This window comes from Cryobacterium cryoconiti (assembly GCF_004403065.1).
Taxonomy (GTDB): Bacteria; Actinomycetota; Actinomycetes; order Actinomycetales; family Microbacteriaceae; genus Cryobacterium; species Cryobacterium cryoconiti.
Map to the genome: position 1 here is coordinate 228,512 of NZ_SOHA01000005.1, position 226,770 is coordinate 455,281.

Below are 226,770 nucleotides of genomic sequence, written 5' to 3' on the forward strand. Positions count from 1 at the left end.
AGGTGCGGCCATGATGCGTGCCCTCCTGCGCGCGCCGTCGGGAGTGGCCCAGGTGGTCGCTGACGGGCTGCGGGTATTGGCACTGCTCGGTATCGTCGCCGCCGGCCTCGGCTGGGGCACGATCGCCGGGGTCAGCCTCGCGGTCGTGTCGGTCGGCATGTTCCTTCCCCGTCTTCTGGATGTTCGTCCGAGCGTCGACATAATCTTCGGCGTCGTTGTGCTCCTGGCCGTGTGGAGCAGCGTGCTGCAGATCTACATCTCGACCCGGTGGTGGGACCTCCCCATGCACTTCCTCACCAATGGGCTCTGCGCGGCGCTGTGCTACCTGCTGTTTGTGAGGATTGGAGTCCTGGCCGACGCCGCCACCCTCCCGCGCCCGACGCTGACGGCCGTCGTGATGACAACCGCCCTGGGGTTGGCCCTCGGAGTGCTCTGGGAGATATTCGAATGGTTCGGTCACACCTTCATCGACGAGGAAATCTTCGTCGGTTACGTCGATACGATCGGCGACCTGGTCTGGGGCGGCGCCGGCGCCCTGCTCGCCGGGTTCACCGTGTCGTTCCTGAGGGGGCGGTCCGTCGAGCAGGGCGCCCTGCCCCACTGACCCGCGCTGAGCAACTCCGCCTCCCCACCCTGTCGGATTCCGGACGTGGGCACAGGCTGCGGGAGACCCCGGGACGCGCCGCGCCTGCGCATCTAACCTCCACCCATGGAGTCCATGACCGGGATCGACCTGCGCCTCGTGCTTCCGGCCCTGTCTGCGTGGCTGGCGGCCTGGCTGCTCATCGCGTTCCCGGAATGGGCGCCCGGCAGCCAGGCCGCCCTGTGGGCCGGAGCGGGGTGCCTGGGGCTGGTGACGTGGCGAGCAAGCGATCACAGACGACGAGGTTCACGTCGAGGCGGCGATTCCCGGTGGTCGGGCCTGGTCGGCCGGCCACCGATGGAGGCACAGGCACAGGCACTGGCAGTGGCTCTGGTCTGTTGTGCGGCCGCCGCCCTCGTGGCGTCGACCGTCACGGTCGCGGGCGCCAATCGCCTGCCGCCGACCGTGCGCGAGAGCGCCGCCAGTCAGGAGGCTCTGACGGTGATTCTCACCGTGTCGTCAATCCCCGTGCAGACGCAGTCGTTCGGCGCTTCATCCTTCGGACCGGCAGGTTTCGGCTCCGCTGAGTCACCGCGGGTACGCTTCCGGGGCACCGTGACCGGCATCGAGCCGGCCGGGGCTGAGAGGCAGGCTGGTGCGGGCACGCTGTCTGTTCCGGTCGTTGTATTCGCGGAGGCTGCGCATGGCGAGGCCGCGACCCTGCAGATCGGCAGCGTCGTGCGGGTGGACGCCACCCTCCGGCTCACGGCGGCCGGGGACGCGGCATCCGCGCTCGTGTTCGGCAGGGGACCACCCGAACTCGTCGCGCAACCGCCCTGGTGGCTCGGCTGGGCCGGTGGGCTCCGCTCGGGCTTCACCGCCGCCGCCACGGCGTTGCCGGGTGACGGCGGCGATCTGCTGCCCGGACTGGCAATCGGCGACACGAGCGCCGTGGGCGCGGACCTCGACACGGCGATGAAGACGAGTTCGCTCAGTCATCTCACGGCCGTCTCCGGCGCGAACTGCGCCGTCGTGATCGCGGGTGTCATGCTGCTGACCGGATTTCTGGGACTGCGCCGTGGCATCCGGATCGGGTTGTCGCTGCTCACCCTGCTCGGGTTCGTCGTACTCGTGACGCCCGAACCCAGCGTGTTGCGCGCCGCTCTGATGGCCACGATCCTGCTGCTCGGGATCGCGTCAGGACGGCCGGGCCGCGGCGTTCCGCTGCTCGCCCTGGTCGTGATCCTGCTGCTGGCGGCCGATCCGTGGCTGGCCCGCAGCTACGGGTTCGCCCTCTCGGTGCTGGCCACGGCCGGCCTGCTCGTGCTGGCCGCGCCGCTGACCCGGTTACTGAGCCGCTGGCTGCCGATCTGGCTCTCCGCGGTGATCGCCATCCCGCTGGCGGCGCAGCTGGCCTGCCAGCCGGTGCTCGTACTCCTCAGCCCCACCCTGCCGCTCTACGGGGTGCCCGCGAACCTTCTGGCCGGTCCCGCGGCTCCGGCTGCCACCGTCGTCGGTCTGATCGCGTGCCTGCTGCTGCCCTGGCTGCCCGCCGTCGCCGGGGGAGTCCTCTACCTGGCCTGGCTTCCCGCCGCCTGGATTGCGGCCATCGCCCGCACGAGCGCGGAGTTGCCCGGCAGCCGACTGCCCTGGCTGGGTGGGGTGCTCGGCGTGCTCGTGACGACGCTGCTGACCGTCGCCGTGGTGGGGCTCGTGCTGCGCGGGCGCACGGATGACCGCACGCACGGTGGCACGCAGGGCCCTGCGCTCTGGCCGATGGCGGCGATCACCGTTCTGGTGTTCGCCACCGGCAGCTACGCCGGCACCCTGCTCGGCTCGGGTGTGGGCCGGGCGGTGGCCTTCCCGGAGGACTGGCAGATCGCCGCCTGCGACATCGGGCAGGGCGACGCGGTCGTGGTGCGCGACCGCGACCGTTACGCGCTCGTCGACGTGGGACCGGACCCGGCCCTCCTCGCAGCGTGCCTGGACACGCTCGGCATCGATCGGGTCGACCTTCTCGTTCTGACCCACTACGACCTGGACCACATCGGCGGGGCCGCGGCGGTGATCGGCCGGGTCGACCGGGCGTTGGTCGGTATCCCGGAGAACGCCGACGATGAGCGCCTGCACGTGGCCCTCCTCGAGGGCGGGGCCGAGATCCGGGAGGCCGCTCGCGGGGACACCGGCACCCTCGGCGGCCTGCGCTGGGAGATCCTCTGGCCGGTGCGCGGGGCACCGTCGATGCAGACCGGCAACGACGGCAGCGTGACGATCGGCTTCGACGGGAAGGGCATCCGTTCCCTGTTCCTGGGTGACCTCGGTGCGGAATCCCAGGATGCGCTCCGACGGGTGTCAGGGCCCGGTTCGGTGGACGTCGTCAAGGTTGCCCATCACGGCTCCGGCGACCAGAGTCCCGAGCTCTACGCCGACCTGAGGGCCACGGTGGGGTTGATCTCGGTCGGGCGCGAGAACGGCTACGGACATCCCACCGACGAGATCCTCGCCATCCTCGAGGCGGCCGGCACGCAGGCTGTGCGCACCGACCGGCAGGGGATGCTGGTGGTCGCGCCGGCCCCGCAGGGCGGCGGAGCGCTGACGATCTGGAACGAGCGGGTCGAGGGCGGGGAGAAGGGCGGCGAGAAGGACGGGGCGGTCGCCGGCCCCGGCTAGTCTTAACCAATTACGCACAGCCCTAACCGAAGGATTCCCGAGTGGCCGCACGAACCGCCTCATCCGGCCGGGCCGCACCCCGCAGCGCCTCGAAAGCGGTCGCCATTCCGCAGTTGGCCTGGCACCAGGTTCGTCCGGCGCCGATCGTCCTGGTGTCCGGAACCGAGGTTTTCCTGGCCGAGCGTGCCATCCGGCAGTTACGCGATTTCCTCAAGCTCGAAGATCCCAGTCTGGAAATCAGTGATGTGCAGGCCGACAGTTATGCGCCCGGAGAGTTGCTCACCATGGCCAGTCCGTCCCTCTTCGGCGAGCCGCGCCTGATCCGCGTCAGTTCGGTGGAGAAGTGCAGTGATACCTTCCTCGCGGAGTGTCTGGACTACCTGCAGAACCCGGCCGAGGACACCTACGTGGTGCTCCGGCACGGCGGTGGGGTGCGCGGTAAGAAGCTGCTCGACACGATCCGTTCCGGCCTCGGCGGCGCCGTCGAGGTCGTCTGTGCGGAACTGAAGAAGGACACCGACCGGCACGACTTCGCCTCCGCCGAGTTCAAGACGGCCGGCAAGCGGGTCACGCCCAGTGCGCTGCGGTCTCTGGTCGCCGCGTTCTCCGGCGATCTGGCCGAACTCTCCGCGGCGTGCCAGCAGCTCATCGCCGACGTCGGCGCCGAGGTGACCGAGACGACCGTGGACCGCTACTACGGCGGTCGGGTCGAAGCGAACGCGTTCAAGGTGGCGGACGCGGCGATCGCCGGGCATCAGGGCGAGGCGCTCGTCATCCTGCGGCATGCGCTGTCCTCCGGCGCCGACCCGGTCCCGGTGGTGGCGGCGTTCGCCATGAAGATCCGCACCATGGCCAAGCTGTGCGGTGTGCGCGGCGGTTCGGCCCAGCTGGCGTCCCAGTTCGGTCTCGCCCCGTGGCAGGTCGAGCGGGCTCAGCGTGACCTGCGCAACTGGACCGACGAGGGTCTGGCTCGCTGTGTCGTGGCACTGGCCGAAACGGATGCCGCCGTGAAGGGTGCCGAGCGCGACCCCGTGTTCGCGCTCGAGCGGCTCATCGGCGTGATCGCCCGTCGCGGCGAGAGCTGACCCGGCGCCTATCCGCATCCGTTGCGGCCCGGCACGCCTGCGGGCACCATCGAGACATGACCAAATACCTGATCTCCTTCCCGAGCGGCGCCATGGTGCTCACCGACGATGAGTTCCCGATCGTCGTCGCTGAGTCCCACGCGGTGATCGAGGAGGCCAAGGCTGCTGGTGTCTATGTGTTCGGCGGCGGGATAGACGAGGGAATCGATCCTGTGCTGGTCTCCGCCGACGGGACAGTGAGCAGGAATCTCTATCCGGGGAGCGACCTCACGGGTGGGTTCACCGTGTTGGAGCTACCCACGCGGGAGGCCGCGGTCGAGTGGGCGAGGAAGATCGCGCAGGCGTGCCGGTGCTCGCAGGAGCTCCGCGAGTTCGGGCTTGACCCGGCGAGCTAGAAACACGGCCCGGACGCACGAAAGCCCCCACCGAAACGGAGGGGGCTTGCGCGTGTACGCGGGTCAGGGCCGGTGAATGGTCCTAAGCCAGGTCAGGCGGTGACTAGACGAGGGCGTTGACCGACTTGGCGATCGCGGACTTCTTGTTCGCGGCCTGGTTCTGGTGGATGACGCCCTTGCTGACGGCCTTGTCGAGCTTCTTCGAAGCAACGGCGAGGCTGGCAACAGCCTTGTCCTTGTCGCCCGAGGCGATCGCGAGGCGCGTCGCACGCACAGCGCGCTTGAACTCGCTCTTGACCGACTTGTTGCGCTCCTGGGCCTTCTTGTTGGTGCCGATACGCTTGATCTGCGACTTGATATTTGCCACGTTTATACGCTTTCGTTAGGTTCTTGTTCGGATGGGCCGCGTGGCGGTAGAGGGCGCCGTACGGCAATAATCGTGTGGGGTGGGACCCAACACGCAAGCCGACAGGAAACGATACCAGTTATTCGCTCAGGTCGACAATCGGTCCGGGGCGGTCGGCGGTGACGTGATCCAGGATGCCGGTCAGCACCACGGCAAACCTCTCCGGTTGAGCCAGGCTGACCAGGTGCGACGCCCGCGGCACAATCACGAGGTGGCCGTTCCGGCAGGCGGCGAGGAAGCGCCGCTCGTGCAGCCGGAACTGGTCGAAGGAGCCGTTGACCAGCCACACCGGGCCCGGGTATCGAGCCAGGCTGTCGAGCGGGCGGAGGGTGCCGGTGGCGCCGAGGGCGGCATCCATCACCTGCAGGGGAACGCCACCGGCCAGCGTGTCGGCGGCCCCCTCGGGTGGCAGGAGCAGTCGCACGAGGGTGGTGTGGAGCCACAATCCGTGGTCGGGAAATCGGCGGATCAGCCGGGCCAGGCGACGATAGGCGTCGAGCGGCCAGCCGGCCGGTCGCGCACAGCTGCCGGCGGCGACGAGCCCGGCCACCTTCTGCGGGTGGCGGGCGGCGTACTCGATGGCGTAGTAGCCGCCGAGGGAGAGCCCGACCAGCAGCACCCGGCCACCGAGGGCGTCGACGCCCTCATCGATGGCGGCCAGGGCGCCCGGCACCGTGAACGGTTTGTTCATGCGCGAGCCGTGTCCCGGCAGATCGATCGCGAGTGCCGGATGCCCGGTCTCGCCCACCAGGGCGAGCTGTCGCCGCCACATGGTGCCCGACGTGCGGATCCCGTGCACGAAGAGAACCGGGATGGGGCGTGACATTCGTTCCTCCTCGGCGAGCGGCGGCTCTAGAGAGTGACGGCGATGCCGATGATAGACACGAGCGGGTTACCGCACCAGATCAGCAGGCACAGCATCTGGTTCGCGCAGATCAGCCGCCACGCTTCGACCAGGCCTCTGCACCGCTTAGAACGGCGGCGGTTCCTCGAGGGGAGGCCCGGTGGGGAGCAGGTTCGCCGGTTCGGTGACGAAATCCCGGCCCGTCGGTGAGGTCCAGGTGAGAATGCCGCCCGGCGTTTGGGCGACCGACCACCGGGTCTCGGACTTGAGGGCGTGATTGGCCGTGCAGAGGTGTGCAAGATTATCGACGGCGGTTTGGCCGAGCAGGTGCCAGTCGTGGGTGTGGTCGAGGTCGGCGCCGTGCGCCGACCGGTTGCATCCGACGAAACGGCAGGTCTCGTCTCGGAGCCGCAGGAACCTGCGCATCCGTTTGGGTACCTTGTATCTGTCTCGTCCCACGGAGAGCACCACGCCGGTCTCCGGGTGGGTCAGAATCCGGGTGAAGCTCGGTGCCCGCGACGCCAGGTCTCGGGCGGTCTCGGGCGAAATCGGCCCGTAGCCCTCGAGGTAGCCCGGTTCCTCGCTGTGGCCGAGCAGCGTCATCACCGAAACGGTGATCTGAACGGTGGCCCGAACCCCCGTGCCGACCCCGGTGGGCGTGACCCCGTCGATGAGCAGGTCGCTGAGAACGTCGGTGCGCAGCTGGGTGAGTGTGCGCTGGTTCTCCCGGCACTGCTGTTTCTCCAGACCCTGCAGGCTGGCCGCGAGGTCATTCGCACGGGTGAAGATCGAGCGCACCATTTCGGCTCCGGTCGTCAGGTGCAGGGTCGCCATGCCGTCGGGTTCGGCCTGTACCCATGAGGTTCGGTCGAGGATGGACCGGGCTCGCCGTTTCGTGATGGTCTCGGGGTGCAGACGTTCTCTCAGCACCCGCGCCTTCTGCTTGAGCTTGGCCACGGTGAGCTTCTGCGCAGCGGGCAGCAGGGCCGCTTCGAAGTCGGGCAGGCCCTCCGCGGGGATCGACCAGGCCTGCCCGACGAGGACCTGCGCGTGCCGGTAGCTGATCAGGCCCTCCTGCAAGGCTTCGCGCGTTGCCGGCAGCTCCTCGGCCAGGGCGCGGCTCTCGGCCAGCAGATTCAGGGCCGTAGGCTCCGGCAGGCGCAGGGTGGCGGCGAGTTCGCTGGAGAGCTCGCGGCTCGCGATCTCATCGCGGTCCCACCGGGAGCGGGGGCTGAGCGGAATCTCCCCGGCGTGAGCCTCGCTGAACCGGCGGGCCTCGTCGATGGCCGCCGACCGCATGGCGAAGGCCCGTGCGATCACCCGGTCGGCCGCCGCAACGGCGTCGAAAAGGAGTCCGAGCTGCTCCTGGGTGGTGCCAACCGAAGTGGACATAGCAAAAGGTTACGGGCGACCACCGACATTCCCTCCGACTGCTTCGACGGGCCCGGCCGCGCGCGGCGAAACCGGGACCCAGCCAGCTATGGGAGAATTGCCGGACCATGTCACCGAGACCCCTCACGTCGCTTGAACCGGCCGCCACCCCGCCCGAGTTCATCCGCAACTTCTGCATCATTGCCCACATCGACCACGGCAAGTCCACGCTGGCCGACCGGATGCTGCAGATCACCGGCATCGTCGACGACCGTTCGATGCGCGCGCAGTACCTCGACCGGATGGATATCGAGCGCGAGCGCGGCATCACGATCAAGAGCCAGGCCGTGCGCATGCCGTGGGAACTCGACGGCCAGACCTACGCCCTGAACATGATCGACACCCCCGGGCACGTGGACTTCACCTACGAGGTGTCCCGTAGCCTGGCCGCGTGCGAGGGAGCCATCCTCCTCGTCGACGCCGCCCAGGGGATCGAGGCGCAGACCCTCGCCAACCTCTACCTGGCGCTGGAGAACGACCTCACCATAATTCCGGTGCTGAACAAGATCGACCTCCCGGCCGCTGACCCCGACAAGTACGCGAAGGAGCTCGCCAGCTTGATCGGCGGCAGCCCCGACGACGTGCTCCGGGTCTCCGGCAAGACCGGTGTCGGCGTCGCCGAACTGCTCGACCGGGCCACCAGCCTCATCCCGGCCCCGGTCGGCGACCCGGCCGCCCCCGCCCGGGCGATGATTTTCGACTCGGTCTACGACAGCTACCGCGGCGTCGTCACCTATGTGCGCATGATCGACGGCAAGCTGAACCCGCGCGAGAAGATCCAGATGATGTCGACGCGGGCCACGCACGAGATCCTCGAGATCGGCGTCACGTCTCCCGAACCCACGCCCAGCAAGGGCCTCGGCGTCGGCGAGGTCGGCTACCTGATCACGGGCGTGAAGGATGTGCGCCAGTCCAAGGTCGGTGACACCGTCACCACCGCGCTTCGCCCCGCGACCGTTGCCCTGCCCGGCTACACCGAGCCCAAGCCCATGGTCTTCTCGGGTCTCTATCCGATCGACGGCAGCGACTACCCGGCCCTCCGTGAGGCCCTGGACAAGCTCAAGCTTTCCGACGCGTCCCTCGTCTACGAGCCCGAGACATCCGTCGCCCTCGGATTCGGTTTCCGCTGCGGTTTCCTCGGCCTGCTGCACCTGGAGATCATCACCGAGCGTCTCGACCGCGAATTCGGCCTCGACCTGATCACCACCGCGCCCAGCGTGATCTACGAGGTCACCACCGACGACAAGAAGTCCGTCACGGTGACCAACCCGAGCGAGTTCCCCAACGGCAAGATCGCCAAGGTCGAGGAACCGATCGTGAAGGCGGCCATCCTCGCGCCGAAGGACTACGTCGGCGTGATCATGGAACTCTGCCAGAGCCGCCGCGGCACCCTGCTCGGCATGGACTACCTGGGTGAGGACCGGGTCGAGATCCGCTACACGATGCCGCTCGGCGAGATCGTGTTCGACTTCTTCGACAACCTGAAGAGCCGCACGGCGGGTTACGGCTCGCTCGACTACGAGCCCATCGGCTCGCAGGAGGCCGACCTGGTCAAGGTCGACATCCTGCTGCAGGGCGAGCAGGTCGACGCGTTCAGCGCGATCGTGCACCGCGACAAGGCCTACGACTATGGCGTGCTGATGACCGGGCGCCTGCGCAAGCTCATCCCCAGGCAACAGTTCGATGTGCCCATCCAGGCCGCGATCGGTGCCCGCATCATCGCGCGCGAGTCGATCAGCGCCATCCGTAAAGACGTTCTCGCCAAGTGCTACGGCGGCGACATCTCCCGCAAGCGCAAACTGCTGGAGAAGCAGAAAGAGGGCAAGAAGCGCATGAAGATGGTCGGCCGGGTCGAGGTACCCCAGGAAGCGTTCATCGCAGCACTGTCCGGCGACGAGCCCCCGAAGAAGAAGTAGACGGATGCGTCGCTCCACCTTCACGGATACCGCCGTCACCTACGCGTCGATCGGTGGCACCCTCGCCCCCGACCTGCTCCGCTACCCACCCAAGGGCTACCGGCCCATCGAACGCACCGTGCGCCTCGGCAGCGGTGAGGAACGCTTCCAGCTTGCCTCCAAGTCACTGATGACGTGGGGTGTGCAGCGCGGCAGCGGTATGACCGTCACCGATCTTCTGGACGGCACCGGCCAGCAGTACACGGGGCTCGTCTTCGACGCCGACGGTCAGGCAGTCCGTGACCAGAAGTCGGCCCCGGACGAGGCCATCTTCGCCGAGGACGGCACGCCCTACATTGTGAACGGCATGTCCGCCCACCTCACCACCAAGTTCGGACCCTTCACGATCGACGCCCCCGTGCGCGTGGTCTACGTGGTCGACGAGCCCGACCGCGTCGGCTTCGCCTACGGCACCATGGCCGGGCATCCCGCCAGCGGCGAGGAGTCCTTCGTCGTCGACAAGCGCGACGACGACTCGGTCTGGCTCACCGTCCGCGCGTTCTCTCGGCCCAGCACCTGGCTCTACCGCCTCGGCTGGCCGCTCGTGCGCCGGCAGCAGTCCAAGATCACTGCCCGCTACCTGCGCGCCCTGCACCCGATCGGCGCGGTCTAGCCGGATGGGCGGTGCCCTTCCCCTCGGCGACCCCGCGCCCCGCGACGGTCTGCTGCCGGCGTCCGCGGCCGTCGGAGCCGCCGAACGCGACTTCGGCGTCTACCTGCACGTGCCGTTCTGCCGCGTGCGCTGCGGGTACTGCGACTTCAACACCTACACCGCCACCGAGTTGCGCGGCGCCTCCCAGCACGACTACGCCGGTCAGGCGATCAGCGAGGTGGAGGCTGCCGGCCGCATCCTGGAGCAGTCAGGCGTGCCCGCACGCCCGGCGGCGACCGTCTTCTTCGGCGGCGGCACCCCCACGCTGCTCCCGGCCGACGACCTGGTGCGCATGCTGCACGCCGTGCGCTCCACCTGGGGGATCGCGCCCGGTGCCGAGGTGACCACCGAGGCGAACCCCGACTCCGTCGACGCCGCCTACCTCGGCCGCCTCGCCGAATCCGGCTTCACCCGGGTGTCCTTCGGCATGCAGTCCGCCGTACCGAGCGTCCTGGCCACCCTCGAGCGCACCCACGACCCCGAGCGGGTCCCGCTGGTCGTGCAGTGGGCCCGCCAGGCCGGCCTCGACGTGTCCCTCGACCTGATCTACGGCACACCGGGGGAAACCCTGCTCGACTGGCGCACCAGCCTCGAGCACGCCATCCGCCAGGCTCCCACGCACATCAGCGCGTACTCGCTGATCGTCGAGGAGGGCACCAAGCTGGCCCGCCAGATCAAGCGCGGCGAGTTGGCGCCCGTCGACGACGACGTGCAGGCCGAGTTCTACGAGCTGGCCGACGACCTGTTGTCTCAGGCCGGCTACGGCTGGTACGAGGTCAGCAATTGGGCGACGGATGACGCGCACCGCTCCCGGCACAACCTCGCCTACTGGCGCAGCCAGGACTGGTGGGGCGTGGGCCCCGGGGCGCACAGCCATGTCGGCGGAGTGCGCTGGTGGAACGTCAAGCATCCGTCGGCCTACGGCGACCGGATCCGCGCGGGCGAGTCACCGGCCGCCGGCCGGGAGACCCTTGACGCCGCCACTCAGGAGGTGGAGCGGGTGCTGCTGCTCACCCGCATCCGTGAGGGCATCCGCATCGACTCGCTGAGCCCGCTCGGGCGCCGCGAGGTGGCCGGGCTGATCGCCGACGAGCTCATCGACGCGAGGGCAGCCCTCTCCGGTTCGGTCGAACTGACCCGAAGAGGACGCCTTCTGGCGGATGCCGTCGTGCGGCGCCTGCTCGCCGACTGATCGCGGTCGAGCCGCCGCGGTGGTCGAGCCGCCGCGGTGGTCGAGCCGCCCCGGTGGTCGAGCCGCCCCGGTGGTCGAGCCGCCCCGGTGGTCGAGCTTGTCGAGACCCCTAGTTCACGAACTTGATCGACAGCGGATACGTGTAGTACTCACCCCGGTTTGCGGCCAGAGCGGCCATGATGCTGAACACGATCGCCAGTACCGAAGCAGCCGCCAGGATCAGGAAGCCGACGAAGACGATGACCAGGACCCCGCCGACCACGTAGGCGATCAACAGGGTGAGCTGGAAGTTCAGGGCGGTTGCGGCGTGCGCGCGGATGAACGGGCCACGGTCCTTGAACACGACGTACCCGATCAGGGCCGGCAGGAACGAGAAGACAATCCCGCCGATGTGGATCAACGTGGCCCACAGCTTCTCATCCGACGGGTTCAGCGGGGCCGGCGCGGAATACGGAGTGGCCGGGGGTGGGGTGGAATTGGACATCGGAGCTCCTTCTGAGTGAAAAGTGTTGAGTGCCGGGGTTAGCTGACGAGGCGCAGCGCGAACGGGTACCGGTAGTGGTTCCCGTCCTTGGCCTGGAGGTAGCCGAGCACCGAGAAGACCACGCCGACGATGTACAGCACCCAGCCGAGACCGCCGAGTACGCTGCCGATGCCGAAGGTGAGAAAGCCTATGATCGTCGACACGATGCTGATGCCGACGTAGCCGATCAGAAGCGTGATCTGGAAATTGAGTGCCTCTTTGGCCTCGACGCTGGTCAGAGGTCCGCGATCTTTGAACACCAGGTACAGCACGAGCGCGGGCACGAACATAAGGATGCCGCCGAGATGGGCCAGAGACGCCCACTGGTGGTCGTCGGCCTGCGACAGGGGAGCCGACGGCCCCGGGGCCGCGGGCTGATACGGCGGCTGCGGCGGTCGTTGACCCTGATTCGGATCGTCGGATCCGGGACCGGTGAAATTGCTCATGATCGTGCCTTTCAGTGCACAGGGGGAGGGGTGCTACACACCTAAGCTACTGCTCCAAAACAGCGGCGAGCAATGGGGAACCTCAGCCGGTCGCGGTATGATTGGCAGTCACATACTTCGAGTGCCAACCGGTGACGCACTCACGACGCACGGAGGAGGCGAGAGTCATGGTGTCCGACCGCAGTCTCGAAGTCCTTCGTGTGATCGTCCAGGACTACGTCGCCTCCCGCGAACCCGTCGGGTCCAAGTCCATCGTCGACCGGCATTCCTTCGGTGTCTCAGCGGCCACCATCCGCAACGACATGGCGCTGCTCGAAGAGGAAGAACTCATCGCGGCCCCGCACACCTCGTCGGGCCGGATCCCGACCGACAAGGGCTATCGTCTCTTCGTCGATCACCTCGCCGATCTCCGACCGCTATCCGCAGCCCAACGCCAGGCGATCGAAACCTTCCTCGGCCAGTCGGCCGACCTCGACGAGGTTCTGGCCCGCAGCGTACGGCTGCTCTCCCAGCTCACCCACCAGGTCGCTCTCGTGCAGTACCCGTCGCTGTCCCGCGCCAAGGTGCGTCACATCGAACTGGTGCCCCTGTCCGAAACGCGCCTCCTCTCCGTTCTGATCACGGATGCCGGACGGGTCGAGCAACGCGTCGTCGACCTGCCCCGCCCGCTCGCTGAACCCGTTCTGGTCGAACTGCGGTCCCGGCTCAATTCGGCCCTCGTCGGCCTCGCCATGTCCGAGGCCGCCAGCGCCCTGACCGGCACCTCCGGCACCGGCCCGTTCGAGCAGCAGGAGACCGTCGACCTGATCACGGGAACCCTTCGCGACCAGGTCGGCGCGAACCGGCAGGACCGCCTCGTGATGGCCGGGGCCGCCAACCTCGTGCGCACCGAGGAAGACTTCACCGGCAGCATTTTCCCGGTGCTCGAGGCCATCGAAGAACAGGTCGTGCTCCTGCGCCTGTTCGGTGAGATGGCTTCCGACCAGCACGGCGTCTCCGTCAGCATCGGCCGGGAGAATGCCCCCTTCGGGCTGGCCGAGACCTCCGTGCTCACCAGCGGATACTCCTCCCAGGGAGGCAACCTGGCCCGCCTCGGCGTGCTCGGCCCCACCCGCATGGACTACTCGAACAACATGGCGGCCGTTCGCGCGGTCGCCCGCTACCTTTCACGCCTCCTTGGCGAGAATTGACCAGGACCACCGGCCCCAGCGGCCGGCGAACCACCACGTTTCCAAACACACCTAGGAGAGCCAGCTTTGGCTGACCATTACGAAGTACTCGGCGTTGCACGCGACGCCTCGACCGACGAGATCAAGAAGGCGTACCGCAAGCTCGCCCGGCAGCTCCACCCCGACGTCAACCCGGGGGCGGATGCGTCGGAGCGCTTCAAATCGGTCACGCACGCCTACGACGTGCTGAGCGACGCCAAACAGCGCGACAACTACGACCGCGGCGGCAACGGCCGCTCGGGCGGCGGCGGGGGAGGCGGCTTCGACGGCAACTACGGCAACTTCGGCGACATCTTCGAGACCTTCTTCGGCGGCGGAGGATCCACCCGTGGTCCCCGGTCCCGCCGCGAACGCGGCCAGGACGCCCTGATCCGCGTCGAACTCGACCTCGATGAGATCATTTTCGGCACGCACCGCGACCTCGAGGTCGATACGGCCATCGTCTGCAGCACCTGCAGCGGCACCTGCTGCCAGCCCGGCACCGCCCCGGTCACCTGCGACATCTGTCACGGCACCGGCAACATCCAGCGTGCCGTCCGGTCGCTGCTGGGCAACGTGATGACCTCCAGCCCGTGCGGTTCCTGCCGCGGCTACGGCACCATCATCGCCACACCCTGCGTCACCTGCCAGGGCCAGGGCCGCGTGCGCGCACGCCGCACGGTCCCCGTGGACATTCCGGCGGGCGTCGACACCGGCCTGCGACTGCAGATGCCCGGCAGCGGCGAGGCCGGGCCTGCCGGCGGCCCCAACGGCGACCTCTACCTCGAGATGAAGGTGCGCCACCACGACGTCTTCAGCCGTGACGGCGATGACCTGCTCTGCACCCTCGAGGTACCGATGACGGATGCCATCCTGGGCACCACCGCCACCGTCAAGGCTCTCGACGGCGACATCGACGTGGAAATCAAGGCCGGCACGCAGAGCGCCGAGGTCATCACCGTCAAGGACCGCGGAGTCACCCGCCTGCGCGGGAACGGGCGCGGCGATCTCAAGATCGGCGTGCACGTGGCCACGCCTGTGCGTCTCGACCACAAGGAGCGGGAGCTGATCGAGGCCTTCGCGGCCCGGCACAAGGCCCCCGCGCCCGCGCTCAGCGCCTTCCAGCAGGGACTGTTCGCGAAGCTGCGCGATCGGTTCCGCGGCTAGACGTCAATGGCACATTTCTTCATCGATGAAGCGCTCCGCGCCGCCGATTGCGTGGCCGGAGCGCAGGTCGCCATCGGCGGTGCCGAAGCGCGGCATGCGGTCACGGTCAGCCGGGTGCGCCCGGGCGAACATCTGCAGATCGGGAACGGGGCCGGGCTGATGTTCTCCGCCACCGTCGTCGGCGCGGAGCCGACCCAGCTCACCCTGCGGGTGGACACGGTGACCGTGACGGCACTGCTGACCCCGCGCATCCGCCTGGTCCAGGCTCTCGCCAAGGGAGACCGGGACGAGCTGGCCGTGCAGGCCGCCACCGAACTCGGCATCGACGGGGTCATCCCGTGGGCGGCGTCCCGGTCGGTGACCCGCTGGGAGGGTGCCAAAATCCAAAAGGGCCGTGACCGCTGGTCCAGCATCGTGCGCGAGGCCTCCAAACAGTCGATCCGCGCCTGGCTGCCCACCGTCGGCGAACTGGCCAGCACGAAAGCGCTGGCCGCCCTCGCCGGCACGACCCGGATGCTGCTGCTGGAGCCCACGGCGACCGAACGCCTGACCTCGCAGGCTGCTCCCACCGACGACCGGGAGATCCTGCTCGTCGTCGGCCCCGAGGGCGGCATCGCCCCGGCGGAGCTCACGCTGCTCGAACAAGCCGGGGCCACCCGGGTGCGGCTAGGCGACAACGTGCTGCGCACCTCCACCGCCGGCCCGGCCGCCCTGTCCATCCTGAACGCCACGCTCGGCCGCTGGTAACGCGCGCTTAAGATAGAGACATGTCTTCCACCGGAGAACCGTCCATCTTCAGCCGCATCGCCTCGCGCGAGATCCCGGCGACCATCGTCGCCGAAACCGATCGCGTGATCGCCTTCAACGACATCGCCCCGCAGGCCCCCGTGCACGTGGTGATCACACCGAAGACCTCCGAGTACGCCAACGTGGTCGAGCTCGCCGCGGGGGACCCCGGCCTGCTCGCCGAAATCGTCGCCGTGGCCAGTGGCCTTGCGGCCACACTGTCCAACGGCCAGTTCCGCCTGGTTTTCAACACCGGTGAAACCGTCGGCCAGACCGTCTTCCACGTGCATGCCCATCTGCTCGCCCCGCAGGCAGCGGGCGGCACCCTCGAGGAGGGCACGCTTGGCTTCCGCTGAGTCCCAGCTCCCCGGTTCGAGCGAGCCCGGCCAGGCCGAGGCGCGCATCACGGTCGACGGCGTCGCCATGGTGCGCCTGCTGGGAGCCGATGACCGGCTGCTCGCCACCGTCGAGAAGGAACACCCCGGCGTCAGTGTGCACGTGCGCAGCAACGAGATCACCCTCACCGGTGCGACCGAGCACGTCGAGGCCGCCCGCCGCCTGATCGAAGAGCTGCTGCTGATGGTGCGCGGCGGCCGTGACCTCGCCGAATCCGAGGTCAGCACATCAGCACGGATGCTGCACGAGGACAGTTCCACGAGCCCGTCCGAACGCCTCGGCCCGGCCATCCTCAGCTCCCGGGGCAAGAGCATCCGGGCCAAGACCCTCGGCCAGAAGCAGTACGTCGACGCCATCGACTCCGACACCATCGTGTTCGGCATCGGGCCGGCCGGCACCGGCAAGACCTATCTGGCGATGGCGAAGGCAGTGCAGGCGCTGCAGCGCAAAGAGGTCGACCGCATCATCCTCACCCGTCCGGCCGTCGAGGCCGGGGAACGCCTCGGCTTCCTGCCGGGCAGTCTCACCGACAAGATCGACCCGTACCTGCGCCCGCTCTACGACGCCCTGAACGAGATGATGGACCCCGAGCTCGTGCCCAAGCTGCTGGCCGCCGGAACCATCGAGGTGGCCCCGCTGGCATATATGCGCGGTCGCACGCTCAACTCGTCCTTCGTCGTGCTCGACGAGGCGCAGAACACCACCCCTGAGCAGATGAAGATGTTCCTCACCCGGCTCGGCTTCGGCTCGAAAATGGTCGTGACCGGGGACGTGACCCAGATCGACCTGCCGGCCGGCTCCAGCGGGCTGCGCCTGGTGAGCCGCGTGCTCGACCAGGTCGACGACATCCGTTTCGTGCGCCTGACCAGTGCCGACGTCGTGCGGCATTCTCTCGTGGGCCGCATCGTCGACGCCTGGACCGAGTACGACGCGCAGAAGCAGGCCGACCGCTACGAAAGCGATCAGGCGCGTGAATTCGCCAATCGCGGGCCCGGTCGCCCCAACACTCCCCGCGAACGCCTTCCGAAACGGAGATCCTCTTGAGCATCGAAATCAACAACGAATCGACCATTCCGGTCGATGAGGCCACCATCCTGCGTCTCGCGGCCTACGCTCTGGACTCCATGCATGTGCACCCCGACGCGGAACTGGCCATCGTGCTCGTCGACGAGGGTGCGATGGAACAGCTGCACGTGCAGTGGATGGACGAGCCCGGCCCCACCGACGTGCTCAGCTTTCCGATGGATGAACTGCGGCCGGGCACCGAAGACGCCCTCACCCCTCCGGGCCTCCTGGGCGACATCGTGCTCTGCCCGCAGGTGGCTCAGGGGCAGGCCGAGACCGCCGGGCACAGCACCCTCGAGGAGCTGCTCCTGCTTACGACGCACGGTGTGCTGCACCTGCTCGGGTTCGATCACGCGGAACCCGACGAAGAGAAGGAAATGTTCGGCATCCAGCGCGACATCCTGATCGGCTTCGCCCTGCAGGAACGACTCCGCGACCGATGATCGGGTGGTTTCTCACGTCGGCCGTTCTGTTGGTCGCCTTCGGCGGTCTGATGGCCGCGGTGGACTCCGCCATCACCATTCAGTCCCGGGCCGACATCTCGGACCTGGCCGCGAAGTCGCGGGCCCGGCGCTCCCTGACGGCGATCGCCGCGGACACCGGGGCGCACCTGAACACGATCAGTTTTGTGCGGATCATCGCCGAGACCACGGCGGCCGTGCTGGTCACCCTCGTCTTCGCGACCACGATCGAGGAGCTGTGGCTGGCACTGCTGCTGTCCTCCCTGCTGATGACGGCCGTCTCGTTCGTTCTCGTCGGCGCCAGTCCGCGCAGCGTGGGCCGGGCCCACCCGGTGGAGCTGCTCGCCGCGGCCGCACCTCTGGTGCATTTCCTCCGGGTGCTGCTCGGGCCGATCGCGAACGCGCTCGTGGCTCTCGGCAACCGGGTCACGCCCGGGCGCACCCGCCTGGCCACGTTCACGTCGGAGGACCAGTTGCTCAGCATGGTCGACGAGGCGACCGAGCTCGACGTGCTCGAGGAGGACGACCGGGAACTGATCCACTCCATCTTCGAGTTCAACGAGACCGTCGTGCGCGAGATCATGATCCCGCGCACCGACATGGTCACCATCGAGGCCGACTCATCGCTCGGTGCGGCGATGGGGCTCTTCCTGAGCAAGGGTTTCTCCCGGGTGCCGGTCATCGACGGTGAGGTCGACGACGTCACGGGCATCCTGTATCTGCGTGATGTGGCCCGTCTCGTCTACGAACGTCCGCCCAACGTGGAAAGCCTCACGGTGCGCGAGCTGGAGCGCCCCGCCGTGTTCGTGCCCGAATCGAAGAAGGCCGATGCCCTGCTCCGTCAGATGCAGCTCGAGTCGAACCACCTCGCCATGGTGGTCGACGAGTATGGTGGGATCGCTGGACTTGTCACCCTCGAGGACCTGATCGAGGAACTCGTGGGAGATATCTCCGACGAGTACGACCGCGACGTCGTGGAGGTCGAAGACCTCGGCAACGGTCGCTTCCGGGTGAGCGCCCGGCTCCCGGTCGACGAACTCGGCGAACTGTTCGACCTGGAACTGGACGACGACGAGGTCGACTCGGTGGGTGGCCTGCTGGCCAAGGCGCTCGGCCGGCTCCCGGTCGCGGGCTCGGTCGCGAAGACCAGCGGGTTGATCCTCACCGCCGAACGAACCGAGGGCCGCCGCAAACGAATCAGCACCGTGCTGGTTGAACGAGACCAAGCGCTGATTGACGCGCAGAACGCATTCCTCGGAGTGTCGGACGATGAGAGAGTGAACGGTCATGACTGAACAAGATGGATTCCGAGCGGGATTCGTGTCCTTTGTCGGACGCCCCAACGTGGGCAAGTCCACCCTGACGAACGCACTGGTGGGGGAGAAGGTCGCGATCACGTCGTCGAAGCCTCAGACCACCCGGCGCGCCATCCGTGGCATCGTGCACCAGAAGAACGGCCAGCTGATCCTGGTCGACACCCCCGGCATCCACAAGCCGCGCACCCTGCTCGGCGAGCGACTGAACAGCCTCGTGCAGTCCACCCTGTCCGGTGTTGACGTGGTGGGCCTGTGCATCCCGGCCAACGAGCCGATCGGCCCGGGCGACAAGTTCATCAACGAGCAGCTCGACAACTTCCCGCGTGCCAGGAAGGTGGCCATCGTCACCAAGATCGACATGTCCTCCAAGACCAGCGTCGCGAACCAGCTCCTCGCGGTCTCGCAGCTGCGCGACTGGGAGGCGATCGTGCCGATCTCGGCGACCAGCCGCATCCAGCTCGATATCCTCAGCGCGGAGCTGCTGCGCCTGCTGCCCCTGTCGGATGCCCCGCTCTACCCGGCCGACGCGGTCACCGATGAGAGCCTCGAGTCGCGCATTTCCGAGTACATCCGCGAGGCCGCGCTCGAGGGCGTCACCGACGAGTTGCCGCACTCGATCGCCGTGACCATCGACGACATCATCGAGCGCGACGACCAGGAACTCGTGGAGATCTACGCGAACCTGTTCGTCGAGCGCGACAGCCAGAAGGGGATCATCATCGGCAAGTCGGGCAGCCGGCTGAAGGATGTCGGCATGCGCGCCCGCAAGCAGATCGAACCTCTCGTGGGCAAGCGGGTCTTCCTCTCCCTCCGGGTCAAGGTCGCCAAGGAATGGCAGCGCGATCCGAAACAGCTCGGACGCCTCGGCTTCTAGAAGCCAGGGGTGATCCTCCCGGCGGAGGGTGGTAGCCTGCACTTATGTTTTTCGGTGCGCTCCTTCTTCGCTGCCGCGACGAGTCCTAATCTGAGGCCTCCCTCGTCGCGGAGTTCGTCGTTGGCTACCCACCATTCGCGAGGAGATCACAGATCATGAAGAACAACCAGACCGCATCCCGGATGCCGATCCATAAGTACCGCCCGTATCAGGAGCAGTTCCGGGTCGAACTGCCCGACCGCACCTGGCCGACCAAGCACATCACCGCGGCGCCGCGCTGGTGTGCCGTCGACCTGCGCGACGGCAACCAGGCGCTGATCGACCCGATGAGCCCCGAGCGCAAGCGCATCATGTTCGACATGCTGGTGCGGATGGGTTACAAGGAGATCGAGGTCGGCTTCCCGTCGGCCAGCCAGACCGACTTCGACTTCGTGCGCAGCCTGATCGACGACAACGCCATCCCCGACGACGTGACCATCCAGGTGCTCACCCAGGCGCGCGAGCACCTGATCCGGCGCACCTACGAGTCGATCGCCGGCGCCAGGCAGGCCATCGTGCACCTGTACAACTCCACCAGTGTGCTGCAGCGCGAGGTCGTGTTCCGCGAGGACAAGCAGGGCATCATCGACATCGCCCTGGCCGGTGCACGCCTGTGCCGTGCGGCCGAGGCGACCGTTCCCGGCACCACGGTCTACTACGAGTACTCCCCGGAGAGCTACACCGGCACCGAGCTCGAATTCGCCGTCGACGTCTGCAACCAGGTCCTCGAGATCCTCGAGCCCACCCCCGAGCGCAAGGTCATCATCAACCTGCCCGCAACCGTCGAGATGGCCACGCCGAACGTCTACGCCGACTCGATCGAGTGGATGGGCCGCCACCTCGCCCACCGCGAGAACGTGCTCATCTCCCTGCACCCGCACAACGACCGCGGCACCGCCATCGCGGCCGCGGAGTTGGGCTACCTGGCCGGCGCGGATCGCATCGAAGGCTGCCTGTTCGGAAACGGCGAACGCACCGGCAACGTCGACCTGGTTGCCCTGGGCGTCAACCTGTTCACGCAGGGCATCGACCCGCAGATCGACTTCAGCAACATCGATGAGGTCAAGCGCACGGCGGAGTACTGCAATCAGCTGCCCGTGCCCGAGCGCAGCCCCTGGGCCGGCGACCTGGTCTTCACGGCGTTCAGCGGTTCGCACCAGGACGCCATCAAAAAGGGCTTCGAGGCCATGGCCGCGGATGCCGCCACGCAGGGCTGCAGCGTCGATGACCTGGTCTGGGCGGTCCCGTACCTGCCGATCGACCCGAAGGACCTCGGCCGCAGCTATGAAGCGGTGATCCGGGTCAACTCACAGTCGGGCAAGGGTGGCGTGGCCTACCTGCTCAAGACCGACCATGCGCTCGACCTGCCGCGCAAACTGCAGATCGAGTTCTCCGGCGTCGTGCAGTCCAAGACCGACCAGGAGGGTGGCGAGGTCACGAGCGAGCAGATCTGGGAGATCTTCAACGACGAGTACCTGCCGGCCAGCCAGACCACGCCCGATGCGAAGTGGGGCCGATTCGAGCTGCACGCCACGCGCACGTCGAGTGACCTTTCCGGTTCGGTGGAGCTGTCCGTCGACCTGCGCGACGACACCAGCGTCGCCAGTGCGGTCGGTTCGGGCAACGGTCCGATCGCCGCGTTCCTCGGCGTCATGGCCGAACGTGGAATCGCCATCACGCTCTACGACTACGTGGAGCACGCCATGTCCGCCGGCGGCGACGCCCTCGCCGCGGCCTACGTCGAACTCGACGTCAACGGCAAGCGCTATTGGGGTGTCGGCATCGACGCGGACATCTCCACGGCGTCACTCAAGTCGGTCGTCTCGGCGGTCAACCGCGGCATCCGTGCCGAGTCCGCTGCACGCACCCTGGCCGACGCGACCGCCTGAACCCTCCGCACCTGAATTGAGAATCGCCCTGAATTGAGAATCGCCGTTCCGGTTGAGTGTCACCCCTGGGGGAGACACTCAACCGGAACGGCGATTCCGTGTTGCGCCCGGGCGATGCTCTGATCAGAGTCGCGCGGTGTCGGTCGCCCGGGTCCGTTGCGCCGGAGCGACGTGGGTCGGCTCCGCGGTCGGCAGGGCCGGTCGGGCCTCGGGCATGGGGTTCAGCACCATCGTGCAGTCGTCGATCGCACCGGCGAGGAGGTCATAGAGCTGGCCGTCCGGGTCGGGCACGCACGCCTCGGCGATGCCCTGCACCGACACCCGGATGATGGTCTCCGCCGTGCGGTCCGTGAACTTGCTCCGCGACCAGGACCCCATCGAAGCGATGAAATCCCGCGCCCAGCGCTCGGTGTCCGGCGCGGAATCGAAGGAGACGCGGATGCGTTCGGCCACGTCCTCGGGGATCGTCCCGTCGGGAGCGGTCAGGTGACGTTCGCAATTGCGGATGCCCACGGCCAGAGCCCGCTGGTGGTCAGCGCTGGTCACCGGAAGGGCTGATGTGGCCGCGCGCAACGCGATCAGCAGTCGCACGCGCGCGTCGTCGCCGCGAAGCCCGATCACTGAGGGGATCAGCGGGACCAGCCGGGCCCGGGCGGTGTCCGAGGTGCAGTCGTTCACCATCCGGGCCACGGAGGCGAGAAGGGGATGCGTGCAGGCCGGATGGTCGCTCCAGGCTTCACCGGACAGATAGGAGGCGAACTCCATGAAACAGGCGCCGGAGCGCGGGTTCCTGTGCTTGCCTCGGGACAGGACCGGCATCACATCCGGCATCGAATCGGGCACGTTGCCCTTCAGCATGTTCATGAGGATCCTCCAAATGACGTGAGTTCTTCTCATTAGTCTCACCCGGGAGCGAGTGAAAGGCGAGTGCAGAATCCGTCGTTTGTCGCACCAGTTTCAGGCTGCCGCGAAGGTCACGCCCCGCGGCCCCGGCGCCGCCGGAAGGCGACGATATTCTCGCGTCGCCACCGCGGCCAGCTGCCGATCGCGCGCTGTTGCGGCAGGCTCCAGCCGTACCGCGCGGCCAGTACCCGGATGACCGTCGTCACCACGACGCAGGCGATCCCGGCGATGGTGATGGGCACCTGCAGCAGGAACAGCACCACGAGCAGGCCGCTGCCGACTCCGGCCGCCACCGCGTAGAAGGAGCCGACGTGCATCACCGCGATCGGCACGTTCAGCATCATGTCCCGCAGGGCCGACCCACCCACGGCGGTGATGACCCCGACGAACAGGGCCGGGATCTCCGGCAGGCCCGCGGCCAGCGCCTTGCTGGTGCCCAGGGCGCCGAACAGCCCGATCGTGACCGCGTCGAGCGCGATGATGAACGGGCCCAGCCGGTTGAACAGGCTCTGCAGCAGCATCCCGAGCAGAGCCGCCCCCGCGCAGACCGGCAGATACCAGTTGCTCTGCAGCGCGGCCGGCACACCGCCCAGCAGGATGTCACGCAGCAGTCCACCGCCGAGCCCCACGGTGACGCCGATCAGGGCGATCCCGAGCAGGTCGAAGCGACGGTCGGTGAACCGGCCGGCGAACATGGCCCCCTGGATCGCTCCGATCGCGACGGCCGTGAGGTCGAGCCAGAGGGGAATGAAGAACGAGGTGGAGGGCACCCCTAATGAAACCACTGAAACGGGCGACCGTCGGCGCGGAGGACGTCGCAGGGCCCTCCGGGTGGGAGAATCCTAGGGTGCCTGTTTACCGTGATGAAGTCGTCGTGCTGCGCACCCAGAAGCTGGGCGAAGCCGACCGTATCGTCACCATGCTCACCCGCCAGCACGGAAAGGTGCGGGCGGTCGCCAAAGGGGTGCGCCGCACCGCGTCCAAATTCGGGGCTCGCCTGGAGCCGTTCATGGTCGCTGATGTGCAGCTCTACGAGGGGCGCAGCCTCGACGTGATCACGCAGGCGGAGTCCATCGGCTCCTACGGCGCTCTGATCACCGCCGACTACCCGAGCTACACCGCGGCCAGCGCCATGGTCGAGACGGCCGACAAGTTGACCGAGGCAGAGGGGTCGCTGCAGCAATACCTGCTTCTCGTGGGTGCCCTGCGGTCGCTGTCCCGCCGGGAGCACGGCGCCGGCCTGACGCTGGACTCCTACCTGCTTCGAGCCCTGTCCATGGCCGGATGGGCCCCCAGCTTCCAGGACTGTGCCCGGTGCGGCGCCGTGGGAGCCCACTCGGCGATGGTCGTGCAGGTCGGCGGGATCGTCTGCGACGACTGCGCCGCCCCCGGGTCGCCCCGGCTCGATCCCGCGACCATCGCCCTGCTCGGCTCCCTCCTGACCGGGGACTGGGAACACGCCCAGTCCGCCCCCGACCGAACCAGAGCACAGGCCACCGGAGTCGTCGCCGCGTACACGCAGTGGCACCTCGGACGCGGCCTTCGATCCTTGGAGCACGTGAGTCGATGAACCCCAACCCCTTCGGCCAGAAGCCGTTCACCCACAAGGACGCGGTCCCGTTCAAGCCCCTGGACTGGACGGGCCTGTACCCGCCGGCCCTGCCGAAGAAGGTCGTGCCCGAACACGTGGCCGTCGTGATGGACGGCAACGGGCGCTGGGCGAACGCGCGCGGACTGCCGCGGGTGGAGGGCCACAAGGCTGGGGAAGCCGCCCTCCTCGATGTGGTCGCCGGCGCCATCCAGATGGGCGTCAAACACCTGAGCGTCTACGCCTTCTCCACCGAGAACTGGAAGCGCTCACCCGACGAGGTGCGCTTCCTGATGGGCTTCAACCGTGATGTGCTGCACCGCCGGCGCGACCAGCTCAACGAGTGGGGGGTGCGCGTGCGGTGGGCCGGGCGCAAGCCGCGGCTGTGGGCATCCGTCATCAAGGAGCTGCAGTTCGCCGAACAGCTGACCAGGGGCAACGACGTGCTCACCCTCACCATGTGCGTGAACTACGGCGGGCGCACCGAGATCGCGGATGCCGTTCGCGCGCTGGCTGAGGACGTCGCCGCGGGCAGGCTCAAGCCCTCCGGCATCACCGAGAAGTCCATCCAGCGTCACCTGTACACGCCGGATCTGCCTGACGTGGACCTGTTCGTGCGCAGCTCGGGGGAGCAGCGCACCAGCAACTTCATGCTCTGGCAGAGCGCCTACGCCGAGATGGTGTTCCTGGACACGCTTTGGCCGGATTTCAGCCGCGTCGACCTGTGGCACGCGATCGAGCTCTACGCGTCCCGCAACCGCCGCTACGGCGGCGCCGTCGACACCCCGACGCTCTGACCGCCCACCGGTGATCGACCGCCCGCGGTGATCGAGCGCCCGCGGTGATCGAGCGCCCGCGGTGATCGACCGCCCGCGGTGATCGAGCGCCCGCGGTGATCGAGCTTGTCGAGATCCCGGGAATAGACCCACACCCTCCGCCGGTTGCCCTCACAGTGAGCGAAACAATCAAAGTAGACATCTGGTCCGACGTGCAGTGCCCCTGGTGCTACATCGGAAAGCGCAAGTTCGAGGCCGGGGCGGCCCTGTTCGACGGGAACGTCGAGGTCGAGTACCACAGCTTTGAACTCGCACCCGATACCCCGGTCGACTTCGACGGCAGCCCCGTCGACTACCTGAGCCAGCGCAAGGGTCTGCCGGTCGCCGAGGTCGAGCTGATGCTCGAGCGCGTCACCGGTATCGCCGAGAGCGTCGGTCTGCACTACGACTACGACTCGGTGCACCAGACCAACACCGTCATCTCTCACGAGCTGCTGCACTACGCGAAGGCGCACGGACGCCAGCTCGACATGAAGGAACGCCTCCTCAAGGCGTACTTCGTCGACGGCCGCCACGTCGGCCGGATCGACGACCTCGCCGACCTCGCCGCCGAAATCGGACTCGACCGGGGCGACGTCGTGCGCGCCCTGACCGCCCACGACTTCCTCGCGGACGTCAAGGCCGATGTCGCCCAGGCCACCGCCTACGGCATCCAGGGGGTGCCCTTCTTCGTCATCGACGGCAAGTACGGCATCTCCGGCGCCCAGGACCCCGACACCTTCGCGCAGGCACTCCGCCAGGCGCACACCGAAAAATCCGAGGAGAAGAACAAATGAGCACCGTATCCGACACCACCACCATCACCCCCGCCACCCCGGACGCCCCCGCCGAGGCATCCTCCGTTCCCACGATCGAACTGCTCGGCCAGCCCGACGCCGGCGGCTGCTGCGGCGGCGGCTCCTGCGGCATCTGACTGAGCCGTTCGCAGGGCGTGCCGACGTGGGGGAGAATTGAGCGGATGACTTCTGTAACCGATACCCGCCCGGCGCCCCTCAAGATCGGCCCGCTCACGCTCGACGTGCCCGTCGTTCTCGCGCCGATGGCCGGAATCACCAACACGGCGTTCCGCAGATTGTGCCGCGAGTTCGGCGCGGGCCTCTACGTCAGCGAGATGATCACGTCCCGCGCCCTGGTGGAACGCACGACCGAGTCGATGCGCCTGATCAACCACCACGAGAGCGAGAAGACGCGTTCCATCCAGCTCTACGGGGTCGACCCAAAGACCGTCGCCGACGCCGTCACGCTGCTGGTGGCCGAAGACCGTGCCGACCACATCGACCTGAACTTCGGCTGCCCCGTGCCCAAGGTCACCCGGAAGGGCGGCGGCGCCGCCCTGCCCTGGAAACTGGGACTGTTCCGCCAGATCGTGGAAGCGGCCGTGACGGCCGCGGGGCCCGTGCCCGTGACCGTGAAGATGCGCAAGGGAATCGACTCCGACCATCTCACCTACCTGGAAGCCGGCAAAGCGGCCGAAGGCGCCGGTGTCGCAGCCATCGCCCTGCACGCCCGCACGGCCGCCGAGTTCTACTCCGGACAGGCCGACTGGTCCGCCATCACGACCCTCAAGAACACCATTACCAGCGTGCCCGTGCTCGGCAACGGCGACATCTGGTCCGCCGAGGACGCCCTGCGCATGGTCGCGGAAACCGGATGCGACGGCGTCGTCGTGGGCCGCGGCTGCCTGGGCCGCCCGTGGCTGTTCGGCGACCTGGCCGCCGCCTTCCGCGGCGACGCATCGGGTACCCCGGCCGCCAAGATCGAGCCCACCCTGGGACAGGTGGCCGATGCCTTCCGCCGCCATGCCGTTCTCCTGACCGAGTTCTTCGAGAGCGAGGAGCGGGCCTGCCGGGACATCCGCAAGCATGTGGCCTGGTACTTCAAGGGCTACCCGGTCGGCGGTGACCTGCGGGCCAGCCTGGCCTCGGTCGTCTCCCTCGCCCAGCTCGACGATCTGCTCGGCACGCTCGACGGGGACCAGGAGTACCCGGGCGTCGGCGCCGAGGGCCCACGCGGTCGCGCGGGAACCCCGAAGAAGACCTCACTGCCTGAGCACTGGCTCGATTCCCAGGAGCTCGTGTCGGCGGAGCGCGCCCATCTGACCGAAGGCGAAGGGGACACCAGCGGTGGCTAACGAGACCGGCTACACCAGTCACGATGAGGAACGCTGGCTGCCTGAGGAACACGACTCCCGACGCAGCGACTTCGCGCGCGACCGGGCCCGCCTGCTGCACTCGAGCGCCCTGCGCCGTCTGGCAGCCAAGACGCAGGTGCTCAGCCCTGCCGCCGGGCTCGACTTCGCGCGCAACCGGCTCACCCATTCCCTCGAGGTGGCGCAGGTCGGGCGCGAACTGGCCCTGCGGCTGGGCCTGGATCCGGACATCGTCGACACCGCCTGCCTGGCGCACGACATCGGGCACCCGCCTTTCGGTCACAACGGTGAGAAGGCGCTCAACACCTGGTCCGCTGACATCGGCGGGTTCGAGGGCAACGCGCAGACCCTGCGCCTGCTCACCCGCCTCGAGCCCAAGGTCTTCGGCAGGGACGGACGCAGCTACGGGCTGAACCTCACCCGGGCGAGCCTCGACGCCAGCTGCAAGTACCCGTGGCCGGCCGACTCCTCGGTGGCCGATCCGAGCGGACGCGCCAAGTACGGTTTCTACCCCGACGACCGTGGGGCCTTCGAGTGGATGCGCACCGGCGCGCCCGAACGCCGTCTCAGCATCGAGGCCCAGGTCATGGACCTCTCCGACGACATCGCCTACTCCGTGCACGACTTCGAAGACGCCGTCGTGAACGGCTACATCGACGTGGCCCTGCTGAGCAGCCGAGCCGACCACGACGAGCTCCTCGCCACGATGACCGAGTGGACCGGCGACGGCTTGACGGAGGACGACCTCGCGGACGCCTTCAACCGACTCGATTCCCTCAACGCGTGGCTGGAGAGCTGGACCGGCAGCCGGCACGACCAGGGCCGGCTCAAGAACCTGACGAGCCAGCTGATCGGGCGGTTCAGCGGAGCCGCCGTGCGCGCCACCCGGGAGGCGAACCCGGGAGCGCACCTGAACCGATTCGGCGCCCACGTGGAAGTGCCCCGGGAGGTGGAAGCGGAAATCGCCGTGCTCAAGGGCATTGTGGCGACGTTCGTGATGACCCGCCAGACCCGCAAACCCATCTATGTGGAGCAGCGCCAGGTGCTCACTCTTCTGGCGCGCACCCTGCACGCCACCGGCGACCAGCATCTCGACCCGGGCTACCAGGAGGACTGGCACGCGGCCGCCGACGATGCGGCCCGCAAACGTGTCGTCGTCGACCAGGTCGCCAGCCTCACCGATCAGTCGGCGCTGGCCTGGTACGAACGACTGGTGAAGCGCTGAGGCCTGCACCGAACGACAGCACCGCACAGAACGACAGCACGGCACCGAATACCGACACGGGCAGGACTAACATTCAGCTATGGCAGGCCTGATTCGACAAAATGACATCGAAGAGGTCAAGGCCCGCACCAACATCGCCGACATCGTCGGCGACTACGTGAGCCTCAAGTCCGCCGGCGTCGGCTCGATGAAGGGTCTGTGCCCCTTTCACGACGAGCGCAGCCCGAGCTTCCACGTGCGCCCGCAGGTCGGTTTCTACCACTGCTTCGGCTGCGGCGAGAGCGGCGACGTCTACTCCTTCCTGCAGAAGATGGACCACGTCAGCTTCAGCGAGGCCGTCGAACGACTGGCCGGACGGGTCGGCATCGAACTGCACTACGAGGGCGGGGCCGGCGAGGCACCCGACCACACCAACCGGGCGCGCCTGTACGCCGCCAACCAGGCGGCCGCCGACTTCTTCGTGGAGCGCCTCGGCAGCCCCGGCGCGCTGGTCGGGCGCACCTTCCTCGGCGAGCGCGGCTTCGATTCCCTGGCGGCCGCCCGGTTCGGCGTGGGCTTCGCCCCGAAGAGCTGGGACGAGCTCACCAACCACCTGCGCGGCAAGGGGTTCTCCACCGAGGAGCTCACCCTGTCCGGCCTGGTCTCCAGTGGCGACCGTGGCGTGTACGACCGTTTCCGGGGCCGGCTGGTGTGGCCGATCCGGGACATCACCGGTCAGACCATCGGCTTCGGGGCGCGCCGCCTTCTCGACGACGACAAGGGACCCAAATACCTGAACACCCCCGAGACGCCGATCTACCACAAGGCTCAGGTGCTGTACGGCCTGGACCTGGCCAAACGGGACATCTCCCGCGGACACCAGGTCGTCGTCGTCGAGGGGTACACCGACGTCATGGCCTGCCATCTCGCCGGGGTGACGACTGCGGTCGCCACCTGCGGGACATCCTTCGGGGTCGACCACATCAAGGTGCTCCGCCGGGTGCTGGGTGACGACAGCGGGGTCGGCGAGGTCGTGTTCACGTTCGACCCGGATGCCGCCGGTCAGAAGGCCGCCATGCGCGCGTTCAGTGAAGAGCAGCGTTTCTCCGCGCAGACGTACGTGGCCGTCGCCCCCGAGGGGCTGGACCCCTGCGACCTGCGGCTGCACCGCGGCGATGACGCCGTGCGCCGGCTGATCGACTCGAAGAAGCCCATGTTCGAGTTCATGATCCGGCAGCTGCTCGGGCAGTACAACCTCGACACGGTGGAGGGTCGTGTGGCTGCCCTCCGCGCCGCGGCGCCGATCGTCGGAGACATCCGCGACCCGGCCCTGCGCCCCGGCTACACGCACGAGCTGGCCCGCATGCTCGGCATGGAACTCGGCGAGGTCGGCAAGGCCGTCTCCGCCGCCGTCTCACGCTCCCGCTCGTCAGGCACCACCACAACGACCCGGCAGACCGGCGCCGACGAACCCGCGCCCCGGGAGCAACCGTTCTCCATGCTCGACCTGGCCACCGACCCGGTCACCCGGATGGAACGCGACGGCCTGATGGCCATGCTCCAGCGCCCGACGCTGGTCGGCGTCGACCTGATCCAACGGGCCGTGCAGACCACGTTCGCGAACACCACTCTGGCCCTGGTGCGTGACGCCATCGCGGCCAGCGTGCCGCACCACGATGCCGCCGACTGGCTCGACCGCATCGTCGCTGAGGTTCCGCCGCCCGTGGAGAACCTGGTCAAGGAGCTGGCCATGGCGTCCCTGCCCGAACGCTCCGAACGCGAGGTCGCCCGGTACGTGCGCGACATCACGGTGGCGTTGATCCACAGCGACCTGCTGCGCCAGAAAGCAGAGCTCCTGGGGCGCCTGCAGCGAGCGGATGCCACCAACCGCGAGGTGTACGTGGCGCTTCAGCGGGAGCTGGTGCGGGTCGAGGCCGAACGCCGCAATCTTCGCGAGGAGTAGGGCGCCCAGCGTTCGCCCACCGGGCCGGCGCACGTTGCAGCTCGATAAAGATGCCTGTCATTGAGCCGGTCGACCGGGCATTATGTGCTAATTCTTTTCCTACAGCAATGCGGGGCCGTGCACGATTCGTGCGTCCCGGCATCGGTTTCCTAGAGGAAGAGGCTCACGGCTATGGCATTCTCATCCACTTCACGCGCGAGAGGGCTCAGTGCCGCAGCGGTCGTCGCTGCCGCCGCATTGACCCTGGCGGGTTGCTCCGCCGGCGGGACAGACGGCGAGACCACCTCGGGTGGCGACGCCATCACGATCGGCACGACCGACAAGATCACGTCGCTCGACCCGGCCGGTTCCTACGACAACGGTTCGTTCGCCGTGCAGAACCAGGTCTTCCCGTTCCTGATGAACACGCCCTACGGAAGCCCCGACGTGGAGCCCGACATCGCCACGGCCGCCGAGTTCACCAGCCCGACCGAATACACCGTCACCCTCAAGCCTGGCCTGAAGTGGGCCAACGGCAACGACTTGACCTCCTCGGACGTCAAGTTCACGTTCGACCGCCAGCTCGCCATCGCCGACGACAACGGCCCCTCCTCGCTGCTCTACAACCTGGACAGCGTCGCGGCCCCCGACGACACCACCGTCGTCTTCACGCTCAAGCAGGCGGACGACCAGATCTTCCCGCAGATCCTGTCCAGCCCGGCCGGCCCGATCGTCGACGAGGACTCGTTCTCGGCCACCGAGCTCACGCCCGACCAGGACATCGTCGACGCGAACGCGTTCGCCGGCCAGTACGTCATCACCAGCTACGACTTCAACAACCTGGTCGGCTACAAGGCCAACCCGGACTACGAGGGTCTCCTGGGCGCTGCCAAGACCGACGTCGTCAACGTGAAGTATTACGCCGACGCCTCCAACCTGAAGCTCGAAGTGCAGCAGGGTGACATCGATGTTGCGTTCCGCAGCCTGTCGGCCACCGACATCGAGGACCTGCGTGGAAACGACCAGGTGAAGGTCGTCGACGGCCCCGGCGGCGAGCTCCGCTACATCACCTTCAACTTCGACACCCAGCCCTACGGTGCGAAGACCGCCGAGGCCGACCCGGCCAAGGCCCTCGCCGTGCGCCAGGCCGTCGCCGACCTGGTCGACCGCGAAGAGATCGCCAAGCAGGTCTACAAGGGCACCTACACCCCGGTGTACTCCTTCGTGCCCGCCGGACTCACCGGTGCCACCGAGTCCCTCAAGACCCTCTACGGCGACGGTGAGGGTGCCCCCGACGTCGACAAGGCGAAGGCCACCCTCGACGCCGCCGGGGTGACCGGGCCGGTCGAGCTGAACCTCCAGTACAGCAACGACCACTACGGACCCTCGTCCGGCGACGAATACGCCCTCGTGAAGGACCAGCTGGAAGCATCGGGCCTCTTCACGGTCAACCTGCAGACCACCGAGTGGGTCCAGTACTCCAAGGACCGCACCACGGATGTCTACCCGGTCTACCAGCTCGGCTGGTTCCCGGACTACTCCGACGCCGACAACTACCTGACCCCGTTCTTCCTCGAAGGCGGCTTCCTGAAGAACCACTACAGCGACCCCGAGGTCGACGCCCTGATCCTCAAGCAGGCCGTCACGACCGACCCCGGTGAGCGCACCGCGATCATCGAGGAGATCCAGGACAAGGTCGCCGCGCAGCTGTCGACCGTGCCGCTGCTCCAGGGTGCCCAGGTCGCCGTCACCGGCACCGATGTGACCGGAACCGAAGACACGCTCGACGCGTCGTTCAAGTTCCGGTACGCGGCGCTGGCGAAGGGTTAGAGCATCCTTCGTTAGAGTTTCTCTAATCTGACAGCCGGGGGCATCCAGCAGCGTGCGCGCTGGGTGCCCCCGCTTAGTGCATTCGTTAGGCAGGAATGACCTCTGTGACCACGCGATCCGCGCCCCCTCGGGCGCCGGGCCGCAAGAAACGCCCCGCATCGGACGGCGGGATCGGTCGGTACATCCTGATCCGGTTCCTGCTGATCTTCCCCACCATCTTCATCCTGGTCTCCATGGTCTTCTGGCTGATGCGCACGACCGGCGACCCGATCACGGCAGCCCTCGGCGGCCGACTCGGTCCGGAACAGCTCGCGGAACGCATCTCGGCGGCCGGCTATGACCGGCCCATCTTCGTGCAGTACGTGGAATACCTGGGCCAGATCTTCACGGGTAACTTCGGCACCACCATCAGCACCAACCGTCCGGTGTCCGAGATCCTGCTGACCTACGGTCTCGCCACGCTGGAGCTCGTCTTCTACTCCCTCCTTGTCGCGTTCATCGTCGGGATCCCGCTGGGCATGGTCGCCGCGTATTGGCGCGACAAGTCCCCGGACGCCTTCCTTCGCGTCTTCGCGATCCTCTGCTACGCCACCCCGGTGTTCTTCTCCGGGCTGCTGTTCAAGCTCGTCTTCGCGGTCTGGCTGGACGTTCTGCCCGTCTCCGGCCGAGCCTCCACCAGTGCCGAACTGCAGATGCAGCTGCTGCCGAATGAGACCGGCCTCTACACGATCGACGCCATCATGACCGGTGATCCGGCCGTGCTCATCGACGTGCTCGAGCACGCGGTTCTACCCGCCCTGGCCCTGGGGCTGCTCACGGCGGGCGTTTTCCTCCGCCTCGTGCGCACCAACGTCATCGGCACCCTCGGCACCGACTACGTCGACGCCGCCCGCTCCCGGGGGGTCAGCGAGTTCCGTCTCGTGCGCAAGCACGCCTACCGTCCGGCGCTGATTCCGATCATCACCGTGATCGGTCTGCAAATCGCCCTGCTGCTCGGCGGCGCCGTGCTGACCGAGACCACCTTCGAATGGAAGGGCCTGGGCTTCATGCTCTCCGAGTTCCTCAAAGCGCGGGACTTCGTCGCCGTGCAGGGAATCGTCGCGCTGCTCGCGGTGATCGTCGCCCTGACCAACTTCGTCGTGGATATCATCGCCGCGCTGATCGACCCGAGGGTGAGGTACTGAGATGAGCGACCTCACATCCGTCGCGACCACGCCCAAGCGCAGCCTGTGGTCCCGCGTCCCGGTCGTGCACCAGCTCCGGCAGAGCATGGGACTTCAGCGCGGGATGCTGATCGCCGGGCTGATCATCACCACCCTGTTCGTGCTCACGGCCATCTTCGCCCCCGTGCTGGCCCCCTACGGGTACAGCCAGCTGCGCGACGCCGACGGCGCCTTCGGGGCCCAGCAGCCACCCGGCGGATCGCATCCGCTCGGTACCACTGTGAGCGGCTACGACGTGCTCTCCCGCGTGCTGTGGGGTGCCCAGACGGCCCTGTTCGTGATCATCGTCGCCGTGGTGCTGTCGATCTTCGCCGGCGTGTTCCTCGGGCTGGTCTCGGGTTACTTCGGCGGCTGGTTCGACCGCATCATGGTGGTCGTCTCCGACGCCGTCTACGCGTTCCCGTCCCTCCTGCTTGCCATCGTGATGTCGATCGTCATCTCCGGCGGAAAGTCGAACCTGATCGGCGGCGTCTTCGCGGCGGCGATCTCCATCACCGTGGTGTTCATCCCGCAGTACTTCCGGGTGATCCGGGCCGAGACGGTGCGCATCAAGGCCGAGGCCTATGTGGAATCCGCGCGCGTGCTGGGCGCCAGCAACACCCGCATCATGTTCCGCCACGTGCTGCGCAACGCCACCCGCACCCTTCCGCTGATCTTCACCCTGAACGCGTCGGAGGCGATCCTGACCCTCGCCGGACTGGGCTTCCTCGGCTTCGGCATCGAACCGACCGCCGCCTCCGAGTGGGGCTTCGATCTGAACAGGGCGCTCTCGGACGTGACCAGCGGAATCTGGTGGACGGCACTGTTCCCCGGCCTGGCCATCGTTCTCGTGGTGCTCGGCATCACGCTCGTGGGCGAAAGCCTCAACGACCTGGCCGACCCGCGGCTGCGCGGTCGCCGCGCCGTCGCCCAGACGGCCGGCGTCGTCGCCCAGACCTCGGTCGTACCCGGCGGCACCCTGGCGGCAGGCCCGGGCGGCCTCAACGGTCTCGAAGGCGCCGCCACCCATCCCTCCGACGGACTCGAGGCCGGATCATGACCGACGTACTCACCATCACCGACCTCGGCATCTCCTTCGCCACCGACGCGGGGGCCGTGCGCGCCGTCGACGGGGTGACCCTCCGGGTTGCCCCCGGAGAGGTGCTCGCCATCGTCGGTGAGAGCGGCAGCGGCAAGACCGTGACCGCCAAGACCATCCTGGGACTGTTGCCGGAGACGGCGACCGCGTCGGGCGCCGTCATCCTCAGCAGCAAGGACGGCTCGAGCGAGAGCGACATCATCTCGCTGAGCACCAAGCAACTGCGTCAGGTGCGCGGCTCGGACGTGTCCATGGTCTTCCAGGAACCGTCGACCGCACTGAACCCCGTGTACACCGTGGGCTGGCAGATCATGGAGGGTATTCGCGCGCACGGCCAGGTCGGGCGCCGGGAGGCGCGTGCGAAGGCCATCGAGATCCTCGGCCGGGTCGGCATCCCCGACCCGCAGACTCGTGTCGACTACTACCCGCACCAGTTCTCCGGTGGTCAGAAGCAGCGCGTTGTGATCGCCATGGCCCTCGTGCTCGACCCCGGATTGATCGTCGCTGACGAGCCGACCACAGCCCTCGACGTGACCGTGCAGGCCGAAATCCTCGACCTGCTGCGCCGGTGCCGGGACGAATTCGGCGCAGCCATCGTGCTCATCACGCACAACATGGGCGTGGTCGCCGATCTCGCCGACCGGGTCGCCGTGATGTACCAGGGCAAGGTCGTCGAGGAGGCGGAGGTTCAGACGCTCTTCAGTTCCCCGCAGAACGACTACACGAAGAAGCTGCTCGCGGCCGTGCCGCACGTCGGCCAGGGCGTGGTTCACGCCGCGGCCCGGGCGAGCGCCCGCACCAGTGACTGGGAGCAGCAGGACCCCGTCGTCGTCGCCGACCGGCTCCGGGTCGAATACCCCGGCCGGCTCGGCCGGGCCGGTTTCACAGCCGTTGACGAGGTGAGCTTCCTGATCCGTCCCGGGGAGGTGCTCGGCCTGGTCGGGGAGAGCGGGTCCGGCAAAACCACGATCGGCCGGGCCATCGCCGGTCTGACCCGCGTGACGGGGGGATCCCTCACCGTCCTCGGCCACGAGATGAACGGCTTCAAAGAACGCGCGTTCAAGAAGTACCGCAGTGACATCGGCTTCGTGTTCCAGGACCCGGCGTCGAGCTTCAACCCGCTGCTGACCATCGCCGACTGCGTCGCCGAGCCGCTGGTCGTGCACGGGCGGGCGAAGAACGCCGTCGCCGCCCGCAAGCGCGTCGACGAACTCCTCGAGGCCGTGCAGTTGCCGCGCGCCTACGGCGACCGCTACCCGCACGAGCTCAGCGGCGGGCAGCGTCAGCGGGCCAGCCTGGCCAGGGCGCTCGCCCTCGAACCGCCCCTGCTCATCGCCGACGAGCCCACCAGCGCCCTGGACGTCTCCGTGCAGGCGAGGGTGCTGGAGCTCTTCGCGGAACTCCAGCGTGAATTCGGCTTCGCAGCGCTGTTCATCAGCCACGACCTGGCCGTCGTCGACCTCGTGGCGGACCGGATCGCGGTGCTCTACCGCGGCAAACTGGTCGAGGAGGGTACGAGCGCCGAGGTGCTCGGCGCACCCCAGGACCCGTATACCCAGCGGCTCCTCGCATCCCTGCCCGTTCCGGACCCGGCCGAGCAGGCCCTGCGTCGAGAGGGGCTTCGCCGGTTGCGTGCGGCAGGATAGACATCATGACCCGCGGCGCCGCACCGATACCTGCTTTCTCCACGAGCGACCTGACGATCGAATACCCGCCCCACGGCGCCAGTGGCGCATTCGTGGCCGTGCACGGCCTCACCCTGCGACTCGAACCCGGTGAGGTACTCGGTCTGCTCGGCCAGAGCGGCTCGGGTAAGAGCACGCTGGCCCGGGTGCTGTCCGGGGCCGCCTTCACGGGGCGCGGCGGCGGGGATGTGCGGCCTCAGATCACCGGGGGAGAGGCGACGGTGCAGGGGTACCGGATGCGCGGCATCCGTCGGCGCAAACTGTCCCGGCTCACCTTCGGGGTCGGGCATTTGGCCCAGGACGCCGCGGCCACCCTGCCGTCGACCCTGACCGTGGCGGAGATCGTGGCCGAACCTGTTCTCGACCGGGACCGACGGTACGACCGGGCCGAGCTGGAGACCCTCGTGGCCACCATGGTCGACTCGGTGCGCCTGCCGTTGACGGTGCTCACCAAGTTCCCCTATGAGCTCAGCAACGGGCAGCGCCAGCGGGTGGCCCTGGCACGGGCGCTCGTGTTCGGTCCGGCGCTGCTGATCGCGGACGAGCCCACGGCAGGCGTCGACGCAACCGTGCGGGACGCCGTCGTCGACCTGCTCGGCGAGTTGCAGCGGGAACGGGCCTTTTCGGCGCTGGTGATCAGCTCCGATCTCAACGTGCTGCGTCGGGTGGCCGACCGCATCGCCGTGCTGCACCAGGGAATCCTGGTGGGGCTGGGCACGATCGACGAGGTGTTCGACGACCCGCGGCATCCGTATGTCGCCGGACTGGCCGCGGCCCTTCTGGGAGACCCCGCGAGTGACGAGGACGAGAACGACGACGACGAGTACGACTATGAGAGCGAGCCCGGTGAACATGTCAGCGAGAACTGAGCCCGTGCAGCACCAGGCCGTGCTTGCGGACGAGGTCTCGGCGCTGCCGGCGGAGCGTCGGCCGGCCCCGGGCCCGATCACGATCCTGCCTCGGCCCGGGGACGCCTTCGCTCGCGCCGTGCATGATGCCGGTGGAACCCTCGCCGAGCTCTCGGGCGACACCCGCGGGTTGATCTGGTTGGACTATGGCCGGGCCGAGGAGCTGCGTTCCACCCTGGAGAAGCATCCGGGCATCGGCTGGGTACAGCTGCCGTGGGCCGGGGTCGACGCCTTCAGCGAGGTTCTGGGCGGAGTGGACCGCACCGACCTGCTCTGGACGAGTGCGAAGGGCGCCTACGCGCAGCCCGTGGCCGAGCACGCCCTCGCCCTGACACTGGCTCTGCTGCGTGTGCTGCCCAAGCGTGCGCGGGCCTCCACGTGGAGCACCCGTGCGGAGGGTCGCTCGCTCTTCGGCCTGAACGTGACCGTCATCGGCGCCGGGGGGATCGCCCGTGAGCTGATCCGGCTGCTCGCGCCCTTCGGCACCCACGTGACCGTCGTTCGGCGCAGCAGCGAACCGGTGCCCGGCGCCGAGCTCACGGTGGCGACGGCGGACCTGCCGCGGGTGCTCCCGACGAGCGACGTGGTTGTGGTCGCGGCCGCGCTGACGGGCGGCACCCGGCACCTGATCGGCCAGGTCGAGCTCGAGTTGATGCGCCCCGAAGCCGTGCTCGTGAACATCGCGCGCGGCCCACTCGTCGACACGGAGGCCCTGGTGGCCGCCCTCGCTGTGGGGACGATCGCGGCGGCGGCACTCGACGTGACCGATCCGGAGCCGCTGCCGCCGGGACATCCGCTGTGGACCGAGCCGAGGTGCCTGATCACGCCGCATTCAGCCGACACGCCCGAGATGACCGCACCGCTTCTGGCCGAGCGGATTCGACTCAATGTGGGTGCTTTCCTTGAAGACGGGCGGTTCGTCGGGGTCGTCGACCCCCGACTCGGCTACTGACGACCGGCCTCGATTTTGCAGATCGCCAACTTTTGATAAAGTAGCAGAGTTGTAAACGCAGCATTCCTCGATAGCTCAATTGGCAGAGCAGCGCACTGTTAATGCGCAGGTTCTTGGTTCGAGTCCAAGTCGGGGAGCGAAAGGCCACCAAGGGCTCCACCCCTGGTGGCCTTTTTTGTATCCCGTTCATTCCCGTGCGACGTGGCAGCAGCAAAGGCGGCATCCGTGGAGTCCTGGCTTAATCTGAGCACCGTTCTGATCGCCCTTGTCCTGGTGTTGCTGGCGCTCTGGCTGGTCACTCTGTTCCGGGCCCGGCGCGTGGTCTTCGACCGCACCGCGGCAGAGCGGATGCGCATCGACCTTCAACTGTCCCTCGCCGAGCAACAGGGCCGGCTCGGCATCATCCGGGAGTTGCAGGATGTCGCCGTACTCTCCGTGGCCCGCCTGGTCACCCGTGCCGAGGGAGCCCGATATACGGCCGAGAGCGACCCGTCCAGCGCCGTTCGCGTGGCGACGGCGATGGTCGAGGACGGCCGGGTCGCCCTGGCCGACATGCGCCGCGTGCTGACGATCGTGCGCGAGGGCGAATCCGGTGCCACACCTCAGCCGGGCCTGCAATCGGCGCGCGACCTGTTCCGGGTGATGCGCGATGCCGGCGTGACGGTGGACTTCACCGAGACCGGTGAACGGTTTCCGCTCAAACCAGGCGCCGAGTTGGCGATCTTCCGCATCCTGCAGAATGCGTTGGCCAACTCCCTCACCCACGGCGGGGTGGGCACGGAGGCCCGGGTCACGTTCACCTGGACCCAGGACGGGCTGACGCTGCTGGTGGCCGATGACGGCATCCGTGCGGCCGCCCGCCGTAACAGTGCCGACGCCGCCGATTTCGCCGCCCGCACCGCGTACACGATCGACGACGACCTCAAAGCGCTCAGTGGCAGCATCTCCGGGGCAGGCATCACTCAGATGCGCGAGCGCACCGAGATGTTCGGGGGCATCTTCAACGCGGGGACCGTGCCCGGCGTGGGCTTCACGGTCTCGGCGATCTTCCCGTCATTGCGCTTTCACAACGGCATCCACGGCGTCGATCTCGCCCGCGGCTGACCTGGTGACCCTGGTGATCAGTCTTCGAGGTTGTCGACGCCGGGCATCCAGCCGAGTCCGGGAACGCCCCAGCCCCGCTTGCGGGTGATCTTGGTGGCGATCTTCGCATAGAAGTGCTCCAGCCGGTCCACGTACAGGGTGCCGTCCAGGTGGTCGTACTCGTGCTGGAAGATGCGCGCGAGCCAGTCTTCGGCGTGGATCTCGAATGGCTTCTGCTCGAGGTCCACTGCACGCAGGATCGCGGACGGTGAGCGCAGGAGCGGGAAGCGCTCGCCCGGGTAGGACAGGCAGCCCTCGACGTCCTCGTCCTCGTCGGCCTCACCCGCGGGAACCGGGGTGATCCACAGTTCGGGGTTGATCGCAACGCCGCGCCACAGGTGGTCGTCGTCGTCGAGGAAGTTGTAGGTGAACAGCCGAAGCGGCACACCCACCTGCGTCGCCGCCAAGCCGACGCCAGGTGCGGTGTCCATCGTTTCGTACATGTCCTGCACGAGTTCTCGCAGGTCATCGTCGAAATCCACGACGGGAAGAGCGGGGGAGTGGAGAACGGGATCTCCTGAAATAACTATCGAACGAACGGCCATTGACCAAGGATATCGGGCTGGTTCTCGATAGGGTCGTTGGGTGACCCCTGACCTGACCGACCTGGCAACGGAAATCGCCATCAACCCGCGTCAGGCCATCGGGATTCCACTTGCTCTGGTGGGCGCGGTCTTCCTGTCGCTGGGCGCTCAATTCCAGCACCGCGGGGTAACCAAAGTCGAAGCGAATACCGTGGAGGTCACCGGCGGGCTCAATCCGCGTCAGCTCATGCTGTTGCTGGCCCGGCCATCCTGGGTGTTCGGCACGCTCATGCTGGGCCTGGCGATCGTGTTCCAGCTCTCCAGCCTGGCCTTCGCCCCCATCATCATGGTTCAGCCACTCGGTGCCGTGGCTCTGGTGATCACATCGATTCTCAACGCTCGGATCACGCGGGTCCCGGTCAACCGGGCATCGAAGATCGCAATCGCCATGTGCGTCGGCGGGGTCGGCCTCTTCGTCACCGTGGCCGCTTTCACCGCCGTGGACAAGCCCGTCACCGACCGAAAACTGATCACCATCCTGATCGTGCTGGGCGTCGTTCTGCTGCTCTTCGCGGCCGCCTTCGTCTTCCTGCGCAGCCGGTTCAAAGCCATGTTCTACATCGTCGGCGCCGGCGTGCTCTACGGCTTCGTCGCGACCCTGGCGAAGGTCGTCATCAACCGTACCCAGAACGGCAATTTCGAGTGGCTGACCCTGATCTGCGTGCTGGGTTTGCTGTTGGCTGCGGCTCTCGGTGCCTACTTTGTGCAGAATGCCTACTCGTCCGGCCCGCCCGACCTGGTGATCGCCGGGCTCACCGTTATTGATCCGCTGATCGCCGTCGGGATCGGCATCATCGTTCTGGGCGAGGTGGAACAGGCTCCGGCCTGGGCTGCCATCGCCTTCATCGTGGCCGGTGTCATCGCGATCGTCGGGGTGTTCTTGCTGGCCCGATACCACCCGCTCACCACCGACTGACCAATCACCTGACCGCCCCAACTGGCATCGGGGCTGGCGCGCCGTTGCCGCAATGGGGTTTGTGGGAACGGTTTAGAATAAGGTGCTAGAAGACCTCGTCAGCGTACGCGCCGTCGAAAACATGAATACCTGCCGGATGACGAACTCCGGCTCACATACGTTGGGACAGTGTCTTTTGTCAGATTCGACCGATTTGCCGAGCGAGTCGACCCTCAGTGCGCCGGTGTCCAAGAAGCCGCTCCGGATCCTGATCGCGGCGGACACCTTCGCCCCGGACGTGAACGGTGCGGCGCGCTTCGCTGAGCGTCTAGCGGCCGGGATGGTGGCCCGCGGTCACGAGGTACAGATCATGGCGCCGGCCGCATCGCGCAAGTTCGGCACCTGGACCGAGGTCCACGAGGGCCAGCCGATGGTCGTGCACCGTCTGCAGAGCTGGCGCTGGTACCCGCACGATTGGCTGCGTTACGCGCTGCCGTGGTTCATCCCGCGGGAGACCCGCCGCATCCTCGACACCTTCAAGCCGGATGTCGTGCACTTCCAGTCTCACATCATGGTGGGCCGTGCCGTAACGATCGAGGCGGCGAAGCGGGGAATCCGTATCATCGGCACGAACCATTTCATGCCGGAGAACATGCTCGAGTTCACCCTGGTGCCCAAGGGGTTGCACGATCGGATCATCAAGGGCGCATGGCGTGCGGCTCGGCGCACCTTCGGCCGGGCCGAGGCCGTGACGACGCCGACCCTGCGCGCCGCGCAGTTCCTCGAGCGTTACACCGGTCTCGAGGGCGTGCTGGCCATCTCCTGCGGCATCAATGCTCACAACTATGTGCCGAGCTTCGCGCCCCGCTCCGAGAATCGCATCCTTTTTGTCGGCCGCGTGACCGGCGAGAAACAGATCGATGTGCTGCTTCATGCCATTGCTCTGCTTGCAGCCGATCTGAACGTCAAGGTCGAGATCGTGGGCGGCGGGGACCAGAAGCGCAACCTGGAGAACCTGTCGCAGACCCTGGGGCTGAGCGGTCGGGTCACGTTCACCGGCTATGTGACGGATGCCGAGCTGGCGACCGCTTACACCCGCTCAACTGTTTTCGCGATGCCATCGATCGCGGAACTGCAGAGCATCGCGACCATGGAGGCAATGGCCTCGGGCCTGCCAATCGTGGCGGCCAACGCCATGGCTCTGCCGCATCTTGTGCACGACGGCCAGAACGGATACCTGTTTGAACCCGGTAATGCCCAGGACCTCGCGGACAAGCTGACGACCGTGTTGACTGCCGCGCCGGACGACCTGGACGCCCTCAAACGCGAGTCACTTCGCCTTATTGGTGCGCACGACATCAACCGCACTCTGAGTACCTTTGAGTCGCTGTATCGCGGTGAGCCGACGATCGACGCTGTGGCATCAGAGGCTGCCGCGCAGTCGGGGGAGTAGCTGCGCAGTCGAGCCATTCGCGGGCCTGTATCGTGGGACCCGGTGATCTCCTCGATCACCGACAGTTGTTCTGCGCATCTACCAGATGCGCGTTTGGGGCGGTAGCTCAGCTGGTTAGAGCAGCGGACTCATAATCCGTCGGTCCCGGGTTCAAGTCCCGGCCGCCCTACATTAAAATATGCGTTGATCGGCACTTTCAAATTCGCATGCGTTGCGAGATTCGAATCGTTTTGTACTTGGATGTGGGTTCAAGTCTCTCGGCCCGACAGAGAAACACCCACTGAACAGGGACTCTTGTCTTCGCGGCTTAGGCCCGACTCCATTGTCCCCACGTACATGCACCGTTTATTGATTGGGTTATGGCCGCCAGGACCTCCTGTCGGATCCTGCGTTGGCTGTTTCGCATGGGGCCGCGCAGCATCCGCCAGCCTGACGTTCCGGGAGTTCGCCGCCTTGGGGGATCTGGCGAGGATCGTGGGTGGCCCCGAAAATTTGGGCGTTCTCGGCTAAAACGCACTGTTTGTTGTTGAGCGGCGCCTGCTGATGTTCCTCAAGTAAACGAAATTTCGTTGGTATTGGTGCAGGTCGGAGAGTCAAGAATTCCTGAACCCACTGAGGCGGCAAGCGCACAACGTTTATGCGACGTTTATTCGGCCGCGCCCGACGGATCTGGCCGCTCGTCGATGACATGCACGACCCGGTTGGGGTGGTCGGGGATGCCCTAGTGTGCTCTCGGCCCGTGAATGGCTCATCTTGCTTGATCTCGAGCTCCGTGAGTTGAGGTCGGTAGCCAGGTGCACGGCCGCAGGATTCACCAGTTCGGCAGGGGGCTGGGCGGAGCAGTTGGAGCCAGGTCAGGGCGTTTCATCAAACCTTCACACTCTCGGAGGCTGGAGCTTCATGCGCGGTCTGCATGCTGGTGTGTAGACACCAACTTGGTGGCTGAACGTGAAGGGTGTTGAGACTGATGAAATTGAATCGGAAGAACATGACCGCTGGTATTGCAGGACTCGGGCTTGTCGGGGCGCTTGTCACTGGTGGTGTTACCGCCGCGCAGGCCTCAACCGGTGATGAGACGATTCCCCAGACGTCATCGACGACCGCGTCAACAGTTGGCGACCACGAGACCGGTCACATGGCCGGCATGGGATTCGGACAGAGTTCGCCCATGATCGCAGTCGCTAGTTACCTCGGTCTGAGCCAGACGGAGCTGCAGGAGCGGCTGCAGTCGGGTGAGTCCCTCGCGGATGTCACCGAAGCTCAGGGCAAATCGGTTTCTGAACTCAAGGACGCGATGGTCTCGGAGCTCATGACCAATCTTGACTCCGACAGCACTCTGTCCTCTGATGACAGGGCGGCAGCCGCGGAACAGATGAAGAGCCGCATCGACATGATGCTGGACGCGACCCGCACCCGAGGTGAGGGGATGGGCATAGGTTCGGGAATGGGCATGCACTCGGGAGCCGGAACGGGTTCAGGAATGGGGTCTGGAATGGGCCCTGGAATGGTGACGACCTGACCGCCACGGATTGCCTCAATGTCCAAAAGTGAACAAGAACTGAAGGAGCAGAAGAAATGATGTGGGGAAACGGTTACAACATGGCGTGGGGGTGGCCGGTAGGACTGCTCATGCTCGTCGCAGTCATCCTTCTTGTTGTCTGGATTGTGCGGGTTTCTGCTGGTGGAACGGATCGCAGTGTGTCGCGCGGAGGTTCGCTGGCAGGCCGAGGGGAAGGCGAGCGGAGTCAGGCGCGTCAAATTCTCGATGATCGCTTCGCGAAGGGTGAATTGAATGAAACGGAATATCGAGAGCGGTTGAAGGTCCTCGAAAGGTAGGGCCTGCGGGGGGCCTCTCGCCGAGTTTCTGGGCGCAATGCGGAGACAGTGCCTGTCGGCAGCGATAATCAGGGGAAAGAGGTGAGCGATGCAGAAAGTCCTGGTAGTCGATGACGAGGCACAGATCAGGACCGTCCTGCGTGGCTACCTGGAAGCGGAAGGGTATGAGGTCGCGGAGGCTGCGGACGGCACCGAGGCGCTTGCGACACTCCGCAAAGACCCTCCCGTTCTCGTGCTCCTGGATGTGATGCTGCCGGGGATCGACGGGCTGGAGGTGCTCCGTCAGTTGCGCGGGTTCAGCGACGCGTACGTGATCCTCGTCACGGCCAGGGCGGAGGAGGTCGACAAGCTCGTGGGGCTCGGTGTGGGTGCGGATGATTATGTGACCAAGCCGTTCAGCCCGCGCGAGGTGACGGCCCGAGTGAAGGCGATGCTGCGTCGTGACAATCGAGGGGACCGGACCGATGGAGATGCCCTGCTTCGTTTCGACGGGTTGTCCATCAAGCCGGCCCACCGAGAGGTCGAGGTCAATGGAGCCTTAGTGGGGCTGTCGAGCCTGGAGTTTGACCTTCTCGCCGCACTCGCCACCGAGCCCGGGCGAGTGTTTTCCCGGGCACAACTGCTTGAAAAAGTCTGGGGCTACGATTTTTACGGCGACGAGCGCGTCGTCGATGTCCACATCCGCAGTTTGCGCGCGCGACTCGGCGACGATGCCGGCGATCCACACGTGATCGCCACCGTGCGGGGCGTGGGCTACAAGTTCGTGGCTGGGCCCCGATGAAGATGCGCCTCTCGCTGCGCCTGTTCATCTCCTATGCCGCTATTGCCGTGGTCGGCGGGCTGGTGGCCTATCTGACCATCTCTCTGCTTGCTCCTCGACTATTCGAAGACCGGCTGGGCATGATGATGGACAGTGACGGCACCGGCATGTCGATGGGGGCGATGGACGCGACCAGCGTGCGCTCCGCCTTCCTGTCCGCTCTCACGACCTCGTTGATAGTCGGGGTGCTGGCCAGCGTGATCGCCGCAGGTTTTGTGGCCGCGGCAGTCACGGGGCGCCTACTTCGCCCCCTCAACGCGGTGCGGGCCGCGACGACGCTGATCGCCGCCGGAAAGTATGGGGGCAGGGTTCCCGTCCCCTCCGAGCCGGAACTGGCCGCGCTGGCCACCGACGTCAACACGCTGGCTGCGGCCCTGGCCGATACGGAGGCCCGGCGAACCCGGTTGCTCGGTGAGGTCGCTCATGAGATGCGAACCCCCCTGACCGTCCTGGACGGCTACGTCGAGGGGCTGATCGATGGCGTGTTCCCCGCCGGCCCCGACACGTTCGCTTCCCTCAGTGACGAGCTGCGCCGCTTGCACCGCCTCTCCGATGACCTGTCCAGCCTGTCGCGCGCTCAGGAACAGCGGCTCGACCTGCATCCAGTCGATGCGGACCTTGCCGATCTTGCTCGCCGCACGGCCACCCGGCTCGCACCGCAATTCGACGATGCGGGCGTGGCGTTGACACTGAACGTTGACACGCCACTGCCCGTGCACGTGGACCAGGACCGGATCACCCAGGTTCTGACCAACCTTTTCGGCAACGCCCTGCTTGCCACCCCGGCGGGCGGTGCCGTCACGATCACTGCGCAGGGCTCCGGGGGTCGTGGTGAGGTTGTCGTGGTCGATACGGGAGTGGGCCTGGCCGAGGAAGACACGGAGCGTGTCTTCGAGCGTTTTTACCGGGTACCAGGACAGGCTCGCCGCTCCGCCGGATCGGGGATTGGTCTCACGATCGCCCGTGAGATCGCGCGTGCGCACGGCGGGGACGTGACGGTCTCATCGGCAGGGACGGGACGGGGAGCCCGCTTCACGGTCGTGGTGCCCCTGAGTTCCACCGCCAGATCAGACTGACCCTGCTGTCTCCTTCCCGGCTCCATCAGCCAATGTGGCATGGACAAGCTGTTTCCATTTGGTGTGGACCGACTGGGATACGTGCAGGTACTCACGGTGCTCGGGGAACTCACGCCGTCAAACGTCGGGCTTGGTCGTACCACTTCGTAGGCGTAGTACCGGGTCATAAAGTTTAGCAACTAAACTAAATGGTATGACAGTGATTGCTTTGTTCGGTGCAACCGGCAGGACCGGGCGTCGCGTGCTGACACGTGCTCTTGCCGCGGGATTTGAGGTGCGGGCTCTGGTGCGTGATCCGGCCAGGCTTGCAACGACGTCGCCGGCTCTGACGGTTATTCGCGGTGACGTGTTGGATTCGGCTGCTGTGGATCAGACGGTGGCGGGCTCAAACGTCGTGCTCAGCCTGTTCGGGCAGGTGAAAGGTTCGCCGCCGACGCTGCAGGCCGAGGGCACCCAACTCATCGTGGATGCCATGGGGCGGCACGACGTGAAGCGGATCGTCACCCTGTCCGGCGGCGGTCTATCCGCTCCATCAGACCGACCTGGTCCCGCCGATCTCATCATCAGGTTCTTGCTGAAGACCCTGTCCGGGCATGTACTCGCCGACGCAGAGCAGCACCTTCGGGTGCTCACGGCGTCCGGGCTGGAATGGACGGTCGTCCGTGGTCCGCGGCTGACCGAGAAAGCGGGCACCGGCACGTACCGGGTGGGCTGGGTGGGTGTTGATGCCAGCACCCAGATCAGTCGAGATGATCTCGCAGACTTCATCCTCACCCAGGCGAAAGACCGCACCTTCATCGGGCAGATGCCGTTCATCAGCGCATGACACAATCCGCGCCCGTGCTCACATCTCACCGGTCGAGTCAGGTGGGGGAGGTGTTGGCGGCGGTCATTCGGTTGTCACGGTCGCTGGCGAACCCGCGGTCAACTCCGTTCGGCAGCACGGTCCTTACTCGCACCCAGCTGGATGTCCTCTTCTTCCTCGCTCACGCGCCGGACTCTGTAACACCGGGTCAGCTCGCCGCACTGTTGCAGGTCACCCCAGGTGCCGTCACGCAACTCGTGGACCAGCTTCGTGAGCATGACATGGTGGAGCAGTTCGCTTCCGACCAGGATGGACGGGTGCGGCTCCTTCGGCTCACCACCTCTGCGCGCTCCCAGGTCGAGACGTTCGAGAGCATTGCTATTCAACGCTGCGCGCCCTGGTTTGACACGCTGACGGACGAGGCACTGACCGACCTTGCCGGGCTGCTCGCGCAGGTGAAAGGCGGCTCCTGATGGGTGCGGTCTTCGTGACCGGGGCGACCGGAACGGTCGGCTCGGCCGTGATGGAACATCTGCTCCGGCTCGGGCAACCCGTGATCGCCGGCATCCGCGATCAATCCGATTCCGTCCGGATCCCACACCCGGCAGTAACCCGGCAATTCTCTTTCAACGCCGACCCCGCGCAGCTGGACGACGTTTTGGAGGGAGCGGACCGCCTCTTCTTGATGCGACCGCCGGCGATCGCCGACGTGCAGCGGACATTGTTCCCGGTGATCGACGCGGCCAACCGACGCGGGATTCGGCAGATCGCCTTCCTGTCCCTGCAGGGCGTGCAAGCCAACCGCAAGACACCCCACCACGCGGTTGAGCGGTACCTGCGGGAGACTCGGAGCCCGTACACGCTTCTACGCCCGAACTTTTTCATGCAGAACCTCGCCACCACCTATGCCGGCCCGATCCGGGAACGCGGTGAGATCTTCGTTCCCGCGGGACGGTCGAGAACCGCTTTCATCGATGCGCGCGACGTCGGGCAGGTCGCCGCCACGACCCTGTCCCAGCCCGGCCACGTCGGAAAGAAGTACACCCTCTCCGGCGAGCAGAGCCTCACCTACCGAGAGGTCGCCACGATCCTGACCGACGTGCTCGGCCGACCGATCAGGTACGCCAGGCCCAGCGAAGACCAGTACCTCGCTCAGCTGGCTGCGGAGAACCTCCCCGAGGATTACATCGCGGTGCAGAAGATGATCCACCGCGTGGTGCGGCTGAATATCTCCGCGGTCCCGAACCACTCGATCCGCAAGCTGACCGGACAACCGGCCATCACCCTCCGTCAGTTCGCCCTCGACAACAGGTCGGTGTGGGGGTGATCGAATGGAGTCGAGAAACCCGTTTCCTTCTGAACCATTGCCTCCCACCGAGAGACGGCTTCCTGCAACGGCCCGATGGCCAAGCCCTGGACAAGAGCCGCGCGCGAAGGAAAATGGTGGATCAGTCCGCCCTTTGACACTCGCGCAGCGGCGTTGAGGAAAAGTGACCGACAATCCATGCAATTTTTCTATATGAAAACCGACCGGTCGGTCTGACGCGCTAGCGGCTACGGATGGGGTTGACGGGGGTACGCGGTGCTCGGCGGGGCGGTCTGCTGCCGCTGGCGAAAGCGAGGCGGATGACGCGGTAACGGTGGGGACGGTATGGCTCCAGCAGCTGAAGCATCCGCTCGTCGTCGCCGCGCCGTTCGCCGGCGAGGAGCCAGGTGACCAGGGACGGGATCCCGGCATCGCCCGTGATGACGGTGTCCGCTGATCCCCAGGTGAATGTCGACAGGCAACTCCGTGTCCAGGGACCGACGCCGCGCACCATCCCCAGGCCAGTGAGAGTGGTTTCCTGGTCCGGCCACGGTGCTTGGTGCATGCGGTAGGCGAAGCGCGCCGCCGCGATGAGGTTCTCCGCTCGCTGGCGTTCGATGCCGAACCGATGCAGCCGGTCATAGGTCAGCCGGCCGATGACGGCGGGCGAGGGCGGAATATTCAGGTCTGCCGACCCTGGGGCGGGGGAGCCGAGGGTGTTGACCAGTTGGGACCATGAGGCTGCGGCTTCGCCGCGGGTGACTCTTTGCTGCACGATAAACCACGCAAGGTCGTGCCACAGGGTGCCGGAAGCGGTGACCCGGTCGCCTTGGTGGCGGCGCCACAGGGTTCGTAGCGGGTCGGTCGTGGGGGCGAAGCCGGTGACATCGTCGAGCAGGCCGAGCATCGCGGGGGCCTGGCGCTGCAGCCACCCGGCCCCGTCGCCGTGGGTGCGCACGAGAGCCTCGGGCCGGGCAGGGTCCCAGGTGACGGCGATCGTCCCCGGCCCCTCAGGAGTGAGGGTGGCCCGCTCGAACAGACCAGGGGAGAGCCGAACAGTGGGGTCGCGGGCCAGCATGAGGAACGGTGCGAGGGAGGTGGCGAGGTTCACGTCTCCCGTGGGCAGGGTCAGGTCGGTCATGGGGAGGGTGCGTTCACGAGGCGGATGCGTTGTGGGCTGGTGCCTGGTACTCGTTCGACGAGTCCACGTGCTTCCAGGTCGACCTTGGTGTACGTGCAGTAGTTGCGCAGTCGACCTTTGGGAAAGGCGCTGTGTTCGCCGAGGTGGTCCTGGGTGGATGCCACCAGGTCTTTCAGCAGGACGGTGCCGTCGGAGCGGTCCGGGGTGGCGAGGACCGCCAGGATGTGTGTGCGCACCAGTTCGTACTGCTGCAGGTCCATGGTCCAGCCGTCCAGGCCGCCGGGGCGGGTGGCGTTGAAGATCTCCACCCGGCCGCGTTCACGGGCGAGATCGTCAGCCAGCCAGGCACTATCCGGGACCGGGGCGGAGTGGGGGTCGGAGCTCATAGTTCATCATTTACGCACTCTCGCCTGTACGACAACAGGATCCAGGAATGTGCCCCGGGAAAGGCTTCCCAGCGATGCCATTCACGAACGTCCATGGGCGCAGATTCGGCGTCGATTCGCCTAAGTTTAAGAGTCTCTGGGGGTGGCGTTTGGGAACGTCGACAGGGCTCGGTTTTGAGCCTGTACTGACGACAAGCGAACTCGCCGAGTATCTCGGCGTGCAGGTGCAGGCCATCTATGACCTGCGTACCGACGGTCGCGGTCCGTCCGGCATTTGAGTTGGACGGGAGATCCGCTATCGAGTCTCCGACGTGCGCCGATGGCTGGACGGCCTCCACGAGCCCGAATTATCCTTGAGCAGTCGAGGGGGCGAGCACTGATGGTCGGACGACCACGACTTCCGATCAGCACGTTCGGTGCCATCAACTCACGTCACCGGCTCGAGGACCACCACGGCCGTCTCTGTTGGGCGACGACGGGCGTATCCGTCGAGGTCCTTGTCCAGAGAACGCCACCGGTCCCACAGCCGGTCCCGTTCCGCACCGGTTGCGGCGTGGGCGACGACCTGGCGGGTCCCGTCGGAGAGCTGGACCCAAGCTTTCGGATGCGTCTGGAGGTTCAGCCACCATGCGGGCTCCGCTTCGCCCCAGCCGTTCATCGCCATGGTCACCAGGTTCGGACCGTCCTCGTAGTACCCGACGATCACGGATCGCTCCTGGCCGCTACGACGCCCGATCGTAGTCAGCCTCAGTGCGCCCCAGGTCTTGTCGCGCGGCCGCCACAGGCCGCGGCGCCCCCCGGTGACCCGGACCAGGGCCCGGTGCGCCTTCCAGAAAAGTACGATGAACCATCGGGGCTGCAAGCGCGGCGTCCGCCTGCTCGCTCCCGGATAGTTGCCGCTGATCTCCAATTCGTTGGCCGCCTTTCGTCGAGTGTTCCCGCTCTCCCTGGTCGCTTCATAAGAATCGGACCTGCTGCGCGTGACTGTAGACCCCGCTTCCGTGCGGTGAAAGTGTCTTGTGTCCCAGCCGCAGTGGCCGAAAAACGGGCTCGATCCTCGCGACAGGCCGGTCGTTCGTGTGTATGCCGGGGATGCAGCAATGGAACCTGACCGGTCGTCGACGGATGTCTGTGGCCGGCCATCGGCCCGTCCGGGCCCGGTCTGCGGCTGAGCTCAGAGCAGGAGCTTCAACACGATCGTGACCGGGTCTCCGGCGCCGACCCCCTCGGCCTGACGGATCGCCTTCTTCACGAAGAGGATGAACGTACCATCGTCGCTGTTGAAGAAAAGCGATGTCGCCCAGTGCGATTCGTTGATGGCCACCGCGATTTTCACCGATCCGAAGCCAAGTACCACGCCCGGTCCGCTACTTACCGGCAGTGGGCCCGTGACCTTCCGCGGGTTGGCCCGCCTCAAGAATGGCGCTCTTGCGCCGTCCCCAGCGGATGAAAAGCCCCAGAGCCACGACGACCCCAACCACAACGAGAACCTGGAGAACCACCCAGAAGTTCCACCAAAAAAGAGCACTGAATTCCATGTCGACCACCCCTCGATTCGCGGACACCTGAGGGCCCTACGTAGCGCGAGCCTACGACCGCGTGGTCGGTCGGGGCAACACGCCGTCGATTGCCTGGCCAAGAGGGAACATCCGGAGCAGCTCGCAAGACGAACCCCGAACGCGATTGTGCACTGCCCGGCAGAGCACAAACCGAAGCCTCCGGGACATCCGGTCAACGAGTTCGGGATGTCCAAGCCGCCGCCCGGCTGACGCCCCGGCGCGCAGGGTGGAATCTGAACGGCGCTGGCCGCAGGCCGGGACCGGCCGTCGGCAGGTTCCTCGGGTGCGGCGGAGCTCGTCGACCAGGGCAAGCATGGGGCGTCGCAGCGGTTGCCCTCGTCCAGGCCGACGGTTGACCGCTGTCCCGGGATCTCACTGAGAAGGAGTCAAGAAACTCCGCCGGCGGGCGGCAGCGCGGCGGCCGCGCCGCTGGGGTAATGGAAGACATCCTCCAGCCCCACATCGAAAACCCGGGCGATCTTGAAGGCGACCTCGAGGGAAGGGGAGTACTTCTCCAGCTCGATGGCATTGACCGTCTGCCTGGTCACGCCGATACGGGTGGCCAGCTCGCGTTGGCTCATCTCTCCCGCCCGGGCCCGGAGGTCCGCGATCCTATTGGACACGCGCGTCGGTTTCGTCATCAGGCGCTGCGCCGGTAGAGGACCAACTTGCTGACACCCTCGGTCAACTCCGCCAGCACGAGGCCGCCGAGCAGGACCTGGGCGATCCAGAATGTGTCTGCCTCCACCATGGCAAGGGTGAGCCCACAGACGCAGCCGACGGCGAGGACATACCCCGCGATCCGGCCGCCACGAAGCCCGATGCTCCGGTCTCGCTCGTCGTTTGCGTCGGCGTCCGCCGGAGCCGTCGCCGCGATCACCGCGTGCGCCACCGCTGTCAGGACCACCAGAGCAACGACCACGGGGACCATCAGGCCCTTGTAGGTGACATCGCGGAGCGGTGAGCGGGAGACCTCGCCGAGCACGAGGGCGAAATAGCATCCGAAGACCGCGAGCAGGATCCCCGTCATCGCCAGAGTGCTTTTCTCTTGGAAGCTCATGCTGCCAACCGCCATTCGTGTCAATAATCTTTGACTTTGAGAATAGCGGCGCGAGCCCGACGAGTCAATAATTCTTTACATAGTGCGGAGCCCGTACCTGATTGTGCGCACCTAGGCAGGTCGGAAATTATAGGGCCGCGGGGCATGGGAACGCGACAGCGCCCACCGTCCCGCACGGCATCTTCACGCGGTGCAAATTCAGTGCGGGAGGGGCACTAACCGGCGGCTAATGTCTCGATGACGTTGAGGTCGCGCACACAGAACTGATGGTGCTCGAACTCCTCAGAGAACACCGTGCCTAGGCATTGCCGCAGCCAGGAGGACGGCGGCGGCAACGCTGATGTTGATCTTGGTGATGGTCTTCACGGGGCCGGTGCTTTCTCTCTGGGCCGAAAATGGCCTAGCTGCGTCGGTCGCTGACGCTGTTTTCGTGTTGCTCGTCGTTGTCATCGTCATCCTCAACCATTTCGCTGAGAACTTCGAATGGTGACTCGACGTCACCGCGCCACGCTTCGAAACCTTCCCGGATCGCGAGAACAGCAACGACGAGGGCCGCGATGGAATCGGCCCACTCCCATCCGAACAGGCTGTTGAGCAGCAGACCGATAAGAACGGTGCCGGAGAGGTAGATGCACAGCACGAGTTGCTTGGCGTCGGCCATGACGCTCTTGGAGCCGAGTTCGCGGCCGGTTCGGAACTCGAACCAGGCCAGCAGGGGCATGACCAGCAAGCTGAGGGTCGCAATGCCGATACCGAGCGGGCTGTGGTCCACGTCCTGAGCCCCGGTGAGCGAGAGAACGGAGTCGGTGATGACGTACGCGGCTAGGGCGAAGAACGCGATCCCGATCGCGCGCACGGTCGCTTTTTCCCAACGCTCCGGGTCCTTGCGGGTGAACTGCCACGCTATGGCTAGAGCCGAGAGCACTTCCACGATGGAATCGAGACCAAACCCGATCAGTGCAGCGGAGGATGCCAGCGTGCCGGCCCAGATTGCCACGACCGCTTCGATCACGTTGTAGGTGATCGTGAAGGCGACGATGAATCGTACTCGGCGGTGCAGGACCGCTCGGCGGGCGTCGGTTACTGTGACGGTCATCGGGTCGTCTCCGCGGAGCATCCGGCGATCGAGCAGGCCGGGTCGACGCAGGCTGCGCTTTCGTCAACGGCCAGCGTCACGTCCACCAGCGCTGTCAGCGCCCGCCCCAGGTGAGGGTCTGCGATTTCGTAGCGAGTCTGGCGCCCCTCAGGTGCCGCCACAACGATGCCACAATCTCGCAGGCACGTGAGGTGGTTGGACACGTTTGAACGGCTAAGGCCGAGGTCGCGGGACAGCGCGGCCGGGTAACTCGGCCCGTCCAACAGGGTCATGAGAATGCGCGAGCGAGTCGGGTCCGCCATTGCACGACCAAGCCGGTTCATCACATCGATACGAGTAGCAATAGTCAGCATGTGATGACTATACATCGCACGCTGTATTGAGCAGGTCCCAGAATCAGCCAGATGTGTGAGGAGCGCCTTCCCTTGCTTAAGGCAACTGCAGTGAAACAGTTCAGCGTCCTGGCTACGTTGTTGGATCCCGAGCCAGAAAGCAATTCCATGCGCCGCTTACCCTGAAAGCACCCGGCGCTGCGCTATCGCCTCAAGCAGCTGGGCGAATACAAATGCGCAACGGACCGTTGCACAGTTACCGTGCTTCCTCGACGAACACCTGGGCACGTCTGCTGCGGCGTTGAGGGTTACTGTCCGATACGGGATCGCTGCGGCCACCACTCGTCGGATCGTCGACAGGCAATCACTGTCCGGCGGCATGAGCCTGTGAGGCTGTCATCTATCCACCTCGCCGGTTGTGCAGGCGTGTACTGATATCTGCGCAATCGTGAATGGAAAATGACAACCCGAAGCCGGGCTACGCGTTGCGCATCGCCCGGGGCAGGTTCTGAATTGCGGCGACCTCCGCGGCCACTTGCGCTTCAATCATCCCTCGCACAAACTTCATCACGCCTTGTGGCTCAAGCTCGATCTTAAATAGGACCCGGCATGAGGCAGATGAGACAGTGGTGATCGTGAACGACCCTCGAGGCCGGGCCGGTCCGGCGGTGACCTCGAACTCAAGCAGGGTCGGTTCCTTAGACGTGACCACGCGGTAGTTCGCACGCATTGTTCTTCCACCCGGACCGGTGAGAAGCTGCTCGAACTCAGCGCCCACTCCCCGTCCACGAACGTGACGGATCGCGTGCACGCCGCTTCGCCACTTGACGTTATTGGTGCCGTCTGCCAGAAAAGCGAAGACATCCTCTGCCGAACGCGGCACCTCAACGCTGGACTCTGATCGAATCATCGAGTTCCTTCCTCAAGCTGATCGCAGGACCCGGCTGAACGGTACAGTACGCCGGCACCGTCGCGGTAGTCCGGCCGTGGCCATGGCCCACCGAAGCTCATTCCGGTTTACTCGCTTCCCGTGGAGATCCCTGACGGAGATTTCTGATGAACCTCGGACTTCGTGAGGTCCCAACTCACCCTGATCTTGGAGACGCTGGTCGCACGCAGCCAACCCCCGTGTGATCGGGGCGAATGCTCAGCGACGCGAGCTAACTTCGCTTAGAACGCCATGGTCGGTGTGGCTCCGTTCTATTTCCCCGGGAAGGCCTCCTCATGTCAGACGACACCCTCACAGGTCGCCGAATCTCTACCTCCGTGCTCGTCATCGGCACCGGCGGTTCGGGCCTCCGTGCCGCGATCGAGCTGTCCGAACGCGGAGTTGACGTTCTCGCCGTCGGTAAACGCCCAAAGAACGACGCGCACACATCGCTGGCGGCGGGCGGGATCAACGCGGCCCTGGCAACGATGGATGCCGAGGACAGCTGGCAGCAGCACGCTGCAGACACCATCCAGGAGAGCTACTTTCTCGCCAATCCTTACACGGCCGAGATAGTGACGAAGAACGCGGGCCGCGGCATCCAGGACCTCGAGCGATGGGGAATGCCCTTCGCGCGGGAGAGTGACGGGCGTATCAGTCAGCGTTACTTCGGCGCCCACAAATACCGTCGCACCGCCTTCGCAGGAGACTATACCGGGCTTGAAATCCAACGGACCCTTGTGGCCCGTGCCTCCCAGCTTGAGGTCCCCATCCTGGATTCGGTGTACATCACCCGCATCCTCGTGCGTGACAACGTGGTGTTCGGCGCCTATGGCTTCGACCTGCGCGACGGCAGCCGGGTGACGGTCATCGCCGACGCAGTCATCATTGCTGCCGGCGGACACAACCGCATCTGGCGCCGCACATCGAGCCGCCGGGACGAGAACACGGGCGATTCCTTCAAATTGGCAGTGGATGCCAGCGGTCGGCTGCGTGACGCCGAGCTGGTTCAGTTCCACCCAAGTGGCATCCTCGAACCAGAGAATGCCGCAGGCACCCTGATCAGCGAGGCCGCCAGAGGCGAGGGCGGGGTTCTGCGGAACGCACTCGGCGAGCGGTTCATGGCCAACTACGACCCCGAGCGCATGGAACTGTCCACCCGCGACAGGGTCGCCCTCGCCGCGTACACCGAGATCAAGGAGGGACGCGGCACCGCGAAGGGCGGCGTGCTGCTCGACATTTCCCACTTGCCCCGCGAGACAATCATGACGCGCCTGCCCCGCGTCTACCAGACCATGCTCGAATTGCAGGTACTCGACGTCACTACCACCGCCATCGAGATCGCTCCGACCGCGCACTACTCCATGGGCGGAGTGTGGGTGCGACCGGATGACCACTCCACCGATGTCGTCGGGATGTACGCTATCGGCGAGGCGTCCAGCGGGTTGCACGGAGCCAATCGGCTTGGCGGCAACTCGCTCATTGAGCTGCTCGTGTTCGGCAGGATTGTCGGCCAGGCTGCGGCCGAGTACAGCGCAGGTATCACCTCTCAGAATCGATCACAGGACGCCGTCCAGGCAGCCGAGCGGGAGGTGACTGACACTCTCGCCTCGGACGGACAGGAGAATGTGCGCGCCTTGCAGCGCGACATCCGCAACACCATGACGGATTTCGGCGGAGTGGTGCGCCACGAAGCGGGGCTACTGGAAGGACTGCGCCAGTTGGACGACCTCGACGATCGTCAGACCCGAATCGGAGTGCATCCGGATGTCGCGGGCTTCTCTGGCCTTGCACACGCATTCGACCTGCGTGCCTCCCTCATGGCCGCGCGCGCAACCCTCGCCTGTGCTCTGGAACGTCGGGAAAGTCGCGGCGCCCACAACCGAAGTGACTACCCGCACATGGATTCCGCCCTGCAGGTGAACCTGGTGTGGTCAGCCGACGGCTCGATCGCGCACGAGCAGATCCCGCCGGTGCGAGCCGAGATCGCGGCCCTCATGGGAGACGTCACCCAGGTCGGCAAGTTGCTCGAATAGAGGTACCCTCGTGGGCACGGAACTAGAGTCTTTCTGTGGCGGGAGTGAGTTGCTCGCCGATTGCAGACATGCCCTGGGGCCGGTGCGCCGGGTTCGGCCGTGAATGATGGCCCACCGGGTGCTGAACTCGGGTGCTTCACGGGGCCGGTTGTAATTGATGAACGAGTCGATGGCACCGACCCAGGCCAACGCTGGCCGACCTGGGCTCTGGAAGCGGGGGCTCACCGCTCGGACTTGAGGCGCGCACGGGAACCGGCGGTCCCGGGTTCAAGTCCCGGCCGCCCTACAGTGAATACGGTTTGATCAGGCTGTCTAGCTTTCGCCGAGTTCGAGTAGCGTTTGCTCAGGATTTCTTGTCGCGATTTCCAGGGCGATATGTTGCCTGGTCAACGTTCATGCACCGTAAATTCGGCCGCACCCTCCTGGGCTGGTCGCCAGTCGGCCACGGTACACGTTCCGGACTGCGACGCGGCGCGCACGAGGCGATCTAGCTCGTTTTGGCCACGGTCATTAGGACCGTGGAGTCCTCGACTGCTTCCAGGCTGTGGCGTGCGTCCGGAACGATCAGGAAATCACCGGTTCGCCCCTCCCAGACGTCGTCGCCGGCTTTCAGCCGCACGCGTCCGCTGAGAACATAGATCGTCGCTTCGCCCGGATTTTCGTGCTCGCTGAGGGAAACCCCGGTCAGCAATGCGATGACGGTTTGACGCATCACTCTTTCGTGGCCGCCGAAGACCGTCCCGGCGGCGCGACCACTTGTGCTGGCGGCGGCGGTCTTCAGATGTTCGCGGGCGAAGGCTTCGATCGAGATCTTTTGCATAGTTCCATTCTCACTGTCCTGGTCTGTCGACGACAGGTGGGACCGCTATTCGGCCGCGCGCTCACTACCCGGTTGGAGTAACCTGGAATGCCCTAGTGCACTCTCGGTTTGTGGCCATTTACTGACTCAATGTGCTTGATCTTGAGCTCGAAGCGGCTTGGGGCATCGATCAAATCGCCCGAGGTGTGCCTGTCACTGTGAATTGAGGGCGTTTCATCACACCTTCATACTCTCGGAGGCTGGAGCTTCACGCGCGATCTACCTGCTCACCGGGTATACCCGCGGAACCCTCGTCGGCTTGGCCGACGGCGCCATCTGGTGGGGTCTCGGACCGCTGGTGATGATGCCCCTGATGCTGGGGATGCCCCTCGGCGTCCTGGACACGACCAGCGTGTTCTCTCTGATGGGGCATCTGATCTACGGGGCTACTCTGGGGCTGACGGTCGTGCATATCCTCACGAGCCGTGCGTGAGAAATTGCGTGAGAAGTGCGGAGACGAGATGGGTGTGCACGAGCAGCTGGCCGGGCTGCTCGGCGCGACCCGGGAGGCGACCAGCAAGACCATGGCCGATTTCACCGCCCGTAACCTGATCCGGCAGGGCCGGGGACGCATTGTCATCCAGGATGCCTCCGCACTGCGCGTTGTCGCCCGGCGCACGGCGTGACCGACTAGCGAGGTTGCACGACCGGCACCACCCGCACTGACCAAAGGAACCCGTTATGACCAGCACGCCCTCAGTGATCGTGTTCGACGTCAACGAGACCCTCTCCGACATGTCCCCGCTGAGCACCCGGTTCGTGGAGGTCGGCGCTCCGGCCTCCCTGGCCCGGGTCTGGTTCGCCACGCTGCTGCGGGACGGTTTCGCCCTGGCCGCCGCGGGCGGCACCGCGAAATTCTCGATGATCGGATCCGAGATCCTGCGCGGGGTCCTCCGCGACGTCGCCCTGACCCGCGGCCTCGACGACGCGGTGCGCCACGTGATGGACGGCTTCGAAACGTTGAGCCTGCACCCGGACATCACCGACGGCATCCTCGAGCTGAAGCGGGCGGGGTTGCGCCTGGTGACGTTCTCCAACGGATCCGCGCGGGTGGCCGAGTCCCTCCTCACCCGGGCGGGTCTCCGCGGCGAATTCGAGGCCCTGCTCACGGTGGAAGACGCCCCGGCCTGGAAGCCGGTTCGCTCTGCCTACGAGTACGCCGCGGATGCCTGCGGCGTCCAGCCGTCCGACCTGCTCCTGGTGGCCGTGCACCCCTGGGACATCCATGGGGCAGCCCAGGCGGGCCTCCGCACCGCGTGGCTGAACCGCACCGATGAAACCTACCCCAGCTACTTCACGGCACCGGACCACACCATCACCGCCCTCGGCGAACTGGCCACCCGGCTCGCCCCCGACCCTCACACGATCAACAAGAGAACGGACAACGCATGATTAGGCACAGCGAGAGACTGGCATTCCCCGGCTCCCAGGGGTCGGCGTTGGCGGCGCGTCTGGACCTGCCGGAGTCGACGCCCCGGGCCTACGCACTGTTCGCGCACTGCTTCACGTGCAGCAAAGACGTGCTCGCGGCCGCCCGCATCTCCCGCGCCCTGACCGACTTCGGAATCGCGGTGCTCCGGTTCGACTTCACCGGCCTGGGCCAGTCCGGGGGAGACTTCGCCAACACCAACTTCAGTTCCAACATCGAGGATCTGGTGCACGCCGCCGATTATCTGCGTCAGCACTACGCGGCGCCAACTCTTCTAATCGGGCACTCGCTGGGCGGGGCCGCCGTGCTTGCCGTCACCCACCGCATCCCCGAGGTGCGGGCCGTGGCGACGATCGGGGCGCCGGCGGACCCCGATCATCTTTCGCACCTGTTGAGTGAGAGCCGCACCGAGATCGAGGCGTGCGGCGAAGCCGAGGTTGAACTCTCCGGCCGTACCTTCCGCATCCGTCGTCAGTTCCTCGACGATATCGCCGCCCAGCCTCAAGCCCAGCGCATTGGCAGCCTGGGCGCGGCCCTGCTCGTGATGCACTCTCCGACCGACGCCATCGTCGATGCCGACAACGCGCGGCGCATCTACGAGGCAGCCCGTCACCCCAAATCCTTCGTGGCGCTCGACGGGGCCGACCACCTGCTCACGAAGCCGGCGGACGCCGCCTACGCGGCCGCTATGCTCGCCACCTGGGCCGGCCGCTATGCATTCGCCGCGCTCCCGGAGCCGGCTACATCCTCCACGCCGGACGACCCGGCTGAAGGACTCGTCGTCGTGGCCGAGACCGGGACCGGGGCCTTCGCCCAGCAGATCAGGATCGGTCGGCACCGGCTGACCGCGGACGAGCCCGCTCCCATCGGTACCGACAGCGGCCCGTCGCCCTATGATTTCTTACTGGCCGGCCTGGGTGCCTGCACTTCGATGACGGTGCGGATGTATGCCCAGCGCAAGAAGTGGCCGCTGGAGAAGGTCACTGTTTCGCTGCGGCACTCCCGAATCCATGCGCAGGACTGCAGTAACTGCGAGACCGAAACCGGCCAGGTGGACCGCATCGAACGGGTCATCCGGTTCGACGGTGACCTCGACGACGAGCAGCGTCAGCGGTTGCGCGAAATTGCCGATAAATGCCCCGTGCACCGCACCCTGCACTCGGAAATCGTCATCGACACGACGGTCGCCGACGGCGATCGAGGTTCCACAGCAATCAGAGATGACTTGGATGTCGGAGTCCAGGCCGGGTAGCACTCCCGATCGCCGACCACGCACAGTGTCGGACCGGCATTGCGCCGCCCTGGTGTCCCGGGATGGTTGCCGGGCACTGGTCGGTCCAGCCGGGCTGTCTAGGCGCAGGGGAACCACTCCGCGGCGCGGTCGGCCGCGCGGCGGTGTTCGACGAACCGGCGGGTGATCTCTGCGATCGCGTCGGCAAGGGGAAAGATGTCGCGGGTCACGAACTGGTCGTCGTGATCGGCTGCGACTGGATGCCAGTACACACCGTCGGCTGTGATCGTTACCTCGGGGATCAGCGAGTCGACCGTGAGCTCGATGCCGGAGTCGGACACGCCGCGGTGCGCGAGCGCGCGAATAACCTGATCCTCGCGTGAGATTCCGAGGGTGTCGAGGAAGTCGTGGAATGGGTCGAGTTCGTGGATCTGATCGGCGGGGAGAGTGGCCGCGACCTTCACGCGGAACCCCTCATCGTGTGCGATGCGGATGCCGGTGACGGCCTTCGCCCACGACCCGGTTCCACGGTGACTGTCGTGGATGGCCGGAGTGGCTGAGTCGACGCTGACCTGGAGGGTGAGCCGGGACCGATCCATTCGGCGCAGGCGTTCGAGCCGTGCTCCGCGGAACAGCATTCCGTTGGTGAGCAGTGTCGTGGGGAGTTGGTCGGTGCACGAGTTCACGAGATCATCGAGGTCGTTCAGGAGGAAAGGCTCGCCTCCCGTGAGGATGAGTTCGCTGACGCCCGCGTCGGCGGCCTCACGGGCGATCTGCTGGAGCCGGTCGGCTCCGATCGCCCGCCGTTCTGCTTTCGGTGACGAGCGAACGCAACAGTAGTCGCAGGCGAGGTTACAGTCGAAGTTCGTGTAGACCCACACCCGCGATCCTGGTCGTTGCGAGGGGTCGAGTTGCGCGAGCGGGTCGGGAGTGCGCCCGTGACGAACGGTCACGGATAATTCCTCGGCCACGACGATTTCGTTGCCGCTCGCGGCACACCAAGCCGCAATGAGGTCCAGCGCGGCAGCAGGGTGTGCTTGCCGAAGTTCGACAGTCGCCGTTCCGCCAGTGGGTACACGCCTGATGCCTTCGATGAGGTCGAGCACGACGCCCATCGCGGTGCGTTCGGCCCCAGGGAGGCTCACAGGTGAGGTCGGGGTCACCATCTCGGGGCGATTCTCTGCTCGCTCACCGCTGCGACGAGGGACGCGTAGCCCTCGAGCCTCGGAGGCACCCAGGCCTGCAGTCCCTCCATCTCCATGATCGGACGATGCTGCGGATTCGTCCAATCCATGGCGAGCAGATTCGCGACCCATGGATCCGCGCGCTCAACCGTGAGCGAGGGCATCGCGGTGAAGGTGCAGTGGCTGTACTCGGGCGAAGTCCAGAACGATTCGAACGCCCCGGGCAGCAACTCGCCTCGCCCGATCGCCTGCCACGTGTTGACGCCGATCGCGGCGGCATCCGCGCGATCATCGAGGACGGCGCGCAGAGCGTCTAACTCACTTCGACCGGTGTCGCCGTGCTTTCCCACGTCGCTGTCGATCCGGGTGAGACTGACGTCTCCCTCGCTGAGGCCGGCCTCGCGCAGGAAGTGTATCGGCAGGATCGCCGCCTGTGCCGAATCACGCGATCCCAGAACCAGGCGGCGGCCCCGAAGGCTCTCGAGTGACGTGAATCCGCTCCCTGATCGAGCCACGAACACCGTCTTGAAGATGAGATCCGTGTCGCGCGATGCGAGTGCGCGGCAGGCGCCATCGGTCTGGGCGACGGTGCGCACCCAGGCGAGATTGGTGTTCCAGGCGAGATCGAGCGACCCGGAGATGAGAGCATCGACTTGTCTGCCGTAATTGGAGAACAGCACGAAGTCGATCGGTGTCGTGGTCTCGGCGAAGTAGTCCCGCAACCCTTCCCAGATCGGTACGACGTTGGGCGAGTAGGCGACCGAGCCGATGACGAGTGGAGCGGTCATGCTGCGGCCCCGGCCGTCTCGGACTGTGGGGCCCCGGAAGCCGCCTTCGGCGCATCGAAGAGGGGTCTGCCGGTGATCGCCCGACCGTAGAACTCGTAGAGCACGTCGGATGTCGGGGCCATCACGTGTCCCGCTCGAGCGTCGCGGAAGTAGCGGTCGATCTGCAGGTGCTCAGAGAACGCCGCCCCGCCGCAGACGCGCATGGCGACATCCGTGACACGCAGTGCAGCATCGTTTGACGATGCTTTGCTGCCGAGCACGAAGAGAGGCGTGTCATCTTCGGGAGCGGCGACCTTTCCCGCGGCCACGTCGAGATAGGCGCTCGCATTGGCGAGATCGATCGACATCTTCGCGAGCTGGGCCCGGATGGTCGGCAATGACGACAGGCTCTGATCGAGATGCTCGAGCCGCGCCCCCATCGTGTGCCGCACGGCGGCATCGACCGCTGCCCGGCTGAGACCGATCGATACGGCAGAGTTACCCAGGTTGAACCACGGCAACACATGCCCCATCATCAGGTCGAACCCCCCACCGGCCGCGCCTAAACGGAAGCCCTCGGTCGTGTCGACGTCGACGGTCATCGGGCTCGAGCAGTTCCCACGGAAGCCCATGCCCTTCCACGGGCGATCGATCGACAGGCCGGTCGACCCGGCGGCGATCGCGAAGAGGTCCACACCGTCCGCATCCGGTGTGCCCGTGGACATGACGTAGACGTCGGCGTGGCCGGCCGACGTGACCCAGCTCTTCTTCGCGGAAACCCGGATGCCCTCTGGTGTCGACGTCGCCCGCGAAACGGGCGCCCAGAAATGCGAGCGCGAACCCGCTTCGGAGAAGGCCAGCGAGGCAAGCGAGCGGCCGCTGGCGAGGTCGGCGAGCAGTCCCGGCATCCCCGTGGGCGGCGCTGCAGCGATCGGCATCGCGGCGCTCACGTGCATGAGGTAGATCATCGCGGTCGATCCGCAGGCGCCGGCGAGGGCGCCGGCCACCAGGACCAGCTCCCGAGGTCCTCGGCCCAGCCCGCCGACCTCGGTCGGAAGAGTCAGTCCGAGCAGTCCCGATGACCGCAGCGCGGCGACGGCTTCCTCGGGAAACCGGCCCTCAGCATCCACGTCGTGCGCATGTTTGCGGGCGATCTCCACAACGGGCTCCAGTTGTTTGACAACGTCGATCACGGTCTGCCTTTCGTCGGGTTGTGCGGCTGGGCTGGGGAAGGTGGTGAAAACGAGAGTGCGAGGAGTCCGATGCCCAGGCCGCCGGCCACCGCCATCGCAGAGGCGTCCCCGCCGAGAGGCCGGACCGAGAGGGCGAGCCCCACGAGCTGGAGGAGGGCGGCCCCCGTAAGCAGCGCCCCTGCAATCAATCGCAGCAGCCGGCTCCGGATGATGCCGCTCACGATCGAGAGAATGCCGCCGGCCACGAGGATGCTTGCGCCAACCGGTCCCATGTTCACGAATCGAAACTCAATCGGGAGCGAGGCGCCGAACACGAAACCGGCAAGGATGATCGCGGCGGCACCGATCACTATCGCCCCGCGGTCGTAGGCACTCGATGTGCCGGATACGACCGTCATGACACCCTCAGCATGAGCCGTGAGACGCGTCCGGAAGACGCAGACCACGCCGTGCGCAGGACCCCGTCGACTCCGTAGCAGCGCCCGGCTGCGGTCGCGAAGATCGCGAGATGAGCCAGCCCCATCAGGTAATACGACCACTGCCACTCATGGGGCGCGAACAGAACCGAGAGGGTGATCGCCAATGTTTGGCCGATACCGACGATGGCCCAGAATCGTGTCGCGAGGCCGATCAGCAGGAATGCGCCCAGCCCGCCCTCGATCAGAAGCGTGAACCATCCGAAGACCTCAATGTTCGGCAGCACGACCACGTCAACGAACGTTGAATACGGCGCAAACACCGGATGCGACACCGCCAGGCCGGCCCAGAAGAACAGGCCCTCGTTGTTCGCTCGGCCAAAGTCCGGGGGAATCTTCCACGCCACATTCTGGATCCACATGAGGGCGACGCCGCATCGGAGCGCAGCGATCATGATCCGCGAAGCGCGCGTCATCGCCGGGGTGTCGACCAATGCGCTTGCCGTTGTGGACATGGGTTCCTCTCGACAAAATTTAGTCAAGCCACATCAAGCGCCGAGCACAACGACGAAAACATTACGAGATCCTGACGGATCGGAGATCCGCCAGGATCCTGTTCGGTCGAGACTGACGCATCCGCAATGTTTCAGGCCGTTTCACCGGGACGACTGCCCCCGACACGTATTAGCTCTCGAGGAGGCCCCACCGGGTGTGTGAATGAGATCTGATCAGGCCCTCCGCCTGATCTGGTCGTTTCGTTCACTCTCCAGCCAATCGAGTAGCCAGATCGGCTCTGCCACGAAGGTTTCAGAGGGCTCTCAGCGCGGCGATGGCGTCGTCTGCCGCGTCGTCGAAGGGCTCGAGAACGAGATTGACGATTTTCTCGTCAATCTCCCTGCTGAACTCGGCCGCTTCCGCTTCGCGGTGGACCGTCACCGCAATCGGGGCGGTCGCGCCGTGATCTCGGAGGGAGATGGCCAGAACTTTATTGATCTCAACGTTCGGGATTGTGCTGACGACCCACTTTGCTGTTCTCAGGGGAAGGCTCGCTGGAAATTCGATATTCCTCGCGTCCCCGTGAACCAGTGACACGCGATCCGCAATCGCCGCATTGTCGAGGCCGATCTTCGCGTAGGGGTCCCAATCAACCACCAGAACCGAGTAGCCGAGGATTGCGAATTCCTCGATCAGGCGCCTTCCGAATCGCCCGTTGCCGAAGACGATCACGTCGTACGCTTTCGGCTCGGGTAACGAAACGTTGATCGTGCGGCGGCGCTCGAATATGCCGAGCACGGGCTCGAGCACGGCGAACAGTTGTTTTGAGTACAGGATCATGTAGGTGGATGTTCCGATTGTGATCATCCCGACGAGCGTCACGAGTCCGACGGTGTCGTTGTCCACATGGCCGAGGTCGCGGCCGAGGGCAACCAGGATCAGCGAGAACTCGCTGATCTGCGCGACGGCGAGGCCGGCAAGGAACGAGACGCGTTTGGGGTACCCCATCACCCCCATGATCACGAGAACGATGAGCGGATTGCCGATGAGGACGAACGCGGAAAAAGCCAGTGCGGCCGGCACCTGCTCGCCGATCGAGGAGAAGTCGAGCTGAGCGCCGAGCGCGATGAAGAAAAACAGCAGCAGGAAATCGCGGATGCCCGACAAGGACGACGCGATCGACTCCCGGAACCGGGTCGATGCAAGCGCGAAGCCGGCAAGGAACGCGCCTACTTCAACGGAGAAGCCCAAATAGTCGGTGAGAGCGGCCACCGCCACAGCCCAGGCGATCGAGCACACGATCAACAACTCGGGCGAGTTCGCAACGAACGTCAGGAGGCGGGGGAGAACCCAGCGCATCGCGACGGCAAGGCCACCGATGAGTCCGATTGCCGCGAGCAGCACGAACAGAATCTGCTCCATCAAAGAGCCATCGCGCTCACTGCCGAAGCTTGAGAGGACGATCATCACCACGATAACGACGATGTCCTGCACGATCAGGAATCCCAGGGCGATCCTGCCATGGAGTTCATCGAGTTCGCGCTTGTCCGACAACAGCTTCACGATGATGATCGTCGACGAGAAGGTCAGCGCCACGGCCACGTAAGCGGCCACGACCACGGGCATCCCGAAGAGAAGCGCGAGGCCGAAGCCGACGAGTGAGGTGAACAGTACCTGGCCGAGCCCGGTGACAAGCGCCACACGCCCGATCGACTTGACCAGCCGGATGTCTAGCCTGAGACCCACAAGAAAGAGCAGGATCGCGATGCCGATCTCGGCCAGTAGTTCAAGAGTGCCCTTCTCCTCCACCCAGCCCAAGAGCGATGGGCCGACGATCACACCCACGAGTATGAAAGCCACGATGAGCGGCTGACGCGCACGGTGCGCGATGAAAGCGACAATCGCGGCCACCGTGAGCACGGCCGCCATTGTGGCGAACGGGTCCAAGCCGACCACCATCACCCGTTCAGGTGTCGACCGTATCGGGCCAGTGCGTGCCACTGCCCTCCACCGACCAGCCGGTCCCCGATCTGGCCGGCTCCGCCCACCCGGGTGCCGGTGTTCGGGGTTAGAACGGAGGGACCCGGCTCGGATGCGGTCACAATTCACTCCTGCGTCAGAGGCCACGGATGGGGTGTGTTCACAACTTAGGTCATCGGCGACGCGAGCGCCAGCCGTCTGCGATCGCGGACTGTACCGCGCCGCTCCACGAATGGGCTCCCGCTGGACGGCCGACCCGCGCTTTCCGACCAGTTCGTTCGGCTCGATCACGAGGACAGCCCACCACGTCGCAATGGCGTCGTGTATGGGCTTTCTATGCAGGCTGCCACCCCCTGGACCTGCCGCGTACGCATGTTGTCTGGGCAGGCACCTGCTGCCCGACCCGGGGTGATTTTGCCTCTTGAGGAGGCTCGGCCCGGTGTGTATTCTCAGTGATCAAATATCTAAGCAGGTTAGAAATGAAAAATAGTGATCAGACCTCACTCGCGCATGCTGGTGTCAGCGTCAATGAGCTCTCTCCGACCGCCTGGATGGTTCAGGGGCGCAGGCGACCCGACGATGAAGTCTCGGTTCTGCTGGGTTTCTTCCAGCAGCCCGGTCACGTTGTTGAGGCGATGGATGTGACACGGCCGCTGAAGAGAACGTATGTGCCCTCGGCAACCAGCGCGGTGGCAGATGTCACGGGTGGGACGGTCAGCCAGTGAGTTCATCGGACCAGGACTCCATGGCTGGCGAATGGGAGATGCCTGACTCCGAATCGGCCGAACCTCTGTGGACCGCAGCCCCACCGGCCGCCGTGCCTCGTCCCACGTCGGCACGATACGGTCGGGGGCCGACGGACACGTTCGGGTCGTACCTGCGAAAGATCGGCAGGGTGGAACTTCTCACCGCGGAGGAGGAGGTTGATCTGGGCCGGCGGATCGAGGTTGGGCTGTTCGCGGCCGCACGTCTTGCCCGAGGCATGGCCGATCCGGTTCTGACCCGGGACCTCACCTGGCTTGCCCGTGACGGTGACCGGTCGAAGACCCGGTTCATTGAGGCTAACTTGCGCCTGGTGGTCAGCGTCGCCAAACGGTACTCCGGCCGTCGGATTCCGATCATGGACCTGATCCAGGAAGGCAACCTTGGCCTGCTGCGTGCTGTGGAGAAATTCGATTACACGACCGGGTACAAGTTCTCCACCTATGGAGTCTGGTGGATCCGACAGGCCATCCACCGGGGCATGGTTGGCGCCGGACGAACCATTCGGATCCCGTTGCACGCCGTGGAGAAGCTGAACAGGGTCAAGCGCATCCGCAGTGACCTCATCGGAACTCTGTATCGCGAACCCACCCTGACGGAACTGGCCGAGGCCTGCCGGGCTCCGATGGCCGACGTGAGGGCATTGCTCGACTGGGATGTCGAACCAATCTCCTATCAGACCCCACTCGGTGAGGGCCTGGCCGACATCTCTGAGCTGATCATGGACGATGATCTGCCCCAGCCGGAGGAATACGCGGCCCTGGCCTTACGCCGGTCTGACATCACGTTTCATCTCGATGCGCTACCCACACGGGAGCGCATGATTCTGGAGGCCCGGTTCGGGTTGAACGGCGACCAGCCTCGCACCCTCGAGCAGATCGCCGTCCGGGAGGGTGTGACCCGGGAGCGCATCCGCCAGATTGAGAAACGGGCTCTGGCGATGATGCGCACGCCGGCCCTGGAGCTCTACCTCCGAGAGTGACCCGATACGCGCCGCACAACCTCGCCGGCCAGTCCGCCCGGCTCAGTGAATTTCGCAACCGGCTGCACCGGGCATTGTCAGCAGTCATACGCCGCTCGGGGTTGAATCCGTCGGGCGGCTGAACAGCTGGCAAACTACGGCGGGTCCAGATGGGTCGGAGGCCACGGTCGGGTACTCATGAAAGATGAGTTCCATCCGTGACACCGTTCTCGACCGCGCCGACCGGGTCGGGTCTCTGGCTGACCTTGCCACCAGCGTCCAGCAGGTGTCCGCCACGACGCCGGTGACAGAGATCGACCGTGTCTTTCGTGCGGACCAACAGCTTCGTTCCCTCGTCGTGCACGAAAACGGAATCTGCTTCCTGCTGACTCGGGAACAGGTCGAGTTCACGTTGACCGGCCGGTTGGGGTTCGGTCGCGGTCTGCATGCCCGGTCAACGGCCATCCAGATGGTGCCGGAGAACTCTTTCGCTCTGCCGGGGCAGATGAGTCTGGCGAACGCGGCGCAGCGCATCCTCGAGATGCCGGAGGGCAACCGGTACCGGGACGTGCTCGTGCTGACCGACGAGGGCCCCCGGGTCGTCTCGGTGTCCCAGATTTTTGAACGGTTGTCGGCCGAGTTTCGTTATGCCGCTCTGCACGATCCGCTGACCGGCCTGCCCAACCGGCGACAACTGGAGGAGAGCGGTGCCGCGTCGATTGAGGGCACAGAGGATATGACCCGCATTGCGGTTCTCTACATCGACCTCGACGGTTTCAAAGCCATCAATGACACCTTCGGCCATCAGGCCGGGGACGAGATCCTGATCGGATTCGCTGACCGGCTGCGTCACCTTGTCCGCCCCACCGATGTCCTCGCCCGCCTCGGCGGTGACGAGTTCGCGGTGTTGCTGGTCGATGTGGATGATGTGCAGCTCCTTGCCATCGCGGACCGAGTCGTGCTCGGGGCGTCGGTGCCGTTCGTCTGCGACGGCCACCTGCTGCACGTTTCAGCATCCGTCGGCATCGCGACGGTCGGTGATGTCGCGGCGGAACGGGAGCTGAGCAGGCTTGACGCGCTTCTCCGCCACGCCGACGGAGCGATGCTCAAGGCCAAGCAGGCCGGTAAGCGCCAGGTCGCGCGGCTCGACGGGCACGGAGAGGCTGCTCCGATCGTGCGGAACGCACTCATCCGGCGGCGCCTGCCGGAGGCCTTCGAGACTCGTGCCTTCACGTTGCACTATCAACCGCAAATGGACCTGGCCAGCGGCGACCGCTCGGCCGTGGAGGCGCTGCTCCGCTGGACCGACCCGGTGCTGGGCGCCGTGTCTCCCGCGGAATTCATTCCGATCATGGAACTGTCCGGCGACATCCTTCGCATCGGGCAGCGAGTCATCAACGAGGCCTGCGCCCAGGCCAGGACGTGGTTGGATGCGGGAACCCCGCGCCGGATCGCAGTGAACGTGTCTCCACTCCAACTCGCAGCCCGAACCATCGTTCCCGACCTCGTGTCCGCACTCCACCGCCACAACGTGCCCGCGCACCTGATCGAGGTAGAAATCACCGAGGGTGCCGCGATCACGGATCTGCCACGGGCGATCGGCCAGCTCCAGCAGCTCCGGGAGGCCGGAATCAGTATCGCCTTGGACGACTATGGCACCGGTTTCTCTTCCCTTGCGCTGCTGCGCAGCCTGCCGCTGACCACGGTGAAGATCGACAAGACCTTCGTCGACAACATCGATTCCTCGCCCTCGGACGCCCTTCTCGTGGGCGGGATCATCGACACCGCTCATGCCATCGGGCTCTCGGTCACAGCCGAAGGTGTCGAACGCCCGAGCCAACTGCAACTCCTGCGCGATTTGCGCTGTGACACGGTGCAGGGCTACCTCGTTTCGCGGCCCGTCGCCCCGGAACAGCTGTCGCAACATTGCGACAGGGCCTCCGTTATGAGCGACAGTCGGTCGATACGGGGTGCCAAGTAAATTCGGGGTGTGCGCAGGAGGGACGCCGCATTGCGCCTCATCGACACCGCGGACGCGCCGAAGTCGCCCAATGCCGTTCACAGCGCGGCCGGGAGGAAGAATGGAGGCTTCTTCGGCAGACGGGCGCACTGCCAAACCCTCGAAGAAGGGACATATAGCCTACTTTCGTCTCGAACAGTGTGTATTCTCGGTGATTATGACGAATCTGCGGTTTAGCGAAGTTGCGTCACTGCTGCGTGTGAGCGACGATACCGTTCGGCGCTGGGTGGACCAGGGTCGGCTCACGGCTCTGCAACCGGACGTTGGCCGGATGGTTATTCCGGGTTCTGAGGTCGCGAAGTTCGTTCGAGAACGCCGCGATCAAGACGGTCCGGCCGACACTCATAGTTCGGCTCGCAACCGCCTGGACGGAATCGTCACGAATGTGCAGCGGGAGGGGCTCATCGCCCTGGTGGAGATCCAGGCCGGGCCTTTCCGGGTGGTGTCCATGATGACCCGGGAAGCTGCCGATGAGTTGGGCCTGGAGCCGGGCTCGTTGGCGACAGCCGTGGTCAAAGCGACCACGGTCCTCGTCGAGACGCCCTCTTCGGATCGTTCATGAGCAGCCGCTTCGGCCGCATGCTGGCTCTGGGCGCATCGCTCCTGCTGCTCGCGGGCTGTGCCACGGGTGCCGCACCGGCAGCGCAACCCGATTCGTCGGACGTGCGGACGGGCTCGGTGGTCGTGACGGTCGCTGCCGCGGCTGATCTCAAATTCGCCCTCGACGACATTGCCGCACTGGCCGAGAAAGACGATCCCTCACTCAAAGTCCAGATCACCTACGGATCGTCGGGGACTTTCCTGCAGCAGATCCAAAACGGGGCGCCGTTCGACATCTTCCTGTCCGCCGATCTGACCTACCCACAGCAGCTCGTGGATGCGGGACTGGCCGACGAGAAGGATCTGTTTCCCTATGGCGTCGGTCGGCTGGTGCTCTGGGTTCCCGGCGGCTCCGACCTCGACCCCGGCGAGGGGCTGCGCATTCTCGTCAAGCCCGAGGTCAAGCGCGTGTCCGTTGCGAACCCGGAGCACGCTCCCTACGGCAAAGCCGCTGTCGCCGCGCTCCAGACTGCCGGACTCTACGACAAGGTCGCCCCCAAGCTCGTTCTGGGCGAGAACGTCGCTCAGGCGGCTGAGTTCGTGCAGTCCGGTAACGCCGATGCCGGGATCGTGGCCAAGTCGTTGGTGCTTTCAGACCCCCTCCGCCAGGAAGGCACCTGGGCGGAGTTGCCGCTGGATTCCTATCCTCGGCTCGATCAGGGCGGTGTCATTCTGGGGGATGCGTCCCAGGCCGCGGGTGCCCACACGCTCAAGGACGTCATGCTCAGCGATTCCGGGTCAGAAATCCTCGCCCGGTACGGTTTCTCCTTCCCGGGGATCTGACCGGTGGACTGGCAGGCGATTGGCGTGAGTCTGCGGCTTGCTGTGCTGACCACGGCGATCCTGCTCGTCATCGCCGTGCCTCTCGCCTCCTGGTTGGCTTTTTCGCGTCGCCGTTGGACCGTGGTGGTGGAGGCGATTGTCGCCCTGCCCCTGGTGCTGCCGCCGACCGTCCTCGGCTACTACGTCCTCGTCGCGCTGGGGACGGCGTCGCCGTTCGGTCGCTGGTGGAAGGAGCTCACCGGGGCGACACTCGCGTTCACCTTCACCGGGCTGCTCATCGCATCCATTCTCTACAGCCTGCCTTTCGCCGTTCAGCCGCTGCTCGCAGCATTCGCCGGCGTCGACCGACGACTGCTCGACGCCTCCACGATGCTGGGCCGGAGTTCGGCCGCCACACTGTGGAAGATCACTCTTCCCCTCTCACGCGCCGGACTGACCACGGCGGGTGTTCTCACCTTCGCCCACACGATCGGTGAATTCGGTGTCGTCCTCATGGTTGGCGGCAATATCCCTGGCCAGACCCGCACCGTCTCCATCTCCGTCTATGACTCCGTGCAGTCCTTCGACTACGCAGCCGCCGGTTTGACCAGTCTGGTGCTCCTCATCTTCTCGCTCCTTGTCCTGACCGCGACCTATGCAGTGCAACGCCGTGGTGCGCTGCTCTGGGCGCGGACATGATCTCGGGGGAGAGCGTCCTGTCCATCCGGATGCGCCGCCACATCGTTGATGCCGATTTTCAGGTCTCCTTGGACGATCCCGGGGTGACCGTTCTGTTCGGTCCCTCCGGTTCGGGGAAATCGACCATTCTGCGCTGTGTCGCGGGCCTGGATCGAATTTCGACGGGTCGGCTGACCCTGGGCGATGACGTACTCGACGACGGCGAACGCCAACACGTTCGCGCGCAGGACCGCGGTATCGGGTACATGTTCCAGGAGTTGGCTCTGTTCCCACATCTCGATGTCGCCCAGAACGTGAGTTACGGGCTGGGCTCGATGCCCCGGTCGGAGCGGGTACTGAGGGTCCAGGAGGCGCTCCGGAGCGCCGGTGTCAGTGGCTTCGAGCACAGGAAGATCCGGGAACTCTCCGGCGGTGAAGCCCAACGTGTCGCTCTCGCCCGCACCCTCGCTCCCCGGCCCCGCTTGCTGCTGCTGGACGAGCCGCTTTCTGCCCTGGATGCTCCCACTCGGCTCAGCCTGCGCACGGAGCTGCGCCAGCTCATCCTGAACGCCGGGATCCCCGCGATCATCGTCACCCACGACCGCGACGAAGCCCTCTCTCTAGCCGACCAACTCGTGGTCCTGATCGACGGAAGCGTTCGGCAGATCGGAACTCCCACGGATGTCTTCGAACGCCCCGCCGACCGGGATGTCGCCCGAGCGGTAGGAATGGAGAACACCGTCTCCGGCACCATCGTGGGAATCTCCCGTGGTGGACTGCGGATTCGCAGCGGCCACGCTGAGCTCCTGGCCAGCCCCGACACGGTCCACGACCAGCACCCTGCCGGGCGGGGCGTCGTCATCTGCATTCGGGCGGGGGACGTCGGTCTTGACGTGGCACCCCCCGACGCGCCGGGCCTGCCGACGACCAACCGCATTGCCAGCAGGGTTACGGCGGTGACCGAGGAATCCTCCATCGTGCGCATCGACCTTGACGCGGGGTTTCCGCTGATCTGCTTCGTGACCCGCCGCGATCAAGCTCTCGCCGGATTCCATGTCGGTATGCCGGTCACCAGCGTCATCGCCCCGTCTGCCCTGCACCTGGTCGTTCCCTAGCAATGGATCGTTCTGGCGGAATTACCCGATATCCTGAGTCCTTCTACCGTTCAGACAGTACTTCGAGAGGCGTTGACCGCAACTGTGGGCTCACCAGCCATGGCCCTTTGGGCTATCGACCGGCCATGCACGACTCCCAACCGAATGCGATCGTTCCCGCCGCAGCGTGACGGGATGACGTTCTCGTGATTGAAACCCTGCTCCTGTTATTGCTCGGAATCGTCATCACACTTCTGATCATCGCGGCCAACGGCTACTTCGTCGCCCAGGAATTCGCCTACATGTCGGTGGACCGCAACCGGCTCGGCGCCCGCGCGGCAGCAGGGGACGCCGCAGCGGTACGCGCACTCGGTGTCACCAAGCGGACCTCATTCATGCTCTCCGGGGCGCAACTGGGCATCACCGTCACCGGTCTTCTTGTCGGCTTCGTCGCCCAGCCGCTCATCGGTGAATCCCTCGGCACGCTGCTCGGCGGAGTCGGCGTGTCGATGGCCGTCAGCGTCACGCTGGGCACTGTTATCGCTTTGATTCTTGCGACAGTTGTGCAGATGATCTTCGGCGAGCTGTACCCGAAGAACCTCGCCATTGCCAACCCCGAACCCCTCGCGCGCGGCCTGGCTCGGTCGACCACGATTTACCTTGCGGTGTTCGGATGGCTCATCGCCATCTTCGATTTCGCGGCCAACGCGCTGTTGCGTCTTCTGCGCATCGAACCCGTGCACGACGTCGACTCCAGCGCCACGGCACAGGACCTGGAGCGCATCGTCTCGGACTCCCGCAACAGCGGCGACCTGCCCGCCGAACTGTCCCTGATGCTCGATCGCATCCTTGAATTCCCCAACCAGGACGTGGAGCACGCGATGATTCCCCGTTCACTCGTTGCGACGGTCCGTCCGGACACAACGATCGGTGAGGTGCGGGAACTCATGGCGCGTGCCCATACCCGCTATCCGGTGGTGGACGACGAGAGCCAGCCTCTCGGGGTCGTGCAACTCGCTGACGTTCTCGGCTCGACTCTTTCTGAGCACGCCCCCGTAACCGCACTCATGCAGCCAGCGGTTGTGCTGTCGACGCTGATGAAATTGCCGGATGCCCTGGCCGAGATCACCCGTGCGCGCAACGAACTCGCGTGCGTGATCGACGAATACGGCGGCTTTGCCGGTGTGCTCACCCTCGAAGATCTCGCGGAAGAGATCGTCGGCGAGATCACCGATGAGCACGACGCAGAGTCAGCGCCCTCGGTCGACTCTGACGGCGACGCAGTCTGGCTGATGGGCGGTGACGTTCACGTCGATGAGATGCACCGCGCGATCGGGTACGAGTTGCCCGTCGGAGACTTCGAGACCGTCGCGGGGCTCATCATTGCCGAGCGTGGTGGGTTGCCCCTCGCGGGTGAGACCATCCGTGTTTCCTTGCCCGATGACCCTGCCGATCTCGTCCGAAACGACGACGTGCACAGGTCACTCGAGATCGAGATCCTCACCGTCGAACGTCACGTTCCGCACCAGGTGCGGGTGACCCTCATTGAGGCCCTCGGCGACGATCGGGAACCGCAGATCGGTTTCGAACCGGGTGCCGACGACACGACGGGGGTTGACCGATGAGCGATGGGCTTATCGTGGCGATCGTCACCGTCATCCTGATTGCACTCAGCGCGTTCTTCGTGATCATCGAGTTCGCACTGCTGGGCGCACGACGTCACCGCCTCGAGGCGACCGCGGCGACGAATCGCTCTGCCCGAGCAGCCCTCAAGGGCGTGAACGAACTGACTTTGATGCTCGCCGGTGCTCAACTGGGGATCACGGCCTGCACGTTCGCACTCGGCGCCGTCACCAAGCCGGCGCTCGACTACTGGCTTGGGCCCGTACTCTCGGCATGGGGGCTCCCCGAGTGGGCTGCCGGCGTTCTCGCCTTCTCCCTGTCGCTGTTCATCGTCACCTTCCTGCACCTCGTGGTGGGCGAGATGGCGCCGAAATCGTGGGCTATCGCCCACCCTGAGACTGCGGCGAAGGTGATCGGCATCCCGTCCCGCATCTTCATCTGGCCCTTCCGTCCCCTCCTGATGTGGATCAACAGCATCGCCAACAAGCTCGTGAGTGCGTCGGGTGTCGTCCCTGTGGAGAGTGCCGCCGTGGGTGGTCAGAACGCCGAGACGATCCGCCACCTTGTGGAGCTGTCTGCCCGCACGGGCATGCTCGACAGCTCCTTCCAGCAGCAGCTCGAAGGGGCGATCGAAATGGAGACGCTGCGCCTGGACGCGCTCGTCGGCGCCCGAGCCACGCCGACCGTCGTGCCCCTCGATGCGACGGTGGCCGACGTGCAGCGGGCGGCGGCTCAGTCCGGCCACATGCGTATTCTGGTTGGTGACCCGCACTGGGGCATACCCGCCGTCGTCCACGTGCGGGATACCCTGCTCGAGGCACTCGATGCTCCCGCCGCCCCATTCGTACGCTCCGCCCTGGCGATCGCAGGCGAGACTCCTGTCTACGAGGTCCTCGCCCGCATGCGTGCGACGAGCCAGCAGCTCGTCGTAGTGGTCGACGACGGCGTCTTCCGCGGGGTCGTGACCCTGTCCGACGTGCTGCCGCGACTACTACCGCGCGACGACGGGACGGCGGCATTGGTCGTCAGCTGACCGTTACGCGTCGTCGAAGACGGCACCGGCCCTCTCGGACCAGGCCAGGGATACCGGCAGCCCGAGGAACTCCCCGTATTGCGCGACCGCCGCTGCGAACGCCTGCTTTGCGGCGTCGTCCAGCGGGACGAAGGGTTCGGCGGTGACAGCCACCTCGTTCCGCCGCACGGCCCGCCGCCAGGTGCCGATGACCTGGCCACCGGACACGATGATCGGAAGAAAGATGCCGTTCTTACCCGGCACGACCAGCCGGGCGGCTTCGGCCGGCAGCGCCTGAGACCGGTCCTGGTAGCCCAGAAGGTACTCGTCGAAACCGGGCAGCGCATGCACCGGACCGGCGGAACCGCGGGAGTCAAGCGCCTCCGCTGCCGAAATGGTTCTGAAGTAGCACTGGTCCCCGTACCGCATCTCGACGAGCTGCCCGCGAATGGCGGCGAGCGCAGCGCGCGCTTCGGTGAGCGTCACCCTGGCCCACCAGGCGAAGTCGCGAATTGTCGCCGGGGCGTGACCGGCGAGGTACCGCGAGAGAAAGCGTCCCAGGGCGTCCGCGGGGGGAAGGCGCTCACCGGCATCCGGCGCCCACTCATCGAGCAGCACGAGCGCCTGCTGGCCCGCCAGCGGCGGACCCCAGACCACGATCCCGGTGATCGCCAGGTGAAGGATGAGGTGGTAGCCGCGCTGCCCGGTCGTCGGTACGCCCGCGGCCTCCAGCTCGCGCTGGAATTCCGCCCGGCCGATCCGTCGTCCCCCGGAGAGCACAGCTAGAGCGACCGCCCTGGCTCGGTCGAGCGTCGGCTGGTCGAGGCCGAGCTCGTGTCGGCGGGTGTCGAATTGTGCGAGCATCCTCGGCCGGGTGACCTGAAGCATCCACCGCAGGTCGGGGGGTGCCACGAAGTGCAGGGTGCCGCGCATGGTCCACGAGCGCACGACCTCACCGCGCTCCAGTGCCGCCTCGACCGCCGCACGGGTGTCACCGGAGCGCAGGCCGAGAGCCCACACCGCCTGCGGAAAGTCCTGCGCCTGCACGGCGAGCAAATGACGAACGACATCGGCCGCGGCGTCCGCGCCGGCCGAAGCAGAAAAGGCAGGCTGCTGGATGCGCTGGGTCACCAACCGCATCGCCAGCAGCTCGCGCAGATCCACACTCTCGCCCATCCGCACAGTATGCCGCCGTCGCGGTCGCCGGGCCAGCAGGCGAGGCGCCGACCTCGTCCGGCCGTCTCGATGATGCCCTCGATCGGATCTGTATGCTGTGCACATGACGGCGCCGCAGATCTATGTCACTTTCCCGGGTACAGCGCGTGAAGCTCTCAGTTTCTACGCGGATGTCTTCGGTGGAGAGCTCTCATTGCACACCTATGAGGATTTCGGTCGCATCGACGGTCCGCCGAATGCCATTGCTCACGGTGTGCTCGACGGGGTTGTTGCCGTGATGGGATCCGATGCGGCACCGGGCGAGCCGAGTGTCCGGATTGAAGGCGTCAGGCTCTCGCTGCTCGGGACCGCGGATGCACAAGTCCTGCATACCTGGTTCGACAAGCTCGCCGCCGGCGGACAGATCGTCGACAACCTCAGTCCACAGCCCTGGGGTGCTTCGGACGGCCAGGTCATCGACCGCTATGGACTGCACTGGCTCGTCGGATACGAACCCGAGCCGGAGTGAGACGCACCCGCTCGATCCGACTGGCACCCATCTACCGGGTCGTGCGACGGGTGAAGATCAGGTGGAGAACGCCGAGTGGAGACGTGGTCGCTTCGATATCGAAGCGTCGTTCGAGCCCTTCGAGTCCATCCCAGAGCCGTTCGCCACGTCCCAGAATGATCGGAACAATAACGAGGTGCATGTGGTCGATCAGATCGGCCTCGAGGAACAGCCGAATCGTGCTGACACCGCCACCGATCCGGACGTCGAGGTCCCCGGCCAGGGCGCGAGCCTGCTGGAGTGCGGAGACAGGATCGGCGTCGACGAAATAGAAGGTTGTTCCGCCTTCCAGTTCCAGTGTCGGACGAGGATGGTGTGTCAGGACAACGACCGGGGTGTGGAAAACAGGGTTGGCGCCCCACCATCCCTTCCACTCCTCGCTGTCCCAGGGACCGCGCTTCGGGCCGAACTTGTTGCGCCCCATGATCTCCACGCCGATCCCGGGCCCCCACTGGCTGGCGAACGCCTCGTCGACGCCGAAGGAACCCTCCGACTCTCCGTGGAAGCCCATCTCGCGAAAGGTACGCGTCTCCATCGCCCACTCCATGAGGCGTTGGCCGGCGTGACCGAATGGAGTCTCGAGTTTCTGGTCGTCCCCGGTGCCGAAACCGTCCAGTGAGACCGAGAAATTATGCACACGGACGAGGGACATGTCATCTCCTGAAGCACTTGTCGTTCGCCGAACTCCGGGGTGATCGAACCCCATGACCTTAGACCGGCGAGGAAAGAATGTACACGGGCAGGGAGGCCTTCGCCCTTGTCACGGCCGGGACCATCGAAAGCGCGCAATCAGATTACGGATGACTTTGCCAGCCAAAACTGAGGATTCATTCAGTAAGAGGGTGCATGGTTGGAGCTTCGCCCGCGCGGCTGTTCTGTGCCGCGAGTCCGCCGATCAAGATGCGCCGTGGATAGCGATTGTCCGGCCGCATCGCTTTTGGAAGTCATGCGCTTTGCTCTACCCCGTTCCCCCCTGTCCCCGCGCCGTGAAAGCGGCGCCCACCGAAAAAGCACCCGCTCCCGGAAACTCCTTCTCGGCACCGGATCGGCCCTCGCCCTCGCCGGCCTGATCGTCGGCGTCGGCGCCGTGGCGCAAGCATCCGTGGACAGCAGCGCCAGTATCGCCGCCACCGCGCAGCTCTCCGAGAGCACCGGTCTCCAGCACGAGCAGTTGAGCGTCTATGCCACCATCGCCACCAAGACGGCCCATCAGCACGCGGAGAGCACCCTCAGCGAAGCCGGAGAGGTGATCGGAAGCATGGCGGACAAGGTGGATTCGACCCCGCTGGCAACATCCGTTGCCGCATTGTCTGACTACAAGGCTCTGGAGACGGATGCCGTCATCGAGTTGACCGACCAGACGCAGAAGGCGACGGACGCGGCACGCACTGCCGTGGCCGAGGTCGACCGGGTTTCCGCCGAGACGGCCGCCGCGGCGGCCGCGGAATCCGCCCGCGTGGCGGCTGAGGCTGCGGCTCAGGAAGCGGCCCAGGCGGCAGCGGCCGAGTCTGCTCGCGCCGCGGACGCGGCTGTGTCCGCGCCGGCGGTCGCCGGCGGCAACTCGCCCGCCGAAGCCCAGGCGACGGCGCGGGCCATGGCCTCCTCGCAGTACGGCTGGGGTGAGTCGGAGTTCTCCTGCCTCGTGCAGCTGTGGGACAAGGAGTCCGGTTGGTCGTACACGGCGTACAACCCCAGCGGCGCCACCGGCATCCCGCAGGCCCTGCCCGGGAGCAAGATGGCGACCGCCGGGTCCGACTGGGCCACGAACGCAACCACCCAGATCGCCTGGGGTCTCGGCTACATCAAGGCCGGGTACGGCAGCCCGTGCGGTGCCTGGGCTCACTCCGTGGCCAACAACTGGTACTGACCAGATCCCTGACCGGCATCGGGCCCGGGCCGGGGACGGAACCCTCCCTCAATCGGAGTGCGCCGTCCGCGGTCCCGGGATCCGGCGCGCCACCTCGAGCGCGAGCTGGTTGTCATCAATGGCACTGCCCGACTGGTCAGCCGAGAACGCCCGGCCGCTTTCGGGCGAGGAGATACGGCCGGATCGACACCAGGTAGAAGGCGACGATGGCGGCGAGAAGTCCCGAGGCGGAGGCCCCGGCGGCGACCGCCCAGAGCAAACGTGGGCCGTCGCCGGGATCCATCACACCGGTCAGATCCGCGGTTGCGGGCGGCTCCGGGGTCAGAACCGCCGGGGTCGGTGTGGGACTCGCCATCGGTTTCGGCGGGGTCACCGTTTGCTGAGCCGGGACCGGTGCCGGGGCGGGCGTGACAACCTCGTCGGGCGGCTCGCTCGGTGCCGGAACGGCCGGAGGCGGGAGGACCACCGCCGGTGCGGGCTCCGGATCGGCCGTCGGGGTCGGTACCGGTGAAGGGTCGGTACCGGGCTCATCGGTCGGCGGGGGTGGCAGGTCGGTCGGGCTCGGTGTCGGCGTCGGCTGCGGGGTGGCTGCACTGTCGGGGACGGGGGCGCACTGCTGATTCCCGTCGACGGCGCCGGTCGGTACTGTCCCCTCCGGGCAGCCGGCCGCGAAGGCTGGGGGAGCGCTCATCGTCCATGTGCCGAGGGTGAGCAGAAGGGCGGTCCCGGCCGCGATGCAGGTCTGGGCGATGAGGGTGGAGAGTGGTCGATACACAGCAGGTCCAGGTCCCGTTCGGTGATGCCGTCAGTGTTCTGGTGCAATCGAGTGTGCCATCGCCGCGTTGACGCGTCCAGTGGGTTCGCACTCGTGGCGTCAGGTTCTCCGATCCTGATTGGAACGTCATTCCATAAATTGGAATGGCGCTCCAATCACCCTGTTTCAGCGGGTTACGCCGACGGCGGCTCACGATCGCGGAACCCCACTCGACAAAGGCAGAGCCCGGCGGCAGAATCGGGCGCAGGCGGAGCCCGGACGAGGCCCGCGGGGCGGGAGTGGCATGTTCACGAATCGCAGTGAGGCCGGCCGGCTGCTGGCGGATCGACTGGCGGACCGCCTGGCCGAAGTCCATGTGCTGGATCCGGTGGTGTACGCGCTGCCTCGGGGAGGTGTGCCGGTGGCGATCGAGGTCGCCCGTCGCCTGCGGGCGCCACTGGACCTGATCCTGGTGCGGAAGATCGGTGCGCCGGGCTATCCGGAGGTGGCGATGGGGGCGGTCGTCGACGGGGCCAGCCCCCAGCTCATCGTCAACGAGGATGTGTTCACCGCCACCGGCGGCGACGCCGTTGGGCTGGCCCGGGCCCGCCATCGGGAGCTGGCCGAGATCGAGCGCCGTCGCATCCGTTATCTCGGGGACCGGCCGCAGATCAGCCCGCGCGGACGTGTCGCCGTGATCGTGGACGACGGGCTGGCCACCGGCGCCACGGCCCGGGCGGCTCTGGCCGCGGTGAAGCGGCAGGGTGCCGCCATGACGGTTCTTGCGATACCCGTCGCGCCGGCGGATCTGGTGGAGGAGATGCGGCAGTACGCGGATGTCGTCGTGGTGCTGGAGGCCCCGCGGGAGTTCTGGGCGATCGGCCCGTTCTACACCGACTTCCACCAGCTGTCCGACGACGAGACGGTCGCCCTGTTGCAGGAGACCTGGGCCGCGGCCGATGCGAGTCCGCCGTCCGGCGGCGTCACCGAGTGACGGCAGAATGGTCAGGTGTACCTTCTGGTGAACCGAACGGGAAACGGGGACATCCTCGTGCTGCCGCTCGACCCGGACGGCCGTGCAGCCGGGACCGGGCGCCGCCTGACGAAGCAGGAATTTCCCGCCTACGCCCTCGCCCGGGAACCGGGGCTGCCCCGCTGGGTGTGGGAGGACACCTCTCGTATCTACCCCCTGTTGCTGACTGCCGGGGTGCGGGTGCACCGGGCCCACGACCTGCGCCTGTGTCACGCCATCCTGCGCCAGTCATCACTGACCCGGTCGAGCACCCTGGGTCGTGCCGAGGACAGCCGGTGGGACCGGGCGCCGGCCTCGGAACCCGACCCTGGCGCATCCGGTTCGACCCTCTTCGACCTGTTCGACGACGCCGACGACGAATCCGGAGTCATCGACGAATTCGAGCGCCAGCTTGCCGCCGTCCGCAACAGTGCGGAGCCCGGCCGCCTCCGGCTACTGCTGGCCGCGGAATCCGCCGGGGCGCTCATCGCCGCCGAAATGCAGTTCACGGGACTGCCGTGGCGAACCGACGTCCACGACGCCCTGCTGACCCGCGAGCTCGGTCCCCGGGTGGGGCCGGGCCTCCGCCCCGAACGCCTGGAACGCCTCGCCGACAGCATTCGGGCCGCCGTCGGGGAACCCCGGTTGAACCCAGACTCGCACCCGGATCTTCTGCGGGCACTGAACCAGGTCGGCCTGCGGGTGACCTCCACGCGCGCCTGGGAGCTCCAGGAGCTCGCCCATCCCGTGATCGAGCCACTGCTCGAGTACAAGAAGCTGGCCCGGCTGCTCAGCGCCAACGGGTGGTACTGGATGGACACCTGGATCGTCGACGGACGGTTCCACCCCGAATACATTCCCGGCGGCGTGGTCACCGGGCGGTGGGCCACCCGGGGCGGAGGGGCACTGCAGCTGCCGAAACAGGTGCGGGGAGCCGTTGTCGCGGATGCAGGTTGGAAGCTGGTTGTGGCGGATGCCGCACAGCTCGAACCGCGCATCCTCGCTGCACTCTCGGCGGACACGGCCATGGCCGCGGCAGGCCGTGGCACCGACCTCTACGCGGGCATCGTGGCCGGCGGCGTCGTGGAGTCCCGCGACCATGCCAAAGTCGCCATGCTGGGGGCCATGTACGGCGCGACCAGCGGCGAGAGCGGCCGGCTGTTGCCGCGCCTGGCGAAGGCATTCCCGCGCGCGATCGCACTCACCGAGACGGCCGCGCGAGCAGGGGAGCGCGGCGAGAGCGTGACCACCCGGCTCGGACGGTCCTCCCCGCACCCCGATGAGCGCTGGCAGGCTACCCAGGCGCAGGCGTACGACCCCGGCGCGACGGAGGCCGACGAGCGGCGGGCCCGCAGCCAGGCGCGCGAGTGGGGCCGCTTCACCCGCAATTTCATCGTGCAGGGCAGTGCCGCAGAGTGGGCACTGTGCTGGATGGCGGAGATCCGCCGGGAGCTACGGATGCTGCCTCTCGCCGGCACTGGGGACTCCGGCTCCGAATTCGACCACGCCCCGCACCTCGTCTTCTTCCTGCACGACGAGGTGATGGTGCACACTCCAGCCGTGCTGGCCGGTGCGGTCGAGGAGATCGTGCGATCCGCTGCGGATACGGCAGGCCGGCACCTCTTCGGGGATTTCCCGGTGGACTTCCTGCTCACTGTCGCAACGGTCGACAGTTACGCGGAGGCGAAGTAGCACAGGCACCGACCGTCGACGACAGTCCTCAGGCCGCGCTGGCCGGTCGCCGACCGCGTTTCGGGCGCACGTCGCTCAACCCGTGCTGGAATGAGTCCTCCGGGCTGTCAGCGAGCTTCCTGGCGGCCTCGCCGAGCCAGGCCAGCGCCGCCCCGGCCAAGGCCGCACGGGCAGCAGTCGCCAGAGCGTCCTGGCCGCGGATTCCGCCCGCGGTCACGCCGGCGGCATCCGCCTGGCCCTGCCACCATTCCCGGTACCGGACGATGACGCGCGAAACGTCGACTCCCGGCGGGAGCGGGAGGGGAAGCGAGGAGACGATGAGCACCCGGTCGACCAGGTCGTTCCACTCGTCACCGGGTGTGCTCTCGGTGTCGCACAGCCAGGCGATCGCCTCGGCCTCGCCGCGGGCCGTGACCCGGTACAGCGGCAGACCGTCCGCGGTGGTGCCGGCCGACTCAACGGCGTCCTGTTTCACCAGTCGTTCAAGAGTCCCGTAGATCTGGCCGACGTTGACGGCTCTCCGCCCGGCCGTGCGGGAGTGCAGCTCGCCGTGCAGCTGAAAGCCGTAGGCAGGGCCGATCGTGAGGATGGCCAACAGGCAGCAGCGCACAGACATGGAGCCTCCGAGAGGAACGTAAAAACCATACTCAGTATAGCGAGCGTGCCGCCCGGAGCGCCGCAGTCAGCCTTGTGAAGGCACGTCGTGCTGAGGCATAATTCAGTGGTGCAACGCCTGGCGCTGCGGCTCCATCCGGTTCGTCTCGTTTCGACAAGTTCACAGTTCACCGCATTGTTTCGTTCAGAGGTCGTTGGGGAAGACGCATCTCAGAGAACGGGAGAAACAATGGTGGCTTCACACGCTCGGCAGGCAGCGACTGCGCAGGGCTTCATTTACGTGCACTCTTCACACCGCGCGTTGAGCCCCCATGTGGAGTGGGCGGTGGGGCACGCCCTCGGCGAACCAGTCAGCTTCGACTGGACCGAGCAGCCGGTCCTCCGCGGCTCACAGCGCACCGAGTACTACTGGGAGGGCGACCGCGGCACGGGAGCGGTGATCGCCTCCGCACTGCGAGGCTGGGACCATCTCCGGTTCGAAGTCACCGAAGACGCGGGCTTGGGTACCGACGGCGGGCGCTGGCTGCACACGCCGGGCCTGGGCATCTTCTTCGCCCAGACGGATACCGCCGGTAACGTCGTGGTTCCGGAAGACCGGCTGCGGCACGCCATGGAACTCGCCGGGTCGAATGCTCTCGAATTGCACCGGCAGTTGCGGGTCGCGCTCGGGCAGGCCTGGGACGACGAGCTCGAACCGTTCCGTCAGGCCAGTGATTTCAACTCCGTGGTCTGGCTGCATCAGGTGGGCTAGAGCGGTCTCGCCGGCCTGGGCCGGCGACCCGGGCCCCGAGCCTCTCGACAGAAAGGACCCCGACCGATACCGGTCGGGGTCCTTTCTGGTTCCGGGCGGGTACCCGACGAGGTTAGATCGACCGGAAGGCGACGACGGCGTTGTGGCCGCCGAAACCGAACGAGTTGCTGAGTGCCAGCAGGTCGCCGGACGGCAGCGTGCGCGGCATGGTCACGACGTCGAGCGGGATGCTCGGGTCCTGGTTCGCAAGGTTGATCGTCGGCGGGGCCATGCGCTCCGCCAGGGCGAGTACCGTGAACAGCGCCTCGATCGCGCCCGCACCACCGAGGAGGTGGCCGGTGGACGCCTTGGTCGCCGACACGGGGATGCCGTCGAGCAGATCGCCGAAGACGCGCCGTAGAGCGTTGTACTCGGCAATGTCACCCACGGGCGTGCTGGTTGCGTGCGCGTTGATGTGGGAGACATCCGCGAGGCTCGCGCCGGCATTGTTGATGGCGGTGAGCATGGCGCGTGCCGCCGCCGAACCCTCGGGGTCCGGAGCCGTGATGTGGTACGCGTCGCTGGTCACGGCGCCGCCGAGGAGTTCGGCGTAGATGCGCGCGCCGCGGGCCTTGGCATGCTCTTCCGTTTCGACGACGAGCGCCGCAGCGCCCTCGCCCAGGACGAAACCGTCCCGGGTGATGTCATAGGGGCGTGAGGCGGTGGCCGGGTCGTCGTTGCGCTTGGACAGGGCCTGCATGGCTGCGAAGGATGCGATCGGCAGCGGATGGATCGCTGCCTCGGATCCGCCAGCGATGACGACGTCGGCGAGTCCCGCCTGCAGACGGTTGTAGGCATTCACCAACGACTCGGTGCTCGATGCGCAGGCCGAGACGACGGTGGTGATGCCGGCACGGGCATGCAGGTCCATTCCGATGGCCGCGCCCGGGCCGTTCGGCATCAGCATGGGAACAGTCATCGGCAGGACGCGGCGCGGACCGCGCTCGCGCAGGGTGTCCCAGGCGTCGAGGAGGGTCCAGACACCGCCGATGCCCGTGGCCCAGTCGACGGCGAGACGTTCGGGGTCCGCCTCGGGCGAGCCGGCGTCAGCCCAAGCTTCCCGCCCGGCGATGAGCGCGAACTGGCTGGAGGGGTCGAGACGCTTGGTCTCGTGACGGGCCAGGACGTCGATGGACGGCACTCTGGCCTGAGCGGCGAAGGTCACCGGGAGCTGAGTCCGTGCCACCCATTCGTGGTCGAGGGTGCTCGCGCCCGATTCACCGGCGAGCAGGGCGGACCAGCTGTCGGCGGCCGTGCCGCCGAGAGGGGAGGTCGCACCGATGCCGGTGATAACGATTTTTTTGGTCATGACGTTAACTCTCCGTAAGGCATGCAAACGTGGGCATCACCCACAGATCAGGCCGGCCGGGGCTGCCGGCCGGCCTGTTCATTTGTGGATTAGACCTGAGCCTTGACGATGAAGTCGACGGCGTCGCCGACGGACTTGAGGTTCTTGACCTCTTCGTCGGGGATCTTGACGTCGAACTTCTCTTCAGCGTTGACGACGATGGTCATCATCGAGATGGAATCGATGTCCAGGTCATCGGTGAATGACTTCCCCATCTCAACCGTGTCGGTTGCGATGCCAGTCTCGTCGTTAATGAGTTCGGCCAGGCCGGCAAGAACTTCTTCGGTGGACAATGCCATTTTTTTCTCCTTGGGGGTGTCTCTCGTATGACCGAGATTCAGTTTAGAGGGGGTTGGGTGAAATCTAGGGAAGTACGACGACCTGCGCGCCGAACACCAGCCCGGCACCGAAGCCGATCTGGAGCGCGAGGCCGCCACTGAGCTCCGGGTGCTCCTCGAGCAGGCGGTGGGTGGCCAGCGGGATTGACGCCGAGGACGTGTTGCCGGTCGTGGCGACATCCCGGGCGATCACAACGGACTCCGGCAGCTTGAGCTGCTTGGCGAATTCGTCGATGATGCGCATATTGGCCTGGTGCGGGATGAAAGCGGCAAGCTGATCGCTCTCGACACCCGCCACCTGCAGAGCTTCCTTGGCTACTTTCGCCATATTCCACACGGCCCAGCGGAAGACCGTTTGGCCTTCCTGGCGCAGGGTGGGCCACTCGGATTCACCGCGTCGGTATTCCTGCAGGGTGTGATTCATGGTGATGGCATCGGCCTTGGAGCCGTCGGATCCCCAGACGGTGGGGGAGATGCCGGGATAGTCGCTCGGGCCGATGACCACGGCGCCGGCGCCGTCACCGAGGAGGAACGAGATGCTGCGGTCCGTGGGGTCGACGAGGTCGGACAGTTTCTCCGCACCGATGACGAGGGCGTAGTGGGCCGTGCCCGTGCGGATCAGGGAGTCGGCCTGCGCGACGGCGTAGGTGTACCCCGCGCAGGCCGCGTTGACGTCGTAGGCGGCAGCGGGGTTGGCCCCGACCCGATCGGCAACCACGGCGGCGATGGAGGGCGTCTGGCGGCCGTTGCTGATGGTGGCCACGATGACGGCGTCGATCAGGTGCGGCTCGATGCCGGAGCGTTCGATGGCTTCGCGGGCGGCGTCCGTCGCGAGGTCGACGGCCTGGACGTCCTGGCTCGCCCGGGTCCGGGTGATGATGCCGGTACGCTGCTGAATCCATTCGTCAGACGAATCGATCGGCCCGACCAGGTCGTCGTTGGGAACGACGAGGTCACCACGGGCGGCGCCGATGGAGAGAATCCGGGTGTACTGCGGGCCGTGCGACTGCTGGAGTGTTGGCTTGGACATATTCTCTTTCGGTCAGACTAGGTTCTGCTGGTCGATCAGGTCGAACGCAGCGGGCAGGTCGTCCGGCGTCTTGATCGCGACACTGGGCACACCTTTGAGTGCACGTTTGGCAAGGCCGACAAGGGCCCCGGCCGGTGCGACTTCGATAATTCCAGTCACATCGGCATCGGCGAATGAACGCATGCACATATCCCACCGTACCGGCGAGGACACCTGATCAACCAGCAACTCCACGAACCGGGCACCGCTGGAGACCACGCTGCCGTCCCGGTTCGTCCAGATCGGAAGGGAAGGATCCCTTGGTGTGAGCTGCGCGGCGACCTGCGTGAGGTGCTCCACGGCCGGCTGCATATACCGCGTGTGGAATGCTCCGGCGACCTGAAGCGGGATCACACGGGTTCGCGCCGGCGGCTTGTCGGCGAGAGCGGCGAGGGCCTCGAGGGAGCCTGCAACGACGATCTGTCCTCCGCCGTTGAAGTTCGCCGGTGCGAGGTCGAGTTCGTCCAGGCGGGCCAGCAGTTCGGCCTCGTCGCCGCCGAGAACGGCACTCATTCCGGAGGGCTCCAGCGCCGCGGCCTCCGCCATTGCGTTGCCGCGCTCACTCACGAAACGGACGGCGTCGGTCACACTGAGAATTCCGGCGCCGGCGGCGGCCGTGATTTCGCCCACGGAGTGCCCGGCGATGCCGGCGATCCGGTCCCGCCGACCATCCGCCAGGAGCGCGTTCAGGGTGAGGAGTCCGGCTGCCACGATCAGTGGTTGGGCGATGCGGGTGTCGCGGATGGTGTCGGCGTCACTCACGGTCCCGTGCCGCACGAGATCGAGTCCGCATGCGGCGGAGATCTCGTCCAGACCGGCGGCGAAGGTAGGGTTCGTGAGCCACGGCACGAGAAAGCCGGGGGTTTGTGAGCCCTGACCGGGGCAGACGACAATAATCATTGAACCAGTCTCCCAAGCTCGTCTGCCCCCGCCGTGTCGGACTTCCACTAACTATCCGACGGGTGTTTGTCGGATACCGCCAGTTCTGCCGGTTGAGGCAGCCCCGGTGACGGTGGAACATTCAGCGGCGGCGGGTGGACCCGTCGTGGTCGCTGATCGATCCGATGATGAGGGCTGCCTGCAGGATGAGCGCCTCTCGGGCCCCGGTCGCGTCGTAACCGATGACCTCGGACACCCGCTTGAGGCGGTAGCGCACGGTGTTCGGGTGCACGAACAGCTCGCGCGCGGTGGCCTCCAGCGATCGCCCGTTGTCCAGGTAGCACCAGAGCGTCGTGAGGAGCTCCGTCGAGTGCGCCTGCAACGGCCGGTAGATGCGGTGGATCAGGGTCGCCCGGGCAAGGGGGTCGCCGGCCAGTGCGCGTTCGGGAAGCAGATCGTCGGCCTGCACCGGGCGCGGGGCGTTGCGCCAGGACCGGGCGACGGCGAAGCCGGCCAGGGCTGCCTTGGCACTCTTGGAGGCGTCGACGAGGTTGGGCACTTCGTGACCGAGCACCAGGTGCCCCGCACCGAAGCTGGGTTCGAGTTGCACGGCGATCTCCATGAAACTGAGAGCGGATGCCGTGCCGATCGCCTCGTCGGGATCAGTCGGCGTCGGGTGGGCGCGCCCGATCACCAGCACGAGGCGGTTGCCCTGCACGCCGATCAGAACATCAGCGGCCATGTGGCGAGCCGAGCGGCGCAGCTGGTCGACATCGAGCATCTTGGGGGTCGTGCCCACCAGAACGCAGACCTCGCCGTGGCCGTGCCAGCCGAGGGCCGCGATCCGGCTGGGCAGTTCGTCGTCGTACTCGCCGCTCAGGATCGAGTCGACGACGAGGGCCTCGAGGCGCACATCCCAGAGACCGCGAGCCTCGGCCGCCCGGGCGTAGACATCCGCCGCCCCGAAGGCGATTTCGCGAGAGTAGAGCAGGATGGCCTCGCGCAGGATCTCGCCGCCGTCCTTGACTCGCTCCTCCACCACCTCGACGGTGACGCGGATCAGCTGCAGCGTCTGCTGCAGGCTGATCGAGCGCAGAAGCTCACGCGGGGCGGCACCGAAGACGTCGGCAGCGATCCACGGGGTGGACCGAGGGTCGTCGAACCAGGAGATGAACGAGGTGATCCCCGCCTGCGCGACCAGACCCACGGCGGACCGCCGCCCAGGCGGCATATCGCCGTACCAGGGCAGCGTGTCCTCGAGACGTTTCAGCGTCGCCGTGGAGAGCTCGCCGGAAATCGTGCGCAACCAGCTGAGCGTCTGTTCCTTCGTCTTCGGTGTCGGTGCCACGGGGGCGGTTAGCTCTCGCCCCCGGCGGAACCGGTGGTTCCCGCCGTCACATCGTGCAACCGGTACTTCGCGATGGCCTGACCCACGACACTGCGGTCGACCTCGCCGCGGCGGGCGAGGAGTTCCAGCGCACGCACGACCATCGACGGGCCGTCGATCTTGAAGAAGCGACGAGCTGCCGGGCGGGTGTCGGAGAATCCGAACCCGTCGGCGCCCAGGGTCGCGAAGTCGCCGGGCACGAACTGTCGGATCTGGTCCGGCACCGCGTGCATGAAGTCGGTGACGGCGATGAACGGCCCGGCGGTTCCGGCCAGTTTCTCTGTCACGTAGGGGATCTTGGGTGCATCGTCGGGGTAGAGGAAGTTGTGCTCCTCCGCGGCGATACCGTCGCGACGCAGCTCGGCCCACGAGGTGACCGACCACACGTCGGCGGACACCCCCCAGTCCTCGGCCAGCAGGGCCTGCGCCTCGAGCGCCCAGGGCACGGATACGCCGGAGGCCAGCAGTTGCGCCTTCGGACCGGCCACGTCGGACACGCTGACGCGGTGGATGCCGCGCACGATGCCGTCCACGTCAACGTCCTCGGGTTCGCGAGGTTGCACCTGCGGCTCGTTGTAGACGGTGATGTAGTACATGACGTTGGGGTCGGTGTGGGTTCCGCCGTACATCCGCTCGAGGCCCGAGCGTACGATGTGGCCGATCTCGTAGCCGTAGGCCGGGTCGTACGACACCACAGCGGGGTTCGTCGAGGCCAGCAACGGCGAGTGGCCGTCGGCATGCTGCAGTCCTTCACCGGTGAGGGTGGTGCGGCCGGCAGTGGCGCCGATCATGAACCCGCGGGCCATCTGGTCGCCCGCCGCCCACATGGCATCCCCCGTGCGCTGGAAGCCGAACATCGAGTAGAACACGTAGACCGGGATGAGTGGCTCACCCTGCGTGGCGTAGGAGGTGCCCACGTTGGTGAAAGCGGCCATCGCGCCGGCCTCGTTGATCCCCACATGCAGGATCTGGCCTTGCGGGCTCTCCTTGTAGGCCAGGAGCTGTGCATGGTCGACCGAGGTGTACTGCTGACCGTTGGGGTTGTAGATCTTGGCATTCGGGAAGAAGGCATCGATGCCGAAGGTGCGGGCCTCGTCCGGAATGATCGGCACGATGCGGTGGCCGAAGTCCTTGGCGCGCAGCAGCTCCTTGAGCAGGCGCACAAAGGCCATCGTGGTTGCGATCTCCTGTGTGCCGGAGCCCTTCTTGGTGGGGGCGTACGTCGCGTCGTCGGGCAGGTTGACCTGGGTGTACTTGCTGCGCCGTTCGGGGACGTACCCGCCGAGCGCACGGCGACGCTCGTGCAGGTACTGGACGGCCTCGTCGTTCTCATCCGGCTTGAAGTACGGCGGGAGGTAGGGGTTCTCCTCGAGCTGGGCATCCGTGATCGGCATATGGGTGCTGTCGCGGAAGGTCTTCAGGTTGTCCAGGGTGAACTTCTTCATCTGGTGGGTCGCGTTACGGCCTTCGAAACTCGGGCCGAGGGCGTAGCCCTTGACCGTCTTGGCCAGAATGACGGTGGGCTGACCCTTGTGCTCGGACGCCGCCTTGAACGCCGCGTATACCTTGCGGTAGTCGTGGCCGCCGCGCTTGAGGTTCCAGAGGTCGTCGTCGGTATAGCCCTCGACGAGCTTGAGCGCGCGCGGATCCCGGCCGAAGAAGTGCTCACGCACGTAGGCGCCGCTCTCAGCCTTGTAGGTCTGGTAGTCGCCGTCCGGCGTGGCGTTCATCAGGTCGCGCAGCGCGCCGTCGGTGTCGCGGGAGAGCAGTTCATCCCATTCGCGGCCCCAGACGACCTTGATGACGTTCCATCCGGCGCCGCGGAAGAAGCTCTCCAGCTCCTGAATGATCTTGCCGTTACCGCGCACCGGGCCGTCGAGGCGCTGGAGGTTGCAGTTGACGATGAAGTTGAGGTTGTCGAGACCCTCGTTGGCGGCAACCTGCAGCTGCCCGCGGCTCTCGACCTCGTCCATTTCGCCGTCGCCGAGGAACGCCCAGACCTGCTGGTCGCTGGCGTCCTTGATTCCACGGTTGGTGAGGTAACGGTTCGTCTGCGCCTGGTAGATCGCGTTGATCGGGCCGAGGCCCATCGAGACGGTCGGGAACTGCCAGAACTCGGGCATCAGGCGGGGGTGCGGGTAGGACGACAGACCGTTGGCGGCGTGCGACTTCTCCTGGCGGAAGCCGTCCAACTGGTCCTCGGTCAGACGGCCCTCGAGGAAGGCCCGAGCGTAGGTGCCGGGGGAGGCGTGGCCCTGGATGAAGATCTGGTCTCCGCCGCCCGGGTGGTCCTGTCCGCGGAAGAAGTGGTTGAAGCCGACCTCGTAGAGGGCTGCGGACGACGCATACGTCGAGATGTGGCCGCCGACGGAGATCCCGGGGCGCTGTGCGCGATGCACGAGGACCGCGGCGTTCCAGCGGATCCAGGCACGGTAGCGCCGTTCGATGTCTTCATCACCGGGGAAGTCAGGCTCATTGCCCGCGGCGATGGTGTTGATGTAGTCCGTGGTCGGCACCATGGGCACGCCCAGGTGCAATTCCTTGGAGCGTTTCAGGAGCGACAGCATGATCTCCCGACCGCGCTGGTGGCCGTGGGCCGCTACGAGCGAGTCCAGCGAGTCCGACCATTCGGCCGTCTCCTCCGGGTCCGCATCCGTGCTGTTAACCGAATACGGGTCCTGGTCGTTGACAGTCACACTCGACCTCTCTCTGTTGGGCAGACCAGTGAAACGAATCTGCCGGGTTAGCGGTGCCGGTTCTCTCGCGGTCGGGTGACGACGGCTGGCACCACGCAAGCCTACAGATTATGCCTCCGGTCTGTGCGCGAACGGTGAGCGCGGGTCGCGGGGGTATTCGGTTTTGCGCCGGCAGGCCATCTTGGTTCCGCGCCGTCGGCGGGGCTAGGCTGTGGCGTCGCCTTGCACTGCTCCAGTGGGCGCACGAAAGGAAGCGCTTCATGGCTTTGGAAAATGACACGCAGGCTCCGGATTTCGAGCTCGTCAACCAGTTCGGCGAGCGGGTCCAACTCAGCGAGTTCCGCGGAAAGAAGTCGGTCGCCCTGGTCTTCTTCCCTCTCGCCTTCTCAGGGATCTGCAGCGGCGAATTCTGCGAACTGCGCGACAACCTGTCACTGTTCGCCGCCAGCGGAGTGGAACTTGTCGGTATCTCCGTCGACTCGCGGCACACGCTGCGCGCCTGGGGTGAGCAGGAGGGCTATACCTTCGACCTTCTGGCCGACTTCTGGCCGCACGGGGCGGTCGCCAAGGAATACGGGGTCTTCCTGGAAGGGAAGGGCTTCGCGAACCGGGCCACGTTCCTGATCGACCCCGAGGGCATCATCCGGGCCAGTTTCATCACGGCCCCGGGTGAGGCACGGTCGATGGACGCCTATCGCGCCGCGATCGGCGACCTCCAGCCGGCCTGAGCAGTGTCGCGGGACGGCTTTGCCCTCGATCGGCCCGCAGAATCGGTATAGTGGTGCACGGCCTTCACCGGCCGTTGTGTCAGGGGCCTTTAGCTCAGTTGGTAGAGCGCCACGTTTACACCGTGGATGTCATCGGTTCGAGCCCGGTAGGGCCCACAAATCACACCCCCCTGACCCGCTCCATGAATCCACGGGGGTGATCTGAGTCTTGTCCCGGTCTGACCGGTCGCCTTTTGGCGCCGCCGCCCTGGAGCTGTCCAATGCGCACCTGACCCGGGCCGATCTGTGCGCGCCCTTCCTGCGCGTGCTGCCGGTCACGGGTGTGGCGATCTCCACCCTCGGCGCTCCCTTCGGAACCGAAACCGTCTGCGCGAGCGACGCCTCTGCGGCCCGCCTCGACGAGCTGCAATTCGATCTGGGCGAAGGACCTTGCTGGGATGCCGTGGCGGCCCGTCGCCCGATCCTGACCTCCAATATCCGCCAGCATGGCAACCCGACCTGGCCTGTTTTCCTGCAGACACTCGACGAGACGGACATCGGCGGCCTGTTCGCTTTCCCGATGCGCGTCGGGTCCCTCGACATCGGAGCCGTCGACCTCTACTCCCACCGACCGCGCAGTCTGACCGGGGCACAGGTGGCCGATGCCACGGCACTGGTCGGCATCGCCGCGCGGCAGGTGCTCCGACGAGTTCTGCTGTCGCATACGATAAAGCCGGACCTTGGCGCCGACGAAGGATATTCCCGTCGCGTCGTGCACCAGGCGACCGGAATGGTGCTTGCCCAGCTCGACCTGTCGGCTTCGGATGCCCTGCTCATCCTCCAGGGATATGCCTTCTCACATGGGCGCACAGTCCGGGAGGTCGCGGACGACGTGGTGTCGCGAAAAATTGATTTTACTTCAGAATTAGACGGGTCTTAGGATGGAAATATGGTGACCAGGACACGTGAAGGTCAGCTGGTAGAGACCTTCGTCACGCTGGCTGACACGCTTGTCGTCGGGTACGACGTCGTCGACCTGCTGCACACCCTCGTGGAGACGTGTGCCACCCTCTTCGAAGCCTCCGCGGTCGGGATCATCCTGTCCGCGGGAGGTGACAACGACCTCGAAGTCGTTGCGTCGACCAATGAGCGCAGCCGCCTGATCGAGATCCTCCAGTTGCGGGCCGGAAATGGGCCGTGCGTGGAGTGCTACACGAGCGGTAAGCCGGTGGCCATCCCCAACCTCGACGTCGTCGCCCCGGCCTGGCCCCGCTTCCGGGCGGGCGCCCTCGAGCTGGGCTTCAAGTCGATGCACTCCGTTCCTCTGCGGTTGCGGGCCACGACCATCGGATCGCTCAATCTCTTCTGGGACCATCTCGGCGGTCTCGGGATCGAGGACCTGCGCACCGTGCAGGCATTGGCCGACACGGCGACGATCGGCATCCTTCAGGAACGCGCCATCCGTGAGAGCGACCTTGCCCGCGTCCAACTGCAGCACGCGCTCAGCAGTCGTGTGCTGATCGAGCAGGCCAAGGGCGTCGTCGCCTTCACCCACACCGTGAACATGGAGGAAGCCTTCACCCTCCTGCGTCACTATGCCCGCAACAACGGTATGCCTCTGGTCGAGGTCGCGGAACAGGTTGTGAACCGCACGCTCGCCCTCTGAACCCGGTCCTCTGCGCCCGATTTCCTGACCCCGGTCTTCCCGAGACCTGGCCGCCTGAATATTCTGGCCCGTTCAGGCACCAGGCGGTCTAGAATTGGGGTGCGCCCCGGACCCTGGCAGCACGTGTTTCTTTCGTGACGAGGCAAGGGTTCCCCATGAAGCGTATTTCCCATCCTGGCGGGTCGGTCGTGACGGGCGATGAACTCGCAGACGCTGTGATGCATTATGCCGAAGCTCTCGCCCGCCGCAGCCAGGTTGATGTCGTCGACCTCCCGATCATCGGCGAATCCGGAACACTCACGCGGACCCAGATCCTGATCGGTGCACCGGGCGGGATGACCTGCGTAGGCGCCGAATCCGTCCACCCGGACCTCGTCGAAGCGGACACCGTGCACACCTTTCGCCTCAAGGCTCTCGCCGGTACCGCCTCGGGGCGCGCGTCGTGGACGGGCGACGGTCTGGACTCTCCTCAGTTCGACGAGTTCGACTACTGAACCTGCCACAGCGCCGTGGCGGCAGCGGTGACATCGGTACCGGAGAACGGTGTGTCAACCGGGACTTTCGGCCCTACCTGGACGGGCGGTCGCGCGTCACGCTGAACCTCGATCTGCCCGCTGTGCCGGGGAGCGGAGGAGGCCGTCGTGGACAATCGTGTTGTGGTCGGGATGAGCGGCCGCCCGGCCGGCCGGGCGGCCCTGCGCTGGGCCATCGACTATGCGCGTCCCCGGCGCCTCGAGGTCGAACTGGTTCACGTCGTGGACGCGACGTTCGGCACTTCCCCGGCCGGTTTCCTGCGCACGGCGCGCGAGCAGGCCGAACTCCTCCTGGCCCGGGAGATTGAGGAGGCTGCCGGCATCGCCCCTGAGTTGACGCTTCACGCCACGGTGCTCGAGGGCTCACCCACCGGGGCTCTCACTGACTGGGCCGTCGGCGCCGAGCTTCTGATCGTGGGCTCGCATGCCCTGGGCCGATTTCGGGAGTATGTCTTCAGCACCCAGTCGGCCCAAATCGCCGCCCACGCCGCTGGGTCCGTCGTCGTCGTGCCCGAGCGCGACGACCCGCCCGGCACGGGCGTCGTCGTCGGGGTGGACGGGTCGGAGGCTTCCCTGGCCGCCGTGCAGTTCGCTGCCGAGCAGGCGGACCGGTTGGGGCAACGCCTGACCGCGCTGTACTGCTGGAGCGCGCCGGCCCCCTGGACCGAGGACAGTGCCATGATCGACTGGCCGATGGAGCCCGACGAGGCTGACCGCCTCGTTCTGGCCGAAGCGGTTGCCGGTCTGGCGGAACGCTACCCCGACCTGGATCTGAACCTTCGGCTCGACCTCGGGCTGCCAGTGGATGCCCTGGTCACCGCCGCAGCCGGCGCGCGACTCCTGGTGGTGGGCAGCCACGGACGACACGGATTCTCCCGCTTCTGGCTGGGCTCGGTCAGTCACGTGATCGTTCTGACCATGCCGTGCCCGGTCGCCGTCATCCGGGTGAGGCCCCAGCCTGGTTCTGAGCCTTCGTAGACCGGTGCCTTCGTAGACCGGCGCCTTCGTAGACCGGTGCCTTCGTAGACCGGTGCCTTCGTAGCACCGGCTGAGTCAGGGGTCGCGGATGCGAGACACCGAGCACGGGGAGCGATCCGTCCGCTCCGACTTAGATGGGTGCTCACTGCTGCGCACCGGCGGCGGCCGATTCCGGCGCGGGGATCTCGCCGGCAGGCCGGGGGATCACCGCGACCGGGCAGGGCAGGTTCATGAGCACGTCGTGGCTGACCGAACCGAGGAAGAGGCTGCCCAGGGTGCCCCGGCCGTGGGTGCCCACGACGAGGAGGGTGGCCGTTCGAGAAGCGTCGACGAGTACGGATGCGGATGACCCCTCGTGAAGGATTTCACTGATGTGCAGCCGGGGGTGGGCGTCTCGGACTCGCCGGGTCGACCCGGAGAGGATTCGTCCGTGGGCGTCTCGCATTTCGTCGTAGGGCAGAACCGCGCCGTACTCGACCGCGACAGTGGCGGGGATGGACCAGGCGTGCACGATGTCCAGCGGCAGGTCGAATCTTTCGGCCTCACGCGCCGCGAAGTCCACGGCAACCAGGGCTGTGACGTCATCTTCCATCCCCACCACGATGTGGCCGCTGCGCGCCTGCCAGTTCGTGGGGACGACGACGACAGGACAGGCGGCGTGCGCGGCGAGGCGAAGGGGCAGGGTTCCGAAGACACTCCCCGTGAGGACGCCGGTCTTCCGGGTTCCGATGACCAGTAGGTCGGCGGTCGCGGACGCGCGCACCAGCTCGTCGATCGGCACCCCATGGCGGATGTAGCTGGTCTTCCGGCACGTGGGGGCCACCTGCTCGACCCGGCGGACGGCGTCGGCCAGTGCACGCTCATAGGCAGGCTGGATGTCGTAGCTCGGCCCACCCGCGGGAGACCAGCCCAGTTCCACCACGGCGGTCAGCTCCAGGCTGACGGGAGTGCCCTGAGTCCGTTCGATCGTCTGGACCCGATCGAGAGCCCATTCCAGGGCGGCCTTGCTGGCCGCGCCTCCGTCAATGGCGACGATCACTTTTTCGACCATGACAAGGAACTCCTGCTCTCTGGGACATTGCACCGCACCGCTCGACGTCCGTCAGGTTGCCAGTGTCGGCGGCGTCTGGACAGGGCCGAAGGTCCTATCCGGGTACACTCCCCGCTATCAGACGAGAGGCGGACACCGGCCATGCCCCACAACCCTATTCTCACCGTGCAGGACCACGGGCACGACGGCAGGGAAAGCGCCCTCCATGCAGTCCCGAGTCGTGAAATGCGGGTGCGGTGGGCCGCTGCGGCGGCGCATCTGGTCGACGCGCTGTTGGCCGAGCCGGGTGCTGACCGGCTGGGGGTGCTGACAGATTGCATCTCAGGGGCATCCAATGCCGCATTGACCTGCGCGATCGTGCCCTTGTGCGGCGACTCGGAGAATGTGCCGGAGACCGGTGCCGACATCCGGGTTGGTGCCGCGCGAGGCCCCCGAGCCCGGAACATGACCGGTCTGGTTCTCTCGTCGACGCGCAGATTATCCGGGCGCGCGTTCGACGGCGGTCGACCGTTCCTGATTGACGGGCCCGACGGCGATGCGAATGACGGTGTCTGTCCCGGTGAACCGGTGATCAGGGATTCCGCCGTCGTGATCGGACCGACGATGGTCGTTCCTCTGGCCGGGCAGGAACGCCCGGTCGTGGCCGTCACCGCCTCCCGTGCCCGCGGGGCGACGCCGTTCACCGTCGCTGAACTCGCGGCAGCCTCGGAATTCGCCCGGCTGGCCGGCAGGGCGCTCCGCCTGGACTCCGGGTACGCCAACCGGGAGCGCCGGGCGATCCAACGGGATCGGGACCGGATCGGCCGAGACCTGCACGACCAGGTGATCCAGCGCATTTTCGCGGCCGGACTCGGCGTGCAGGCCGTCGGTCGGCTGACCGAGGATCAGGCCCTCCGTCAGCGCCTGATGAATGAAGCGCGGGCCCTGGATGTCGTCATGGCGGAGATTCGCACCGCCGTCTTCGGATTGACGGCACCGGAACGCACCGGGCGGGCGTCCGTCCGCCGCGGCATCCTGGACCTGCTCGAGGAACTCCGACCCTTGTTCCCCCGGCCGCCGATGCTGGCCTTCTCCGGTGCGATCGACCTGCTCGTTCCTGACGCGATGGCCGACGACGTCCACGCCGTCGTGCGGGAGGGACTCACCAATGTCCTCCGGCATGCCCGGGCCGGGGAGACGTGGGTGAGCGTGTCGGTGACCGCGCGAACGCTCAGGGTCGAGATCAGCGACGACGGGGTCGGCCTGACCGGTTCGACTCGGCGCAGCGGTGTCGCCGGCCTGTCGGTGCGAGCGGAGCGGTGGCAGGGGATGCTCTCGCTCACCGACCGCAGGCCGCGCGGCGCCCGCCTGATCTGGACGGCGAGCCTCGCCGACCTGTCCGACCTGTCCGACGGGTCCGTCCGATGATCCGCGTATTCCTGGTCGACGACCACGAAATCGTGCGCCGCGGTCTGGCTGACCTGATCGGGGCCGAGGGTGACCTGGAGGTCGTGGGGGAGGCGGCAACGAAGCGGCAGGCGGTGGCCAGGGTGGCCGCGACACGACCGGACGTGGCAGTTCTCGACCTGCGGCTGCCGGACGGCAGCGGCGTCGACGCCTGCCGGGACATCCGTTCCCGAAATGCCGGTGTCCGGTGCCTGATCCTGACGGCCTTCGACGACGATGAGGCTGCCCGTGCGGCGGTTCTGGCCGGTGCCTCCGGGTATGTGCTCAAGGACATCCGCGGTGATCGTCTCGTCGACGCCATCCGCCGAGCGGCCCGGGGGGAGTCGCTGTTGATCCCCCTGATGGCCGACCGCGTGGGTGCCTCGCCGGGGGTGCGAGAAGGGGACCCGGCCGCCCGGGACCTGACCATGCGGGAGCGTCAGGTCCTCGATCTGATCGCCCGCGGACTGACCAACCGGCAAATCGGCGAGCGCCTCGACCTGGCGGAGAAAACCGTGAAGAATTACGTCTCCGGCGTGCTCAGCACGCTCGGGATGAAGCGCCGAACCCAGGCCGCCGTTTTCGGTGCGGAGTTGCACCGCCGAGAGGTCGAGTCACCGGCCCCGATTCGTCCGGCTTCACCCGGTACGCTGGCCGGATGAAGCCGCGTCACATCGGCCGGGTCGTGCCCGGCCCCGGTCAGGAATCCGTGTGGGACTATCCGAGGCCGCCCCGGGTGGAGAAGAGCTCCGACCGGGTCGTCGTCTCGCTCGGCGGTCTGGTCATCGCCGACACCACTGACACGGTGCGGGTCCTGGAAACGAGCCACCCTCCCGTCTACTACCTGCCCCGAGCAGCGTTCCGGGCCGGCAGCCTGGAACCTGCCCCGGGCCGCTCCTATTGTGAATACAAGGGCGAAGCGTCTTACCTGAGCGTTGTCGTACCGGGACGTATCGAGGAATCCGCGGCCTGGTATTACCCGTCTCCGACGCGTGGCTTCGAGGAGCTCGTCGATCGCATCGCCCTGTACCCCGGCCGGATGGATCGGTGCACGGTCAATGGGGAACGGGTGGAGCCGCAGCGGGGAGACTTCTACGGCGGCTGGATCACGTCCCGGGTGGTCGGACCGTTCAAGGGGGCCCCGGGCAGCCTGGGATGGTGACGGTGACGCCGCGTGCGCCCGCCCGCCAGGCGGGCGTCATCCCGATCCTCCTGGCCGGACTGCTCTGGGGCACGACGGGTACGGCCGCGCACTTTCTGCCTGCCGACGTCAGCCCCCTCGCGACGGGGGCAGCGACCATGGCCGGCGGTGGAGCCCTGCTCTGGCTGTTGTCGGCCCGAAGCGCCCGGCAGGTCGTGCGGGACCGCTCCATCCGTTCCTGGCTGGTCGCCGGCATCGCCGGCATCGTCGTCTACCCGCTCGCGTTCTACAGCTCGATGCACCTGGCCGGGGTCGCGGTCGGAACCGTCGTCTCTCTCGGGTCGGCGCCCGTGTTCGCAGCCGGCATCGACTTCCTGGCGGAGCGACGGGGCGTCACGAGGCGCTGGGCCCTGTGCACTCTGGCGGCGCTGACCGGCACAGCCCTACTGGTCGGCGGGCACGCGACCGGCCCCGGGGCCTCCGATGCCCCGCTCGGAGTGCTGCTCGGGCTACTGGCCGGACTCAGCTACGCGCTGTACACCCATGCGTCGCACCGGGTGATCGGTGCCGGGCACAGTGCGCGGGCCACCGTCGGAGCCCTGTTCGGGGTAGGGGCGGTGTGCCTGGTGCCCGTCCTGGCGGTCACGGGTGCTCCGCTGCTCCAAAGCGCGGGCAGCCTGGGCGTGACCGCGTACCTCATCATCGGCCCCATGTTCGTGGCCTATCTGCTGTTCGGCCACGGTCTGCGTACGGTCCGCGGCAGCACGGCGACCAGCATCACCCTGATCGAACCGCTCGTGGCCACGGTACTGGCGATCCTGGTCGTGGGCGAGCGTCTGGCCCCGTCCGGCTGGGCGGGTCTCGTTCTGGTCCTGCTGGCCGTGACGGCGCTCTCGTTCGCACCGAGGCCGAAATGATGGTCTGGCAGCCAGGTATTGCGCCGGGTCCGGCCGGGGCCCCAGGAGGATGCAGAGCCCAGTCACCGGTAAGCTTGCGAGGTGCCCGTCTCGCTCGCCGATGTAACTCGGATCATCCATGAATTGTGGCCGCTGTCCGGTGCCGAAGACTGGGACGCCCCCGGACTGGTGACCGGCAACCCCGCCCAACCGGTCGAAACGATCCACCTGGCCGTTGATGCGGTCTCCGCGACCGTCGACGAAGCGGTTGAGCTCGGTGCCGACCTGCTTCTGGTCCATCATCCGCTGCTTCTTCGCGGAGTGACGTCGATCGCCGAGGACAGGTACAAGGGCGCCCTGCTCGCCCGGCTGATCCGAGCCGACTGCGCGCTCCTGGCCGCCCACACCAACGCGGACGTCGTGGTGGACGGCGTCTCAGACGTCTTGGCCACCCGCCTCGGCCTCGTCAACGCCCGCCCGATCACCGCCGGTGCCACGCCGGGAACCGGGATCGGCCGCGTCGGACGGCTGGCGCAGCCGATCACTCTGGGCCAGCTCGCCCACCGTGTCGCCGAGATCCTTCCGGCGACCGCATCGGGAGTGCGCGCCTCGGGGGAGTACGGCAGCCTGATCGAGACCGTGTCGCTCTGCGGCGGTGCCGGGGACTCCCTCCTCGCGCATCCATCGGTGCGGGCCTCGGATGTCTACATCACCGCCGACCTCCGACACCACCCGGCGTCGGAGGCACGCGAACAGGCCGGGCTGAACGGTGGCACGCCTGCTCTGATCGACGTGTCGCATTGGGCCAGCGAGTGGCTGTGGCTGGAACCGGCCGCGGACCAATTGCGGGCGCTCCTTCCCGGTGTGCGCGTGACCTGCAGCTCCCTGCGCACGGATCCCTGGGACTTCCTGATTGTGCAGTAGCCTGCCGATGGACTTCGGATCCACCCCCAACGCTCGTTCATTCTCACTAATCGAAAAAAAGGTCAGGACATCGTGAAGGCATCTCCCGTAGCACAGAAGGAGCTTCTCCGGCTTCAGGCCCTCGACATCAAGCTGCAGCAGGTCGAGCACCAGACGAAAGCGCTTCCCCAGCACACCGAGCTCCGGGAACTCTCGAAGCTGCTTGACACCACCCGGATGACACTGAGCACACGAGCGGGCGAACGCGACGACGTCCGCACCGAACTGGCCCGGATCGAGTCCGACGTCGAGGTGGTCGAGAAGCGCATCGCGCGCGATTCCGAACGGGTTCAGCACACCTCCTCCGTCAAGGATGTGCAGGCGCTGGAAACGGAACTGACCTCCCTGCGGAAACGCCTTCTCGCCCTCGAGGAGATCGAGATCGCCGTGATGGAACGGCTCGAAGAACGCGAGGCGGCTGTGGCTGCGGTCGAGGCGGAACGAGACGCGATCGGGGAGCAGATCCAGTCGGCGGAACTCTCGCGTGACGAGGCTCTCGCCGATCTGACCCGCCAGCTCGGCGAACTCCGCCGGGACCGGGCGGTCGTCGCGGGCAGCATCACCGAGGACCTCGCCGTTCTCTATGAGAAGCGCTTCGTGACCGGGCGGGGCAACGCCGCAGCGCTGCTGCGTGCGCGCACCTGCAGCGGCTGCACGATGACGCTCACCGGCAGCGACCTCGACGCAGTGCGCTCCTCACCGGCCGATGACGTGGTGTTCTGCCCGGACTGCGGCGCAATTCTGGTGCGCACGGAGGAGTCCGGCATCTAGGTGGAGCACGGCCCGCCCCACGGACTGTACTCTGGACTGTGGAATGGGTCGGCAAGACGGTCGCGTCATCCGGTGCCCTTCGGGTCAGCGGATGCCGAGGAACGTCCGGGCTCCGCAGAGCAGGATGGTGGGTAACACCCACCCGGGGCAACCCGCGAGACAGTGCCACAGAAAGTAGACCGCCTCCGGTTTCGGCCGGAGGTAAGGGTGAAACGGTGGTGTAAGAGACCACCAGAGGCCAGGGTGACCTGGTCGGCTAGGTAAACCTCGTCCGGAGCAAGGTCAGACAGGAAACGATAAGGCGGCTCGCCGAGTTTCCGGGTAGACCGCTAGAGGGCTGCGGCAACGTAGTCCCGAGATAGATGGCCGTCCAGGGTGCTTCGGCACCGGGACAGAACCCGGCGTAATAGCCGGCCCATTCCCCAGCAGACACAAAAAGATCCTCCGGGCGGCACCTGCCGCCCGGAGGATCTTTTTGTACCCTCCCCGTCGTGGCGAATGATTCGAGCGAACTCAGACCCCGTGCTTGACGGCCAGGGCGGCGGCGCCGAGGATGCCGGCGTTGTTCCGATGTACGGCTGGAATGATGGGCGTCTTGAGTCGGAGCAGCGGCAGGAACTCCTGGTGGTGCTTGGACACTCCGCCGCCCACGATGAACAGGTCCGGGGAGAACAGCGCCTCCACGGTGGAGTAGTACTTCTGCAGGCGGCCGGCCCACTTCTCCCAGCTCAGGTTCTCGCGCTCCTTGGCGGAGTATGCGGCCTTCGTCTCGTAGTCGACGCCCTCGATCTGCAGGTGGCCGAGTTCGGTGTTCGGCACGAGGACACCGTCGTTGAGCAGGGCCGTTCCGATGCCCGTGCCGAGGGTCGTCATGATGACAACCCCGTCGACCCCCCTCGCGGCGCCGAACTGGGACTCGGCGTAACCGGCGGCATCCGCGTCGTTAACGAAGTGGATGGGGTGGCCGAGGCCCTTCTCGAACAGTTTCTCGGCGGCGAGGCCGATCCATTTGTCCGACACGTTGGCGGCCGACATGGTGTGACCGTTCTTCACGATGGCGGGGAAGCAGATGCCGACCGGCACAGCGCCGGCGCCCTCCTCGGCGGACACCGTGGCCAGAAGGGCCCGGGTGGTCTCGATGATGTCGGCCGGGCGGCCGCCCCTGGGTGTGGGCAGCTTCACCCGAGCGGACAGCAGCTTGCCCGTGGACAGGTCCACCACCGCCCCTTTGATGCCGGTGCCGCCAATGTCAATGCCGATGGCCATGGTTGAACTCATAGTCAAAACCTACCGGTTGTCAGGGAAGGGTGAGGATCTCGGCGCCACGCTCGGTCACCACGAGGGTGTGTTCGAACTGAGCCGTGATGCTCTTGTCCCGGGTCGTCACCGTCCAGTCGTCCGCCCACATGTCCCAGTCGGTCCCGCCGAGGGTCAGCATCGGTTCGATCGTGAAGACCATGCCGACCTCCATCACGGTGTCGTAGACGGGAGCGGAGTCGTAGTGCGGAATGATCAGGCCGGAGTGGAAGGCTTCTCCGACGCCGTGGCCGGTGAAGTCGCGCACGACCCCGTAGCCGAACCGCTTGGCGTAGGACTCGATCGTGCGTCCGATCACGTTGACCTGACGCCCGGGTGCGACGGCCTTGATGCCGCGGGCGAGGGCTTCCCGGGTGCGCTCGACCAGGAGCCGCACGTCATCGGGGGCGTCGCCGACGATGAAGGTGGCGTTCGTGTCGCCGTGCACACCGTTCTTGTAGGCGGTGATGTCGATGTTGACGATGTCCCCGTGCTCGAGAGCGGTGTCGTCGGGGATGCCGTGGCAGATCACCTCGTTCACGGAGCTGCACAGCGATTTGGGGTAGCCCCGGTAGCCGAGCGTGGACGGGTAGGCGTCGCGTTCGATCATGAACTCGTGACCGATCCGGTCGAGTTCCTCGGTCGTCACACCGGGGCGGATGGCCCGTCCCACCGCTTCGATGGCCGACGCGGCGATCCGGCCGGATTCACGGATCAGCGCGATGCGCTCGGGGGGATACACATCCGATCCCGTGAAGGGCGCGGGCATCTCCTTCCCCACGTACTCCGGGCGCACGATGTGGCGGGGAACGGAGCGGAGCGGTGAAACCGTTCCCGGGAGGAGGTGACCAACTGAATCCTTAGGCATAGGATCAAGCCTATGTCCCAAGACACCGAGCATCAGTACTGGTACAACATGCGCACGGGCGCGGTCGAGCAGGGAATGCAGTCCCCGTCCGCGGACCGGGTCGGTCCATTCGCCACCCGTGACGAGGCCGAGCACGCGCTGGAGAAACTGCGCGCGAACAGCGCCAAGTGGGCGGCCGAGGAGGCCGAGGACGACCGGTAGTCCCGGCCGCCTCCGCGTTACTCGTAGCTGTGCTCAGGGCCGGGGTAGGCGCCGGAGTCGACGTCGTCCTTGAACCGGTGTACGGCATCTGTCAGCACGCCGCGCAGGTTGGCGTACTGCCTCACAAACCGGGGCACCCGGCCCTCGGTCATGCCGGCGAAGTCCGTCCACACCAGCAACTGCCCGTCGACGTCGGGCCCTGCACCGACACCGATGGTGGGGATTTCGAGCCGAGCGGTCACCAGCGCCGCCGTCGACGCCGGCACCATCTCGAGCACGACCGCGAACGCGCCGGCGTCCTGCACAGCGAGGGCGTCTTCGATCAGCTGGTCCGCGGCCGTGCCGCGGCCCTGGATCATGTGCCCGCCCAGGCCGTGCTCGCTCTGCGGGGTGAAACCGACATGACCCATCACCGGGATCCCCGAGGACACGATGCGTTTGATCTGCTTGTGGCTGCGCACCCCGCCCTCGAGCTTGACCGCGTGTGCCTGAGCTTCCTTCATGAAACGCACGGCGGTGTGCAGGGCCTCCGTCTGGCCTGTCTCGTACGAACCGAACGGCATGTCCGCGACGACGAGCGCGCGGGTGACAGCGCGCGCGACGGCCCGGGTGAGCGGAATGAGCTCGTCGACGGTGACCGGAAGGGTCGTCTCGTAGCCGAACACATTGTTTCCGGCCGAATCGCCCACGAGCAGGAAGTCTATGCCGGCCTGGTCGAAGATCTGGGCCGTGAGCATGTCGTAGCTGGTGAGACCCGTGATCGGGATGCCCTGCTGCTTGGCGTTCTGAAAATGACGCGTGCGCACCCGTTTGGGTCCGGATGGAACAGGAATGAAGGGATTCAGATCTGTGGCGGGCTGGGGGGCATCCGGAACGGTCGACTCTGGCATGCCCCAAGTGTAGTCAAGGCCGGTACGCGCCGATCGGCGGCCCGTTTCGCCCGAGAGTCGACGCCAGACAGTAGCCTAGGGAGCGACAAGAAAGGGCGTGAATGGACAAGCAGCGCGACTTCGTTCTCCGGACCATCGAGGAGCGGGGAATCAAGTTCATCCGACTCTGGTTCACGGATGTCGTCGGTACCCTGAAATCGGTGGCCATCGCCCCGGCCGAGGTGGAGGGCGCGTTCGCCGAGGGGCTGGGATTCGACGGCTCGGCCATTGAGGGCCTGACCCGATCGTTCGAGGCGGACGTGCTCGCGCATCCGGATCCGACCACGTTCCAGATCCTGCCCTGGCGCGGGGAGATCGACCCGACCGCTCGCATGTTCTGCGACATCATGACGCCGGACGGGCAGCCCGCCGTGGCAGACCCACGGAACGTCCTCAAGCGCACCCTCGCCAAGGCGGCGGATCGCGGATTCACGTTCTACACGCATCCGGAGATCGAGTTCTACCTGCTGAAGTCGTCCAAGTACGGCAAGAACGGCCCCGTGCCGGTGGACCATGCCGGCTATTTCGACAACGTTCCCGGCGGCACGGCCCACGACTTCCGCCGGCGCTCGGTGCGCATGCTGGAAGACCTCGGCATCTCGGTGGAGTTCAGCCATCATGAGGCAGGCCCCGGTCAGAATGAGATCGACCTGCGTTATGCGGACGCCCTCACCACCGCCGACAACATCATGACCTTCCGCACCGTCATCAAGGAGGTCGCGATCGAGCAGGGCGTCTACGCGACGTTCATGCCGAAACCGATGTCGGAGCATCCGGGTTCCGGAATGCACACGCACCTGTCGCTGTTCGAGGGTGACACCAACGCCTTCTACGAGGCCGGTGCCCAGTACCAGCTCTCCAAGACCGGACGACAGTTCATCGCCGGCCTGCTCAAGCACGCTCCGGAGATCACCGCGGTGACGAACCAGTTCGTCAACTCCTACAAGCGCCTCTGGGGCGGGGACGAAGCTCCCAGCTTCGTTTGCTGGGGCCACAACAACCGTTCAGCGCTGATCAGGGTCCCGCTCTATAAGCCCAACAAGGGCCAGAGCGCCCGCGTCGAGTACCGTGCCATCGACTCGGCAGCGAACCCGTACCTCGCCTACTCGCTCATGCTGGCCGCCGGGCTGAAGGGCATCGAAGAGGGCTATGAGCTTCCTCCCGAAGCCGAGGACAACGTCTGGGGTCTGAGCGACACCGAGCGGCGCGCGCTGGGTTACCGGCAGCTTCCGGCGAGCCTCGACCACGCGATCCAGTACATGGAAGAGTCCGAGCTGGTCGCCGAGACACTGGGCGAACACGTGTTCAACTACGTGCTGCTGAACAAGCGTCAGGAGTGGAAGGAGTACCGATCCCAGGTCACTCCCTTCGAGCTCGACAAGAACCTCGAGATGCTCTAGCCGCACTGGAAACGAGACCCGATGGCGCGGGAACAACTGACTCTGACCGAGCTCGCTCGGGTGGGCTTCGTCGAGCTTCGCGAAGTGCGGATCCGACTGGAGGAAGTGGTGGACCTGGGGGGCCCCGAACCGGGGATCCTCCTTCCGCTGCTGGCCAAGACGGCGAACCCGGATGCCGCCCTCGCGGCACTCGTCTCGTTATTGCGCCAGGCGCCTCGTGAGCTGCGAGCGTTGCTGGGCCAGCCGGATCCGACCCAGCGGCTTCTGCGCGTCGTCGGTGCGTCAAGCGGCCTGACGGAGTTCTTCCTGCGCCATCCGGAGGAATTGACCGTCTTCGCGAAGCGACGCACGATTCTGCCGGATCTGGCCGAGCTCACCGCCGACCTGCTCGACTCGGTCGGCAGCCGGGACGGCTTCGCCACGGTGATCGACGACGCGGGCTGGGTGGCGCTGCGGGTGCGGTACCGCCGACGTCTCGCGGAGCTCGCCGCATTCGACCTCGAACAGGTCGACCCGGTTGCCGGCCTCGACTCCGTCGCGCGCACGCTCGCCGACCTCGCGGCGGCCGCGCTGGAGGCGTCCCTCGCCGTCGCCCGCAGCATGACGTCCGGTGAGGTGGCCGGTCGGGGTGTCTTTCCGGTGGCGGAGGTGCGCGCAACCCGTCTCGCCATCATCGGCATGGGCAAGGCCGGAGCCGGCGAGCTCAATTATGTGAGTGACGTCGACGTGATCTTCGTCGCCGAAGGAGACCCCGAAGCCGGGTTGGACGCGCCCCGTGCCGTCGACATCGCCACCCGCCTGGCCATTCTCCTCATGCGCGGCCTGAACCAGCCGACCATCGAACCCGAGCTCTGGGAGGTTGACCCCAACCTCCGGCCCGAGGGCAAGTCCGGCGCCCTCGTGCGCTCGCTCGAGTCACATCTGGCTTACTACGACCGCTGGGCGAAGAGCTGGGAGTTCCAGGCGCTGTTGAAAGCCCGTCCTCTGGCCGGTGACCTCGAACTCGGCGGCCGTTATGTCGCGGCCGTCTCCCCGAAGGTCTGGACCAGCGCCAGCCGGGAGAACTTCGTCGAGTCCGTGCAGCGGATGCGGGAACGCGTCACCAAGAACATCCCCGACGACGAAGTCGCGGTGCAGCTCAAACTCGGTCCCGGCGGGCTGCGCGACATCGAGTTCACCGTGCAGCTTCTTCAGCTGGTTCACGGTCAGACCGACCCGACCGTCCGTCAGGCGGGCACCCTGCCGGCACTGACCGCACTGGCCGAGAGCGGCTACGTCGGCCGCGCCGAGGCGGCGGAGTTCGCCCATGAGTACCGGATTCTCCGACTCATGGAGCACCGCTTGCAGTTGGAGAAGCTTCGGCGCACCCACCTGGTGCCGCGCGACGAGGCGAGCCTGCGGGTCCTGGCCCGTGCCACCGGGCTGGCCCCCAACGCCGCCCAGCTGACCACACGCTGGGTGAACACCAAACACCGCGTGCGCGGTCTGCACGAGCGCCTGTTCTACCGCCCACTGCTATCCGCTGTGGCGGCGCTGCCGGCCGAGGGCCTCAACCTGACCAGTGCTCAGGCCGAAGCGCGACTCGCCGCGATCGGCTTCCGCAACACGAAAGGGGCCCTCGGCCACATCGCGGCGCTCACCGGCGGGGTATCCCGGCGTGCCACCATCCAACGCAACCTTCTGCCCGTGCTTTTGCAGTGGTTCTCCGAGGGCGCGGACCCGGACTACGGGCTGCTGGCCTTCCGGCGGCTCAGCGACAGTCTGGGCACGACCTACTGGTTCCTGCGCATGCTGCGCGATTCCTCCGGGGCGGCCGAGCGGCTCACCCGGGTTCTCTCCTCGTCCCGGTTCGTCGGAGAGCTCCTCGAGACGATCCCCGAGTCCGTGGCCTGGCTGGAAGACGAGGACGACCTGCGCCCGCGCAGTTCCACCACACTCCGTGAGGAGGCCCGCGCCGTCCTGGCGCGCCATGAGAGCCCGGACGCCGCCGCGTCGATCCTGCGCACGGCCCGGCGTCGGGAGATGCTTCGGCTGGCAATGTCGGCGATCCTGGGCCAGGTCAGCATCGACGAGTTAGCGACCGGGCTCACCGACGTCACCGCCACCGTCATCCAGGGAGTGCTGGCCGCCATCCGTGGGACCACCCTCGAGGGCGCCGTGGACGGGCCGAGTTCGGACGGCATCGAATTCGCCGTGATCGGTATGGGCCGCTTCGGCGGTTCCGAGTTGGGGTTCGGTTCGGACGCCGACGTGATGTACGTGTTCCGACCGGGGACCCTGACCGGCGAGGCTGCCCATGACCGTGCGAAGTTCATCGTGAAAGAACTCTCCCGGCTCACCGACGACAACCGCCTGCCCCTCGATCTGGATATCGGGCTGCGCCCGGAAGGCAAGAACGGCTCCGTTGCTCGTTCCCTCGAGTCGTACGAGGCCTACTACCGTCGCTGGTCGCTGACCTGGGAGGCGCAGGCGTTGCTGCGGGGGAGAGGAGTCGCGGGCGACCCCGCACTCCTGGCCGACTTCGAGGCCGTTGCCGACGAGGTGCGGTATCCGAAGGCGATCAGTGACCAGGCGGTCCGTGAGGTCAAACGTATCAAGGCGCGCGTCGAGAACGAGCGTCTCCCGCAGGGGGCCGATCCCAACCGCCACCTCAAGCTGGGCCGGGGGTCGTTGAGCGATGTGGAATGGTTCGTGCAGTTGATGCAGCTCCAGCATGCCGCCGATGAAGCGGCTCTCCGCACAACGTCGACGCTCGGCGCACTGCGCTCCGCGGTCGCTGCGGGTCTGGTGGGGGAAGCGGATGCCGACACCCTCACTGCGGCCTGGATGTTCGCGTCCCGCTGCAGATCCGCGATCACGCTCTGGACCAACAAGACCGCTGACGTGCTTCCGACTGACCGTGTGCAGCTCGAGGGTGTCGCCCGCGTTCTGGAATACCCGCCCGGCTCGGCCAATCAGCTCGAGGAGGAATATCTGTCGGTGACCCGCCGGGCTCGATCGGTGTTCGAGCGTCTGTTTTACGGGCCCGTGGAACGCACCGGCCCCTTCGGCGGCTGACCAGGCCGGGAACCACAGAGGGCCGCATCCCCGAAGGAATGCGGCCCTTTGTGGTCGTTGCCGGTGTCGGCTCTGGCTTAGACGCCGTAGTAGAGCTCGAACTCGAACGGGTGCGGGCGCTGGGCCAGCGGCTTGATTTCCATCTCACGCTTGTAGTCGATCCAGGTCTCGATCAGCTCGGGCGTGAAGACGTTGCCGGCGAGCAGGAAGTCATGGTCGTTCTCGAGCGCCGTGAGGGCTTCTCCGAGGGACGCCGGAACCTGCGGGATGTTCTTGGCCTCTTCGGGCGGGAGCTCGTAGAGGTCCTTGTCGACCGGCTCATGCGGTTCGATCCGGTTCTTGATCCCGTCGAGGCCGGCCATCAGCTGGGCGGCGAAGGCAAGGTACGGGTTGCCCGAGGCGTCCGGCGCGCGGAATTCGATGCGCTTGGCCTTCGGGTTGGTGCCCGTGATCGGGATCCGGATGGAGGCCGAACGGTTGCCGGCTGAGTAGACCAGGTTCACCGGGGCTTCGAAACCGGGAACCAGACGGTGGTACGAGTTGACGCTCGGGTTCGTGAACGCGAGCACGGCGGCAGCGTGCTTGAGCAGGCCTCCGATGTACCAGCGAGCGACGTCGGACAGCCCACCGTAGCCGGCCTCATCGTAGAAGAGAGGCTTGCCGTCGGCCCACAGCGACTGGTGCGTGTGCATGCCGGAACCGTTGTCTCCGAAGAGGGGCTTGGGCATGAAGGTGGCGGTCTTGCCCCACTCGGCCGACGTGTTTTTCACGATGTACTTGAACTTGAGAAGGTCGTCCGCAGCGTGGACCATGGTGTCGAAGCGGTAGTTGATCTCGCCCTGGCCGCCGGTGCCGACTTCGTGGTGGCTGCGCTCGAGGATGAGCCCGGCGTCGATCAGCTTGAGGCAGATGTCATCGCGCAGGTCGGCGTGCTGGTCAACCGGGCTGACCGGGAAGTAGCCGCCCTTGAACGGGGTCTTGTTGGCGAGGTTTCCGCCGACTTCTTCCTTGCCGGAGTTCCAGGCGCCTTCGCTGGAGTCGACGGAGTAGAAGCTGGAATGCTGGTTCACTTCATAGCGAACGTCATCGAAGATGTAGAACTCGGCCTCGGGGGCGAAGAAAGCCGTGTCGGCGATGCCGGTCGACGCGAGGTACTTCTCGGCCTTCTTGGCCACCTGACGCGGGTCCTTCGAGTAGATCTCACCGTTGCGCGGGTTGTAGATGTCGAAGAGCATGATGAGCGTGCGCTCGGTGCGGAACGCATCGATGTAGGCCGTGGTGACGTCCGGGATCAGCTGCATGTCTGACTCGTGGATCGACGCGAAACCGCGGATCGACGAACCGTCGAACATCTGCCCGACGGTGAAGAACTCTTCATCGACGGTCGACGCGGGGATGTTGAAGTGCTGCTGCACACCCGGCAGATCAGTGAAACGGATGTCAAGGAACTTGACGTCGGTGTCCTTGATGAATTTGAGTACCTCTGACGAATCGCGGAACATGCGGTTTTACTCCAAACGACGTGGGCGTTGATCGTGACAGTCGCGCACTGCGGCTCCATTGAGGCTACTGGCGTGCCATTACCCGGCAGTGACGCTTATGTTTCACACATGTTACAGCGAGGCCCGCTCGGTAGACTCATCGTGTGTCTGCCGCAGCCTCGAATTCAACCACCTTTGGACAGCTTCCGCCGAGCCGATGGCCGGGGGAGCGTCTCGGTCTACCGAATGAGGGTAGCCGCTCGGTGGGCCGGGTCGGGCGCAGAATCGGGGCGCTCGTGATCGATTGGGCCCTCGCCTACGGAGCCGGCGTCCTGTTCTTCAGTCCGGATGGTGTGGTCAACGGTTTCGCCGTGTCCGGACTCTTCGTCGCACTGCAGATCGTGTTCATCCCGACCATCGGCGGCAGCATCGGCCACCGGCTGTTCGGTCTCCGGGTCGTGCCGCTGCAGCGCGGATGGGTGGGCCTGTGGCGCCCGATCGTGCGTTCTGTACTACTGGGTCTTGCGATCCCTGCCCTGGTCTGGGACTCGGACCAGCGCGGTTTCCATGACAAGGTCGCCGGGACCGTTCTCATCCGCAGCTGACTCCCGCCCGAACGGGCGAGAGTCACGAACCGAGAGTTCCGAACCGAGAGTTACGAACCTGGCTAGTTTCCGCGCTGGGGACGGGCCTTCATCGGGTCGACTCCCTTGGGAATCGGCAGCTTCTTGGTCATGGAGTTCAACCGGTTGTTCACGGCGAGCACCTCGGCCTTGGTCAGCGTGGGCTTGATCCGCGTGAGACGGCGGGCCAGCTTGTGCAAGGGGACGGCGTCGGTGTCTGGACCGACACTGATGACCGTGATGGCGATGCTGCCACCCAGCCGGGTGACCATACGTCGTTCTTCCTCGAGCATGCGCGCCGTGCGGGTCCGCGGGCCCTCGCTGATAAGCACGACCCCGCCCCGGCCGACCGCGCGGTAAACGGCGTCCTGGGTCTTGCCGTTGACGGCTACGGGCATTTCACTGCCTACCCAGCCGCGCTTGAGAGAACTGCGCAGCACGGCGCCCACGGCTCCGGGCTGCCCTTCGATCTGGGAGTACGCGGCCTTCTCGGCACGCCGTCCCAGGATGATCAGCATGGCCAGGATGCCGGCGAGCACGCCCGAAATGGCCCACAACACGAGGTTGAGTATGTTGCCGGGGGACAGAATGAGGGCGAGTCCGACGGCGACCGTGACGGGCACCACGAACGCGAGAATCATGAACAACACGATTTTCGAGTCGTAGCGCCGCGTCATCTGGAACACCTGCCACATTTGCTTCAGGCGGCCGGGCTGTTTGGGGGGGCGGGGAGTCTTGTCCTTGCTGCGTGCCATGGTTCCAAGACTACCGAGTCACCCGCCTGGAGGGTGACCGATTTCGGGTCAGGAGACCGCCTGGGCGAACCCGAGGGAGGCATCCGCCAGGTGGCGCAGTTGCGGCGGAACCTCCCGGCCCGTCGCGAGCATGGACTGCGCCCAGAGGCGGCCCGCCCGGTAGGAGGATCGCACCAGGGGACCGGAGAGCACGCCGAGGAACCCGATGGCCTCCGCCTCCTCCTTGAGCTCGACGAACTCCTCGGGCTTCACCCATCGGGCAACAGGCAGATGACGTGCGCTGGGCCGCAGGTACTGGGTGATCGTAATGATGTCGGTGCCGGCATCGTGCAGGTCCTGCAGGGCCTGGCTGATTTCCGATCGCTCTTCGCCCATGCCGAGGATGAGGTTCGACTTCGTGATCAGGCCGGCCTTGCGACCCTGGGTGATGACGTCAAGCGACCGGTCATACCGGAACGCGGGGCGGATACGCTTGAAGATGCGTGGAACAGTCTCGACGTTGTGCGCGAACACCTCGGGGAGAGCGGAGAATACCTCTTCCAGATGGTCTGGATTGCCGGAGAAATCCGGAACCAGGATTTCAACACCCGTTCCCGGACTCTGACGGTGGATCTGGCGGATGGTTTCCGCATAGAGCCAGGACCCCTCATCAGGCAGGTCGTCGCGGGCCACGCCCGTCACGGTGGCGTACCGGAGGTTCATCTTCACGACGGATTCAGCAACGCGGCGAGGTTCATCCGTGTCGTACTCTGCCGGCTTACCGGTGTCGATCTGGCAGAAGTCGCAACGTCTCGTGCACTGTGATCCACCGATCAGGAACGTTGCCTCGCGATCCTCCCAGCATTCGAAGATGTTCGGGCAGCCGGCCTCCTGACACACGGTGTGCAGATTCTCACCCTTGACGAGGTCCTGGAGCTTGCGATATTCGGGCCCCATCCGCGCCACCGTTTTGATCCAGGCGGGCTTTCGCTCGATCGGGGTCTCCATATTGCGAATTTCAAGTCGGAGCATCTTGCGACCCTCGGGTGCCGCGCTCATGCCGTCACCGCCAGGCTGGACTGGAAGCGCGACGTGATGGGGGCGATGAGTTCGACGGGGCTCACGTCGCGGCCGATGACGGCCGAAACCGTTGTGACTCCGGCATCCGTGATTCCGCAGGCGATGATGTGCTCGTAGGGCTCGAGCGAGTTGTTGCAATTGAGGGCGAAGCCGTGCATGGTCACTCCTTCCGCAACGCGGATTCCGATAGCGGCGATTTTGTTCTCCTGTCCGACCGGGCCGACCCAGACGCCGGACCGGCCTGGAACCCGGCGGCCGACGACATCGACGTCGCTCAGCGCGTCGATCAGGATTCCCTCGAGGCGGCGCACGTAGCCGACCACGTCGACCGGCTCCTGGAGGCGCAGAATCGGATAGCCGACGAGCTGGCCTGGCCCGTGCCAGGTGATCTTGCCACCGCGGTCCGCGTCGATGACAGGGGTGCCGTTGGTGGGTCTCTCGTCAGGAGAGGTTCGCTTCCCCGCGGTGTACACACTCGGATGTTCGAGGAAAATGACGGTGTCCGGCCTCTCTCCGGAGACGACGGAACGGTGGACTGCGCGTTGGAGCTCAAGGCCCTCAACATACGGCACGGAGTTGGCGCTTAGCCCCGCGACGACAAAGTCGAGCATGCAGCCATCCTAATCCCCGGCCCCTCCTCCCCACGGAGATCGTGGCCCGGGTGTCCCCGCACGGAACCCCGGGCCGGGCCGCAGACGATTCGGCCCGTCCAGTATTCCTGCATGAGAACTCGGCCACGACGTCCACGCAGCCCCACCAGACCTTCAGCGTCCGCCGATCCGACGGACACCCTGACGCTGATCGCCGGGTACCGGGTGCTGCGACGTCTCGCGTCCAGCGACCTCGCCGATCTCTACGTTGGCGTTGCCCCCGAGCGCACAGCCGCCACGGGCACCGGCGAGGCCGCGCCGGAGCCGACGGACCGCTGTGCTCCCGTGGTCCTGAAGGTGTTCCGACCCGTTTCTGACCAGTCAGGGGTCGAACGCGAAATTCTGGCGTTGACGAGGTTGAGCACCGGTCGGCTTCCCGCCCTGCACGACCTGGGAACCCTTCCCGACGGCCGCACCGCTCTGGTGCTCGAACATGTCACGGGCGGGACACTCAGCCGGCACCTGCGGGACCATCCCTGGATCCAGCCGGGTGAAGCGGTCACGATCCTGGCGCCGATCGCTGCGGCCCTGTCCGAACTGCATGCGAACGGCCTCGTGCATAGCGGCCCGAACCCGTCGACGATTCTCTTCGACGCCAGCGGCCGTCCGGTGCTGATCGGACTCCGTGCGCTTCAGGACCTGCCCGGCCCGGGTTCGCTACGCGCGGAGGTTCTCGACTCGGTGCAGGGGCACGTTGGGCAGCTGGTGCGTGCCGTCCTCGATCAGGTGCATCCCGATACCTCGTCCGGACCGGCACGACGTGCGGTGGAACGATGGTGCGGGCCGCACGGCCGAGGCGAACCGGCCGGTACCGTCGACGAACTCGAACATCTCCTCTTCGCATGGGCTGATGCAGGACCGGTGCGGCTGGACCGCGCCCGCGGCCCGGCCGACGGCAAACGGAGTGAGGTGTCCGGTGAGCTGCTGCGGCGGTCGCTGCCGGACCCGGTCACGAACAGTGCTCCTGCGGCGACGGTGCACGGCCATGCGGAGGAGTCCGGTTGGGAACGGATGGTCGGCGCGTCCTCCGCCTGCGCTCGCGCCGTCGTCGGCCGGGTTGGAGCGTTGAAGCCTCCCGCGGCCCTGGGCGGATTCATCGGCGCCGTCCGTTCCGCCCGTCGCGGCCCGCTCGTGCTCGCAGCCGCAACGGTAGTGGTTTCGACCGGGCTGTTGCTCACCGCCCTCGACGCTCCCGGCACCATGAGCGCACCGGAGGCAACGCCGCCGACGACGATAGCCTCGTCCGCGGACGCCGACCCAGCGGATATGTCCGACGAGGTGATCACAGGCGACGACCCCGTTCTCGCTGTTTCGGTCCTGCTGCGCCTTCGGTGGGGTTGTCTCCAGGACGTCTCAGTAATTTGCCTCGATGGCGTTCATCAGGCTCAATCGGCTGCCCTGGCCGCAGACACGCATGCCCTGCGCATGGTGCAGCAGGGCGGCGGGGCACCCGTGCTGGAACCGCTGGAGACGTGGTCCGCTGCGCTTGTGGAACGTACCGGGGATGCCGCGCTGGTCTCGCTCCACGCACCAGACCCGGAACGACAGCCGGCCTCGGTCCTTGTGGTCAAGGGCGAGGCCGGCTGGCGGATCAGAGAGGTTTTCGACTACTAGTCAGGGTGTCCGGTTCAGTTCTTCCTGCTGCCGAATCGGGCGCCCTGCGACTAGATGCCGAGGTTGGCTTCGAAAGCGCCGGCCTCGAGACGCTGCTTCATGGTGACGAGGAAGCGTGACGCATCCGCGCCGTCGATGATGCGGTGGTCATAGGACAGTGCCAGGAACACGGTCGAGCGGATTGCGATCGCGTCGAGGCCGCCCTGCGTCACGACGATGGGCTTCTTGTAGACGACCCCGGTGCCGAGGATGGCGCTCTGCGGCAGGAACACGACGGGCGTGTCGAACAGGGCACCGCGCGAACCGGTGTTGGTCAGCGTGAACGTGCCACCAGACAGTTCGTCGGGCTTCAGCTTGTTGTCGCGAGTGCGCTGAGCGAGATCGGCGATCTGCGCCGCGAAACCGGCCAGATCGAGGTCTCCCGCGTTGCGCACGACCGGGGTCAGCAGTCCGCGCTCGGTGTCGACCGCGATGCTGATGTTCTCCTGGCTCGGGTACACGATCGTGTCGCCGTCGATGGTGGCGTTGATGATCGGGTTCGCCTGGAGTGCCTCGGCGGCGGCCAGAGCGAAGAACGGCAGGAAGGACAACTTGTTGCCGGTCTTGGCGTGGAAGTCGGCCTTCACGGCGTCGCGCAGGATCGCGATCCGGGTGACGTCAACCTCGACAACGGTCGTCAGCTGGGCCGATGACTGCATCGAGATGACGGCGCGCTCAGCGACAACCTTGCGGAGGCGGGACATGGGCTGCGTGGTCCCGCGCAGGGCGGAAACCTCGACGGTTGGCGCGGCTTCCGCTGCGGTGCCGGCCGGAGCTGCGGCCTGGGCGAGCGCGATGTCTTCCTTGCGGATGCGGCCACCCACGCCGGTACCGACAACTCGGGACAGGTCGACTCCGGCCTCATTCGCGAGCTTGCGCACGATCGGCGTGACATAGCCGGAGGTTCCGGCGTGTGACCCGCGGGACGCGGTCTCCGCAACGGGCTCCGGAGTGGCGGGCGCCGCAGGGGCAGTGGCAACGGGAGCCTGGACCACGGGCGTCGGCGCGAACACCGGTGCCGGCGCGGTCACCGGAGCGGCGACGGGTGCGGGTGCCGCAACCGGCGCTGCGACGGGTGCCGGCGCTGCGACGGGTGCCGGAGCCTCGACGGGTGCCGGAGCCTCGACGGGTGCCGGAGCCTCGACGGGTGCCGGCGCCTCGACGGGTGCGGCCGGGGCGGCAGAACCGTCACCGATGGTGACCAGGGGGGTGCCGACCTCGACGGTTTCGTCCTCCTGAACCAGGATCGCTTCAATCACGCCGGCGATGGGGGACGGGATTTCCGTGTCCACCTTGTCGGTCGAAACTTCCAGCAGCGGCTCGTCGACTTCGACGCGGTCTCCCACGTTCTTCAGCCAGCGGGTGACCGTACCCTCTGTGACACTCTCACCGAGTGCCGGGAGGTTAACGGATTCGCTCATGCGATTGTCTCCTTCAAAGCCATTTGTCTGTATGTGGTGTTCTGAATGTCGTGATGCCGAAACTCGGCGGTTAGGCGTGCAAAGGCTTGCCGGCCAAGGCCAGGAAGGCCTCGCCGAGCGCCTCGTTCTGGGTGGGATGCGCGTGCAGGAACGGGGCGATGTCCTCGGGGTACGCCTCCCAGTTCACGACCAGCTGTCCCTCGCCGATGAGTTCGCCGACACGGGCGCCGATCATGTGGACGCCGAGGATGGGGCCGTCCTTGACCCGAACGAGCTTGATCGAACCGCTCGTGCCGAGGATGGAGCTCTTGCCGTTCCCACCGAGGTTGTATTCGAAGGTCGAGATCTGGTCGGCGCCGAACTTTTCGGCGGCCTTGGCCTCCGAGTAGCCCACGGACGCGATCTCGGGGTCGCAATAGGTCACCTTCGGGATGTTGAGATCATCGACGACGATCGGGTTCAGGCCCGCGATCTCCTCGGCGACGAAGATGCCCTGCTGGAACCCACGGTGCGCGAGCTGCAGGCCGGGGACGATGTCACCCACGGCGTAGACGCCGGGGATGTTCGTCGCGAGGCGCTCGTCGGTCAGGACGAAGCCACGGTCCATGGTGACGCCGACCTCTTCGAAGCCGAGCCCTGCCGTTGACGGGCCACGGCCGACGGCGACGAGCAGGATCTCGGCCTCGATGACAGTGCCGTTCTCCAGCGTGATGACGACGCCGTTCTCGTGCTGGGTCACGCTCTGGAATCGGACTCCGAGCGAGTACTCGATGCCGCGCTTGCGGAACGCGCGCTCGAGCTGCTTGGAGATGGATTCTTCCTCGTTCGGGACCAGGTGGGGGAGTGCCTCGATGATGGTCACGTCAGCGCCGAAGGACTTCCACACGCTCGCAAACTCGGCACCGATGACGCCGCCGCCGAGCACTGCAACCTTCTGGGGAACGAACTCGAGTTCGAGGGCGTGTTCGCTGGTCATGACGCGGCCCCCGATGGCGAGCCCCGGCAGCGAGCGGGAGTATGAACCGGTCGCGAGCACGACGTTCTTGCCCACGATGGTGTCTTCGCCGACCTGAACCGTGTTGGGTGCGACCAGGCGACCTTCGCCTTCGATGACGGTGATGCCGCGCGACTTGATCAGGCCCTGCAGCCCCTTGTACTTCGACGCGACAATGCTCTTGCGGAACGCGTTGACTGCCGGCATGTCGATGCCGTCGAACTGCGTCTTGACGCCGTACTTCGCCGCTTCACGACTGACGTCGGCAACTTCGGCGGAGTGCAGGAGCGCCTTGGTCGGGATGCAGCCGAGGTGCAAACAGGTGCCACCGAGCTTTCCCTTTTCGATCAGGCCAACGGTGAGGCCGAGCTGAACGGCACGCAACGCGGCTGCGTAGCCGCCGCTTCCGCCGCCGAGAACGACAAGGTCAAAATTCTGTTCCGACACCCAGATACTCCCTTATGCATCATCACCACCTGGACCGCCCAGTGCGAGAAGACGCCTCCGGGCAGGCAAAGAGTGGGCGAGATTTGTCGCCCACTCGACTGTACTACGGGCGCGAAAAGTCCTCCGCCAGTCGCAACAGTGTCCGAACCGAGATTCCGGTCGGACCTGCATTCGTGAAGCCCCAGGCGCTGCCCGTGTTGTGCGCAGGACCAGCGATGTCCAGGTGCGCCCACGGGATCGTCTCGGCGGCGTCACCGTCGCCGCGCGTGCCGATGAACTCCTGAAGGAAAACGCCGGCGAGGAGCATGCCGCCGTGGGCGCTGCCGATTTTGGCGTTGGCGATGTCGGCCACGTCCGAGTTGAGCAGGGGGCGGAGTTCCTCGGGCAGCGGCATCGGCCATACCAGCTCACCGACCGACTTGCTGGCAGTGAGTACCCGGGCGACCAGGGCGTCCTCACCCATGGCGGCGTAGTACCGGGTGCCAAGGGCTACCAGAGCGGCGCCGGTCAGGGTGGCGACGTCGACGATCGCGTCCGGGTTCTCTTCGCCGGCGGCGACAAGCCCGTCGGCCAGGACCAGACGTCCCTCGGCATCCGTGTTCAACACCTCGACCGTTCGCCCCCCGCGGATCCGTAACACGTCGTTGGGCCGGATGGCCGAGCCGGAGGGCATGTTCTCCGCGATGCAGAGCCAGGCGGTGATCCGCACGTTCAGCTTCAAACGGGCGGCCGCCAGGGTCACGGCCAGGACGGTGGCCGCCCCGGTCATGTCGTACTTCATCCCGACCATGGATGCCGGCGGCTTGAGAGAGAGTCCGCCGGTGTCGAAGGTGATGCCTTTGCCCACCAGAGCGAGGTGCTGCGTCGCTCCCTCGGGTGAGTAGCTGACCTTGACCAGGCGAGGAGGCCTCGTCGATCCCTGTCCGACGCCCGCGATGCCGCCGAAGCCGTCGGCGGCGAGCTGCACTTCGTCCCAGACCCTCACATCGACGGGGAGGCCGACCGCGGCGTCGACGGCCTGGCGGGCCAGAGAGTCGGGGTACAGGTCGGACGGGGGCATGTTGACCAGGTCCTTGACCAGGTTGACCGCGTCTGCGATCACGGTGACGCGCTCGGCGGCCCCGGACGGCTCATCGGCTGCGTGAACAGTGATCTCCTGAGCCGGCAACTTTGTCGCGGCAAGTGAGCTCTGACGGTAGGCGGTGTAGGAGTAAGCGCCGAGTGCCGCACCCTCCAGCACTGCCTCAACTTCAGCATCCGAGGTTGTGGGGAAAGCGAAGGCGACCGAGGTGACCCCGGTGAGCTGGCGGACGGCGGACCCGGCAGCGTGGCGCAGGGTGTCGATGGTGGCTTCCTTGCCGATTCCGACGACGGCGATGCTCCGAGCGGCGCCGATGGAGGCGGTGAGGCGCACGACCTGGTCGCGTCCGCCGGTGATCCCCAGCGGAGCGAGCTGGCCCGCGAGGACAGCGAAGGCCGGGTCGGCGAACAGCGTGGCGGAATCACCGGACTGGAGAGCGCCGACGATGAGAACGTCCACCTCCGATTCCAGGGCGGGTCCAGCGGATATGGTCAGGCGAGGTGCAGTCATCCCCTGATCGTACGCGCCGGGCCTGTTCGCTCTGGGCATCACGGTGTGGGCGCCGATTCCCGCACACGGCCAAAATTGGCGCTTACAGTTAATGACATGCGCGATCCCGGTGACATCTACGAGCTGAGCACGGACGCCTCGAACGTCCCGGAAGGGCTCCACCTTGTCGCGGGTTTGACCGGGTTCGCGGATGCGGGCGGTGCGGTTTCTCAGTTCTCCGAGTATCTCCTCGCCACCCTCGAGCACACCGTCGTCGCGTCCTTCGACGCTGACGTGCTTCTGGACTTTCGGGCTCGACGTCCGATCATCTACTTCGACCAGGATCATCTCACCGACTATCAGCCTCCGGCATTGCGACTGTATTTGGCCAGAGACGAGATCGGGCAGCCTTTCCTGCTGCTCGCCGGGTTCGAGCCGGACTTCCGCTGGGAGCAGTTCACCGCGGCGGTTCAGCAGATCGAGCGGCACTTCAGAGTGGCCTCGACCACCTGGGTGCATGCGATTCCGATGCCGGTTCCGCACACGCGCCCCATCGGCGTCACCGTCAGCGGTAATCGAACCGATCTGATTGAGAACATGTCCGTGTGGCGTCCCCACACGCAGGTGCCCGCGAACGCTCTTCACCTGCTTGAATTCAGGCTTCAGGAGAGCGGTGCCTCTGTCGCGGGGTTCGTGCTCCTGGTCCCTCATTATCTGGCGGACACCGAGTTTCCCCTGGCTGCCCTGGCTGCACTGGACAGCACGAGCGCCTCCACGGGACTGATCTTCCCCACCGACCATGTGCGAGAGCAGAATCGGGACTTCGTTGCCCGCATCGACGAACAGGTTCGCGACAATCCTGAGCTGGCCAAGCTGGTCACCACACTGGAGGAGCGTTACGACACCTACATGGAGGGCAGCACGCTGCACTCACCGCTGACGGATGAAGACGGCGAGTTGCCCAGTGCCGATGAGATCGCCGCCGAGCTGGAAAATTTTCTGGCCACCCGGCGGAGCAGGGACGACGGTTCGCCGGCCTGATCAAACCCAGGGTTTGACGCCTGCATAGCGGCGTCGTGAATCCGGCTCCAGTGACACGCGAGTAAGTTGGGGGCAATGAACTCGCGCCGGTCCTGGTTGATCTTCTACGTCGGGTCGTTCGCGTACCTCTCTGCTGTCCTGCAGCGCTCATCCCTCGGTATCGCCGGCGTCGCGGCGACCGAACGGTTCGGCGGTTCCGCCGCGCTGCTGTCCAGCCTCGCGGTGGTCCAGCTCGCGGTCTACGCTGCCGCCCAGATTCCGGTGGGCGTTCTGATCGATCGATACGGCGCGCGCGTGCTGATCATCACGGGCACGTCGCTCATGGTCCTCGGGCAAATCACGTTGGCCTTCGCCCCGGATATTTCCGTCGCCGTGATCGGGCGCATCCTCGTCGGGGCCGGGGACGCGGCGCTGTTCATCTCGATGATTCGGCTGATCTCATCCTGGTTCACCGGTCGGATCGTCCCGCAGCTTTCGCAGTGGCTCGGAAACATCGGTCAGCTCGGTCAAGTCCTGTCGGCCGTGCCGCTGGCCTGGGTGTTGCACACCTGGGGCTGGACGACGACGTTCCTCTCCGCCGCTTCCGTCGCGGTCGTGGCTCTCGTCGTTGTGATCGTGGTCGTGCGTGATCAGCCGGACCGGGCGTCCATCGAGAACCGGCCCAACAGTTGGCGTTCCGCGCTGGTGCAGCTCAAGCACAGTTTCAAGCGCCCGGGCACCCAGCTCGGCTTCTGGTCGCACTATGTCACCCAGTCCTCGGGAACGGTTTTCACTTTGCTCTGGGGTTTCCCCTTCATGGTCTACGGGCTCGGTTACGATCCCTCGCTGGCCGCCGCGATGCTCATGGTCCTGGTGGGCGCAGGGATGATATGTGGGCCGATTCTGGGCATTCTGACAGCCCGCTTCCCGCTGCGCCGCAGCAACATCGTGCTCGGTGTGGTCACCATGATGGGTACCGCTTGGGCTGCCGTCCTGCTGTGGCCGGGGGAACCGCCGTTCTGGCTCATGGTTCTTCTGTTGATCGCTCTCGGCGTGGGCGGTCCTGGATCGCTCATCGGCTTCGACTTCGCGCGCACTTTCAATCCCCAACGCAACCACGGGTCGGCGAACGGTGTCGTGAACGTGGGCGGCTTCACCGCCAGCTTCGTGATGGTCTATCTCATCGGGCTCCTGCTCGATCTGCAGGAATCGTGGCGGGTTGCCGGGGGAGCGGAGTCCGACCTCTACTCACTGAGCTCCTTCCGGGTCGCCTTCTCCGTGCAGTTCCTCGTGGTGGGAATCGGGGTGGTATTCCTTCTGCGTGCCAGAACCCGCACTCGCACCAAGCTTTCCCGCGACGAGGGACTCGAGGTCGCTCCGCTCTGGGTCGCCGTGGCGCGCGCATGGCGTCGGCGGCAACGACCGGAATAGTCCTCCGCCTGGCTTGTCTCATACACAAAGCATGCAATAATTGTCAATAGGGCCCGTTCTGGACCTGGGAGCACCGGCCGTGATGCCGGTGCGAGTATCCCAGGACTTGACATGGGTCCTAGTACTGCCCAAAATCCACACTGCTCAGGCTCACCTCCCGCCAGACCCACTCGGTCGGGACCGGTCTGGCAGCGCCGCCGGCGTCCACGCCCCGGCATGAGAGGTGTTCGAATGGCAACCCGTACAAAAATCGAGCAGACCGAAGAGCCCACCGTGAGCACAAAAGACGCTCCGGAGGCCGTTGCGGCGCCGCCCAAGGCGGCCGCCGCCAAGAAGCCGACGAAGGCCGCTCTGGCCAAGGCTGCTGCGGCAGCCGCCGCAGCGGCGAACGGCGAAGAGAAGCCCGCGCCGCGCAAGCGCGCCGCCAGCACGAAGGCCAAGGCCAAGCCGGCGTCGGACGACCATGATGAGTCTGCTCACGGCGACGACACGGATGCCGACGACGACTCTGATGAGGCCAAGAAGAAGAGAGCGGCTTCCGCCGAGGCTCTTCCGAGCGGTGCCCTGGTTCTCTCCCTGGTCGACGACGACGACGAGGTGCCGGTCTACTCCAGTGCGATCACCGGCGCGACGGCGGACCCCGTCAAGGACTACCTGAAGCAGATCGGCAAGGTTGCCCTGCTGAACGCCGCCGAAGAGGTTGAGCTGGCGATGCGAATCGAAGCCGGACTCTTCGCTGAAGACAAGATGTCGCAGATGACCGACGCCGAGAAGAAGAGCGCCCTCGGCCGGGAGCTCATGTGGGTTGCCAAAGACGGCGCCCGCGCCAAGAGCCACCTGCTCGGCGCGAACCTCCGCCTGGTCGTCTCGCTTGCCAAGCGTTACACGGGCCGCGGAATGCAGTTCCTCGACCTGATCCAGGAAGGCAACCTGGGCCTCATCCGTGCCGTCGAGAAGTTCGACTACACCAAGGGCTTCAAGTTCTCCACCTACGCCACCTGGTGGATCCGTCAGGCGATCACCCGTGCCATGGCCGACCAAGCTCGCACGATTCGTATCCCGGTGCATATGGTCGAAGTCATCAACAAACTCGCCCGGGTGCAGCGCCAGATGCTTCAGGACCTCGGCCGGGAGCCCACGCCCGAAGAGTTGAGTCGCGAACTCGATATGACACCGGAGAAGGTCGTCGAGGTCCAGAAGTACGGCCGCGAGCCCATCTCCCTGCACACTCCGCTCGGCGAGGACGGCGACAGCGAGTTCGGCGACCTGATCGAGGACACGGAGGCCGTCGTCCCCGCGGATGCCGTCGGATTCACCATGTTGCAGAAGCAGTTGGAGAGCCTGCTCGACTCCCTCTCTGAGCGCGAAGCCGGCGTCATCCGCATGCGCTTCGGCCTCGGTGACGGCATGCCGAAGACCCTCGACCAGATCGGCGACACGTTCGGGGTGACGCGTGAGCGCATCCGTCAGATCGAGTCCAAGACCATGGCCAAACTGCGTCATCCCTCCCGGTCGCAGTCCCTACGCGACTACCTCGAATAGAGAGCGGTTTGCGCTACGCGCCGGCGATTCTCCTGGGACGAGTCGTACGGAAACTGGCCCGATGGAGGAAGCCTGGGGGCGGTTCCGCCGTCCCGGGACTCGTCGTCAACAAGGTGGCCCCCGGCTTCCTTTCCCGAACCCTCAACAGCTTCCCCGGCGGCCTGATCATCGTCACCGGTTCAAGCGGCAAATCGACCACCACGAAAATGTTGGTGGCGGCGTTGCGCGCGCACGGATCGGTGGTCTTCACCAACCAGTCCACGGCCAACATCAGTCAGGGACTGACCTCCGCCCTGCTCGAGCAGGCGAGCCTCAGCGGGCACATCGCGGGGGATATCGCCGTACTCGAAATGGATGAGGGACACGGGGCCCTCATCTCCGGGACGCTGACTCCGCGGATCGTCGCGCTCACCAACGTCATGGTCGACCAGATTGATCGGTTCCACGACTCGGACATGGTCGCGGCCATGCTGGTCAAGATCGCGGCCCGGGCAACCGGGACCGTGGTCATCAATGCTGACGACCAGTACTTGACGAATCTCGTCGCCCAACTCGACGGGTCCGCCGCCGTTGCACGCTATGGCGTCTCCGCTGAAGTACTCGCGGCCAATCCCCGGGGCCTGGGCTACAGCGCCACGACGGTCGACCGTCTCGAGGCGGGGGAGGGCATGCTCCTCACCCAGGTACACGGTCGGAACGCCACGGTAAGCATTTCCGGTCGGGAACTGCCGCTGCGGTTGCCGGCACGCGGCACCCACTACGCCGTGGACGCGCTGACGGCACTGTGCACCGCGCAGGCTGCCTTGGGTGACCGTTTCGACGCAGGTCTTGCAATCGATGCCATCTCGGCGATCCCGCCGGTGTTCGGCCGCGGTGAGATCGTCACCGTTCGCGGCCAGGAGGTTGAATTTGTTCTCGTCCAGAATCCGGCCAGTTTCCAGCTGAACGTGGACAGTCTCGAATCAGGAACAGAACAGATCCTCATCGCGATCGGATCCGATGTGCGTGACCCGTCCTATTTCTGGCCGGTCAACACATCCGGACTCGGCCGGGTCCGGATCGCCTCCGGGTCGAAGGCACAGGACATTGCCCTGCAGCTGACCTACGACGACGTTGTCGTCGACCGCATCGAACCAGACCTCGGTCGGGCACTGGATGATTTTCTGGCCCTCCCCGAACCATCGACCGGGATGAAGACGATCATCTTTTCCGCAGATTCGATGCGCCGCACTCGGGCCCATCTGGGTCTCGCCACGAACAGTGAGGCCTAGGAATGACCCGTCCGCTCGCGATCATCTCGCTGCTGCCTGACCTTCTGAACACCAATGGGGACGCTGCCAATGCCCGGGTTCTGGCCCAGCGGGCCCGATGGGCGGGAATCCCCGCCAACGTCATCGACGTTCGCACGGCAGGCGAGGTACCCGAGCACGTGGATGCCGTCGTGATCGGGTCAGGGTCGGACTCTGATCTGATCTCTGCACGCGACATTCTCGCGACGATGGCTGCCGACCTTCGCGTGTGGACCACCGCCGGCGTTCCCGTTCTGGCAGTCGGCACAGGGTGGGAATTGCTGAGCTGGGGTATCGAGCTCGGTGACGGCACCGTCATCGAGGGGTTGGGCATAGTAGCCGGCCGCGCCGTTCCGATGCAGGAGCGGGCCACCGACGACATCGTGGTCGACTCACGCCACGGCCGGCTCATCGGCTTCGAAAACCACGCCCGCAACTATGTGGGGGCCGAGGCGTCGCCGCTCGGCCAGGTGCGGGCGGGCACCGGGAACGGAGCCGGAACAGAGGGCCTCGTGATGGGAACCCTCATCGGCACGCATTTGCACGGACCAGTGCTGGCCCGCAATCCCGGTTTGGCGGACCATGTGCTTCGGACCGCCCTCGCCCGGACTGGTCAGGACTATCTGCCCGGTGTGCGCACGCACGCCGCCGATGACATAGCAAAAGCCGCACGCAATCAGATTGCCGTGCGGCTGACCCTTCCGACAGAGTAACGGGCCGAACCCCGAACAGTGTGGGGCAGCCGTGGCTGCCCCACACCCTCACGCGGTGAAGAGCTTCAACTAGGAGCGCTGGTCCTCGAGGAGGCGGCTCGACTCGTCGTGCCAGCTTTCGGCGATGGCGGCGAGCTTCTCCTGATGCTTGCGGCCGTGGTGCGCACAGAACAGCAACTCGCTGTTGTTCACCACGACACGGATGTAGGCCTGAGCGCCACAAGCGTCGCAGCGGTCTGCCGCGGTGAGCTGGTGCGGCGCCTTCTCTTGGTCGATGGCACCATTTTCGGTTGCGATCTGGGACATGGTTTCCTCCTCCAGACTGATACCAACTGATACCAATTTAACCTGAACTCAATGTAAACACGGTCCGCCCCCGTTATCGAGTCGGTTGCAGGCTATTTCGCTCACCGCGTAGCGCTCTTCGCTCGAGTGTCGGTGAGAGAGCGCGGCCCGGCGATCGGTATCCTTGACCGTTGTGAGTTCTTCTGATTATTCTGCCCGCCATCTGTCGGTCCTCGAAGGCCTGGAAGCGGTTCGCAAACGCCCGGGCATGTATATCGGATCCACCGATTCACGCGGTCTGATGCATTGCCTGTGGGAGATCATCGACAACTCGGTCGACGAGGCACTGGGCGGCTTCGGCAGCAGCATCGATATCGTCCTGCACCCGGACGAGAGCGTTGAAGTGCGGGATACCGCCCGTGGCGTACCGGTTGACATCGAGCCGAAGACCGGTCTCACCGGTGTCGAGGTCGTCTTCACCAAACTGCACGCCGGTGGAAAGTTCGGCAGCGGATCGTATGCAGCGTCCGGCGGACTGCACGGCGTCGGCGCTTCCGTGGTCAACGCCCTGTCGGAGCGTCTCGACGTGGAGGTCGACCGCGATGGCAAGACGTGGGCCATGTCGTTCCACCGCGGTGAACCGGGTATTTTCACCGACGTGGGAGAGAAGAGCCCCGATGCACCGTTCACACCCTTTGAGAAGCAGAGCGAACTGCGGGTCATCGGCAAGGTGAAACGCGGCGTGACGGGGACCCGGGTGCGGTACTGGGCTGACCGCCAGATCTTCACCAAGGGGGCCGCCTTCCAAACCGAGGAGCTACTCGCGCGGGCCCGTCAAACGGCATTCCTGGTGCCCGGCCTGACCATCGAGATTTCCGACCGGCGCACCGACGTCGCCGTCCTGGAATCCTTCACCTTTGAGGGCGGGATCTCAGAATTCGTCGACCATCTCGCGACCGACACCCCGATCACCGATACGTGGCGCCTGACTGGGAACGGATCCTTCTCGGAGACCGTTCCTGTTCTGACCAGCACAGGTGCCATGGTTCCGACCGAGTTGGTCCGGGATTGCGCCGTGGACATCGCCCTTCGCTGGGGCACCGGCTACGACACTGTCATTCGCAGTTTCGTGAACATCATTGCGACGCCCAAGGGCGGTACCCACCAGGCCGGTTTCGATGCCGGCCTGCTTAAATTCCTGCGCGGCCAGGTCGAATTGAACGCCCGTCGCCTCAAAATGGGGTCCGACAAGCTGGAGAAGGATGATGTGATGGCCGGCCTGACTGCCGTCCTGACCGTTCGCCTGCCCGAGCCGCAGTTCGAGGGCCAGACCAAGGAGGTCCTCGGCACTCCTGCTGTCCGTGCGATCGTCGCCAACGTCGTGGCTCAAGCCATGAATGAGCGTTTCGTGTCGACGAAGCGAGACGACAAGGCGCAGTCCGCAGTGGTGCTCGACAAAATCGTGGCCGAGATGAAGTCCCGTATCTCCGCACGGGCACACAAGGAGACCCAGCGGCGCAAGAATGCCCTGGAGAGCTCCTCTCTGCCTGCCAAGCTGGTCGATTGCCGCAGTAACGACGTCTCCACGAGTGAACTCTTCATCGTCGAGGGCGATTCCGCTCTGGGGACGGCGAAGCTTGCCCGCGACAGCGAGCACCAGGCGCTGCTTCCGATTCGGGGCAAGATCTTGAACGTGCAGAAGGCATCTGTGGCCGACATGCTCTCGAATCTGGAGTGTGCGTCCATCATTCAGGTGATCGGGGCCGGATCCGGCCGAAGCTTTGACCTGTCTGCTGCACGGTATGGCAAGGTCATCATCATGAGCGACGCGGACGTCGACGGCGCGCACATCCGTACGCTTCTGCTCACGCTGTTCTTCCGCTACATGCGCCCGATGATCACCGAGGGACGTGTCTTCGCGGCTGTGCCGCCGCTCCACAGGGTCGTGGTGATGCATCCCGGCACCAAGCCCAACGAGACCATCTACACGTATACGGAGCAGGAACTGCAGGCCGTGCTGGCCGGCCTCAAGAAGAGCGGCAAGCGCTACCAGGATCCGATCCAGCGGTACAAGGGTCTGGGCGAGATGGACGCAGATCAGTTAGCGACGACGACCATGGAGCGCGCGCACCGCACGCTCCGCCGCGTCCGGGTCGCCGACGCCGAGATGGCGGGCAACGTGTTCGAACTCCTGATGGGCAATGATGTCGCGCCTCGCAAGGAGTTCATCATCGAAAGCTCTGACAAGCTCAGTCGCGAGCGCATCGACGTGTGACTTCCGGATCGAGCGCCTAAACGTGGAACGACGTGCTCGGCAGGTCGCGTTCACCGGTGACGATGGCAGCCACGATGCGTTCCGCGACGGCGGCCGGGCGGTAACCGGTCGGCAGGCGCGGTGCCGTGCCCGCAATCGGGTGAGTCGACAGATCCGTTTCGGTGTGGCCGGGCCTGGCGTCGAGAAGGCGGATGCCGCTGCGGCGTAGTTCTCGACCTGCGGCCTGTCCGAACGCCGCGACGGCGGCCTTCGACGCGGAGTAGGCGGCCAGGTTCGCGGTGGGGCTTTCGCTGACGACCCCGCTGAGGGTGAGTACGAAGGGTTCGCGGCCCTGCTCGGCGGATTCGGTCAGGGCCGCCCGGGCGGCCCGGAGCAGGCGGATGGGGGCGAGGGTGTTCAGGGTGAACAATTCGCTCAGGGTTTCGTCGGTCACCTCGAGTGCGGGTCCGAAGGCGACGACGCCCGAGGCGTTGACGATACCGTCGAGCCGGCCGTTCACTCTGACCGCCTCGGCGATGAGAGCGGTGATGGCCGCGGGGTCCGTCAGATCGGCGGCAATCGCCGTTCCCGGGACCGACAGGGCGTCGAGCTTGGCCTGGCTGCGACCGCTGAGGATGAGGCGAGCGCCGCTGTCCGCCAGGAGCCTGGCGATCTCACGTCCGAGTCCGCCGGAGGCACCGAGGACAAGAATGGCCGAATCTGCGAGGTGTGTCATTCGGCCACCCTAGCCCACGAATCTGCCCGGCTCAGAGTCAGGCGATCTGGGAACCGATGGTGCCGATCACCGAGTCGAGCATGGCCCCTGAGGCGTCGCGCCGGGAGCCGGATTCGGGCAGCGAACGCGGAGTACCGTCCGCCCCGACCGCGCGGGCGGGCAGTGGGCCCACCCAGGCGATCGAGACTATGTCTTCGCCTTTCAGGAAACGGTGGGACCGCACTCCGCCGGTTCCTCGCCCCTTCGCCGGGTATTCAGTGAAGTCGGAAACCTTGGCGCTACCGGGGTCCGTCCCGGGAAGGGTGTGACTGCCCGTGGCCACAGTGGCTACCACCAGGGACGTCTCGCTGGACGAGGGCACACTGGTGAAGTAGACCACATGGGCATCGGGGGAGAGTTTGATGCCGGCCATTCCGCCGGCTGTGCGGCCCTGGGAACGCACGGAACCGGCAGGGAAACGCAGCAGCTGGGAATCCGAGGCGATGAAGACGAGTTCATCGTCTTCAGCACCTTGAATCGCACCCACGACCACGTCTCTGGGCTTCAGCCCGATGATTTCGAAATCGGGTTTGTTGGCCCAGTCGCCGGCGGTGACCCGCTTGACAATGCCTTGGCGGGTGCCGAGGGCGATCGACCGGTCGGAATCGAGGGCGACGAGCGCGAGAACCTTCTCCGCCTTGTTGGGAAGCGACAAATAGTCGCCTACGCCCACGCCGGCGGCAAGTTGGATGGACGTCGGCGGCATCACGGGCAGGTCGACGGGGGAGAAGCGGATGAGCCGGCCCAGGCTGGTGACCGCACCGATTTCGGTGCGGCTGGTGGTGTCCAGAACGGATAGGACAGCGTCATGCTTGCTGCGACGCTGCGCCGGCGTGATCCTCTCGGGCAGATCTGCACTGTCGGCCGGCAGGTCCACCCGGGCGATCTTTCCGGTTGTGCTGAGGTAGACCCTGGTGGGTGTGTCTGTCACCTCGAGGATGGCCGCCTTCCGCTTGGCGGCGGCGCTGTTCGCACCCGCAATGCTCGGCTTGGCCTCGGTCAGCAGCGTCCGCCGGGGTGTTCCGAATCGCTCGGCTGTCGAGGCGAGTTCGTCGGACACCAGGGTGCGGATGGCCGCTTTGCTGCCCAGCAGCTTTTCCAGGGCAGCGATCTCAGCCAGCAACTGGTCGCGTTCTGTCTCGAGTTCGATCCGGGAGAAGCGGGTCAGGCGACGAAGCCGAAGCTCGAGGATGTACTCGGCCTGGATCTGGCTGAGGTCGAAGACGTCGATAAGCCGGGTCCGCGCCTGCTCGCTGTCGTCGCTGGCGCGGATGACCTGGATGACCTCGTCGATGTCGAGGATGGCGACCAGCAGCCCCTCGACCAGGTGCAGGCGCTCCTTGCGCCGGGCGAGTCGGTAGGCCGATCGCCGGGTGACGACCTCGATACGGTGCCCGATGTAGACGAGGAGCAGTTCCCGGAGACCCAACGTTTGAGGACCGCCGTCGACGAGCGCGACGGCATTGATATTGAAGGAGTCTTCGAGCGGTGTGTATCGGTAGAGCTGTTCGAGGACGGCTTCCGGGCTGAAACCGGTCTTGATGCCGATGACGAGACGGAGCCCCTTGGTGCGGTCGGTCAGGTCGGTGACGTCGGAAATCCCGCTCAGCTTCTTCGACGTGACGCCGTCCTTGATCTTCTCGATGACCCGCTCCGGTCCGACCAGATAGGGGAGTTCGGTGACCACGAGACCTGCCTTGCGGGCGGTGATCGCCTCGACGGTTACGCGCGCCCGGGTCTTGAAGCTCCCTCGGCCGGTCGCATACGCGTCTTTGATCCCCGCCAGCCCGACGATCGTGCCACCGGTGGGCAGGTCGGGACCCGGGACGAACTCCATCAGGTCGTCCAGGGTCGCATTGGGGTGGGCCAGCAGGTGCCGGGCAGCGCCGACGACCTCGATCAGATTGTGCGGGGCCATATTCGTGGCCATGCCCACGGCGATTCCGCTTGCGCCGTTGACCAGCAGATTGGGGTACGCCGCCGGGAGGACATCCGGTTGGGTGAGCTGGTTGTCGTAGTTGGGCACGAAATCGACGACGTCCTCGTCGAGGTTCTCCGTCATGGCGAGGGCCGGTGCGGCCAGCCGCGCCTCGGTGTACCGCGGGGCGGCCGGACCGTCGTCGAGCGAGCCGAAGTTGCCGTGCCCGTCGATCAGCGGAACCCTCAGCGTGAACGCCTGCGCCATGCGGACCAGCGCATCGTAGATGGCCGTGTCGCCGTGGGGATGCAGCTTGCCCATGACTTCGCCCACCACCCGAGCCGACTTCACGTGCCCGCGATCGGGACGCAGCCCCATTTCGCTCATCTGGTAGAGGATGCGCCGCTGCACCGGCTTGAGCCCGTCGCGGGCGTCCGGAAGGGCACGGGAGTAGATGACCGAGTAGGCGTACTCGAGGAACGAGCCTTGCATCTCGGTCGAGACATCGACGTCCTCGATGCGTTCGGTGAACGTGGCGGGCGGAGTGCTGTCTGAACGGCTCATTCGTGAATTCTGCTGAGGCGCGCGTTGCGGCACACGCGCTGTCGGGTAGGCGCTGATCGATTCGGCCGGGTCTATGTCAGACTTGGCGCGATGCCCTCCATGCTACCGGCCCGCCAATTCAGCACCCTGCGCCTTGCCGATGTCCTCTCAAGTTCCCTCTCGTCGATCCAGGGTCTCCCGAACACCCTGGGCCTCGGCCCGGCGAACAGGGCGGTCGTCGTTCTGGCGGACGGCCTCGGCGTCAGCGCCCTCCGTGCTCGGGCCGGCCACGCCCGGTTCCTGAATTCGCTGCTGACCAAAACCAGCGTCGTCGATGGCGTCTTTCCGTCCACCACGGCCGCAGGGATCACAACCCTCACGACGGGAGTCGAACCTGGGCGGCACGGTCTCGTCGGCTACCGGGTGCTGGACGCAGAGCGGGACCGCGTCGTCAACCAGCTGACCGGCTGGGATTCGGACATGCGCCCGGAGCTCTGGCAGCGCACACGAACGGTCTTCGAACAGGCCGCGGATGCCGGCGTCCCCGGTTTCGCAATCGGCCCACGCCGCTACGCCGCCTCGGGCTTCACCCAGGCGGCACTCCGTGGTGCGCGCTACGTTTCCGCTGAGAGCGTCTCCGACCGGTTCGCCGCCGCACGGCACCTGCTGGACACCGAGCCGCGTGCTTTGGTCTATCTCTACGTCCCGGAGTTGGATGTGGCCGCGCACGCGCACGGTTGGGAGTCCGACCGCTGGCTCGCCGCCCTGGAGTCCCTTGACGCCGCGGCCGGACGGTTCGCAGGCGGGCTGCGAAGCGACGAGGGGCTGCTGCTCACGGCCGACCACGGCATCATCGACGTCCCGGCGACCAGACATGTGCTCTTCGACACTGTGCCGACGCTCGTCGACGGAGTCCGCCACATCGGTGGGGACCCTCGGTGCCTGCACCTGTACCTTGAGCCCGACTGCGGCGCCGACGTCGCTGACGACCTTGCCACCGCGTGGCGCGAGGTCGAGGGCCACCGGTCCTGGGTGTTCACGCGCGCGGAAGCGGTCGAGGCAGGGCTGTTCGGGACCGTCGACCCTGAGGTGCTGCCACGAATCGGCGACGTCATCGTCGCCGCGCGCAAATCGATCGCCTACTACGACTCCCGGGAACCGAACCAGTCCGCCCGATCGATGGTCGGTCAACACGGATCGCTGACCGACGAGGAGCTGCGTGTGCCGCTGATCCGTTGCGGGGCCTACAACCTTTAACGCCCTGCGCCGGCGGGATCAGGCCGGGTACTGGCCGCGCTTGACCTGCGGCTTCGGCAAGCGCATGGGGCGCAGCTGCAGTGCCCGCATGGCTGCGTACCAGCGCACCCGTTCCACCTTGCCGGCTCCGAACTTGGCGGTCAGCTTGCGGGTGACCGTGAAGCCGAGGATGACGCTGTCGACCACGGCAACGAGAAAGAACGCCCACAGGGCGAGGATGCCGTAGGTCTGTACCGACGGGTCGGGAAAGAATGTCAGCAGGATCACCAGGAACATCACGGGGATCATGAACTCACCCACGTTGAACCGCGCATCGACGTAGTCGCGCACGTACCGCTTCTGCGGCCCACGTTCACGAACCGGGAGGTACTTCTCATCGCCGGCGGCCATGCCGACGCGTGCGCGGTCGCGAGCTTCGGCAGCCTTGCCTCTGGCCTGCTTGGCAGCAAGCTTGCGGTCGTCCGGAACGAGGGGACGCTTGTTCAGCGCCTCCTGCTGTTTGCGGCTGGGCGTCGCCTGTCCTTTTCCGGCAGGCTGAACGGCCGCCAGGCGAGACTTGGTCTCCTCCGGGGTCTCCATGGATGGTTGTGCGTCTGGGTTCACAGGCTTAGCCACATCAGTTCCTTGCAATTGGTTGGCTTAAGATTACCCGATGACCGATATTCGAGAAACAGAGCCCGCGGCAATCACTCCGGCTGCCCAGGAACTTCGCGCCGCCGTCGAGGGGGGCCTGCCGACGACACTTGCGGACCTGTGCGCGCTGGTGCGGATTCCGTCCGTTTCCTGGGACGCCTTCGATGCCGATCAGGTTGCCCGTAGCGCGGATGCCGTCGCGAATCTGGTGCGCGGTCTCGGTGTGTTCGACTCGGTGGAGATCAAGGCGGCCGGGATCCCGGGCGGGGCCGAACTCGGTCACCCCGCGGTACTCGCAACCCGAGCGGCCCGCCGTGGACGCCCGACGGTTCTTCTTTATGCGCATCACGACGTCCAGCCTCCCGGCCAGGACGAAGATTGGGAATCGAACCCGTTCGAACCGACCATTCGCGGCGACCGCCTCTATGGTCGCGGTGCTGCCGACGACAAGGCCGGCGTCATGGCCCACATCGCCGCGATCCGCGCGCTGGTCGAAGCGGAAGGGCCGGATTTCGACCTGGGCCTCGCCCTCTTCATCGAGGGAGAAGAGGAGTTCGGCAGTCGTTCATTCTCCACCTTCCTCGAAGAGAACCAGGAGGCTCTTCGCGCTGACGCCATCGTCGTGGCGGACTCGAACAATTGGGACGTATCCACCCCCGCGCTCACCACGGCTCTTCGCGGCAACGTCACTTTCCGCCTCACGGTGCGCACGCTCGACCACGCGTCGCACTCCGGCATGTTCGGGGGAGCGGTTCCGGATGCCATGATGGCGACCGTCCGCCTGCTGTCCTCGCTCTACGCCGAGGACGGATCGGTCGCCGTGACCGGGCTGACAAGCATCGACGTCCCCACGCCCGACTACTCCGTCGGGCAGCTTCGCCTGGAGACGGGCCTTACAGCGGGCGTCAGCCCGATCGGCCACGGCACGGTCCTCAGCCGGATCTGGTCTCAGCCTGCCATCACCGTCACGGGTATTGACGCGCCATCCGTGGCCAACGCCTCGAACACGCTCACCCCGGTCGTCACCGTTCGAATCAGCACCCGCGTCGCACCGGGCCAGCCGGCGGCTGAGGCCTACCTGGCCCTTCAGGCACACCTTCTCGCACACGCGCCCTTCGGCGCCCGTGTCGACATCGACGATGTCGACACGGGGGAGGCCTTCCTGGTCGATACGGAGGGCTGGGCCGTGGCCGAGACCCGCAGCGCCATGGCTGAGGCCTGGGGGGTCGAGCCGGTGGACATCGGAGTGGGTGGGTCGATTCCGTTCATCGCGGACCTGGTCCGGGTTTTCCCCGATGCTCAGATCCTGGTCACCGGCGTTGAAGATCCAGATTCCCGTGCGCACAGCCCCAACGAATCGCTACATCTCGGAGTATTCAAGCGGGCCATTCTCAGCGAAGCCTTCCTGCTCGCGCGTTTGAACCGGCGTTCAGAGAGCTGACAACCGCCAACGAACGATCGCAGGGAATGCAGGGGGTGCATTCCCGGTTGTGCTCGGTAGAATTCCCCGGGGAATCCACCGGTGATGTGGTCGCAGAAACGGACCGAGCGAGCACCCGACGAACAATGAGGAGCACCATGACCGACACAGCAGCCACCAGCACCGCCGCCCATGGCGTTGGTCTGAGTGCCACCGCCGCCGACAAGGTGCGGAGCCTTCTCGCCCAGGAGGGCCGCGAGGACCTCCGACTTCGCGTCGCCGTTCAGCCCGGCGGTTGTTCCGGCCTGATCTACCAGCTTTACTTCGACGAGCGCGTCCTGGACGGGGACGCTCTCGTCGACTTCGACGGTGTCGAGGTCATCGTCGACAAGATGAGCGTGCCCTACCTCGATGGGGCGTCCATTGATTTCGAGGACACCATCCAGAAGCAGGGGTTCACCATCGACAACCCCAACGCGGGCGGCAGCTGCGCGTGCGGAGATTCGTTCAGCTAATCCGCGCGGGCCGATTCACCGGCACGCCAATTCCCTCAGAAACTGTGACTGGCGGCGAATTCGTTACCTTCACCGGCACGTTCCTGCACAACGGAACGCGTCCGTCGCAGTAGGCTGGGAATCTATAAAAGCACTTCCAGCGAAGTGTGTCGTCGAGTCCCACCGAAAGGTTACTGGTGCGCAAAAACCATCGTCTCCGATGGGCTGCAATTCCGATCGCAGCGTCGTTGGCCATTGTTCTAGCGGGGTGCTCTCAGGCCCAGCTTCACGGCTATCTCCCCGGCTTCGTCGAGGGGCAGCCGGCGGTGACCAACCAGACCGAACGGGTAGCAGGTCTGTGGACCACCTCCTGGATCGTTCTCATGATCGTGGGTCTCATCACGTGGGGCCTCACCATCTGGGCCGTGGTCGTCTACCGGCGGCGCAAGGGCCAGACCGGATTGCCCGTCCAACTGCGGTACAACATGCCGATCGAGATTTTCTACACGGTCGTGCCGCTGATCCTCGTGGTGGGTTTCTTCGCCTTCACGGCGCGGGACCAGGCCGAGATCGAGGCCCGGTTCGATTCCCCGGACGTCAAGATCCAGGTCATCGGCAAGCAGTGGGCTTGGGACTTCAACTACATCGATGAGGACGTCTACTCCGTCGGCATCCAGGGTCAGCCTGACGTCGAGGGTCCTGCGGGCTCACTGGTGCAGTCCGAGATCCCGACGCTGGTGCTGCCGGTCGGAAAAAGGATCGAGCTGGCACTCGACGCCCGCGACGTCATCCACTCTTTCTGGGTCGTCGACTTCCTGTACAAGAAGGACATGATCCCGGGCAAGACCAATTACATGTCGGTCATCCCGGAACGTATCGGCACCTATGCGGGCAAGTGCGCTGAATTGTGCGGTGAGTACCACTCTCTGATGCTCTTCAACGTCGAGGTCGTCTCTGAGGCTGACTACGACGCCTACATCGAGTCCCTGCGCGCCGCAGGCAACGAGGGCCAGCTCGGCCTCGAGTACGAACGCAACCAGAATCTGCCGGGCACATCAGCTCCGACCGAGCAGGAGGGCAACTAGGCCATGAGTACTGCTACCGCGGCACCCACCGCACCCACAACGCCCTCAGCACCTCGTAAGCCCACCGGCGTCGAGAGCAAGGGCAACATCATCGTCCGGTGGATCACCTCCACCGACCACAAGGTCATCGGGTACATGTACCTGATCACGTCGTTCGTATATTTCTGTCTCGCCGGCGTCATGGCCCTGGTCATTCGTGCCCAGCTCTTCGCACCGGGTCTCGAGGTCGTGCAGACGAAGGAACAGTACAACCAGCTGTTCACGATGCACGGAACGATCATGCTGTTGATGTTCGCGACACCGTTGTTCTTCGGTTTCGCAAACTCCCTCATGCCGCTGCAGATCGGCGCCCCCGACGTGGCGTTCCCCCGGCTGAACGCCTTCTCGTTCTGGGCATTCTTCTTCGGCAGCCTGGTCGCCGTCGGTGGGTTCCTCACTCCGCAGGGTGCTGCATCCTTCGGCTGGTTCGCTTACCAGCCCCTGGCAAGCACGACGTTCTCCCCGGGCGTCGGTGGCAACCTGTGGATGGTCGGCCTCGGGCTCAGCGGATTCGGAACCATCCTCGGAGCAGTGAACTTCATCACCACCGTGATCACGATGCGTGCACCCGGAATGACCATGTTCCGGATGCCCATCTTCACCTGGAACACGCTGGTCACCTCGCTCCTCATTCTCATGGCCTTCCCGGTTTTGGCCGCAGCCCTCCTGGCCGCTGCCTCGGACCGCATCTTCCTCTCGCACATCTACGATCCGGCGAACGGTGGGGCCATTCTCTGGCAGCACCTGTTCTGGTTCTTCGGTCACCCTGAGGTGTACATCATCGCCCTGCCGTTCTTCGGCATCGTTTCGGAGGTCTTCCCGGTCTTCAGCCGCAAGCCGATCTTCGGTTACAAGACACTCATCTACGCGACCATCTCGATCGCCGCCCTGTCCGTCGCGGTCTGGGCACACCACATGTACGTCACCGGCTCTGTCCTGCTGCCGTTCTTCTCACTGATGACCATGCTGATCGCCGTTCCGACGGGGGTGAAGATCTTCAACTGGATCGGCACCATGTGGCGAGGTTCCCTGACGTTCGAGACCCCCATGCTGTGGGCCCTCGGATTCCTGGTCACCTTCACCTTCGGTGGTCTCACCGGAGTTATTCTCGCCTCTCCGCCACTCGACTTCCATGTCTCGGACACCTACTTCGTCGTCGCCCACTTTCACTATGTGATCTTCGGCACTGTGGTGTTCGCGATGTTCAGCGGCTTCTACTTCTGGTGGCCGAAGTGGACCGGGAAGATGCTCAACGAGAGCCTGGGCAAGTGGCACTTCTGGATCCTCTTCATCGGGTTCCACACGACCTTCCTGGTTCAGCACTGGCTGGGAGTCGTCGGCATGCCGCGCCGCTACGCGTCGTACCTGCCCGAGGACGGCTTCACCTGGATGAACCAGTTGTCCACGATCGGCTCGGTCATTCTCGCGATCTCGATGATTCCGTTCTTCCTGAACGTGTACATCACCGCACGGAACGCCCCCAAGGTCACCGTGAACGACCCGTGGGGATTCGGCGCCTCGCTGGAGTGGGCCACGTCCTGCCCGCCGCCGCGGCACAACTTCACATCCATCCCGCGCATTCGGTCCGAGCGTCCCGCGTTCGACCTGAACCACCCGGAAGCGGCCATGACCGTCGGCATCGGCCCGGGCAAGGATGCACCGGACGCCCCCACGTACGACGCAGCGTCACAAAGGACGAAGTAAATGAGAGCCAACGTCAATCTCCTCTGGATTCTCAGCGGATTCTTCGTCGTCGTCACGGTGGCGTACGTGGTCTGGGGACTGCTCGACCCGACCCAGAACAGAATCGAGTGGGCCGGCACGTTCGCGCTCGGTTTGTCGGCGATCTTCGTCAGCTTCGTGGCTTTCTACCTCAGCCGTGTTCACCTGGCCCAGGGCGGGGAGCTCCCGGAGGACCGCCTTGACGCGAACATCGATGACGGAGACCCCGAGGTCGGCTTCTACAGCCCGTGGAGCTGGTGGCCGATCCTCCTCGCCGCCAGTGCAGCCCTGCTCTTCATGGGACTGGCTGTCGGTGTCTGGATTTCGATCATCGCCCTGGGCATCGGAGTGATCTGCCTCGTCGGTTGGGTGTACGAGTACTACCGCGGTAACTTCGCCCGGTGATCTGACCAACAGCGCACCTCAGAGCGCACGGCGGCGTCCAGGACCTCAGGTCCCGGACGCCGCCTTTTTGTCGTACCCACCTCGGGGATCGATCTTCTAAGGGAGGATGCCGGCTGCGCCGGGCCCCGGGGATCGCAGCTCGATTGCGGCCCGCCCCGCGCTCAGACTGTGGGCAACGTCAGGGGAGTTACACCGAGGTCAGAGTGACCGGGATCACAGTGTGCGGCGGCGGAAGCCGAGGACCTCGAACGACGCTGTAACGGTCTGTACGGGGCTCAGGTGGCCTGCAACGTCCTCGGCGTCGGTGTGGTGGGAAGAAGGCCCCATCCCGATCAGAGCGGCGGCCTGTTCCGGGTTCAGGACCAGGGCGGCGGACAGCTCATCGCGCGATTCCAGATCGAAGCCCTGGGTGGCCAGCGTCTGCGAGAGATTCTCCGCCTTGTTCGCCGGAACGTCCAAAGCCAGCCCCGCCGCTCTGAGCTCCTGCAGATGAGTCTTCTGGGGTACCACCACCATCAGCATGCCCGACGGGCGCAGCACCCGATGGAACTCCGCCGGGTTGCGCGGCGCGAAGACGTTGAGGATGACGTCGGCCGCTGCGTCCCGCACCGGGAGAGCTGACCATACGTCGGCGACGAGCCCATCGACGTTGTCGTGGCCGGCCACCGTGCGCGCCACGGCGACGGGGGAGAGGTCCATGCCCAGGGCCTGGGCTTCGGGGATGTGATCGAGCACCCCCTCCAGGTAGTACCCGGTACCGCAGCCGACGTCGAGGATGCGGGTCGGTTTCACATCGGCAACCCGCTCGGCCAGACGCTCACGTAACGGGGCGTACCAGCCTGCGGAGAGGAAGAGTCCCCGGGCATCCACCATGGCGACGCTGTCGCCGATCAGCCGTCGAGCGCCGCCGGCGAGTGAGATGTACCCGCGCTTGTTGGCATCGAAGGAATGCCGGGACGCGCAGCACAGCGTCAGGGGACCGGACGGAGTGAGGGGGAGAAAACAGTTCGGGCACCGAAGCCACTCCGACAGGGTCTGGAGTGACATCGATGCCCGTTCTGCTGTTGCGGCGAAATGCCTAGTGGTGGTCGCCGTGCGTGCGCTCGAGTTCGGTGCTCGACACCGGTTCGATCCGGTCCTCGAAGAACCAGCGGGACAGTCCGGCTCGGGCCTTCTGGCCGACCGTGATCTTGCCCTTCGCGTTCGGACGAATCATGAGCGGCTTGTAGTCGTTGTAGCTGACCAGCTTCCAGCGCTCGTACTCGTCCACTGGCTGGTGGACCTCGATGTACTCGCCGCCGGGCAGTCGCACAATACGCCCGGACTCGTAGCCGTGAAGAACGATCTCCCGATCCTTTTTCTGCAAGGCCAGGCAGATCCGTTTCGTGACGAAGAAGGCGATGAAGGGACCCACGATCACCAGGAACTGCATGGTGTGGATCACTCCTTCCATCGTCACCTTGAAGTGCGTGGCGATGATGTCGGAGGACGCCGTGGCCCACAGCGCCGCATAGAAGGTGACGCCGGCGGCACCGATGGCGGTGCGTGTCGGGGCGTTCCGCGGGCGATCAAGGATGTGGTGCTCACGCTTGTCTCCGGTGACCCACGCTTCGATGAACGGGTAGATCAAAACGACGAGGATGAACAGTCCGAGTGCCACGAGCGGGATCAGGATGTTGAACGACCAGGTGCGGTCGAGCCATACGAACTCAAGTCCCGGCGGAATGAGTCGCAGTGCGCCGTCGGCGAAACCGATGTACCAGTCCGGTTGAGTTCCGGCAGACACGGGGGAGGGATCGTAGGGACCGTAGTTCCAGATGGGGTTGATGGTGAACAGTGACGCCATCAGCATGACGATGCCGAAGACGATGAAGAAGAACCCACCGGCCTTGGCCGCGTACACGGGAAGCACAGGGTATCCGACCACGTTCTGGTTCGTGCGACCGGCGCCCGGGTACTGCGTGTGCTTGTGCACGACGACGAAGAGCAGATGCATGGCGATCAGTGCCACGATGATGGCCGGTAGCAACAGGATGTGGAGCGAGTAGAGCCGTCCGACAATCTGTTCGCCCGGGAATTCTCCGCCGAAGAGCAGGAACGAGATCCAGGTTCCCACGACGGGGATACCCTTCACCATTCCGTCGATGATGCGCAGTCCGTTGCCGGAGAGCAGGTCGTCGGGGAGGGAGTAGCCGGTGAAGCCCTCAGCCATGGCGAGGATGAACAGGATGAAGCCGATGACCCAGTTCAGCTCGCGGGGCTTACGGAACGCACCCGTGAAGTAGATGCGCAGCATGTGCAGACCGATGGCGGCCACGAACAGCAGAGCCGCCCAGTGGTGGACCTGACGCATCAGGAGCCCGCCGCGGATGTCGAAGGAGATATCCAGCGAGGATGCCATCGCAGCGGACATCTCCACACCCTTGAGAGGCAGGTAGGAGCCGTCATACTCGACCGGCGTCATCGAGGCGTGGAAGAAGAACGTCAGGAAGGACCCGGACAGCAGGATGATGACGAAGCTGTAGAGGGCGACCTCGCCGAGCAGGAAAGACCAGTGGTCGGGGAAGATCTTGCGACCCAGCTCCTTGACGGCCGTCGAGATGCTCGTGCGTTCGTCGATGTAGTTCGCGGCTGCCCCGGTGAGGCCGCCCGACTTCTTCGTTTCGACTAGCTCAGTAGTCGTAGTTGCAGTGCTCAATTCCGCTCCCAGAAGCTCGGCCCGACGGGTTCAGTGAAATCGCTCTGTGCAATGAGATATCCCTCGGAGTCTACTGTGATGGGCAGCTGGGGGAGTGGGCGCTTGGCCGGCCCGAAGATGACCTCACACTGATTGGTGACGTCGAACTGGGACTGGTGGCAAGGGCACAGAAGCGTGTGCGTCTGCTGCTCGTAAAGTGCAACGGGACATCCGACGTGCGTGCAGATCTTGGAGTACGCGACGATGCCGTTGTACGACCAGTCCTTCTTGTCGGCCGGCTCGTTGATGTCCTCGGGCTTGAGACGCATCAACAGAACGGCAGCCTTCGCCTTTTCCTCGAGCTTGCCGTGACCGAGGTCCTGAAGGCCTTCCGGAATGACGTGGAAGGCCGAGCCCAGGGTCACGTCCGAGGCCTTGATCGGGGTGCCCGTCGGGTCGATCGCGAGCCGGGTGCCCTTCTTCCACATGGTGTGTTCGAGGAGCGCGGACGGGTTGGTGTCCTGCGGTCCAAGGCCGCGAAATAGAACAACTGCCGGCAACGGGAAAGCGATCAGGGCACCGATCAGGCTGTTACGGATGAGCGTGCGACGACCGATGCCGGACTCGACATTGGCCTCGTGGAAGATCTCGACTGCACGCTCACGGGTCTCATCGGAACCGCGGACGGGGTGCCGTTCGTCGACGCCCTCGTGGTCGAACATGAGTGCCTTGCCCCAGTGCACGGCACCGATGCCGATGGCCAGGAGCGCCAGCGTCAGTCCAAGGCCGATGAAGAGGTTGTTGAGCCGGACGGAGCTCGGGTCTTCCTCAATGATGGGAAAGGCCATGTACGCGATGATCGCGAAGACGCTTCCGACGATCGACAGGTAGAACAGCGTGTAGACGGCTCGTTCCGCCTGCCGTTCGGCGCTCGGGTTCAGGTCGGTGACACGGGGGCGGTGCGGGGGGAATCCCGGGTTGGCCACGGCATCGCGTACGACGACGGCGGTGCCTGCGGGAGCCCCCTCATGCCCGACGGTCGACGAGTCAGCAGCGGTCAGGTCCTTCCCGCTGTTATCGTCCTTGGCCATTGTTCTCCTTCATCGGAATTCTCATAGAAATAAGTTCGTTTCGAACGGGGCGACGGTCAGTTCGACTTCGCCGTGATCCACACCGTCAAGGCGACGATGGACCCCAGGCCGAAGATCCAGAGGAAGAGACCTTCCGAGACTGGTCCGAGGGCACCCAGGGCGAATCCACCCGGAGACGGGTTGGTGTCGAGGTACTTGAGGTACGTGATGATGTCCCGCTTGCTCTCGGGGGAGATGTTCATGTCGTTGAACACGGGCATGTTCTGCGGACCGGTGACCATGGCCTCGTAGATGTGCTTCTCCGTAACGCCGGCCAGAGCAGGTGCGTACTTGCCCTGGGTGAGGGCACCACCGGCACCGGCGACGTTGTGGCACATCGCGCAGTTGATGCGGAAGAGCTCGGCACCGTTGGCCGCATCGCCTTCGCCGTCGAGAAGTGACGCATCGGGAAGGGCGGGGCCGGGAGCCAGAGAAGCGACGTACGCGGCGAGGGCTGCGGTCTGCTCTTCCGTGAACTGAACAGCCTTCTTTTCTGCCTGCGGGCCGTTGAGCTGCATGGGCATGCGCCCGGTGCCGACCTGGAAGTCGACCGAGGCCGCGCCGACACCGATCAGGCTGGGACCGCTTCCGGTTCCTTCCGCCGCCAGTCCATGGCACGTCGCGCAGTTCGCAGCAAAGAGCTTCTGCCCTTCGCCGACGGTCTGCTGTGACGCGGCGGTGGTTTCTGCGCTGGCGGTGCTGGTGCTGAACGCGGCGTATGCACCGCCTGTGAAGAGGAGGCCGATCGCGATGAGGGCGACGCTGGCAAGCGGGCTGCGGCGGCCGGCTTTGCGACCGCCGGACTGCTTGGGTGTGCTAATCGTGGTCATACGTGGTGTCCACTCCGACTTTCTATTTAAGAACGTAAATGACGAGGAACAGCCCGATCCAGACAACGTCGACGAAGTGCCAGTAGTACGACACGACGATGGCGCTGGTTGCTTCCTTGTGGCCGAAGTTCTTGACGGCGAAACCACGCCCGATGACGAGCAGGAACGCGATCAGCCCGGCAGTCACGTGAATCCCGTGGAACCCTGTGGTGAGGTAGAACGCGGAACCGTAGGCATTGCTGGTGAGCGACACGCCTTCGGAGACGAGAGTCGCATACTCGAAAACCTGCCCGGAGACGAAGATCGCACCGAGGGCGTAAGTCAGGAAGAACCACTCGACCATGCCCCACTGGCTGGGCTTCCAACCGGTGGACCGGGACTGGAGGCGCTCGGCCGCGAAGACACCGAACTGGCAGGTCACGGACGATGACACCAGGATGAGCGTATTCACCAGAGCAAAACTGAAGTTGTGCTTGTCCGCCTCGAACAACCACAACTCGGGCGACGTAGACCGAAGCGTGAAGTAGATGGCAAAGAGCCCGGCGAAGAACATGACTTCGCTGCCCAGCCAGACGATAGTGCCCACAGCCACGCTGTTGGGCCGGTTAACAACGGGCGCAGTGGCCGTATAAGTAATTGATGGGCTCGTCACCGTTCCATTATGGCCGATTTCCTGTCGTGTTTTTCGCATCCGGGCGAGCCTGTCGCTCATTTGCCGGAATGACTACCGGATTGAAACAAACGCGCCCCCGGAAGCGAATTCGGGCCCGACAGTTGAACTCGCTAAAATCGTCTCATGCTTGAAATTCAGTCCTGGCCCAACGTCATCAGCGCGCTACTTTCCGGTGAGGACCTGAGCGTGTCGGATGCGGCGTGGAGCATGGAGCAGGTGATGCTCGGCCAGGCCACTCCGGCTCAGTTGGCAGGGTTCCTGGTCGCGCTGCGGGCCAAGGGGGAGACCGTGGACGAGATCGTCGGATTCCGGGACGCGATTCTCGACCATGCCGTGCCCCTGATGGTGAACCCCATGGCGCTCGACATCGTCGGCACCGGGGGAGACCGGTTCGGAACAGTCAACATTTCGACGATGGCGTCGATTGTGTGTGCCGGCGCGGGCGTTCCGGTGATCAAGCACGGTAACCGGGCCGCGAGCTCCGCGTCCGGATCGTCCGACGTCCTGGCGGCTCTGGGCATCGACCTGACGCTCTCCGCCGACAAGGTCGCGGCCATCCTGGATGCGGCCGGGATCACCTTTGCGTATGCGGCTGCGTTCCACCCCGGTTTCCGTCATGCAGCTGCTGCCCGTTCGGAGCTCGGCATCCCAACGGTTTTCAACTACCTCGGCCCCCTCTGCAATCCGGCCCGACCCGAAGCGTCGGCCGTGGGCGTCGCGAACCTTGATCGCGTCCCGCTGATCGTCGGGGTCTTCCAGACTCGCGGAGCCACTGCCCTTGTCTTCCGCGGGGACGATGGCCTGGACGAGCTGACCACGACCGGGCACAGTCATATCTGGGAGGTGTCGCGCGGTCTGGTCACGGAACATGACATCGACCCGCGCGATCTCGGTCTGCGCCGTTCCTCGATCGGCGAACTCGTCGGCGGTGACGCTGACCACAATGCCGGCGTCGTTCATTCCATGCTGGCCGGCAAGGTTGACGCGGTCCGGGACATCGTGCTTCTGAACGCCGCCGCCGGGCTGGTCTCCTTCGACCTCGCCAATGATCCGTCCCAGGCCCAGCTGAACATCCTCGACCGTTTCCGCGACAAGATGGCCGTGGCCGCGGAGGCAGTCGACTCCGGTGCGGCCACGGCCAAACTCGCGGAGTGGGTCGCAGCCAGTCGGCTGTAGTCCACTCGGACGAGGACGGGCCTGCTAAACGACGTCTTCGTCGACCCAGCCGAAGGTCTTCGTGACGGCCTTCTTCCAGTTGCGCAGTTGCCGATTGCGCTCCTCCTCGTCCATCTTCGGAGTCCACCGGCTGTCTTCCTGCCAGTTCGCACGCAGTTCCCCGAGGTCGCTCCAGAACCCCACCGCCAGGCCGGCTGCGTAGGCCGCCCCGAGCGCCGTGGTTTCGGCAACAACCGGACGCACGACCGGTACTCCGATGATGTCCGCCTGGAACTGCATGAGGGTGTTGTTGGCAATCATGCCGCCGTCCACTTTCAGTTCGGTCAGGGGCACTCCCGAGTCGGCGTTGACCGCATCCAAGACTTCACGGGTCTGAAAAGCCGTGGCCTCCAAGGCCGCGCGGGCGATGTGACCCTTGTTCACGAACCGCGTCAGGCCGACCAGTGCGCCACGGGCGTCCGAACGCCAGTATGGGGCGAACAGGCCAGAGAAGGCCGGCACGAAGTAGGCGCCGCCGTTGTCGTCGACGGTCTTGGCCAGCGTTTCGATCTCGTCGGACGTACTGATCATCCCGAGGTTGTCCCGGAGCCACTGCACGAGGGCGCCGGTGACGGCGATCGACCCTTCCAGTGCATAGTGCGGCGCCGCGTCGCCGAGTTTGTAGCCCACGGTGGTGAGCAAACCGTTCTTCGAGTGCACGATCTCTGTGCCGGTGTTGAAGATCAGGAAGTTTCCGGTGCCGTACGTGTTCTTCGCTTCGCCCTGGTCGAAGGCGGCCTGGCCGAAGGTGGCGGCCTGCTGATCACCGAGGATTCCGGCGATCGGAACCTCCCGGAGCAGGCTGTGCTCATTCACGATGCCGTAGACCTCAGAGGAGGAGCGGATCTCGGGCAGCATCGACTTCGGCACGTTGAAGGCCGCAAGGATCTCGTCGTCCCACTGCAGAGTGGCAAGGTCCATGAACATGGTGCGGCTGGCATTGGTGACGTCAGTCGCGTGGACGCCGCCCTCGAGGCCGCCGGTGAGGTTCCACAGCACCCACGAGTCGGTCGTCCCGAACATCAGGTCGCCGGCGTCGGCTTTGGCACGCGCTCCCGGCACGTTTTCAAGAATCCAGACGATCTTCGTGCCGGAGAAGTATGTCGCCAGGGGGAGTCCGACCTTCGCCTTGAATCGTTCGACACCGCCGTCGGCGGCGAGCCGGTCCACGATCGGCTGGGTGCGGGTGTCCTGCCAGACGATGGCGTTGTAGACGGGGATGCCGGTGTGCCGGTCCCAGACGACGGCGGTTTCGCGCTGGTTCGTGATGCCCACGGCTTCGATGTCATGACGGGTCAGGTTCGCCTTGGACAGGGCTTGTCCGATGACCTCACGGGTGTTGTTCCAGATCTCCATCGGGTCGTGTTCGACCCATCCGGCGCGTGGAAAGATCTGCTCATGCTCATGCTGGCCGACCGCGATAATGGATCCTGCCTTGTCGAAGATGATCGCTCGCGAACTCGTCGTTCCCTGGTCGATTGCGATGATGTACTTGGCCATTGAAATGCCTCCTTGAAATGAACGATCTGAGTGAAAATGTGTTCTCGATCTTCGGGTTGCCGTCTTTTCGACAGCACAAAGTGGGCCGATTCAGACTCTGAACCGGCCCACTGACGGGGCTAGGTGAGGATGGGCAGAAGGAAGAGCGATGCCCAGCCGGCGAGAACGCCGCCGATCACCGGTCCGATCACCGGGACCCAGGAGTACGCCCAGTCGGAGGACCCCTTTCCCTTGATCGGCAGGACGAAGTGGGCGATACGCGGTCCCAGGTCACGAGCGGGGTTGATCGCATAACCGGTCGGCCCGCCGAGCGAGGTGCCGATAACGAGAACGAGCAGCGCGACGGGTAGCGCCCCGAGAGCAGCCAGACCCCCGCTCTCTCCCTGACGCCCGCCGCCGAAGGCCAGGACCACGAAGACGAGCACGAAGGTGCCGATGATCTCCGTGATCATGTTCCAGGCGTAGGAGCGAATGGCCGGGCCCGTGGAGAAGACCCCGAGCTTGTTGGCCGGATTGGGTTCCGCGTCGAAATGCTGTTTGTAGGCCAGCCAGCAGATGATGGCTCCGATGAAGGCGCCGACGAATTGGGCTGAGATGTACGTGAGGACGGACAGGAAGTTCACAGGAACGCCCGAACCGAACTCCGTAGCCCCTGAGGCAACGAGGCCGAGGGTGACGGCCGGGTTGAGGTGTGCACCGGAGTTGTAGGCCACGATGACACCGACGAAGACAGCGAATCCCCAGCCGACCGTGACCATGAGGAACCCGCCGCCGAGGCCCTTGTTCTTGGCCAGTGCGACGTTGGCGACCACACCGGTTCCGAGGAGGACGAGCATTCCGGTTCCTAGAACTTCCGACAGAAATACAACTCCAATATTGTCCACGTTGACCTTCCTTGGTGAGGCTGGAGGTGCCGGAGCAACCCGTCGCGGTGAGCGATCGGCAACACCATAGCGCGGCCATTTCGTAATCGGAATGGGCAGGTAGGCGCGCAAATATCAGGCCCCTTTACCGGGACCGGGCCGCGAGCGTAAGTTGAGCACCGAATCTGCTCACTCCGGCCCGGCCCGTCGACCGCGCCGTTCATTCACCCCGATCGAAGGAAGAGCCATGAAGAAACTCGTCAATGATCCCAAGAACGTCGTCGCTGAGGCCGTAGCCGGGTTCGGTGCTGCGCACGCCGACATCGTGCGGGTCTCGACGGACCCGGTCTACATCGTGCGCGGTGACGCACCCGTTTCCGGGAAAGTAGGTTTGGTCAGCGGTGGAGGCAGCGGGCATGAGCCGCTGCACGGCGGCTTCGTCGGTTTCGGCATGCTGGATGCCGCGGTTCCCGGCGCCGTGTTCACGTCGCCGACGCCGGATCCGATCCTGGCCGCGACGAAGGCCGTCGATGGGGGAGCCGGGGTGCTCCACATCGTCAAGAACTACACCGGGGACGTCCTCAACTTCGAGACGGCCGCCGATCTCGCAGCAGCGGAAGGCATCGACGTGAGGTCCGTCATAGTCAACGATGACGTCGCGGTGAAAGATTCCCTGTACACAGCAGGACGACGCGGAGTGGCCGGGACAGTACTGGTCGAGAAGATCGCCGGCGCCGCGGCGGAGCGAGGAGACTCCCTGGACGCGGTGGCCGCGGTTGCCGAGAAGGTCATCTCCCAGGTGCGTTCGATGGGTGTGGCTCTGACCCCCTGCGTCGTGCCGCATGCAGGCGAAGGCAGCTTCACCCTCGCCGACGATGAGATCGAGATCGGGATCGGCATCCACGGCGAGCCGGGACGTGCGCGGATCAAACTGGAGCCGGCCGACGCCATCGTCGATCGTCTTCTCGGTCCGATTCTGGAAGACATCCCGTTCGTGCGCGGGGACCAGGTCCTCCTCTTCGTCAATGGGATGGGCGGCACGCCGCAAATCGAGCTCTACATCGTCTTCCGCCGTGCGGCCGAGGTGCTCGCCGAACAGGGGATCACCGTGGTCAGAACGCTGGTCGGCAATTTCACCACCTCCCTCGAGATGCAGGGCACGTCGATCACGGTCCTGAAACTCGATGACGAATTGACGTCTCTGTGGGATGCGCCCGTCCAGACCGCCGCGCTACGGTGGGGACGGTAGTAGAAGGAGAACTTATGAACTTGAACGCCACCTGGGCGAAAGCCTGGATCCGGAGCAGCGCGCAGGTCATGAGCGAGCACCGAGTCGAGTTGATCGATTTGGACCGCGAGATCGGCGACGGCGATCACGGCGAGAATATGGATCGCGGATTTCAGGCGGTCCTGCACAAGCTGGATGACCTACCCCCGGAGGCCGGACCGGGCGACGTCTTCAAGTTCGTTGCGACCACTCTCATCTCCACGGTGGGCGGTGCCGCCGGACCGCTCTACGGAACGGCCTTCCTCAAGGGAGCCGTCGCGATCTCAGGGACGATCGAACTGGACGGCCCGGCCCTCGTCGCCTTCCTGAGGGCTGCGCGGGACGGCATCGTCCTGCGCGGGAAGGCGGAATCGGGGGACAAGACCATGGTCGACGCCTGGACCCCGGCCGTCGATGCTGCGGAGGCCGCCCTCGCTGGGGGCGCGGACGATCGGGCAATCCTGTCTGCCGCTGCGGACGCTGCGGAGGCAGGAGCACTCGCGACGGAGCCGCTGATCGCAAGGAAGGGACGGGCCAGCTATCTCGGCGAGCGGGCCATCGGTCACCGGGATCCGGGTGCGCAGTCATCCGCCCTTCTGTTGCGCGCCGCGGCCGCCACCGCGACGACGGCCTGAGGTGGCCGCGGCAGCAGGTCGAGTCGGCCTGGTCTTCGTGTCTCACAGCTCGATGATCGCCGAGGGCCTGGTCGATCTCGCACGCCAAATGGCACCCCATGCGCGCATGATCGCGGCGGGAGGGACGGATGACGGTCAGATCGGGACCAGCTTCGCCAAGGTGGTCGGCGGCATCGAGCAGGCTGACCTCGGCGAGGGTGTCGTGCTGCTGTGCGATCTGGGATCGGCGATCCTGACCTCCGAGACCGCCCTGGACTTCCTCGACGATGACGTGCGTTCTCGAGTGCGCATTGTGGATGCTCCTCTTGTCGAGGGTGGCGTCGCCGCTGCGGTCGCCGCCGAGGTCGGGGGAGACCTCGAGTCCGTGGTGCGCGCAGCACGCTCAGCCGCCGGCGCGGAACCCGCGCCTTCGACAAACGCGGCAGAATCGCCACCACCGTCACTCGTCACCCGCACGGTGACACTCGTCAATAAGGACGGGCTTCATGCCCGTCCGGCAGCCGACTTCGCGAAGCTGGCCAGTACGTTCACAGCCAGGGTCACCGTGAACGGCAAGGATGCCTCCAGCTTGCTGGCCGTGATGTCGCTCGGACTCACGCGCGGAATGACCGCGCAGATTTCGTCCGCGGATCCAGACGGGGCCGCAGCCGTGGCCGCCCTCGGAGATCTTCTGGAGTCGGGCTTCGGAGAAGAGTAGCCGTGGCGGCGACGTGGGCGTTCGGGTGTCACCTGCCGCAAGCACCGCTGCCTCAAAAAGCTCCGCCTGTGTCAGGAAGGGGTCCATACTCTCTCTTTTAAGGTGAGTCGAGCGCCTCACCCTCGTTCCGATCGACGCAGCACATGCCCGAGGAGGAGCAATGGCGAAGGTGGTCATTCATGCGGCCGTGAGCCTGGATGGGTTCATGGCTGACGTGGACGGAGGGGTCGACTGGATGAACGGATTCCCGTCGGATCCGGGGGACGAAGACGTCGTCGGAGGGCTTATCCAGGAACTCGGCGCCGTTGTCGGAGGCGCCAACAAGACGCAGACCATAGACGACGGAGAAATTCCCTACGGGGGCATGCTCAAGGTTCCGGTGTACCTGATGACCCACATGCCTCGAACTCGGACTCGTCGATGAGATCCAGCTGCACGTCGTGCCGATCCTTCTCGGAGAAGGGATCTCGCTCTTCACCGGGCTGAGCAAGCGCATCAAGCTAGAACGTGTCGACACATGGGCATTCGCCAGCGAGACTCACCTCCGGTACCGCGTTCTCACATAGAGACATACGAGTCGGGGAAATTTGCAGAAGCTACCGGTTCCCGATTTACGAACTGACATAATGTGCATTATCGGTCACATCGAGTCGGGGCTGGACGACACGTTCGGCGCCGACTACGGTGTGCTGCACAGGCTGCCGGCGCCACCGTGTCGGTGTCGAACGCCACCCACCCGAGAGGCGGCTGCAATGCCCGATAGTGTCACGACTTTCGATCTCTCAATGGATTCGAGAGAACTCAGCAACTCGGAGATCACCGGAGTCCGTGTGGGAATCGCTGGAACCGGGCTGCTCGCCCTCGTTGTCGGCATCCTGATCCTGGCCTGGCCGAACACGACGGTTTCCATCCTCGGCGTGTTGTTCGGCCTGTACTTCCTGATCAGCGGAATCGTGCACGTGGCCCGAGGATTGTTCACGAAGGGGGCCTCCGGCGGAAGCCGGGTCCTGAACATCCTGCTCGGCGTGCTGCTGATCGTCGGCGGGATCGTGGCCATCCGGAATCCTCTGGATTCCCTTGCCATCCTCGGGATGCTCATCGGCATCTCTTGGATCGTGGAGGGAGTGGCCGGGCTGGTGGAAGCGGCGCCGGATTCCAGCAGATGGTTCGGCATGGTCTTCGGTGCCATCGCCATCGTCGCCGGCGTCGTCGTGCTCTTGTCCCCCGTCGAGTCGGTTACCGTACTGGTCGTGATCGGCGGCGTGTTCCTGGTCCTGTCCGGAATCTTCCAGCTCGTCCAGGCCTTCACGTTCGGCCGCGGTCGGCGGGCCACGTCGGATACCGTGTAGCCGGGGGCCGCGAGCGATCACCTCAGCTGCGGTCGGCGGCCTCGTCCACATAGTCCGCGATATCGCCGACATAGCGGGTGTTGTTCGACGGAACGGCCTCTACAGCGGCCAGGGCCACCTCGGCGCCGAATTCGCTGACGTTGTACAGCCGACCGGCCGCATCCTTGCGGGCGTTCATGGTGCCCGGGCTGGCGCGTTCGAGCAGGACAGCCGTGACCGTTCCCTCGATGATGTCGCCGGAGACGACGACGAAGCCGATCCCGGCCTCGGCCAGTTCCGGGATGAGGGCGCGCAGCGCGTCCTCGCCGGCGCGCTTGGAGCGTGCAACAGGCTCGTATTCGGCCATGGTGACCGTCGTCTCCACGAAATGCGCCTGGTGACTGGTGACGAAGACCACTCGAGCACCCGGGGCCAGTAACGGTCGGGCCGCGTTCAACAAATTGACCTGAGCGTCCCTGTTCAGTTGCATGGCGTAATCCTCGGCCATGCCGCTCTCCATGCCCCCGGACGCATTCATCACCAGGATGTCGAGACCACCGAACTCCGCACGGATCATCTCGAACATCGCCGAGACGGACGCAGCATCCGTCAGGTCCGCACCGACCGTGATGGCCGTGCCGCCCGCGGCGACAATCGCGTCGGCGACCTTGATCGCGCGTGCCTCTTTGTTACGGAAGTTGATGGCAACACGGGCACCCGCCTCAGCGAAGAGACCGACAGTCGCCGCTCCCACACCACGGGACGACCCCGTGACGAGCGCGCGTTTGCCGGTGAGAGAGCCGGCGTCAAGGATGTTTTTGGGTGCAGTACTCACAGCACGCAAGCCTAGCAACATGAGCGGCCTGCCTGGACTCCCCCTGACGAGCAGGTGATAGCTTCGAGGGGAACCGTCATGTGAGGGGCGCAAGAATCAATGGCTGACCTGACCGATTACCTGTGGATCGTGTGGCTTGTTTTCATCCTTGTCTGCGTGATCATCGAGTTACTCTCCCTGGAATTCACCTTCTTGATGATTGCAGTCGGGAGTCTGGCCGGACTGGGTGCGAACCTGCTGGGAGCCGTGTGGTGGCTCCAGATCGTGACCGCCGCCGTTGTGTCGGTTCTTCTGATCCTGCTCATCCGGCCGGTCCTCCTGCGGATGATGAAAAAGGGTGCGGATCAGGTCCCGAGCAATGTGGCCGCGCTGCTCGGCATGAGCGCGCAGGTGCTCTCCACCGTTCGCACCTCGGGCGGGATGGTCAAACTGGCCAACGGTGAAACCTGGACCGCTCGCCTCTCCCCCAATACCAGTACGCAATCCGCCGAACCCGGTGAGATTGTGCACGTGGCTGCGATCGAAGGCTCCACCGCCGTCGTCCTCCCCTCGGAAAGGAACATCACATAGTGCTCTCCACCGGAGAATTCATTGGGCAGATCTTCATTGCCGCGCTCCTCCTGGTTCTGGGGGTGTTCGTGGTCGTCGTCCTGGTGCGTGCCATCAAGATCATCCCCCAGGCCAATGCCGGGGTCGTGGAACGTCTGGGCAAGTACCACAAGACGCTCGAGCCGGGACTGAACATTCTGGTCCCGTTCATCGACCGGGTGCGGCCTCTTCTCGATATGCGCGAGCAGGTCGTTTCGTTCCCTCCTCAGCCGGTCATCACCGAAGACAACCTCGTGGTGTCGATCGACACCGTCGTGTATTTCCAGGTGACGGATGCGCGCGCGGCGACCTACGAGATTGCCAACTACCTGGGCGCCGTCGAGCAGCTCACGACGACAACCCTGCGGAATGTGGTCGGTGGTCTCAATCTCGAAGAGGCGCTGACCAGTCGTGACAACATCAACGGGCAGCTTCGGATCGTGCTCGACGAGGCGACCGGCAAGTGGGGCATCCGCGTCGGCCGGGTGGAACTGAAGGCGATCGACCCGCCCCTGTCCATCCAGGACTCGATGGAGAAGCAGATGCGAGCCGAACGCGACCGCCGCGCCGTCATCCTGACCGCCGAAGGCACGAAGCAGTCGGCGATCCTCACGGCCGAGGGAGCGCGCCAAGCGGCCATCCTCTCGGCGGAAGGTGATGCGAAGGCCGCAGTCCTGCGTGCCCAGGGTGAGGCCGAGGCGATCACAACGGTATTCAAGGCGATCCACGACGGTGACCCGGATCCGAAGCTCCTGGCCTACCAGTACCTCCTGACGCTCCCGAAGCTCGCGGAGGGCAGCGCGAACAAGCTGTGGATCGTGCCGAGCGAACTCACGGCGGCGATGAACGGGATCGGTGCGGCATTCGGTCATGCCGCCGCCGGCTCGGTCGTCCCCGCGCCTGTCTCCCCGGCCGGTCAGGCCCCCGCCACCACCGGGCCCTAGGTACGCATGTTCCTCGAGGGGGTCAGGCCGAGGGTGTTCGCCCATCGCGGCCTCTCCCTCGGCGCACCGGAGAACACCCTGCTGGCCTTCCGACATGCGTTGGAAGCCGGCGCGTCCCACCTGGAAACGGATGTCCATGCCAGCGCCGACGGCATCGCCGTCCTCAGCCACGACGCGGACTGTGACGTGGCCGGTACGCGCATCCGTGTGGACCGGCTCAGCATGGCTGAGCTCCGCCGGGTCGGCCTCGGCACGGGGCAGACGTTCGCATCCCTGCGTGAGGGGCTGGACGCGTTCCCGGACGCCCGGTTCAACATCGACGTCAAGTCGGCGGCAGCAGCGGAGGCGACCGCCGTCGCCGTCAGGGACGCCCGCGCCATCGACCGCGTGCTGATCACCTCCTTTTCCGAAGCTCGCCGGCGCACCGCCGTCGGGTTGCTGCCCGGGGTGGCCACCTCGGCATCCGCCCCGGTCATCATTCGCACGGTCCTGGCCGCCGGACTGGGCACCGCCGCCCCCGTCCGGCGCTCCCTGACAGGTTTCGCGGCCGTGCAGGTGCCGGAATCGGTGCGTTTCCTCCGGATCCTCACTCCGCGCTTCATCCGCGCAATTCACGCAGCCGGCGTGGAAGTGCATGTCTGGACCGTCAACGATCCCGACGACATGACCCGGCTCCTGGACTGGGGCGTCGACGGCCTCGTCACCGATCGATGCGACCTAGCCGTGAAGGTCATCGCAGCACGAACCTGAGAGTTGCCTCCGAGAATTGACGTAACGGAAAGATAACGTCCAGCTTGATGGTTTATACCTGAGAGTTGCATCGCGAGAGGAGACCACACGATGGCGGATCGCAGTTTGCGTGGCATGAGGTTAGGCGCACAAAGCCTTCAGAGCGAAGAGGGTGTCACCTTTTCACCACGAGTCAGTCACACGTATCTGTGTGCAACGTGCGCACGGGAGACGGTAATGATCTTCTCGGCGGAGGCGGAAGCCCCTGACGAGTGGGAGTGCCGCTTCTGTTCACAGACAGCAACCCGGTTGGTTGATTCCAAGCCGGTAGTCGTCGACCATTCCGACGAGAAAGTACCGCGCACGCACTGGGACATGCTCCTGGAACGTCGTACCCGCGCCGAGCTCGAGGAACTCCTCGAGGAACGTCTGACGTTCCTGCGCGAACGTCGCGGACAGCAGAAGATCGGCGCCTGATCGGCCCTCTCTCTCGCCCCAATCCGATCAGGCCGTAATTTCCAGCCTGATCCGGCTATTCACTCGCTACGCGCCCGATTCCGTCGGGCGCGTAGCGCGTTAAGGGAACACAGCACGAATCCGGCCAATCCGAGGCCGGACACCAGCCATTCGATCCCCCGTCCGGCAACCATGGCCGGTGTGACCGTATCGCTGAGGGGAACCGTCTGCACCATCGCCCCGGGCAGCCAGGTCGGCAGGCTGTCCAGCGTGGCACCGTCGGGCGTGATGATCGCGCTCGTACCGACCGTTGAGATGTTCACGACGGTTCGACCGGCCTCGATGGCACGCAGCCTGGCAATCGCCAACTGCTGCACGCTCTCATCGGTGCGGCCGAAGTCCGCATTGTTGGTCTGCGCGAGAATGATCTCCGCCTTGTCATCGATCATCTCCTGCACGAGCTGGTCGTCCGCGATATCGAAGCAGATGGCGATCCCCGCCATGATTCCGTCGACGTCGAAGACGTTGTCGCGCGTGCCGATCGAGTAATCGCGAGCGACGAGGTCGATCAGCTCCGGAGCGAACGGGCGCCAGAATGCACGGTCAGGCATGTATTCCGCGAACGGAACCGGGTGGACCTTGTCGTAGATGTCCACGGCCCCCTCGCCGGACTTCCAGAGCAGGGAGCTGTTGTAGAACCGGCCATCACGCTGGGTGATCGTTCCCGCGACAATCGGGACGTCCATGGCGCGGCTCAGATAGTCGAGGTTCCGCGCGGCATCCTTCGATCGGAGCGGGTCGATGTCGCTCGCGTTCTCCGGCCACACCACGAAGTCGACCTGCTCGTCGACCACGGCCAGCGTCGCCGACGTATGGTCGGACAGAATCTGGCCGGGCGAGTACCGCGCGAACAGCCCCGCGTCGGAAGCCCCCTGCACAGCAGCCAGCCGCGTCTCGCCGCTTGAGACGGTCGGCCACGCGGGGACGACCAGCAGCAGGGCGACGGCGGCCACGGCCACGCTTCCCCGCAGAACGGGGCGTCCACCGCTCTCACGGAGGAGCTGAAGGCAGAGGGCGCTGAGCCAGATCAGGAGAAAGCTGAGACCGGACATCCCGACCCAGGCAACCAGGGAATTGAACGGGCTCTCGGACTGAGAGATGGCCAGCCGGCCCCAGGCAAATCCGCCGTACGGCCAGACCGACGAGATCGCTTCCCGCGCCGTCCACAGCCCGGCCACCACCAGCGGGATCATGCCGAGACGTCCCAGCCTGGACGGCCAGACCCGTGGGCCGTACCGGAGCACCACTACGATCAGGGCCAGGCTGATGCCGAAGAACATCGACTGCAGACCGGCCAGGGCCAGCCACGGGACAGGTCCCAGATACAGGGTCAACCAGCTGATGTGAATCAGCCAGAACGAGAGTCCGGAAACCATTCCGATCAGCAGCCCCGACCACAAGCCGCGACCGAGCAAAGCCAGGAGCATCAGGAAAACGCCGATCGGCGCCAGAATCCACCACGAGCGGTCGGGGAAACCCGCATCCAGGATGGCCCCCGCGACGGCGGCCAACAGGATGGCAGCCGGCAGGGGCAATGCCAGCCGCCTTTCGATCACAGCAGTCACGTCTCCAGCCTAAGCGACCGACGAGTAAGCCACGATGCCGCGCCGAATGGCGTCCATGGCCTGGCGAGCGGTGCGACCGACGGGGTCGTCGGCCACGACGGAGAGCTGGTCCAGCAGGTCGATGGTCTGCTTCGTCCAGCGCACGAAATCACCCGCGGCCATCTCAGCCTCGTCGAGGACGTCGACGAGCGAACCGGCCCTGGCCCACTTCCACATGGCCAGGCTGAGCCCGACCGCGAGCGGGTTGCTGCCCGGAAGCTTGTGGTCACGCTCCAGGTCATCGAGGCGGCTCCACAACTCCTGGGTCTCGTGCAGGGCCTCCCTGAACGGGCCCTTGGGCAGGTAGCGTTCGTCGATCAGTCCCTCGTCGCGCCGCGGCTCGAAAACCAGCGCACACGCCATGGCGGCGAGGCCGGCCGGGTCCAGGTTTTTCCACAGGCCGCGGCGCAGGGACTCCGCGACGAGCAGGTCGCGGTCCGCGTAGATACGCCGGAGGATGAGGCCGCTCGGGCTCAGAGCCACTGCGCCCTCAGCGTTCTGAACGAGGTACCCATACCCGAGGAGAACATCGGTCACCCGGTCGAAGACGCGGGCAACGGCGCCGGTGCGGGTCGTGATCTGCTGGCTGAGCGCATCCGTGTCACGCTTGAGCTTCCACCAGCGCTGTGCCCAGCGGGCGTGTTGTTCGCGATCGGGGCAACTGTGACAGGGGTGTGAGCGCATGCGTTTGCGCAGGCTCGCCAACTCGCGCTGGCGCCGTTCACGGGCCGCGCGGGCGCCGGTCTCCCCCGCTGCACTCTGGCGCTCGACATCGGTGAGGTTGCGTCGGATCGCGGAATAATCAGTGAAATCGCCCAGGTGGCAGACCATGGAGCTGGCGAAACCGTTGAGGGACTCCTCCTGCTGACGCACCTTGCGCGCCAGGTCGACCACGGCCCGGTCGGCCTGGAACTGGGCGAAGGAGGATTCAAGGACTTCCCGGGTGCGTTCGCGACCGAACTGCTCAATCAGGTTGACGGCCATGTTGTACGTGGGCTTGAAGCTGGAGTTGAGGGGGTAGGTGCGGCGGGATGCGAGGGACGCGACCGTCTGCGGGTCGAGACCGGAGGCCCATTGGATGACCGAGTGGCCCTCGATGTCGATGCCGCGGCGTCCGGCGCGCCCGGTGAGCTGGGTGTACTCCCCCGGCGTGATCGGGACCCGGGCCTCCCCGTTGAACTTTTCGAGTTTGTCGAGCACCACGGTGCGAGCCGGCATATTGATGCCCAGAGCCAGGGTCTCGGTGGCGAAGACGGCCTTCACCAGCTTCTTCTGGAAAAGTTCCTCGACGACCTCTTTGAAAGCGGGCAGGAGCCCGGCATGGTGGGCGGCAACGCCGCGTTCGAGCCCGTCAAGCCACTCGAAGTAGCCGAGAACTCCCAGATCTTCATCGAGCAGGGTGCGGCAGCGCTCATCCACGATCTGCCGGATTTCCTCACGTTCCCGCGCGTCGGTCAGGCGCACTCCGGCACGCAGGACCTGCCGGACGGCCTGGTCGCAGCCGACCCGGCTGAAGATGAAGAAGATGGCTGGAAGGAGGTGCTTCCCCTCCAGCAGCCGGACGATCTCCGACCGGTCCATACGCCCGGCCTCGAAACCGCCGCGCGACGGGGCACTGCGGCCTCGGTCGCGATCACCGCCTCGGCGCCCGCTGCCCGAGCGAGGTGCCGCTGGGCGCCCGCCCGCCTGGGCGAGTCGCACGAGCTCCGGGTTCACGCGGTGCGTCCCGGCCAGGCCGGCGGCATCGAAGAGGTCCAGCATCTTGCTTTTCACCAGAACATGCTGTTCGAGTGGGACGGGGCGTTCCTCGGACACGATGACATCCGTCTCACCACGAACGGCCTGCAGCCAATCTCCGAACTCCTCGGCGTTGGACACGGTCGCGCTGAGTGAGACCATGCGCACATCCTGTGGAAGGTGGATGATCACCTCTTCCCAGACGGCTCCACGGAACCGGTCGGCGAGGAAATGCACCTCATCCAGAACGACGAACGCGAGGTTGGTGAGCAGGTCCGCATCGGCGTAGAGCATGTTGCGCAGGACCTCGGTGGTCATCACCACGATGCGAGCCTGCGGGTTGACGTTCGTGTCTCCGGTCAGCAGACCCACTTCGTCCGGGCCGTATTCGGCCACCAGTTCCTGGAATTTCTGGTTGCTGAGCGCCTTCATCGGCGCGGTGTAGAAGACCTTCTTCCGAGAGCTCTGCATGGCCAGGTAGATCGCGAATTCGGCGATGAGTGTCTTGCCTGCGCCGGTCGGCGCGGCGACCAGCACGCTGTTTCCATCTTCAAGAGAGGCGCAGGCCGCCAGTTGGAAGGGATCCAACTCAAACCGGAGCCCGGCGCGGAACGCCTCCAGACGAGGCCGTCCGGCACGGGATCGAGAGGCAGCGTACCGTTCGGCGGGCGATTGAAGGTAGGTCATCGGATGCGCTTAGAGCGCCAACTCCTGTTCGAGGGCACGGGCGCGCCGGGCGGCGCGGCGATCGTGGAGCAAAGCAATGCCGTAGGCGGCGAAGTACAGAACAACCATGGGGATGGCCAGCAGGAACATCGAGACCACGTCAGCGGCGGGAGTGGCGATCGCGGTGAAGAGAGTGATGAGGAGGACGGCGATCCGCCACGATTTGATGACCGACTGCGCGCTGATCACTCCGGCGAAGTTGAGCAGCACAATGAAGACGGGGAGCACGAACGCCACGCCGATCGCGATCATCAGTTTCAACACGAAATCGAGGTAGTTCTGCGCGACGATCAGCGCGGCGTCCTCCTGGGGAGCGAAGCTGGTCATCAGACCCACAAGATTCGGCAACACGAACCAGCCGGCTGCGCAGCCCGCCAGAAACAGCGGAATCGCTGTGAAGATGAACCCGAAGGTGTACTGCTTTTCAATGCGGGTGAGACCCGGGACCAGGAAGGCGAAGATCTGGTAGAGCCAGACCGGGCTGGACAGGACCAGACCCACATAAAAGGAGATCTTCAGCTTCAGGTCGAAAGCGCTCGTGATGTCGGGGTAATTCAACTGGGCGGTGCGGTTCTGCGCCTCGATGATGGCGTAGATCGGCTCACGCAGCGCATCCCACACGAAGTCGGAGAGGAACCAGCCGGCGATCGCGCCGACGAGAATGCCGGCCGCGGCGAGGAAGAGACGTTTCCGCAGCTCGAGCAGGTGCTGCCCCAGCGACATCTTCCCGTCGGTGGCCGTGCGCCGAGGAGTTCGCCCCGCCACGGGAGTTACGACTTCGTCGAGGGGTCGGCGGTGCCGGCGGCCTTCGAAGAGTCGCCAGCGGTGCCGGTGGTGTCGGAGTCGTCCTTGTCGCTCTTGATCTCGTTCTTGAAGATTTTCATCGACTGTCCGAGGCTGCGGGCGAGGCCGGGAAGCTTGGGCGCACCGAACAGAAGCAGAACGATGACGAGGATGATCAGGAAGTGCCATCCGGTCAGGTTATTAAGCATCAGTGTCTGTCCTCTGGGTCAAGGGGCGTGTAGTTACTAGTTTACCTCTGGCGACCAAAGAATCCCGCCGCCGCTGGCGACGCTGCGCGCGTTCGATTCGGCTGAGCTCGAGAGTGAGGTACACCTCGCCAGGTTCCTGGAGGACCGCGGATCGGAATCGGGCCGGTTCCGGCATCTCGGGGACCTGACCGACAGCGGCGACGCGCTCACTGAGTTCGCCGAGCGCAGCTCCCGTCGCCAGGGCCTTCCTGAACAGCCTGAAGGCGAACCAGACCAGCATGCCGACCAGGCCGAGGACCAGGCCGGTCCAGATCAGGAGCCACGACCACCAGGGCATCGTCTACTCCCCCACAAGCGGGTCGAATCCGGCATCGTCCGGCTCGTCGTAGCGGGCGATCCCTGCGGCCGCCCAGTCGCGCACGACAGCGCGCGCCTCGATCGGCCCGACGACTTCGACGACACCGGCTAGACCGGCGACGAGGCGTTTGAGGCCGTGGAAATGCGCCACCCCCAGCGTTCGGCGAACGCGGTCGCCACCTGGGACGCCGGCGCCGTAGGGGCCGTAGTCCGCGAGCAGGGGCACGGCCGCCGATGCCAGCTCGACTGTCACCTCGAGGTCGGAGGCGGATCCCTCGAAGAGCGCTTCGGGCTGTTCCGCCTCGAGGGGCCGAGGGCTGGTCGGAATCATCGTCACGTGCAGCCCGCTCATCCGATCAAGCCGGAACGTTCGGGCCGCCTCTCGAAGATGGCACCAACCCCGCAGGTACCAGTCACGATCCACGGATTGGATGCGCCAGGGTTCGACCAGTCGCTGCTCTTGTTCGCCGCGGGCGTTCAGGTAATCGAACTCAATCTGGACCCCTCGGCGGACAGCGGCCTGCACGACCGCGATGGTACTGCCGGCATCCGTACCGGCCACGGCCACCTGGCTGGGGGCACCCGAGGCGCTGCGGGTGAGCTTCGCCATCAGCGAGGCGATGGCGTCGACGTCGGCGTTCTCGGGCAAGGACGACAGGTACTGCAGACCGGCGATGAGGGCCGCTGCTTCCCGGGCCGAGAAGCGAGGAGAATCGTCGATGGCGACGAGGTGGGTGAGCACGATGAGGTCGTTGGTTTCAAGCTCCTCCCAGTGGATGTCGAAGAGATCACCGTGCAGGTACTGGCGAGTCTCCCCGGGGATACCGGAGACCGCAATCAGATTGACCGCTTCGCGGACCCGGTCGGGCGTTACCCCGAAGTGATCGGCGACGGCCGTCACGCTGATGCGGTCGTGGTCCATCAGGAACGGGACCAGGGACAGCAGAAAGGTCAGTTTGTCGGATGCTCCGATCGCCGGACCGGCGCTCATTCGCCCTCCTCCGTCGTGCTCGTCGTGAGTGCGTCGGTGTGCGCGTCACGCACGCTGACCAAACGTGCCCGGACGGCAGAGCGCAACGCCGCGGGCGCGTGAACCAGGACTTCCGGGCCGAACCCCGCGAGCTCGTCCGCGAGCACGTTGAGGTCGGTGAAATGCAGGTTCACCGTTGTGTCCCCCTCCCCTGACTGTGGCGAGTCCGTTGAGTGCCGTTTGGACAGCCGCACCGCGGCATCACTGCCCGGTTGCACGCTGATCGTGGCCAGGTTGGCGTTCCACAGCGCATCCAGCTCGCTGAGGGCTTCCTGGGCCTGGCCTTCCCCGGGCGGTACGAACGTGCCCCCCGGCACCGCCACCACCGGCCCGACGATTCGGGAGAGCAGGAAGGTGCGGTTCGCCGCGGCATCCCGGTCGGTACCGAACAGATGCCACCGGCCGTCGAAGAGCACCACGGCCCGAGGTTCGACCTGGCGGCGGCGCGGCGCCGACTCACCGGGCTTCAGGTACAGGAACGCGACGACTTGACCGCGGTCCATGGCCTTACTGAGGGGTTCGAAGGATGCCTCGCGCACCCGCAGAGACGGCGAATAGCCGAGGACAGGGTCACTGGAGTCGATCCCTAACGCATTCAGCTTGGTCATCGCTCGTCGTGACTCGGCGGACAGCGATCCTTCGCGCCAGACCGTCGCGGCGAGCTTGAGCAGCATGAGTTCGTCTGCGGTGAAGGACACGTCGGCCGGGAGGTCGTAGAGACCCTTCGGTATGCGGTACCGCAGGTGGTGGTTGCTGCCGGGGTCGTCCGGCGGCTCCACCACTTCGAGCGGTATCCCCAGTTCACGGATGTCGTCCTTGTCCCGCTCGAACTGACGCTCGAGGCTGGCGTTGTCCCCGCCGGAGACATAGCGCTGACGATAGCCCTGCACCGTGGACAGGATGTCCGCCTTGGTCAGACCGATCTCCGTGGCGATCAGCGCGAGTACAAGGCTGAACAGGCGTTCTTCAACGGACACGCGGCTGGTCTTCTCAGAGGTGGACGGCACGCTGCGAGTCTATCCGTCGGCCGACGCGTCGCAGCCTAGTTCACCCCGAGGATGTCGATGACGAACACGAGGGTCGAACCGGCAGGGATCGTCTGCGAGGCCTGGTCGCCGTAAGCCTGATCCGGCGGGAGCACGGCGATGATCTGAGAACCGACGGTCTGGCCGATGACGGCATTGGCGAATCCGGGGATCAGCCCTCCCTGGGTCTTGGAACCATCCACGATCAGGAACGGCGCAGGCTCGCCCTTGGCCCAACTGGAGTCGAAAACGGTCTTCTCATTCCACAACACGCCCGTGTAGTGCAGGGTCGCGGTATCGCCTTCAACGACCGTCTCCCCGTCGCCCTTTTTGAGCACGCCGATTTGCAGTTCGGTCGGCGGCTCACTGGAGGGGATGGTCACGCCGGGGGTGCCGTCGACCGCCAGGACGACAGACGGGAGACCGCCGGCCACGGGCTGGTTCGTGCCGTCGGCGCGAGCGAGGACCAATTTCACGACGTCGATCACCATGACCAGGGAGTCATCCGCGCCGATGCCGCTGTTCGCGTCGCCGCCGGCGGGTCCGAGGCCGTCGTCCGGTGAAACGACGAGGGCCAGGCGGGATCCGACCTGGGCGCACTCCAGGCCGCTCGCCAGGCCGGGCAGGGTCTTCTCCTTGTCCAGAATGAGTGCGGTCAACGCGGTGGCGTCGTACATGGCCTCATTGATCACTGCACCGGTCGTCCCGTTGTAGACGCTCAGGTCCACCAGCGCGGACTGGTCCGGCCGGAGCACGGCCCCCTCACCGGCGATGATCTCGCTGACCTGCGTGGTGTCGGTTTTCACGGGGGTTGGGAAGTCCACCGTCGGCGCAGAGCCGAACTCTCCCGACACCGAGACGAGTTTGGAGGCCGCCCCTTCCATGACCGGCGCCTCGCAGTCCGCTGCGTCGCCGGGGGCGCTGCAGCCGGTGAGGACAGCGACCAGCAGGCCGGCGGAAGCGATGAGTGCAGGAGCTCTACGCACGGGATCTCATTTCAGTGTGGGGCAAGCGATTATGCGGGACAGAGGCAATTTCGCGACCAGCCGCGGGCCGAAGCCAATACTAACGGGCGTCGGGTGTCGGGGCGTCGGGCTCGCCCGCGTCGAGCTCACGGGCCTTGGAGATGGCAGCGCCGGTCTCGGCGATCCGAACGCGCTTGCGCATGACCTTGGAGCTGACGCTGCGCTCGCCCAGGGCACCCGGTGTCCAGGCCTCGACGTCGGCATCGGAGAAGTCCGTTTTCGACGGGCGGCGCTTCAGCTCGGGCAGGATCGTGTCCGGGGCGAGGCGACGCGCCGTGATCAGGAATCCGGTGTGCCCGATCATGCGGTGGTCGGGACGCACGGCCAGACCCTCGACGTGCCAGCCCCGAACCATCGTCTCGTGCGAGTCCGGGTTCGTGTACAGGCCGGTGCCACGGATGGCCTCCGCCACCCGCGAGAGCTGGGTCACCGTCGCCACGTAGCAGAGCAGCACCCCGCCGGGCTTGAGCGCATCGGAGACGACGCCCAGGCACTCCCACGGCGCGAGCATGTCGAGCACGACCCGGTCGACGCTCTGGGCGGGCATCGTCTCGGGCAGCGTGTCGGCCAAATCGCCGAGGGTGATGCTCCAGTTGGCGGGATCGGACCCGAGGAACGTCGCGATGTTGTCGCGTGCGACATCCGCGAATTCGCTGCGACGTTCGAAGGAGGCCAGGCGTCCGGCCGGGCCGATGGCGCGCAGCAGCCAGAGCGACAGGGCTCCGGAACCGACTCCTGCCTCGACCACGGTCGCGCCAGGGAAGATGTCGGCCTGGGCCAGGATTTGGGCGGCGTCCTTGGGGTAGATGATGGCGGCGCCCCGCGGCATCGACATCACGAAGTCGATCAGCAGCGGGCGCAGGGCGAGGTGCTCCACGCCGACGTTGTTGGAGACGACCGATCCGTCGGGCAGGCCGATGATGTCGTCGTGGGCCAGGATGCCCCGGTGCGTGTGGAAGACCTTGCCCGGTTCGAGGGTGATCGTGTTCAGCTTGTTCTTGGGTCCGGTCAGCTGCACCCGGTCGCCGATCCGGAAAGGACCGCTGTTCTGGATGACCTGGTTGTCGCTCATGCGTGGAATACGTCCTTGTTCGTGGGTCATTCGGAGTCGGGCAGAGTGAGTGTGAGGGCGGCGGGGCCACGGCGCGCGCTGAACAGCTCCGTGAATCCGTCCAGGGTGCGGCCGGACAGCGTCGGCCACAGGTCGTAGTGCGCGCTGGCGGGCAGTGTGACCATATGAGGCACGCCGAGAACAACGGCACCCGACGCCACGGCCGCGGCGATACCGGGAATGGAGTCCTCCACGGCCATGCATCGCTCGGTGTCGACGCCGAGCAGCCCGGCCGCCGACAGGTAGGCCTCGGGATGCGGTTTGCTGTTCTGGACCATGTCTCCGGCGACGATGGTTTCGAAGGCGGGGAAGCCGACGAGGTCAGCGACCTGTTGGGCCATCCGTTCGACCGACGAGGTGACGAGGGCCATCGGAATTCCCGCGGCCTTGAGCGCGGTGAGCATGTCCAGTGCGCCGGGGCGCCACGGGGCGCCGAATTCCTGGAGCAGTTCCTGCACCCGGCTGGTCAGGGCCTGGACGATCGACTCGGCGTCGAGGTCGACACCGCGGCCCTGCAGGATGGACGCCGAGCCCCACAGCCCCGATCCGACCAGCAGCATCCCGTCGTCATGGCTCCACACCCCGCCGAACGATTCGACCAGTTCCGTTTCGGCCCTCATCCAGTACGGCTCGGAGTCGACGATGGTGCCGTCCATGTCCCAGAGCACGGCTGCGGGCAGGAGGGAATCGGTTCTGATCGCGGTCACGGAGTTCAAGTGTAGAGGGCACCGCCTATCCTTGACTGATGGTGCCACGCGGGGCACCCCGTCGAAAGAGGTTTCAGACAGTGACAGAGGCTAACGGGTTCCTCAACGGGCGCCTCCTGGTGGTGGCGTTCGAGGGTTGGAACGACGCCGGCGAGGCAGCCACGGGGGCCGTGGGCACCCTGAAGGACCTGCTCGACGTCGCTCCGCTGATGCAGATCGACCCGGAAACCTACTTCGACTACCAATTCAACCGGCCCACCATCTCGGCGGGCGGCGAAGACGGCCGGCGCAAGCTCGAGTGGCCCGATGCGGTGCTCTACGGCCCGACTGTTCCCGCTGAGGCCGGAACGCCCCTCGCCGCCGACGCGCAGCTGCGGGTGAGTGGAACGAACGCCGGCAACATCTATCTCCTGCTCGGCACCGAACCCTCCCGCAGCTGGAAGAGTTTCGCCGCAGAAATCCTCGACTCAGCTCTGGCGGCGGATATCGGGGGCATCGTGTTCCTGGGGGCGATGCTGGCCGACGTCCCGCACACCCGCCCGATTTCCATCTTCGTCTCGAGCGACAACCCGCAGGTGCGGGCTGAGTTGCAGATCGAGCGCAGCACGTACGAGGGACCGGTCGGCATTCTCAGCGTGCTGGCGATCGCCGCGGAGGAGGTCGGCATCCCCACCCTGTCGATCTGGGCATCCGTGCCGCACTACGTGCATAACGCGCCCTCGCCGAAGGCGATGCTGGCGCTGATCGACAAGCTCGAAGAGATCATCGACGTCGTCATCCCGCGCGGCGAACTTGTTTCCGAGGCCGAGGACTGGCAGAACGGCATCGACACGCTCGCCGCCGAGGATGACGAGATGGCCGCGTACATCGCGCAACTCGAGCAGGCCCGGGACACGGTCGACTCTCCGGAGGCAAGCGGCGAGGCCATCGCCCAGGAATTCGAGAAGTATCTGCGCAAGCGTGGCGATGGACGGGACGGCCCCGGCGAGGGACGACCGGGGCCCGACGGACCCCGGCAGCCCTGATGCGCTAGCCGGCCCCGAAGCTAGAGCCGGACGCCGAGAAGTGCATCGACGGCCACGGCTACCAGGGCCGGATCGTCGACCCCTCCGATGGAGGCTGCGTCCACGACGGCCAGTGCGGCGGGGGTGTCGAGGTCCGCGGCCAGGGCTGCCCTGAGCTGGTCGACGACGGAGTGGGCGTTCCCGGTTCCGACCACGGCAGCCGGGCCGAACGCGGTGGTCCAGGTGGCGAGGCGGGATTCGGCTTCGAGCAGGTGGGTGTCCGTCCATTCCCAATTGCTGCGATAGTGCTGGCCCAGCAGGGCCAGGCGGATGGCCCGCGGGTCGGTACCTCCGTCACGCAACACGGAAACGAGCACGAGGTTGCCGAGCGATTTGCTCATCTTTTCGCCCTGATAAGCCACCATGCCGGTGTGACTGTAGACGCCGGCCAGCGGATGCCCGGACAGCGCGGCAGCGTGACCGGCGCTCATGTCATGGTGCGGGAAGACCAGGTCGCTGCCGCCGCCCTGCACCGTGAAATCGGTGCCGAGTTCTTTCAGGGCGATCACCGAGCATTCGATGTGCCAGCCGGGCCGACCGGCACCCACGCGTGACTCCCAGGACGGTTCGCCGGAACGGGCGGATCGCCACAGCAGCGGGTCGAGGGCGTCCCGTTTGCCAGGGCGGTCAGGGTCTCCCCCGCGCTCGGCGAACAGGGTGTGCATGGTGTCGGCGTCGAGGTTGCTCTCGTCGCCGAGGTTCCACGAGGTGGCCCGTTCGGCGGCGGCGATGTCGAAGTAGAGGTCGGAACCGGCGGCGACCGTCGGCTCGGGCGCGCCGGGCACGGACGCGACAATGGGGACGGCGTAGGCGAGACCCGCGTCCCAGAGCTGGGAGACGGCCTCCGCGATCTCGTCGATGACCTCGGTGACGGCGACGTAGTCGTTCGGGGGGATGATCCCCAGCGCCACCATGTCGGTGCGGAACAACTCCACCTGGGATTCGGCGAGGACTTCCCAGTCCACGCCGGTGGCGGCGGCGCGCTCGAGGAGCGGGTCGTCGACATCCGTCACGTTCTGGGCGTAGTGAACGCGGTAACCGCCGTCGAGCCAGACTCGCTGCAGGGTGTCGAAGGCCAGGTAGGTGGCTGCGTGACCGAGGTGCGTTGCGTCATACGGGGTGATGCCGCACACGTAGAGACGGGCGACGTCGTTCGGCCTGGCCTCGATCAGACCGGCGGAGGCGGTGTCGTGCAGCCAGGGCGCACCGGCTTGACCGGGCAGTCGTGGGATTTGAGGTCGGTTCCAGGCACGCATACCTCAAGCCTAACTAGGCAGCGATGGTGTTCGTCACCAGGAGGCCGATCAGCACCAGGCCGAGCAGGATGCGGTAGATCACGAAGGGCAGGAAGCTGCGCTTGGAGATGTAGCTCATGAAGAATTTAATCACGAACAGGGCGACGACGAAGGCCAGGACTGTGGCCGCCAGGGTGTCCCACGGCCCGAAAATCTCCGGCGTGCAGTTGGTTGCGCCTTCCAGGCATGGCTTGGCGATCGCCTTGTACATCTGATAGAAACCACTGCCGAGAACGGCCGGGATGGCGAGCAGGAACGCGTACCGGGCGGCGGCGGCGCGCTCGTAGCCCATGAACAGGCCGGCGGTGATGGTGCCACCCGAACGGGACACTCCAGGGATCAACGCGAGGGCCTGGGCGAAGCCGTACACGATTCCGTGCGGCACCGTCAGGTCGCCCAGCCGGCGGCGCTTGGCCCCGACGTAGTCGGCGATGCCGAGCAGGACACCGAAGCCGATCAGTACGCTGGCGGTGATCCACAGGTTGCGGAGCGAGGATTCGATCTGGTCCTGGAAGAGCAGGCCGAGCAGCACGATGGGCAGTGAGCCGAGGATGATCAGCCAGCCCATCCGGGCATCCGGGTCGGCGCGCGGGACCTTGCCGACGAGCGACTTGGCCCACTGCCCGATGATGCGCACGATGTCATGCCAGAAGAAGATCACCACGGCGAGCTCGGTGCCGATCTGGATGATGGCGGTGAACCGGGCTCCCGGGTCAGCCCCGGTGCCCAGGAATTCACCGATGATACGGATGTGTGCGCTGGAGGAAACCGGAAGGAATTCGGTCAGTCCCTGCACGAGTCCCAGGATGAGTGCGTCGATGAAGTTCACAAAAATGCCCTTTTGCTGATCAGTAGTTCGAGAGCAGGTCGGTCAGGACCTGCCTGCCAAACACTAACGCGTCAAGTGGGACACGTTCGTCGACGCCGTGGAACATGGCCGGGAAATCGAGGTCGGCGGGGAGCTTGAGCGGGGCGAAACCGTACCCTTTGATGCCCAGGGTACTGAGCGCTTTGTTGTCGGTTCCGGCCGAGAGCAGGTAGGGCAGCACCGGGGCACCGGGGTCGTGCCGGCCGAGGGTCTCGACCACGGCGTCAACGAGCGGCCCACCGAACTCCGTCTCGAGACCGATGTCGCGGTGCATGATCACGATCTCGATCTCGGGCCCGACCAGCGCGGCCACCTCGGCGAGCACGGCGTCCTCATCGCCGGGCAGGGTACGGATGTCGATGAGCGCCTCGGCGCGGTCCGGGATGACGTTGTGCTTGTACCCGGCCTGCAGCACGGTGGGATTCGTCGTGGTGCGCAAGCTGGCCTGGATGAAACCCGAGGCGGTTCCCGTGGCGAGGGCCAGTTCGTCGGGGCCGACGCGTTGCGGGTCCACGTCGAGCACCCGGGCCAGTTCGCCCAAGAGCTGCGTTGTGGTGTCGGTCAGCCGGATCGGCCACTCGCGGCGACCTACCTTGGCGACCGCTTCGGCGAGCCGGGTCACGGCGTTGTTATGGATCAGTCGGGAGCCGTGGGCCGCGTCACCCCTTGCCACCAGCTTGATCCAGATCAGGGCCTTCTCGCCGGTTTGGAGAAGGTAGGCGCGCTGGCCGCCGAGCGTGATCGAATACCCGCCGACCTCGCTGATGGCTTCGGTGGCGCCGTGGAAGAGTTCGGGGTGGGTGTCGACGAGGTAGTGCGAACCGAGCACTCCCCCGGCTTCCTCGTCGGCGAAGAACGCCACGACCAGATCGCGGGCAGGCTGGCGGCCCGCCCCGAGGATGTCCTGCAGGGACGCGAGAATCATGGCGTCCATGTTCTTCATGTCGACGGCTCCCCGGCCCCAGAGCAGGCCGTCTTTGATCTCGCCCGCGAACGGGTCCACCGACCAGGCCTCGGGGTCTGCGGGGACGACGTCGAGGTGTCCGTGGACCACGAGCGCTCCACGGCTGCTGTCGCGGCCGGGAACGCGCACGACGACACTCGTGCGGCCCGGTTCGGAGTCGAACAGCTGCGGGGCGAGGCCGAGAGCACGCAGGTTGGCCTCGACGTACTCGGCGGCATCCGTCTCCCCGTTCGACCGGCCCTCGCCGTAGTTCGTGGTGTCGAAACGGATGAGGTCGCGCGCGAGTGTGCCCGTGAGGTCCAGTGCAGAGCCGGCCGGGGTGTCTTCAGCAGAGGAAAGCATGCCTGTCACGCTACCGGGCCTCACGGCCGACCGGAGACGGTGGGCGCGGCGGGAGGGCCCCGAAATCCGTGCTAGATTATTTATTCGGCGGCCGGGAATGGCTGCTGAAACACCCGGCCCGGGTGGCGGAATGGCAGACGCGCTAGCTTGAGGTGCTAGTGCCCTTATGGGCGTGGGGGTTCAAGTCCCCCCTCGGGCACAGAGAGAGGTTCGGCGAAATCCGAACCTCGTTGGGAAATAGGTTGCGGCAACTGATATCGGTTGTGCGGCCTATTTTTTTTGCCCGGAATCTCTGCGATCGGGGTACGACGGCCTGCGCGTAGGCCCGGTCGCGCCGGGGTTTCAGGATGTCCACCACGGCCGCAACGGCAGATCACTGACGCGGCCATCGGCATCTGGCCTGACCGCCAACACCTGGTGCAACTGGATGCCGCCGGTCTCGAAAGCGAGCCGCGACCCGGCCATGTACAGTCCCCACACCTTCGCGGTCTGCAGTCCTACCTCGGCGACAGCCTCGTCCCAGTGCTCGACCAGGTTGGCGCACCAGTCTCGCAGCGTCATCGCGTAGTGCTGGCGAAGGTTCTCCTCGTGCAGCACCTCCAGTCCGACATCCTGGGCGGCACTGATGATCTGGCCCGAGCCGGTGAGCTCCCCGTCGGGGAACACATAACGGTCGATGAATCCGCGGGTGGACGCCTCGGATCGGTTGTCCGGCCGGGTGATGCAGTGGTTGAGCAACAGGCCGCCGGGACGCAGCCGTGACTGCAGGAAGCCGAAGTACGACGGATAGTTGCGCACTCCGATGTGCTCGAGCAACCCGATCGACGACACAGCGTCGAATCCGGTCTCAGTGATGTCACGGTAATCGCCGAAACGCACCTGGGCCAGATCGGTCAGGCCTTCGTCGGCGATCGCCCGCTGTGCCCACGCGGCCTGCTGCTCTGACAGTGTCACACCGGTGGCGTCGACGCCGCGGCGGGCGGCGTAGCGAACCATGCCGCCCCAGCCGCACCCGACGTCGAGCAACCGGTCACCTTCCCTGAGCCGCAGCTTCTCGAACACCAGCCGGTACTTGTTCTCCTGCGCCTCGTCCAATGAGGCGTCGAGGCGCGGGTAGCACGCGCAGGTGTAGGTCATCGACGGCCCGAGCACCCACCCGTAGAAGCCGTTCGAGACGTCGTAATGATGGTGGATCGCCTCGGCATCCCTCGTCTTGCTGTGCCGGAGCCCCCCGACGGCGCGACGCCAGCGCGGCGCCCCTTCCTGAGCCGGCGGTGCGATCGGGCGCAGGTGCCGGGCGCCGATGGAGCGGATGATGTTGGCGGTCACGCGCGGCGGCGGCAGCTTGAACACCAGTTCGCCGGCGAGCGCCCGGAGGAGTTCATAGGGGTCGCCGGGATGAACCCCGTGAACATCGAGGTCGCCGGCGATGTAGGCGCGGGCCAGGCCCAGATCGCCGCGGCCGGTCGCCAGATAGGTAGTGCCCCGGGGGGTCTTCAGTTCCAGGCCGAGCGGTGCGTCCGGCGGACCGGCCGAGCTGCCGTCGTACGCGGTGAAGCTCAGTGGGAGACGCCCCCCGGCGAGGATCTCCATGATTTCGGCGAGGGTCAGTTTCCCCTGTGTCACCGGTTTGGGTGCCGCTGGCGCGGCGTCCGGCACTCGATCCTTGAACGTGGTCATCGTCGCTGTACCGCCTTCGCATAGAGATCGAGGAGCCGTGAATCGGGATCGTACCGTTCCTTCACACGCCGGTAGTCTTCTCCGCCATACAGTTCGCCGAATTCCTCCCGCGAGTAATACGAGTCGGAGTACAGCGACTTGTGCCCGTGGAGCTCGCTGACGGTGCGTTCGATCAGCCGGTTCGTCTCCCCCTCGGTCCGTCCCACGGGAACCGTCGACCAAAACCCGACATTGATGTACGTCTGGTCTGGACGGAGCGGATAGAGCGGCCAGCCGTCGCCGCGCAACCGCAGCGGGCACAGCCAGATCGGCTCGATCGGCACGGTGGCCAGGAACCAATCCAGAAACTCCGCACACCGATCGATCGGCACCTCGACGTCCTGGACGACGCGTTCGCGCGGCGGACGATGGTGGAGCCGTTCGATGCGATCGCCGATGTGGAATCGTCGTTCGTACCGCATCAACGTCCCGTAGACGCTGCTGCGGCGAAGCGTTCGCGGCCAGAGCCGGCGGATCCGTGGTCGCTGTGCGCCGAACGCCGCCGAGCACCAGAACCAGTCGGTGTCCCACCGCCAGAGGTAGTCGTGGATCGTCAGCCGGTCGCGTGTGGTGCCCTCGTCGTGCTGGATGGAGCGGTAGTAGATCTCCTGGCCGGTGTAGTCGCTTGCCGGACCGGCTGCCGCGGACCGGGTGCCCGCACTCAGGTAGCTCTCGTCTGCGCTGAACACCACCCCGTCGAGGTAGTCCACGCGCTCACCGTCCAGGGCCCCGGTCCGGGCGATGCGGTCCAGTGCCGCGATCAGATCGGCGATCGAGTGGAACCGCAGATGCCGGAGGTCGACGAACGTTTCGACCGGCTCCAGCTCGATCCGCAGGCGTACCGCGTATCCGAGCGTGCCATAGGAATTGGGGAAGGCACGGTAGAGGTCTTCGTTCTCACTGGGCGAGACCGTGATCACCTCTCCGGCCCCGGTGAGGATGTCCATCTCCAGCACCGACTCGTGCGGCAGGCCGTTGCGGAAGGACGTCGACTCGATGCCCAGGCCGGTGACCGCACCGCCCAGAGTGATCGTCTTCAGTTGCGGCACCACCAGTGGCGCCAAACCGTGGGGCAGTGTCGCCGCGACCAGGTCCTCATACGTGCACATTCCGCCCACGTCGGCTGTGCGCTCGTCCGGGTCGACCGCGATGACGCCTCTCAACCCCGCCGTCTCGAGGCCCCTGGCGTTCGGCTTCGCGCGAGACCGGAACAGGTTGGAGGTGGGTTTGGCGAGCCGAACCGAAGCCGCCCGCGGCACCGCCCGGTAGCTCGCGAGGAGACGCTCCACGCCGGCGGCGTGGGCGGACCGTGGGTCGATCACCGGAGGGGACACGCCATCAAGCTAGTCCTCGGTCACTTCTCCCGCACCGGCCGACGGTGATTCGTCGGCCTGCAGGCAGGCTGGCGACGCTCGCCCAGGTTGCGTCTTTTGACGCCCGTGATCACAGGCGGCAGGGAAATAGTCGATGATGGCAGAGCCGCTATCGAACGGGTCGACACTCTGAAGACTGACTCCTGACCAGAAAGACACACCCCCATGCCGCAATACGCGTTCGCCCTCCGGGGCGACCGGTGACAGCCGCGAAGCCCGGCCGGATCAGCCCGGGCCGAACCGTCGGCATCAGACTGGCCTGGGTCGTCCCGCTCGCGATCTTCGCCCTGGCCGCCGCGGTGCTGGCCGCTCAGGGCATTCGTGCGCTGCCGGCTGTGCAGTCGTTCCTGGTCCAGTTTCCGGGCACGTCGGCCCGGCCGGAATGGGCACCCGTCGGTGTGCCCGCCTGGCTCGCGTGGCAGCACGGCTTGAACGTCTTCTTCATCCTCTTCATCGTGCGGTCCGGCTGGCAGATCCGCACGGCCGGACGGCCGACCATGTTCTGGACACGGCGCAACACAGGCCTCATCCGCACCAGGAACGCCCCCACCCGGATGGGCATCAACGTGTGGTTGCACCTCGCACTCGATGCGCTCTGGGTGCTCAACGGTCTCCTGTTCTATGGTCTCCTCTTCGCCACCGGCCAGTGGGTGCGCATCGTCCCGGTCAGCTGGGACATCGTCCCGAACGCCCTCTCGGCGATCCTCCAGTACGCCTCCCTGGACTGGCCGACCGGGGACGGCTGGGTGAATTACAACGCCGTCCAGACGCTGAGCTACTTCACCATCGTCTTCGTGGCTGCACCGCTCGCCCTGGCCACCGGCATCCGGTTGTCACCGTTGTGGACCACTCGCCGGTTCAGTCGACTGGTTCCGCTCCGCGCGACCCGAGCCGTGCACGTGGGCGTGATGGTCGTCTTCCTGGTCTTCATCGTGGTTCATGTCACCCTGGTCTTCGCGACCGGCGCCCTCCGGAACCTCAACCACATGTACGCCGCCTCGAGCGATGGAGGCTGGACCGGTTTTTGGATCTTCGCCGGCTCCCTGGCCGTGATGCTGGTGGCCTGGTTCGCCACGGGCCCCCGCCTGCTCAAGGCGGTCGCGTCACTCGGGGGCACCGTCACCACTCGCTGACCGGTTGACGCACCACCTCCCGCATCGTCACCGGGCCGATGGCTGCTGCTGCGTCACGCAGTGGATGCCTCCGCCCCGCGCGAACAGCGGCCGCGCCTCGACGGACACGACTTCACGTCCCGGGTACACCCCGGAGAGGATCTCCCGCGCAGCCTCGTCGGCCCGTTCTTCGCCGAAGCCGCAGGCGATCACACCGCCGTTCACGACGAGGTGGTTGACGTAGTTGTAGTCCACGAAGCCGTCCGCGTCGCTGAGAGTGGCCGGGGCGGGCAGGTCGACGACCGTGAAGGTCCGGCCCGCGGCATCCGTCGCTCCGGCGAGCACGGCATGGAGCTCGCGCGTGACGGCATAGTCGGGGTGCGCCGGGTCGTTCTGGGCGTGGACCAGCACCGTTCCGGGTGACGGGATGGCGGCGACCATATCGACGTGACCGCGGGTTCCATAGCGCTGCTGGTCTCGGGTCAGGCCGCGGGGCAGCCAGATCACCTTGGTGGCGCCCAGAGTGCGGGCGAACTCGGCTTCGACCCTGGCCCGGTCGGCGTAAGGGTTGCGGCCGGGGTCCAGTTGCACGGTCCGGGTGGCCAGCACCGTCCCTTCGCCGTCGACGTGGATGCCGCCGCCCTCGTTCACGAGCACCGAGGAGATCGCGCTCGCGCCCGCGGCACCGGTGACGACCCGGCCGATCTCCGCGTCCTTGCCCCAGCGCGCCCAGTCCTGGGCACCCCAGCCGTTGAACGTCCAGTCCACCGCCCCCAGCCGACCCTCGTCGCCCAGCACGAAGGTCGGACCGATATCGCGCATCCAGGAATCGTCGAGCGGCGCCTGGATGATCTCGATCTCCGCTGAGAGGTATCGGCGGGCCGTCGCCACCTCGGCCGGGTCGACGACCATGGTGACGGGCTCGAAGTCGAGCACGGCATGGGCGACAGCGGACCAGGTGCGGCGTGCCTCGTCGGCGGAATGTGCATCGGTGCCGAGCGTGTATCCGGCCACCGGGAACGCCATCCAGACCCGGTCCTGCGGCGCGGTCTCCGCCGGCATCCGCCAGCTCAAGACTGCTCTTCCGGTTCGGTTCCACCGAACGGATGCGCGGGGTCGACCGGCGCGGTCAGCCTCCCGTAGCTGTCCGGACGGCGGGTGGCGAGGAAGGGGAACAGCGTGAGCCACTCCTCTCGCTGTGCCAGGTCGAGGTCGGCGACGAGCACCGCGGACTCGTCGCGCGGAGCCTGCACGAGAACGCGTCCGTAGGGATCGGAGATGAAGGAGGAGCCGTAGAAGGTCAGCTCGCCTTCGTCGCCGTGGCGATTGGGCACGACCATGAACAGCCCGCTGGTGATGCCGTTGGCCACGATCACCTGCCGCCAGATCGGCTGCGTGTCGAAGGCCGGGAAGCCGGGTTCCGAGCCGATCGCGGTCGGGTAGACCAGCAGTTGGGCGCCGCCGAGCCCGTACAGGCGTGACACCTCCGGGAACCACTCGTCCCAGCAGGTGGGCAGCCCGATCCGGGCGCCGCCCAGTTCCTCCGGCGCGTAGACCGGGTAGGCGTCCTGAGCCGGGCCCGGCCGGAACCAGGTGTCCTCGTAGTAGCCCTCGGTCACCGGGATGTGCAGTTTGCGGGTGCGTCCGAGCAGCCGCCCGGTCGGCGACACCAGGATGGCCGTGTTGTAGCCGCGCGGGTCCCCCGGGGCGTCATCGTCGCGCGGCCGCTCGAAGAGCGAGGCGTGCACGACGATGCCGTGCAGGCGGGCCTGCTCGGCCGCGAACGCGAACGTGGGTCCGGTCAACAGCTCCTCCGCGGACTGCTTCGGCACCCCCTGGGCCCGCGCGTGGGCAGGGTACCGGCGCAGTGTCAGTTCGGGCAGGAAGACGACGCGCGCACCCTGAGCAGCGGCCAGACGGATGCCGTCGGCCAGCTCCGCGCGCAACGCGCCCTCGTCGGCGTGCCAGCGGTGCTGCACGAGAGCGACCCTAAGCGGCGGCTCGGCCTCGCCCGATGGGCGGGTCAGCGGATCGGCGATGCCGGGGGCGTTGATCAGAAGCATGAGAAGACCTCTCTGCGGAATGAATCACTGCCCTGTATGCTGACACACAGACTTCCGGTTTCAGTTTTATTGTGACCGGACGAGCACTGGTTGAGACAGTGCACAGGGCCCCGGCGATTCGTCGCCGGGGCCTTTTCGTGTTCCGGCCGGCGGATGCCCGGTGCCGCGCCGATCCGCGTTGACAAGCTGAGGGGCCCGGAGCACTATGTGTTCCAATTCCGTGCCCGTCGCTGCCGCCGGGCACCTTTCGAGGTGGAGGCCCCTGTGCAGATTCCTGCTTCCTTCGATTATGTGCGCGCCAGCACTGTCGACGATGCGCTCGCCCTTCTCGACCGCCACGGCCCGGAGTCCCGGGTAGTCGCGGGCGGGCACAGTCTTCTGCCGATGATGAAGCTCCGTCTGGCCAGACCCGAGTGGTTGATCGACATCAACGAGCTCTACGAACTGGACTACGTGCTCCGCGACGGCAACACGCTGCGAGTCGGCGCGATGACCCGCCACGCAACACTTCTTGCCTCCCCGGAGATCTTCCGGCTGTTCCCGATCGTCGCCGATGCGGAACGGGTGATCGCGGATCCGACCGTGCGCAACCGCGGCACGATCGGCGGGTCGCTCTGCCAGGCCGACCCGGCCGAAGATCTCTCCACGGTCTGCAAGGTTCTGCGAGCCGAGGCGGTCATCCGGGGGCCCGGCGGCGAGCGCGTCCTCAGCATGGATGACTTCCACCGGGGTGCCTACGAGACTGCTGTGGCGCACAACGAACTCCTCTGTGAGGTGCGTTTCCCGATCCGTCCGCGCTCGGGCAGTGCCTACGAGAAGGTCGAACGAAGGGTCGGCGACTGGGCCGTCGTGGCGGCGGGAGCGGCGATCTCCCTGGCCGCCGACGGCACGATGGACGACGTCGCCATCGGTCTCACCGCCGTCGGAGTGGCGGGAACGGTCACCGAGGCCGAGGACCTGTTGCGCGGCCGGCACCCGCAGGAAGACCTGTTCCTGGAGGCAGGGCGGCTTGCCGCGCTGGCGAGCAAGCCGATCGCCGACCAGCGGGGCCCGATCGATTACAAGCGGCACCTCGCCGACGAGCTCACCCGCCGGGTGCTGCGTCGCGCGGCCGCCCGCGCCGCCGAAGCACAGGAAGGCTAAGTCCATGCAGATCAGCATGAGCATCAACGGCACCGACATCACCGAGGAGATCGAACCGAGGGTGTTGCTCGTGCATTTCATCCGCGACCAGCTGCGGCTGACCGGGACGCACTGGGGATGCGACACCTCCAATTGCGGAACCTGTGTCGTGCTGATGGACGGCCAGCCGGTCAAATCCTGCACGGTACTCGCGGCCATGGCCGACGGCCACTCCATCACCACGGTCGAGGGTCTGGCGACCGGGGCCGTGCTCGACCCGGTGCAGCAGGGGTTCATGGAGGAGCACGGCCTGCAGTGCGGGTTCTGCACACCCGGGATGATGCTCACCGCGCGGGCCCTGCTGGACCAGAACCCGCATCCGGACGACGGAGAGATCCGCGAGGCCATCTCGGGTCAGATGTGCCGGTGCACCGGCTACGCGACGATCGTGCGTTCCGTGCAGTGGGCCGCCGCTCACCCGGCAGTGCCCGAAGAGCTGGCCGAGAACGCCGGAGAAGAGGTAACGGCATGACCATCATCGAGGAACGGGCAGCGAACCCGGCGGCCGGAGACGACGACCGCCCGATCGGGTACGGCCGAATCCAGCGCAAGGAAGATCCCCGCTTCGTGCGGGGCAAAGGCCATTACGTCGACGACATCGTGCTGCCCGGAATGCTGCACGGCGCCATCCTGCGCTCCCCCGTGGCCCATGCCCGCATCGTCTCGATCGACACGAGTGCCGCGCTGGCCCACCCGGGAGTGGTGGCCGTGATCACGGGCCAGGACCTGCTCGGCCTCAAGCTTGCCTGGGCTCCGACCCTCTCCGCCGATGTGCAGGCCGTGCTGGCCACCGACAAGGTGCGTTTCCAGGGCCAGGAAGTCGCCTTCGTGGTCGCCGAGGACCGCTACGCCGCGCGTGACGCACTCGAACTCATCGAGGTCGACTACGACGTGCTTCCGCCGGTCATCGACGTGCGGAAGGCCCTGGATCCCGGCGCCCCGGTCATCAGGGACGACATCGAGGGCCGCACCGACAACCACATCTTCGATTGGGAGGCCGGCGACGCGGCCGAGACCGACGCGGTGTTCGCCTCGGCAGATGTCGTCGTGTCCCAGGAGATGGTCTACCCCCGTGTGCACCCGGCGCCGATGGAGACCTGTGGGGCGGTCGCCGACTTCGAGCCGATCGAAGGCGCGCTGACCCTCTACGAGACCAGCCAGGCTCCGCACGCGCACCGCACCCTGTTCGCGATCGTCTCCGGCATCCCGGAGCACAAGATCCGCATCGTGTCCCCGGACATCGGCGGAGGTTTCGGCAACAAGGTCGGCATCTACCCGGGGTACATCCTCGCGGTCGTGGGATCGATCGTGACCGGGCGACCGGTCAAGTGGATGGAGGACCGCTCCGAGAACCTGATGAGCACCTCCTTCGCCCGTGATTACATCATGCAGGGCGAGATCGCGGCCACGAAGGATGGACGGATCCTCGCGGTGCGCTCGACCGTGCTCGCGGACCACGGCGCCTTCAACGCCACGGCGCAGCCCTCGAAGTACCCGGCGGGCTTCTTTCACATCTTCACCGGGAGTTACGACCTGCAGGCCGCGCACTGCAAGGTGACCGGCGTCTACACGAACAAGGCGCCGGGAGGCGTCGCCTACGCCTGTTCCTTCCGGGTCACCGAGGCGGTCTATCTGGTCGAGCGGCTGGTCGACATGCTCGCCCGGAAGCTGGAGATGGACCCCGCGGAGCTGCGGCTGAAGAATCTGATCAAACCCGAACAGTTCCCGTACAAGAACAAGACCGGGTGGGAGTACGACTCCGGCAACTACGAGCAGGCGCTGCGCAAGTCGATGCAGATGGCCGGTTATGACGAACTGCGGCGCGAACAGCAGGAGAAGCGCGATCGCGGCGAGCTGATGGGGATCGGCATCTCGTTCTTCACCGAGACCGTGGGAGCCGGGCCCCGCAAACACATGGACATCGTCGGACTGGGAATGGCCGATGGGGCCGAGCTCCGGATCCACCCCACCGGCAAGGCCGTCGTGCGCATCTCGGTGCAGAGCCAGGGCCAGGGCCATGAGACGACCTTCGCCCAGATCGTGGCCGAGGAGCTCGGCATCCCGCCGGAGGATATCGACGTCGTTCACGGCGACACGGACCAGACCCCCTTCGGGCTCGGCACCTACGGCAGCCGGTCGACGCCGGTCAGCGGCGCGGCCGTGGCTCTCGTCGCCCGCAAGGTGCGCGAGAAGGCGAAGTTCATCGCGGCCGCGATGCTCGAAACCCGGCCCGAGGACCTCGAATGGGAGAAGGGGCGCTGGTTCGTCAAGGGTGACCCGAGCGTCGGCAAGACCATGGCCGAGATCGCGATGGGCGCGCACGGCACGGTCACCCTGCCGGAAGGCATCGACGGCAACCTGGATGCCGAGGTCACCTACGATCCCCCGAATCTGACCTTCCCCTTCGGCGCCTACATCTGCGTGGTCGACGTTGATCCCGGCACCGGCCACGTCACGGTGCGGCGGTTCATCGCCGTCGACGACTGCGGCACCCGGATCAACCCGATGATCATCGAGGGTCAGGTGCACGGCGGCCTCACCGACGGCGTCGGTATGGCCCTGATGCAGTTCATCGAGTTCGACGCGGAAGGCAACAACCTCGGCGGAACCTTCATGGACTACCTGATCCCCACCGCCCTGGAGGTGCCGGACTGGGAAACCGGGTTCACGGTGACCCCCTCGCCGCACCACCCCATCGGAGCCAAGGGGATCGGCGAGTCCGCCACCGTCGGCTCACCCCCGGCGATCGTCAACGCGGTCGTCGACGCCCTGGCCCCCTTCGGCATCACACACATGGACATGCCGTGCACCCCGGCTCGGGTCTGGGAGGCCATGCAGGGCCGGCCGCGACCGCCGATCTGATCCGCCGGTCGCCATGTCAGGGATAGCAGACAGCCTCGCGGCGAGGGTGCGGGAACTCACGGCAGACCGGAGCCCGTTCGTTCGCGCCACCGTGGTGAGGGCCCAGCATCCGACCAGCGCCCACGCCGGTGACACCGGACTCATGCTGGAGGACGGCACCCTGGAGGGATTCGTCGGCGGTTCCTGCGTGGAAGCGTCGGTTCGGGAATATGGGCTGAAATGCCTGGCCGCCCGGGAACCGCTTCTGCTGCGCGTGGTGGCGGGCGAGCCGGCGCACGTGCACGAGGAGGGTGTCGTTCAGGTGTCCAACCCGTGCCTCAGCGGCGGAGCCGTCGACATCTTCCTCGAGCCGTCGGTGCCGGCGCCGCGGGTGCTCGTGATCGGCACGAGCCCGGTGGCGCAGGCCCTGGTGGCCCTCGGCGGCCCGCTGGGCCTTGAGATGCACCTGACCCAGGGAACCGATGCCGCACCGCAGACGGACGACGCGGCGCTGATTGTGGCCTCGCACGGGCATGATGAAGAACTCGCCCTCGAGGCAGCCCTGAAGATCAGGGTTCCGTACATCGCCCTTGTCGCCAGCCACACCCGGGGCGCGGCCGTTCTGGCCTCCCTCAACGTCTCGGAGCAACAACGGGCGCTCGTGCACAGCCCGGCCGGGCTCCCACTCGGCGCACGCTCCCCCGCCGAGATCGCGCTGTCCATCCTGGCCCAGCTCGTCGCCGAGAGAGCCGAACGGTCGGCGCCCGCAGTGTCCACCCCGAAGACGCTCCCGGTTGCCGTCGACCCGGTCTGCGGGATGTCTGTCGTCGTCACGGAGGCGACCCTGCGGATCCCTCACGACGGGAGAACCGTCTATTTCTGTTCGGAGTCCTGCCGCCGCAGCTTCCGCGCTGGTCCGGAGCGGTATGTCAGCGCCTCCTGAGTTCTGCACCGCCGGGCTGATCCTGGCCGCCGGAGGGTCACGTCAGTTGGGCAGACCCGAACAGCTCCTGCCCTCCGGGGACGGGGTCCTGCTGCCGGAGCCGGCCGCGCTCCACGGCGACAAGGCGGTCGATGTACGGGCGCTCGCCGAATTCGGCCCCGGACAGTGGGGACAAACACGATGACCGGCCGGGCTCGACCGGGAGCCGAAGACGACGTTCGCCGGTTACTCCCCGATGTCCCTGCCCTTCGGGGCGCCCTGGACGAGGTGGACTATCTCGCCGACGATGGACTGGCCACCGCGCTCTTCCTGGCGGTGCGACTACCGCAGCCCATCCTGCTGGAGGGCGAGCCGGGCGTCGGCAAGACCGAGGCTGCCAAGGCGCTGGCCCGGGTGCTGGACACGCCCCTGTTCCGGCTGCAGTGCTATGAGGGCATCGACGCCGGCGAAGCACTCTACGAGTGGAACTACCCCCGCCAGCTTCTGGGCATCAGGCTGGCCGAGGCCCGGCATACCGACCTGCCCGAGACGGAACTGTTCGGTCCCGACTACCTGCTGCGCCGCCCCCTGCTGCAGGCGATCGAGCACCACGGTCCGCGTCCGGCGGTGCTCCTCCTCGACGAGATCGACCGGGCGGATGCCGAATTCGAGGCCTTCACCTTCGAACTGCTGGCCGAGGCGGCGGTGACGATCCCTGAGCTGGGCACGGTGCGGGCAACGCATCCGCCGATCGTGATCCTGACCTCCAACCGCACCCGCGACCTGCACGACGCCCTGACCCGCCGATGCCTGTACCACTGGATCGACTACCCGACACCGCAGCGGATCGCCGAGATCGTGCGCCGGCGGGTGCCGGACAGCGCCGCACCGATCGCGCTGCAGGCGGCGACGGCGATCACCCGGCTGCGCTCGCTGGACCTGGCCAAGCCGCCCGGGATCGCCGAGGCCATCGACTGGGTGTCGGCCCTGACGGTGCTCGGGGTCGACCAGCTCGACGCCGGCGGCGCTGACCGCACCTGGGGGTCGGTCGTGAAGAACCGGGACGACCTCGACCTCGCCGTCGGCCGGGGCGCAGGGTGGCTGGTCGGGGGCGATCATGCCTGAACTCACACCCTCGGGCATCCGGAACGCCTGCCGGACGTCCGGCGGCCGGACCAGTGTGGAGCCCGCGGCCCTGGCTGTCGGGTTCACCACGGCCCTGCGCCGGGCGGGGGTGCCGAGCTCGACCGACCACGCTGCCCGGCTGGCGGAGGCCCTCCGGCTGGTTCCGCCGCTCGGCCGCGATCCGCTGTACTGGACGTGCCGGGTGGTGCTCGTGTCGAACCGGGAGCACCTGCCCGTGTTCGACGCTGTCTTCGACGCCGTGTTCGGCGGCTCCCTCGACCCGGCCGACCTCCGCGGCGACCAGAACGCCCCGCCCTCGATCGGTTCCGAGCCGCGTACCCGCCCCACCCCGGCCGATCAGCGACCGGCGAGCTCGGCGGAACAAGCACTGGTGCCCACACCGCCCGCCCTGGCCCCCGGCGGGACCGGTTCGGCCGACGACGAGGGCCCGGAGCGGGAGTCCATCCTGATGACGGCGGCCGCCGAAGAACGCCTGCATCAGATGTCTTTCGCCGACCTGGCCCCGGACGAGGTCGCCCGGATGCGCCAACTGGTGCGCCGGATCCATCTCGCCACGCCGGAACGGGTCAGCCGCCGCACCAGAATGACCTCCCGGAGCACCCCGCAGTTGGACCTGCGCCGAACGGTCAGGGCGGCGCAGCGCACCGGCGGAGAGCCCGTGCGCCTGGTCTTCGCGCGCCGGCGCCGGCGACTCCGCCGACTGGTCCTGCTGTGTGACGTGTCCGGGTCGATGGAGCCGTACACGCGGGTGTTCCTGTCGCTCCTGCAGGGCGCTGTCGCCGGGGCCCAGGCGGAGGCGTTCATCTTCTCGACCGGACTGACCCGGCTGACCCGACAGCTCGCGGTTCGCGACCCGGACCAGGCCCTGGCCCGGGCCGCCGCCAGCACGGAGGACTGGGCGGGCGGGACACGCCTGGCGGAGAGCATCCGTCATTTCGTGGATGCCTGGGGCCGGCGTGGTCTCGCCCGGGGCGCCGTCATCGTGATCATCTCCGACGGCTGGGCCCTCGACGACCCGGAAACCGTGCGCACTCAGATGGCGCGGCTGCGGCGCCTGGCCTACCGCATCGTCTGGGTCAACCCGAGGAAGGTCGCCCTGGACTACCAGCCTGTGGTGGGCGGGATGCAGGCGGCGCTGCCCTTTCTGGACGCGTTCGTCAGCGGGCACAGTTACGCGGCCCTGACAGAAGTGGCGGCGGCGATTCGCGCCGGCCGTTCGGACACACACGAGAATACGAGGACCCGATAATGGACATCAACAGCACGTTCTCTGTCGTCGCACCGATCGACGAGGTGTGGAAGACTCTGATGGACTTCGAACGTGTCGCCGGCTGTGTGCCGGGGGCACAGGTGCTGAACAAGCTTTCGGACGACGCCTATCAGGTCGGAATGAAAGTGAAGCTGGGTCCGGTGACCATGCAGTACAGAGGACAGATGACGGTACTCGAACGTGATGCCTCCGGTCATCGGGCCGTGTTCGAGGGACGCGCGCAGGAGACCCGCGGTCAGGGCACCGCGCAGGGCACGGCCACCCTGACGCTCGTCGAGATGGATGGCCAGACCCAGGGCACGGTCAGCGCCGACGTCGCTCTCTCCGGCAAGGTCGCCGCGATGGGGCGCAGCATCATCGGCAGTGTGACCGACCAGATGATGACCCTGTTCGCCGAGAATCTGCAGGCCATGGTCGCGGGGCCGGCATCAGACTCGGAGGCAGAACCGGCCGACGAGACGATCGCCGAGACCGGGTCCGCCCGGGCGCAGTCCGCGGCGGCACCCCCGACCGCCGCACCGACGTCGGGCGGGCCGGCGCCGGCGTCCCGCCCACCGCAGCCGGCAGCCGAATCCAGCCTGAACGCCCTCGATCTGGCCCGGGGTATCGTCCTGGACCAGCTCAGCAGCCTGCCCAAACTTCTCGGCGTCATCGCCGCGGTCGCGTTCGTCGCCTATCGCATCGGGCGCCGCGCGGGCGGGCGGTAAACGCGCATGAGCGAAACCGGAAAGGTCACCACCTGTGCGTGAGGTTCTGAATCCGTTGCTGACGGGATGGCAGACCGGCGGAGTCGCCGGCCTGGCCACCGTCGTGCGCACCTTTCAGTCCGCGCCCAGGCCGGCGGGAGCATCGATGCTGGTCACCGCGGACGGGACAGTGGTCGGCTCGGTCTCCGGCGGATGCGTGGAAGGCGCCGTCTACGATCTCGCGACTCAGGTCATCGAGGACGGGCGGCCGGTGCTCGTGCGCTACGGCATCAGCGACGATGACGCCTTCTCCGTGGGGTTGACCTGCGGCGGCATCCTCGACGTCTTCGTCGAGCCGATCAGCAGCGGGAGCTTCCCGGAGCTGGCCGGCGTGGAGAAGGACATCGCCGATTCGGTTCCCGTCGCGGTCGCGACCGTGATCGAGCACCCCGATCCCCATCGGCTGGGCCGGCACCTGATCATCCGACCGAAGGGCTCCGACGGCGATCTGGGCTCCGAACGGGCCAACCGGGCCATCGGCGACGATGCCCGCGGTCTGCTCGCCGCCGGGCGCAACGGCACCCTCACCTACGGCCCGGACGGAGAGCGACGCGGCGAGGGGATGCGGGTCTTCGTCAACAGCTACGCCCCGCGCCCCCGGATGCTGGTGTTCGGCGCCATCGATTTCGCCGCCGCCCTGGCCCGGCTGGCTTCCTTCCTCGGCTATCGCGTCACGGTGTGCGACGCCCGGGAGGTCTTCGCCACTCCGGCCCGGTTCCCCGAAGCCGATGAGGTCATCGTCGGGTGGCCGCACCGCTATCTGGCGGAGCAGGTCGCGGCCGGACTGGTGGACGAGCGAACCGTCGTCTGCGTGCTCACCCACGACCCGAAATTCGATGTGCCTCTGCTCGAGGTGGCTCTGACCCGTGGTCCGTTCGCCTATATCGGTGCCATGGGTTCGCGGCGCACCCACGATGACCGGCTGCGCCGGCTGCGCGAGTCCGGTCTGACCGAGGCCGATCTGGCGAGGTTGCACAGCCCGATCGGGCTGGACCTCGGTTCCCGCACTCCGGAGGAAACGGCGGTGTCCATCGCCGCGGAGATCATTGCGAAGCAGTGGGGCGGCAGCGGCGAGCCGCTGGGCAGGCTGGCCGACCGGATCCACCACGACGACCTCGATGAGGCGACCCTGCCGACCGGGCAGGTGCAACCGGCGCCCCCGGCGTAGCCCCTTACTCCCGCATCCCGAAGCGGGCGTGGATCGGATGCATCCACCTGGGCGCCCACCAGAGGACCTTCTCGAGCGCGGTCATCACGGCGGGCACCACGATGGTGCGCACAAGGGTCGCATCCAGCAGAACGGCCACGGCCAGGGCCACGCCGATCTGTTTCATCTGCAACAGGTTGCCGGTGGCGAACCCGGCGAAGACGATCACGATGATCAGGGCCGCGGAGGAAATGATCCTTCCCGAGCTCTGCAGGCCCGTCTCGATCGCGAGCCGCGTGCTCTCGCCCTGCTCGTGGTGCTCCTTGATCCGGGCGAGCAGGAACATCTCGTAGTCCATGGCCAGGCCGAACCCGAAAGTGAGCACGAGGGTCAGGACCAGCGGGTCCACCCCGGCGATCGTGTCGGCGTCGAAGTCGAGCAGCCCGGCAAGATTGCCCTCCTGAAAGCCCCAGACCAGGATTCCCACGGCGGCGCCGAGCGAGATCACACTGATCATGAGGGCGGTGAGCGGGATGACCACGGAACCGGTCATCAGGAAGAGCAGCAGGAACGTGGCGCCGGCGATGATGAGGGCAGCCCAGGGTGCGCCGGCAACCAGCGAGTCGACGTAGTCGACCGATGCGGCATCCGTGCCACCGACCCAGTGCAAAAAGTCGGGGCGGTCGTCACGGATTTCCCGGACAACAGCCGGGCCCTCGTTCTGATCCACCTCGACGCGGGACACCCAGTACCCGTTCACGTCGACCGGCGGTGTCGCGGCCGAGACGTTCGGCAGCGTCGCCACCTCCGCGGCCCAGGCCGCGGCGGATTCCTCGTCGGTGTCCGAGACGAGTTGCACCAGCGGGGCCGTGGCGAGGGGAAACTGGTCGTTCAGCGCCGTGACGAACCCGTACTGGGTTGAGGCCTTCGGGATGGCTCCGGTGCCGCCGCTGGAAACGTTGATGTTCAGCGTCGGGCTGCCGAGCAGGAGGAGCAGGGCGATTCCGCCCAGCGATACCAGCACGGGCGCCCGTTGCACGTGGCGGGTCAGTTTGGAGAAGACGCCTTCCCGCGGAGCGACGTCGCCGAAGCGGGTCAGGATGGCCCCGAGCCCGGGGAGTCGGGTCAGCAGGCCCGGCCGCAAGAGCCGCTCGCCGGAATATCCGAGCAGAGCCGGAATGAGAACCAGCGCCGTCAGGATCGCGATCAGGACCACGGAGACGGCGCCGATGGCGATGGCACGGATGATCGTCGGTTCGAAGACAAGCAGACCTGCTGTCGCGATGGCGAAGGTCAGTCCCGAGTAGAGCACCGTGCGACCGGCCGTGTCGACTGTGATGCCGACGGCCTGCAGCATCGTCTCCTGCCGTTCCGCCGGAGTGTCGCGCTCGCCGACCCGGTCCACGAGGCTCCGGAACTCCTCCCGGAACCGGCTGACGATCAGCAGTCCGTAGTCGATGGAGAGTCCCAGCCCGATCACGGTGATGACATTGAGCACCGTGGTGTCGATCTCCATCAGATAGCTGAACGCGTAGAGGGCCCCGAGAGCCCCGGCGATCGACGCCAGCGCCCCGATCAGGGGAATGCCGGCCGCCAGGAAACCACCGAAGATGAGCAGCATCACGAGCAGGGCGATCGGCAACGCGATCAGCTCGCCCTTCTGCAGGTCCGCCTCGGCGACGGCCACCAGGGATTCCACCAGGAGCGGGGTTCCACCGACCTCCACAGTGGCGTCCGGCTCGAACTGCAGCACCTGGTCGGCTGCACCGGCCAGCCGATCCTCCACCTCAGTCAGCAGATCATCGCTCAGATCCCCGTCGGGCGCCTCCATCTGAACGCTCAGCAGCAGCCCGGTGCCGTCGGGCGCCAGAAGAGGAACCGCGGCCGGGTTCGGCGAGCCGTCCGGGAGCGGCGGGACGGCGAGTGGATTGACGACGCCGGTGACCCCGTCGATATCGGCCACGTCGGTCGTGGCAGCGGTGAGGATTGTGGCCAGTTCCGGAGTAGACAGGTCGACCCCGTGGATGAGCAGGGACAACGACTCCGTGTCCGTCCCGTCGTCGCCCGCCAGCAGGTCGGCGGCCTCGCTCGCCTCCCCAGCCACGGTGGGTCCGGCGCTGGAGAGTCGCTGGAACAGGCTCTCCCCGGTCACCCCGAACAGCGCCGTCGCCACGCACGCGGCGATCGTGAAGGCCCAGACCAGGAGCGAGGCGAACCGGTGGCGGGCGACGAAGACGCCGAGGGTACGAAGCATGGTCTGGCGTCCTCCGGTCTGCGAGTGGCTACGGCCAAATTACTCCACCCCGCGCCGGCTGACCTCCCCCCTCACGCGTGCACGGTAGGCACCTCGTGAGGTGTACGCTCGAATGAATGCCCCGCATACCCATAGGGGTATCTGCCGGGTTGGCCTGAACGCTGTCCCGGCCAACCGAAAGGCACCTCCATGAAAATCGTCGTCGTTGGCGGAGTCGCAGCCGGCGCATCCGTCGCCGCCCGGGCCCGTCGTCTGGATGAATTCGCTGAAATCATAGTTCTGGAACGTGGCCACCACGTCTCGTTCGCCAATTGCGGCCTGCCGTACCATGTTGGCGAGGTGATCGCAGATCGCAGCCGACTTCTTCTACAGACTCCGGAGAGCCTGCGTGAATCCCTCGACATTGATGTGCGCGTCGGCCATGAGGTCACCGGGATCGACCGGGCTGCTCGCACCGTCACGATCCGCGAGGTCGACAGCGGTCGGGAATACGTCGAGAATTACGATGCCCTGGCATTATGCCCCGGTGCCGAGCCGTTGCGCCCGCCGCTGCCGGGCATCGACCTGGCCGGAGTGCACGTTCTGCGTCGAATCGGCGACATGGATTCCATTAAAGCTCAGCTGGATGCCGCACTCACCCAGGCCGCCACGGGCGCCCGCGGACCCGTCCGAACCGTCGTGATCGGAGCCGGCTACATCGGCCTGGAAATGGCGGAGAACCTCAAACACCGCGGCGCGCTCGTGGACGTCGTCGAGATGAGCGACCAGATCCTGCCGCCGCTCGACCACGAGCTGTCCGTCCCCGTGGAGCAACATCTCCGCAGCCGGGGAATCTCCCTGCACCTCTCCACCGCCGCAGCAGCCTTCACGGCCCGGAAGGGCGGCGGGCTGAACGTCGAGCTGACCGACGGGACCGTGCTGGAAGCCGACCTCGTCATCCTGTCCGCCGGAGTGCGCCCCAACACGAGCCTGGCCCGGGACGCCGGGCTGGAAATCGGACCGCGCGGCGGAATCACGGTCGACACCCACATGCAGACCTCCGACCCGCACATCTGGGCGGCCGGTGACTCGGTGGAGACCCCGCACACGGTGCTCCCCGGTCTGTGGCTGGCACCCCTGGCCGGCCCGGCCAACCGCGAAGCCCGCGTTGCGGCGGAGAACATCTGCGGTCGCACCACCGAGTACAAGTCAACCCAGGGAACGTCGATCGTGAAGATCTTCGACATGGTCGCCGGCGGCACCGGTGCGACCGAGCGCCAGCTGCTCGCGGCCGGGCTGCCGTACCGGGCCGTGCACGTGCACCCGTCCGGGCACGCCGGGTACTACCCGGGAACCGCCATGATGCAGTTGAAGGTGCTCTTCGCACCCGATACCGGCCGCATCCTCGGCGCGCAGGCCGCTGGTTTCGACGGCGTCGACAAGCGCCTCGACGTGATGGCCACGGCCCTGCGGGCCGGAATGACCGTCTACGACCTCGAGGAACTCGAGCTCGCGTATGCTCCGCCGTTCGGTTCCGCCAAGGACCCCATCAACATGGCCGGCTTCGTCGCCAGCAATGTTCTCCGCGGCGACCTCACCCTCTGGTACGCGCAGGACTACCCGGCAACAACGGCCGGCGCTCGCCTGGTCGACGTGCGCACGCCCGAAGAGTTCTCCATCTGGCACCTGCCCGGGGCCGAGAACGTGCCGTTGGGCACCATCCGCGAGGCGTCAGCAGACTGGGACCCGTCCGTGCCCGTTCGTCTCTACTGCGCGGTCGGCTTCCGCAGCTACCTGGGCTATCGGGCACTCGTTCAGCGCGGTTTCACGGATGTCGCCACCCTGTCGGGCGGTTCGGACACCTTCCGCTCCTGGCACGAGGTCAAGCCGGACAGCGACGAACCGCCGCTGCCGATGACCATGTACGCGGAGGCGGTCGACATCAAGGCGGCCGCGGCGAAGAGCGCGGCCCTCACCCAGGGCACGGGTGTGCGGGTCGATCTCGACTGCTCGGGTCTGGCCTGCCCCGGCCCGATCATGAAGCTGACCGAGAACATGCGGACGCTGACCCCCGGTGATGAGATCGTCGTGCACGTCTCCGACCCCGGCTTCGCCAACGACGCCCCGGCCTGGGCCCGGCGCAACGGCCACCAGTTGCTGGCCATCGCACCGGAAGGCCCCGGCTACGTCGCCACCATGCGGAAGGGCGGCGTGATTGCCCCTACCCTGCAGTCGGCGGCCGGACCGGCGGTGACCAAACCGGGGAAGACCTCGTTCGTCATCTTCTCGGGTGACCTGGACAAGGTGCTCGCTGCATTCATCATCGCCAACGGCGCCATCGCCATGGGCGACGAGGTCTCGATGTTCTTCACCTTCTGGGGGCTCAACTCGCTGCGGCGCTCAAACCCGCCCAAGCGGGAGCGCAAGGCGATCGACAAGATGTTCGCCACCATGATGCCCTCGGGTGCGGGCAGCATGCCGTTGTCGCAGATGAACATGCTCGGGGCCGGGGCGGCGCTGATCAAGAAGGTCATGAAGGACAACTCGGTTGCCTCCCTGCCGGAACTGATCACATCGGCCCAGACCGGCGGGGCCCGCCTCATCGCCTGCACGATGACGATGGACCTGCTCGGCATCGCCGAAACGGATCTGATGGAGGGCGTGGAGCTCGGCGGAGTGGCCACCTTCCTCGGTGAAGCAGCGGAGTCGACGACGACGCTCTTCATCTAGGCCGCGACACCGCCCCCAACGAATTCGACGGAGATTCTGCTCCAGACACCGCTTTTGGGATCAAAAACGGGTAGTTGAGCCAGAATCTCCGTCGAATTGGTGAGACGGTGGGCCTAGGGGGCTTCGTCGACGATCCCGATGAAGGCGTTGCCGATGCCGTCGACTTCGGTGCGACTCAGACCGGCCTCGGCATCCGGGAGCTCCTCGGAACCGTGATAGTCGCAGGTCAGGTACGTGAAAGCGGGCCACCACTTCTTGGGCCGGGCAGCCTCGGTGAACCCGCAGACATCGCAGCGGAGCTCCACCCAGACCGGCTTCTTGCCGGTGCGATTGGCCCGGGACTGCACGAGCCACGCCGGCGGGTTGCGCTCGATCTCAGCCAGCTCGGCCTCCGACATCCGGGTGGGAAGGTTGTGGCGCTGCGCCATTTCGAGCGGGATATCAAGGCGCAGTGCAGCCATTCGTCGCGTAATCATCTCAATCCAGAGTAGATGCTCCCGCGCCGGTCGAGGGTACTCTCGAGGGCAACAGCGCGCACTCGGCCGCTCGAATGCCAGGAGGACTGCGAATGAGCCGGACTCCCCCTCCCCCTCAATCGTCCCGTGCGGGGCTGTCTCCGGGCGCCCGGACCGCGCTCATCGTGGCTCTTGTCCTCGGAGGCGTGGTGACTGTGGTGGGGCTGATCCTGATCGGGTCGGTGCTTCGCGGCGCCAGTCTCGGTGGTTCCTACACGGATCGGGCGAGCGTCGACGCCGGGAGCCAGGTTCTGGCCACGGTGCCGAACGCCTCGGTGACGTTGTCACCCAGCACCGACGGCCAGGTGTACGTCGACGCCCGGGGCACCTACCTCGGAAAGGCACCGAAATTGCGGGTGAGCACATCGGGGGACGTCACCACCATCTCGGGAGGCTGCCCCACGCAGTGGTTCGGTTTCTGCTCGGTCGACCTTGCGATTCGACTTCCCGCGGATGTGCCCGTGACCGTCCTGGCCCAGAACGGGCGCCTGTCGACGACAGGCCTGACCGGGTCCCTCGACCTGGCAACGACCAACGGCCGGATTCAGACGGACGGCAGCCGCGGGGACCTTGATCTGCGCACCACCAACGGCGGCATCGACGTGCGGGGCTCGTCGTCGGGGCGCGTTTCGGCGGCCACCACGAACGGCAGCGTCGAACTCGATTTCATCGACCCGCCGTCCGACGTCGACGCCCGGAGTACGAACGGCAGGGTCGTCGTGCGGGTGCCTGATGACGGGGAGCCGTACCGGGTGGACGCCCGCACGACCAACGGCGGGGTCGACAGCGCCTCCGTGCCCACCGACCCCTCCGCCCGGCGTTCCATCACTGCGGTCACCACGAACGGCACGGTCGCGGTCGAGACCCGCTGATCCCGGCACCCGGCACCGCGCAGTCCGGCCCGCAGGAATGGCCGCCCGTGAAAGACTGAAGCATGCGCGATATCGACTCCCCCCTCGGCCTGCTCCTCGACGTGGACGGGCCGATCGCCAGCCCGGTCACCCGCACCATCGCCACGCCCAGCATCATCACGGACCTGATCCGGCTGGCCGGCGCCAACGTTCCCATCGCCTTCATCACCGGGCGGTCGTCGGCCTTCATCCGCGAACAGGTGGTGGCCCCGCTGCGGGCGGTCGGCCTCCCCGATTCGATGCGGATGTACGGCGTCTGCGAGAAGGGCGCCGTCTGGTTCCCGATCACGGCCGAGGGCATGGGCGACGTTGTCATCGACGAGAGCGTGGCCCTTCCGGGCGCCGCCGTCGATCTGCTGCGCTCCCTTGTCGCGGACCGGTTCTCCGCGACGATGTTCTTCGATGAGACGAAGCAGGCCATGGTCTCCGTCGAGCAGCGCACGGATGCGGACGACGCAAGCTACCAGGCGGCCGCGGCCGAGTTCAACGAGGCCGCGTTCTCGGTTCTTGTGGGACTGGGGTTGGGCATCCGTTTCGGCGATCGCATCGTTCCGGATGCCGACGGAGCCGTAGGGTTCCGGATCGACCCGACGATCATCTCGACCGACATCGAGTCGGTCACCCTCGACAAGGACCGCGGTGCGGAGCGCGCCCTGGCCTTCTTCTCCGAGTCGGGTTCGCTCCCCCAGGTCTGGCGCTCGGTCGGGGACTCCCGCAGCGACTACCTGATGGCGGACCATCTGCACACTGCCGGGTACGACGTGGCCCACGTGGACGTGCGGCCGTCCGACGGCATCCTCGACCGCCCCTACCCTGTGATCGTCGAGGGTGACCTCATCCACGATGCGGCCGGCGCGAAGTTCCTCCGCCACTGGGTCGACAAGCTGAGCCTGGGCTGACGCCAACCGTGCACCCGGCGGCACTCTAGTCGGACGTGAACCGGATCCCGTCCTGCAGGCGGCTGCGCACCTCGAACACCTTCTCGAAACTGCCGCGGTCCATCCCCGGCAGCCCGCTGCGGAGCACTCCGATCAGGCGCGACCGAGGCAGGATGATCACCGTCGGGCGACGGCCGCGGCCGGGAACGGTCAGCGGCTCCGTCACGGCGTCGTCGGGAAGCACGATCAGCGCCGCCGTGAACCGGATGCGGATCGACTTCGCGAGGGCCCGCACGGCGACTTCGACGTCTTCGACGGGACGGTCGTCCGGCCCGAGGGCCTCACCCACGAGTTCCCCACGGCGGAGCTCGACCGCTCCGCCCCAATCCTCGGAGAGGACCGCGAACAGTCCCGCCGGTCCGAGCACGACGTGGTCCACTTTCGCCCCGTGAGCACCTGCCACCACGTCGTGCCAGGCCGTGAAACCGATCCCGAGGCCCGACACGAGTTGCGCCGTCGACTCCTCTGCCAATGCCTTCGCCAGCCAGTGCCGGATCTCCCGGGGCGCGGACCGAATCAGCCCGGGCTCGTACGGGTCGTCGATGGTGCGTCCCCGCCCGACCCACTCCCGCAGGAGGTCCAGGTAGCGCTGTCGTGCCTCGCCGCCCGGATGGCCGTACATTCGTGCGCGGGGACCGGCCTGGGTCGCCGGGTTCCGCCCGGTGCCCGAGGCGTAGGCGGTACGCACCGGCTCGGCAGCAGAGTCCGGGTATCGGCGGCGGTCATAGTCGGCTCGGCTCCCCGGACTTCCGATGCGTTCCCACGCGATCTGCACGGCGTGGAAGGCGGCGGCGTCTCCGCCGACATCCGGATGCGTGTGGCGAAGCAGTCGACGGTAGGCGCGGCGGAGTTCGTCGTCGCTTGCCGACGGGCTGACACCGAGCACCTCGTAGGGGGACGCCGCGGCCGGGCTCTCTGACATCCAGCAATCTCTTTCAGCGTTGGTGCGGCCGGCAGTGGAACAGCCGGCCAGTCGAGAAACACACTACCGACCCTGGCTGGCATCTCGCCTGAAGGTCGTGGTGAGTCCGAGGGCAAACCGGTTTGTTGCGCTGATCAGCCTGCGAATTCTCGGACCGGGCGGCCGGACACGCCGACCTCGGCCACGAACAAAGACCCCGCCAGCGGGTCCTGCCCGGGTCTGAGGTTCTCCCGCGTGGTGGTGATGAAGAGCTGGTTGAGCTCCGGACCACCGAATGTGCAGGCGGTCACATTGGTGGCGCCGACGCTCACGATGCCGTCGAGCCGACCATCCGGCGAATACCGGCGCACGGCACTACCGCCGTAGAGGGCAACCCACACGAAGCCCTCGGCGTCGACGGTCAGGCCGTCGGGATATCCGTGCTCGGCCGGGATGTCCACGAAGCGACGCAGCCCGGTCAGGCCGGACTCGGGGCTGTAGTCCAGCACGGCGATCCGGCCGGTCGGTGTGTCGTTGAAGTAGGCGAGGGACCCGTCCGGGCTCCACTCCAGCCCGTTCGAAATGGTGAGATCCTCCAGAACGACCATCACTGCGCCCTCCGGATCCAGTCGGTACAGCAGTGCCGCCCCCGGCGCCTGGTCGTAGGCCATCGTGCCGCAGTAGAAGCGGCCGTCCGGGTCGCAACCGCCGTCGTTCATCCGCAGCCCGGGGTCGTCCCAGAGCGGGTCGAGTACGGTGATCGTGCCGGCGGCGTCTTCCAGTGCGAAACCGCGTTCCAGCGCCATCACGGCGCCGCCGGAGCTCCGCGGCCGGAGGGCCGCCGCGATCGTGCCCACGTGACGGCGACTGACGGTGTCGCCCTGCAGGGAGAGCACGTCACCGGCGAACATGTCCACCCAGCGCAATCCGCCCCAGCCGTCGCACCAGACCGGGCCCTCGCCGTGGAAGGCGACCGGGTCGGTTCGCTGTGTGGCGCGCACGGAAGGCTCTGCCGGCCCTGAACTCTGGCTAGTCGCGGAGGATCTGCACGGGGATTGCCACGGCGACGGAGACGCACAGGATACCGCTGAGGAAGATCGGCAGCTGCCAGGCCGTCACCTCGAACGCGAACCCGAACAGCCAGAGACCGAAGACGAAAATGGCCATTGCGACGGTGAAGGCGACGGCGTTCATGGTGCGTTCCTTTCGAGCGATGCCCGCACTGGTCGCCGGGCCGATGAATCGAGCGTACCGGTTCGCCCGTCAGATGGTCGACGGCTCCCCGACGGGCTCGATCAGTTCCGGTCCATCGCCACGCACCGGAGCCACTTCGTGATAGCGGAGGTTCTCGACCGCTTCCCGGGAGGCGGCCACGGCCGCGTACACCAGGTCCTGATCACCAGTCGTGTGCGGGTCGAGCCACTGGTCCCACCATTCCTCGGCGACGATGACGGGCATGCGGTCGTGCAGGGCCGCCAGCGGCCCCTCGGCTTCCTGGGTCAGAATCGTCGCCGACAGCACCCAGCGAGCGGGGTCGTCGTCGGCCAGCGCCGGATTGCGCCACCACGAATACAGGCCGGCGAAGGCCAGCGGCAGGCCATCATCCGAGTGGATGAAGTAGGGGGTCTTCACGGTGCCGGCCGTGCGCCACTCGTAGTAGCCGGTGGCAGGCACGAGCGCGCGCCGGGAGGCGACCGACGGCGCGAACGTCGGCTTGGCCGCCGCCGTCTCCGAGCGCGCGTTGAATGTCGGGAAACCGGACTGGAGCTCGGTGGCGAACGAGGGGACAAGAGACCACCGCGCGGATTCGAGCCGCCGGACGACCGGCCCTGACTTCGCCGACTCGAGCACGATCGGGATCTGCTCGGTGGGCTTGATGTTCCACGACGGCTCCGGGAGGTCGGCACCCTCATGCTCGACGTCGAACATTGCGGCGAGGTCGGACGCCGTATCCGTGATGATGAATCGCCCGCACATGGTTCACAGGCTACTACCGACGAACGACGCCGATTCGATCGCGCCGGGCATCCGCTAGCGTCGGTTGCGGCGTCGGCGCGGCGCAGGAGCGAGGTTGGCCAGGAATGGACGAGCGACACATGCAGGAACCACACGGCGCGGATCGGTACGGCTCGGATCGGTACGGATCGGATCGGTACAGCGCGGATGTGCTCTCGCCCGGCTGGCGGGACGCCGGCCGGAAGGTCATTCCGACCCGGGAGGCCGTTAACGATCTGGTCGTCGAAGAGGTCGCGACCGGCTTCTGCGGAGCCGTGCTGCGCGTCGAGAAGAAGATCGTCACCCTGGAAGATCGTCACGGCAAGCTGCGTCTGTTCCCGCTCGGCGGCGGCTTCCTGATCGACGGTGAGCCGGTGGTGCTCGTCGTGCCCGCCCGTGCCGCGCCCCAGGGTCGCGCCCGGACGGCGTCGGGATCGATGGCGGTGACGGATGCCCCGGCTCGCGTGGCCAGGGCCAGCCGCATCTTCGTCGAGGGCCGGCACGACGCCGAACTGGTCGAGAAGGTCTGGGGTGCCGATCTGCGCATCGAGGGCGTCGTCGTCGAGTACATCGAGGGCGTGGACAACCTGGAGGCGCTCCTGCAGGAATTCCGGCCTGGACCGACCCGGCGAGTCGGCGTGCTGGTCGACCACCTCGTCACCGGTTCGAAGGAGAGCAGAATCGCGCAGGCCGTGGCCCGCGGACCGCACGGACGGAATGTGCTGGTGGTCGGGCATCCGTATGTCGACGTGTGGCAGTCGGTGAAGCCGGAACGACTGGGTCTGTCCGCCTGGCCCGCCATTGCGCGCAGCATCGAGTGGAAACACGGCATCTGCGAGGCCCTCGGCTGGCCCCACGAGGACCAGGCCGACATCGCCCGGGCCTGGCAACGGATCCTCGGCCGGGTGCGCACCTACGCCGATCTGGAGCCGCAGCTTCTGGGCCGGGTCGAGCAGTTGATCGACTTCGTCACCGCTGAGTAGTGCACACTGCCCCGGATTTCAGCATTTCCTGCACGAAACGTAACGCTTTGGAACCGAATCGGCACAGATTCCGGATGCATCCAGGCGATGTGGGCTAGAGTTATCGCAGTAGTTGTAGTGCTTGCACGTCTTAAAACGTGGTGACCTCGGTCGCCGCGGCGTATTCCTTTCGGAAGCGGACGACGAATACCGCGACGAACGGCCTCGAAAGTCGGGGCCTTTCTAACACTCCTGGAGGAGTTTCATAATGGCAACAGGTACCGTGAAATGGTTCAACGCTGAAAAGGGCTTCGGCTTCATCGCTCCCGACGACGGAAGCGCCGACGTGTTCGCGCACTACTCCGCGATCGCCTCGAACGGCTACAAGTCGCTCGACGAGAACCAGAAGGTCGAGTTCGAGGTAACCCAGGGCCCCAAGGGTCCCCAGGCCGAGAACATCCGCGCCCTCTAAATAGCGCAACTGCTCTTCGGGCTTCATCGCCCCACTGAGCTTCGACAACGCCCCCACCTCGGTGGGGGCGTTGTCTCGTTAACCGGGCCGTGTACTCAAGTGTCGGCATCCGTTGCTGAGGCGGACAACTGTTGCCGGTATGCCGGCAACAGTGGTCCGGTCGGGCAACAGTTGGTCACGGTCCGCCCCGCGAGACCGCGGGCGTCAGGGTCGCGCCGCCTCGTCCCCGACGCCGGCCGCCTACTTGACGAGGTCCTGCCAGCCGTCGCCATCGACATACTCGAAGATGAGGTTCGTCTCGGTGTGGGCGACGGCCGGATGCTCCGCCAGATGCTGGAGAACGAAATCGCGCAGGTCCGAGGCGTCCGCCGCGGCCACGTGCAGCAGGTAGTCATCGGCGCCCGCGGTGTGGAAGAGGCCGATCACCCCCGGCCAGTGCGGCGCCGCCGAGCGGAAGTCATCAATCTGCGCACGGGCGTGCTTGACCAGCCGCACCGAGATCAGCGCCTGCAGGGACGCACCCAGCGCCGCCAGGTCGATGTTCGCGCGGTAGCCGCGGATGTGCCCCAGCTGCTGGAGCCGGCGCAGGCGCAGTGACACGGTGGACTCGGCGACGCCGATCTCCGCGGCCAGTGCGGCACCGGAGGCACGCGCGTTGACGGACAGGGCACGCAGCAGAGCACGGTCGACCCGGTCGATTTCGGCTTTCTTCGGTTCCATCGGCACACTCTTTCTTCCCTGAGCAGCTTATGCGATTCATCCGCCTGTTTTGGAAGGGTCTACACGCCTTCTTGCGCATCGGCACAGATTCTGTTTTCGTCTCTTCATGATGCCAACGATGCCGCTGCTTTCGACCGATGAAACCGCCCCACGGATGCTGACCCCGCACCCGGACACCGTGGCCGTGCACGGGGGAATGCTGGGGGTGACCGCATCCGGATCACATGTGCCCGTGATCGACCTCTCGACCACCAATCCACTTGCGGGTGTCGAATCCGGCGGCGACTCCTATGAGAACCTCGCCACCGGTGGCACGCTGCGGGACGGGGAGTCAGCGGTGTACCAGAGGCTCTGGCAGCCGGGTGTGGCCCGATTCGAGACGGCCCTGTCGGCCCTGGAGGGCACCGAGGGAACCGTTGCCTTCGCGAGTGGGATGGCCGCGCTGACGGCCGTGCTGATCGCATCCGTTGCCGCCGGCACGCCGCATGTGGTGGCGTTGAGACCCCTCTACGGCGGCACCGATCACGTGCTCGCCACCGGTCTGCTCGGCACGACGGTGACCTGGGTCGACGCCGACGGTGTCGCGGCGGCGATCCGACCCGACACCGGGCTGGTGATCCTGGAGTCCCCCGCCAACCCGACCCTGGCCCTGACCGATATCACGGCCGTGGTCGCGGCGGCCGGCCGTGTGCCGGTCCTGGTCGACAACACTTTCGCCACCCCGGTGCTGCAGCGCCCGGTGGAATCGGGCGCCACCCTCGTGCTGCACAGTGCGACCAAGTTCCTCGGCGGCCACGGGGACGTGATGGGCGGCACCGTGTCCGGCCCCGAGAGCTGGCTCGCGCGCCTGCGGCAGGTGCGCGCACTGACCGGCGGCGTCCTGCATCCGTTCGCCGCGTATCTGCTGCACCGGGGGCTGCGCACCCTCCCGGTGCGCGTGCGCGCCCAACAGGCCACCGCGGGTACGATCGCGGATCGCCTGGTCGGGCATCCGGCCCTGACCCGGGTGCTGTATCCCGGTCTGCCCGGCCAGGATCCCCTGGGGCTTCTGGGGCGCCAGGCGAGCGGTGCCGGGTCCATCATCGCCCTCGATCTCGCCGGCGGATTCGACGCGGCCGTGCGGTTCACCGAGGCCTGCTCCCTGATCACCCATGCGGTGTCCCTGGGCGGCGTCGATTCCCTCGTGCAGCATCCGGCGTCGCTCACCCACCGCCCGGTGGAGGCCGCCGCACGCCCGGGGGCGGGAATCGTGCGACTCTCGATCGGTCTCGAACACCCCGACGACCTGCTCGCCGACATCCTCGCCGCTCTCGACGCGGCGCGGCAAACCGGCGCCTGAGTGCCCGTTCCGGTCGAGAGTGACCCGCGCAACGGGCACTCTCGACCGGAACGGGAACTCTCGGGTCAGCTGCGGCCGAGACGGCGGCGGAGCAGGTCGATCCGGTTCTGCAGCTGGGTCACACTGGCCTGTGCCACGGCAGGACCGCCGCATTCGCGGCGGAGCTCGGCGTGCACCATGCCGTGGGGTTCGCCGGCCAGCTTGGACCACATGCCCACGAGGCTGGCCAGCAGGGTGCGCTGCTCCTTCAGTGTGCGGTACAGCGGCGGCGGGTCCTGTGGGGCAACCTCGCCCGTGACGGGATCCTTCCGGCGGTCGGTGGAGCGCTTGGCCTGCCGGTGCTGCCGCTGGCGCAGCAGCTCCGAAACCTGCTCGGGTTCGAGCAGCCCGGGGATGCCGATGAAGTCGAACTCCTCGTCGGTGCCCGGCTCGGCCAGCTCACCGAACTCATCACCGTTGAACATGACCATGTCGAAGGTGGCCTGGGAGTCCAGGGCCTGCCAGGTGAATTCCTCACCGAGGTCGTCCGAGGCCTTCTCCGACTTGTTGGCGTCGGCGACCATGGCGTCTTCGGGGTTGTACATCCCGTCGTCACCGTCGTCGCGGTTGCTGCGGTCGAGGGCGTGGTCGCGCTCGAGCTCGAGCGCATTGGCCAGGCTCAGCAGGCTCGGCACATTGGGCAGGAAGATCGACGCCGTCTCACCCCGGCGCCGCGCGCGCACGAAGCGGCCGATGGCCTGCGCGAAGAAAAGCGGCGTCGAGGCGCTGGTCGCATAGACGCCCACGGCCAGGCGGGGCACGTCGACGCCCTCCGAGACCATCCGCACCGCCACCATCCAGCGTGAGGTGTTGTGCGAGAACTCGTCGATCCGGTCGCTCGACTCCTTCTCGTCGGAGAGCACGACGGTCACCGACTCCCCCGAGATCTCCTGCAGGATGGCCGCGTAGGCGCGCGCCATGGTCTGGTCGGTCGCGATGACGAGCCCACCGGCATCCGGGATGCCGTGCCGCACCTGGGTGAGGCGGGAGTCGGCGGCGCGCAGTACGGCGGGGATCCACTGCCCGGTGGGTTCCAGCGCCGTGCGCCACGCCTGGGAGGTCACGTCCTTGGTGTTGCCCTCACCGAGTTTGGCTTCCATCTCGTCGCCGGCCCGGGTGCGCCACTTCATGTGGCCGGCATAGACCATGAACATGACCGGGCGCACGACGCCGTCTTCGAGGGCACGGCCATACCCGTAGCTGTAGTCGCTCTGGGACAGGCGGATGCCGTGCTCGTCGGGCAGGTAGCTCACGAACGGGATGGGCGAGGTGTCCGAGCGGAACGGGGTGCCGGTGAGCGAGAGCCGGCGGGTGGCCGGTTCGAACGCTTCCCGGATCGCGTCGCCCCAGCTCAGTGCGTCCCCGCCGTGGTGCACCTCGTCGAGGATCACGAGGGTGCGGCTGGACTGCGTGAGCTGACGGTGCAGGGCCGCCCGGCTGGCCACCTGGGCGTAGGTGACGGCGATGCCGTGATAGTGGTTGCCGTAGCGGCCGTTGGCGTTCTTGAAGTTCGGGTCGAGGCGGATGCCCGCGCGCGCGGCGGCATCCGCCCACTGTCGTTTGAGGTGTTCGGTGGGAGCGACCACCGTGATGCTGTCGATCAGGCGGCGGGCCTTCAGCTCGGCGGCGAGCCGCAGGGCGAACGTGGTCTTACCGGCGCCCGGCGTAGCGGCGGCGAGGAAATCACGCGGTTGGTGCACGAAATACGCTTCCAGCGCCTCGGCCTGCCAGGCTCGCAGTTTGCCGGCGGTGCCCCACGCGGCGCGCTCCGGGAACGACGGCGAGAGGTGTTCGGCTGCACTCGTCCCCTGGGCAGGACCGAAAGGGGGTGGAGTATTCACTTCATACGAACTTACCTGCTGCGCGGACGGCTGTGGGCACGGGAGAGAATGGAGGCATGACGACGCCGATGCACCCGTGGTCCCGCTATGTCGCCCTCGGCGATTCCTTCACCGAGGGCCTGGGTGATCCGGAGCCGAGCAGCCCGGGCGGGAACCGGGGCTGGTCCGACCGGGTCGCCGAGGTGCTCAGCCAGGGCACGCCGGACTTCGCGTACGCGAATCTCGCCGTGCGGGGCAAACTGATCGGCCAGATCAGGCAGGAGCAGGTGGGCACGGCGCTCGCGCTGCACCCGGACCTGATCACGTTCTCCGGCGGCGGCAACGACGTCCTCCGTCCGGGGTCCGACCCCGATCTCATCTCCTCCCGAGTCGAAGAGGAGATACGCCGGCTCAGCCGCGACAACGCCACCATCGTGCTGTTCACGGGCGCGGATGTGGGATTCACCCCCATGTTCCGCGGCATCCGGGGCAAGATCGCGATCTATAACGAGAATCTGCGCGCGGTCGCGGCGAAATATGACTGTGTCGTCGCCGACCTCTGGTCGCTGACCGAGATCCAGGATCCCCGCATGTGGTCTGCGGACCGGCTGCACCTGAACGCCCTCGGCCACCACACCGTCGCCCGGATGGTGCTCTCCGTTCTGAACGTGCCCAATACGCTCGAGCCGCACAAGCCCGAACCGCTGCCGGTGCGCACGTTCCGGGAAGCCCGAACCGAGGACATGCAGTGGGCGCGGGAATACCTGCTGCCCTGGGTGCTGCGCCGGATCCGGCACCAGTCGTCCGGTGACCATGTGCTGCCCAAACGCCCCGACGCCGGGCCGTTCAGCCAGCCGCGTCACTGACCCGGGCGGACGCGGGCAGGTCAGCCTGCGGCCAGCTCCCCGGGGTGAGTGAAGCGCCACGCGGGACCCGGGTCGGTCAATTCGCCCTCGAGCACCAGCGGCACGCTCACGGTGGTGCTGCCGACCTGGAAGTCCACGGCGCCGGCCTCGTCGCCGGCCTCGCCCAGGGTGACCGGGCGGGCTGTCGGCACGGCCGTGATGGGCGTGTCAGACCACACCACGGCGGAGGCCGACTCGGCCGCGACGGCCCGGCTGGTCTGCCCCCACTGCGTGCCATAGGACGCGTATGCGGCCCCCTTGTCGGCCAGGGTGACCTCGCGGAAGCCTGGCTCGACGCTGTCCAGCAGGTCCACGATGGATTCGTTCAACTCGGTGTGCGTGTCACCGCCGAGCATGACGCCGACCAGTGTGATGGTCTCGCCACCGACGGTGAACTCGGCCGAGTACAGCAGGCAGGCGCCCGCCTCATCCGTGGTGCCCGTCTTCAGGCCGGTGACCCCGTGGGTGCCGAGCAGCTTGTTGGTGTTGACGACGGTTCCGATACCGGGCAGATCGGATGTCTCCATCTTGACGATCGAGGCCAGCACGGGATTGGCCAGGGCGAGTTCGCCGATCTCGACCAGGTCGTCCGGGCTGCTCACGCTGGCGGGCGACAACCCGCTGGTGTCGGCGACGCTGGTGTCGGCCAGGCCTTTCTCGGCCAGCCAGGAGTCCGCGGCGGCCAGATACGCGTCCATGGACCCGTAGGCCCAGATCGCCAGGGAGATGCTGTAGTTGTTCGCCGAGGGCAGGAGCATGGCCTCGAAGGCCTCCCGCTGGCTGAGCACCAGTCCGGCTGAGACGGGAGCGACCGAGCCGTCTTCGGCGAGCACGTCGTAGTAGATGTCGACGTCGTCCTCGGTGAACGTGATGTCGGGGCCGGGTTCCTTGCCGGTCAGCGGCTTCTCCTCGAGCAGCACGAGGGCGGTCACGATCTTGGTGATGCTGGCGATCGGCATCGGCTCCTGCTCACCGGTGCTTCCGAGCAGATCCGGGTAGCCGACCGCGCCGATGGCACCCGCGCCCGCATCGGGCCAGGTCAGCTCTGCCGCCGGCTGGGTCAGGGCGGCCGGCTGGATCAGCTCGACGGCGGCGGCGGGCGCCGGCGCGAGCCCGGTACCGGCCAGGTAGCCGACCCCACCCAGAGCGATGACGAGGGCGGCCAAGACGGCAACCCGACGGCGGAGGAACGTTTGGCGTCGGGTCAATGGCATCCGACGACTCTACCAAGCCGCCCCAGGGTTCAGACGCGCAGGGCGTACAGCGCGACGGCGCTGGCCGACGCCACATTCAACGAATCGACGCCGTGCAGCATGGGGATCGTCACGACCGTGTCGGCGGCCGCGAGCGCCTGGGTGCTGAGCCCGTCCCCTTCCGCACCGAGGATCAGGGCGAGCCGCTCCGGGGCGCTGCCGGCGAACCGGTCGAGGCTCACGGCGGTGTCGGACAGGGCAAGGGCAGCGAGGTGGAACCCAGCCTCGTGCAGCAGCGGGGCAGCCTCACTCCACTCCGGCAGCCGGGTCCACGGCACCTGCAGCACCGTGCCCATGCTCACCCGCACGCTGCGCCGGTAGAGCGGGTCGGCACAGCGGGGCGTGATCAGCACGGCATCCGCCCCCAGCCCGGCGACGGAACGGAAGATGGCGCCCACGTTGGTGTGGTCGACGATGTCCTCGAGGATGACGATGCGCCGGGCATCGCGGATGATCTCGTGCACCGGAGCCAGGGCAGGGCGGTGCATGGCCGCCAGGGCCCCCCGGTGCAGGTTGTAACCGGTCAGGCGTTCGAGCACGGATGCCGCCCCGACGTACACGGGCACATCCGGCCACTCCGCGAGTAGCGGGATCACATCCGGCAGCCACTGTTCCTGCAGCAGAACGGACCGGGGACGGTGCCCGGCGGCCAGGGCGCGCGTGATCACCTTGCTCGATTCGGCGATGTAGAGGCCGCCGGCCGGTTCGGAGACACGCCGCAACGCCACATCCGTCAATCGGGAGTAATCGGCAAGACCGGGCAGGTCGAGGTTTTCAATGTGGACGATCTGCACAGCGGGGGCGCCTTTCACGGGGAGATACGACCAGCCTGCCAGTTCCGTGTCCAACTCGAAAACTCACGAGTTTAGAATCGGTGTAGACAGGATGGAGCACTATGACCACCGAGACGCTGCCGGTCGCCGCTGCCGCCGCCGCCGCTCTGGACGCCGTGGCCGAATTGCTCCGCGGCCGTCACACCGCGGTTCTGACCGGCGCCGGCCTCAGCACCGATTCCGGCATCCCGGACTACCGCGGCAAGGGAGCCCCGGTGCGCACGCCGATGAACTTCCAGACCTTCATCAGCGATGAGCGGGCCCGCAAGCGTTACTGGGCCGGCAGCCACGTCGGCTGGCACCGGTTCCGCGCGGCGGAGCCCAACCTGGGCCATCGATCCCTTGCCCGGCTCGAGCACAGGGGGTTGATCAGCGGCGTCATCACGCAGAACGTGGACGGTCTGCACACGCGTGCCGGATCCCGGCATGTCGTGGACCTGCACGGCTCCCTGGACCTGGTCCTGTGCCTGGACTGCGGCCAGGCGTTCGGCCGTGACAGCGTCGCCGCCCGCCTCGAAGCCGCCAACCCGGCCCTGGCGACAACGGATGCCGTGCGCACCGCCCCCGACGGAGATGCGGAGGTCTCCGACATCGACGGTTTCACCATCCCGGACTGTTCGGTCTGCGGCGGCATGCTCAAACCGAACGTCGTCTTCTTCGGTGAGCTGGTGCCCACGGTGAAGTTCACCGAGGCCACCGCCCTCGTCTCCGGTGCGGAGGCCCTGATCATCGCCGGCTCATCCCTGTTCGTGAATTCGGGCATCCGCCTGCTGGAACAGGCGCGTCGGCGCAAGTTGCCGATCGTCGTCATCAACCTCGGGGAAACCAAGGGAGACGGCCGGGCGATGATCAAGCTCGAAGCGGGCACGTCCGAGTCGCTGGCCGGGCTGGCCGACCGGCTTGCCGGCTGACCTGCCCGCGCGACCAGACATTTTCCGGTGACAACAGGAACGGCAGAATGACCAGACTTTCGATCGTGCGACACGGGCAGACCGAGTGGAATCTGCACACCCGCATTCAGGGCAGCACCGACATCCCGCTCAACTCGACCGGGCGCGCGCAGGCCGCAGAAACCGGGCTGCGCCTGCAATCCCGCCTCTGGGATGCGATCGTGACGAGCCCGCTCGGCCGGGCGCACGAGACGGCCCGGATCATCGCCGGGGAGCTCGGGTTGCCCAGTCCGTTCGTCATCGACGAACTCACCGAACGCCACCATGGTGAGATCGAGGGCCTCACCTTCGCCGAACGAAAGCTCCGCTTTCCCGACGGCGTCACCGTGCCCGGCCTGGAGACGAGGCAGGAGGTGCTCGACCGAGTGCTGCCGGCGTTCGGGCGCCTGTCCGCCGCCCGCCCCGGCCAGTCGGTGCTCGTGGTCTGCCACGGCGGGGTGATCGGCACCCTGCTCCGGCACTCCACCGCCGGGGAACGCCCCCGCCAGAACGAGCTGATCGCCAACGGCTCGGTGCATGACTTCCTCTGGCGCGACGGTCGGCTGGAACTGACGCACTTCGACGCCACCCTGCGCGGCGTCGCCGAGAACACGCACTACACCGGCTGAGTCGGCACCTCGACGTCGGCGCGGCGGGTCGTTTCGCCGGCCCGGCCCGGGGTGCCGCCCGGCTGCCTGAGCAACGCCAGCAGCCGCGCCGCGGAGTCCCGCCAGGTGAACCGGGCCGCCTCCTCGACGGACGCCGCCGAGCGGGCCGCCCACTCCCCCGCATCGAGCCGACGCACGGCCGCGACCAGCGCGTCAGTGCTCGTGGGCTCGAAGTACAGCGCGGCGCCGCCGCCGATCTCCCGGAAGATGGGGATGTCGCTCACGACGACGGGGGTTCCGAGGCTCATCGCCTCGACGAGGGGGATGCCGAAACCCTCGTCCAGCGACGCCGTGACCAGCGCGGTCGCCGAGCTGAGCACCCGCACGTATTCCTCGTCGGTGACTCCGTTGTGGAAGACGAGCCTCGCCTGGGGTGCCAGCGCGGACAGGCGTTCGCGCTCCTCGTCGCTGACCCGGCTCATCAGGTGGAGCTCGTGATCCGGCAGCTCGGCCGCCGCCCGCACCAGGGTCTCCACGTTTTTGTAGGGCATGAAGGACCCCATGTAGACGAGACGGCCCGTGTCCGGAACACAGCGCGGGGCGGGCGGCGTCGCGAAGGCGTCCGCGGCGTTGTGGATGACCGTGACCGGCCGGCGGGTCAGGCGGTTCTTCTCGATCAGGCCGCGGGTTGTCTCCGAGACCGTCACCACGCCGTCGGCACGGTTCAGCAGCATCCGTTGGGGCCACCAGGACAGGTGGTAGAGCCGCCAGGCGAGGCGCAGCAGGCCGGGCAGGTCCCTCGGCGGGGTGCGGTTGCGGTAGTAGATCAGGTCGTGCACGGTGAGGAGCAGGCGATACCGCCGACCCCAGGAGCCCATCGTCTGCATCGGGGTGAACACGACGTCCGGTCGCAATTGATTGACCTGGCGGGCGATGAACGGTTCCCGGATGCTGGTGGGCGCGCTCACGAGCTGCCAGGGCAGGTCCGGAAGCAGGTCGAGCTGGCGATGATCGCTGATCAGCATGGTCACCGGGTGCAGCTTGCCCAGCTCCGTGACCAGGCCGGCGGTATACCGGCTGATGCCGTCGTGCCGGTCGAACCGGGTGTAGCGGCAGTCGAACACTATTCTCATGGCGTCCCCTCGGCGGACAGGAAGAGACGCAGGGCGTCGGCGGCCTGCGCCGGCACCTCGTAGTGGATCAGGTGGCCCACATCGGGGATGACCTGCAGGGTGGCGGCGGGGAAGAGCTCCCGCAACCGGTGCTGGGCAGCGACCGGAGTGATGTCGTCTTTCTCGGCTGCGATCAGCAGGGTGCGTTGCGGGATGTCGGCGGCGAACTCGCTGACGTCGGCACCCACCGACGCGGTGAAGGCCTCGAGCACGACCCGACGGTCCGCGAACGCGGAGAAGTAGCGGTCGTGCTGGTTGTGGATCCAGCGACGCAACCCGGGGTCAGCCGTTTTCGCCATGGTCACGCTCATCACCCGAACGATGACGCGGTTGCGCAGCAGCGCGAAGCCGAGACGTTCCGGCAGGCGCGCGGCCGCCCAGTAGTAGAACACGGCCAGGCGGGTGAGGATGCCACGCGGTCCGGCCAGGGCGGGCGCGGCGATGGGATTGACCAGCACCACGTCGTCTGCGCGCAGGCCCCCTGCGACACCGGCGGCCACGATGATCGAGCCGAACGAATGCCCGAGCACCACCACCCGCCCGGTCGGTGCCAGCACCGCCACGAACTCCTCGAGCCACCGGGCGTAGCCGTCGATGTTGTGCCGGCTCTCCGTCAGCACCCCGGATGCGCCGAATCCGGGCAGGTCAGGCGAGATCATTCGGAACTCCGGAAGCTGGGCGACCACGGGCTCGAGGCCGTGGTGGTCCCCGCGGAACCCGTGCACCATCACGATCGTGGTGTCGGCGGCCGGATCGCCGTACTCCCAATACCGGGTTACGCTGCCGAGCACCGGGACGTCTCGGACCCTCACGGGGATCCGGGCGAGCAAGGCGTCGTAGGGCGAAGGAACATTCATCAACCCAAGTTTAGGGCGGCTGGTGGCCGCCGGAGGGAACGCCATGAGCTTCACCGCCCCCATCCAGCTCCCCGGGCTCACCCTCGACCCGCGCTGGTATCGACGTTCCGTCTTCTACGAGGTGATGGTGCGCTCGTTCGTCGACAGCAACGGTGACGGCGTGGGCGACCTGGGGGGTCTCATCTCCCGGCTCGACTACCTGCAGTGGCTCGGCATCGACGCCCTCTGGATTCCGCCGTTCTTCACCTCCCCGTTGAGGGACGGCGGCTACGACGTCACCGACTACCGGACCATCCTGCCCGAATTCGGCACCCTCGAAGAGTTCAAGGAACTGATCACCAAGGCGCACGAACGCAATATGCGTCTCATCATCGACCTGCCGCTGAATCACACCTCGGATCAGCACGACTGGTTCCAGCAGTCCAGGGAGCATCCCGACGGCCCCTACGGTGACTACTACGTGTGGAGCGACAGCGACGAGAAGTACCCGGACATCCGCATCATCTTCACCGACACGGAGGACTCGAACTGGGCCTTCGACTCGGTGCGGCGGCAGTTCTTCTTCCACCGGTTCTTCTCGCACCAGCCGGACTTGAACTTCGACAACCCGAAGGTGCACGACTCCATCGTCGAGATCGTGCGGTATTGGCTCGACCTGGGCGTCGACGGGTTCCGGCTCGACGCCGTCCCGTACCTGTACGAGTCGGACGAGGGCAACGGGGAGGGCGAGCCGCCCACGCATGAGTTCGTCCGGAAACTGCGCACGGTCGTGGACCGGGATTACCCCGGCCGGATCCTCATCGCCGAGGCGAACCAGTGGCCGCGCGAGGTGGCGGCCTTTTTCGGGTCCGAATCCGAGCCCGAGTGCCATATGGCGTTTGATTTCCCGGTCATGCCCCGCATCTTCTATTCCCTGCGCTCGCAGCGGGCCGACGAGCTCGTGCGGGTGCTCTCCGAGACGACGGACATCCCCGCGACTGCGGGCTGGGCGGTCTTCCTCCGTAACCACGACGAGCTGACCCTGGAAATGGTGAGCGAGGAGTACCGCCAGGCCATGTACGGCTGGTATGCCTACGACCCGCGGATGCGCGCGAACGTCGGCATCCGGCGGCGACTGGCTCCCCTGCTGGATAATTCGCGAGCGGAGATGGAACTCGCCCACGCCCTTCTGTTCGCACTTCCCGGCAGCCCGTTCCTGTACTACGGCGACGAGATCGGCATGGGTGACAACATCTGGCTGCCCGACCGGGATAGTTCGCGCACCCCCATGCAGTGGACGCCGGACCGTAACGCCGGTTTCTCGGCGGCGGACCCCGGGAAACTGTTCTTACCGGTCGTGCAGTCGCTGGTCTACAACTACACGCAGACGAACGTGGAATCGAATCTGGCGCAGTCCAGTTCGCTCCTGCACTGGATACGCAACGTCATCCACGTGCGCAAGAACCATCCGGTCTTCGGGCTCGGCGCCCTCCGAGTGGTCAAGACGAACCACGAGTCAGTGCTGGCTTTCACGCGAGAGTACGCCGGGTCGGGCACGAGTTTCGGGGATCAGCCCGAGACGCTCCTCTGTGTCTTCAGCTTCTCGCACAACCCGATCGCCGTGCGGATCGAGGACACCGACCTGGCGGGACTGCGCCTGTACGACATCTTCGGCGGCTCCGTGTTCCCCGGCTTCGACGCGGAGGGAAGCGTGACCCTGACCCTGGGAGCGCAGAGTTTCTACTGGCTGCACTGCGGCTGACCCCGGGCCCGTTTCCGGATTCGGCCCCACGGACGCGCGGGCGCCCGTGGATGACGGTGGTCGGCCCTAGGCTTTGCCCATGAGTAATTGGAGTGACACCCTCGCCGTTTTCGACCTCGAGACGACCGGCATCGACGTGGAGACGAGCCGCATCGTGTCGGCCACCGTCGCCATCATCGATGTGGCCGGAGAAGTGCTCGAACGTGTCGACTGGTTGCTGGACCCAGGGATCGACATCCCGGTCCAGGCCACGAACGTGCACGGAATCACGACCGAGTACGCCGTGCAGAACGGCCGGATCGCTGCGGACGGGGTCTCCGAGATCGTGGCCACCATCCGGGAGCACCTCGCTCGCGGGCTTCCCCTGGTGGCGTACAACGCGCCCTACGACCTCACACTGCTCAACCGCGAGTCGATTCGCCACGGAGTCGCCCCGCTCGACGCACCGTCACCGGTGGTCGACCCGTTGGTGATCGACAAGGCCGTCGATCGCTACCGCAAGGGAAAACGCACCCTCGAGGTGACCAGCGCGTTCTACGGCGTCACCCTGGACGACGCCCACGACTCCGGCGCGGACGCGATCGCCGCCGGGCGTGTCGCGCAGGCCATCGCCCGGGCGCACGTGAAGGCGCTGCCGCTCACCGTCGGTGAACTGCACGTGCTGCAGGCACAGTGGGCTCTGCAACAGGCGGAGAGCTTCCAGGCGTACATGCGCCGCGAACGCGACCCGGAATTCATCGCGGCCGGCGGCTGGCCCGAGCGCTGAACCGGCGCCCGGCGGCCCGCTGGGCGCACAAACGCGGGAAGGGCGACCGGCCGAAGCCGATCGCCCTTCCCGTTTCGTGCTCGGGCTGCTGAAGCGGTGTTACTTGCCGAAGCCCTTGTAGCGCGAGTTGAACTTCTCAACGCGTCCGGCGGAGTCCATGATGCGCTGCTTGCCGGTGTAGAACGGGTGCGACTCGGACGAGATTTCAACGTCGATGACCGGGTAGGTCGTTCCGTCGGTCCACTCGATGGTCTTGGCGCTGCCGACCGTCGAACGGGTAAGGAACGTCGCACCCGACGCGAGGTCGCGGAAAACCACGGGAGCGTACGTGGGGTGAATGTCAGACTTCATGAGACTTCCTTATTGCTGTTCGATTGGTGAGTTGCGCTTCGCTGAGCGATTTCAGACTCGCCAGGGGCGGCAGAAAAAATGCGCGGTCCTAGGACCGACTGTCAAGTTTAGCAGAATCCGGTGGCGATGGCAGCCATCCGGTTCGGTCAGGCTGCGCGGGCGCTGAATCGGCCGTCGGTCTCGCGCAGCTCGATCGGGAGCCCGAAAGCCTCGGTCAGGGCCTCCGCGGTCAGTGCCTCCGCCAGAGGCCCGGCGCTGACGATGCGACCGCCGGACAGCAGCAGCACGTGGGTGAAGCCGAGCGGGATTTCCTCCACGTGGTGGGTGACCATGATGATGGCCGGGGATGCCGGCTCGCTGGCGTAGCCACCGAGGAGCTGCAGCAGCTCCTCTCGGGCGCCGAGGTCGAGGCTGGCAGCCGGTTCGTCCAGCAGCAGCACCTCGGGATCGGTCATGATCGACCGGGCGATCTGCACACGCTTCTGCTCACCGTCGCTGAGGGTGCCGAACTTGCGGTCGGCCAGAGCGTCGAGTTTCCACTCCCCCAGCACCCGCTGGGCGCGGCGCTCGTCGATGGTCTCGTACTCTTCCGTCCAGCGTCCGGTGACGGAGTACGCGGCCGTCATGACCACGTCGATAACCTTCTCGTTCGCGGGGACACGGCGGGCCATCGCCGTGGAGGCGAAGCCGATGCGCGGCCGGAGTTCGAACAGATCGGTGCGGCCGATCGGTTCATCGAGAACGACGGCGCTGCCCTTGGACGGGTGGATCAGTGCGGCCGCGATCTGCAGCAGGGTGGTCTTGCCGGCCCCGTTCGGGCCGAGGATCACCCATCGCTGGTCGTCATCAACGCTCCAGTTCACTGAGTCGAGGATGGTTGTGCCATCCCGGACGACGGAAACGTCGGTGAAGTGGAGAACGTTGACCATGTAGCCATGCTATCTGCCGTCGCGGTTGGCAGAAACGCGTGCGGGGTGCCGCGCGCGTCGCGCCGGCACCCCGCTGACCGGAGTCAGAGCAGCGAGGCGTAGATCTCGCGGGTGCGGGTCGCGATCTGAGTCCAGCTGAACATCTGCTCCGCCCGAACCCGGCCGGCGCGGCCCATCTCGGCCGCCTGCGCGGGGTCGGCGAGCACCTCGATCAGGGTTCGGGACAGGTCCGCCACGAAGAGGTCGGGGTCGAGGGGAGTCCCGGTTCCGTCCGTGGCCTGGTCGATGGGAACGAGCCGGCCGGTCACGCCGTCGGCCACCACTTCGGGAATGCCGCCGGTTGCCGTTCCGACCACCGGCAGCCCACAGGCCATGGCCTCCAGGTTGACGATTCCGAGGGGTTCGTAGACCGACGGGCAAACGAAGACCGTGCCGGCGGTCAGCACAGCGGCCAGGTCGTGTTGCGACAGCAGCCGGTCGATCCAGACCACGCCGGAGCGCTCCTTCTGCAGGGCCTCCACGCCGGCTGTGACCTCGGCCAGGATCCCGGGGGTGTCCGGCGCCCCGGCACACAGCACCAGCTGTACTTCCGGCGGAAGCAGGGCGGCGGCGCGGAGCAGGTAGGGCAGGCCTTTTTGCCGCGTGATGCGTCCCACGAAGACCACTGCGGGCCGGTCGGGGTCGATTCCCAGTGCCCGCACGGTGTCCAGGTCGTCGGTGGGCTTCCACCGCTCGAGATCGATGCCGTTGTAAACGACGTGCACCCGGGACGGGTCGAGCGCCGGGTAACTGCGCAGGATGTCGCGGCGCATGCCGCCGCTGACGGCGATGACGGCATCCGCTGCTTCGAACGCCGTGCGCTCGATCCAGCTGGACACGCGGTAGCCGCCGCCGAGCTGCTCGGCCTTCCAGGGGCGCAACGGCTCCAGACTGTGCGCCGTCACGACATGCGGGATCCCGTGCAGGAGCTGAGCGAGGTGTCCGGCGCCGTTGGCGTACCAGGTGTGCGAGTGCACGATGTCGGCTCCCTGCACGTCCTGGGCCATCTGGAGGTCGACTCCGAGGGTCGCCAGTGTCGCGTTCGCGTCGGCCAGCTGCACGGGCACCTCGTACGCATAGGTGTCGGGTGCGTCACGGGGTGCGCCGAAGCACCGCACGGACACGTCGATATCGGTTCGAAGAGCCTTCACCAGCTCCGCCACATGCACGCCGGCCCCGCCGTAAATTTCCGGGGGGTATTCCTTGGTCAACAGATCCACTCGCATGAGGCAAAGCTAGCGCAGGCTGGCCCCGGACACGCCCAATCCTGCTAGATCCACGTGACGATTGGCCCTACTGTAAAGACATGCAGTCAAAGAAGATCTTCGGAATCGTGCTCGCCGGCGGAGAAGGAAAGCGGCTCATGCCGCTGACGGAGGACCGTGCTAAACCCGCAGTGCCATTCGGTGGCCATTACCGGCTGATCGATTTCGCGTTATCGAATCTGATCAATTCCGGGCTCACCCAGATAGTGGTGCTCACCCAGTACAAGTCGCACAGCCTCGACCGTCACGTCTCCCAGACGTGGCACGTATCCGGCGGCCTGTTCAACTCTTATATCGCATCGGTCCCTGCGCAGCAGCGTCTCGGCAAGCGCTGGTTCAGCGGTTCTGCCGACGCCATTCTGCAGAGCCTCAACCTGATCCATGACGAGAAGCCCGACATCGTCGTCGTCGTCGGAGCCGACCACGTGTACCGGATGGACTTCAGCCAGATGATCCAGGCGCACATCGCCTCCGGAGCCGCCGCGACGGTCGCGGCCATCCGTCAGCCGATCGGTCTGGCCGACCAGTTCGGCGTCATCGAAGTCGACGCGGCGACACCCGACCGCATCCGCGATTTCCGCGAGAAGCCGAAGGACGCCGTCGGCCTTGCCGACGCGCCGCACGAGGTCTTCGCCTCCATGGGCAACTACGTGTTCAACACGGAAGCCCTGATCGAGGCAGTCCTGCGAGACGGCGAACGTCCCGATTCGAGCCACGACATGGGTGGCGACATCATTCCCGACTTCGTATCCCGCGGCGAGGCCGGCGTCTACGACCTGAAGCTCAACGATGTCCCGGGCTCCACGGACCGCGACCGGGACTACTGGCGCGACGTGGGTACCATCGATTCGTTCTTCGAGGCGCACCAGGACCTGATCAGCGCGCTCCCGGTGTTCAACCTCTACAACCAGAAGTGGCCGATCTTCAGCCAGCAGCTCAACTCGCCGCCGGCGAAGTTCGTGCGCGACGGCCGCGGCTTCCTCGGGACCATGATCGATTCGATCGTCTCCCTCGGTTGCGTCATCTCCGGCGCCCACATCGAGCGCAGCGTTCTCGGCCCGTGGGCCGCGATCGATTCCGGCGCCCAGGTGGTCGACTCGATCGTCTTCGACCGAGTGCAGATCAAGCCGGGGGCGACCGTGCGCCGGGCGATCCTGGACAAGGACGTTGTAGTGGCTGCCGGGGCCGAGGTCGGCGTCGATCGCGAACACGACCTGGCCCGCGGCTTCAGCGTGACCGATTCCGGCATCACCGTCGTCGGCAAGGGAGTACACGTCCACCCGTGACCGCTCCCGCTCGTTTCCTCGTCGTCCTGGACGCCGATTCCACTCTGATCGAAGACGAGGTCATCGAACTCCTCGCGGCGGCGGCCGGGTCACTCGACCTGGTCGCCGCCGTGACCGAGCAGGCCATGCGCGGTGATATCGATTTCGCCCAGAGCCTGCGGCTGCGGGTCGGGACCCTGGCCGGGTTGCCCGTGACCGTGTTCGAGGAGGTCGTGCGGCGTGTCCGCCCCACCCTGGGGGCCCGGGACCTGATCGACGGCCTGCATGCCCAGGGCAGCCGCGTCGGCGTCGTCTCTGGCGGGTTCCACGAGGTGCTCGATTCCATTGCGACCGACCTCGGCGTCGATCACTGGCGGGCGAACCGGCTCGAGGTGATCGACGGCCATCTCACCGGAGGACTGGTCGGCCCCATCATCGACGCCGCGGCCAAGGCCGTCGCGCTCCAGGAATGGGCCGAACTGGACGGCATCCGACTCCCCCAGACGGTGGCGGTCGGTGACGGCGCGAACGACCTGCAGATGATGGGGGTGGCGGGCCTCGGCGTTGCCTTCAACGCCAAGCCCATCGTGAGGGCGCAGGCGGACCTGGCGGTCGACACCCGCGACCTCAGCCAGGTCCTGCCCCTGCTCGGCCTGCGCGGCTAGTGCCCCATCCCGAGGCCGCCGTCAACGGGGATGACCGCACCTGAGATGTAGGCGGCATCGTCACCGGCCAGCCAGGTGACCACTCGTGCCACCTCACCAGGCGTCGCGAAACGCCCGGCCGGGATGTTGCGCTTGTAGTCGGCCTGCTGCGTCTCGGACAGCTTCGCGGTCATATCCGTTTCGATGAACCCGGGCGCGACGACATTGGCCGTGATCCCCCGGGCACCGAGTTCGCGGGTCACGGAGCGGGCAAGGCCGACCAGTCCGCTCTTGGAGGCGGAGTAGTTGACCTGACCGGCGGACCCATAGAGCCCGACCACGCTGGAAATCAGCACGATGCGCCCGAACCGGGCTTTCAACATCGCCTTGGACGCGCGCTTGACGACGCGGAACGCGCCGCTCAGGTTGGTGTCGACGACCGAGGTGAAATCATCGTCGCTCATGCGCATCAGCAGCATGTCACGGGTGATGCCCGCGTTCGCGACGACGACCTCGACCGGGCCGAGGGCAGCCTCGATCTCCGTGAACGCCGCGTCGATCGACGCGGCGTCGGTCACGTCGGCGCGCACGGTCAGGCTGCCGTCCGGACCTGCACCGGACCGGGCCGTGACTGCGACCCGGTGCCCCTGCCTGATGAACTCCTCAGCGATCGAGAATCCGATGCCGCGGTTGCCCCCGGTGACAAGGACGGTTCTGCCAGTCGTCATGCTGGGTCCAATCTCTTTTTCTCAGCGAACGAACACCGTACGCACGTATATTCCAGTTTAGGCCGTCTGCGTTTGACCCTGACGAGACGTAGAATTCAGAGGGAAAAAGTTCCCCGATTGACCGAATCGATGACCCCCATGAAACAGCAGTCGATCACCTCTTTGCCACCCTCGCCCGAGGTTGAGCGCCATGCCCGCATGGTTAAGTACCTGATCGCCATGGGAATCCGGATGGTTTGCATAGTGCTGATGCTCTTCGTGCAGGGCTGGTGGCTTCTCGTCTGCGCCATCGGTGCGATCGCCCTTCCCTATTTCGCCGTTGTCTTCGCGAATGTGCAGGGCGGCGCGGCCGCCTCCACGGTCATCCGTCCGGGTGCGGTGCAGGTGTACCGCCGGCCGAACCACACTGAGAGCGGCACGTGATCGGCCTGGGCGCCGAGCTCGAAACGACCAACTGCTCTCGCGCCGGCTGCCGCGAGAGCGCCGGCTGGCGGTTGGACTGGCGCAATCCGCGCATCCACTCGGCCGACCGGGTGAAGACCTGGCTGGCCTGTGACGAACACGTCGACTTCCTGCGCGACTTCCTCACCACCCGGGATTTCCCGCTCACCGTGACGGCGCTTCGTGCGACCTCGGAAACGGGGTCGGCGTGATGGGCTGGAAATTCGCCTTCAGCCGGCGCTGGGCGGGCTACCTCGCGCTGACGATCCTCTTCGCTGCCGTGTGTTCCGGCCTCGGACTCTGGCAGCTCTCACGGCGCGCTGAGGCGCTCACGGAAATGAACAAGGTCGAGACCAATTACGCCGCCGACCCGATTCCCCTGGCAGACGCGCTGACCGGCCTTGAGTCCTTCTCCGAGTCCCAGAAGTGGCAGCCCGTCGTCATGACCGGAACCTACCTGCGAGACGACGAGTTGATCGTGCGCAACCGACCACTGCAGATCAACCCGGGTTTCGAGGTGCTCACTCCCCTGCTGCTCAACGACGGTTCGGTGTTCATCGTCAATCGGGGCTGGCTGCCCACCGGTGAGACGGCGGACGCCCCGACCTCGGTGCCGGTCGCACCATCCGGGGAAGTCACCGTCGTCGCCCGGCTCAAAGCGGGCGAGCCGCTCCTTGCCGGGCGTTCCGCCACCGGCAACCAGATCGCCACCATCAACCTGGAGGACGTTGCCGGCCGACTGGACCTCCCGACCTACACGGGCGCCTACGGCCTGATGGCGAGCGAGGACCCAGCCCCGGACGAACGGCCCGTCGCCGTCACCCGGCCGGTCAAGGACGAGGGCCCCCACCTGTCGTACGCCTTCCAATGGTTCGTGTTCGCCGTGATGGGATTCGTCGGCCTGGGCTGGGCGATGAGACAGGAATACCGCACCGTGAACTTCGACGATCCGGGTGAGCGCATCCGCTCCGCGGAGCGGGCTCGGCGCCAGGCGGCCAAGCCGCGCAGCGACTCGGAGATCGAAGACGCCCTCATCGACAGTCGCTGATCGAGAACCGGTGAACGCCGGGAGACATACGAACGCCCGGGCCTGCTGGCCCGGGCGTTCGTGTGTGCTGAGGACGATCAGGCGAGCATGATCAGGTCGAGATAGTCCTTGTTCCAGTGGTCTTCGGTGCCGTCCGGCATGATCAGAACCCGCTCGGGGTTGAGCGCTTCCACCGCACCCTCGTCGTGGCTGACCAGAACGACGGCGCCGGCGTAGTGCGCCAGAGCGTCGAGGATCTCCTCACGGCTGGCCGGGTCCAGGTTGTTGGTCGGTTCGTCGAGCAGGAGGACGTTGGCTCCGGAGACCACGATCATGGCCAGGGCCAGACGGGTCTTCTCCCCGCCGGAGAGCACCCCGGCCGGCTTGTGCGAGTCGTCGCCGGTGAAGAGGAACGAGCCCAGAACCCGGCGCGCCTCCATCTCGGTGATGTTGGGCGAGGAGGACACCATGTTCTCCAGCACGCTGCGCTTGACGTCGATCGTCTCGTGCTCCTGCGCGTAGTAGCCGATGCGCAGTCCGTGTCCCGGCACGATCTCTCCGGTGTCGGGCTTGTCCACACCGGCGAGCATGCGCAACAGGGTGGTCTTTCCCGCGCCGTTGAGGCCCAGGATGACGACCTTCGAGCCGCGGTCGATGGCCAGGTCCACGGCAGCGAAAATCTCGAGCGAGCCGTAACTCTTGGACAAGTCCGTGGCCATCAGCGGGGTGCGGCCACAGGGTGCGGGCTCCGGGAAGCGCAACTTGGCGACCCGGTCGACGGTGCGCACAGCGTCCAGTCCGGACAACAGCTTCTCTGCCCGCGCCACCATCTGGTGGGCAGCGGCGGCCTTGCTCGCCTTGGCTCCGAACTTCGCGGCCTGCAGCTGCAGAGTCGACGCCTTCTTCTCGGCGTTCGCGCGTTCCTTCTTACGACGGTCCGCATCCGCCACGCGCTGGCGCTGGTAGTTCTTCCAGTTCATGTTGTAGATGTCGATGACCATGCGGTTGGCGTCGAGGTAGAACACCCGGTTCACGGTGTCGCCGACAAGCTCGATGTCGTGACTGATGATGATGCAGCCGCCCCGGTAATTCTTGACGAACTCCCGCAACCAGACCACGGAATCGGCGTCGAGGTGGTTGGTGGGCTCGTCGAGGATCATCGTCTCCGCAGCCGAGAAGAGAATGCGCGCGAGTTCGATGCGGCGGCGCTGTCCACCCGACAGGGTACGGAGCTGCTGGTCGAGGATGCGATCCGGAAGATTGAGGTTGCTGGCGATCGAAGCGGCCTCCGCCTCGGCCGCATAGCCGCCGAGCGCGTTGAACTCGTCGGTGAGATTGCCGTAGACCCGCATGGCCTTGGCGCTGACCTTGGGGTCGTCACTGCCCATGTCGATGCCGGCCTGGGCGAGCCCCAGGGAAATCGTGCCGAGCCCGCGCGCATCCAGGATCCGGGTACGGGCAAGCATGTCCGGATCGCCCGAACGGGGGTCCTGGGGGAGGTAACCGATTTCCCCGGTGCGCGAGATCGACCCGTTGGTCGGAACGGTTTCACCGGCGAGGGTCTTCGTCAGCGTCGTTTTCCCGGCGCCGTTGCGACCGACCAGGCCGATCTTGTCTCCGGCGGAAACCCGGAAACTGACGTCTTCCATGAGCACGCGCGCCCCAACTCGGATTTCGAGATTTTGCACACTCAGCACAGCAATAGTCCGATCAGGGGAGTCGTAGAATTTTTTCGGCCGAAGCAGGCCAACTCTCCACTATATTTGATCGCTTGCGCCTCCGCGTGCGCCGACCGGCGAAAGCGCCCCCTGAAGGGACTTCCCGAGCCAGTCCCGATAGGCCGCAACGGACCAGCCCAGGTCGAGCACCAGCGAACGATACGTCTGCGGATGCCCAAGCGCCCACACGGTGGCGGCCGCCTCGTGATCACTCAGGCCCCCGCGCAGACTGTGGCGGGCACGCAGGAGAGATGCCACCTCGCCGTACTGGAGTAGGCGCTGGGTGGAGCGCCGGGTCTCCAGCTCCGCGATGGCCGCGTCCACACCGGCCGCCTGGGCAATCACCCGGTGCACCCCGGAGGTGCGTTCGTTCTGCTCGGCGATCCAGTCGGCCAGGATTCGGAGGATCTCCGGGGCGGAACCGGCCCCGGCGATCCGCGCACGGAGCGGCGTCGGGTCGGTCTCGCCGCCCTCCGGTGGCACGGACGCGACGTCGAGCGCGGCCGACAAGAGCGCTGCTTTTCCGCCGACCGAGTTGTAGACCGTCTGCACGGCCACGCCGGCTTCCGCCGCGATGGCAACGATGGTCGTGGGAATGTAGCCCCGTTTCAGCATCAGATCCAGCGCCGCGCGCACGACCACGGTTCGGGTCGCCAGGGACTGGGCATCGCGGCGTGATCTCGCGCTCATCAGGACTTCAACCATTCGCTTAGAGTAGCGTTCCAGCGACTGTAATGCTATTCCAAACCTGCAATCGGCCTCCCACCGCCCTCGTACCGTCTAGCGGTGAGCAGGGCTGAGGCCTACCGTCGTCACCAGTCGCAGCAGTCGCTGCGCGAATCTGAGGAGGGCGTCGATGGACAACGATTCAACCACACCACCCCCACCCGGCGGGCGTGGGGCTCCCCCGGACCAGCCGGCCGACGACCGAGAATCGGACACACCGGTCGGCGACAGGTTCGAGGAGGGAGAGACCGAGGTTGGGCCGCACCCGTCCCTGATCAACCTGGAGAACTGGGAAGAGTCCGACCTGGCCTCGGCCGCCGGCCCGGATGACACGAGTGCGGTGGACCCCCGAGCGGCGGAGTGACCGGAGCCACTCCGTTTGGAAAGAACGAACGGGGCACCGACCAGATGGCCGATGCCCCGTTTACATTCGTGAATCGGTGGATCAGATCGAAAAGCCGAGGGCCCGCATCATGTCGCGACCGTCGTCGGTGATCTTTTCGGGACCCCACGGCGGCATCCAGACCCAGTTGATGCGGAACTGGTCGACGACGCCGTCCAGCGCCTCGGCGGTCTGCTCCTCGAGCACATCGGTCAGCGGGCAGCCGGCCGAGGTGAGGGTCATGTGAATGATCAGGGCGTCGTTCTCGTCGTCCCAACCCAGGTCGTAGATGAGCCCGAGATCGACGACGTTGATGCCGAGTTCCGGGTCCATGACGTCTTTGAGCGCCTCTTCGATTTCATCGAAACGCGCCGGAGTCAGCGTGGAGACCATGTATTTAGCCTACGTTCGATTCCGTGAGAAAGCGATCGTAACCCTCGTCCTCGAGGCGGTCGGCGAGCTCGGGTCCACCCTGTTCGGCGATGCGACCGTCGACGAACACGTGCACGAAGTCCGGCTTGATGTACCGCAGAATGCGGGTGTAGTGCGTGATCAGGAGCAGACCCAGGCCGGTGTTCTCCTTGGCCCGGTTCACACCCTCCGCCACGATCTTGAGCGCGTCGACGTCGAGTCCGGAGTCGGTCTCGTCGAGCACCGCGAACTTCGGCTTGAGCAGTTCGAGCTGCAGAATCTCGTTGCGCTTCTTCTCGCCGCCGGAGAAGCCCTCATTCACGTTGCGTTCGGCGAAGCTCTTGTCCATCCGGAGCTGCTTCATCGACTCGCGCACGTCTTTGATCCAGGTGCGGATGGGTGGAGCCGTGCCGTCGATCGCGGTCTTGGCGGTGCGCAGGAAGTTCGTCACGGTCACGCCGGGGATCTCGACCGGGTACTGCATGGCCAGGAAGAGGCCGGCGCGGGCACGCTGGTCGACGGTCATGGTGGTGACCTCTTCGCCGTCGAGCAGAATCGATCCGCTGTCGACGGTGTACTTGGGGTGACCGGCGATCGTATAGGCGAGGGTGGACTTGCCGGACCCGTTCGGGCCCATGATGGCGTGGATCTCACCCTCGTTGATGGTCAGGTTCACCCCGTGCAGGATCTGCTTGGTGCCCTGGTCGGTCTCGACGCTGACGTGCAGGTCTTTGATCTCAAGAACTGACATGAATTCGATTTCTCTTTCGTTCTCCGGCGCGCACGCCGGCAAGTTGGGTGGCCGATAGGCCGGATCTGGAGGTGGTCGGCGTCAGACGGCCACGGTGACGGACGGGTCGATGTAAACGTCGCCGTCGACCAGGTCGACCTTGTAGACGGGAACCGGCTCGTAGGCCGGAAGGTTGAGCGGCTTACCGGTCTTCAGCGAGAATTTGGATCCGTGAGCCCAGCATTCGACGGTGTCGTCTTCGACGAACCCCTCGGACAGCGAGATGTCTCCATGCGTGCACGTGTCACCGATGGCGAACACGTCGCCGGCCGAATCACGGACGACAACGATGGGCACACCATCGATCTCGACCTTGACCGCCTCATTGACGCCGAGTTCGTCGAAACCGCAGATCTTGGTGGATGCCATGTTAGTTGTCCTCTGTTGCGGTCAGTTCTGCTTCGACGGCCGCCTGGAGGCGCTCTTCGAGCAGGGGGGATCCGATCTGCTGCACGATCTCGCTGAGGAAGCCGCGCACGACCAGGCGGCGGGCCTCGTCCTCGGTGATACCGCGGGACTGCAGGTAGAACAGCTGTTCGTCGTCGAAGCGCCCGGTCGCGCTCGCGTGCCCGGCCCCGGTGATGTCGCCGGTCTCGATCTCGAGGTTCGGGATCGAGTCGGCGCGGGTGCCTTCGGTGAGCACCAGATTGCGGTTCTGTTCGTAGCTGTCGGTACCGGCCGCTTCCCGACCGATCAGCACATCGCCGATCCAGACGGTACGGGCGCCCTGGCCCTGCAGTGCGCCCTTGTAGGTGACCCGGCTGCGCGTGTTCGGCGCGACGTGATTGACGAAGACCTGCTGCTCGAGGTGCTGGCCCGCGTCGGCGAAGTACAGGCCGAGAAGCTCGGTGTCCGAGCCGATCCCGGTCAGCTGCACCGAAGGATTGACCCGCACGATGCTTCCGCCGAGGGTCACGACGACATGCTTGAGGCGCGCGTCGCGGCCGATGGTCGCGAAATGGTTCGTCAGATGCACGGCTGAATCACCCCATTCCTGCAGGCTCACCACCGTCAGGTTCGCGGATTCGCCGAGGATGATCTCAACGTTCTCGGTCAGTCGAGCCTCACCGGTGTTCTCCAGGATCAGGATGGCCCGGCTGAACGGCTTCGCCTCGATGATGGTGTGCGCGCCACGGGCACCGGAACCCAAAGCAGCACGAGTCACCGTGGCTTCTTTGGCGTCCTCGCCGCTGATCGTGATCGAGAGCGCCTGCTCGAAGCTCGACCAGGCATTCGCCGACGCACGTTCTTCGGGAGCACCGGCGGAACCGATGCGGGAATCGCTGCGGTCGACCCAGTCGACCCGCACACCGGCGACGTCGGTGTGGTCGATCGGGTAGACGGATCCGTCGAGCGGGCCGGAGGTCAGGTCGGCGAACTTCTTCACCGGCGAGAGCTTCCAGACCGCTTCGCGACCCGTGACCGCAGCGAAGTCGGCCACGTTCACGCTCTTGAAGCGATCGGAACGGGTCTGCACCGGCACGTAGCCGAAACGGCCGTCCGAGTGCTCCTTGATGCCATGCTGTTCGGCAGTGGGCAGCGCTTCACTGGCTGTCACCGCGGTGGTTGGAGTGGAATTGAGTTGTGCAGAGGCGGCGGACATTTAGCCGACGGATCCTTCCATGCCCATTTCAATGAGCTTGTTGAGTTCGAGGGCGTACTCCATCGGGAGTTCCCGGGCAATGGGTTCGATGAAGCCGCGCACGATCATGGCCATCGCCTCGTCTTCGGGCATTCCGCGGCTCATCAGGTAGAAGAGCTGCTCCTCGCTGACCCGCGAGACCGTGGCCTCATGGCCCAGCTGGACATCGTCGACGCGGATGTCGATCGACGGATACGTGTCGGAACGCGACTTCGTATCCACCAGAAGGGCGTCGCAACGCACGGTGTTCGCGGAGTGGTGCGCCGTGGCGTCCACCCGCACCTCGCCGCGGTAACCGGATCGGCCACCGCCTCGGGCAATCGACTTCGAGACGATCGAGGACTGCGTGTACGGCGCCATGTGGATCATCTTCGCGCCGGCATCCTGATGCTGGCCGGGACCCGCGAAGGCCACCGACAGGGTCTCGCCCTTGGCGTGCTCGCCCATCAGGTAGATCGACGGGTACTTCATGGTGACCTTGGACCCGATGTTGCCGTCGATCCACTCCATCGTGGCGCCCTCGGCCGCCGTGGCCCGCTTCGTGACCAGGTTGTAGACGTTGTTCGACCAGTTCTGGATGGTTGTGTAGCGAACGCGGGCGTTCTTCTTCACGATGATCTCGACCACAGCGGAGTGCAGCGAGTCGGACGAGTAGATCGGGGCGGTGCAACCCTCGATGTAGTGCACGTAACTACCCTCGTCGGCGATGATCAGGGTGCGCTCGAACTGCCCCATGTTCTCCGTGTTGATCCGGAAGTAGGCCTGCAGGGGGATCTCCACGTGCACGCCCGGCGGCACGTAGACGAACGACCCGCCCGACCAGACCGAGGTGTTCAGTGCGGCGAACTTGTTATCGCCGGACGGGATGACGCTGCCGAAGTACTCTTCGAAGAACTCCGGGTGCTCCTTCAGAGCAGTGTCGGTGTCCATGAAGATGACGCCCTGCGCGGCGAGTTCCTCGTTGATCTGGTGGTAGACCACCTCGGACTCGTACTGGGCGGCGACGCCTGACACGAGACGCTGGCGCTCAGCCTCCGGGATCCCCAGCTTCTCGTAGGTGCTCTTGATGTCGTCGGGCAGGTCTTCCCAGGTCTGGGCCTGCTTCTCCGTGGACCGCACGAAGTACTTGATGTTGTCGAAGTCGATGCCGGACAGGTCAGCGCCCCACGTCGGCATGGGCTTGCGCTCGAACAGTTCGAGGGCCTTGAGGCGACGCTGCAGCATCCACTCGGGCTCGCTCTTGAGGTTGGAGATGTCGGTCACCACCTCCGGCGAGATGCCGCGACGAGCGGATGCGCCGGCCGCATCGGAGTCGGACCAGCCGAACTCGTAGACACCGAGCCCCGCGAGTTCGGGGCGGTCAAGCAGGACGTCAGACATATTTACCTCTTCTCCCATCCACGACAACCCGGATATTAGTCCGGTCATTCCCGCACCGGCCTCCAGCGGAGACACGGTAAGCAAATGGGTTGTGTGGGCGGCTACGTTGCGTACCTAAGATGTTATGGACGACGTGGTCTTGCGCCGCGGTTATGTCAACCGTTGTGCTGCCGCCATGAAACACCTAATTCTACAGGCTAGCGACGTGATCGGTGGTGCGATCCGGCGTTTTCACATGTGGCCCATCGAAGAGGAAGCAGAACCGGTGAAGCGTATTTCGGAGTGGTTGCCGACCAGGATCGACAAGCGTGTGCGTGTGATCGCCTGGATCTACCTGGCCGCCCAGATTCTCCTGGTCGGCACGGGCGGACTGGTGCGCCTGACGAGTTCCGGGCTCGGCTGCCCCACCTGGCCCAAGTGCACGGCCGACTCGCTGATCAACACGCCCGAGATGGGGATCCACGGCTTCATCGAATTCGGCAACCGCCTGCTCGGCCTGGCACTGGGTCTGGTGGCCATTGCGGCGTTCCTCGCCGTGGTGCGCCTGCGCAAGGAACGACCGGACCTGTTCTGGATCGCCTTGCTGGCGGGACTGGGCATTCCCGCCCAGGCCGTCATCGGCGGGATCAGCGTTCTCGCCCAACTGAATCCGTACGTTGTCGGGTTCCATTTCGTGATCTCCGTGATCCTGGTCGTGCTCTGCACCGTCTTCGTGCACCGCGTCTACACCGGCCGGGTACAGCGCACCCTCGTGGTGCCGCGCTGGTACCGCGCCCTCGCCTACGCCACGAGCGCCGTCGTGTTCATCACGATCCTCGTCGGCATCCTCACCACCGGGTCGGGCCCGCACGCCGGGGACGCCGATGCGCCGCGCACCGGTCTGGACCCCGAGATCCTGCAGCATGTGCACAGCTGGCCCGCCTACCTCACCCTGGCCCTCACCCTGGTGCTCCTGGTCACGGCGTTTTCGCGCAACCTGCCCACCCAGGGCTGGGCGATGCTGCTGCTGCTCGTTGAGGCGCTGCAGGTCGGCGTCGGCCTGATCCAGTCCAACACGGGGCTACCGGCCGGACTGGTCGGCATCCACATGGTGCTGTCCTGCGTGCTCGTGGCCGTCATGACCGTGCTGGTCCTGAACCTCCACGCGCCGATCGCCGGCCGGGCCTCCCCGGCGTCGTCGACCGCGGATCTCGTCGGGCGACGGTAGTCCCGTCACGCCGGCAGGTCCGGACCGGCCGGCCGGCTTAGAACGGGAGCAGCGGGTCGACACCCACGGCGACGAAGAGCAGCGTGAGGTAGGCGATCGAGCCGTGGAACACGCGCATCGGTGAGACCTCCGCGTGGCGGATCGCGAGGCCGTAGAGCCGGTGCGTCTCGTAGATGAACCAGGCGCCCGTGACCAGGGCCACGAACATGTACACCAGTCCCATGTCGGCGATGGGCACGAGCAGGAGCGAGCAGGCGACGGTCGCCCAGGCATAGAGGATGACCTGCAGGCCCACCTGGCTGCGGCCGCGCACGACGGCGAGCATCGGGACCCCGGCGGCCCGGTAGTCGTCGCGGTACTTCATGGACAACGGCCAGTAGTGCGGCGGGGTCCACAGGAAGATGATCAGGAACAGGATGAACGGCGGCCAGGACAGGTCACCGGTCACGGCGGCCCAGCCGATCAGCACGGGCATGCACCCGGCGATGCCACCCCAGATGATGTTTTGCGCGGTGCGGCGTTTGAGCACCAGTGTGTAGAACACCACATAGAGCAGGATGGCTCCAAGTGACAGGGCCGCGGCAAGCAGATTGGTGAAGACCCACAACCAGACAATGGATGCGAGCCCCACCACCCACGCGAATATGAGTGCCTGGCGGTCGGTCAATTCGCCCGTGACCAGCGGACGATTCTGGGTGCGCTTCATCAGGCGGTCGATGTCCCGGTCGATGTAGCAGTTGAATGCTCCGGCCGAGCCGGCGCTCAGGGCGCCGCCGATGAGGGTGGCCAGAACCAGCCACAGACTCGGGATGCCGCCCTCGGCCAGGATCATGGTGGGAGCGGTCACCACGAGGAGCAGTTCGACGACCCGGGGCTTGGTCAGAGCGAGGTAGGCCATGACGGTGCGGCGGAAGGTGAGTGGGGTGCCCACTGTGGTGTTGACGGCGGCTCCGGTCATGGCTCCTCTAATGCTGGTGCGGTGATGCGAGTCTAGGCGACGGGCGGAAACCGGGTCCGTCGACGGTGGTCGCGTGTGCGTCAGGAGCGAACACATCACGGCGTCCCAATCCGCGTTGCCTATACTGGGGATGCTCGCCAATCACGGTGCATGCAGGCATGATCCACCGGAACCGGGCATCTGCTGCGACACCGTGATGACGCTGATGTCCTCGGGCGCGCACAATAGCGGGTGCGGGTTGTCAGCAACCTTCTCCCTTGTCTTCAGAAGGGTCAATACCAAGTGGCAGCACTGCAGTGGGATTCGATTGATAGCAAGGCGGTCGACACGGCACGCCTCCTCGCGGCCGACGCCGTGGAGAAGGTCGGGAACGGGCATCCGGGAACCGCCATGAGCCTCGCTCCCGCTGCGTACCTCCTGTTTCAGAAGGTCATGCGCCGGGACCCGTCCGACAATGAATGGATCGGCCGGGACCGGTTCATCCTCTCGGTCGGGCACAGCTCGCTCACCCAGTACGTGCAGCTCTACCTGGGCGGCTACGGCCTCGAACTCGAAGACCTCAAGGCGCTGCGCACGTGGGGTTCCAAGACCCCCGGGCACCCCGAGTACGGTCACACCGACGGCGTCGAGATCACCACCGGTCCCCTGGGCCAGGGTCTGGCCTCCGCCGTCGGCTTCGCCTACGCCTCCCGCTTCGAGC

At 66.3% G+C, this 226,770-nt stretch carries 225 protein-coding genes, 4 tRNA genes and 1 other RNA gene (2 of these 230 only partly in view); 133 read left to right on the forward strand and 97 right to left on the reverse strand.

Going from position 1 to position 226,770, the window contains the following annotated elements:
- The 5 genes from E3T49_RS02425 to E3T49_RS02445 form a co-directional block, all read left to right on the forward strand.
- Positions 1-14, forward strand: the final stretch of a protein-coding gene (locus tag E3T49_RS02425; RefSeq protein ID WP_134423145.1) for an endonuclease/exonuclease/phosphatase family protein. 847 nt of this gene lie to the left of the window's left edge; 14 of the gene's 861 nt are visible here — the last part of the coding sequence; its start codon lies off the left edge, out of view; the stop codon is at positions 12-14.
- Positions 11-604, forward strand: coding sequence for a DUF2238 domain-containing protein (locus E3T49_RS02430; RefSeq protein ID WP_134423147.1), 594 nt, complete (start codon positions 11-13; stop codon positions 602-604). The genes E3T49_RS02425 and E3T49_RS02430 overlap by 4 nt, the downstream gene beginning before the upstream one ends.
- 105 nt (positions 605-709) lie before the next feature.
- A complete protein-coding gene (locus E3T49_RS02435; RefSeq protein ID WP_134423149.1) occupies positions 710-3,253 on the forward strand; it encodes a ComEC/Rec2 family competence protein in 2,544 nt (847 codons plus the stop codon).
- 41 nt (positions 3,254-3,294) lie between these two features.
- Positions 3,295-4,338, forward strand: coding sequence for a DNA polymerase III subunit delta (gene holA, locus E3T49_RS02440; protein WP_134423151.1), 1,044 nt, complete (start codon positions 3,295-3,297; stop codon positions 4,336-4,338).
- Between the two features lie 56 nt (positions 4,339-4,394).
- Positions 4,395-4,733 (forward strand): YciI family protein, encoded by a 339-nt coding sequence (locus E3T49_RS02445; protein ID WP_134423153.1) that lies wholly within the window; start codon positions 4,395-4,397, stop codon positions 4,731-4,733.
- Between the two features lie 103 nt (positions 4,734-4,836).
- On the opposite strand, the gene rpsT is transcribed toward E3T49_RS02445, so the two are convergent.
- The 3 genes from rpsT to E3T49_RS02460 form a co-directional block, all read right to left on the reverse strand.
- Positions 4,837-5,100, reverse strand: a complete 264-nt coding sequence (gene rpsT, locus E3T49_RS02450) for a 30S ribosomal protein S20 (RefSeq protein WP_104100003.1) — start codon at positions 5,098-5,100, stop codon at positions 4,837-4,839.
- 118 nt (positions 5,101-5,218) lie between these two features.
- Complete coding sequence (locus tag E3T49_RS02455; RefSeq protein ID WP_134423155.1) at positions 5,219-5,965, reverse strand: alpha/beta fold hydrolase; 747 nt, start codon at positions 5,963-5,965, stop codon at positions 5,219-5,221.
- A 144-nt stretch (positions 5,966-6,109) separates the two neighbouring features.
- Complete coding sequence (locus tag E3T49_RS02460; RefSeq protein ID WP_134423157.1) at positions 6,110-7,375, reverse strand: HNH endonuclease; 1,266 nt, start codon at positions 7,373-7,375, stop codon at positions 6,110-6,112.
- A gap of 107 nt (positions 7,376-7,482) precedes the next feature.
- Here E3T49_RS02460 and lepA point away from each other — a divergent pair, with 107 nt between their 5' ends.
- Genes lepA through hemW form a run of 3 tightly spaced genes read left to right on the forward strand, consistent with a single transcriptional unit; the run spans position 7,483 to position 11,213 of the window.
- Entirely contained in the window at positions 7,483-9,330 is a 1,848-nt protein-coding gene (gene lepA, locus E3T49_RS02465) for a translation elongation factor 4 (protein WP_134423159.1), read from the forward strand.
- Between the two features lie 4 nt (positions 9,331-9,334).
- Positions 9,335-9,982, forward strand: coding sequence for a DUF1990 family protein (locus tag E3T49_RS02470; protein WP_134423161.1), 648 nt, complete (start codon positions 9,335-9,337; stop codon positions 9,980-9,982).
- Positions 9,983-9,986: 4 nt separating this feature from the next.
- Positions 9,987-11,213, forward strand: coding sequence for a radical SAM family heme chaperone HemW (gene hemW, locus E3T49_RS02475; RefSeq protein WP_134423163.1), 1,227 nt, complete (start codon positions 9,987-9,989; stop codon positions 11,211-11,213).
- A gap of 109 nt (positions 11,214-11,322) precedes the next feature.
- On the opposite strand, the gene E3T49_RS02480 is transcribed toward hemW, so the two are convergent.
- The gene (locus E3T49_RS02480; RefSeq protein ID WP_134423165.1) at positions 11,323-11,697 is read right to left on the reverse strand and encodes a DUF4870 domain-containing protein; all 375 of its coding nucleotides are present in this window, start codon (positions 11,695-11,697) and stop codon (positions 11,323-11,325) included.
- A gap of 38 nt (positions 11,698-11,735) precedes the next feature.
- Positions 11,736-12,182, reverse strand: coding sequence for a DUF4870 domain-containing protein (locus E3T49_RS02485; RefSeq protein ID WP_134423167.1), 447 nt, complete (start codon positions 12,180-12,182; stop codon positions 11,736-11,738).
- 167 nt (positions 12,183-12,349) lie between these two features.
- On the opposite strand from E3T49_RS02485, the gene hrcA reads away from it, so the two are divergent.
- The 9 genes from hrcA to leuA all read left to right on the forward strand — a co-directional run bounded on the left by hrcA (position 12,350) and on the right by leuA (position 21,383).
- Positions 12,350-13,372, forward strand: coding sequence for a heat-inducible transcriptional repressor HrcA (gene hrcA, locus E3T49_RS02490; RefSeq protein WP_134423169.1), 1,023 nt, complete (start codon positions 12,350-12,352; stop codon positions 13,370-13,372).
- A 66-nt stretch (positions 13,373-13,438) separates the two neighbouring features.
- Positions 13,439-14,557 (forward strand): molecular chaperone DnaJ, encoded by a 1,119-nt coding sequence (gene dnaJ, locus E3T49_RS02495; protein WP_134423171.1) that lies wholly within the window; start codon positions 13,439-13,441, stop codon positions 14,555-14,557.
- A gap of 6 nt (positions 14,558-14,563) precedes the next feature.
- Positions 14,564-15,304, forward strand: coding sequence for a 16S rRNA (uracil(1498)-N(3))-methyltransferase (locus E3T49_RS02500; RefSeq protein WP_134423173.1), 741 nt, complete (start codon positions 14,564-14,566; stop codon positions 15,302-15,304).
- Positions 15,305-15,324: 20 nt separating this feature from the next.
- On the forward strand, positions 15,325-15,699 hold the full coding sequence (locus tag E3T49_RS02505) for an HIT domain-containing protein (RefSeq protein ID WP_134423175.1): 375 nt from the start codon (positions 15,325-15,327) through the stop codon (positions 15,697-15,699).
- Between the two features lie 67 nt (positions 15,700-15,766).
- The gene (locus tag E3T49_RS02510; RefSeq protein ID WP_241972627.1) at positions 15,767-16,783 is read left to right on the forward strand and encodes a PhoH family protein; all 1,017 of its coding nucleotides are present in this window, start codon (positions 15,767-15,769) and stop codon (positions 16,781-16,783) included.
- Positions 16,780-17,247, forward strand: coding sequence for an rRNA maturation RNase YbeY (ybeY, locus tag E3T49_RS02515; RefSeq protein WP_134423179.1), 468 nt, complete (start codon positions 16,780-16,782; stop codon positions 17,245-17,247). The genes E3T49_RS02510 and ybeY overlap by 4 nt, the downstream gene beginning before the upstream one ends.
- Complete coding sequence (locus tag E3T49_RS02520; protein WP_134423181.1) at positions 17,244-18,560, forward strand: hemolysin family protein; 1,317 nt, start codon at positions 17,244-17,246, stop codon at positions 18,558-18,560. Before ybeY ends, E3T49_RS02520 begins: the two co-directional genes overlap by 4 nt.
- Complete coding sequence (gene era, locus E3T49_RS02525; protein WP_134423183.1) at positions 18,553-19,455, forward strand: GTPase Era; 903 nt, start codon at positions 18,553-18,555, stop codon at positions 19,453-19,455. Before E3T49_RS02520 ends, era begins: the two co-directional genes overlap by 8 nt.
- 155 nt (positions 19,456-19,610) lie before the next feature.
- Entirely contained in the window at positions 19,611-21,383 is a 1,773-nt protein-coding gene (gene leuA, locus E3T49_RS02530) for a 2-isopropylmalate synthase (protein ID WP_134423185.1), read from the forward strand.
- A gap of 123 nt (positions 21,384-21,506) precedes the next feature.
- Here leuA and E3T49_RS02535 read toward each other — a convergent pair whose 3' ends face one another.
- Both E3T49_RS02535 and E3T49_RS02540 read right to left on the reverse strand, forming a co-directional pair.
- Positions 21,507-22,247, reverse strand: a complete 741-nt coding sequence (locus tag E3T49_RS02535; RefSeq protein ID WP_174722368.1) for a hypothetical protein — start codon at positions 22,245-22,247, stop codon at positions 21,507-21,509.
- A gap of 110 nt (positions 22,248-22,357) precedes the next feature.
- Entirely contained in the window at positions 22,358-23,056 is a 699-nt protein-coding gene (locus E3T49_RS02540) for a trimeric intracellular cation channel family protein (RefSeq protein WP_241972595.1), read from the reverse strand.
- Between the two features lie 77 nt (positions 23,057-23,133).
- On the opposite strand from E3T49_RS02540, the gene recO reads away from it, so the two are divergent.
- The 15 genes from recO to E3T49_RS02610 all read left to right on the forward strand — a co-directional run bounded on the left by recO (position 23,134) and on the right by E3T49_RS02610 (position 38,785).
- A complete protein-coding gene (gene recO, locus E3T49_RS02545; RefSeq protein WP_134423187.1) occupies positions 23,134-23,856 on the forward strand; it encodes a DNA repair protein RecO in 723 nt (240 codons plus the stop codon).
- On the forward strand, positions 23,853-24,671 hold the full coding sequence (locus E3T49_RS02550) for an isoprenyl transferase (protein ID WP_134423189.1): 819 nt from the start codon (positions 23,853-23,855) through the stop codon (positions 24,669-24,671). The genes recO and E3T49_RS02550 overlap by 4 nt, the downstream gene beginning before the upstream one ends.
- A gap of 155 nt (positions 24,672-24,826) precedes the next feature.
- Positions 24,827-25,486 (forward strand): DsbA family oxidoreductase, encoded by a 660-nt coding sequence (locus tag E3T49_RS02555; RefSeq protein WP_134423191.1) that lies wholly within the window; start codon positions 24,827-24,829, stop codon positions 25,484-25,486.
- Positions 25,483-25,623, forward strand: a complete 141-nt coding sequence (locus tag E3T49_RS16070) for a hypothetical protein (protein WP_166785446.1) — start codon at positions 25,483-25,485, stop codon at positions 25,621-25,623. Before E3T49_RS02555 ends, E3T49_RS16070 begins: the two co-directional genes overlap by 4 nt.
- A gap of 45 nt (positions 25,624-25,668) precedes the next feature.
- Positions 25,669-26,841 (forward strand): tRNA dihydrouridine synthase DusB, encoded by a 1,173-nt coding sequence (dusB, locus tag E3T49_RS02560; protein ID WP_134423193.1) that lies wholly within the window; start codon positions 25,669-25,671, stop codon positions 26,839-26,841.
- The gene (locus E3T49_RS02565) at positions 26,834-28,084 is read left to right on the forward strand and encodes a deoxyguanosinetriphosphate triphosphohydrolase (RefSeq protein WP_134423195.1); all 1,251 of its coding nucleotides are present in this window, start codon (positions 26,834-26,836) and stop codon (positions 28,082-28,084) included. The genes dusB and E3T49_RS02565 overlap by 8 nt, the downstream gene beginning before the upstream one ends.
- A gap of 79 nt (positions 28,085-28,163) precedes the next feature.
- The gene (gene dnaG, locus E3T49_RS02570; protein WP_134423197.1) at positions 28,164-30,026 is read left to right on the forward strand and encodes a DNA primase; all 1,863 of its coding nucleotides are present in this window, start codon (positions 28,164-28,166) and stop codon (positions 30,024-30,026) included.
- A 171-nt stretch (positions 30,027-30,197) separates the two neighbouring features.
- On the forward strand, positions 30,198-31,835 hold the full coding sequence (locus E3T49_RS02575) for an ABC transporter substrate-binding protein (RefSeq protein ID WP_134423199.1): 1,638 nt from the start codon (positions 30,198-30,200) through the stop codon (positions 31,833-31,835).
- A gap of 95 nt (positions 31,836-31,930) precedes the next feature.
- Positions 31,931-33,019, forward strand: a complete 1,089-nt coding sequence (locus tag E3T49_RS02580; protein ID WP_134423201.1) for an ABC transporter permease — start codon at positions 31,931-31,933, stop codon at positions 33,017-33,019.
- Position 33,020: 1 nt separating this feature from the next.
- Positions 33,021-34,097 (forward strand): ABC transporter permease, encoded by a 1,077-nt coding sequence (locus tag E3T49_RS02585; RefSeq protein ID WP_134423203.1) that lies wholly within the window; start codon positions 33,021-33,023, stop codon positions 34,095-34,097.
- Positions 34,094-35,782, forward strand: a complete 1,689-nt coding sequence (locus tag E3T49_RS02590) for an ABC transporter ATP-binding protein (RefSeq protein ID WP_134423205.1) — start codon at positions 34,094-34,096, stop codon at positions 35,780-35,782. Before E3T49_RS02585 ends, E3T49_RS02590 begins: the two co-directional genes overlap by 4 nt.
- A 5-nt stretch (positions 35,783-35,787) precedes the next feature.
- The gene (locus E3T49_RS02595) at positions 35,788-36,690 is read left to right on the forward strand and encodes an ATP-binding cassette domain-containing protein (RefSeq protein ID WP_134423207.1); all 903 of its coding nucleotides are present in this window, start codon (positions 35,788-35,790) and stop codon (positions 36,688-36,690) included.
- A complete protein-coding gene (locus E3T49_RS02600; protein WP_174722369.1) occupies positions 36,674-37,681 on the forward strand; it encodes a D-isomer specific 2-hydroxyacid dehydrogenase family protein in 1,008 nt (335 codons plus the stop codon). Before E3T49_RS02595 ends, E3T49_RS02600 begins: the two co-directional genes overlap by 17 nt.
- A gap of 64 nt (positions 37,682-37,745) precedes the next feature.
- Positions 37,746-37,818 (forward strand) — tRNA-Asn (locus tag E3T49_RS02605).
- Positions 37,819-37,882: 64 nt separating this feature from the next.
- The gene (locus E3T49_RS02610) at positions 37,883-38,785 is read left to right on the forward strand and encodes a sensor histidine kinase (protein WP_134423211.1); all 903 of its coding nucleotides are present in this window, start codon (positions 37,883-37,885) and stop codon (positions 38,783-38,785) included.
- Positions 38,786-38,802: 17 nt separating this feature from the next.
- On the opposite strand, the gene def is transcribed toward E3T49_RS02610, so the two are convergent.
- Positions 38,803-39,369, reverse strand: a complete 567-nt coding sequence (gene def, locus E3T49_RS02615; RefSeq protein WP_134423213.1) for a peptide deformylase — start codon at positions 39,367-39,369, stop codon at positions 38,803-38,805.
- A gap of 40 nt (positions 39,370-39,409) precedes the next feature.
- Here def and E3T49_RS02620 point away from each other — a divergent pair, with 40 nt between their 5' ends.
- The 10 genes from E3T49_RS02620 to E3T49_RS02665 all read left to right on the forward strand — a co-directional run bounded on the left by E3T49_RS02620 (position 39,410) and on the right by E3T49_RS02665 (position 47,620).
- Entirely contained in the window at positions 39,410-40,324 is a 915-nt protein-coding gene (locus tag E3T49_RS02620) for a DMT family transporter (protein ID WP_134423215.1), read from the forward strand.
- Between the two features lie 223 nt (positions 40,325-40,547).
- Positions 40,548-41,756 carry a glycosyltransferase gene (locus tag E3T49_RS02625; RefSeq protein ID WP_241972597.1) on the forward strand — a complete coding sequence of 403 codons (1,209 nt, stop codon included), beginning with the start codon at positions 40,548-40,550 and terminating at the stop codon, positions 41,754-41,756.
- 95 nt (positions 41,757-41,851) lie between these two features.
- A tRNA-Ile gene (locus E3T49_RS02630) sits at positions 41,852-41,925 on the forward strand.
- Between the two features lie 798 nt (positions 41,926-42,723).
- On the forward strand, positions 42,724-43,275 hold the full coding sequence (locus E3T49_RS16075) for a hypothetical protein (RefSeq protein WP_166785447.1): 552 nt from the start codon (positions 42,724-42,726) through the stop codon (positions 43,273-43,275).
- Between the two features lie 56 nt (positions 43,276-43,331).
- Complete coding sequence (locus tag E3T49_RS02640; RefSeq protein WP_198414205.1) at positions 43,332-43,592, forward strand: SHOCT domain-containing protein; 261 nt, start codon at positions 43,332-43,334, stop codon at positions 43,590-43,592.
- An 88-nt stretch (positions 43,593-43,680) separates the two neighbouring features.
- Positions 43,681-44,373 (forward strand): response regulator transcription factor, encoded by a 693-nt coding sequence (locus E3T49_RS02645; RefSeq protein WP_134423221.1) that lies wholly within the window; start codon positions 43,681-43,683, stop codon positions 44,371-44,373.
- Positions 44,370-45,488 (forward strand): sensor histidine kinase, encoded by a 1,119-nt coding sequence (locus tag E3T49_RS02650; protein ID WP_134423223.1) that lies wholly within the window; start codon positions 44,370-44,372, stop codon positions 45,486-45,488. Before E3T49_RS02645 ends, E3T49_RS02650 begins: the two co-directional genes overlap by 4 nt.
- A 193-nt stretch (positions 45,489-45,681) precedes the next feature.
- Positions 45,682-46,314 carry an NAD(P)-dependent oxidoreductase gene (locus tag E3T49_RS02655; RefSeq protein WP_134423225.1) on the forward strand — a complete coding sequence of 211 codons (633 nt, stop codon included), beginning with the start codon at positions 45,682-45,684 and terminating at the stop codon, positions 46,312-46,314.
- On the forward strand, positions 46,311-46,766 hold the full coding sequence (locus E3T49_RS02660; RefSeq protein ID WP_134423227.1) for a MarR family winged helix-turn-helix transcriptional regulator: 456 nt from the start codon (positions 46,311-46,313) through the stop codon (positions 46,764-46,766). The genes E3T49_RS02655 and E3T49_RS02660 overlap by 4 nt, the downstream gene beginning before the upstream one ends.
- Positions 46,766-47,620: an SDR family oxidoreductase gene (locus tag E3T49_RS02665; RefSeq protein ID WP_134423229.1), complete on the forward strand. Its 855-nt coding sequence runs from the start codon at positions 46,766-46,768 to the stop codon at positions 47,618-47,620. Before E3T49_RS02660 ends, E3T49_RS02665 begins: the two co-directional genes overlap by 1 nt.
- A 220-nt stretch (positions 47,621-47,840) precedes the next feature.
- Here the strand turns inward: E3T49_RS02665 and E3T49_RS02675 are convergent, their stop codons facing one another.
- Positions 47,841-48,740, reverse strand: a complete 900-nt coding sequence (locus E3T49_RS02675; RefSeq protein WP_134423233.1) for a DNA-3-methyladenine glycosylase family protein — start codon at positions 48,738-48,740, stop codon at positions 47,841-47,843.
- Positions 48,737-49,126: a DUF6958 family protein gene (locus tag E3T49_RS02680; protein ID WP_134423235.1), complete on the reverse strand. Its 390-nt coding sequence runs from the start codon at positions 49,124-49,126 to the stop codon at positions 48,737-48,739. The genes E3T49_RS02675 and E3T49_RS02680 overlap by 4 nt, the downstream gene beginning before the upstream one ends.
- 74 nt (positions 49,127-49,200) lie before the next feature.
- On the opposite strand from E3T49_RS02680, the gene E3T49_RS02685 reads away from it, so the two are divergent.
- Positions 49,201-49,404, forward strand: a complete 204-nt coding sequence (locus E3T49_RS02685; protein WP_134423237.1) for a helix-turn-helix domain-containing protein — start codon at positions 49,201-49,203, stop codon at positions 49,402-49,404.
- A gap of 149 nt (positions 49,405-49,553) precedes the next feature.
- Here the strand turns inward: E3T49_RS02685 and E3T49_RS02690 are convergent, their stop codons facing one another.
- The 7 genes from E3T49_RS02690 to E3T49_RS02725 all read right to left on the reverse strand — a co-directional run bounded on the left by E3T49_RS02690 (position 49,554) and on the right by E3T49_RS02725 (position 54,083).
- Positions 49,554-49,988 carry a nitroreductase/quinone reductase family protein gene (locus E3T49_RS02690; protein ID WP_134423239.1) on the reverse strand — a complete coding sequence of 145 codons (435 nt, stop codon included), beginning with the start codon at positions 49,986-49,988 and terminating at the stop codon, positions 49,554-49,556.
- 312 nt (positions 49,989-50,300) lie between these two features.
- Entirely contained in the window at positions 50,301-50,483 is a 183-nt protein-coding gene (locus E3T49_RS16080) for a DUF1905 domain-containing protein (RefSeq protein ID WP_166785449.1), read from the reverse strand.
- Between the two features lie 588 nt (positions 50,484-51,071).
- Positions 51,072-51,326: a helix-turn-helix transcriptional regulator gene (locus tag E3T49_RS02700; RefSeq protein WP_134423243.1), complete on the reverse strand. Its 255-nt coding sequence runs from the start codon at positions 51,324-51,326 to the stop codon at positions 51,072-51,074.
- On the reverse strand, positions 51,326-51,745 hold the full coding sequence (locus tag E3T49_RS02705; protein ID WP_134423245.1) for a hypothetical protein: 420 nt from the start codon (positions 51,743-51,745) through the stop codon (positions 51,326-51,328). The genes E3T49_RS02700 and E3T49_RS02705 overlap by 1 nt, the downstream gene beginning before the upstream one ends.
- Positions 51,746-52,145: 400 nt before the next feature.
- Positions 52,146-52,841 (reverse strand): cation diffusion facilitator family transporter, encoded by a 696-nt coding sequence (locus E3T49_RS02715; RefSeq protein ID WP_134423247.1) that lies wholly within the window; start codon positions 52,839-52,841, stop codon positions 52,146-52,148.
- Positions 52,838-53,194, reverse strand: a complete 357-nt coding sequence (gene cmtR, locus E3T49_RS02720; protein WP_134423249.1) for a Cd(II)/Pb(II)-sensing metalloregulatory transcriptional regulator CmtR — start codon at positions 53,192-53,194, stop codon at positions 52,838-52,840. Before cmtR ends, E3T49_RS02715 begins: the two co-directional genes overlap by 4 nt.
- Before the next feature lie 457 nt (positions 53,195-53,651).
- Positions 53,652-54,083 carry an SRPBCC family protein gene (locus tag E3T49_RS02725; protein ID WP_134423251.1) on the reverse strand — a complete coding sequence of 144 codons (432 nt, stop codon included), beginning with the start codon at positions 54,081-54,083 and terminating at the stop codon, positions 53,652-53,654.
- Between the two features lie 314 nt (positions 54,084-54,397).
- Here E3T49_RS02725 and E3T49_RS02730 point away from each other — a divergent pair, with 314 nt between their 5' ends.
- A complete protein-coding gene (locus E3T49_RS02730) occupies positions 54,398-56,137 on the forward strand; it encodes an FAD-binding protein (protein ID WP_134423253.1) in 1,740 nt (579 codons plus the stop codon).
- 487 nt (positions 56,138-56,624) lie between these two features.
- On the opposite strand, the gene E3T49_RS02735 is transcribed toward E3T49_RS02730, so the two are convergent.
- On the reverse strand, positions 56,625-56,957 hold the full coding sequence (locus E3T49_RS02735; protein WP_134423255.1) for a cupin domain-containing protein: 333 nt from the start codon (positions 56,955-56,957) through the stop codon (positions 56,625-56,627).
- 298 nt (positions 56,958-57,255) lie between these two features.
- Between E3T49_RS02735 and E3T49_RS16085 the strand changes: the two genes are divergently transcribed.
- Genes E3T49_RS16085 through E3T49_RS02750 form a run of 4 tightly spaced genes read left to right on the forward strand, consistent with a single transcriptional unit; the run spans position 57,256 to position 59,677 of the window.
- The gene (locus E3T49_RS16085; RefSeq protein WP_166785450.1) at positions 57,256-57,429 is read left to right on the forward strand and encodes a hypothetical protein; all 174 of its coding nucleotides are present in this window, start codon (positions 57,256-57,258) and stop codon (positions 57,427-57,429) included.
- Positions 57,422-57,622, forward strand: coding sequence for a helix-turn-helix domain-containing protein (locus E3T49_RS02740; protein WP_241972599.1), 201 nt, complete (start codon positions 57,422-57,424; stop codon positions 57,620-57,622). Before E3T49_RS16085 ends, E3T49_RS02740 begins: the two co-directional genes overlap by 8 nt.
- Before the next feature lie 55 nt (positions 57,623-57,677).
- Entirely contained in the window at positions 57,678-58,388 is a 711-nt protein-coding gene (locus tag E3T49_RS02745; RefSeq protein WP_134423257.1) for a haloacid dehalogenase type II, read from the forward strand.
- Complete coding sequence (locus tag E3T49_RS02750) at positions 58,385-59,677, forward strand: bifunctional alpha/beta hydrolase/OsmC family protein (RefSeq protein ID WP_134423259.1); 1,293 nt, start codon at positions 58,385-58,387, stop codon at positions 59,675-59,677. The genes E3T49_RS02745 and E3T49_RS02750 overlap by 4 nt, the downstream gene beginning before the upstream one ends.
- Positions 59,678-59,775: 98 nt before the next feature.
- Here the strand turns inward: E3T49_RS02750 and E3T49_RS02755 are convergent, their stop codons facing one another.
- The 6 genes from E3T49_RS02755 to E3T49_RS02780 form a co-directional block, all read right to left on the reverse strand.
- Complete coding sequence (locus E3T49_RS02755) at positions 59,776-60,822, reverse strand: Rv1681 family radical SAM protein (RefSeq protein ID WP_420898523.1); 1,047 nt, start codon at positions 60,820-60,822, stop codon at positions 59,776-59,778.
- On the reverse strand, positions 60,816-61,628 hold the full coding sequence (locus E3T49_RS02760) for an Rv1680 family SBP-like protein (RefSeq protein WP_134423261.1): 813 nt from the start codon (positions 61,626-61,628) through the stop codon (positions 60,816-60,818). Before E3T49_RS02760 ends, E3T49_RS02755 begins: the two co-directional genes overlap by 7 nt.
- On the reverse strand, positions 61,625-62,800 hold the full coding sequence (gene fadE16, locus E3T49_RS02765) for an Rv1679 family acyl-CoA dehydrogenase (protein WP_198414207.1): 1,176 nt from the start codon (positions 62,798-62,800) through the stop codon (positions 61,625-61,627). The genes E3T49_RS02760 and fadE16 overlap by 4 nt, the downstream gene beginning before the upstream one ends.
- Positions 62,797-63,198: an Rv1678 family membrane protein gene (locus tag E3T49_RS02770; protein WP_134423263.1), complete on the reverse strand. Its 402-nt coding sequence runs from the start codon at positions 63,196-63,198 to the stop codon at positions 62,797-62,799. Before E3T49_RS02770 ends, fadE16 begins: the two co-directional genes overlap by 4 nt.
- Positions 63,195-63,710, reverse strand: coding sequence for a DoxX family protein (locus tag E3T49_RS02775; protein ID WP_198414208.1), 516 nt, complete (start codon positions 63,708-63,710; stop codon positions 63,195-63,197). The genes E3T49_RS02770 and E3T49_RS02775 overlap by 4 nt, the downstream gene beginning before the upstream one ends.
- A 313-nt stretch (positions 63,711-64,023) precedes the next feature.
- Complete coding sequence (locus tag E3T49_RS02780) at positions 64,024-65,670, reverse strand: cation:proton antiporter (protein ID WP_134423668.1); 1,647 nt, start codon at positions 65,668-65,670, stop codon at positions 64,024-64,026.
- Positions 65,671-66,170: 500 nt separating this feature from the next.
- Between E3T49_RS02780 and E3T49_RS02785 the strand changes: the two genes are divergently transcribed.
- The 9 genes from E3T49_RS02785 (at position 66,171) to E3T49_RS02825 (ending at position 75,224) form a co-directional block, all read left to right on the forward strand.
- Positions 66,171-66,416 carry a hypothetical protein gene (locus E3T49_RS02785; protein WP_134423267.1) on the forward strand — a complete coding sequence of 82 codons (246 nt, stop codon included), beginning with the start codon at positions 66,171-66,173 and terminating at the stop codon, positions 66,414-66,416.
- Between the two features lie 92 nt (positions 66,417-66,508).
- Positions 66,509-67,435 carry a sigma-70 family RNA polymerase sigma factor gene (locus tag E3T49_RS02790; protein ID WP_420898526.1) on the forward strand — a complete coding sequence of 309 codons (927 nt, stop codon included), beginning with the start codon at positions 66,509-66,511 and terminating at the stop codon, positions 67,433-67,435.
- Between the two features lie 184 nt (positions 67,436-67,619).
- Positions 67,620-69,395 carry a putative bifunctional diguanylate cyclase/phosphodiesterase gene (locus tag E3T49_RS02795; protein WP_134423271.1) on the forward strand — a complete coding sequence of 592 codons (1,776 nt, stop codon included), beginning with the start codon at positions 67,620-67,622 and terminating at the stop codon, positions 69,393-69,395.
- A gap of 196 nt (positions 69,396-69,591) precedes the next feature.
- Positions 69,592-69,996, forward strand: a complete 405-nt coding sequence (locus E3T49_RS02800) for a TOBE domain-containing protein (RefSeq protein ID WP_134423273.1) — start codon at positions 69,592-69,594, stop codon at positions 69,994-69,996.
- On the forward strand, positions 69,993-70,817 hold the full coding sequence (modA, locus tag E3T49_RS02805) for a molybdate ABC transporter substrate-binding protein (RefSeq protein WP_134423275.1): 825 nt from the start codon (positions 69,993-69,995) through the stop codon (positions 70,815-70,817). The genes E3T49_RS02800 and modA overlap by 4 nt, the downstream gene beginning before the upstream one ends.
- Positions 70,818-70,841: 24 nt before the next feature.
- Complete coding sequence (modB, locus tag E3T49_RS02810) at positions 70,842-71,495, forward strand: molybdate ABC transporter permease subunit (protein WP_198414210.1); 654 nt, start codon at positions 70,842-70,844, stop codon at positions 71,493-71,495.
- Complete coding sequence (locus E3T49_RS02815; RefSeq protein WP_134423279.1) at positions 71,492-72,589, forward strand: ABC transporter ATP-binding protein; 1,098 nt, start codon at positions 71,492-71,494, stop codon at positions 72,587-72,589. The genes modB and E3T49_RS02815 overlap by 4 nt, the downstream gene beginning before the upstream one ends.
- 185 nt (positions 72,590-72,774) lie before the next feature.
- A complete protein-coding gene (locus tag E3T49_RS02820; protein WP_134423281.1) occupies positions 72,775-74,193 on the forward strand; it encodes a hemolysin family protein in 1,419 nt (472 codons plus the stop codon).
- Positions 74,190-75,224, forward strand: a complete 1,035-nt coding sequence (locus E3T49_RS02825; RefSeq protein WP_134423283.1) for a CNNM domain-containing protein — start codon at positions 74,190-74,192, stop codon at positions 75,222-75,224. Before E3T49_RS02820 ends, E3T49_RS02825 begins: the two co-directional genes overlap by 4 nt.
- A 3-nt stretch (positions 75,225-75,227) precedes the next feature.
- Here the strand turns inward: E3T49_RS02825 and E3T49_RS02830 are convergent, their stop codons facing one another.
- Complete coding sequence (locus E3T49_RS02830) at positions 75,228-76,379, reverse strand: winged helix DNA-binding domain-containing protein (protein WP_166785451.1); 1,152 nt, start codon at positions 76,377-76,379, stop codon at positions 75,228-75,230.
- Positions 76,380-76,482: 103 nt separating this feature from the next.
- Between E3T49_RS02830 and E3T49_RS02835 the strand changes: the two genes are divergently transcribed.
- The gene (locus tag E3T49_RS02835; RefSeq protein WP_134423287.1) at positions 76,483-76,887 is read left to right on the forward strand and encodes a VOC family protein; all 405 of its coding nucleotides are present in this window, start codon (positions 76,483-76,485) and stop codon (positions 76,885-76,887) included.
- 31 nt (positions 76,888-76,918) lie between these two features.
- Here E3T49_RS02835 and E3T49_RS02840 read toward each other — a convergent pair whose 3' ends face one another.
- Positions 76,919-77,578 (reverse strand): dihydrofolate reductase family protein, encoded by a 660-nt coding sequence (locus E3T49_RS02840; protein ID WP_134423289.1) that lies wholly within the window; start codon positions 77,576-77,578, stop codon positions 76,919-76,921.
- A gap of 294 nt (positions 77,579-77,872) precedes the next feature.
- Between E3T49_RS02840 and E3T49_RS02845 the strand changes: the two genes are divergently transcribed.
- A complete protein-coding gene (locus E3T49_RS02845; protein ID WP_134423291.1) occupies positions 77,873-78,793 on the forward strand; it encodes an aggregation-promoting factor C-terminal-like domain-containing protein in 921 nt (306 codons plus the stop codon).
- A gap of 136 nt (positions 78,794-78,929) precedes the next feature.
- On the opposite strand, the gene E3T49_RS02850 is transcribed toward E3T49_RS02845, so the two are convergent.
- Positions 78,930-79,568, reverse strand: a complete 639-nt coding sequence (locus E3T49_RS02850) for a hypothetical protein (protein ID WP_134423293.1) — start codon at positions 79,566-79,568, stop codon at positions 78,930-78,932.
- 283 nt (positions 79,569-79,851) lie between these two features.
- Here E3T49_RS02850 and E3T49_RS02855 point away from each other — a divergent pair, with 283 nt between their 5' ends.
- Both E3T49_RS02855 and E3T49_RS02860 read left to right on the forward strand, forming a co-directional pair.
- Entirely contained in the window at positions 79,852-80,541 is a 690-nt protein-coding gene (locus E3T49_RS02855; protein WP_134423295.1) for a phosphoribosyltransferase, read from the forward strand.
- Positions 80,542-80,556: 15 nt separating this feature from the next.
- Positions 80,557-82,251: a bifunctional 3'-5' exonuclease/DNA polymerase gene (locus tag E3T49_RS02860; RefSeq protein WP_134423296.1), complete on the forward strand. Its 1,695-nt coding sequence runs from the start codon at positions 80,557-80,559 to the stop codon at positions 82,249-82,251.
- 28 nt (positions 82,252-82,279) lie between these two features.
- On the opposite strand, the gene E3T49_RS02865 is transcribed toward E3T49_RS02860, so the two are convergent.
- Entirely contained in the window at positions 82,280-82,867 is a 588-nt protein-coding gene (locus E3T49_RS02865) for a PadR family transcriptional regulator (protein WP_241972601.1), read from the reverse strand.
- Between the two features lie 228 nt (positions 82,868-83,095).
- On the opposite strand from E3T49_RS02865, the gene E3T49_RS02870 reads away from it, so the two are divergent.
- Positions 83,096-83,617: a DUF3145 domain-containing protein gene (locus tag E3T49_RS02870; RefSeq protein WP_134423298.1), complete on the forward strand. Its 522-nt coding sequence runs from the start codon at positions 83,096-83,098 to the stop codon at positions 83,615-83,617.
- Between the two features lie 112 nt (positions 83,618-83,729).
- Here E3T49_RS02870 and E3T49_RS02875 read toward each other — a convergent pair whose 3' ends face one another.
- The 6 genes from E3T49_RS02875 to aceE form a co-directional block, all read right to left on the reverse strand.
- Complete coding sequence (locus tag E3T49_RS02875; RefSeq protein WP_134423300.1) at positions 83,730-84,965, reverse strand: beta-ketoacyl-[acyl-carrier-protein] synthase family protein; 1,236 nt, start codon at positions 84,963-84,965, stop codon at positions 83,730-83,732.
- Between the two features lie 89 nt (positions 84,966-85,054).
- The gene (locus tag E3T49_RS02880; RefSeq protein WP_134363808.1) at positions 85,055-85,303 is read right to left on the reverse strand and encodes an acyl carrier protein; all 249 of its coding nucleotides are present in this window, start codon (positions 85,301-85,303) and stop codon (positions 85,055-85,057) included.
- 64 nt (positions 85,304-85,367) lie between these two features.
- Positions 85,368-86,372 (reverse strand): beta-ketoacyl-ACP synthase III, encoded by a 1,005-nt coding sequence (locus tag E3T49_RS02885; protein WP_134423302.1) that lies wholly within the window; start codon positions 86,370-86,372, stop codon positions 85,368-85,370.
- Between the two features lie 12 nt (positions 86,373-86,384).
- Positions 86,385-87,311, reverse strand: coding sequence for an ACP S-malonyltransferase (locus tag E3T49_RS02890; protein WP_134423304.1), 927 nt, complete (start codon positions 87,309-87,311; stop codon positions 86,385-86,387).
- A gap of 121 nt (positions 87,312-87,432) precedes the next feature.
- Positions 87,433-88,638 carry a PucR family transcriptional regulator gene (locus E3T49_RS02895; protein WP_134423306.1) on the reverse strand — a complete coding sequence of 402 codons (1,206 nt, stop codon included), beginning with the start codon at positions 88,636-88,638 and terminating at the stop codon, positions 87,433-87,435.
- A gap of 8 nt (positions 88,639-88,646) precedes the next feature.
- On the reverse strand, positions 88,647-91,373 hold the full coding sequence (aceE, locus tag E3T49_RS02900) for a pyruvate dehydrogenase (acetyl-transferring), homodimeric type (RefSeq protein ID WP_134423308.1): 2,727 nt from the start codon (positions 91,371-91,373) through the stop codon (positions 88,647-88,649).
- A gap of 260 nt (positions 91,374-91,633) precedes the next feature.
- Between aceE and E3T49_RS02905 the strand changes: the two genes are divergently transcribed.
- The 6 genes from E3T49_RS02905 to E3T49_RS02930 all read left to right on the forward strand — a co-directional run bounded on the left by E3T49_RS02905 (position 91,634) and on the right by E3T49_RS02930 (position 95,257).
- A complete protein-coding gene (locus E3T49_RS02905; RefSeq protein WP_134423310.1) occupies positions 91,634-92,101 on the forward strand; it encodes a peroxiredoxin in 468 nt (155 codons plus the stop codon).
- 83 nt (positions 92,102-92,184) lie between these two features.
- A tRNA-Val gene (locus tag E3T49_RS02910) sits at positions 92,185-92,257 on the forward strand.
- A gap of 166 nt (positions 92,258-92,423) precedes the next feature.
- Positions 92,424-93,020, forward strand: a complete 597-nt coding sequence (locus E3T49_RS02915; RefSeq protein ID WP_241972602.1) for a GAF and ANTAR domain-containing protein — start codon at positions 92,424-92,426, stop codon at positions 93,018-93,020.
- 9 nt (positions 93,021-93,029) lie between these two features.
- Complete coding sequence (locus E3T49_RS02920; protein ID WP_134423312.1) at positions 93,030-93,746, forward strand: GAF and ANTAR domain-containing protein; 717 nt, start codon at positions 93,030-93,032, stop codon at positions 93,744-93,746.
- A gap of 155 nt (positions 93,747-93,901) precedes the next feature.
- Positions 93,902-94,240 carry a hypothetical protein gene (locus E3T49_RS02925; protein WP_134423314.1) on the forward strand — a complete coding sequence of 113 codons (339 nt, stop codon included), beginning with the start codon at positions 93,902-93,904 and terminating at the stop codon, positions 94,238-94,240.
- Positions 94,241-94,387: 147 nt separating this feature from the next.
- Positions 94,388-95,257 (forward strand): universal stress protein, encoded by an 870-nt coding sequence (locus tag E3T49_RS02930; RefSeq protein ID WP_134423316.1) that lies wholly within the window; start codon positions 94,388-94,390, stop codon positions 95,255-95,257.
- Between the two features lie 142 nt (positions 95,258-95,399).
- Here E3T49_RS02930 and E3T49_RS02935 read toward each other — a convergent pair whose 3' ends face one another.
- Positions 95,400-96,308, reverse strand: coding sequence for a universal stress protein (locus E3T49_RS02935; RefSeq protein ID WP_134423318.1), 909 nt, complete (start codon positions 96,306-96,308; stop codon positions 95,400-95,402).
- Positions 96,309-96,533: 225 nt separating this feature from the next.
- Here E3T49_RS02935 and E3T49_RS02940 point away from each other — a divergent pair, with 225 nt between their 5' ends.
- The 7 genes from E3T49_RS02940 (at position 96,534) to rnpB (ending at position 101,926) form a co-directional block, all read left to right on the forward strand.
- On the forward strand, positions 96,534-97,715 hold the full coding sequence (locus E3T49_RS02940) for a sensor histidine kinase (protein WP_166785452.1): 1,182 nt from the start codon (positions 96,534-96,536) through the stop codon (positions 97,713-97,715).
- Positions 97,712-98,395: a response regulator gene (locus tag E3T49_RS02945; protein ID WP_134423322.1), complete on the forward strand. Its 684-nt coding sequence runs from the start codon at positions 97,712-97,714 to the stop codon at positions 98,393-98,395. The genes E3T49_RS02940 and E3T49_RS02945 overlap by 4 nt, the downstream gene beginning before the upstream one ends.
- Positions 98,392-98,895, forward strand: coding sequence for a DUF427 domain-containing protein (locus E3T49_RS02950; RefSeq protein ID WP_134423324.1), 504 nt, complete (start codon positions 98,392-98,394; stop codon positions 98,893-98,895). The genes E3T49_RS02945 and E3T49_RS02950 overlap by 4 nt, the downstream gene beginning before the upstream one ends.
- Positions 98,889-99,791, forward strand: coding sequence for a DMT family transporter (locus E3T49_RS02955; RefSeq protein WP_134423326.1), 903 nt, complete (start codon positions 98,889-98,891; stop codon positions 99,789-99,791). Before E3T49_RS02950 ends, E3T49_RS02955 begins: the two co-directional genes overlap by 7 nt.
- An 81-nt stretch (positions 99,792-99,872) precedes the next feature.
- Positions 99,873-100,694: a Nif3-like dinuclear metal center hexameric protein gene (locus E3T49_RS02960; RefSeq protein ID WP_134423328.1), complete on the forward strand. Its 822-nt coding sequence runs from the start codon at positions 99,873-99,875 to the stop codon at positions 100,692-100,694.
- Positions 100,695-100,766: 72 nt separating this feature from the next.
- Complete coding sequence (locus tag E3T49_RS02965; protein WP_134423330.1) at positions 100,767-101,504, forward strand: zinc ribbon domain-containing protein; 738 nt, start codon at positions 100,767-100,769, stop codon at positions 101,502-101,504.
- Positions 101,505-101,548: 44 nt separating this feature from the next.
- Positions 101,549-101,926, forward strand: an RNA gene (rnpB, locus tag E3T49_RS02970) — RNase P RNA component class A.
- 91 nt (positions 101,927-102,017) lie between these two features.
- Here rnpB and ppgK read toward each other — a convergent pair.
- Positions 102,018-102,782 (reverse strand): polyphosphate--glucose phosphotransferase, encoded by a 765-nt coding sequence (gene ppgK / locus E3T49_RS02975; RefSeq protein WP_134423332.1) that lies wholly within the window; start codon positions 102,780-102,782, stop codon positions 102,018-102,020.
- Positions 102,783-102,801: 19 nt separating this feature from the next.
- A complete protein-coding gene (map, locus tag E3T49_RS02980) occupies positions 102,802-103,668 on the reverse strand; it encodes a type I methionyl aminopeptidase (RefSeq protein WP_134423334.1) in 867 nt (288 codons plus the stop codon).
- A gap of 12 nt (positions 103,669-103,680) precedes the next feature.
- Between map and E3T49_RS02985 the strand changes: the two genes are divergently transcribed.
- Positions 103,681-103,869: an SPOR domain-containing protein gene (locus tag E3T49_RS02985; protein WP_134423336.1), complete on the forward strand. Its 189-nt coding sequence runs from the start codon at positions 103,681-103,683 to the stop codon at positions 103,867-103,869.
- Between the two features lie 17 nt (positions 103,870-103,886).
- Here the strand turns inward: E3T49_RS02985 and panB are convergent, their stop codons facing one another.
- Positions 103,887-104,759, reverse strand: coding sequence for a 3-methyl-2-oxobutanoate hydroxymethyltransferase (gene panB / locus E3T49_RS02990; RefSeq protein ID WP_134423338.1), 873 nt, complete (start codon positions 104,757-104,759; stop codon positions 103,887-103,889).
- Between the two features lie 101 nt (positions 104,760-104,860).
- Here panB and E3T49_RS02995 point away from each other — a divergent pair, with 101 nt between their 5' ends.
- Complete coding sequence (locus E3T49_RS02995) at positions 104,861-106,198, forward strand: glutamine synthetase family protein (protein WP_134363788.1); 1,338 nt, start codon at positions 104,861-104,863, stop codon at positions 106,196-106,198.
- A gap of 21 nt (positions 106,199-106,219) precedes the next feature.
- On the forward strand, positions 106,220-109,255 hold the full coding sequence (locus E3T49_RS03000) for a bifunctional [glutamine synthetase] adenylyltransferase/[glutamine synthetase]-adenylyl-L-tyrosine phosphorylase (RefSeq protein ID WP_134423340.1): 3,036 nt from the start codon (positions 106,220-106,222) through the stop codon (positions 109,253-109,255).
- A gap of 77 nt (positions 109,256-109,332) precedes the next feature.
- Here E3T49_RS03000 and glnA read toward each other — a convergent pair whose 3' ends face one another.
- On the reverse strand, positions 109,333-110,757 hold the full coding sequence (gene glnA, locus E3T49_RS03005; protein ID WP_134363786.1) for a type I glutamate--ammonia ligase: 1,425 nt from the start codon (positions 110,755-110,757) through the stop codon (positions 109,333-109,335).
- A gap of 143 nt (positions 110,758-110,900) precedes the next feature.
- Between glnA and E3T49_RS03010 the strand changes: the two genes are divergently transcribed.
- Entirely contained in the window at positions 110,901-111,341 is a 441-nt protein-coding gene (locus tag E3T49_RS03010; RefSeq protein ID WP_134423342.1) for an RDD family protein, read from the forward strand.
- A gap of 62 nt (positions 111,342-111,403) precedes the next feature.
- On the opposite strand, the gene E3T49_RS03015 is transcribed toward E3T49_RS03010, so the two are convergent.
- The 3 genes from E3T49_RS03015 to lipB are packed head-to-tail and all read right to left on the reverse strand — an operon-like array spanning position 111,404 to position 113,784.
- Complete coding sequence (locus E3T49_RS03015; protein ID WP_134423344.1) at positions 111,404-112,114, reverse strand: DUF4191 domain-containing protein; 711 nt, start codon at positions 112,112-112,114, stop codon at positions 111,404-111,406.
- Between the two features lie 48 nt (positions 112,115-112,162).
- Positions 112,163-113,152, reverse strand: a complete 990-nt coding sequence (gene lipA, locus E3T49_RS03020; RefSeq protein WP_134423346.1) for a lipoyl synthase — start codon at positions 113,150-113,152, stop codon at positions 112,163-112,165.
- On the reverse strand, positions 113,149-113,784 hold the full coding sequence (lipB, locus tag E3T49_RS03025; protein ID WP_134423348.1) for a lipoyl(octanoyl) transferase LipB: 636 nt from the start codon (positions 113,782-113,784) through the stop codon (positions 113,149-113,151). The genes lipA and lipB overlap by 4 nt, the downstream gene beginning before the upstream one ends.
- Positions 113,785-113,895: 111 nt before the next feature.
- On the opposite strand from lipB, the gene E3T49_RS03030 reads away from it, so the two are divergent.
- Positions 113,896-115,437 (forward strand): protein kinase family protein, encoded by a 1,542-nt coding sequence (locus E3T49_RS03030; protein WP_134423350.1) that lies wholly within the window; start codon positions 113,896-113,898, stop codon positions 115,435-115,437.
- 50 nt (positions 115,438-115,487) lie between these two features.
- Here E3T49_RS03030 and E3T49_RS03035 read toward each other — a convergent pair whose 3' ends face one another.
- From E3T49_RS03035 to E3T49_RS03045, 3 genes are all read right to left on the reverse strand, one after another.
- Positions 115,488-116,897, reverse strand: coding sequence for a 2-oxo acid dehydrogenase subunit E2 (locus tag E3T49_RS03035; RefSeq protein ID WP_134423352.1), 1,410 nt, complete (start codon positions 116,895-116,897; stop codon positions 115,488-115,490).
- Between the two features lie 70 nt (positions 116,898-116,967).
- Entirely contained in the window at positions 116,968-118,338 is a 1,371-nt protein-coding gene (gene lpdA / locus E3T49_RS03040) for a dihydrolipoyl dehydrogenase (protein ID WP_134423354.1), read from the reverse strand.
- A 103-nt stretch (positions 118,339-118,441) separates the two neighbouring features.
- Positions 118,442-119,929 carry a leucyl aminopeptidase gene (locus E3T49_RS03045; protein WP_134423356.1) on the reverse strand — a complete coding sequence of 496 codons (1,488 nt, stop codon included), beginning with the start codon at positions 119,927-119,929 and terminating at the stop codon, positions 118,442-118,444.
- A 96-nt stretch (positions 119,930-120,025) separates the two neighbouring features.
- On the opposite strand from E3T49_RS03045, the gene E3T49_RS03050 reads away from it, so the two are divergent.
- The 5 genes from E3T49_RS03050 (at position 120,026) to E3T49_RS03070 (ending at position 125,903) form a co-directional block, all read left to right on the forward strand.
- Complete coding sequence (locus E3T49_RS03050; protein ID WP_134423671.1) at positions 120,026-120,949, forward strand: proteasome assembly chaperone family protein; 924 nt, start codon at positions 120,026-120,028, stop codon at positions 120,947-120,949.
- A gap of 75 nt (positions 120,950-121,024) precedes the next feature.
- On the forward strand, positions 121,025-122,359 hold the full coding sequence (locus tag E3T49_RS03055; RefSeq protein ID WP_134423358.1) for an MFS transporter: 1,335 nt from the start codon (positions 121,025-121,027) through the stop codon (positions 122,357-122,359).
- A gap of 231 nt (positions 122,360-122,590) precedes the next feature.
- Positions 122,591-123,901: an RNA polymerase sigma factor gene (locus tag E3T49_RS03060; protein WP_134423360.1), complete on the forward strand. Its 1,311-nt coding sequence runs from the start codon at positions 122,591-122,593 to the stop codon at positions 123,899-123,901.
- A gap of 113 nt (positions 123,902-124,014) precedes the next feature.
- Positions 124,015-125,172 carry a MurT ligase domain-containing protein gene (locus tag E3T49_RS03065; protein ID WP_134423362.1) on the forward strand — a complete coding sequence of 386 codons (1,158 nt, stop codon included), beginning with the start codon at positions 124,015-124,017 and terminating at the stop codon, positions 125,170-125,172.
- Positions 125,173-125,174: 2 nt separating this feature from the next.
- Positions 125,175-125,903 carry a type 1 glutamine amidotransferase gene (locus E3T49_RS03070; protein ID WP_134423364.1) on the forward strand — a complete coding sequence of 243 codons (729 nt, stop codon included), beginning with the start codon at positions 125,175-125,177 and terminating at the stop codon, positions 125,901-125,903.
- A 69-nt stretch (positions 125,904-125,972) separates the two neighbouring features.
- On the opposite strand, the gene E3T49_RS03075 is transcribed toward E3T49_RS03070, so the two are convergent.
- Positions 125,973-126,209 carry a DUF7455 domain-containing protein gene (locus tag E3T49_RS03075; RefSeq protein ID WP_134363773.1) on the reverse strand — a complete coding sequence of 79 codons (237 nt, stop codon included), beginning with the start codon at positions 126,207-126,209 and terminating at the stop codon, positions 125,973-125,975.
- 172 nt (positions 126,210-126,381) lie between these two features.
- On the opposite strand from E3T49_RS03075, the gene E3T49_RS03080 reads away from it, so the two are divergent.
- Entirely contained in the window at positions 126,382-128,463 is a 2,082-nt protein-coding gene (locus E3T49_RS03080) for a DNA gyrase/topoisomerase IV subunit B (RefSeq protein ID WP_134423366.1), read from the forward strand.
- A 16-nt stretch (positions 128,464-128,479) separates the two neighbouring features.
- Here E3T49_RS03080 and E3T49_RS03085 read toward each other — a convergent pair whose 3' ends face one another.
- Both E3T49_RS03085 and E3T49_RS03090 read right to left on the reverse strand, forming a co-directional pair.
- Positions 128,480-129,178, reverse strand: a complete 699-nt coding sequence (locus tag E3T49_RS03085) for an SDR family NAD(P)-dependent oxidoreductase (RefSeq protein WP_134423368.1) — start codon at positions 129,176-129,178, stop codon at positions 128,480-128,482.
- 37 nt (positions 129,179-129,215) lie between these two features.
- Complete coding sequence (locus E3T49_RS03090) at positions 129,216-131,699, reverse strand: DNA gyrase/topoisomerase IV subunit A (RefSeq protein ID WP_134423370.1); 2,484 nt, start codon at positions 131,697-131,699, stop codon at positions 129,216-129,218.
- A gap of 90 nt (positions 131,700-131,789) precedes the next feature.
- On the opposite strand from E3T49_RS03090, the gene E3T49_RS03095 reads away from it, so the two are divergent.
- Positions 131,790-132,935 carry an alkaline phosphatase family protein gene (locus E3T49_RS03095; RefSeq protein WP_134423372.1) on the forward strand — a complete coding sequence of 382 codons (1,146 nt, stop codon included), beginning with the start codon at positions 131,790-131,792 and terminating at the stop codon, positions 132,933-132,935.
- Positions 132,936-132,953: 18 nt separating this feature from the next.
- On the opposite strand, the gene E3T49_RS03100 is transcribed toward E3T49_RS03095, so the two are convergent.
- Complete coding sequence (locus E3T49_RS03100; RefSeq protein WP_241972604.1) at positions 132,954-133,550, reverse strand: DUF3043 domain-containing protein; 597 nt, start codon at positions 133,548-133,550, stop codon at positions 132,954-132,956.
- A gap of 37 nt (positions 133,551-133,587) precedes the next feature.
- Here E3T49_RS03100 and E3T49_RS03105 point away from each other — a divergent pair, with 37 nt between their 5' ends.
- The 5 genes from E3T49_RS03105 (at position 133,588) to ctaF (ending at position 138,733) form a co-directional block, all read left to right on the forward strand.
- Positions 133,588-135,009: a dipeptidase gene (locus tag E3T49_RS03105; protein WP_134423374.1), complete on the forward strand. Its 1,422-nt coding sequence runs from the start codon at positions 133,588-133,590 to the stop codon at positions 135,007-135,009.
- A gap of 137 nt (positions 135,010-135,146) precedes the next feature.
- Positions 135,147-135,503 carry an iron-sulfur cluster insertion protein ErpA gene (erpA, locus tag E3T49_RS03110; protein WP_134423376.1) on the forward strand — a complete coding sequence of 119 codons (357 nt, stop codon included), beginning with the start codon at positions 135,147-135,149 and terminating at the stop codon, positions 135,501-135,503.
- A 176-nt stretch (positions 135,504-135,679) separates the two neighbouring features.
- Positions 135,680-136,567 carry an aa3-type cytochrome oxidase subunit II gene (gene ctaC / locus E3T49_RS03115; protein WP_134423378.1) on the forward strand — a complete coding sequence of 296 codons (888 nt, stop codon included), beginning with the start codon at positions 135,680-135,682 and terminating at the stop codon, positions 136,565-136,567.
- A gap of 3 nt (positions 136,568-136,570) precedes the next feature.
- The gene (gene ctaD, locus E3T49_RS03120) at positions 136,571-138,310 is read left to right on the forward strand and encodes an aa3-type cytochrome oxidase subunit I (protein ID WP_134423380.1); all 1,740 of its coding nucleotides are present in this window, start codon (positions 136,571-136,573) and stop codon (positions 138,308-138,310) included.
- Positions 138,311-138,733: an aa3-type cytochrome oxidase subunit IV gene (gene ctaF / locus E3T49_RS03125; protein WP_134423382.1), complete on the forward strand. Its 423-nt coding sequence runs from the start codon at positions 138,311-138,313 to the stop codon at positions 138,731-138,733. It abuts the gene before it with no gap.
- Between the two features lie 213 nt (positions 138,734-138,946).
- Here the strand turns inward: ctaF and E3T49_RS03130 are convergent, their stop codons facing one another.
- The 5 genes from E3T49_RS03130 to ctaE are packed head-to-tail and all read right to left on the reverse strand — an operon-like array spanning position 138,947 to position 144,061.
- Positions 138,947-139,780, reverse strand: a complete 834-nt coding sequence (locus E3T49_RS03130) for a methyltransferase domain-containing protein (protein ID WP_134423384.1) — start codon at positions 139,778-139,780, stop codon at positions 138,947-138,949.
- A gap of 31 nt (positions 139,781-139,811) precedes the next feature.
- Entirely contained in the window at positions 139,812-141,431 is a 1,620-nt protein-coding gene (qcrB, locus tag E3T49_RS03135; protein WP_134423386.1) for a cytochrome bc1 complex cytochrome b subunit, read from the reverse strand.
- Positions 141,428-142,501: a cytochrome bc1 complex Rieske iron-sulfur subunit gene (gene qcrA / locus E3T49_RS03140; RefSeq protein WP_134423388.1), complete on the reverse strand. Its 1,074-nt coding sequence runs from the start codon at positions 142,499-142,501 to the stop codon at positions 141,428-141,430. Before qcrA ends, qcrB begins: the two co-directional genes overlap by 4 nt.
- 56 nt (positions 142,502-142,557) lie before the next feature.
- Positions 142,558-143,370: a cytochrome bc1 complex diheme cytochrome c subunit gene (gene qcrC / locus E3T49_RS03145; RefSeq protein WP_134423390.1), complete on the reverse strand. Its 813-nt coding sequence runs from the start codon at positions 143,368-143,370 to the stop codon at positions 142,558-142,560.
- Between the two features lie 22 nt (positions 143,371-143,392).
- Positions 143,393-144,061, reverse strand: a complete 669-nt coding sequence (gene ctaE / locus E3T49_RS03150) for an aa3-type cytochrome oxidase subunit III (protein ID WP_134423392.1) — start codon at positions 144,059-144,061, stop codon at positions 143,393-143,395.
- A 105-nt stretch (positions 144,062-144,166) separates the two neighbouring features.
- Here ctaE and trpD point away from each other — a divergent pair, with 105 nt between their 5' ends.
- Entirely contained in the window at positions 144,167-145,219 is a 1,053-nt protein-coding gene (gene trpD / locus E3T49_RS03155; protein WP_134423394.1) for an anthranilate phosphoribosyltransferase, read from the forward strand.
- A gap of 24 nt (positions 145,220-145,243) precedes the next feature.
- Here the strand turns inward: trpD and glpK are convergent, their stop codons facing one another.
- Together glpK and E3T49_RS03165 are read right to left on the reverse strand one after the other, a co-directional pair.
- Positions 145,244-146,758, reverse strand: a complete 1,515-nt coding sequence (gene glpK, locus E3T49_RS03160; protein ID WP_134423396.1) for a glycerol kinase GlpK — start codon at positions 146,756-146,758, stop codon at positions 145,244-145,246.
- A gap of 119 nt (positions 146,759-146,877) precedes the next feature.
- On the reverse strand, positions 146,878-147,642 hold the full coding sequence (locus E3T49_RS03165) for an MIP/aquaporin family protein (protein ID WP_134423398.1): 765 nt from the start codon (positions 147,640-147,642) through the stop codon (positions 146,878-146,880).
- A gap of 226 nt (positions 147,643-147,868) precedes the next feature.
- Between E3T49_RS03165 and dhaK the strand changes: the two genes are divergently transcribed.
- The 6 genes from dhaK to E3T49_RS03190 all read left to right on the forward strand — a co-directional run bounded on the left by dhaK (position 147,869) and on the right by E3T49_RS03190 (position 151,569).
- On the forward strand, positions 147,869-148,870 hold the full coding sequence (dhaK, locus tag E3T49_RS03170; protein WP_134423400.1) for a dihydroxyacetone kinase subunit DhaK: 1,002 nt from the start codon (positions 147,869-147,871) through the stop codon (positions 148,868-148,870).
- Positions 148,871-148,884: 14 nt separating this feature from the next.
- Positions 148,885-149,523: a dihydroxyacetone kinase subunit DhaL gene (gene dhaL, locus E3T49_RS03175; protein WP_134423402.1), complete on the forward strand. Its 639-nt coding sequence runs from the start codon at positions 148,885-148,887 to the stop codon at positions 149,521-149,523.
- 1 nt (position 149,524) lies between these two features.
- On the forward strand, positions 149,525-150,220 hold the full coding sequence (gene dhaM / locus E3T49_RS03180; protein ID WP_277613077.1) for a dihydroxyacetone kinase phosphoryl donor subunit DhaM: 696 nt from the start codon (positions 149,525-149,527) through the stop codon (positions 150,218-150,220).
- A gap of 160 nt (positions 150,221-150,380) precedes the next feature.
- Entirely contained in the window at positions 150,381-150,644 is a 264-nt protein-coding gene (locus tag E3T49_RS03185) for a dihydrofolate reductase family protein (RefSeq protein ID WP_241972607.1), read from the forward strand.
- 16 nt (positions 150,645-150,660) lie between these two features.
- On the forward strand, positions 150,661-150,786 hold the full coding sequence (locus E3T49_RS16490; RefSeq protein WP_241972608.1) for a dihydrofolate reductase family protein: 126 nt from the start codon (positions 150,661-150,663) through the stop codon (positions 150,784-150,786).
- Positions 150,787-151,005: 219 nt separating this feature from the next.
- Entirely contained in the window at positions 151,006-151,569 is a 564-nt protein-coding gene (locus E3T49_RS03190) for an HdeD family acid-resistance protein (protein WP_166785453.1), read from the forward strand.
- A 22-nt stretch (positions 151,570-151,591) separates the two neighbouring features.
- On the opposite strand, the gene E3T49_RS03195 is transcribed toward E3T49_RS03190, so the two are convergent.
- Positions 151,592-152,383 (reverse strand): SDR family oxidoreductase, encoded by a 792-nt coding sequence (locus E3T49_RS03195; protein ID WP_241972609.1) that lies wholly within the window; start codon positions 152,381-152,383, stop codon positions 151,592-151,594.
- Between the two features lie 99 nt (positions 152,384-152,482).
- Between E3T49_RS03195 and E3T49_RS03200 the strand changes: the two genes are divergently transcribed.
- The 4 genes from E3T49_RS03200 to E3T49_RS03215 all read left to right on the forward strand — a co-directional run bounded on the left by E3T49_RS03200 (position 152,483) and on the right by E3T49_RS03215 (position 155,121).
- On the forward strand, positions 152,483-152,953 hold the full coding sequence (locus tag E3T49_RS03200; protein ID WP_134423408.1) for an NfeD family protein: 471 nt from the start codon (positions 152,483-152,485) through the stop codon (positions 152,951-152,953).
- A 20-nt stretch (positions 152,954-152,973) separates the two neighbouring features.
- On the forward strand, positions 152,974-153,915 hold the full coding sequence (locus tag E3T49_RS03205; protein WP_420898527.1) for an SPFH domain-containing protein: 942 nt from the start codon (positions 152,974-152,976) through the stop codon (positions 153,913-153,915).
- 33 nt (positions 153,916-153,948) lie between these two features.
- On the forward strand, positions 153,949-154,665 hold the full coding sequence (locus E3T49_RS03210) for a glycerophosphodiester phosphodiesterase family protein (RefSeq protein WP_241972610.1): 717 nt from the start codon (positions 153,949-153,951) through the stop codon (positions 154,663-154,665).
- A gap of 90 nt (positions 154,666-154,755) precedes the next feature.
- Complete coding sequence (locus E3T49_RS03215) at positions 154,756-155,121, forward strand: RNA polymerase-binding protein RbpA (protein ID WP_134363750.1); 366 nt, start codon at positions 154,756-154,758, stop codon at positions 155,119-155,121.
- A 59-nt stretch (positions 155,122-155,180) separates the two neighbouring features.
- Here E3T49_RS03215 and lnt read toward each other — a convergent pair whose 3' ends face one another.
- The 9 genes from lnt to E3T49_RS03260 form a co-directional block, all read right to left on the reverse strand.
- On the reverse strand, positions 155,181-156,725 hold the full coding sequence (gene lnt / locus E3T49_RS03220) for an apolipoprotein N-acyltransferase (RefSeq protein ID WP_241972611.1): 1,545 nt from the start codon (positions 156,723-156,725) through the stop codon (positions 155,181-155,183).
- A gap of 9 nt (positions 156,726-156,734) precedes the next feature.
- Entirely contained in the window at positions 156,735-159,188 is a 2,454-nt protein-coding gene (locus tag E3T49_RS03225; protein WP_134423414.1) for a DEAD/DEAH box helicase, read from the reverse strand.
- A gap of 9 nt (positions 159,189-159,197) precedes the next feature.
- Positions 159,198-159,950, reverse strand: coding sequence for a twin-arginine translocase subunit TatC (gene tatC / locus E3T49_RS03230; protein ID WP_134423416.1), 753 nt, complete (start codon positions 159,948-159,950; stop codon positions 159,198-159,200).
- A 47-nt stretch (positions 159,951-159,997) separates the two neighbouring features.
- Positions 159,998-160,219, reverse strand: a complete 222-nt coding sequence (tatA, locus tag E3T49_RS16710; RefSeq protein WP_134423418.1) for a twin-arginine translocase TatA/TatE family subunit — start codon at positions 160,217-160,219, stop codon at positions 159,998-160,000.
- Between the two features lie 340 nt (positions 160,220-160,559).
- On the reverse strand, positions 160,560-161,567 hold the full coding sequence (locus tag E3T49_RS03240; RefSeq protein WP_134423420.1) for a helix-turn-helix transcriptional regulator: 1,008 nt from the start codon (positions 161,565-161,567) through the stop codon (positions 160,560-160,562).
- Positions 161,564-162,613, reverse strand: a complete 1,050-nt coding sequence (locus tag E3T49_RS03245) for a helix-turn-helix transcriptional regulator (RefSeq protein ID WP_134423422.1) — start codon at positions 162,611-162,613, stop codon at positions 161,564-161,566. Before E3T49_RS03245 ends, E3T49_RS03240 begins: the two co-directional genes overlap by 4 nt.
- 35 nt (positions 162,614-162,648) lie before the next feature.
- Positions 162,649-163,617: an FKBP-type peptidyl-prolyl cis-trans isomerase gene (locus E3T49_RS03250; RefSeq protein ID WP_134423424.1), complete on the reverse strand. Its 969-nt coding sequence runs from the start codon at positions 163,615-163,617 to the stop codon at positions 162,649-162,651.
- Positions 163,618-163,696: 79 nt separating this feature from the next.
- Positions 163,697-164,728, reverse strand: a complete 1,032-nt coding sequence (locus E3T49_RS03255) for a tRNA (adenine-N1)-methyltransferase (protein WP_134423426.1) — start codon at positions 164,726-164,728, stop codon at positions 163,697-163,699.
- A gap of 26 nt (positions 164,729-164,754) precedes the next feature.
- Entirely contained in the window at positions 164,755-165,474 is a 720-nt protein-coding gene (locus E3T49_RS03260) for an HAD family hydrolase (RefSeq protein ID WP_277613078.1), read from the reverse strand.
- A gap of 80 nt (positions 165,475-165,554) precedes the next feature.
- On the opposite strand from E3T49_RS03260, the gene E3T49_RS03265 reads away from it, so the two are divergent.
- The gene (locus E3T49_RS03265; protein WP_241972612.1) at positions 165,555-166,499 is read left to right on the forward strand and encodes a proteasome assembly chaperone family protein; all 945 of its coding nucleotides are present in this window, start codon (positions 165,555-165,557) and stop codon (positions 166,497-166,499) included.
- A 20-nt stretch (positions 166,500-166,519) separates the two neighbouring features.
- Here E3T49_RS03265 and mshC read toward each other — a convergent pair whose 3' ends face one another.
- The 3 genes from mshC to E3T49_RS03280 are packed head-to-tail and all read right to left on the reverse strand — an operon-like array spanning position 166,520 to position 170,007.
- Positions 166,520-167,794, reverse strand: a complete 1,275-nt coding sequence (mshC, locus tag E3T49_RS03270) for a cysteine--1-D-myo-inosityl 2-amino-2-deoxy-alpha-D-glucopyranoside ligase (protein WP_134423430.1) — start codon at positions 167,792-167,794, stop codon at positions 166,520-166,522.
- A 13-nt stretch (positions 167,795-167,807) separates the two neighbouring features.
- A complete protein-coding gene (locus E3T49_RS03275) occupies positions 167,808-168,662 on the reverse strand; it encodes an undecaprenyl-diphosphate phosphatase (protein ID WP_134423432.1) in 855 nt (284 codons plus the stop codon).
- Positions 168,663-168,681: 19 nt separating this feature from the next.
- Complete coding sequence (locus E3T49_RS03280) at positions 168,682-170,007, reverse strand: M20/M25/M40 family metallo-hydrolase (protein ID WP_134423434.1); 1,326 nt, start codon at positions 170,005-170,007, stop codon at positions 168,682-168,684.
- Between the two features lie 116 nt (positions 170,008-170,123).
- Here E3T49_RS03280 and E3T49_RS03285 point away from each other — a divergent pair.
- Positions 170,124-170,206: transfer RNA gene (locus E3T49_RS03285), tRNA-Leu, on the forward strand.
- A gap of 143 nt (positions 170,207-170,349) precedes the next feature.
- On the opposite strand, the gene E3T49_RS03290 is transcribed toward E3T49_RS03285, so the two are convergent.
- Together E3T49_RS03290 and E3T49_RS03295 are read right to left on the reverse strand one after the other, a co-directional pair.
- Positions 170,350-171,687 carry a class I SAM-dependent methyltransferase gene (locus E3T49_RS03290; protein ID WP_134423436.1) on the reverse strand — a complete coding sequence of 446 codons (1,338 nt, stop codon included), beginning with the start codon at positions 171,685-171,687 and terminating at the stop codon, positions 170,350-170,352.
- A complete protein-coding gene (locus tag E3T49_RS03295) occupies positions 171,684-173,060 on the reverse strand; it encodes an FAD-binding oxidoreductase (protein WP_134423438.1) in 1,377 nt (458 codons plus the stop codon). The genes E3T49_RS03290 and E3T49_RS03295 overlap by 4 nt, the downstream gene beginning before the upstream one ends.
- Positions 173,061-173,299: 239 nt before the next feature.
- Between E3T49_RS03295 and E3T49_RS03300 the strand changes: the two genes are divergently transcribed.
- Complete coding sequence (locus tag E3T49_RS03300; RefSeq protein ID WP_241972613.1) at positions 173,300-174,232, forward strand: cytochrome b/b6 domain-containing protein; 933 nt, start codon at positions 173,300-173,302, stop codon at positions 174,230-174,232.
- 27 nt (positions 174,233-174,259) lie between these two features.
- On the opposite strand, the gene E3T49_RS03305 is transcribed toward E3T49_RS03300, so the two are convergent.
- Both E3T49_RS03305 and E3T49_RS03310 read right to left on the reverse strand, forming a co-directional pair.
- Positions 174,260-175,285 (reverse strand): agmatine deiminase family protein, encoded by a 1,026-nt coding sequence (locus E3T49_RS03305; protein ID WP_134423440.1) that lies wholly within the window; start codon positions 175,283-175,285, stop codon positions 174,260-174,262.
- Complete coding sequence (locus tag E3T49_RS03310) at positions 175,282-176,274, reverse strand: nitrilase-related carbon-nitrogen hydrolase (RefSeq protein WP_134423442.1); 993 nt, start codon at positions 176,272-176,274, stop codon at positions 175,282-175,284. The genes E3T49_RS03305 and E3T49_RS03310 overlap by 4 nt, the downstream gene beginning before the upstream one ends.
- Before the next feature lie 264 nt (positions 176,275-176,538).
- Here E3T49_RS03310 and E3T49_RS03315 point away from each other — a divergent pair, with 264 nt between their 5' ends.
- From E3T49_RS03315 to E3T49_RS03355, 8 genes are all read left to right on the forward strand, one after another.
- Positions 176,539-177,417, forward strand: coding sequence for an FAD binding domain-containing protein (locus E3T49_RS03315; RefSeq protein ID WP_134423444.1), 879 nt, complete (start codon positions 176,539-176,541; stop codon positions 177,415-177,417).
- Positions 177,418-177,421: 4 nt separating this feature from the next.
- Positions 177,422-177,928 (forward strand): (2Fe-2S)-binding protein, encoded by a 507-nt coding sequence (locus tag E3T49_RS03320; RefSeq protein WP_134423446.1) that lies wholly within the window; start codon positions 177,422-177,424, stop codon positions 177,926-177,928.
- Positions 177,925-180,318: an aerobic carbon-monoxide dehydrogenase large subunit gene (locus E3T49_RS03325; RefSeq protein WP_134423448.1), complete on the forward strand. Its 2,394-nt coding sequence runs from the start codon at positions 177,925-177,927 to the stop codon at positions 180,316-180,318. Before E3T49_RS03320 ends, E3T49_RS03325 begins: the two co-directional genes overlap by 4 nt.
- A 13-nt stretch (positions 180,319-180,331) precedes the next feature.
- Entirely contained in the window at positions 180,332-181,240 is a 909-nt protein-coding gene (locus tag E3T49_RS03330) for an XdhC family protein (RefSeq protein WP_134423450.1), read from the forward strand.
- Between the two features lie 180 nt (positions 181,241-181,420).
- The gene (locus E3T49_RS03340) at positions 181,421-182,344 is read left to right on the forward strand and encodes an AAA family ATPase (RefSeq protein WP_134423452.1); all 924 of its coding nucleotides are present in this window, start codon (positions 181,421-181,423) and stop codon (positions 182,342-182,344) included.
- Positions 182,337-183,614, forward strand: coding sequence for a vWA domain-containing protein (locus tag E3T49_RS03345; protein WP_134423454.1), 1,278 nt, complete (start codon positions 182,337-182,339; stop codon positions 183,612-183,614). The genes E3T49_RS03340 and E3T49_RS03345 overlap by 8 nt, the downstream gene beginning before the upstream one ends.
- A complete protein-coding gene (locus E3T49_RS03350; protein WP_134423456.1) occupies positions 183,614-184,342 on the forward strand; it encodes an SRPBCC family protein in 729 nt (242 codons plus the stop codon). Before E3T49_RS03345 ends, E3T49_RS03350 begins: the two co-directional genes overlap by 1 nt.
- Positions 184,343-184,376: 34 nt before the next feature.
- A complete protein-coding gene (locus E3T49_RS03355; RefSeq protein ID WP_134423458.1) occupies positions 184,377-185,549 on the forward strand; it encodes an XdhC family protein in 1,173 nt (390 codons plus the stop codon).
- A 4-nt stretch (positions 185,550-185,553) separates the two neighbouring features.
- Here the strand turns inward: E3T49_RS03355 and E3T49_RS03360 are convergent, their stop codons facing one another.
- Entirely contained in the window at positions 185,554-187,782 is a 2,229-nt protein-coding gene (locus tag E3T49_RS03360) for an MMPL family transporter (RefSeq protein ID WP_134423460.1), read from the reverse strand.
- A 189-nt stretch (positions 187,783-187,971) separates the two neighbouring features.
- Here E3T49_RS03360 and E3T49_RS03365 point away from each other — a divergent pair, with 189 nt between their 5' ends.
- Positions 187,972-190,491 carry an FAD-dependent oxidoreductase gene (locus tag E3T49_RS03365; RefSeq protein ID WP_134423462.1) on the forward strand — a complete coding sequence of 840 codons (2,520 nt, stop codon included), beginning with the start codon at positions 187,972-187,974 and terminating at the stop codon, positions 190,489-190,491.
- Positions 190,492-190,604: 113 nt separating this feature from the next.
- Here E3T49_RS03365 and E3T49_RS03370 read toward each other — a convergent pair whose 3' ends face one another.
- A complete protein-coding gene (locus E3T49_RS03370; RefSeq protein ID WP_134423464.1) occupies positions 190,605-190,967 on the reverse strand; it encodes a hypothetical protein in 363 nt (120 codons plus the stop codon).
- A 92-nt stretch (positions 190,968-191,059) separates the two neighbouring features.
- Between E3T49_RS03370 and E3T49_RS03375 the strand changes: the two genes are divergently transcribed.
- Entirely contained in the window at positions 191,060-191,878 is an 819-nt protein-coding gene (locus tag E3T49_RS03375; RefSeq protein ID WP_206750818.1) for a DUF4097 family beta strand repeat-containing protein, read from the forward strand.
- Between the two features lie 62 nt (positions 191,879-191,940).
- Positions 191,941-192,816: a Cof-type HAD-IIB family hydrolase gene (locus E3T49_RS03380; protein WP_134423467.1), complete on the forward strand. Its 876-nt coding sequence runs from the start codon at positions 191,941-191,943 to the stop codon at positions 192,814-192,816.
- Between the two features lie 25 nt (positions 192,817-192,841).
- Here E3T49_RS03380 and E3T49_RS03385 read toward each other — a convergent pair whose 3' ends face one another.
- The 4 genes from E3T49_RS03385 to E3T49_RS03395 all read right to left on the reverse strand — a co-directional run bounded on the left by E3T49_RS03385 (position 192,842) and on the right by E3T49_RS03395 (position 195,733).
- Complete coding sequence (locus E3T49_RS03385) at positions 192,842-193,777, reverse strand: J domain-containing protein (RefSeq protein WP_134423468.1); 936 nt, start codon at positions 193,775-193,777, stop codon at positions 192,842-192,844.
- Between the two features lie 134 nt (positions 193,778-193,911).
- Complete coding sequence (locus E3T49_RS03390; protein ID WP_134423469.1) at positions 193,912-194,757, reverse strand: SMP-30/gluconolactonase/LRE family protein; 846 nt, start codon at positions 194,755-194,757, stop codon at positions 193,912-193,914.
- Positions 194,758-194,785: 28 nt separating this feature from the next.
- Complete coding sequence (locus tag E3T49_RS16090; protein ID WP_166785455.1) at positions 194,786-194,950, reverse strand: hypothetical protein; 165 nt, start codon at positions 194,948-194,950, stop codon at positions 194,786-194,788.
- A gap of 69 nt (positions 194,951-195,019) precedes the next feature.
- Complete coding sequence (locus tag E3T49_RS03395; protein ID WP_134423470.1) at positions 195,020-195,733, reverse strand: SOS response-associated peptidase; 714 nt, start codon at positions 195,731-195,733, stop codon at positions 195,020-195,022.
- 119 nt (positions 195,734-195,852) lie between these two features.
- Here E3T49_RS03395 and E3T49_RS03400 point away from each other — a divergent pair, with 119 nt between their 5' ends.
- Positions 195,853-196,734, forward strand: a complete 882-nt coding sequence (locus tag E3T49_RS03400; RefSeq protein WP_134423471.1) for a DUF3097 domain-containing protein — start codon at positions 195,853-195,855, stop codon at positions 196,732-196,734.
- Positions 196,735-196,981: 247 nt separating this feature from the next.
- Positions 196,982-197,185, forward strand: coding sequence for a transcription antiterminator/RNA stability regulator CspE (gene cspE, locus E3T49_RS03405; protein ID WP_035840308.1), 204 nt, complete (start codon positions 196,982-196,984; stop codon positions 197,183-197,185).
- A 240-nt stretch (positions 197,186-197,425) separates the two neighbouring features.
- Here cspE and E3T49_RS03410 read toward each other — a convergent pair whose 3' ends face one another.
- Entirely contained in the window at positions 197,426-197,905 is a 480-nt protein-coding gene (locus E3T49_RS03410) for an Lrp/AsnC family transcriptional regulator (RefSeq protein ID WP_134423472.1), read from the reverse strand.
- A gap of 154 nt (positions 197,906-198,059) precedes the next feature.
- On the opposite strand from E3T49_RS03410, the gene E3T49_RS03415 reads away from it, so the two are divergent.
- Positions 198,060-199,244 (forward strand): trans-sulfuration enzyme family protein, encoded by a 1,185-nt coding sequence (locus E3T49_RS03415; protein ID WP_174722377.1) that lies wholly within the window; start codon positions 198,060-198,062, stop codon positions 199,242-199,244.
- 65 nt (positions 199,245-199,309) lie between these two features.
- Here E3T49_RS03415 and E3T49_RS03420 read toward each other — a convergent pair whose 3' ends face one another.
- Positions 199,310-201,124: a DEAD/DEAH box helicase gene (locus E3T49_RS03420; protein ID WP_134423475.1), complete on the reverse strand. Its 1,815-nt coding sequence runs from the start codon at positions 201,122-201,124 to the stop codon at positions 199,310-199,312.
- Positions 201,125-201,180: 56 nt separating this feature from the next.
- Between E3T49_RS03420 and E3T49_RS03425 the strand changes: the two genes are divergently transcribed.
- The gene (locus tag E3T49_RS03425) at positions 201,181-201,969 is read left to right on the forward strand and encodes an SGNH/GDSL hydrolase family protein (RefSeq protein ID WP_134423476.1); all 789 of its coding nucleotides are present in this window, start codon (positions 201,181-201,183) and stop codon (positions 201,967-201,969) included.
- A gap of 20 nt (positions 201,970-201,989) precedes the next feature.
- Here E3T49_RS03425 and E3T49_RS03430 read toward each other — a convergent pair whose 3' ends face one another.
- The gene (locus E3T49_RS03430; protein WP_134423477.1) at positions 201,990-203,222 is read right to left on the reverse strand and encodes a D-alanyl-D-alanine carboxypeptidase family protein; all 1,233 of its coding nucleotides are present in this window, start codon (positions 203,220-203,222) and stop codon (positions 201,990-201,992) included.
- 29 nt (positions 203,223-203,251) lie between these two features.
- Positions 203,252-204,055, reverse strand: coding sequence for a TrmH family RNA methyltransferase (locus E3T49_RS03435; protein ID WP_134423677.1), 804 nt, complete (start codon positions 204,053-204,055; stop codon positions 203,252-203,254).
- 101 nt (positions 204,056-204,156) lie between these two features.
- On the opposite strand from E3T49_RS03435, the gene E3T49_RS03440 reads away from it, so the two are divergent.
- Together E3T49_RS03440 and E3T49_RS03445 are read left to right on the forward strand one after the other, a co-directional pair.
- Positions 204,157-205,005, forward strand: coding sequence for a Sir2 family NAD-dependent protein deacetylase (locus E3T49_RS03440; RefSeq protein ID WP_134423478.1), 849 nt, complete (start codon positions 204,157-204,159; stop codon positions 205,003-205,005).
- A 47-nt stretch (positions 205,006-205,052) separates the two neighbouring features.
- Positions 205,053-205,652 carry a histidine phosphatase family protein gene (locus E3T49_RS03445; RefSeq protein ID WP_134423479.1) on the forward strand — a complete coding sequence of 200 codons (600 nt, stop codon included), beginning with the start codon at positions 205,053-205,055 and terminating at the stop codon, positions 205,650-205,652.
- On the opposite strand, the gene E3T49_RS03450 is transcribed toward E3T49_RS03445, so the two are convergent.
- Together E3T49_RS03450 and E3T49_RS03455 are read right to left on the reverse strand one after the other, a co-directional pair.
- Entirely contained in the window at positions 205,640-206,764 is a 1,125-nt protein-coding gene (locus E3T49_RS03450) for a glycosyltransferase family 4 protein (protein WP_134423481.1), read from the reverse strand. The genes E3T49_RS03445 and E3T49_RS03450 overlap by 13 nt on opposite strands.
- Positions 206,761-207,660: an alpha/beta fold hydrolase gene (locus E3T49_RS03455; protein WP_134423482.1), complete on the reverse strand. Its 900-nt coding sequence runs from the start codon at positions 207,658-207,660 to the stop codon at positions 206,761-206,763. Before E3T49_RS03455 ends, E3T49_RS03450 begins: the two co-directional genes overlap by 4 nt.
- Positions 207,661-207,703: 43 nt before the next feature.
- Between E3T49_RS03455 and treS the strand changes: the two genes are divergently transcribed.
- Positions 207,704-209,401 (forward strand): maltose alpha-D-glucosyltransferase, encoded by a 1,698-nt coding sequence (gene treS / locus E3T49_RS03460; RefSeq protein ID WP_134423483.1) that lies wholly within the window; start codon positions 207,704-207,706, stop codon positions 209,399-209,401.
- 79 nt (positions 209,402-209,480) lie between these two features.
- Positions 209,481-210,167, forward strand: a complete 687-nt coding sequence (locus E3T49_RS03465; RefSeq protein WP_134423484.1) for a 3'-5' exonuclease — start codon at positions 209,481-209,483, stop codon at positions 210,165-210,167.
- 99 nt (positions 210,168-210,266) lie between these two features.
- Here the strand turns inward: E3T49_RS03465 and E3T49_RS03470 are convergent, their stop codons facing one another.
- From E3T49_RS03470 to glgA, 3 genes are all read right to left on the reverse strand, one after another.
- Positions 210,267-210,518: a type B 50S ribosomal protein L31 gene (locus tag E3T49_RS03470; RefSeq protein ID WP_134423485.1), complete on the reverse strand. Its 252-nt coding sequence runs from the start codon at positions 210,516-210,518 to the stop codon at positions 210,267-210,269.
- A gap of 146 nt (positions 210,519-210,664) precedes the next feature.
- Positions 210,665-211,447 carry an ABC transporter ATP-binding protein gene (locus E3T49_RS03475; protein WP_134423486.1) on the reverse strand — a complete coding sequence of 261 codons (783 nt, stop codon included), beginning with the start codon at positions 211,445-211,447 and terminating at the stop codon, positions 210,665-210,667.
- 83 nt (positions 211,448-211,530) lie between these two features.
- Complete coding sequence (gene glgA / locus E3T49_RS03480; RefSeq protein ID WP_134423488.1) at positions 211,531-212,712, reverse strand: glycogen synthase; 1,182 nt, start codon at positions 212,710-212,712, stop codon at positions 211,531-211,533.
- Positions 212,713-212,792: 80 nt separating this feature from the next.
- Here glgA and glgC point away from each other — a divergent pair, with 80 nt between their 5' ends.
- The gene (gene glgC / locus E3T49_RS03485) at positions 212,793-214,037 is read left to right on the forward strand and encodes a glucose-1-phosphate adenylyltransferase (protein WP_134423489.1); all 1,245 of its coding nucleotides are present in this window, start codon (positions 212,793-212,795) and stop codon (positions 214,035-214,037) included.
- Positions 214,034-214,681 (forward strand): phosphoserine phosphatase SerB, encoded by a 648-nt coding sequence (gene serB, locus E3T49_RS03490; RefSeq protein ID WP_134423490.1) that lies wholly within the window; start codon positions 214,034-214,036, stop codon positions 214,679-214,681. The genes glgC and serB overlap by 4 nt, the downstream gene beginning before the upstream one ends.
- Here the strand turns inward: serB and fabG are convergent.
- Positions 214,678-215,388, reverse strand: coding sequence for a 3-oxoacyl-ACP reductase FabG (gene fabG / locus E3T49_RS03495; protein ID WP_134423491.1), 711 nt, complete (start codon positions 215,386-215,388; stop codon positions 214,678-214,680). The two genes, serB and fabG, sit on opposite strands and share 4 nt — an antisense overlap.
- A 129-nt stretch (positions 215,389-215,517) precedes the next feature.
- On the opposite strand from fabG, the gene E3T49_RS03500 reads away from it, so the two are divergent.
- From E3T49_RS03500 to E3T49_RS03510, 3 genes are read left to right on the forward strand one after another with little or no spacing between them, the layout of a single operon-like run.
- Positions 215,518-215,811, forward strand: a complete 294-nt coding sequence (locus E3T49_RS03500; RefSeq protein ID WP_241972614.1) for a DUF3099 domain-containing protein — start codon at positions 215,518-215,520, stop codon at positions 215,809-215,811.
- The gene (locus E3T49_RS03505; protein WP_134423492.1) at positions 215,808-216,041 is read left to right on the forward strand and encodes a hypothetical protein; all 234 of its coding nucleotides are present in this window, start codon (positions 215,808-215,810) and stop codon (positions 216,039-216,041) included. Before E3T49_RS03500 ends, E3T49_RS03505 begins: the two co-directional genes overlap by 4 nt.
- On the forward strand, positions 216,041-216,877 hold the full coding sequence (locus E3T49_RS03510) for an SURF1 family cytochrome oxidase biogenesis protein (RefSeq protein ID WP_338145415.1): 837 nt from the start codon (positions 216,041-216,043) through the stop codon (positions 216,875-216,877). Before E3T49_RS03505 ends, E3T49_RS03510 begins: the two co-directional genes overlap by 1 nt.
- Before the next feature lie 77 nt (positions 216,878-216,954).
- Here the strand turns inward: E3T49_RS03510 and E3T49_RS03515 are convergent, their stop codons facing one another.
- Both E3T49_RS03515 and E3T49_RS03520 read right to left on the reverse strand, forming a co-directional pair.
- Positions 216,955-218,553 carry an ABC-F family ATP-binding cassette domain-containing protein gene (locus E3T49_RS03515; protein WP_134423495.1) on the reverse strand — a complete coding sequence of 533 codons (1,599 nt, stop codon included), beginning with the start codon at positions 218,551-218,553 and terminating at the stop codon, positions 216,955-216,957.
- Between the two features lie 60 nt (positions 218,554-218,613).
- Positions 218,614-219,279, reverse strand: coding sequence for a TetR/AcrR family transcriptional regulator (locus E3T49_RS03520; protein ID WP_134423496.1), 666 nt, complete (start codon positions 219,277-219,279; stop codon positions 218,614-218,616).
- Between the two features lie 151 nt (positions 219,280-219,430).
- On the opposite strand from E3T49_RS03520, the gene E3T49_RS03525 reads away from it, so the two are divergent.
- Complete coding sequence (locus tag E3T49_RS03525; protein WP_134423497.1) at positions 219,431-219,664, forward strand: hypothetical protein; 234 nt, start codon at positions 219,431-219,433, stop codon at positions 219,662-219,664.
- Positions 219,665-219,745: 81 nt separating this feature from the next.
- Here E3T49_RS03525 and E3T49_RS03530 read toward each other — a convergent pair whose 3' ends face one another.
- The 5 genes from E3T49_RS03530 to sufB all read right to left on the reverse strand — a co-directional run bounded on the left by E3T49_RS03530 (position 219,746) and on the right by sufB (position 223,905).
- Positions 219,746-220,075 carry a metal-sulfur cluster assembly factor gene (locus tag E3T49_RS03530; RefSeq protein WP_134366452.1) on the reverse strand — a complete coding sequence of 110 codons (330 nt, stop codon included), beginning with the start codon at positions 220,073-220,075 and terminating at the stop codon, positions 219,746-219,748.
- Positions 220,076-220,079: 4 nt separating this feature from the next.
- Entirely contained in the window at positions 220,080-220,844 is a 765-nt protein-coding gene (sufC, locus tag E3T49_RS03535) for a Fe-S cluster assembly ATPase SufC (RefSeq protein ID WP_134423498.1), read from the reverse strand.
- An 81-nt stretch (positions 220,845-220,925) separates the two neighbouring features.
- Entirely contained in the window at positions 220,926-221,252 is a 327-nt protein-coding gene (locus tag E3T49_RS03540; RefSeq protein WP_134423499.1) for a non-heme iron oxygenase ferredoxin subunit, read from the reverse strand.
- A 1-nt stretch (position 221,253) separates the two neighbouring features.
- The gene (gene sufD, locus E3T49_RS03545; protein WP_134423501.1) at positions 221,254-222,486 is read right to left on the reverse strand and encodes a Fe-S cluster assembly protein SufD; all 1,233 of its coding nucleotides are present in this window, start codon (positions 222,484-222,486) and stop codon (positions 221,254-221,256) included.
- Positions 222,487-223,905 (reverse strand): Fe-S cluster assembly protein SufB, encoded by a 1,419-nt coding sequence (gene sufB / locus E3T49_RS03550; RefSeq protein WP_134423502.1) that lies wholly within the window; start codon positions 223,903-223,905, stop codon positions 222,487-222,489.
- Positions 223,906-224,170: 265 nt separating this feature from the next.
- Here sufB and E3T49_RS03555 point away from each other — a divergent pair, with 265 nt between their 5' ends.
- Entirely contained in the window at positions 224,171-225,112 is a 942-nt protein-coding gene (locus E3T49_RS03555; RefSeq protein WP_134423503.1) for a COX15/CtaA family protein, read from the forward strand.
- A 37-nt stretch (positions 225,113-225,149) separates the two neighbouring features.
- On the opposite strand, the gene E3T49_RS03560 is transcribed toward E3T49_RS03555, so the two are convergent.
- Complete coding sequence (locus E3T49_RS03560) at positions 225,150-226,070, reverse strand: heme o synthase (protein WP_134423504.1); 921 nt, start codon at positions 226,068-226,070, stop codon at positions 225,150-225,152.
- Between the two features lie 282 nt (positions 226,071-226,352).
- Here E3T49_RS03560 and tkt point away from each other — a divergent pair, with 282 nt between their 5' ends.
- Positions 226,353-226,770 carry the beginning of a transketolase gene (gene tkt, locus E3T49_RS03565; RefSeq protein ID WP_134423505.1) on the forward strand. It continues 1,676 nt past the right edge of the window, so the window shows 418 of its 2,094 coding nt (coding positions 1-418); the start codon lies at positions 226,353-226,355; its stop codon lies off the right edge, out of view.

Coding starts and splice junctions, on each gene's coding strand:
- E3T49_RS02840 (WP_134423289.1), bottom strand. CDS start 77,578: ATGTCCCTCGTCCGTGTGCATAATTTCTCGGTCTCACTGGACGGTTTC.
- E3T49_RS03400 (WP_134423471.1), top strand. CDS start 195,853: ATGCAGGAACCACACGGCGCGGATCGGTACGGCTCGGATCGGTACGGA.
- hemW (WP_134423163.1), top strand. CDS start 9,987: ATGGGCGGTGCCCTTCCCCTCGGCGACCCCGCGCCCCGCGACGGTCTG.
- glnA (WP_134363786.1), bottom strand. CDS start 110,757: ATGTTCCGCGATTCGTCAGAGGTACTCAAATTCATCAAGGACACCGAC.
- E3T49_RS03525 (WP_134423497.1), top strand. CDS start 219,431: ATGGACAACGATTCAACCACACCACCCCCACCCGGCGGGCGTGGGGCT.
- E3T49_RS02640 (WP_198414205.1), top strand. CDS start 43,332: ATGATGTGGGGAAACGGTTACAACATGGCGTGGGGGTGGCCGGTAGGA.
- leuA (WP_134423185.1), top strand. CDS start 19,611: ATGAAGAACAACCAGACCGCATCCCGGATGCCGATCCATAAGTACCGC.
- E3T49_RS03035 (WP_134423352.1), bottom strand. CDS start 116,897: ATGAGCGAATCCGTTAACCTCCCGGCACTCGGTGAGAGTGTCACAGAG.
- E3T49_RS03215 (WP_134363750.1), top strand. CDS start 154,756: ATGGCGGATCGCAGTTTGCGTGGCATGAGGTTAGGCGCACAAAGCCTT.
- E3T49_RS02665 (WP_134423229.1), top strand. CDS start 46,766: ATGGGTGCGGTCTTCGTGACCGGGGCGACCGGAACGGTCGGCTCGGCC.
- E3T49_RS02745 (WP_134423257.1), top strand. CDS start 57,678: ATGACCAGCACGCCCTCAGTGATCGTGTTCGACGTCAACGAGACCCTC.
- E3T49_RS02750 (WP_134423259.1), top strand. CDS start 58,385: ATGATTAGGCACAGCGAGAGACTGGCATTCCCCGGCTCCCAGGGGTCG.
- def (WP_134423213.1), bottom strand. CDS start 39,369: ATGGCCGTTCGTTCGATAGTTATTTCAGGAGATCCCGTTCTCCACTCC.
- panB (WP_134423338.1), bottom strand. CDS start 104,759: ATGCCAGAGTCGACCGTTCCGGATGCCCCCCAGCCCGCCACAGATCTG.
- cmtR (WP_134423249.1), bottom strand. CDS start 53,194: ATGCTGACTATTGCTACTCGTATCGATGTGATGAACCGGCTTGGTCGT.
- E3T49_RS02890 (WP_134423304.1), bottom strand. CDS start 87,311: ATGATTATTGTCGTCTGCCCCGGTCAGGGCTCACAAACCCCCGGCTTT.
- E3T49_RS02735 (WP_134423255.1), bottom strand. CDS start 56,957: ATGCAAAAGATCTCGATCGAAGCCTTCGCCCGCGAACATCTGAAGACC.
- E3T49_RS02600 (WP_174722369.1), top strand. CDS start 36,674: ATGTCAGCGAGAACTGAGCCCGTGCAGCACCAGGCCGTGCTTGCGGAC.
- E3T49_RS02845 (WP_134423291.1), top strand. CDS start 77,873: ATGCGCTTTGCTCTACCCCGTTCCCCCCTGTCCCCGCGCCGTGAAAGC.
- E3T49_RS03225 (WP_134423414.1), bottom strand. CDS start 159,188: ATGACCTACCTTCAATCGCCCGCCGAACGGTACGCTGCCTCTCGATCC.
- E3T49_RS03445 (WP_134423479.1), top strand. CDS start 205,053: ATGACCAGACTTTCGATCGTGCGACACGGGCAGACCGAGTGGAATCTG.
- E3T49_RS03030 (WP_134423350.1), top strand. CDS start 113,896: ATGAGAACTCGGCCACGACGTCCACGCAGCCCCACCAGACCTTCAGCG.
- E3T49_RS02470 (WP_134423161.1), top strand. CDS start 9,335: ATGCGTCGCTCCACCTTCACGGATACCGCCGTCACCTACGCGTCGATC.
- E3T49_RS02795 (WP_134423271.1), top strand. CDS start 67,620: ATGAGTTCCATCCGTGACACCGTTCTCGACCGCGCCGACCGGGTCGGG.
- E3T49_RS02945 (WP_134423322.1), top strand. CDS start 97,712: ATGATCCGCGTATTCCTGGTCGACGACCACGAAATCGTGCGCCGCGGT.
- treS (WP_134423483.1), top strand. CDS start 207,704: ATGAGCTTCACCGCCCCCATCCAGCTCCCCGGGCTCACCCTCGACCCG.
- E3T49_RS02655 (WP_134423225.1), top strand. CDS start 45,682: ATGACAGTGATTGCTTTGTTCGGTGCAACCGGCAGGACCGGGCGTCGC.
- E3T49_RS02730 (WP_134423253.1), top strand. CDS start 54,398: ATGTCAGACGACACCCTCACAGGTCGCCGAATCTCTACCTCCGTGCTC.
- E3T49_RS02715 (WP_134423247.1), bottom strand. CDS start 52,841: ATGACCGTCACAGTAACCGACGCCCGCCGAGCGGTCCTGCACCGCCGA.
- E3T49_RS03090 (WP_134423370.1), bottom strand. CDS start 131,699: ATGAGCCGTTCAGACAGCACTCCGCCCGCCACGTTCACCGAACGCATC.
- E3T49_RS02595 (WP_134423207.1), top strand. CDS start 35,788: ATGACCCGCGGCGCCGCACCGATACCTGCTTTCTCCACGAGCGACCTG.
- E3T49_RS03455 (WP_134423482.1), bottom strand. CDS start 207,660: ATGAATGTTCCTTCGCCCTACGACGCCTTGCTCGCCCGGATCCCCGTG.
- E3T49_RS02580 (WP_134423201.1), top strand. CDS start 31,931: ATGACCTCTGTGACCACGCGATCCGCGCCCCCTCGGGCGCCGGGCCGC.
- E3T49_RS02800 (WP_134423273.1), top strand. CDS start 69,592: ATGACGAATCTGCGGTTTAGCGAAGTTGCGTCACTGCTGCGTGTGAGC.
- modA (WP_134423275.1), top strand. CDS start 69,993: ATGAGCAGCCGCTTCGGCCGCATGCTGGCTCTGGGCGCATCGCTCCTG.
- dhaK (WP_134423400.1), top strand. CDS start 147,869: ATGAAGAAACTCGTCAATGATCCCAAGAACGTCGTCGCTGAGGCCGTA.
- E3T49_RS02500 (WP_134423173.1), top strand. CDS start 14,564: ATGGCACATTTCTTCATCGATGAAGCGCTCCGCGCCGCCGATTGCGTG.
- E3T49_RS03095 (WP_134423372.1), top strand. CDS start 131,790: ATGCCCTCCATGCTACCGGCCCGCCAATTCAGCACCCTGCGCCTTGCC.
- E3T49_RS03050 (WP_134423671.1), top strand. CDS start 120,026: ATGCGCGATCCCGGTGACATCTACGAGCTGAGCACGGACGCCTCGAAC.
- E3T49_RS16075 (WP_166785447.1), top strand. CDS start 42,724: ATGAAATTGAATCGGAAGAACATGACCGCTGGTATTGCAGGACTCGGG.
- map (WP_134423334.1), bottom strand. CDS start 103,668: ATGCCTAAGGATTCAGTTGGTCACCTCCTCCCGGGAACGGTTTCACCG.
- E3T49_RS02590 (WP_134423205.1), top strand. CDS start 34,094: ATGACCGACGTACTCACCATCACCGACCTCGGCATCTCCTTCGCCACC.
- E3T49_RS03415 (WP_174722377.1), top strand. CDS start 198,060: ATGCTGACCCCGCACCCGGACACCGTGGCCGTGCACGGGGGAATGCTG.
- E3T49_RS03000 (WP_134423340.1), top strand. CDS start 106,220: ATGGCGCGGGAACAACTGACTCTGACCGAGCTCGCTCGGGTGGGCTTC.
- mshC (WP_134423430.1), bottom strand. CDS start 167,794: ATGCGTGCCTGGAACCGACCTCAAATCCCACGACTGCCCGGTCAAGCC.
- tatA (WP_134423418.1), bottom strand. CDS start 160,219: ATGCTTAATAACCTGACCGGATGGCACTTCCTGATCATCCTCGTCATC.
- E3T49_RS03470 (WP_134423485.1), bottom strand. CDS start 210,518: ATGAAGTCTGACATTCACCCCACGTACGCTCCCGTGGTTTTCCGCGAC.
- E3T49_RS02650 (WP_134423223.1), top strand. CDS start 44,370: ATGAAGATGCGCCTCTCGCTGCGCCTGTTCATCTCCTATGCCGCTATT.
- E3T49_RS02705 (WP_134423245.1), bottom strand. CDS start 51,745: ATGAGCTTCCAAGAGAAAAGCACTCTGGCGATGACGGGGATCCTGCTC.
- E3T49_RS02785 (WP_134423267.1), top strand. CDS start 66,171: ATGAAAAATAGTGATCAGACCTCACTCGCGCATGCTGGTGTCAGCGTC.
- E3T49_RS03015 (WP_134423344.1), bottom strand. CDS start 112,114: ATGGCACGCAGCAAGGACAAGACTCCCCGCCCCCCCAAACAGCCCGGC.
- E3T49_RS03465 (WP_134423484.1), top strand. CDS start 209,481: ATGAGTAATTGGAGTGACACCCTCGCCGTTTTCGACCTCGAGACGACC.
- E3T49_RS02675 (WP_134423233.1), bottom strand. CDS start 48,740: ATGACCGACCTGACCCTGCCCACGGGAGACGTGAACCTCGCCACCTCC.
- hrcA (WP_134423169.1), top strand. CDS start 12,350: ATGGTGTCCGACCGCAGTCTCGAAGTCCTTCGTGTGATCGTCCAGGAC.
- sufB (WP_134423502.1), bottom strand. CDS start 223,905: ATGTCTGACGTCCTGCTTGACCGCCCCGAACTCGCGGGGCTCGGTGTC.
- E3T49_RS03085 (WP_134423368.1), bottom strand. CDS start 129,178: ATGACACACCTCGCAGATTCGGCCATTCTTGTCCTCGGTGCCTCCGGC.
- glgA (WP_134423488.1), bottom strand. CDS start 212,712: ATGCGAGTGGATCTGTTGACCAAGGAATACCCCCCGGAAATTTACGGC.
- E3T49_RS03360 (WP_134423460.1), bottom strand. CDS start 187,782: ATGCTTCGTACCCTCGGCGTCTTCGTCGCCCGCCACCGGTTCGCCTCG.
- E3T49_RS02460 (WP_134423157.1), bottom strand. CDS start 7,375: ATGTCCACTTCGGTTGGCACCACCCAGGAGCAGCTCGGACTCCTTTTC.
- E3T49_RS03380 (WP_134423467.1), top strand. CDS start 191,941: ATGCGCGATATCGACTCCCCCCTCGGCCTGCTCCTCGACGTGGACGGG.
- E3T49_RS03200 (WP_134423408.1), top strand. CDS start 152,483: ATGGCTGACCTGACCGATTACCTGTGGATCGTGTGGCTTGTTTTCATC.
- E3T49_RS03370 (WP_134423464.1), bottom strand. CDS start 190,967: ATGATTACGCGACGAATGGCTGCACTGCGCCTTGATATCCCGCTCGAA.
- ctaD (WP_134423380.1), top strand. CDS start 136,571: ATGAGTACTGCTACCGCGGCACCCACCGCACCCACAACGCCCTCAGCA.
- E3T49_RS03190 (WP_166785453.1), top strand. CDS start 151,006: ATGGATTCGAGAGAACTCAGCAACTCGGAGATCACCGGAGTCCGTGTG.
- E3T49_RS02935 (WP_134423318.1), bottom strand. CDS start 96,308: ATGGTCGAAAAAGTGATCGTCGCCATTGACGGAGGCGCGGCCAGCAAG.
- E3T49_RS03320 (WP_134423446.1), top strand. CDS start 177,422: ATGCAGATCAGCATGAGCATCAACGGCACCGACATCACCGAGGAGATC.
- E3T49_RS03500 (WP_241972614.1), top strand. CDS start 215,518: ATGACCCCCATGAAACAGCAGTCGATCACCTCTTTGCCACCCTCGCCC.
- lipB (WP_134423348.1), bottom strand. CDS start 113,784: ATGCTCGACTTTGTCGTCGCGGGGCTAAGCGCCAACTCCGTGCCGTAT.
- E3T49_RS02505 (WP_134423175.1), top strand. CDS start 15,325: ATGTCTTCCACCGGAGAACCGTCCATCTTCAGCCGCATCGCCTCGCGC.
- E3T49_RS02940 (WP_166785452.1), top strand. CDS start 96,534: ATGCGGGTGCGGTGGGCCGCTGCGGCGGCGCATCTGGTCGACGCGCTG.
- E3T49_RS03475 (WP_134423486.1), bottom strand. CDS start 211,447: ATGGTCAACGTTCTCCACTTCACCGACGTTTCCGTCGTCCGGGATGGC.
- dhaL (WP_134423402.1), top strand. CDS start 148,885: ATGAACTTGAACGCCACCTGGGCGAAAGCCTGGATCCGGAGCAGCGCG.
- E3T49_RS02680 (WP_134423235.1), bottom strand. CDS start 49,126: ATGAGCTCCGACCCCCACTCCGCCCCGGTCCCGGATAGTGCCTGGCTG.
- E3T49_RS03425 (WP_134423476.1), top strand. CDS start 201,181: ATGACGACGCCGATGCACCCGTGGTCCCGCTATGTCGCCCTCGGCGAT.
- ctaE (WP_134423392.1), bottom strand. CDS start 144,061: ATGCGAAAAACACGACAGGAAATCGGCCATAATGGAACGGTGACGAGC.
- dnaG (WP_134423197.1), top strand. CDS start 28,164: ATGGCAGGCCTGATTCGACAAAATGACATCGAAGAGGTCAAGGCCCGC.
- E3T49_RS02585 (WP_134423203.1), top strand. CDS start 33,021: ATGAGCGACCTCACATCCGTCGCGACCACGCCCAAGCGCAGCCTGTGG.
- E3T49_RS02770 (WP_134423263.1), bottom strand. CDS start 63,198: ATGACGGTCGTATCCGGCACATCGAGTGCCTACGACCGCGGGGCGATA.
- cspE (WP_035840308.1), top strand. CDS start 196,982: ATGGCAACAGGTACCGTGAAATGGTTCAACGCTGAAAAGGGCTTCGGC.
- E3T49_RS02645 (WP_134423221.1), top strand. CDS start 43,681: ATGCAGAAAGTCCTGGTAGTCGATGACGAGGCACAGATCAGGACCGTC.
- E3T49_RS03070 (WP_134423364.1), top strand. CDS start 125,175: ATGACCCGTCCGCTCGCGATCATCTCGCTGCTGCCTGACCTTCTGAAC.
- E3T49_RS03365 (WP_134423462.1), top strand. CDS start 187,972: ATGAAAATCGTCGTCGTTGGCGGAGTCGCAGCCGGCGCATCCGTCGCC.
- E3T49_RS02510 (WP_241972627.1), top strand. CDS start 15,767: ATGGTGCGCCTGCTGGGAGCCGATGACCGGCTGCTCGCCACCGTCGAG.
- E3T49_RS03430 (WP_134423477.1), bottom strand. CDS start 203,222: ATGCCATTGACCCGACGCCAAACGTTCCTCCGCCGTCGGGTTGCCGTC.
- E3T49_RS03325 (WP_134423448.1), top strand. CDS start 177,925: ATGACCATCATCGAGGAACGGGCAGCGAACCCGGCGGCCGGAGACGAC.
- era (WP_134423183.1), top strand. CDS start 18,553: ATGACTGAACAAGATGGATTCCGAGCGGGATTCGTGTCCTTTGTCGGA.
- E3T49_RS02825 (WP_134423283.1), top strand. CDS start 74,190: ATGAGCGATGGGCTTATCGTGGCGATCGTCACCGTCATCCTGATTGCA.
- E3T49_RS02815 (WP_134423279.1), top strand. CDS start 71,492: ATGATCTCGGGGGAGAGCGTCCTGTCCATCCGGATGCGCCGCCACATC.
- E3T49_RS03045 (WP_134423356.1), bottom strand. CDS start 119,929: ATGACTGCACCTCGCCTGACCATATCCGCTGGACCCGCCCTGGAATCG.
- E3T49_RS03130 (WP_134423384.1), bottom strand. CDS start 139,780: ATGTCACTCCAGACCCTGTCGGAGTGGCTTCGGTGCCCGAACTGTTTT.
- E3T49_RS16090 (WP_166785455.1), bottom strand. CDS start 194,950: ATGAACGCCGTCGCCTTCACCGTCGCAATGGCCATTTTCGTCTTCGGT.
- E3T49_RS02685 (WP_134423237.1), top strand. CDS start 49,201: ATGCCATTCACGAACGTCCATGGGCGCAGATTCGGCGTCGATTCGCCT.
- E3T49_RS02535 (WP_174722368.1), bottom strand. CDS start 22,247: ATGAACATGCTGAAGGGCAACGTGCCCGATTCGATGCCGGATGTGATG.
- E3T49_RS02755 (WP_420898523.1), bottom strand. CDS start 60,822: ATGGTGACCCCGACCTCACCTGTGAGCCTCCCTGGGGCCGAACGCACC.
- E3T49_RS02550 (WP_134423189.1), top strand. CDS start 23,853: ATGAACCCCAACCCCTTCGGCCAGAAGCCGTTCACCCACAAGGACGCG.
- E3T49_RS03185 (WP_241972607.1), top strand. CDS start 150,381: ATGGCGAAGGTGGTCATTCATGCGGCCGTGAGCCTGGATGGGTTCATG.
- E3T49_RS03395 (WP_134423470.1), bottom strand. CDS start 195,733: ATGTGCGGGCGATTCATCATCACGGATACGGCGTCCGACCTCGCCGCA.
- E3T49_RS02700 (WP_134423243.1), bottom strand. CDS start 51,326: ATGACGAAACCGACGCGCGTGTCCAATAGGATCGCGGACCTCCGGGCC.
- E3T49_RS03375 (WP_206750818.1), top strand. CDS start 191,060: ATGAGCCGGACTCCCCCTCCCCCTCAATCGTCCCGTGCGGGGCTGTCT.
- E3T49_RS02660 (WP_134423227.1), top strand. CDS start 46,311: ATGACACAATCCGCGCCCGTGCTCACATCTCACCGGTCGAGTCAGGTG.
- E3T49_RS02455 (WP_134423155.1), bottom strand. CDS start 5,965: ATGTCACGCCCCATCCCGGTTCTCTTCGTGCACGGGATCCGCACGTCG.
- E3T49_RS02865 (WP_241972601.1), bottom strand. CDS start 82,867: ATGTCTGTGCGCTGCTGCCTGTTGGCCATCCTCACGATCGGCCCTGCC.
- E3T49_RS03280 (WP_134423434.1), bottom strand. CDS start 170,007: ATGCTTTCCTCTGCTGAAGACACCCCGGCCGGCTCTGCACTGGACCTC.
- E3T49_RS02780 (WP_134423668.1), bottom strand. CDS start 65,670: ATGGTGGTCGGCTTGGACCCGTTCGCCACAATGGCGGCCGTGCTCACG.
- E3T49_RS03290 (WP_134423436.1), bottom strand. CDS start 171,687: ATGACCACGTTCAAGGATCGAGTGCCGGACGCCGCGCCAGCGGCACCC.
- E3T49_RS03410 (WP_134423472.1), bottom strand. CDS start 197,905: ATGGAACCGAAGAAAGCCGAAATCGACCGGGTCGACCGTGCTCTGCTG.
- E3T49_RS03345 (WP_134423454.1), top strand. CDS start 182,337: ATGCCTGAACTCACACCCTCGGGCATCCGGAACGCCTGCCGGACGTCC.
- E3T49_RS03060 (WP_134423360.1), top strand. CDS start 122,591: ATGGCAACCCGTACAAAAATCGAGCAGACCGAAGAGCCCACCGTGAGC.
- E3T49_RS03105 (WP_134423374.1), top strand. CDS start 133,588: ATGACCGATATTCGAGAAACAGAGCCCGCGGCAATCACTCCGGCTGCC.
- E3T49_RS02830 (WP_166785451.1), bottom strand. CDS start 76,379: ATGGGCGAGAGTGTGGATCTGCGCGAGCTGCTGGCGATGCGGTTGGTG.
- E3T49_RS03350 (WP_134423456.1), top strand. CDS start 183,614: ATGGACATCAACAGCACGTTCTCTGTCGTCGCACCGATCGACGAGGTG.
- E3T49_RS03055 (WP_134423358.1), top strand. CDS start 121,025: ATGAACTCGCGCCGGTCCTGGTTGATCTTCTACGTCGGGTCGTTCGCG.
- E3T49_RS03310 (WP_134423442.1), bottom strand. CDS start 176,274: ATGCTTCTGATCAACGCCCCCGGCATCGCCGATCCGCTGACCCGCCCA.
- trpD (WP_134423394.1), top strand. CDS start 144,167: ATGCTTGAAATTCAGTCCTGGCCCAACGTCATCAGCGCGCTACTTTCC.
- E3T49_RS02575 (WP_134423199.1), top strand. CDS start 30,198: ATGGCATTCTCATCCACTTCACGCGCGAGAGGGCTCAGTGCCGCAGCG.
- E3T49_RS03530 (WP_134366452.1), bottom strand. CDS start 220,075: ATGGTCTCCACGCTGACTCCGGCGCGTTTCGATGAAATCGAAGAGGCG.
- dusB (WP_134423193.1), top strand. CDS start 25,669: ATGACTTCTGTAACCGATACCCGCCCGGCGCCCCTCAAGATCGGCCCG.
- E3T49_RS03385 (WP_134423468.1), bottom strand. CDS start 193,777: ATGTCAGAGAGCCCGGCCGCGGCGTCCCCCTACGAGGTGCTCGGTGTC.
- tatC (WP_134423416.1), bottom strand. CDS start 159,950: ATGTCGCTGGGGCAGCACCTGCTCGAGCTGCGGAAACGTCTCTTCCTC.
- E3T49_RS02995 (WP_134363788.1), top strand. CDS start 104,861: ATGGACAAGCAGCGCGACTTCGTTCTCCGGACCATCGAGGAGCGGGGA.
- E3T49_RS02430 (WP_134423147.1), top strand. CDS start 11: ATGATGCGTGCCCTCCTGCGCGCGCCGTCGGGAGTGGCCCAGGTGGTC.
- E3T49_RS02955 (WP_134423326.1), top strand. CDS start 98,889: ATGGTGACGGTGACGCCGCGTGCGCCCGCCCGCCAGGCGGGCGTCATC.
- E3T49_RS03540 (WP_134423499.1), bottom strand. CDS start 221,252: ATGGCATCCACCAAGATCTGCGGTTTCGACGAACTCGGCGTCAATGAG.
- E3T49_RS02445 (WP_134423153.1), top strand. CDS start 4,395: ATGACCAAATACCTGATCTCCTTCCCGAGCGGCGCCATGGTGCTCACC.
- qcrC (WP_134423390.1), bottom strand. CDS start 143,370: ATGACCACGATTAGCACACCCAAGCAGTCCGGCGGTCGCAAAGCCGGC.
- E3T49_RS03450 (WP_134423481.1), bottom strand. CDS start 206,764: ATGAGAATAGTGTTCGACTGCCGCTACACCCGGTTCGACCGGCACGAC.
- E3T49_RS02985 (WP_134423336.1), top strand. CDS start 103,681: ATGTCCCAAGACACCGAGCATCAGTACTGGTACAACATGCGCACGGGC.
- E3T49_RS02725 (WP_134423251.1), bottom strand. CDS start 54,083: ATGATTCGATCAGAGTCCAGCGTTGAGGTGCCGCGTTCGGCAGAGGAT.
- E3T49_RS02435 (WP_134423149.1), top strand. CDS start 710: ATGGAGTCCATGACCGGGATCGACCTGCGCCTCGTGCTTCCGGCCCTG.
- E3T49_RS02875 (WP_134423300.1), bottom strand. CDS start 84,965: ATGACCAAAAAAATCGTTATCACCGGCATCGGTGCGACCTCCCCTCTC.
- E3T49_RS02480 (WP_134423165.1), bottom strand. CDS start 11,697: ATGTCCAATTCCACCCCACCCCCGGCCACTCCGTATTCCGCGCCGGCC.
- E3T49_RS02870 (WP_134423298.1), top strand. CDS start 83,096: ATGGTGGCTTCACACGCTCGGCAGGCAGCGACTGCGCAGGGCTTCATT.
- fabG (WP_134423491.1), bottom strand. CDS start 215,388: ATGACGACTGGCAGAACCGTCCTTGTCACCGGGGGCAACCGCGGCATC.
- E3T49_RS16070 (WP_166785446.1), top strand. CDS start 25,483: ATGAGCACCGTATCCGACACCACCACCATCACCCCCGCCACCCCGGAC.
- E3T49_RS03560 (WP_134423504.1), bottom strand. CDS start 226,070: ATGACCGGAGCCGCCGTCAACACCACAGTGGGCACCCCACTCACCTTC.
- E3T49_RS02950 (WP_134423324.1), top strand. CDS start 98,392: ATGAAGCCGCGTCACATCGGCCGGGTCGTGCCCGGCCCCGGTCAGGAA.
- lipA (WP_134423346.1), bottom strand. CDS start 113,152: ATGAGCGCGGCACCCGAGGGTCGCAAGATGCTCCGACTTGAAATTCGC.
- E3T49_RS02855 (WP_134423295.1), top strand. CDS start 79,852: ATGTTCACGAATCGCAGTGAGGCCGGCCGGCTGCTGGCGGATCGACTG.
- E3T49_RS02885 (WP_134423302.1), bottom strand. CDS start 86,372: ATGTCCAAGCCAACACTCCAGCAGTCGCACGGCCCGCAGTACACCCGG.
- sufD (WP_134423501.1), bottom strand. CDS start 222,486: ATGTCCGCCGCCTCTGCACAACTCAATTCCACTCCAACCACCGCGGTG.
- qcrA (WP_134423388.1), bottom strand. CDS start 142,501: ATGGCCAAGGACGATAACAGCGGGAAGGACCTGACCGCTGCTGACTCG.
- E3T49_RS03510 (WP_338145415.1), top strand. CDS start 216,041: ATGGGCTGGAAATTCGCCTTCAGCCGGCGCTGGGCGGGCTACCTCGCG.
- ctaF (WP_134423382.1), top strand. CDS start 138,311: ATGAGAGCCAACGTCAATCTCCTCTGGATTCTCAGCGGATTCTTCGTC.
- E3T49_RS03340 (WP_134423452.1), top strand. CDS start 181,421: ATGACCGGCCGGGCTCGACCGGGAGCCGAAGACGACGTTCGCCGGTTA.
- glgC (WP_134423489.1), top strand. CDS start 212,793: ATGCAGTCAAAGAAGATCTTCGGAATCGTGCTCGCCGGCGGAGAAGGA.
- E3T49_RS02760 (WP_134423261.1), bottom strand. CDS start 61,628: ATGACCGCTCCACTCGTCATCGGCTCGGTCGCCTACTCGCCCAACGTC.
- E3T49_RS02835 (WP_134423287.1), top strand. CDS start 76,483: ATGACGGCGCCGCAGATCTATGTCACTTTCCCGGGTACAGCGCGTGAA.
- E3T49_RS03240 (WP_134423420.1), bottom strand. CDS start 161,567: ATGAGCGCCGGTCCGGCGATCGGAGCATCCGACAAACTGACCTTTCTG.
- E3T49_RS02925 (WP_134423314.1), top strand. CDS start 93,902: ATGAAGCGTATTTCCCATCCTGGCGGGTCGGTCGTGACGGGCGATGAA.
- glpK (WP_134423396.1), bottom strand. CDS start 146,758: ATGGCCAAGTACATCATCGCAATCGACCAGGGAACGACGAGTTCGCGA.
- lepA (WP_134423159.1), top strand. CDS start 7,483: ATGTCACCGAGACCCCTCACGTCGCTTGAACCGGCCGCCACCCCGCCC.
- E3T49_RS02485 (WP_134423167.1), bottom strand. CDS start 12,182: ATGAGCAATTTCACCGGTCCCGGATCCGACGATCCGAATCAGGGTCAA.
- E3T49_RS03255 (WP_134423426.1), bottom strand. CDS start 164,728: ATGAGCGACAACCAGGTCATCCAGAACAGCGGTCCTTTCCGGATCGGC.
- ppgK (WP_134423332.1), bottom strand. CDS start 102,782: ATGAGTTCAACCATGGCCATCGGCATTGACATTGGCGGCACCGGCATC.
- E3T49_RS03075 (WP_134363773.1), bottom strand. CDS start 126,209: ATGTCCCAGATCGCAACCGAAAATGGTGCCATCGACCAAGAGAAGGCG.
- E3T49_RS02880 (WP_134363808.1), bottom strand. CDS start 85,303: ATGGCATTGTCCACCGAAGAAGTTCTTGCCGGCCTGGCCGAACTCATT.
- sufC (WP_134423498.1), bottom strand. CDS start 220,844: ATGTCAGTTCTTGAGATCAAAGACCTGCACGTCAGCGTCGAGACCGAC.
- E3T49_RS03520 (WP_134423496.1), bottom strand. CDS start 219,279: ATGGTTGAAGTCCTGATGAGCGCGAGATCACGCCGCGATGCCCAGTCC.
- E3T49_RS03440 (WP_134423478.1), top strand. CDS start 204,157: ATGACCACCGAGACGCTGCCGGTCGCCGCTGCCGCCGCCGCCGCTCTG.
- E3T49_RS02920 (WP_134423312.1), top strand. CDS start 93,030: ATGGTGACCAGGACACGTGAAGGTCAGCTGGTAGAGACCTTCGTCACG.
- E3T49_RS03330 (WP_134423450.1), top strand. CDS start 180,332: ATGTCAGGGATAGCAGACAGCCTCGCGGCGAGGGTGCGGGAACTCACG.
- E3T49_RS02905 (WP_134423310.1), top strand. CDS start 91,634: ATGGCTTTGGAAAATGACACGCAGGCTCCGGATTTCGAGCTCGTCAAC.
- erpA (WP_134423376.1), top strand. CDS start 135,147: ATGACCGACACAGCAGCCACCAGCACCGCCGCCCATGGCGTTGGTCTG.
- E3T49_RS02520 (WP_134423181.1), top strand. CDS start 17,244: ATGATCGGGTGGTTTCTCACGTCGGCCGTTCTGTTGGTCGCCTTCGGC.